Source organism: Actinomadura sp. 3N508 (assembly GCF_044326375.1).
Taxonomy (GTDB): domain Bacteria; phylum Actinomycetota; class Actinomycetes; order Streptosporangiales; family Streptosporangiaceae; genus Spirillospora.
This window is the reverse complement of sequence record NZ_JBIRAX010000003.1, coordinates 677,682-902,594: the sequence shown is the minus strand read 5'-3', so window position 1 is coordinate 902,594 and position 224,913 is coordinate 677,682. Positions and strand designations below refer to the sequence as shown.

Sequence of the window (224,913 nt, the reverse complement as noted above, 5' to 3'; positions counted from 1 at the left end):
CACCGCCCAGCTCAGGCTGCGGCCGGCCGTGCACGCCGGGCAGGTCCGTCGCGACGACCACGGCGCCGCAGGCACGGCCGCCGAGCGGCCGGGATCGTCTCCGACCGGCTCCACGCCGACGTCACCGAGGTCGGCGGCCTCGTCGATTCCGCCGCTACGACCGTCACCGCATCAGCTGCAGGGAGAGCCGCACCGGCGCCGCCACCCGCATGCTGATGATCCGCCCGGCAGCGTGCACGTGAGGAACGGCGTTGACGAGACTTGACGCACGCTCGGGCGTCCGCAGGCGGCCTTCCATCCCGGAGTCTCCAGATCAGGTATGGCCGCTGACACGGTACGCGGGTGCGCCAGAGGGTCGTCTGGCGCACCCCGCGCCTACACCGGCCCCCCTCTTCCCTGCCGCTAACAGGTTCACCTGCGTGTTGGAGGGGGGCTCCCATCTGCGCTGCCCCCGGAACATTCGATCTACCCGGCCGCGGGCCAGGCGGGGACTGGGTGGTTCCCGGCGAGCATGGCCCGGGGACAAAAGGGATCAGATCGTACGTTTGAGGGGACGGCCATTCCATTAAAGCCAACATCCAAGTCCGGTGTCAGCGGCCCTCGCCACACTGAACAAGGCTGTACAAGACTGAACACTAAGGGCGTTATCGCAGGTCGTCGCCGTGTTTACTGACTAAATCAACTTGTAAAGGGACGAGTGGCGCAAAGGACATGGATTCCGTTCGGGATCTGGCATTCTTGGCTCACCGAGCGTCGATGATCCGAGCCGCTAACCCGGGTCGCTGGCTGCGCACCACCCCAGCGCGCAGCGCTCGCGGGACCTCCCATCTCGCTGTTCCCTGATCAAGAAAGAGGAGACCAATGCTGATCTTTGACTATGCGGCGTCCCCGGACGCGGGCGCTCGCGCCGACGGCACCGCCTCCGTTCCCCTTGGAGCGTGCCCCGGAGCTCGGACCGCAGGTGATCTGTAGGGCCCGGTCTCTCCGTCACGCCACCGATATGCAACTGCGAGGACGTGCACGCAAGTCAACCGAAATCGAGATCGCGCGGGTTAGGGAGCACCTCACCGAGCACTTCGGTGCGGACGGCTCGCCGAGCGAGAAACTGCGAGGGCTGATCTACTGCGTTCGGCGCCGTAAGCGTTCGGGCTTCGAGCAGACGGTGATCGCCGAGCGGGCCAAGCTCACCCTGGGCAGGGTGCAGCAGGTTCTTGCCGGCGACTACACCCGCGTTTCCTGGGACGCCGTCGCGGCCGTGCTCCTGGTCCTGGACGCCGACCCGGCGGACCTCAGCGTCGCGGGAGAGCTGTACGAGCAGATCACCTTCCCCGGCTCCGACTGGACCGGGGAACCGCGCAGCCCCGGCGGTCCGGTCCGGCTACCGGCCACTCTGCTGACCCTCGGGGTCTCCAGCCCGGGTGTCACCAGCTTCTGGATCGCTCTGCCGACACCCACCAGCACGGGCGACACCGCCGCCGGCGGCCGGCGGCACACGCCGAGCATCCCCGCCGCCGAACCGCCCATCAGGCAAGACCGCACAGAGGAGGACATCGAAACGATCGACCCGATGGGTGTTCAAACGGTCGCCGAGTTCACCCAGGCTCTGGAGCTCTTCAACCTCACCCACGGAGAGAGATCGCTGCGCGAGATCGTCAAGCACTGCTCGGACGTGAACACCGAGCTCACGGCGGAGACCGGCCTGGAGATCCACCCCTACAGCACGGGGTCCTACTCCAACCTGATCCGCGACGGCAAGAAGGGCAAGTTGTCCAAGAAGGATCTCGTGCTGTCCTACCTGGCCGGCTGCGGCGCCACACGCGCGGAACTGGATGTCTGGGCCAAGGCCTACGTCCGGCTGAGGACCCTCATCACGAGATCCGGTGATCATCAGTAGCGCGGGCCGGTCACCGGCCGGGTTCACCCCGCGATCCCGTAGTCCGCCAGCGGCGGCGGACGGGCCACTTGCGCCCTACCACAGACAGCAAGTGCCCTTCCGCCGCCAAGCGATGCCCCTGCTGGTACAGGGGCGCCGCCTCTCATTCACCAGACACGCCACCCCCTGATCGGAAAGGCGCATGTCCGCATGCCCACCCTAGAGAATCCCCGGAACAACAGCGAGCAGCCTGCCCACGGCCTGCGCTGGCGCAAGAGCCGCGCTTGCGACGGCAACGAAAGCTGCGTCGAGACCGCCCGCCGCCCGGACACGATCGTCGTCCGGGACAACGCGGCTCCCGGCACCGACCCGGTGCTGGACTTCAGCCCCCGCGAGTGGGAGGCCTTCCTGCAGAAGACCAAGCGCGGTGCCTACGACCTGTGACATGAGGGGAGACGAAACAGGCCTCGACCGCTTCGCCGGTCGGGGCCTCTCCCTTCTAGCGCCCGCCGGGCGTGACATATCAGGAATTGAGGTTCATGGCCTGCTCGGCGAACTCGACAAGCGCGGCGATCTGACGGCGGCATTCGGCCGGGTCGCGCTGCCTTCGGGCGACGGCTCGCCGGATACCGGCCCTGGCCCGCGCCTGGCGACGCTCACCGAGCGGGACCAGGAAGTGCTGGAGGCCATCGCGCTGGGGCTGACCAACGGCGAGATCGCCGAGCGCTTCCACCTCGCCGAGTCGACGGTGAAGACGCATGTTGGACGCATTCTGGCGAAGATCGGCGCCCGGGACCGCGTCCAAGCGGTGATCTTCGCCTATGACACCCGCCTGGTCAGCCCCACCCGCCCACGGCCACGCCCGGCGAACTGAGATCCGCCGCTTCCGCGCCAACGGCCGCCACAGTCGGGTGCGCCGGGTTTGTCGGATGGGTTATGTTGTGCGGCGATGACTACCGGGATGGCATTGCGCCGCACACGGATGGGTGACCCGGTGCTCTCCTGAGCGCCGCACGAGCCGGCTCGGGCCCGCTCTGCGACCGGGGATCTCGCGCTGCGGCGCGGGCTCCTCCTCCGTCGTGTTGATCGAAGGTTCGACCTATCAACCACGACAGGAGACTTCATGCCCACCAAGGTTCTGCAGATCGCCACCCCCGACGGCCAGGCCGACGCCTTCGCCGCCTTCCCTGACGGGGGCGGGCGGCACCCCGGGGTGCTGATGTACGCGGACGGCTTCGGCATCCGGCCCGTACTGCGGGAGATGGCCGGCGAACTGGCCGGGCACGGCTACTACGTGCTCGTCCCCAACTATTTCTACCGGCACGGCCCGGCACCGGTCTTCGAGCTTCCCGAGCACATCGGAGAAGAGGTCCGGCCCGCGCTCCTTGCGCAGTTGATGCCTTTGATCGAGGCGCACACCTTGGAACGGACTTTGAGCGACGCCGACGCCTATCTTTGGTTCCTCGACGACCAGCCCGAGGTGAGCGCCGGACCGGTCGCGGTGACCGGCTATTGCATCGGGGGCCTTCTGGCGATGCGTACCGCCGTGGCCAATCCCGGGCGGGTGGCCGCCGTCGCCGGGTTCCACGGACCCGTTGGCATCGACGGGCCCGGCAGCCTCTCGAAGCTCACCGCCCAGGTGTACCTCGGCCACGCCGAGACGGACATGACCCCCGAGGCCCTAGCCCAGCTCAACCAGGTACTGGAGGACGCGGGCGTCGACTACACGTCCGAGATCTATCCCGGCACCGTGCACGGCTTCACCATGTCCGACACCGACGCCTTCGACCCCTCGGCGCTGCAGCGCCACTGGGACTGTCTGATCGATCTCCTCAACCGCAGCCTGGCCAACGGCTGAGGCCATCCGCCTCGGAAACGAATTGGAATCCCCGGTTCGACTAGTGAGGAGTCGGGGGGTTCGCCGGTGCGGCGTGGATGCGGAGGGCTATGTCGTTGCCGATTTCCGGGTCGGTGCGGGCGCTGAGGCCGAGTTGCACGATGCGGCCGTCGAGTGGGTGCCACAGACGATCCGGTGATGTTCTGCCGAGGATCCTGCCTAGGGCGTCGATGGTCGGCTTCCACAGGTTCGGCCATTGCCTGCGAGGGCCGACGACGAATCCGATGTGGAGGCGGACCGGCCCTTCGGGGAGGGGCAGGGCCTCGGTGAGCTGCTGATCGATCTCTTCCTTGAACGCGGTCGTGGTGGCGGACGCGGTGGTGCGGAGGTCGAAGGCGTGGGCCCAGCCGTCGGGCTGCATGGGGATCGCCTCAGCCACGACGAGTTGGTCATCGGTGCCGTGCCGCTTGTTGCCCCATACCGATGCGAACTTCCGGCCGCTGGTCCTGGCCAGCCGGGTGACGAGCGGGAACAGGTAATTGTCGAGGTCATGCTGGTCAAGCAGGGGCGTGGTCTTAGGTAGGCCGACGTCCAAGCGCAAGGCGATCGGATCTGGAAGCAGGTCGAGTTGCGGGCCGCACTTCTGCACGGCCTCATCGAGGAACTGCTCCAGCCGGACCTGGCTGGGATGCCCGGCCGCGTCCCAGCTCGCCAATTGTGCCCGGACGTCAATGTGCTGCAGGCCGGTGTCCGGCATGGCGTACATCGGCATCGACAAATCCATGGCGCGGACAGTAGCGCGGCCAGTGTTCGGTGAGGAGGTGAGCGGCGTGGGTGGGTGGCGGCGGTATGTGAAGGCCCCCGCTTCTCGGAGAGAGGCGGGGGCGCAGGCGGCGGTTACGGGTGGTTGCTCAGGAACTGCCCGATGACCTGGGCGGTCTCCTTGATGTCGCTGCCGCAGTCGGCCAGGTATCCGAGGCGTCCGCGCGACGCCTCGTGGAACGCCCAGCGGTTTCCCGCGACGGCCCTCACGTTGATCGTGATCACGGCGCGGTCGGTGCCGTAGACCCGCAGCAGCGGCATGCGGACGGGGACCACGTCTGGCGAGTACGTCTTCACGCAGCGCCATCCGTTCCGCTCCAGAATGAGTGCGAGCAGGTCGAGGTATTGCGTGACGAGGTGGTGGTTTCGGGCGGTGCGCCAGTCCAGGTACCGGTGGTGGATCGTCCGGCGGAGGTGGTAGGCCGTCAGCGAAGTTTGGCCCACGTGACCTTTCCTCCCTTGTTGAGCGGGCGGACGCCCCAGGCGCGCACGAGCTGCGCCATGAGCAGGAGCCCCCGGCCGGACGTGGTGGCGTCGTCCTCGGGCTGGATCGCCGGGCGTCCGTCGCCCTTGTCCTCGACCTCGACCACCGGACGGCCGTCGTGCTCGCGGAGCAACCGCAGGACGATCGGCCCCGCCCCGTGGACGAAGCTGTTCGTGACCAGCTCGCACACCACGAGCCGGGCGTCGTAGTCGTCGGCGATCCCCCACTCGGCGAACTGCTCGGTGACGAACCTTCGCGCGAGCCGAGGCGCCTGGTCATTGGATTCGAGGACGAGCGTGGGCGGAGGCTCTGGCGCGAGCGCTGTTGCTGGCATCGGTACGACCTTCGGGAATGTGTCTGAATTTTCGTAACTCGCTGCACAGCCTTGACTTCGCGGCGTAGCGTGACCACCGAAGCGCCGGAACACATGCGTACCGCTAACGGCCGTTGGCGGAGCGAGTCCCTCCCACTCACGGCACCGGAGGCTGAGACATGGCCAGACGCAAGCCGACAGCGAAGCTCCTCGCCTTCGGCGCGGAGGTCAGACGGGTGAGGGAAGAGGTGGGCATCACCCGGACCGAGCTCGGGACTCGAGCGGCGGTCACGCGGAGCTACATCTCGCAGGTCGAACTGGGAAGCACGAAATGCCGCAGGGACTTTGCGGAACGCCTGGACAAGGCATTGGAGACGGACACCACCCTGGCCGATAAGTGGGACGAGCTCGTCCGCTCCAGCGGCTACCCGAAGTACTTCGCGGACTTCCCCCTCGCTGAGGCGTCCGCCGTCATGCTGCGCGCCTTCGAGATCAGGCTCGTCTACGGACTCTTCCAGACGGAGGCGTACGCCAGCGCGATCTTGGAGGACGAGGAAGCCGTGCAGGACCGGATGCGGCGACAGAACGTCCTCACCAAGCCCAATGCTCCCACCGTGTTCGTGGTGCTGGACGAGTCCGTTCTCTACCGCGAGGTTGGGTCCCCAGAGATCATGCGAGAGCAATTGGAGCACCTGATTGCTCTGTCGGAACGTAAGAACATCACGCTCCAGATCGCTCCGATGGCCTACATCCGTGGCGCTCGGGCGCCGTTCGTCATTGCCACGCAGCCAGACCGAAGTGAACTGGTGTACCTCGACAACTGCGTAACGGGCGATACGAGCGGAGTGCCAGAAGATCTGGCGACCGTCACCGAGACCTTCAGTAGGCTGCAAGCCAACGCGCTTTCGCCGAGCGCATCGGTGGAGCTGATCCGAAGGGTAGTGAGTGAGCGATGGACGTGACTTGGCGCAAGTCATCGCGCAGCAGCGAGTACGGAGACAACTGCATCGAGCTGGCTGGACTCCCCGAAGGTGTCGGTGTGCGCGACAGCAAGGATCCAGATGGTCCGAAGTTGCTCCTGGGACGCAATGAGTTCGCGGCGCTGATGGCAGCTCTGAAGCACTGACCTCGAACAGTAGAACTTCCGCAGAATGGCGAGTGAGTGATGGGTGAGACCTGGCGCAAGTCGTCCCGTAGCAGCGAACTCGGAGACAACTGCGTCGAGCTGGCGGGGCTGGTCGAGGGTGTCGGGGTGCGTGACAGTAAGGATCCGGGTGGGCCGAAGCTGGTTGTTCGGCGGGATGTGTTCGCGGTGCTGGTGGCGGAGTTGAAGCGGTAACGCCCCTCCGGCGGCAGCTGGCGTCGAGCCTCGGTCCTTGCGGGCCGGGGCTCGGTGTGTCGTTTGGCCAGGATGTCGGGAATGGGCTGGGTTTTGTGGCAGTCTCTTGGCGGGATCGAGGTGTGCGGACCGTCGAACCCGCACAGTAGTTAGGTCGTCACAATTGGTTGTCGCAGTCTGCGGCATGTGCGGCCGGTTCGATCCCAGGAGTGTGCGTTGCCCGCTGTGTCTCCCTCCCCGATGCCCCCTGCCCCCGAAGAAGCCGGCACGTGGGCGGAGTTCACCGAGAGGCTCCGTGCGCTGTACGAGTGGTGTGGGCGTCCCAAGTACCGGGCGTTGTGCCTTCGCTGCCCTGGCCTCTCGCCCGCCACGGTTTCCACGCTTATCGGCAAGAACCCGCTCACCAGGCCGCCGGATGCGGCGACGGCCCGATTTGTGGAGGCTTGTCTGCGCTATCGCGGCTGGCCGGACTCCGAGATCGAGGCCGAGGTCGCCCGCTGGACTGCTCACCGCATGCTCATGGACAGCGGTGACGGCACCGTTGAGACGGGCGCCGAAGTTGAGGCCGGGACGGTCGTCGACGGCGTGGGCGGTGGTCGGGGACGGCGGTGGCGTTCGTATCTCGCGGTGGGTGTTCTCGTGGTCGCGGCCGCTGGGGTGGTGGCGTTTGTGGTGGGGCGCGGGGACGGGGGCGAAGTGCGGAGCGGGCAGTGCCATTTTCTGCGCGGCACCATTGAGGATCTGCGGGCCAAGCAGACGTGGCCGCACATGTTCCAGTGTGCGAATCGGCCCGGGGTCAGCGTGTATGAGAAGGCGGGGTTCGGGGTCAAGGTCGCCGTATTGGAGACCGACCCGAGCTGGTTCATCTGCTGGACGCGCGGTGAGCCCCATTCCGGCGGCAACGACGTCTGGTACTACACGCAGGGTGATCGGGTGACGGCTCTGCCGAAGCTGTACGGCTGGGGTTACGTGCCCGCGTCCGATGTCCGGGCCGACCGTGTGCCCGATCCGGCGATCACCAGACGGTGTCGCTGACCTGGGGTTTCGCTGTTCTAAACGATTCGGAACGGATCTTCGGCCCGTGGAGAACCCCATCGGGCTGTTCGTTGTCTACCCTACGGGGGGTAACCCCGCATGCCGTGCTCACGGCGTATACACACCCCGCGATCGTCCACGCAATGACGCCTTTGGAAGGGTGACGCGACGGGTGAACGACCGCGTTGATTTTCGGATTCTGGGGCCGCTGCGCGCCGGGGTCCGCGGGGGCCAGATCGACCTTGGCGGCGATAGGGCGCGGCTGGTGCTGGCCGCGCTGCTTCTGGAAATAGATCGGCCGGTGCCGGTGGAGCGGCTCGTGGACGGCGTCTGGCCGGACGGCCCGCCGGAATCGGCTCGCACTCAGGTCGCCATTGTTGTTTCGGGGTTACGGCGCGCTTTCTGCCGGGCGGGTACGGAACGGCAGGTCATCGAGACGGTGCGGCCTGGATACCGCATTTCTGGGGAGAGCGTCACCATCGACGCGCTTGCCGCTGAGCGGCTTGTTTCCGCGGGGCGGCGGGACGCGGCGGCGGGGCGGCTGACCTCGGCCGCCGGGCGGTTCCGTGACGCGCTGGCGCTCTGGGACGGGCCCGTCCTCGCCGGGCTCGGTGGTCCGCTCGTCGAGGCGGGCGCGGTCCGGTGGGAGGAGCTGCGGCTGGCCGTGGTCGAGGAGGCCGCGCAGGTGGAGCTGGCGCTCGGCCGCCACCGGGAGCTGGTGGGTGAGCTGCTGGGGCCCGTGGGCGAGCATCCGTACCGGGAACGGCTACGGGCGCTGCTCATGCTGGCGCTGGCGCGGGCCGGACGGCAGAGCGAGGCGCTCGACGTCTACCACGAGGGGCGCCGCAGGCTGGACGAGGAACTGGGGCTGGAACCGGGGCGCGAGCTGCGGGAACTCCATGCCGCCATCCTGCGGGACGATCCGTCCACGCATTCGGGGACGTTCGTCGTTCCGGGTGCGCAGACCTGTGCCGTGCCGCGTGAGCGTGCGCTGCGCTGGCGTCGCACGACGGGACGCGACCGGCCCCTGCGCTGCTGCTGACAAAGGGGAAGGCCGCCGAGGGCGTGGCGCTCGGCGGCCTTCCGGGGAGGGGGAGTGTCAGTTCACCCAGCGGTGGGAGCGCATGAGCTGGCCCTCCCAGAAATTCGTCCGCGTGCCGGCCGAGACCGTGCCCCAGTGGCTCTCGTAGTTGGCGAACGAGTAGACCTTCACCTTGCTGTACGAGCCGGTGTGGCCGTTGTTCCACATCGAGGCGACGAGGAACCGCGGGCTGCACCGGACGTCGCCGCCCTGCCAGTCATTGTCGTTGCCGTACCAGGAGCACTTGGTGCCCGTGCCGTTCTTGCCGCTCCAGACGCAGAAGTCGCCCTTGGCGCAGGAGCCCTGCCACGCGGCGGCCGCACTGGTCTCGGCCTGCGCGGCGGCGGGCATCAGGACGGTGGCGAGGCCGGCGGCGGCCAGGCCCGTCACGGCGATCCGGATCTTCTTCATGTGCCCTCCTACCTCGCCCACTGGTGGGAGCGGATGGAGACGTTCGCCGCGTTGATCGGCCGGGACGTGACCGGGACGGGATCGGAGATCTGGCTCCCGTAGTTCGCGTACCGGTAGAACTTCACCTTGTTGTAGGGGGTGCTGGTGTAGCCGTTGTTCCAGATGCTGTTGACCTTGAAGCCGTACGGCCGGCAGCGGACGTCGCCGCCCTGCCAGTCGGGGTCGTCGCCGTCCCAGTTGCAGCGGGTGCCGGTGGCGTTCTTGCCGCTCCACACGCACACGTCGCCCTTCGGGCAGCTGGCCGTGGTGGCGGTGGTCGTGGAGGCGAGGGCGGCCGATGGCGCGGCGGCGATGACGGCCCCCGCCGTCAACGCACCGGCCAGCAGCCCGATTCGGATCTTGCTCATGTTCTCCCCGTTTCGTGTCCCCGCCGTCAGGTCCGGCGGGGATTGACGTCGACGACGCTACGGGCGCCCGTTATCGAACGCTTATCGTCCGCGCGCACCGTGTGCACGGCCCTGCGGCGTTCAGTTTCGGGGGCGCTGGCCGGGTAGATCGTCTGCGACGTGCCTGGCGCGGAGGGGGGCTGCGGCGGCGTGGTGGTGCTGGTTGTGGCGTACGCCGTCGCGGCGGTCGCCGTTCCGTGGGCGCTGGGCCGGCACGGGCGGCTGATGGCGCTCTCGGCCGCTGTGCTCCCGGCGGTGACGGCGGGGTGGGCGTTGGCGCGGGCCGGTGACGACGTCACGGCGAGTGTGGGGTGGGCGTCCGATCTGGGGCTGGCGATCGACCTTCGGCTGGACGCGCTGGCCGTGGTGATGCTGGTGCTGGTGGGCGGGGTCGGCGCGGTGGTGCTCTGTTACTCGGGCTGGTACTTCGGGCCCGGCCAGCGGCTGATGACCGGGACGCTGGTCGCGTTCGCGGGCGCCATGACCGGGCTCGTGCTCGCCGACAACCTGCTCGTCCTGTACGTGTTCTGGGAGCTGACCACTGTTAGCTCGTTCATCCTGATCGGCGCCGCCCGCCCGGACCGGGCGGAGGACAGGCGGGCGGCCGTCGAGGCGCTGCTCATGACCACGGCGTTCGGGCTGGTGATGCTGGCCGGGTTCGTGCTGCTCGGGCAGGCCGGGGGGACGTACAAGATCTCGGCTCTGCTGGCCGATCCGCCGGGCGGGGCGGCGGCCGAGGTGGGCGTGGTGCTCGTGCTGCTGGGCGCGTTCGCCAAGTCGGCGCAGGTGCCGCTGCACGCGTGGCTGCCCGCGGCGATGGTCGCGCCGACACCGGTGAGCGCCTACCTGCACGCCGCCGCGATGGTGAAGGCGGGCGTCTACCTGGTGGCGCGGCTCGCGCCCGCGTTCGCGGACACGGGCGTGTGGCGGCCGATGGTCATCGTGGCCGGGCTGGCCAGCCTGTTCGTCGGCGGGCTGGTCGCGCTGCGGCAGGACGACCTGAAACGCCTCCTCGCCTACGGGACGGTGAGCCAGCTCGGCCTCCTCATGATCCTGCTCGGGGACGGGACGCCGACGGCCGCGCTGGCGGGCGCCGCCCTGCTGCTCGCGCACGGCCTGTTCAAGGCGCCGCTGTTCCTGGCGGTCGGCGTGCTGGAGCACGAGACGGGGACGCGGCGGGCCGAGCGCCTCTCGGGAGAGGGACGGCGGATGCCGGTGCTCACGATCGCCGGGGCGGCGGCGGTCGCGTCCATGATCGGGCTGCCGCCGTTCCTGGGGTTCGTGGCGAAGGAGGCGGCGATCAAGGCGTTCGCCCATGGGGGCGCGGACGCCGCCGTCCTCGCCGGTGTGGTGACGGGGTCGGCGTTGACCGTGGCCTACGGCGCACGCTTTCTGAACGGCGCGTTCGGCGGGGCCGCAGGGGAGGGGCGGCGCGGCGAGTCGTGGGGGCTTGCCGGGCCGGTCGTGGTGCTGGCGGCGGCGGGGTCCGTGCTGGGCGTGATCCCGGGAACGGTGCAGAAGCTGGTCAAGCCCTATGCGAGAACGCTGGAGCCGGGGTCTGACTACGACCTGGCGTTGTGGCACGGGTTCGGGCTGGTGCTCGGGTTGTCCGCGCTCGGGATCGGGGTGGGCGCCGTGGTGTACTTCGCGTTCGGACGGTCGTTCCCCGCGCGCCGGGAACGGGACGTCCGGTGGCGGGTGCCGGACGTGCAGCGCGCCTACGACGGCGTGATCGAGGCTGTGCTCAACGGCGCGCACGCGGTGACGCGGCGCGTGCAGATCGGGTCGCTGCCGGTGTACCTCGGGGTGATCGCGGCGACGGTGCTCGTCCTGCCGGGGACGGCGCTGGCGGCCGGGCTGATCGGCGGGCGCGGCCCGTCCGGGCGGCTGGAAGAGCTTCGGGCCTGGGACGATCCGGTGCAGCCCGTCCTGGCCGTGGTGGTCGCCGGGTGCGCGCTCGCGGCGGTGCGGGCGCGGCGGCGGCTGTCGGCGGCGCTGCTGCTCGCCGGGGTCGGCTACGGGACGGGCGGGCTCTTCGTCATGCAGGGCGCCCCGGACCTCGCCCTCACGCTGCTCGTCGTGGAGACCCTCTCGCTGATCATGCTGGTGCTGGTGCTGCGGCGGCTGCCGGAGCGGTTCCCGCCGTGGCGCCGTACCACGCCCGGCCGCGTCGCCACCGGTGCGATCAGCCTCGGCATCGGCGGGTTCGTCGCGGTCTTCCTCGTGGTCGCGGCACTGAGCCGTGGCTCCGAACCGGTCGGGCCGCGGTACGCCGGGCCCGCGCAGGAGGAGGGGGCGAAGAACATCGTGAACCTGATCCTCGTCGAGCTGCGGGCCCTCGACACGCTCGGCGAGATCGCGGTGCTGGCCGTCGCGGCGATGGGCGTGGCCGGGCTGGTGATGGGGCGTCCCGGGGCATGGCGGCGGATCGGCCCCGAAGCGGAGGGCACGGAGGCGGGGGGAGTGGCGCGGACGCGCTGGCTCGCCACGCCCGGACGGCCACCGCTCGGCGGCTCGTCGGTCGTGCTGGAGGCGGCGGCGCGGCTGCTCGGCCCGACGATCCTGGTGTTCTCGATCTACCTGCTGATCGCGGGGCACGGGCATCCGGGCGGCGGGTTCGTGGGCGGGCTCGTCGCGGGCATGGCGTTCGTCCTGCGGTACCTGCCGGGCGGGCGGCGGGAGCTGGCGACCGCGGTACCCCTGCGTCCCACCGTGCTGCTCGGCGGCGGGCTCGGGCTGGCGGCCGCCACGGGCGCGGCGGGCTGGACGTCCGGCGGGGAGTTCCTGCGCGGCGAGATCCTGCACGCGTCCGTGCCGGTGATCGGGGACATCGACCTGCCGACCAGCCTGTTCTTCGACATCGGCGTGTACCTGCTGGTGCTCGGCCTGGTGCTGACGATCCTCACCACCCTCGGCGCGAGCCTGGAGGACGACCTCGCTGAAGAAGCCCGAGCGGGGGAGGAGAGAGCGTGAACGGGCCCGCGCTCGTCCTGGTCGTGCTCGTCGGGGTGCTGTTCGCGGCCGGGTTCGACCTGCTGATGCAGCGGTCGCTGATCCGGGTCGTGGTCGGGTTCATGCTGCTCGGGCACGGCGCCAACCTCGTCCTGCTGCTGGCGGGCGGGGCGGCGGGCACGCCGCCCATCCTCGGCGAGGGCGAGGGGCCCTCGGCGGACCCGCTGCCGCAGGCGATGGCGCTGACCGCGATCGTGATCACGTTCGGGGTCACCGCGTTCCTGCTGGCGCTCGCGTACCGGAGCCAGCTGCTCCTCGGCGCGGACGAGGTCATGGACGACGTCGAGGACCGCCGGATCTGCGCCGAACGCCGCCGCCGTCGCGAGGACGACCCGCAGGCGGAGGAGTCCGACCCGGTGGAGGAGGACCCGCGCGACAGGGACCACCAGCGGGACGGCGACGGCGGCGGGGGCCGCGGATGAACGTGCTCGTGCCGCTGCCGTTCGTGCTGCCGCTGCTCGGTGCCGCGCTGGCGATGATCAGCCGGCGGCGGGAGACGTGGCTGCGGGTGCTCGCGCCGCTGGTCGGCGCCGGTGTGGTCGCCGCCGCGGGCGGGCTGGTGGCGGCCGTCGCGCGGGACGGGGTGATCGCCGTCCAGGTGGGCGGGTGGCCCGCGCCGCTCGGCATCACGCTCGTCGCGGACCGGCTGTCGGCGCTGCTGCTCGTCGTGTCCGCCGGCGTGCTGCTGGCGATCATGCTGCATGCGGTGGGGGAGGGCGCCGGCGGGCTCGGACGGCACGAACCCGGCGTGTTCTACCCCGCCTACCTCGCGCTGACCGCCGGGGTCTGCCTGCTGTTCCTAGCCGGGGACCTGTTCAACCTGTTCGTCGCGTTCGAGGTCATGCTCGCGTCGAGCTACGTCCTGATGACGCTCACCCCGACGGCGGAGCGGATGCGGGCCGGGATGACGTACACGGTCGTCAGCCTCACGTCCTCGATCCTGTTCCTGACCGCGCTCGGCCTGACCTACGCCGCCACCGGGACGGTCAACCTCGCCGACCTGTCGGCGCGCGTGGAAGCCCTGCCCCCGGGCACCCGCTCCGCGCTCGGCATGCTGTTCCTCGTCGTGTTCGGCATCAAGGGCGCGATCGTGCCGATGCACCTGTGGCTGCCCGACGCCTACCCGGCGGCGCTCACCAAGGTCACGGCCGTGTTCGCGGCGCTGCTGACGAAGGCCGCGATCTACGCGCTGATCCGCGTCCAGACGCTGCTGTTCCCCCACGAGAACGGGTCGTGGATCATGCTGGCGCTGGCGGCCGGGACGATGCTGATCGGCACGCTCGGCGCGCTGACGCACGACGACATCCACCGGGTGTTCTCGTTCACCCTCGTCGGACATATCGGGTACATGCTGTTCGGGCTCGGGCTGTTCAGCGTCGCGGGGCTGACCGGGGCGATCCTCTATCTCGTCCACCACATCGTCGTGCAGGCGACGTTGTTCCTGGTCAGCGATCTGATGCAGGGGCGCACGGGGGAGACGTCGCTGCACCGGCTCGGCGGGCTGGCGCGGCTTTCGTCGTTCATCGCGGTGCTGTTCTTCGTCCCGGCGATGAGCGTGAGCGGGGTGCCTCCGACGTCGGGGTTCGTCGCGAAGCTGGCGCTGTTCCAGGCGGGGCTCGGCGAGGGGCGCCCGCTGGCCTATGCCGTGACGGGCGTGGCGGTGCTGGCGAGCGTCCTGACGCTGATGGCGATGTCGCGGATCTGGACGCTCGGGTTCTGGCGTCCGCGTCCCGAGGGCGTTCCCGAGCCGCCCGCCGAGCCGCCCGACGACGATTCCTACACGCGGGGCGGCGTGCGGGTGATGCAGTCGGTCACCGCCGTCATGGTCGTGGCCGGGCTCCTCATCGCGGTGTTCGCGGGGCCGCTGTCGTCGTGGAGCCGGCGCGCCGCGATCGACCTGCTCGACCCGTCCGCCTACCGGCAGGCCGTTCTCGGCGGGGAGTCCCGGTGAACGGCCTGCTCAGAGACATCGGCGGGCGGCTCGGCATGGGCGTGTGGCTGCTCGCCGTATGGCTGCTGCTCTGGGGACGGGTCGACGCCGCGACCGTGATCGGCGGCGTGGTCGTCGTCCTCATCGCCTACGGGGTGAGCAGGCTGCCCACGGTTCCGCTGGTCACGCGGGTACGGCCGGTGCCGTTCGCCAAGGCCGCGCTGGAGTTCGTGTGGGACCTGGCGGTGTCGAGCGTCGTCATCGGCTGGCACGCGCTCCGCGCACCCGGCCAGGTCAGGGGCGCCATCATCGAGGTCGACGCCCAGTCGCGCTCCGAGCTCGTCCTGCTGACGGTGACGACCAGCGTCTCGCTCCGTCCCGGCACGCTGCTGGTCGGCCTCGACTGGGAGCGCTCGCTGCTGCGCATCCACGGCATGCCCGTGCGCGGCCCGCAGGAGGCCGGCTCCATGCGGGACGGCGTGCTCCGCACGGAGCGCAGGCTGATGCGGGCCCTCGTGACCCCGTCCGACGACATCCGGGCCGACGTCCCGCCAACGGAGGAGGAGCGATGAACGCCGTCTACACCGTGACCATGGCGCTGCTGGGCGCCGCCGTCCTGATGACCGCCGTCCGGCTGATCCGCGGCCGGACGGCCTTCGACCGCATCATGGCGATGGACGTCCTGTCCGTGCTGCTGGTCAGCGGCATCGCCGTGCACGCCGCCGCCAGCGACGAGCCCGCCAACGCGACCATCCTCGTGGCGATCGCGCTGCTCGGCTTCGTGGGCTCGGTGACGGCGGCCCGCCTCGCGGCGGAACGCGCGAAGGAACGAGCGGAGGAGCGGGCGTGAGCGCGGGCGACGTGCTCACCGCCGTGCTGCTGCCCGCGGGCGCGGCGTTCTCCGCGGTGGGCGCGCTCGGCGTCCTGCGGTTCCCCGACCTGCTGACCCGGCTGCACGCGGCGACGAAGCCGCAGACGATCGGGCTCCTGCTCATCCTCGCGGGCGTCGCGCCGCAGGCCGATTCCCTCTCGGACGCCACCCCGCTGCTGCTCGTCGCCGTCTTCCAGCTGATCACCGCGCCCGTCGCGGCCCAGACCATCGGCGCCGCCGCCTACCGCAGCGGCGCCATCGACCCGGCCACGCTCACCCTGGACGAATCCTCCGATCCCGGCGACCGGGCCTGAGTCACTCCTCGGTGGCGGGGCTGCTGCCCGCGACGGCCTCGGCGAGCAGGTCCTCCTCGGTGGCGCCGCGGCGCCAGTAGCCGGTGAACGTGACGGCGCGGCGGTCCAGGCCGCGCTCCTTCACCAGGTGGCGGCGCAGCGCCTTGACGACGGCGGACTCGCCCGCGATCCACGCGTAGGCACCGTCCGGGATCTCGGCCGCGCGGACCGCGTCCGGCAGGCCGCCGGGGGAGACCCAGGTGATCTCCGCGTCGGCGGCGGTCGGCAGGTCCTGGCGGTCCTCCGGGTACGGGACGTCGATCCAGACGCGGGCCGGGGTCCCGGCGGGCAGCCAGGCGAGGTTGCCGGCGATGGCGGGTAGCGCGGTCAGGTCACCGGCCATGACGACCGGGCCGCCGGGCGGCGGGCGGAAGTCGTAGCCGCCGTTGTCGGCACCGGTCGGGCCGAGGGCGGCGACGCGGTCGCCGCGCTGTGCTGTCTCTGCCCAGGACGCGGCGGGGCCCGACCCGCCCTCGGAGTGCAGCGCGAAGTCGACGTCGAGCTCGCCGGGGCGCAGGTCGCGGACGGTGTAGGACCGCATGATGCCGCGCTCGGCCGGGTCCAGCGCCCGCCAGTCGGCGAACCAGGTCTCGCCGCCGAGGCTGTCCGGCATCACGGGCGCGTCCTGGTGCGGGTGCGGGAAGAACAGCTTCATGCGCTGGTCGCGTCCCGCGGTGACGAAACGGTCTGAGCCGTTCCCGTTCCCGGATCCGTTCCCATCCAGGCACGGGCCGCCGTAGGTGATCCGCATCATGGACGGGCCCAGCCGCTCTGAGCGCAGGACGTGCAGGTCGAAGAAGGCGTAGGGGTGAGCCGGACTCGTCATGGCGCAGCCTTTCAACCGGTCTTCTTGGCGGAGGTGATGGACGCGGCGAGCGCCTCCAGGATCGGCGCGCACCCGGCGTAGGAGAAGCGGGGCTCGGGTTGCCACGGGATGACCTGGCCGGCCTTCACCGCGGGCAGTTCCTTCCAGGACGGCTTGGAGCCGAGGTCCTTCGGCTGCAGCGCCTGCGTCCGGGAGTCGAGCATGATGACGTCGGCCTTGTACTTGGCGGCGTTCTCCCAGCTCAGCTCCTCGAAGTAGCCGTCCTTCCCGACCTTGTCCGGGACGATCAGGTCGACGCCCAGCTCCTTGAAGTAGATGAGGTCGGTGTTCTTGGCCGGGCTGGAGGCGTAGAACAGGTCGGGGCTCGCGGACGCGGCCAGCACCTTCAGGCCGGCGTTGGCCTTCGCCGCGGCGCGCACCGCCTCGACGGCCTTGTCGAACCGCGCCTTCGCGGCGGTGACCTTCGCGGACTTCAGGTCGGCGCCCAGCGCGGCGGCGAGGGCGGCGGTCCGCTCGATCGGCTTCGGCAGCGGGACGGCGCCGGTGGAGATGCCGGCGCTCGGCGCCAGCGCGAAGATCTTGTCCTTGCTCTCTGCCGGAACGTAGAAGAGCTGGTTCTGGAGGAACATGTTGTCGACGAGGAGGTCGGGGCGGAGCGCCGCGTACTTCTCGATGTTGAACTCGCCGTAGGCGTTGCCGATGATCTCCAGCCGGTCGACGGGCAGGTCACCGGCCTGCGGGTCGGGCCTGCCGTCCTTCAGCTTCGTCGGGCCGTACACGCCGACGAGCTGCCGGTCGATGCCGAAGTCGTACAGCGCGGCGGCGGCGCCGACGTAGCCGACGACGCGCTGGGGGCGCGCCTTGAGGTCGATCTTCGTGCCGCGGTCGTCGGTGAACGTCCACGCGCCGCCGCCCGATCCGGCGCCGCTTCCGGTGCCGCTGTCGCCGCCGCACGCGCTGATGAGGGCGCCGACGGCGACGGCGCCGCCAGCGCTGAGCAGGCCGCGCCGGGTGAGGCCCGTGCCCGGGACGGCGCCGCGGACGGTGCTGCGCGAACGATGACGGGACCCGATAAATGACATTTCGGACGTTCTCCATGAATCAACTACGATGGCCGCATTCCGGCCGATGCGTGCTTAGGTTAACCTAACCTAAGTCTTCGCCCCAGAAAGGGGGCCCGGCCCGTCGCCGCCGCGACGGGGGGTCCCTGGAACGTTCCCCGGAGTCCGCCGAGTGTTGCTGACCAAACCCCCGCCGCCCTCCGCGACGGCCGCCGAGCGGGCACCGGGCCCGCGGCGTGCTGCCGGGCTCGCCGGCGCGGTGCTGTTCCTGCTGGCCGTCGTCCTGCTCAGCCTGGCGGTCGGGGCGAAGCCGCTGTCGCTCGGCGAGGCATGGGACGGGCTCTTCCACGGCGACTCGGCCGCGTACACGATCGTCCACGAGATGCGGCTCCCGCGGACCGTGCTGGGGCTGCTCGCGGGCGTCGCGCTCGGCCTCGCCGGCGCGGTGATGCAGGCGACGACCCGCAACCCGCTCGCCGACCCCGGCCTCCTCGGCATCAACGCGGGCGCCGCGGCCGCCGTCGTGTCGGCGATCTCGTTCCTCGGCGTGACGTCGTTCACCGGCTTCGTGTGGTTCGCGTTCGCGGGCGCCGGGGCGGTCGCGGTGCTGCTCTACGCGGTCGGCGGCGGGCGCGGCGCCACCCCGGCGCGGCTCGCGCTGGCCGGGTCCGCGCTGAACGCCGCGCTGTTCTCCTACGTCAGCGCGGTGCAACTGCTCGACACCGCGTCCCTCGACCGCATGCGCTTCTGGACGGTCGGCTCCCTCGCCGCCGCGCAGAACTACACCATCGTGCGCGTCGCACCGTTCGTCGTGGTGGGGCTGGTGGCGGCGCTGCTGCTCGCGCGCCCGCTGAACGCGATGGCGATGGGCGACGACGCCGCCCGCTCGCTCGGCGCCGACCCCGGCCGCGCCCGGATCGTCGCGATCGTCACGGTGACGCTGCTGTGCGGCGCGGCGACGGCGGCCTGCGGGCCGATCATCTTCGTCGGGCTGATGGTGCCGCATCTCGTCCGCGCGCTGACCGGGCCCGACCTGCGCTGGCTGCTGCCGTACTGCGCGGTGCTCTCGCCCGCGCTGATGCTCGCGGCGGACGTCATCGGACGCGTCGTCGTGCGCCCGTCCGAGCTCCAGGTCGGGATCGTGATGGTCGTGGCGGGCGGCCCGGTGTTCCTGTACTTCGTGCGCCGTCCCGGCAGCAAGGCGGTGTCCACGTGACGGTCATCCGGACGCCCGGTGGGCTGTCGTTCCGGTTCCGCGCGCGTGCGCTCGCCGTCGCGGCCGCCTGCCTGGCCGTGGCGCTCGGCACGGGCGTGCTGCTCATCGGCAGCGGCGACTTCCCGATGAGCCCGGCCGACGTCGTCCGGACGCTGCTCGGGCAGGGCACGCCCGCCGACTCCCTCATCGTGAACCAGATCCGGCTGCCGCGCGTGGCGGCGGCGCTCGCGGTCGGCGCCGCGCTGGGGCTGGCGGGGGCGATCTTCCAGTCGCTCGTCCGGAACCCGCTCGGCAGCCCCGACATCCTCGGCTTCACCCAGGGCGCCGCGTCCGGCGTGCTCGCCGTGATCGTGCTGACCGGTGCGGGCAGCGCCGCGGTCGCGGCCGGCGCGGCGGGCGGCGGGCTCGCGACCGGCCTGGTCGTGTACGCGGTGGCCGGACGGCGCGCCGCGCACGGGCAGCGGCTCATCCTCGTCGGCATCGGCGTCGCCGCGATCCTCACCGGCGTGAACGGCTACCTGCTCACGCAGGCGCAGATCACCGACGCGGCCCGCGCCGTGCTGTGGCTCACCGGCAGCCTGGACGGCCGCGACTGGTCGGACACCGCGCCCGTGCTCGCCGCGCTCGCCGTCCTCGGGCCGCTCGTGCTCGTCGGCTGCGGGCGTGCGCTGCGGATGCTGGAGATGGGCGACGACGCGGCGCACGGGCTCGGCGTCCCCATCGAGCGCGTCCGGCTGATCATGCTGGGCGCCGCCGTGCTGCTCACCTCGCTCGCCGCGGCGGCGGCCGGGCCGGTCGCGTTCGTCGCGCTGACCGCGCCGCAGCTCGCCCGGCGCCTCACCCGCACGACCGGACCCAACCTGCTGCCCGCGGCGTGCATGGGCGCGGCGCTGCTGGTCGCCGCCGACTGGGTCGCGCAGCGCGCGTTCCCCGGCCACCAGCTCCCGGTCGGCGTGGTGACCGGGCTCCTCGGCGGCGGATACCTGGTCTGGCTCCTCGTGACCCAACGCAAGACGGGACGGATCTAGTGACGGACGAAAAGGCGCGGCTCACCGGCTCGGGGCTCACCCTCGGCTACGACAGGCGCACCATCACCGAAGACCTCGACGTGGCCATCCCGGACGGGTCGTTCACCGTGATCGTGGGCCCGAACGCGTGCGGCAAGTCGACGCTGCTGCGCGCGCTGGCGCGGATCCTGAAGCCGTCCGCCGGGACGGTCGTGCTGGACGGCAGGCCCATCGCCGGCTGGCCCGCCAAGAAGCTCGCCCGGACGCTCGGGCTGCTGCCGCAGTCGTCGATCGCGCCCGAGGGCATCACGGTCGCCGACCTGGTGTCGCGCGGCCGGTACCCGCACCAGAGCCTGCTGCGCCAGTGGTCGAGGGAGGACGAGCGGGTCGTCGCCGAGTCGATGGCCGCGACCGGCGTCGCGGACCTCGCGTCCCGCGCGGTGGACGAGCTGTCCGGCGGCCAGCGGCAGCGCGTGTGGATCGCGATGGCGCTGGCCCAGCAGACGCCGCTGCTCCTGCTGGACGAGCCGACGACCTATCTCGACATCGCGCACCAGATCGAGGTCCTCGACCTGTGCGCGCGGCTGCACGAGGAGGGCCGCACGGTCGTGGCCGTCCTGCATGACCTCAATCACGCCGCCCGCTACGCCACGCACCTGATCGCGATGCGCGACGGCCGGATCGTCGCCGAAGGCGACCCGTGCGAGGTGGTGACGTCCTCGCTGGTCGAGGACGTCTTCAAGCTCCCGTGCCGCGTGATCGACTGCCCGGAGACGGGGACGCCGCTGGTCGTCCCCGCCGCCCGCGGCCGGGGCCCCGCCCGCACGGAGGAAGCCGAAATGGTTGTAGAATTCCAATCGTTGTAGGGGTACAACGATCGGAGGCGCCGCATGCCAGAGCTCAGCCCCCGGCGCCGGATCGCCGTGCTGGCCATCTGCTGCATGAGCCTGTTCATCATCAACCTCGACAACACGATCCTGAACGTCGCGCTCCCGACCCTGCACGACGACTTCGGCGGCTCGCTGTCCGGCCTCCAGTGGACGATCGACGCCTACCTGATCGTCCTCGCCTCGCTGCTCATCCTGTCCGGCTCGACCGCCGACCGGCTCGGCCGCCGCCGCGTGTTCCACATCGGGCTGGGGCTGTTCGTCACCGGGTCCGTGCTGTGCAGCCTCGCGCCGTCGCTCGGCTGGCTCATCGCCGCCCGCGTCGTGCAGGCGATCGGCGGGTCCATGCTCAACCCCGTCGCGATGTCGATCATCACGAACGTGTTCACCGAGCCGCGCGAGCGGGCCCGCGCCATCGGTTTCTGGGCCGGCACCGCCGGGCTGAGCATGGCCCTCGGGCCGCTGGTCGGCGGGCTGCTGGTCGACTCCGTCGGCTGGCGCGCGATCTTCTGGCTGAACGTGCCGATCGGGCTGGCCGCGTTCGCGCTGACCGCGCTGTTCGTCCCCGAGTCCCGCGCGGCGCGCCCCCGCCGCCCCGACCCGATCGGCCAGCTCTTCCTGATCACCTTCCTCGGGACGCTGACGTTCGCCATCATCGAGGCGCCCGGACGCGGCTTCACCGACCCCGTCGTCTACGGCGCCGCGCTGATCTCCGCCCTGGCGCTCGCCGGGTTCGTGCGGCACGTGCTCCGCGTCCCCGAACCGCTGATCGACCTGCGGTTCTTCCGCAGCGTCCCGTTCTCCGGCGCCGTCGTCATCGCGGTCACCGGCTTCGCGGCGTTCGGCGGGTTCCTCTTCCTCAACACCCTCTACCTGCAGAACGTCCGCGGGCTGTCCGCGCTGGAGGCCGGGCTGTACCTGCTGCCGATGGCCGCCGCGACCGCCGTGTGCTCCCCGCTCGCCGGCCGGCTGGTCGGCAGCCGCGGCCCGCGCCTGCCGCTGCTGCTCGCCGGGACGGCGATGCTCGCCAGCGCGCTGCTGTTCGCCGCGTTCGACGCCGAGACCCGCGACGCCACCCTGTTCACCGGATACGTGCTGTTCGGCGTCGGGTTCGGCATGCTGAACTCGCCGATCACCTACACGGCCGTGTCGGGGATGCCGCGCGCGCAGGCCGGGGTGGCCGCCGCCGTCGCCTCCACCAGCCGGCAGGTCGGCAGCGCGCTCGGCGTCGCCGCGCTCGGCGCGGTGCTCGCCGCCGGGCTCTCCGGCACGCACGCCGGGCCCGGCTTCGTCGCGGCGGCCCGCCCGGCATACTGGGCGATGGTCGGCTGCGCCGCCGCCGTCCTCGTCCTCGGGGCCGTCACCACCGGCCGCCGTGCCGCCCGCAGAACCGCCGGCCTCGTCGAGTCGGAAGAACAGGCAGACCAGTTCCACGCAACGGAGGCGAGCGCCCGATGACCGAGCCGGCCGTGCGATCCCACGACCGCGCCAGCGCCGAGATGGCGGAGCGCACGTGGCGCAACCTGCGCGTCCTGCTGCTGGAGCGCGGCGACCGGCGGCGCGAGGCCACCGAGGCGCTCGGCATGAGCTTCTTCCGGATCAAGGCGCTGCGCCGCATCGCCGCCGCGGCCGAGCCGATGACGCTGCGCGACCTCGCCGACGCCCTGCTCACCGACCGCCCCTACACCACCCTCGTGGTGGACGACCTCGTCGGCCGCGGGCTGGTGGAGCGGTCCCCGAACCCGGCCGACCGCCGCTCCAAGCTCGTCACGGTGACCGAGACCGGCCGCGCCGCCGCGGCACGGGCCGAACGCATCCTCGACACGCCGCCGCCGTCCCTCTACGACCTTCCGGCCGACGAGCTGGCCGTCCTCGACCGCGTCACCGCCCGCCTCATCACCGACGACTGACGCGCCCGTGCCGCACCCTTCTCCAGACGGGCCCCCGAACGTTCCCCCCGGCCGCCGTTCACCTGACACGGCGGGCCGCGGGCGAGCATCATGGCCCACGGCGCACCGATCCCGCCGGACGTTGGGGGAGTCCATGACCACCGTCGACATGGTCGTCATCGAGGGCGACCGGCACACGACCGTCCTGCTGTCGGGGGAGATGGACAGGGCGTCGTGTCCCGAGGTCCGGTCGCGGCTCGGGGAGCTGGTGCACCGCCCGCTCGTCCTGGACGTCTCCGGAGTCGAGTTCTTCGACGCCGACGGCCTGCGCACCCTCCACCAGTGCGCGTGCAACTGCCAGGCCGAGGGCACCGCCCTGGCGCTGGTGGGCATGCGCCCGTTCCCCGCCAGGCTCTGCCGGATTCTCGGCCTCGACAAGCACATCCCGATGTGCGCGTCGACCGAGGAGGCCCTCTGGTGCCTGCTGCCCCGCTCGGACGACGAGATCAGGGACTGGCTCTCCGGCTGAGGTGCCTCTCCACCGACTCGACCTTGGCCTCCAGCGCGCCCGTCACCCCGGGCCGCATGTCGGCCTTGAGGACCAGGCTCACCCTCGGCGCCCGCGCCGCGACCGCGTCGGCGGCGGCCTTCACCACGGCCATGACCTCGTCCCACTCGCCCTCGACGGTGGTGAACATCGCGTCGGTCCGGTTGGGCAGCCCGCTCTCGCGCACCACCCGCACCGCCTCCGCGACGAGCTCGCCGACCTCCTCGCCCGTGCCGAGCGGAGTCACCGAGAACGCGACGAGCATGGAACGCACCCCCTAGGGCTGAAGGACCTGCCGTACCACGATCTCATCCAGCCGCCGCTCGACGATCACCCCCACCGGCCAGTCGCGCACCAGGCAGCGCAGCAGCGCCGCCTCGTGCTCGGCGAACGACGGGTCGCAGCCCTGCTGCTCAAGGCTGGACCTGATCGCCAGGACGTAGTCGTCGACCGTGAACCCGGGGACGTCCCGGACCATCGCGGTGGTCGTCGCGCGATGGGAGTTGAGCCCGGCGAACGAGCGGCCGCAGCCGCAACCGCCGTCCGGGTCGTCCCGGTCTTTCGCGCAGACCAGCCCGATATGGACGAGCTCGCCTTCGACGCACCAGTCGAAGTCGTTGTCGCGGAATCCCTGGCTGGAGTTGGTGGCGGTGAGCAGCTTCAAGGCCATACCCCCTCGGTGCGTCCGATGACCCGCCCACGGTACGACGAGGGTCTGACGTAACGTCGAGAGCATGAGCGAAGACGAAGACGTCCTGGTTCAGCGCGACGGCCCGTTCACCACGATCACGATGAACCGGCCGCGCCGCCGCAACGCCCTCTCCCGCGCCTTCCTCCTCACGCTGACCAGCGCGTTCGAGGAGGCGGGCGGCACCGGCGCCCGCGGCGTCATCCTCGCGGCGAACGGCCCGGTCTTCTCGGCCGGTCACGATTTCGCCGACATGGCCGGGGCGTCGCACGCCGACGTCCGCGACCTCCTCAGGATCTGCACCGACCTGATGCGGACGATCCAGTCGATCCCGCAGCCGGTGGTGGCCCGCGTCCACGGCCTCGCGACCGCGGCCGGCTGCCAGCTCGTCGCGAGCTGCGACCTGGCCGTCGCCGCCGAGAGCGCCGGGTTCGCGGCGCCGGGCGGCAAGGGCGGCTGGTTCTGCCACACCCCGCTCGTCGCGATCTCGCACAACATCGGCCGCAAGCGCGCCGCCGAGATGGCCCTCACGGGCGAGGTGTTCGACGCCGCCACCGCCGCCGACTGGGGCCTGATCAACTACGCGGTCCCGGACGGCGAACTCGACGAGGCGACCCACGAACTCCTCCAGCGCGCCACCCAGGGCAGTCCCCGCAGCAAGGCCCTCGGCAAACAGGCGATGTACGCGCAGTTCGACCGCCCGGAACAGGACGCCTACGCCTACGCGATCGAGGTGATGGCCGCCTCGGCCCTGACCCCGGAGGCACAGGAGGGCATGACCGCCTTCCTGGAAAAGCGCCACCCCGACTGGCCCGCCTAGCCCAGCGGGAGGCCATGAGGGCGGAGCCCCCACATCGGGGGTCTGGGGTCGTCCCCCAGATGGACACTCCGAAAGAGCGACGGCCCGCGCATTCCGCGGGCATTCCTTCCCCGGCTCTGTAGGGCGGGCGGGACTCGAACCCGCGACCGGGAGATTATGAGTCTCCTGCTCTGACCAGCTGAGCTACCGCCCCGAGGCGCCCCCCGGTGACGGTGGGGGTGTGGCCGTCTGTCATCTTAGCGGCGGGCCCTTCCGGGGGACCACTGTGAAAGGCGATGTCCTCCTTCTGGCCGGGCGATGTCATACCTGGTACCGAGTGACGGGTGCGGGTACCCGTCGGTAGGGTCCGCGTTATGTCCAGACGCATTCTCGTCCTCGTCCTGCTGCTGCCGGGGCTGCTGTTCGCCGGGGCCTGTGACGACGGCGGGTCCGGAAAGCCCGCGAAGAAGGCGGATTTCGACGCCGCGCAGACGGTGCGGCAGGCCGCGCAGGCCATGGGGACGGTGCAGAGCACGGCGTTCGTCATGAAGTCGGAGGGCAAGACCCCGGTCACGGTGAAGGGCGGGGACCTGAAGCTGCTCCGCGGCGGGGACGCGGAAGGGACGCTGACGGTCGAGCAGCAGGGCCAGAACATCGAGATGAAGGCCGTCGCGCTGGGCGACAGCGTCTACCTGGACGCGGGGACCGGCGGGTGGCGGAAGCTGCCGAAGGCGCTGGCGGCGACCATGTACGACCCGTCGGCGGTGCTGGATCCGGAGCGGGGCATCTCCAAGCTGCTGGCGTCGGTGACCTCGCCGCAGGCGCAGGCGGTGGAGACCGTGGACGGCAAGGAGACGAACCGGGTCGCCGCGAAGCTGCCGAAGGCGCAGCTCGCGGCGCTGATCCCCGGCATCGACGCGGACCTGGACGGGCAGCTGTGGGTGAACCGCACCGATCACCGCCTGGTGAAGGTGCGGGCCGCGTTCCCGCAGGGGCAGGGCGCGGTGGTGATCTCGTTCACCGAGTTCGACGCCCCGTACAAGATCAGCGCGCCGAAGTGAGCGAGCGGCGCCGGGTCGCCATCGGGGCGGGCGGCGCGGTGGTGCTGCTGGCTGCGCTGGACGCCTACGTCGTCACGACGATCCTGGTGCCGGTGGTGAAGGACCTCGGCGTCCCGATCAACCGGCTGGAGCGGGTGACGCCCGTCCTGACCGGGTTCCTGCTGGGCTACGTGGCGGCGATGCCGCTGCTCGGGCAGCTGTCGGACCGGTTCGGGCGGCGTCCACTGCTGCAGGCGTGCCTGGTGTTCTTCGCGGCCGGCTCGGTGGTGACGGCGCTGGCGGACGGCGTGCCGCTGCTGACGGCGGGACGGGTCGTGCAGGGCGTCGCGGGCGGTGCGCTGCTGCCGGTGACGATGGCGCTCGCCGGCGACCTCTGGGACGAGCGGCAGCGTCCAGTGGTGCTCGGCGCGGTCGGGGCGGCGCAGGAGCTGGGCAGCGTGCTCGGCCCGCTGTACGGGGCGGGCATCGCGGCGGTCGCCGACTGGCGGGCGATCTTCTGGATCAACGTGCCGCTGGTGGCGGGGGCGATGGCCGCCGTCCAGTACGCGGTGCCGGGCGGGCGCGGGAAGGGCGAAGGGCCGCGGCCGGGTGTCGACGTGGTGGGCGGGCTGCTGCTGGCGCTGGGGCTCGGTCTGCTGGTCGTGGGCGTCTACAACCCAGAACCGCAAGAGTCGGCGCTTCCTTCATGGGGCCTGCCCGTACTCGCGGCGGGGGCGGTCGTGCTCGTGGTGTTCGTGCTCTGGGAGATCAGGGCGCGGACGAGGCTGCTCGATCTGGCGGGCGTCCGGCGGGGTCCGCTGCTGGCGACGCTCGGCGTGAGCCTGCTGTCGGGCGCCGCGCTGATGGTGACGCTGGTGGACGTCGTCCTGGTCGCGCAGACCGTCCTGGACAAGGACGCCACGGAGGGCGCGCTGCTGCTGACCCGGTTCCTGGTGGCGCTGCCGATCGCGGCGGTCGCCGGCGGGCTGCTCGCCAGGCGGGTGGGGGAGCGGTGGCCGATGGCCGCGGGCATGGCGCTGTCCGCGGTGGGCTACCTGCTGATCGCGGCGTGGCCCGCGGACCTGGCGAACGCCTCGTACGGTCCGCTGCCGCGGATGGACGCCGATCTCGTCGTGACCGGCCTCGGGCTCGGGCTGGTGATCGCGCCGGCGTCGTCGGCGGCGCTGGGCGCCGTCCCGGCGGCGCGGCACGGCGTCGCGTCGGCGGCCGTGGTGGTGGCGCGGATGATGGGGATGCTGCTCGGCATCTCCGCGCTGTCGGCGTGGGGCCTCCACCGCTTCCACGCGCTGACCGCCGACCTGAAACCGCCGCTGCCGTTCCTGATGTCGAAGGACGAGTTCGCCCGCCAGCTCAAGATCTACAACGCGGCCGTGGACGACGCGCTGCGCACCGAGTACCAGGAGATCTTCTGGATCACGGCCGGGCTGTGCGTGCTGGGCGCGGTGCTCGCGCTCGCCGCAGGCGGCGCGGGGCGCGGCACGCGCCGGGACCGTCCCGGAGAACCGGACCCTGACCGAATTCGGCCATCAAACGGGCATACCGGCCGGGATCTCGGAAAGGAATCGCCTACAGGTCAGGTGCCGAGCGACGGGCTCGGGAATATCCTGGGAAAAGACGGCTAAAGAAGGCTGAGGCCTCTTGCCGGGAGGGCACTCCCCGGGGAGGTGACGCAGGTGCGCAGGACCGGCATCGGCGGCGGAGGCACGCCGCTCGCCAGGGTCCGCCGGCGGCTCGGCCTGGAGCGCAACGAGCTGCGCCGCCGGGTCGACCGCGTGCAGCGGGCCATCGCCCTCGGATTGCTCGTGCTGCTGCTCGCCGCGGCCCCGCCGCTCGCCGCGTGGGCCGTGTCGTGGTCCTACGACGCGGGCACCCGCGCGGAGAACGCCGAGCGGGCGAACCGCCGCCAGGTCGTCGCCACGGTCACCGCCACGGGCGGCATCGGCTCGTCCGGCGACCGCTACATCCACGAGACCGTCCAGGCGACCTGGCCCGGCGCGGACGGCAAGCCCCGCGTCGGGACGCTGCCGAGCTGGAAGAACGCCAAGGCCGGCGCGCAGCGGACGATCTGGATCGACCGCGAGGGCGACCCGACCGTGCGTCCCCGCCCGCACAGCCGCACGGTGACCGACGCCGCCTACGCGGGCGCCGCGACCGTCCTCGCCTGCGGGGCGCCGGTGCTGCTCGCCTACGTTCTCGTCCGGCGCCGCTGCGACCGGCACCGCGACGCGCTGTGGGAGGCCGACTGGGAGCGGATGGACGCCGACGCCGGCCACAACCCCCGCTCCTGACCAATAGGCGTCGAGCGGAGCTCGTCCTTTGAATGGTGGTGGGTGGGGGCTGGAGGACGGTTAGGCGGGAAGCAGGGCGCGGGCCGTCTGGATCAGGGTCGCGTTGTCGGCGGCGGGCGCCCCGTCGGGCAGGACGAGCGTGTCCTCCAGGCCGATGCGGACGTCCAGGTTCAGCCGGACGGCGAGCCGCAGGACGGGCCACGCGCCGCCCTCCTCCCCGTGCAGCAGCACCGGGCGGCCGTGCCTGGTGCCGAGCTCGTGCAGCAGCGCCTTCGCCGTGCCGGTCGCGGTCTCCGGGTCGGGGTCGGTGACCTCGGCGAGGATCCGGAGCACGTGGTGGGCGTGCGGCCAGCGCAGGAACCGGTCGGCGCCGTCGGTGCCGGAGAAGATCCCGGCCTCGATGGCGACGCCCCGTTCGAACAGCGCCTCGGCGACCAGCTCGGCGCCGTCCTCGTGGAAGTTCACCGAGGCGTGGTCGGGCGCCACCGGCCAGGAGCGGATCTTCGCGGCGCGCTCGACCGGGTCGGGCTCGGTCCATTCGCCGGTGGTCACGCCGACCTGGATCGACGGGGTGGCCGCGCGGACGGCGGAGACCGCCGCCGCGACATGCGCCGGGTCGACGGTCTCGGCACCGGAGTCGTCCCTCGGGTGCACGTGCGCGTCCTGCGCGCCGACGTCGACGGCGGCGCGGACCGCGGCGGCGATCTCCTCCGGCGAGACCGGGACGCCTTCGGTCCGTCTTCCGTTCGGGCAGACCTGGAGCATGGTTCCGATCATCTCAGGTAGGGGTCAGGGCGTGATGACGCAGGGTCCTCCGCCGCAGACGTCCACGACCCTGCCGGTGGTGAGGAACACCGCCTTCTGGCGGCGCGCGCCGGCGTTGCCGCGGGGGTCCGAATGCGGGTCGCGGCCCGCCGCCGGGGGCGTGTTCGTCAGCGGCGGGACGGGCGACCCGCTGTCCCAGACGACCATGGCGGACCCGGCGTAGGACGAGCCGAACGTCCGGATCCCCCAGTAAGGCTCCTTGTCGGGGCTGCGGCCCGCCGTGACCACCGGGGCGTGGACGCGGGCGCCGATCGTCCTGGCCTGGACCTCGGCGGCCACCGGCGCGACCTGGTGATCGCCGAACGCGACGTGCATCAGCACGCGGTGCTCCGGCGTGCGCGGCAGCGGATCGTCCGTCATGTGCCAGGCGTACCCGTTGTTCTCGGCGCGGTCCCACAGCATCTGGATCAGCGCGAGGGCGATCTGCTGGTCGAGCTTGTCCGGGTAGGAGAGGTCGAGCACGCGCCCGAACTGGGTGAAGGCGGAGCTGCGGTTCAGGAGCGTGGTGTAGTTCATCCCCGGGACGCCGAGGACCGCGCGGCGGATGTCGGGGGACACAGCGGTGAGCGCGCCGCCCATGATGCCGCCCTGGCTGTTCCCGTCGTAGGCCAGCCCGGCCCGGTGGTCGATCAGCGACCGGCCGGCGCCGTCCTGGAACGCCTCGTGGCCGCCGAAGCCGCGGGTCATCGCGCGGCCGAGGAAGGTGAAGCCGAGCAGGCTCTGCTGGAGGCGGTCGGCGACCGTCCGGAAGCGGGTGAGGTCGCCGAGCGCCGCGACGACGTTCGGGACGTCCTCGTCCGCCATGCCGATCCACTTGGTCGCGCAGAACATGAAGCCGTGCTCGGCGGCCATCGCCTTGACGTTCCCCGCGCCGACCTCGCGCTCGCTGCCGAGCAGGCCGTGCCCGTAGAGGGCGGGACGCGCGGGTCTCTCGAACGCCGACCTCGGGATCTCGCACTGGAACGGGACGGGCTGGGTGTTGCCCGGCAGCCGGGCGGGCATGCCGTCCCGGCCGCGATGGAGGGACGATCCGGGCGGGCCGCCGGGCAGGTTCAGGTAGCTCGGCGCGTGGACGAATCCCTTCACCTCGCGGGCGATCTCGTCGTCGACGTCGTCGGTCACCTGCGTCACCGTGAACGGCGGCGAGCGGCGGCCGAGGTCGCGGAGCGCCTCGTCGCGCATGTGGAGCACCTGGCCGGTCAGGCTCTGGCGGCTCGCGACGGTGAAGTCCCAGGCCAGGTAGAGGCCGTCGCGGCTCACGCCGCCGCGTTCGAGCTCCGCGAGGACCCGGCGCTCCTGCCGCTGCCGCTCGGCGAGCGGGTCGCCGGACGGCAGCCGCGGCCCGAGGATCCTCGCGAACGCGGCGTTCGGCTCGATCAGGTTCCCGGACGCGTCGCGCAGGTTCCGCAGCGCGACCGCGTACCGGTGCCCCTCCCGGAAGTTGCGCGCCGGACGGACGATCAGCGCCTTCCGGTCGCCGGGCGCGTTCGCGTCCAGTTCCGCCCAGTATGGCCAGCGCTCCCCGGTCGCGGTGTCCAGGATGACGATCGGGGCGTCGCGGCGCAGCGACGCGCCGATGTCGGTGATCGGCGCCGCGCCGCTGCGCGCCAGGTCGACGCCCGGGACGCGGCTGAGCAGCATCGACCCCGGGGAGAAGCCGTCCGCGCGGTTCCACTCCTGCGGCGAGATCGGCACGCCCAGCGCGTTCTCGACCGTCGCGCCCATGTGGACGCGGCGGCCCGTCGGGGTGCGGGCGTCGCGGACCGTGTACCAGTCGCTCGGGAACGGCAGCAGGCACGCGGCGGGGTCGATCGGGTCGCAGCCGTCACCGCCGGGATGGGCCGCCGCCGTCGTGGCGGGCGGGACGGTCAGCAGGGCGAGGGCGGCGACGATGGCCGCGAGGGACGACAGGGTGCGCTGGGGGAGACGCAACGCCCACCTCCGGAAGATCTGCGCCGTTCTGCGCGATCTTGGTCTCGGCGGGGGCTCACGTCAATGCTCGTCCGAAGGTGGCCAGACCCTTCACCGCCTTCTTGGCGGACGCGGCCGGGCCGTACGAGCGGAGCACGACCGGGGTCCGCAGGACGTCCTCGATCGTCTCCTCCGCGCGGCCCAGCGGCGCATAGCCGGGACGGGCCCGCAGCAGGCGGTGGGTGAGCGCGGCCTGGCGGTCCAGGTCGGGCGGCCCCGCCTCCAGCCGCCCGACCCGTTCGCCGTCGATCTCGTACTCCAGGCAGACGCGCAGGTCCGGACGTGCCCCTGCGACGTCCAGATGCGTGACCGCCAGGCCGTCCACGCCGCCCGTCACGTCCAGGGCGTAGCGGAGCGCGACGGCGTCGAGATGCCCGACACGGAACGCGCCCTGCCAGCGGCCCGCGAGGTTGTGCGGGTCGGGCAGGTCCGCGGTGAGCGCCGGATCTTCAGTGACGAACGGGCCGGGGCCGTGGCGGGTCGCGTACGCGCGCAGCACCCCCAGCCGCGTCGCGGACCCGGCCGCCTCGCCCGCCTCCGCCAGGAGTGTCTCCGCGTTGGCGAACGTGGTGGTCGACCAGGTCGTGTACGGGTGGAAGCCGTGCCACTCGTCCAGCAGGACGCCCTGGGCGCCCTCGAACACCACGGACCCGGTGCGGAGCAGGCGGTGCAGATGCTCCGCGCGGACGATCTCGACCCGCCCGGCGAACGCGGTGAAGGCGTCGGCGCACGCGTCGACGTCCGGAACGTCCTCGCCGGACGGGAACTCGTCGCGGTACCAGTCGCGCAACTCCGACAGGCGACGCCGGAGGCGGATCGGGGACAGGCAGTCGCCGACGCGGGGCGCGTCGGGGTGCGTTTGGGCATAGGCGACCGTCTCGCCTATGCCCATGCCGCACGACCCGTGGCGGGCCGCGCCGCGCGCCGACTCCCGCGCGCGGTTCGCGGCCCGGTGGTACGGCGTCGTCAGCAGCGCGTCCCGGTCGGCGGTGAGGCGGTCGAGCGCGTCCGCGACGCCGAGGGCCCGGAGGTGATCGGCCTCGGCGGCCAGGGCCAGCGGGTCGACCAGCATGAACCGGGACAGGTGCGTCCGGACGCCGGGCGTGAACGTCCCCGACCCGAACTGGGCGAAGGTGTGGTGGCGCCCGTCGTCCAGGACGACGTTGTGCGCCGCCTGCGCGCCCCCGTTGAACCGGACGACCGCGGCCACGGGGCCAGCCGAGCAGAGGTGGTCCACAACCGTGCCCTTGCCCGCGTCCCCGAAGCCGAGGTCGACGACGATCACGTGTCCCATGGTCAGAGACGCGTCGTCCTGGACGGGGCGCCCGGCGTGACGCCCAGCCCGGGCGGCGCGGACGACACCGCGACCGGCGCGCGGGACGCGTCCAGCCGGGCGAGGGCCCGTGACACCGACGCGCCCGCGTCCGAACCGGCCTCCTCCAGGTGCTCCAGGCCCTCCTCCAGGTCGATGGCGTCCTCGCCGAGCCCGACGGTCAGCGCGATCGTCTCGCAGACGGCGTCGAGATCGTCCAGGTAGAGGACGTTCTGGCCGAGCAGGTCGCGCCAGAAGTCCGTCAGCTCGCGGCTTCCGGCGTGGTAGGCGCCCTGGGGGATGATGAAGTACACGTCGTACATCCGCTGCAGCTCGCGGACGATCTCCGCGACCGGGACGCTCTCGTCCGGCTCGCCGCCGATCACTTTCGCGATCTCGTGCTTCTTGACCTTCGGGTACGCCAGCTCGTCCCCGATCATGAACAGGTAGCCGCGCTTGCCGCGCTTCTCGAAGCAGTCGATCGCGGTGTGCCGGGCCATGAAGTACATGGCCAGCTCGTACGACTCGCGCATCTGCCCGCCGCCCCCGCCTTCGAGCAGGATCTTGCCGAGGTCGTCGTCCATCCGGTTGTCGGCCTCGAACTGGCCGATCTGCAGCGGCGCCCGGTCGCAGGTCGCGTCGCCGACCGCGCCGAACAGGATGTGCGGGTGCTCGGCGTACCCCTTGCGCAGCAGCAGCCCGAGCAGGTCGGGGAGCTTGGTCTGCAGCGTCCGCGGCACGGTGCCCATCGAGCCGGTGACGTCGAACAGCACGCCGATCGCGAGCGACTCGGGGTGGTCGGCCGAGTCCCGGCTCTCCCGCACGGTCACGCCGCGCGGATCGAGGTCGGGGTGGACGGTGGTGGCGCCGCCGTCGGAGTAGGCGAACGCGCTGGCGCCGGTGGACGCGCGGTAGCTCGCGCGGGCGGAGTAGACGTCGGTGGACCAGTGTCCGCTTCCCATGACGGATCTCCTTCAGTGGAGGGAGGGCAGGTGGAAGGGGCGGAAGCGCCGCGGGCCGTAGAGCCGCTCCAGCAGCTCGTCGAACTCGGCCAGCAGCCGCCAGGCGTCGGACGGGCGCCGGTTCTGCGCCGGCAGCAGGCAGCCGCGGGCGAACGAGCGCATCGCCTTGGGGGCCTTGTCGCCCATCAGGCCGGTCATGCACCGGGTGGCCATGTAGAGGTCGGTGGCGGGGCTCGCCGGTCGCCGTCCGGGCACTTCGGGCGGGTACCAGCCGGCGTACCGGTCGACCATCGCGGGCACGCGCCCGGACGGGTCGACGTTCGCGTGGCAGCCGGGCACGGAGTAGCACCAGTCGACCAGGACCAGCCCGTGCTTCTCCGGGTGGATCAGCACGTGGTCGGGGAGGACGGCGCCGTGCAGGACGCCCGCGCGGTGCGCGAATCCGAGGCCGACCAGCAGCCGCCGCCACATCCAGGCCGCGTCGCGCGGGTCGACGCCGTCCGGGTACGCCTGCCCGACCTCGGTCAGGGTGTGGAAGCCGTCCAGCGCGGCGATCGCGTTGACCTGCCGCTGCGCTCCGGTCGAGGCGTCCTTGTGGCGGAACGTCTCGATGAGGCGCGGGATGTAGGGCAGGAACTTCCCGTCGCCGTCCTTCGGGAGCTGCCGGAGCGCCACGGCCTCGCGTTCGAGCAGGTCGCTGTCGCGCGGGTCGCGTGGCATCTTCAGCAGCACGTCGCGCCCGCGGGACTCCTGGCGCGCCGCGTACAGCTCGGCCAGGTCCCCGCCGATCGGGTCGCCGTCGCCCCCGGTGGCGAGGCGGTAGGAGTGCCGGCGCGTCGTGATCACCGCCGCGTCGTCGCGGGTGTAGGTGCGCCACAGCGCGTTCAGGCGGACGAACGCGTCGCGGGTGCGGCCGCCGGTCGCGTCCGGGTGGACGAGCCGCACCAGCCGCCGGTACCGCCGCGCCGCCTCGGCCTCGTCGTCCCCGAACAGATCGGCCGGCACGCGGACCCGGTCGAGCCGCGCCAGCGCGTCGTCCAGCTCGCGGTCGTTCATCTGATCTCCTCCTCCCGCGACGGCCGCAGCAAGGCGGGGTGCAGCAGGCGGGCGTCTCCGGGCCGGTAGAGCCGCGGCTTCGGGCCGCCGCGCCGGCCGCCCCGGTCGGACGTCTCGCCGGTGCTCTCCACGAACCCGGGCACGGACAGGACCTTCCGGTGGAAGTTGCCGGCGTGCAGTTCCTCGCCCCACACCGCCTCGTAGACCGAGCGCAGTTCCGGGATCGTGAACTCGGCGCCGCAGAACGCCGCCGCGAGCGGGGTGTACTCCAGCTTTCCGCGCGCCCGTTCCAGGCCGTCGGACAGGATCCGCGCGTGGTCGAAGGCCAGCCGCCGGGTCGTCCCCGGGCGCTGGCCGCCGGACTCGGTGAGGCCGAGCGCGTCCACCGGCACCCAGGCCGCGTCGGCCGCGTCGCCGCCCGCCTCCGGGTCGGGGAGCTCAGGCGCGAACGCCAGGTAGGCGACGGAGATGACGCGCATCCGCGGGTCACGGCCGGGGGAGCCGTAGGTGCCGAGCTGCTCCAGGTGCACGCGCCCGAGCACGCCGCCCTTGGCGCTGAGCCCGGTCTCCTCGGCCAGTTCGCGGACGGCGGCGTCCGGCAGGTCCTCGGCGTCGGTGCCCTGGAGCGGGCCGCCCGCCTGGACGAACCCGCCGGGCAGCGCCCACATCCCGGCGTACGGGGCGTTCCCGCGCCGTACCAGCAGCACGTGCAGCGCGCCGTCGCGGATGGTGAGGGCGACCACGTCCACGGTCACGGAGACCGGGTCGTAGTCGCGCGGGTCGTAGTTCGCGAGGAACTCGCTCTCGTCGCGCCCAGGATCCGGAGTCATCCCGCACCCCTCCACTGTTGATCTCGAACCGAGTAAATCTCTAACTGAGTTCATCTCAAGTTGAGTACAACATAGCCCGGACCGGTGCGGGTGTCCAGCCCTTATCGTGCGGAGATGCGAAGCGGGCGCCGCTCCCGTCCGGGAGCGGCGCCCGCTACGTTTGGCAAAACCTTACGAAACCGACTTTTCGGGATTCTGTCCCATGAGTCGCCGGTTCAGCGGCGGTGGCGCCCGCCGTGCGGCGGCGGCTCCTCGTGCTCGCCGTCGCGCGGCGGCCCGCCCTCGCGATGATCCTGCTGGTAGGAGCCGGAACCGTAGGGATCCGCGCCGTAGGGGTCGGAGCCGTAGGAACCGGAGCCGTACTGCCCGGACGTGTAGGGCCCGGAGTCGGACCTCCCCGAGTCGTAGGCCCCCGAGTCGTACGGACCTGACGAACCTGACGGACCCGACGAGTAGGAGCCCGAGTCGTAGGGCCCGGCCGGGTACTCGCCCGAGGCGAACGGGTTGCTGCCGCCGAACAGGTCGGCGGAGGTGTCGCGCATGTCGCGGTCCTGCGCCTCGTAGCCGCCGGACGCGCCCGACCCAGGCGGATAGGGCGGGGCCGACTGCCGGGGATCGTCGTCGGACTCCCAGGAGAACTGGCCGGAGGAGTGCCGTCCCGTCGAGTAGCGCCCGGTCGGGTAGGGGCTCTCCGGCGCGCCCGGACGCTGCTCGCCCGGCCGGCTCCCCGGCGAACCCGGCGAGTACTGGCCCGGATACTCACCGGACGCGTACTGGCCCGGATACTCGCCTGAGGCGTACTGGCCCGGGAACTCGCCCGTCCCCATGCCGGCCCGGCCGCCGGGCGGGTACGGCTGCCCGGCGCCCGGAGGCGGCGGGGCGGGCAGGGCGGGGACGCCGGGCGGCGGCGCGGTCAGCCGGGCGGCCGGGCGCTCGGGCGGCGGCTCGTCCAGCAGCAGCTTCATCTGGCTCTTCCGGCGCCCGTACGCCAGGTACAGCAGCACGCCGACGACCATCCAGATCCCGAAGTACCCCCAGGTCTGGACCTTGAGGTTCAGCATCATCCAGCCGACCGCGATGACCGTCACCACGGCGGTGACCGGGGCGATCGGCACCCGGAACGGGCGGTGCAGGTCGGGCCGGCTGTGCCGCAGCGCCACCACCGCCACCGGGACGAACAGGAACGCGAACAGCGTCCCGATCACGACGAGCTGCTCGAGCGTGAGCACGTCCAGCGTCTGGGAGATCACCAGCGCGATGCCGCCGGACAGCATCGTCGCCCGGGACGGCACCTTGTAGCGGCGGCTCATGTGCGCGAGCGGGCGGGGGAGGAGCCCGTCCCGCGACATCGAGAACACCACCCGGGTGAGGCTGATCAGCAGCACCAGGATGACGGTGGTCAGGGCGAGCACCACGCCGACGTCGACGAGCTTGCCCATCGCGCCCGCGCCGACCGAGTCGAACGCCGCGGCGATGAGCAGCTTGTCGGGGTTCAGCTTGGCGAAGCCGTCCATGCCGACCATGCCGACGAGCGCGACCGCCACGGCCGCGTACAGCACGACGGCGGTGACCAGGGCGGTGATGATGCCGCGCGGCACCTTGCGGGGCGCGTCGTCGGTCTCCTCGGCGGACGTCGCGATCAGGTCGAACCCGATGTAGGCGAACGCGATCGCGGGCGCGGCGGCGAACAGGCCCCAGACGCCGAAGACCTCGGGCGTTCCGCCGCCCAGGGCGCCGAGCATGGCGTCCAGCATCGTCTTGTCGCCCTCGGGCGCGGGCCGCGACGGCGGGACGAACGGCGTCAGGTTGCCGGGGCTGAAGAACTTCAGGCCGGTGGCGATGACCAGCCCGATCACGATGACCTTGGCCATCACCATGAACCAGAGCGTCTTCAGGCTCAGCCGGCTGCCCGTGGCGAGCATCATGGCGACCAGCAGCAGGATGCCGAACGCGAACACGTCCGGGCCCTTCACCTGGCCGATCACCTCGCCGAGCCAGCCGGGGACGGGCACCCCGAAGTCGGCCAGCGCCTGCGTCGCGTACAGCGACCAGACCCGCGCCAGCACGGCGGTCGCCAGCATCAGCTCCATGATCAGCGCCCAGCCGACGATCCACGCCCAGACCTCGCCGAACGCGACGTAGCTGAACGAGTAGGCGCTGCCCGCGACGGGAATGATCGAGGACAGCTCGGCGAGGGCGAGCGCGACCAGCAGGCACACGCCGCCGGCGATGAGGAACGACACGAGCACGCCGGGGCCCGCGGTCGAGGTGGCCTGCTCTCCGGCGATCTTGAAGATGCCGGAGCCGATCATCACGCCGAGGCCGAGCACGACCAGGTCGCGGGTCCGGTAGACCACGCGGAGCCGGTGCCGGCCTCCGTAGAGCCGCCCGGTCGCCTGCTCGACCGGCAGGCGCCGGAACATGTTGTTGCGCATGCGCATGTCCCAGGTCATAGGTGTCCCCCCAGGCCTGAACCCGCGCCGCTGTTCGCGAGATGACGGCTTGTCGAAGTCCCTAAGAATTCACCAGGTATGAGCATAATCGCAACGTTTTCCCCGGGATTGCTGCCGTCCGGGCGTTGTCGGATCCTGCCAAACCCGCCGGTCGGCGACATGCCGCAGCGTCCCCCTCACGCTGGGCTAACACTCGCAGGAGTTTCGGGGGACGGGGACGGCGGAAAATCGCCGATTTGCTCTCCGGAAAGCGCTTTATGATCTTTGCCGGCAGGTCCGGCGGCCCGCCGCGGGAAGGGCGTGCGCCGGGCGTCCGGGGTCGGCCGGTGCGGACGGTGGCATCGGACGAAGATCGGTGACACGGTAGGGGCGCCGCGTTCATCTGGAGGCCCGATGTTCCGCTCCCCATCGTCCTCGAAGGCATCGACGGCACCGGCCGGATCGGCTCCTCCGGCCGGATCGATCGCCTCGGCCGGACCGGCCGCGCCGGCGGCCTCGCGCCGGCGCCGGCGGCGGCCGGGCCGCAAGGCCGTCCTCGTGGCCGCGATCGCCGTCGCCGCGTCCCTCACCGTCCCCGGCGTGCCCGCCATCGCCCGGACCCTCGCCTCCCTCCCCGCGCCCGGCCCGCCGGCACCCCCGGTCAAGCAGCCCGTCGCAACGGGCTACGGCGGCGCGGTGTCGACGGTCGACCCGGAGGCCAGCCAGGTCGCGCTGAACGTGCTGAAGGACGGCGGCAACGCCATGGACGCGGCCGTCGCGGCCGGGGCCGCGCTCGGCGTCACCGAGCCGTTCGTGGCGGCGCTCGGCGGCGGCGGATACATGACCTACTACGATGCGAAGACGCGCCGCGTCCACGCCATCGACGGCCGCGAGTTCGCGCCCGTGCTGATGAGGGCGGACAGCTTCGTCGACCCCGCCACCGGCAAGGCGATCCCGTTCGACCAGGCCGTGACCAGCGGGCTCGGCGTCGGCGTGCCCGGCACGCTCGCGCAGTGGGATCTCGCGCTGCGCCGCTTCGGCTCCCGCGACATGAAGCACCTGCTACGCCCCGCCATCAAGCTGGCCGATCGCGGCTTCGTCGTCGACCAGGAGTTCCGCGACCAGACGGCGGTGAACGAGGCCCGCTTCCGCGACATCGTCCCGACCCGCGAGCTGTTCCTGCCGGACGGGCAGCTCCCGGACGTCGGCTCGACGTTCCGCAACCCCGACCTCGCCGACACCTACCGCGAGCTGGCGAAACGCGGCCCGAAGTGGTTCTACGAGGGGCGCCTCGGCAAGGAGATCGTGCAGACCGTCACCAAACCGCCGGTCGACCACGCCGCCACGCGCATCGTCCGTCCGGGCCTGATGGAGGCCCGCGACCTGGCCGGCTACCGGGCGCTGATGCGCAAGGCCACGCACGTCTCCTACCGCGGGACGGACGTGTACGGGATGCCGCCGTCGTCGTCCGGCGGGTCGACGGTCGGGGAGGCGCTCAGCATCCTCGGCAACTTCCGGCTCGACCGGCGCGACCCGGTGACGGCGCTGCACTACTACCTGGAGGCGTCCAAGCTCGCCTACGCCGACCGCGGCCGCTACCTGGGCGACGCCGACAAGGTGGACGTGCCGCTGGAGGAGATCCTCTCGTCCGGGTTCGCCCGCGAGCGCGCCTGCCTGATCAAGCCGGACGAGGCCGCCGCCGCGCCCGTCGCGCCCGGCTCGCCGGACGGCTCCTACGAGCCGTGCGTCCCGCCCGGCACGCAGACCCGGGCGCTGGCGTTCGAGGGCCCGCAGACCACGCACCTCAACGTCGCCGACAAGTGGGGCAACGTCGTCGCCTACACGATCTCGATCGAGCAGTTCGGCGGCAGCGGCATCACCGTCCCCGGGCGCGGCTTCCTCCTCAACAACGAGCTGACCGACTTCTCCCTGCAGCCGCCCCCGCCCGGCGGCCCGGCCGACCCGAACGCGCCCGGCCCGAACAAGCGGCCGCGCAGCAGCATGTCGCCGACGCTCGTCCTCAAGGACGGGCAGCCGAAGCTGGCCCTCGGCACGCCCGGCGGGTCGACCATCATCACGACCGTCCTGCAGATCCTGATGAGCCGCCTCGACCTCGGCATGGACCTGCCGACCGCGCTGAGCTTCCCGCGCGCGACGCAGCGCAACACCCCGCAGGTCTTCGCCGAGCAGGCGTTCATCGACTGGTACGGGCGCGACCTGGCGGCCCGCGGGCACCGGCTGGAGGTGTTCCCCGGCCCGCCGGCGGGCGTGATCGGCGCCGCGACGGGGCTGGAGATCGTGCGGCCAGGGCTCGTCCAGGCGGTCGCGGAGCCCGGCCGGCGGGGCGGCGGCAGCGCCATGGTCGTCCAGCCGGTGCGGTAGCGGCGCGCATGCGGGCGTGTCCCGGCGGGCGCGCGCCGGCGTGTCCACCCGGCAAGGGGGAAGGAGTCGTGCCATGGCCCACGCTTACGTGCAGGTGACGACCACGACCGACTCCCGCTCCGAGGCGGCCGAGCTGGCCAAGTCCGCGGTCGCGGAGCGGCTCGCGGCGTGCGCGCAGCTCCTCGGCCCGATCGCCAGCACCTACTGGTGGGAGGGCGAGATCGAGTCGGCGGAGGAGTGGATGGTGCTGTTCAAGACGTCCGCCGACCGGTTCGACGAGCTCGCCTCGCTGATCACCGAGGTGCACTCCTACGACACCCCCGAGATCATCGCGACGCCGGTCGTCGCCGGGAGCATGGACTACCTCGCCTGGATCACCGAGCAGACCGAGCCCGGCGAGCGAGACGAAGCGGTGGAGGACGAGACCGAGGATTGATCGTGGGGTCCGCGCCGTGATTAAGTAAGTTAACGGTTACTCGGTCGGCGGGGACGTCGCCGGCCGGTCGCGGCGGCGGAAGGCGGTCGACGTGCACGACGAAGACCACGGGCTGTTCGGGCCCGGCTCGGTGACCTGGCGCGTCATGGGCGAGCCCGTCCTGATGGTCGGCGGGATCAGGGCGCTCCTCCTCCAGGCCCTGCACCCGAGGACGATGTGGGGGACCGCGCAGAACTCCGAGCTCATGAACCCCTCCACCGCCTGGGAGCGGCTCGGCCGGACGGTCGAGTTCGTCCGCGTCCGCACCTACGGGACGGAGGACGAGGTCGAGCGGGTGGGCCGCCGGGTCCGCAAGCTGCACTCCAGGCTGACCGGGCTCGACCACGGCACCGGCGAGACGTTCCGCGTCGACGACCCCGAGAACCTCCTCTGGGTCCACCTGGGCGAGGTCGACTCCTACCTGGACGTCGCGCGCCGCGCCGGGGTGCCGCTGACCGCCGCGGACGCCGACGCGTTCGTGGACGAGCAGCGCCGCGCCGCCGCCGTCGTCGGCCTCGACCCGGCGGACGTCCCCGCCTCCGTCGCGGAGATGAAGGACTACTACGCGGACATGCGCCGCCGGATCTGGGCATGCCGGGAGGCCCGCGAGGGGCTGCGCCGCATGTTCAGCCCGGCGGTCCCGCGGCACCTGCTGCCGTTGAAGCTCGCCGCGCCCGGCATCGGCATGCTGGTCGTCGCGACGCTGCCGCGCTGGGCCCGCCGCATGTACGGGCTGCCGGGCCTGCCGACGTCCGACCTGGCCGCCACGATCACGCTCAAGGGCCTGCACCGGACGATCCGCGTCGTCCCGGAGCGCTACCGCTACACCCCGGACGCCCGGCGGGCCAGGCGCCTCACGCGCGAGCACGAGGCCGACCTCGCCGCCTGGACCATCGCGTCCTGAACCGGCGCCGCCGCGAAGCTCACCCGATCGGCTCGTCCAGCGCGTCCGGACCGGGGTTCTCGCGCGCCGGGCCGGGGACACGGCTCCGGCGTGTGCTTTCCGGCCCGTGGGAAGCGCCCCGCGCAGGGGGCGGTGACGGTCAGCCGCGGCGCATGAGACGGCCCACGGCCGCCATCAGCTCGGTCGACATCGCCTCGCTCTTGCCCTCCTCGGCGCCCTCCGCCACGCAGTGCCGCACGTGCCCGTCCAGCAGGCCGAGCGCCACCTTGTCCAGCGCGGCCTGGACGGCGCTGATCTGGGTGAGGATGTCGATGCAGTAGCGGTCCTCCTCGACCATCCGGTCGATGCCGCGCACCTGGCCCTCGATCCTGGCCAGCCGGGTCTGCAGCTGGTCCTTCGTCGCCGTGTACCCGCGGGTGGGGGTCTCGCTGGTCGCCATCTCCGTCCTCACAATCCGTCGGGGGCGCACGCCCGGATACCCCTCGGGGGGACGTCCCCCTATGGGTACTTTATGCGCTGCACGGCTCAGCGGGGCGGCACGTTCCAAGCGGTGATCACGGGGCGGCCGTGCTCGGCGCCCAGTGCCGACACCGTCCCAGTCGCCAGGGCGAACGATCGTCCACGCGCCGGTTCCAGGTCGAGCCACCGCGCCGTCAGCACCCGCAGGACGTGCCCGTGCGCGACGAGCGCGACGTCCCCGCCCGCGCCGCCATCGGCCAGAAGCGGACGCACCCGCGCGAGGACGGCGTCGGCCCGCCGCCCGACCTGCTCGACGGTCTCGCCCGGGTGCCCGGCGTCGCCGGGGATCACGCCGTCGTCCCACAGGAACCAGCCGGGCCGGTCCTCCCGGATCGCCGCCGAGGTGATGCCCTCGTAGCCGCCGTAGTCCCATTCCCACAGGTCGGGGTCGACGTCGTCGACCGGCAGGCCGGCCAGCTCCGCGGTCCGCAGCGCCCGCTCCGCCGGGCTGGCGACCGTCCGCCCGACGCGCCGCCCGCCGAGCGCCCCGCGCAGCGCCCGCGCCTGCTCCTCGCCCCGCGCGGTCAGCGGCACGTCCGTCCGCCCGGTGTGGCGGTGCGTGCGGCTCCACTCGGTCTCCCCGTGCCGCAGCAAGATCAGCTCACCCATGGGGGAGGGTCTACCCGGCCGGGGCCGGTGTCCACGGCTCAGTCGAGGATCGAGGCGAGCGGGGTGTGCGGGAGGTTGTGCGCCTCGGCGACGTGGTCGTAGACGAGGGCGCCGGCGTGGGTGTTCAGGCCGCGGGCGAGGGCGGCGTTGGACTGCAGGGCGCGCCGCCAGCCCTTCTCGGCGATCTGGAGCGCGTAGGGGAGCGTGACCCCGGTGAGCGCGTAGGTGGACGTGTTCGGCACCGCCCCCGGCATGTTGGCGACGCAGTAGAACGTCGACTCGTGCACCCGGTAGGTGGGGTCGGCGTGGGTGGTCGGGCGGGAGTCCTCGAAGCAGCCGCCCTGGTCGATGGCGATGTCGACGAGGACGGAGCCGGGCTTCATGCTCGCGACCAGGTCGTTGGAGATGAGCTTGGGCGCCTTGGCGCCGGGGATCAGCACGGCGCCGATGACGAGGTCGGCGGCGCGGGCCTCCTGCTCGACGGTGTAAACGCTGGACACCAGCGTGCGCAGGCGGCCCTGGTAGATGGCGTCGATGTGGCGGAGGCGGTCGACGTTGACGTCCAGGACGGTCACGTCCGCGCCCATGCCGACCGCGATCTGCGCCGCGTTGAGGCCGGACACGCCGCCGCCGATGACCACGACCCTGGCCGCCGCCACGCCGGGCACGCCGCCGGGCAGCACGCCGCGGCCCCCGTTGGACGCCATCAGGTGGTAGGCGCCGACCTGCGGGGCGAGGCGCCCGGCGACCTCCGACATGGGCGCCAGCAGCGGCAGGGAGCGGTCGGGCAGCTGGACGGTCTCGTACGCGATCGCCGTGACGCCCGCGCTCAGCAGCGCGTCCGTGCACGCGCGGGACGCGGCCAGGTGCAGGTAGGTGAACAGGACCTGGCCCGCGCGCATCCGGTGGTACTCGGGCTCGATCGGCTCCTTGACCTTGAGGATCAGGTCGCCCTCGGCCCACACCTCGTCCGGGCCGTCCAGGACCTTGGCGCCCGCGCCGACGTAGTCGTCGTCGGGGATCGCGGAGCCGAGCCCGGCACCGCGCTCGACGAACACCTCATGGCCGTGGCGGGTCAGCTCGTGGACCCCGGCCGGGGTGATGGCCACCCGGTACTCATGGTTCTTGACCTCGCGCGGGACGCCGATCTTCACGGGAGCTCCTCTGTCAACGCCGACCAGGCTGTTACGCCTCCCAGCCTGCTGTCCGGAGTCACCCTCCGGCTATGCGCAGCATGGAAAGGCATCGGCCTTTTCCGTGACAGGGTGTAAATCATGCCTGGTGACGGGCGGGCGGGTGAGCCCCGCCGGCGCGGTCCGAGCCACGGCGATCCAGGCCCAGTGTAAGGGGCCCCCACCTGGAAGGTGAGGGCCCCTTGGCCGTCCACCGGCGGCCACTGGGGAGTGAGTGCCGGTGAAAGCGCCCGACCCGACTGCGGGATATCAGCGTGGCCATCTGTGACCTCTGGCCGAGCCGGACAACCAACAAGTTACAAGGGCTAAGAGAGTCAGGCAAGTGTTTGTGCCGACCGCGTCCGGAAACTTGTCGCCAACCTCCGATTTTGTCCGTGTCCAGATGTTTGTGGTGGCGGATTCGCGCCACCCGCGGAGTGGATTGAGTGGACAGGGTCACAGCGATGGTGTTTCATGGGCTAAGCACCACTCGGGGGAAAGGTGCTACCCGTCCTCGCTCATGTAACTGGGGGGTTGTGGGCGAGGACGGGGGTCACGGGTAGCGGGGGAGTCCGAGCGATCGGGCTCCCCCGTCGCTACTCTCCCGAACGCAGCATGGGCTAAACGCGGCGGCGCAGAGAATTCTGGAGGTGCCGCCAGGCCCCGATCTCGCCTCCGGGTGAACCGCTTCGGCCGTTCCGGTGAACACGCCCCATCGGAACGCGCGGCGAGCCGTTCACCCGGGGGCGTTTTTGCGTGCTCGAACCGGGGCTTTGGAAATGGATCGCTCCAGGCAGGCCAGATCGAGGCGCACGATGCTTTGTGATCAACTCGTGATGTACGAAAGTTTTAGCCCATGTAACACTGGGGACCCCGCCGCTGCCACGGCGGGGTCCTGACCGTCCTCTGTGAGGAGAGGAGCCATGAGAGAGCATTTCATGTTTCCGGCCTTCGAGCGACTGCACCATGCGCTCGGTTCGGCACTGTCGGTGCTGGTCGCCGGGCTGCTGATGTGTCTGATCGTGCTGCTGCGGGAGCAGTGGCGGCTCGCCCGCCGCCGGACCTGCGGCTGCGGCTGCGGCAGCCCGCTGCGCCGCTGTGAAACCAAGATCACCGCTGGTGGGGCGGCGGTGCACCGCCTCGCCGCCGGCGGCGGCGTCATCGCCCGCGGGAGCCGCGGGCGCCACCGGGGAACCCCTCGTGGACGAGGGCGTCGTGGAGGAGGAGGCCGTGATGGAGGAGACCGACCGGTGCCAGGGACCGCAGCCGGGGTGCTCGCAGATCCCCACCCTGGAGGTGATCCTCGGCCGGCTGTCGGATCGGGCGCCGCTGCCGCCCCTGCTGGTGTGCTCACAGTGTGGAGCCTGCATCCTGACCGTCCACGGGGTGTGGCCGGAGGGGGCGCCGAGCCCGTACCGGGTGGTGCGGATCCGGCTGCTGCACCAGCCGGCGGTCAGCACGCCGCGGGCACCGTCCTCACCACCGTGGGTGCGGGTGCCTGAGGCGGTCGCCGCCCCGGTCGCCGCTCACCGAGTGTGACCGCACCATGATCGCGCCGTGACCGTGCCGGGACGTCTACGGGGGCGTCCCGGCACGGCCGGGCCCTCGGATGGCGACGCCGCCCGGGACGGTGGAGCCGAGCGGGACCGTCCAGCATCGCCAGCCGGCGAGCTCTCCGTCCACGACGTAGGAGGGGGGTGGAAGGTGCGTCACGCCGTAGGAGTCGAGTGCCGCGTCCAGCCAGGCGTCGTCCTGCTCGGACGTCTCTTCCGGCTGGTCATAGGCGATGAGGGTCCGGTCCGCGACGAAGATGAGAGCACCTCCGTTGGGGGCCACCAGGTATGTGTCGGCAACAACCTCGGTACTGACCAATGACCTGATATCACTCACGTAGCCGACCCTCTCAAACCCCTTTACCCCCTTGCAGTTCCTCCCCCATCAAGGAGTTAAGCCCGAACAGAGGCTACAAGAAGTAGTCAGGCATCCGGTAGAGGTGACTCGATCGCCTAGTCGCTGACAACCTTCTGCTGCCGCCGCGCCGCGTACGAGGATTTCGGCTCGGAGATCCGTTCGTAGTCCGGATCGGCCGCCGCCTCGTCCGGTGTGCGGGTGTCGCGGTAGAGACCCTGATGGGGGTCGTATCTGATGATCTGATTATCGTCGCGGATGTTGCGCACCGCGGTGACGTACATTTCCCGCACCGAAACGGCGAGATTGTCGAGGCCCAGTGCGCGCACTCGTGCGTGGTATTCGAGAAGCCGGTACAGGCTCTGGTTGCGTTCCTGGCGTGGCAGGTCAGGCCATGCCTCGAACTCGCGGTCGGCGCGGACTCGCCGCGCTCCGACCGTGACCCCGTACTGCTCCTGGAGGCGCTCGCGATTACGCTGCACCCACACGCGGACGTAGCTTTCGGTCACCTCTTCGTCTACCAGAACGCTCAGCCGGTGAGCGTACCCCCGCCAAGGCAGTTCCTTTCCATGCTCGCGCCAGAGGCTCAAAAAGTCCTCATCGCGAATAAGGCCCATGTTCAGACTCTCCGTTACTCACTCCCCGGCTGCCAAGCATAGAGGGAGAGGATGCCGAAGACCACCTCTCGCGCCAGTAGAAGATTACGGATCGTGACCCCGTGCCGGTGAGCGGCCTGTAAGTGATCTTGTAGCGAGGGCTAACCCGGGCGTGGCGGTCGTTAGGGTGCTACCGAGAATGGGAATTTCAGGCGACCATTGGAGCGGTCCCCCTACGGGCCCGTCGGCGGGAGCCATTCGTCGGCGATCGCGACCGTCAGTTGCTCCAGCAGCGGACCCGCCCGGCGGACCCGCCGTTCCGGATCCGGCTCGATATCGGCGAGCGCGTAGGCGCCCTGGATCCGCGCCTTGCGGAGCTGCTCGCCGGTGAGACCGCGCCGCCCGGCCACGGCGACGACGGGCGCGCCCGCGCGGGCGGCGGCGCGCGCCACCCCGATGGGCGCGGTGCCGCGCAGCGAGCGGGTGTCGAGCGAGCCCTCCCCGGTGACGACCAGCCGTGCACCGCGAGCCTTCCCGGCGAAGCCGAGCAGATCGAGCATAAGGGACGCGCCGGGCTCGAACGTCGCGCCGAGGAAGGTGAGCGCGGCGAACGCGACGCCGCCCGCCGTCCCGGCGCCGGGCAGGTCGCGGGCCGCCTTCCGGGACGCCGCCTCCGCCAGGTCGGCCCAGCGGCGCAGGCCCGCGTCCAGCAGCCGGACCTCCTCGCGGGACGCGCCGCGCCGGGGGCCGTCCACCGCGGCGGCGCCGGTGCGGCCGAGCAGCGGGCCCGCCGGATCGCCCGCCACCACCACCTCGATGCCCGACATGTCGGGCAGGCCGCGCAGGTCGAGGGCGTGCAGGGAGCGCAGCGCGGCGCCGCCGGGCGGCAGGTCCTTGCCGAGCGCGTCGAGCAGCCGCCCGCCGAGCCCCTGCACGAGGCCCGCGCCGCCGTCGGTGCAGGCGCCGCCGCCGAGCCCGAGCACGATCCGCCGCGCGCCGAGCCGCACCGCGTGCCCGAGCAGCTGTCCCGTCCCGAAACTGGACGCGGCGAGCGGCCGCGGCTTCCCGCCCGGCAGCCGCCGCAGCCCGGACGCCTCCGCGAGCTCCACCACCGCGCTGTGGCCGTTCATCGCCAGCCGCGCGGTGACGGGACGGCACGTCGGCCCAGACACCTCGACCTCGACCCGCCGCCACCCGGCCGCCACCGCCGCCTCGACGGTGCCCTCCCCGCCGTCGGCGACCGGCAGCTCGACCAGCGGGACGCCGGGCCGCGCGCGGCGCAGCCCGGCCGCGAGATGGCGGGCCGCCTGCGCCGCGGTCAGCGCCCCCGGGAACCTGCCGGGCGCCAGCACGACATGACCCGGCGGGGACAGGTGCGGGGGAGAGTCCGCGGACACCACAGGCACGCCTTTCACGCCGGGGGGTAAGGCCCTACCTTCTGCTTACGCCATGACGGCACTATTTGACACCCGCAAGCGCGTCCGGGACTTCCAAATGAACGGAGAGTTGCCCAGAAAAGACGTCGGCGGCACGCGACCTGCGGCGGCTACCGCACGTTCAGCCACTCCTCGATCGGCTCGATCGCGAAGAACAGCAGGAACAGCAGCACCACCGGCCACAGCCAGACCGACACCTCGCGCCACCGGCCCCGGGCCAGCTTGATCAGCGCGAAGCTCACCATCCCGCCGCCGATCCCGATCGTGATCGAGAACGTGAACGGCATCAGCACGATGGTGAGGAAGGCCGGGATGGTGATGTCCAGATCGCCCCAGTCGACCTTGGCGACCTGCGTCATCATCAGCGCCCCGACCACGACCAGCGCGGGCGCCGCGGCCTGCGCCGGGACGGTCGCGGCGAGCGGGGTGAGGAACAGCGTCACCGCGAACAGCGCGCCGGTGGCCAGGTTGGCGAGGCCCGTCCGGGCGCCCTCCCCGACGCCCGCCGCCGACTCGACGAACACGGTGTTGGCCGACGAGCTGGTCACGCCGCCGAACGCGGCGGACAGGCCGTCCACCGACAGGATCCGGCCGAGCCGCGGCACCTGGCCCTTCGCGTCCAGCAGCCCGGCCTCGTCGCTGACGCCGAGGATCGTGCCCATCGCGTCGAAGAACCCCGACAGCACCAGCGTGAACAGCACGACCAGCGCGGTGATCACGCCCGCCTCGGCGAACCCGCCGAACAGGTCGAACTCCCCGAAGAGCCCGAAGTCGGGGGTGGCGAACAGCTGGTCGGGCATGTTCGGGGTCACCACGCCCCAGCCGCCCTCCTTGACCGTCGCGTTCTCCTGGATGACCACGGCGCCGACCGTCCCGGCGACGATGCTGATCAGGATCGCGCCCGGCACCCGCCGCACGTACAGGACGATCATCAGCAGCAGGGTGAGCGCGAACACCAGCGCCGGCCACGTCGACAGGTGGCCGCCGGTGCCGAGCGCCAGCGGCGGGCTCACGTCGCTGGACGAGACGAACCCCGCGTCATAGAACCCGACCAGCGCGATGAACGCGCCGATGCCGACCGCGATCGCGTGCTTGAGCGCCAGCGGGATCGAGTTCATGATCCGCTCGCGGATCCCGGTGAGCGCCAGCAGCACGATGACCGCGCCCTCGATCACCACCAGGCCCATCGCCTGCGGCCAGGTCATCACCGGCGCCGCCTGGAACGCCACGACCGCGTTGATGCCGAGCCCGGCGGCGAGCGCGAGCGGCGCGTTCCCGACCAGCCCCATGATCACCGTGGCGATCGCGGCGGACAGCGCCGTCATCGTCGTGAGCTGCGGGATCGACAGCGTCGCCCCGGTGACGTCCTTCGCCCCGCCGAGGATGATCGGGTTCAGCAGGATGATGTAGGCCATCGCGAAGAACGTGGTGACGCCGCCGCGCAGCTCGCGCGGCACGGTCGTCCGGCGCGCGGAAAGATCGAAGAGCCGTTCCAGCGGTCCGCCACCGCCCGCCGGCGGTGATTCGTCGGTCTTGGCGGCGTTGGTGTCGGACATGCGTGCGCTCCGCGTTCCAGCGTGATCTCGAAATGGCGTGGACAGGGTAGCCGGTATACCCTGCGCGGGTGCCAAGCACGCTCCCGGTACCGAATCAGCGGAATCACCGCGCCGACCGGCCGTGATCTGGGCACACTTGGCGAGCGAGTCGTTTTCATCCTCGTCCTGCGCACGGCGCAGCCGGCGAGCATCCCGTAGGCGGTGGTCACAGATGGACCGGGAGACACTGGGGCAGCGCATCCGCGCCCTGCGCATCAGGCAGGGCGTGAGCCAGGCCCAGCTCGCCTTCCCCGAGCTGTCCGACAGCTACATCTCGCTGATCGAGAGCGACAAGCGGGTGCCGGCCCCGAGCGTGGTGGAGCTGCTCGCGACGAAGCTGAACTGCTCGGCGACCTACCTCGTCAGCGGTGTCAGCGAGGACGTCGTCGACGAGCTGCGCGTCACCCTCGACTACGCCGAGATCGCGCTGAGCAACGGCGCGGCGGCCGAGGCGCGGGCCAGGTTCGCCGAGGTGCTCGCCAGCGCCGACGCCGTCGCGCTGCCCGACATGCTGCACCAGGCGCGCTGGGGCCACGCGCTCGCGCTGGAGGCCGCGGGCGAGCTGGAGGAGGCCATCGCGCAGCTGACGGCGCTGACCGAGGAGGCCTCCGCCGAGACCGACCTCGACCACTGGGCGAAGGTCCACGTCGCGCTGAGCCGCTGCCTGCGCGAGCGCGGCGACACCAGCGCGGGCGTGCAGGCCGCCGAGAACGCGCTGCGGCACCTCATCGCGACCGGCGCCGACTCCACCGACGCCGCCGTCCACCTCGGCGCCGCGCTGCTCGCCGCGTTCATCGAGCGCGGCGACCTCGTCCGCGCCCGGCAGCTCGCCACGCAGCTGGTGGAGCGCGCCGAGCGGATCGGCAGCCCACGCGCCCGGATGGTCGCCTACTGGGAGGCCGCCTACGTCGCCGAGATCCGCGGCGAGTACGAGGACGGCGTCACCCTCGCCGAGCGGGCGCTGATGCTCGCGGGCGACGGCGAGGACCCGCGCAACCTCAACCGGCTCCGCGTCATCTACGCCGGGCTGCTGCTGCGCGCCCGGCCCGACCAGGCGGCCCGCGCCCGCGAGCTGCTCACCCGCGTCCGCGGCGAGATCAACGCCAGCTCGTCGGGGGAGATCGACGTCGCCTGGTGCCTGACCGAGCTGGCCCGCGCGGAGACGGCGCTCGGCCGTCCCGCCGAGGCCGTGCGGCTCGCCGAAGAGGCCCTCGACCTGCTCGGCGACGCGCCCCGCCGCGCCACCGCCGGGGCGCTGACGGTGCTCGGCGAGGCGTCGGTGCGGCTCGGCCACCGCGACCGCGCCGTGGAGGTGCTGACCCGCGCCGCCACCTGCCTGGAGGAGATGGAGTCCTCCCGGGAGGCCGCGCAGGCGTGGTTCGACCTGGCCGAGGTCCTCGCCGAGACGGGCACCGCGGAGGAACCCCGCATGGCCGCCTACCGCCGCGCCCTGACCTGCGTCGGCGTGTAGCCGGGGCCGGGACGCCCGCCGACCCGGGACGGCCCGGTGGCGGGGGCTCAGTAAGGTAGAGACGCCCCGTCGCCTTTACAGAACCCGGCCTCCCATGAGCACCCAAGGATCACCGGACGTCGAGCCGGACGTCAGCAGGGCCGCCCTGGGCGTGCTGCGCGCCGCCGTGATCGCGGTGGCGGCGTGCGGCGCCGTCCTGGTGGGCGGGCTCGTGCTCGGCGGTTCCGTCACCGAGAAGGTCATCCCCGGCCTCGGCGACGCCGGCGTCCTCACCCGGTGGGGGCTGCCCGCGTCCCGCGCGGCGATGGACCTGCTGTCCGCGCTGACCGTCGGCACCCTGATCGCCGCCGCCGCGCTCCTGCCCATCGAGAGCCCCGCCAAGGGCGAGCGCGGGCCCGGTCGGCTGTCCAAGGACGCGGTCGGCTACCTGCACGCCGCGTCCTGGTTCGCCGCCGTCTGGGCCGCCGCCGCCGCGGCCACCCTGGTGTTCACGGTCGCCGACGTCCTCGGCCAGCCGGTCGAGCAGGTCGTCACCGGCAGCGAGCTGAGCAGCTACGTCGGCTCGCTGCCGCAGGGCACCGCGCTGATGATCGTGGTGCTGCTGGCCGTCGTCGTGGCGCTGCTGGCCCGCACCACCACGACGCCCGCCGCCGCGTTCGGGCTGCTCGCGCTGGCCGGGATCGCGCTGCTGCCCGCGCCGCTGACCGGGCACTCGGCGTCCGCCGCCAACCACACCGTCGCGACGACCGGCGTCGCGCTGCACGTCGCCGCGGTCGCGCCGTGGGTCGGCGGCCTCGCCGCCGTCGGCGTGCACGCGCTGCTCCGCCGCGACCGGCTGCCCGTCATGGCCGACCGGTTCAGCCGCATGGCGCTGTGGTGCTACGTCGTCGTCGGCGCCAGCGGCCTGGTGAACGTGATCGCCCGGCTGCCCGACCCGGCCGAGCTGGTCGAGACGAACTACGGGCGGCTCGCCCTCGGCAAGATCGCCGCGTTCGTCCTGCTGGGCTGGTTCGGCTGGTGGCACCGGAGCCGCACCCTCCCGGCCGTGGCGGCGGGCAAGCCGTGGTCGTTCGCGCGGCTCGCGTCCGTCGAGGCCGCCGTGATGGGCGCCGCCATGGGCCTGGCCGTCGCGCTGGCCCGCACCGCGCCGCCCGCGCCGGCCGAGCCGGAGTCCCCGGTCAAGGCGCTGCTCGGCTACGAGATGCCGCCGCAGGTCACCCCGGTGCGGCTGGCGACCCTGTGGCAGCTCGACCTGCTGTTCGTCGTGCTGGTCGTCGCGCTCGGCGGCCTCTACCTCGCCGCGGTCGTCCGGCTGCGGCGGCGCGGCGACTCCTGGCCGCTCGGACGCACCGTGGCCTGGCTCATCGGGCTGGTCACGATCGTCGCCGTCACCGAGACCGGCGTCGCGAAGTACGCGCCGATCCTGTTCAGCGTGCACATGGCGCAGCACATGGTGCTGAACATGCTGGCGCCGATCTTCCTGGTCCTCGGCGCGCCGGTGACGCTCGCGCTGCGCGCGCTCAAGCCCGCGCGCGTCCGCGGCGACCGGGGCCCGCGCGAGTGGCTGACCGCGATGCTGCACAGCCGCTACACCGCGGTCATCGCGCATCCGGCGGTCGCGACGTTCATCTTCATCGTGAGCACGTTCGCGCTGTACTTCACGCCGCTGTTCGAGTCGGCGATGCGCAACCACCTCGGGCACATGGCGATGTCGCTGCACTTCCTGCTCGCCGGAAGCCTGTTCTTCTGGGTGCTGCTCGGCGTCGACCCCGCACCGAAGAAACTGCCCTACCCGGGACGGCTCCTGCTGCTGTTCGTCACGATGCCGTTCCACGCGTTCTTCGGCATCGCGCTGATGAACCTGGGCGAGCCGCTGGCGCGCGCCTGGTACGCGGCCGTCGACCCGGAGTGGGGCACGACGATCCTGAAGGACCAGCACACCGGCGGTGCGATCGCGTGGGGCTTCGGCGAGGTGCCGACGTTCCTCGTCCTGATCGTCCTGGCGGTCCAGTGGTACCTGCACGACCAGCGCCAGGCGAAGCGCCTGGACCGCAAGGCCGACCGCGCGGCGGCCCCCGGCGGGCGGGCCGAGGACGACGAGCTCGCCGCCTACAACGCCCGCCTCGCCAAGCTCGCCGAACGCGACAAGCCCGAGTGACCTCCCCTTCTCCCTCTCGCGGGGGAGTGGGACGGGCCCGCTGATCTGCCAGGATCGATGGTGTGTTGCGCGTCCTCCGGCCGCTGATCGAGCGGACGACCTGGCTGCGCTGGTCCCACCTCGTCGTGGGCGGCGCGCTGCTGATGCCGTACTGGTTCCTCGGGATCAGCCTCATCCCGCTGCTGCCGCTCTCCAACGGCGTCGTGGAGGCCGTGCTGATGCTGCTGTTCATGCCGGCGGCGGCGACGTTCGTCACGGGGCTCGTGCCGGCGGCGCGGCTGCTGGAGGGGGCGCTCGCGAAGGAGCTGCTCAAGGGCCCGGCCGCGTCGATCGTGCCCGGGACCGCGCGGTCCTGGGAGAGCAGGACGCGGGCCGGGGCGTGGTTCGGCCTCCATCTGGGCACCGGGGTGGTCGTCAGCGGGCTGAGCCTGACGGTGCCGCCGTTCGCGGTCGTGATGATCCTCGCGCCGCTGGTGACCTGGGACACCCGGTTCCTCGACTCCTGGGGCTGGCAGGACACCTGGCACCAGTGGCCCGCGCCGCTGGTCGGGCTCGCGTTGCTGGCCGCGCTGCTCGCGCTGATCGTCGGCGCGGGGGAGCTGCTGTCGCGGCTGGCGCCGTGGTTCCTCGGGCCGTCCGCGGCGGAGAAGCTCGCCGACATGGAGGCCAGGGCCGTCAAGCTCGCCGAGCGGAACCGGCTCGCCAGGGAGCTGCACGACTCGGTCGGCCACGCGCTCAGCGTCGTGACCCTCCAGGCCGCCGCGGCGGGACGGGTCCTGGACGCCGACCCGGCGTTCGCCCGCGAGGCGCTCGGCGCGATCGAGGAATCGGCCCGCGCCGCGCTGGAGGACCTCGACCACGTGCTCGGGCTGCTGCGGGAGGACGCGTCCAGGAACGCCGCCGCCCCGCAGGCCACGCTGAAGGACCTCGGGCGGCTGCTGGAGCAGACGCGGATCGCCGGGGTGAAGCTCGACGCGGAGATCGGCGACGAGGTGGAGCAGGTTCCGGCGGCGGTGTCGCGGGAGGCGTACCGGATCGTCCAGGAAGGGCTCACGAACGCGCTGCGGCACGCGGGAAGGGTCCCGGTGCGGCTGCGGCTCGGGGTGGAGCGCGAACGGCTGGAGATGGAGATGAGCAACCCGCTCGACAGGTCGGCGGCCGCCGGCGCCGATCACGGCGGTGGACGGGGCCTCGGCGGCGTCCGCGAGCGCGTCACCGTGCTGCGCGGCGAGATGACCGCCGGGCCGGACGGAGACCGCTGGCGGTTCCACGTGTCGCTCCCGCTAAGGTCCGGATCATGACCGGGGACGCGGACGTGACGGGGGGCGCGGGATGACGGGGGACGCGGGCATGACGATCAAGGTGCTGCTGGTCGACGACGAGCGGCTGATCAGGGCGGGTCTGGCGGCCATCATCGAGGCCGAGGACGACCTGACCGTGGTGGGCGAGGCCGCCGACGGCGCGGAGGTCCTGGACGCGGTGAAGCGGCTGCGTCCCGACGTGATCCTCATGGACGTGCGAATGCCGCGCCTGGACGGCATCCAGGCGACCCGCCGCATCCTGGAGACGATCCCGGAACCGCCGCGCATCATCGTGGTCACGACGTTCGAGAACGACGAGTACGTGTACGACGCGCTGAAAGTGGGCGCGAACGGCTTCCTGCTCAAGCGCACGCGCCCGGAGGAGATCCTGCAGGCCGTCCGGATGGTGGCGCACGGCGACAGCCTCCTGTTCCCGGCCGCGATCCGCGAGCTGGCCGCGCGGCACGCCCCGTCCGCCGCGGCGGACGGGGCGCGCTGGCACGGGCAGCTCACCGAGCGGGAGGGCGACGTCCTGCGGCTCATGGCCAAGGGCCGCTCGAACGCGGAGATCGCCGAGGACCTGTTCGTCAGCCCGCAGACGGTGAAGACGCACGTCGGGAACATCCTGGCGAAGCTGCAGGCCCGCGACCGCACGCAGGCGGTGATCCTCGCCTACGAGACGTCCTTCATCACGCCCGGCTGACTTTCGGCACCCCCCTTACACCTGATTTACCTTGCGGTCACTAGAAAAGAGCAAAAGGGAAGAAGTCCGACAGATCGGGGGATCATGGACGCCGTCACGCTGGCCGAACTCCGCAAGCCGAGGCCCTACCCGGCGGTTTCGGTGCTGATGCCGACGCATCGCTCCGTCCCGGCCAACCGGCAGGACCCCATCCGGCTGCGCAACCTGCTGGCCGAGGTGCGGCGGCGGCTGCACGACGACGCGCTGGTGGCGCCGGACGCCGCCGAGCACGTCCTGCGCGGCCTGGAACGCGCCGCCCGGGAGGTCGACCTGCGGCACGCCTCCGACGGGCTGGTGCTGTTCGCCGCGCCCGGCGGCGAGCACCACGCCTTCACGATCGCGCAGACCGTGGACGAGCGCGTCGTCGTCGACAGCGGCTTCGCCACCCGCGACCTCGTCGCCGACTTCACGCGCACCCCGCGCTACTGGCTGCTGTCGCTGTCGGACCACCGCACGCGCCTGTGGGACGGCCACGGTGAGGACCTCACCGAACGCACCGGCGGCGGCTTCCCCGTCGAGCCGGAGCCGCTCGACGAGGCGGGCTCCGGGCGCCAGTCGCGCCGCGGGGCGCAAGGCGGCGACGCCGAACGCCACAGGCAGACCATGCGGGACGTCGTCGCCGCCCTCGACCGCGTCCTGGCCCGCGACCGCCGCCCGCTGATCGTCGCGGGCGTCACCCGCCACCAGGCGTTCTTCGACGAGGTCGCCGGCCCGCACATCACCGTGGCGGGACGCGTCGACGGCAGCTTCGAGGGCGCCGCGCCCAGCGCGCTCGCCGCGGCGGCCGGGCCCGCGCTCGCCGCCTACGAGGACCTCCGCGAGGTCGGCGTGCTGTCCGAACTGGAGGCCGCGCGCAGCATCCAGCGCTACGCGGGCGGCCTGTGCGAGGTCACGCGGCTGGTCGAGGAGGGGCGAGGCGAGCACCTCGTCGTCGAGCGCGGCTACTACGCGCCCGCCGTGAAGACCGAGGGCGAGCTCGTCCCGGTGGAGGGCATGCCCGGCGTCCTCAAGGGCGCGGACGTCGTCGACGACGCCGTGGACGACGTGATCGAGACCACGCTCGAATACGGCGGCGAGGTCACGTTCGTCTCCGACGGCTTCCTCATCGACCACGACCGCATCGCCCTGGTCACGCGCTACTGAGCCGCGCCACAGGACGGGTCGCGCCAGCTCACCCACCCGATCGACCAGGCACGTCCCGGATGCGGCCGCCATCCCGCCGGACGCGCGGGCCACGACGCCTCCGGAGCCGTCCCGTCCGGCAGGGGCACCACGACCGTGCAGACGCCGGGCGGGGGACGGCGGCCGTCCCGGATGTCGAAGCGGCCGACGCGCGTCCACCACACGGGATGGATGAGCCTGTTCTTCACGGCCCAGTGCAGCGACACGTCCGCGACGACCCCGCCCGCCGCCGGCCCCGGGAACGGCGGCGCCGGGCGGGTCCGCCGCGGTGACGGCCCCGACGCGAACGTCACCGCGGCCAGGTTGATCCCCGCCAGCGCGACGGCCATGGCGATCACACGATGGCGCCGGCCGAGCCGGGACAGCGCCAGGAACCCGCACAGCAGACCCGCCACGACGAGCGTCACCGTAGGCAGATGCAGCGCGGTCCGGTCGCCGGTCAGGAACGTGGTCTCGGGGAAGTCGAACGCGATGAAGGTGTGGGTGCGGAGCCGTCCGCCCGCGTAGGCGGTCACCCAGAGCGCGGCGGTCCCCAGCACGAGCAGGGACGCCGCCGCGAGGCGGATCGCCGCCCGCGGCCCAGAGCGCGCCAGCGCAGCCGCGCCGATCAGCGTGTAGACGAGGGCGAGGCACGACAGGTAGCGGCCGTAGGCGAAGTTCCCGACCCGGTGCTCGTCCGGCAGCGCGGCCGAGGAGGCGTAGGCGATCGCGAGGGTCGTGGCCAGCAGCGCCGCCGCCATGATCCGGTCGGGACGCGGCGTCCGGCGGCGGATCAGCGCCGCCGCCACGGCGGCCAGCCCCACCCCGCCCAGGCCCCACGTGGACACGATCAGGTACCAAACCTGCCCGGCGGCGCCCGACAGGGCCCATTCCTGCCCCGGAACCGTGGTGATCCTCAGCTCAAGCGACGCGGCGAGATCCCGCACGCCACCCGGATACATCTCGCCCTTGATCCGCCCGTTCAGCGCGGCCCCCGCCGCGTACCCGGCGAGCGCGGCCGCGCCGCCCGCGACCGCGGCCCGATCCCTCAGGCGATGCATGACCGCCACACCGACCAGCACGAGCACATGGACGACCAGGACGACCATCCCGCGCGTATGGACCATCGCCGCATAGGACGCGAGCGCGCTCGCCCCCACCGCGGCCAAGGCCCGGCCCTCCCGGACGAACCGGTCGAGCGCCAGCAGCCAGGCCAGGACCAGCGCGGGCAGGACGGCGTCCGCGAGCGCGAACGCGCCGAAGAACGTCGTGGCGGGCAGCAGCGCCGCCGCGAACGCCACGGGCGCCGCGGCCCGGCGGCCGAGCCCCAGCCGCCGCGCCGCCGCGTACCCGAGCGGGAACAGCGCCGCGCCGAGCACCGCGTTGATCACCATGACGATCGTGTAGACGGTCACCGGGTCGTGCGAGACCCAGTACGCCGGGGCGAGCAGCAGCGGATATCCGCCCTGGTAGAAGGTGTGCCCGGACAGGTCGCCGCCCGCCGACCCGGCCAGCCACCGGGCCGCCACCAGGTAGCCGGTCTCGTCCGGGTTCGCCGCCGGGGACGTCCGTGCCCGCGCGAACCACAGCCGCACGATCACCTGCGCCGCCGTCCCCGCCGCCAGCAGCCACGGCAGGACGGCGGGCCGGCGCGCGGGCCGGGAATCCGGCGGGTCACCATGCCGGGGCGGGTCGTCATGGCGGGACGGGGCGGTCACAAGGGTCATGCCGCCCACGCTCCGGCCCGAGTGTCATGATCTTGTGCGGGCGATGTCCAGATCTCGTGACAAAGCCGGATCGCTGATCATTCGTGGCCGATACTGGCGGGGTGGCGAGCATTCTCTTCGTCGAGGACGACCCCGCCGCCCGGGCCGCCCTGGAGCTGGCGCTCACCCGCCAGGGCCACGGGGTGACGTCCCGGGCCACCGGCGAGGACGGGCTGGACGCGCTGCGCGCCCGGCGTCCCGAGATCGCGATCCTGGACGTCATGCTGCCCGGCATCGACGGCATCGAGGTGTGCCGCCGGATCCGCCGCGAGGACCCGCTGCCGGTCATCCTGCTCACCGCGCGCGGCGACGACCTCGACATCGTCCTCGGCCTGGAGGCGGGCGCCGACGACTACGTGGTCAAGCCGGTCGAGCCGCGCGTGCTGGACGCCCGCATCCGCGCCGTCCTGCGCCGCGCCGACCACACCCGCGTCGACCGGTCGGTGTACGGCGACCTCGTCATCGACCGGGCCTCGCTGAAGGTGACCAAGGCCGGGACCGACCTGCGCCTCACCCCGACCGAGCTGCGGCTCCTGCTGGAGCTGGCGCGGCGGCCGGGCCAGGCCCTCACCCGGCAGCACCTGCTGTCGGAGGTGTGGGAGCACACGTATCCCGGCGACTCGCGGCTCGTGGACGCCTGCGTCCAGCGCGTCCGCGCGAAGATCGAGGACGAGCCCGCCGAGCCGCGGCTGATCGAGACCGTCCGGGGCTTCGGCTACCGGTTCAACGCGCCGTGAGCGGGGGCACCGCCACCGGGGCGGCGCGCCCGTTCCCCGGGCTGCGGGTCCGGCTCGCGGCGGCGTTCGTCGCGGTCGCGATGCTGGCCGCGCTGATGGCGTCCGGCATCTCCTACGTCCTGCTCAGGCGGGTGATGCTGCAGCGCGCCCAGGACGCGGTGCTGACCGAGGTGCGCGAGACCCTCGCCCGGCAGATCCCGCCCCTGCTGCCGCCGGACTCGGCGTACCTGGTCCGCGGCCAGCTGGAGGAGGCCCTCGGCGCCGCTCCCGGGCGCAAGGCCGTCGCGGTGCCGCTCGCGCTGGACGGCGCGCTCGAGCTGCCGCCCCCAGGCTCTCTGGACGTGCCCGTCACCCGGGAGTTCGCCCGGCGCGCGGTCCGCGGCGTCGTCTTCCAGCGCGTCGTCCGGAACGGCACGCCCTACCTGCTCGTCGGCGCGCGCGCCACCGGGTTCCGGACCACGGTTGACGAGCCGTGGCGGACGACGCCGCCGATGGTGTTCGTCTCCGCGAGCCTCGCCCGGGAGGCCGCGGACCTGCGCCAGTTCACCCGCGTGCTGCTGATCGCGGACGCGCTGGCGCTGGTGTCGGCGATCGGGTTCGCGCTGCTCGCGACCGGCGGCGTGCTGCGGCCGGTGCGCCGCCTCGGCGCCGCGGCCAGGGCCCTCGGGGAGGGCGAGCTGGAGACCCGGGTGGACGTGCGCGGCGACGACGAGCTGGCCGACCTGGCCCGCACCTTCAACCGCACCGCCGAGGCGCTGGAGCGGATGGTGACGGACCTGCGCGCGATGGAGGCCGCGTCCCGCCGCTTCGTCGCCGACGTGTCCCACGAGCTGCGCACCCCGCTGACCTCGATGATCGCCGTGACCGACCTGCTGGCGGAGCACGCCGCCGACGAGAACGGCGCCGCGGCGCGGCTCGTCGCGGGCGAGACCCGGCGGCTCGGGCGGCTGGTGGAGCACCTGATCGAGATCAGCCGCTTCGACGCCGGGGCCGCCGCGCTCGTCCTCGACGAGGTGAGCGTCGCGGCAGCGGTCGCCGGGACCCTGGAGGCGCGCGGCTGGCGCGGCGACGTCGCCGTGCACGGACCGCCGGACCTGTTCGTCCGGCTGGACCCGAGACGGTTCGACGTCGTCATCGCCAACCTGGTCGGGAACGCGCTCCGGCACGGCCGCCCGCCGGTCGCGGTGCGGTTCGGGCCGGCGGAGCGGAGCGGCGTCGCCGGCGTGACCGTCGCCGTCACCGACCGCGGCCCCGGCCTGCCCGCCGACCTGGTCGACGTCGTGTTCGACCGGTTCGTCAAGTCCGACGCGGCGCGCTCGCGCAGCGATGGCAGCGGCCTCGGGCTGTCCATCGCGAAGGAGAACGCCGTGCTGCACGGAGGAACCCTCACGGCCGCCAACGGCGCGGACGGCGGCGCGGTGTTCACGCTCTGGCTGCCAGGCCGGCCGCCCGGTGAAGGGGAGGGGGAGACCCCGTGAGGGGGAGGGGGCGGCCGAGGGCGTCCGGCCCGGTGCGGAGCCTGTTCGCGGCGACCGTCGCGCTGGCGGCGCTCGCCGCGCCGGTGATGCCGGGGCTCGGCGTCCGGCCGACCGGGATCATCAGCGCGGGCGACCTGCCGATCGCGGCGGGGAAGGCCGCCGACATCACGGTCTACCTGGTACGGGACGGCCGGCTGGTGCCGGTCGTGCGGCCCGGCCTCCCGGGGCACCCGTATCTGGGCATCACCCAGCTCGGCGTCCCGGTCACCGCCCAGGAGCGCCGCACCGGGCTGCGCACCGAGGTGCCGGCCGCGCAGGAGATGCTGGTCAGGCCGGACGGCCCGGCGGGCCGGCTCACCGTCGAGTTGATCGAGGGGCCGGGGCAGGACGGCGGGAACGTCGGCCGGTGGCCGCGGCCCGCGCTGGGGCAGCTCGCGTGCACGGCGCAGGCCGTGCCGGGGGTGAAGCGGGTCGTGCTCGTCGGGTGGTACGGCGAGCATCCGAACGTCTCGATGACGCTGACCTGCGCCATGTTCGGGGATCTAGTCGACTGACCTGGCCCTGGCCCGAGGGCTCCCGGGCGGGCCGCTCAGCCCCGGGTGAGCCACTGGGTGGTGACGTCGCCGAGGACGGAGCGGACGGCGAGGACGGCGATGCCGAGGCTGAGGACGGGCATCACGACCCACCGCTCCACCTTGCCGTCCGTCCTCGGGATGACGGGGACGTCGATCCGGTACGGCAGCGGCCAGAACACCGGGCAGCCCCGCGGTGTCAGGCAGTCGCCGACGACGTGCGCGAAGCAGCCGAGCCCCACCGCGAACCCGACGAAGCTCATGTCGATGTTGTGCATCAGCCACACCGCGGCGAGGGCGAGCGCGCAGTCGGCGAGCGCCGACTGGGGCTCCTTGCCCTCGAAGTCCAGCCCGACGCCGCGCAACCCCAGCCCGACGATCATGAACAGGCAGGCCCACCACGCGTAGACGTAGTGGGTCGCGAGCATGTCCATCGCCAGGCCCATGGCGACCGCGAACAGGAGCGAATGGGTCGCCTGCCGGTGCCCGCCCGAGAGCTTCCCGATCCACTTGCACATGTGCTGCGTGATCGGCCCGAACGTGTTGGCGATGCGCCCGTTGTGATGGTCGATGTCAGGCAGGATCGCCGCGCCCGCGCACACCACCGCGCCCGCCGCGACCTGCTCCGCCGACAGCGACACCGCGTAGTCGCCGAGCAGCCGCTCCTGGGCGATCACCGGCACGGCGCACAACCATGCCAGCGCGCCGCTGAGAGCGTGCGTCCTGCCCATCATGTGCCCGATCCCCCGCCTCTCAGCGCATCCCGCCGCCCGTTCCAGAGCGGGACTCTAGCCCGCTAGCGAACGGTTTCAACGGCGACGCGCCGAAGCTGGCAGTACGCCCATTTGATGCGAAATGGGCCGCCCCGGTTCCGGGTCAGGCGGGGGCCTGCTCGCGGGCCGCGACGACGGCCTCGACGTTCTCCTCCGCCCACGCCGCGATGGCCTCGATCGGGGTCTGGAGGGACTGCCCCAGCGGCGTCAGCGCGTACTCGACCCGGGGCGGGACCTGGGCGAAGACCGTCCGGGTGAGGAGGCCGTCGCGCTCCATCGCGCGGAGCGTCTGGGTGAGGACCTTCGGGGTCACGCCGCCGATCCCGTCGCGGAGCTGCGTGAAGCGGCGCGGCCCGTCGCTCAGGCTGAGCACGACCAGCACGGACCATTTGTCCCCGATGCGGTCCAGGACGAGCCGGGTCGGGCAGTCGGGGTCGAACGCGTTGCCCTTCATGGTTTCCGAATGGTACCAATGGATCTTTGAAGTAACCAGTATCCGATGGATACCGTCCTTGGCGAAACGACGTTCACGAACGTTGGAGGAGTCACCATGAGGATTCTGCTGATCGGCGCGACCGGAATGATCGGGCGCCGCGTCGCCGACGAGGCGCTCCGCCGCGGCCACGAGGTCACCGGCGTCACCCGCAGCGGGAACGGCGGCACGGTGCGGGCCGACGCGTCGGACGCTTCGGCGATCGCCGGGCTCGCCAAGGGCCACGACGCCGCCGTTCTCGCGATCGCGCCGCCCCGCGACGGGACGGACCCGATCGCGCCGCTGCTGGCCGCCGGACGCGGCGTGCTCGACGGGCTGCGGCAGGCGGGCGTCCGCCGCCTGGCGGTGGTGGGAGGCGCGGGAAGCCTGGAGGTCGCGCCCGGCGTCCGGGTCGTCGACACCCCCGAGTTCCCCGCCGCGCACAAGGGCGAGGCCCTCGCGCAGGCCGAGCTGCTGGAGGTCGTCCGGGCCGAGGCCGCCGACCTCGACTGGTCCTATCTCTCGCCCGCCGCGATCGTCGAGCCCGGCGAGCGCAGCGGCGTGTTCCGGCTGGGCGGCGACCGGTTGCTCACGGACGCCGACGGCAACAGCCTCATCAGCGCCGAGGACTACGCCGTCGCGCTGGTGGACGAGCTGGAGAAGAACCAGGCCGTCCACCGCCGGATCACCGTCGCCTACTAGGACCCTGAGGGCCCGGCGGGGACCAAGCGCCAGTCGCCGGACTCCTCGCCGGGCCCGTAGGGCGAGTCCAGCCGCTTGGCGACGACACCCGGCAGCCCCTGATCGGCGGCGGCCGCGCGGACGGCGTCGCCGTCGCCGGGGAACCACGGCGCCGTCTGCCACCGGGGCCCCGACAGGCACAGCTCGTCGAGCCGCTCCCGGCGCTCCCGGTACGGGACGTCCAGCAGCGGATGCCCGTCGAGATGCAGCAGGTCGTAGATCATGTAGATCTCGCGGCCCTCCAGGACGGCGAGTTCCCCGTCCAGCAGCACGGGCCGGGCGCCCAGCGAGGCGCCGAGCGGGCCGCCCAGCCCGCCGGGCCCGTCGACCGCGCGGCCCCGGTCGTCGGTGAACCGCGTCCGGCCGCCCTCGACGTAGGCGGGCATCCGCCGGCCGCCCCACGCGAACTCGAAGCCCCACGCCTTCTGGTCACGCGGCAGCCGCGTCTTCCCGACCGGGCGCATCGGCGTGAGCGAGTCCGGCAGCGGCTCGGCGTCGGGGTCGGCGGGCGGGTCCATCCGGTGGATCATCCAGTTCTTGCCGCGCGTCCTGAACAGCACGTACCGGCCGGACACCCGCGACCCGTGGAGCACGAACTTCACCTCGCGCTCGGACCACTTCTCCGTCTCGTACGTCCCGCGATCCCAGATCGTCATCGTCCCGGCGCCGTACTCGCCGCGCGGGATCTCGCCCTCGAACGTCGCGTACTCCAGCGGATGGTCCTCGGTGTGGACGGCGAGGTGGTTGGTGTCCGGGCTCCACGGCAGGCCCTTCGGGACGGCCCACGACACGAGCACGCCGTCGCGTTCGAGGCGCAGATCCCAGTGCAGGCTGCTCGCGTGATGCTCCTGGACGACGAACGTGTCGTCGTCACCGTGGGGGACGGCCTTCTCCTGGGGGACGGGTTCCGGCGTTCGCCCGGCATCGCGCTTGCCCCGGTACTCGGCGAGCCGGTCGTCGCCGCCTTTGCGCTGCTTCTTCGGGGTCACGCCCGATTCGTACCCGCGATCAGCGGATGAAGACGGCGTAGTCGGCGAGGTCGCCGGTGAGGTCGGGCGGCAGCCCCGCCACCGCGGACAGCTCCTCGGCCGACATGAACCCACCCGCCTCGGCCCGCACCCGCTCGATCCGCGCCGCCAGGTCGGGCGTGACGCCGGGCAGCAGCGTGAGCGCCTCCGCCGGCGCGTGGTTGACGTCGACGAGCCCGCCGTCGTTGTACTGGCGCGGCAGGTCGGGGCGCCCGATCCGCAGCTCCCTGGCCAGGCCCGGGTCGGCGGCGGCCAGCTCCCGCGCCTTGTCGCGCAGCAGCCGCTGCCGCTTCACCCGCTCCACGACCGCCTCGTTGTCGACCGCCGACAGCCCGTGCGGGTCGAACACGCGGCGGCGGATGATGAACGCGTGCGCGCAGCCGACCACCGCGAGGACGAACAGCAGCACCCCGACCGTTCGCTCGGCGCCGTCGTCCTTGCCGATGTCGGGCAGCAGGAACAGCATCAGCGTGAACACGCCGATATAGGCGGCCGAGGAGATCAGCAGATGCGCGCTGCGCCGCCACAGCGCCGCCGCCGCGAACGTGAACGGCGTGGCGTAGCCGAGCGTCAGGAAGGGCAGCGCCGCCCACGTGACGCTGAGCGCCGCGCGCCCCGGTGGCATGCTGTCGGACGGAACCCTCGGCTCGTACGGCGCTGGGGCGTTCATCTCTAGAGGGTCTCCCGGCCGGATGTGGGACGAATCGGACTCTAGATCAAGAGGTCTGTCACGGCAGGGTGAGGATTTCGTGGCCGCTCTCCGTCACCAGCAGCGTGTGCTCGAACTGGGCCGTCCGCCTGCGGTCCTTGGTGACGACCGTCCAGCCGTCCTTCCAGATGTCGTACTCGTGGGTGCCGAGCGTCAGCATCGGCTCGATCGTGAACGTCATCCCCGGCTCGATGAGCGTGGTGGCGCCCGGGTCGTCGTAGTGCGGGACGACCAGCCCCGAATGGAACGTGGTGCCGATCCCGTGCCCGGTGAAGTCGCGGACGACGCCGTACCCGAACCGCTTCGCGTACGACTCGATGACCCGTCCGATCACGTTCAGCGCCCGGCCCGGCTGCACCGCCCGGATGCCGCGCATCATCGCCTCGTGCGTGCGCTCCACCAGCAGCCGCGACTCCTCGTCGACGTCGCCGCACAGGAACGTCGCGTCGGTGTCGCCGTGCACGCCGCCGATGAACGCGGTGATGTCGACGTTGACGATGTCGCCGTCGCGCAACACGGTGTCATCGGGGATGCCGTGGCAGATCACCTCGTTGATCGAGGTGCACAGCGACTTCGGGAACCCGCGGTACCCGAGCGTGGACGGGTAGGCGCCGTGGTCGAGGAGGAACTCGTGCCCGATGACGTCCAGCTCGTCGGTCGTGACGCCCGGCCGGACGTGCTTGCCGACCTCCTCCAGCGCCTGCGCGGCGATCCTGCCCGCCACCCGCATCCGCTCGATGATCTCGGGCGTCTTGACGTCGGCCTCGCCGGTCTTCGGACGCTTCTTTCCCACGTACTCGGGCCGCGGAATGCTCGCCGGGACCTTGCGCATGGGGGAAACGTGTCCGGGCCGGAGAAGCTGGGTCGTCATAGTGATGAGTGTAGTGAGCGGGATCGGGGCATCGAATCCCGTGCGAGCGCAAGATCGAGAGGAGCGCCCGATGGCCGGTGACGATGGTGACTGGTGGTTCTGCCTGAAGCACATGAAGGTCGAGCACGGGCCCGGCTGCCCCGGCAAGGACCGCATGGGCCCCTACGAGTCCGAGAGCGCCGCCGCGAACGCCCTCGCCCTGGCCCGCGAACGCAACGAGGCATGGCGCAGGCAGAACGACGCCGACTGAGCGACCTACTCGACGACGGGGCCCGACACCGCGTCGAGGAGCTTGGCGAGCCGGCGGCGGAGCCCGCGCGGGCTCCGCGCCGGCTCCTGCCCGGCGGCCGCGCTGACCAGGTGCTGCGCGCCGTCGAAGGAGATGAGCGCCGCGTCCGGCGGGACGGTCAGCGCCTCGTGGGCCAGGCTTCGCAGCTCGCGGTCGCCCCCGTCCAGGGCGAGGACGGTCGCCCCGACGCGGCGCGCGTCGTCCACCCGCTCCAGCAGCGGGACGGGCGCGTCCTCCTCGGCGACGACGAACAGCGTCTCGCCGCGCCGGGCCGCCTCCAGCCGCTCCAGCCCGACCCGCAGGTGCGCGGGCGCGTCCGCGGGCGGCTTCCAGCGCACCAGCGTCGGCGCGAGGCCGGGAACGTCGGCCAGGCGGCTCTCGTCGTCCAGATGCGCGGCGAGATGCCACGGCTCGCCGGCGGGGGTGCCGACGAGCAGCAGCCCGCCCGGCGTCCGGGACGTGACCCGCAGCGCGCGGCCGAACTCCTCGGTCCGCTCCAGCCAGCCCGTCGTCGACAGGACCTCGCGCAACATGACGATCTGCTCGGCGTCCACGGGAACCATGGTGCCCCACGCGGCGCCCCGGGTGAGTGTCTTCCGGGATGCGGGGGAGGAGCCCGGGGCGCGCCGCCCCGGAACCCGCCTGGCAGACTCGGCGGCATGACTGAGCAGCAGCGCAAGGCGCCCTTTGACCTCCCTGACGTGAGCGGCCTGTCGATCGGCATCCTCGGCGGCACCGGAGACCAGGGCAAGGGGCTCGCCCGGAGGTTCGCGCTCGCCGGGCACCGGGTCACGATCGGCTCGCGCAAGGCGGACCGCGCCCAGGCCGCCGCCGACGACCTCGCCGGCGGGCAGGACGCGGACCTGCCGGTCTCCGGCGCGGAGAACCCGGTGGCCGCCGGAGAATCCGACGTCGTGATCGTCGCGGTGCCGTGGGAGGGCCACAAGGCCACGCTGGAGTCGCTGCGCGCCGAGCTCGCCGGGAAGATCGTCGTCGACTGCGTGAACCCGCTCGGCTTCGAGAAGGGCAAGGGCGCGTTCGCGCTGCCCGTCGAGGAGGGCAGCGCCGCCCAGCAGGCCGCCGCCGTCCTGCCGGACAGCCGGGTCGTCGCGGCGTTCCACCACGTCTCCGCCAAGCTGCTGCTCGACCCCGGGGTGGAGGGGATGGAGCTGGACGTCCTCGTCCTCGGCGACGACCGGGAGGCGACCGACCTCGTCCAGGCCCTCGCCGGGCGCATTTCCGGCATGCGCGGCATCTACGGCGGCAGGCTGCACAACGCCCACCAGATCGAGGCGCTCACCGCGAACCTCATCTCGATCAACCGCCGCTACAAGGCCCACGCGGGCCTGCGCGTCACCGACGTCTGAAGCCCGCCCGATGAAGAACGATCCGCGGGCGGTGGAGGCGGTGCGGCCGCCGCGCCTCCTGCTGCCCTCGGTCCGCCGCAGCCCGCTGCGCGCGGTCACGCAGCGGGTCGTCTTCGCGGTCGCGCTGCTCATCGCCGTCGTGGTGGTCGTCTACGCCGACCGCGGCGGGTACCGCGACAGCGCGGGCGGGCCCCTCTCCCTGCTGGACGCCTTCTACTACGCCACCGTGACCATCACCACCACCGGGTACGGCGACATCACGCCCGTCAGCGCCAGCGCCCGGCTGGTCAACATCGTCTTCGTCACGCCCGTCCGGGTGCTGTTCATCATCGTCCTCGTGGGCACGACCCTCGAGGTGCTCGCCCAGCGCACCCGCGAGGAGTGGCGCCAGGCCCGCTGGAGGAATCGCGTGCGCGACCACATCGTGGTGGCCGGCTACGGCACGAAGGGCCGCAGCGCCATCGAGACGCTGCTCCGCACCGGCGTCGACCGGGAGTCGATCGTCGTGGTGGACCCCGACCCGAAGGCCGTCGAGGAGGCGGCCGCCGCCGGGATCGCCGGCATCGTCGGCGACGCGTCCCGCAACGTGGTGCAGCGGCGGGCGGCGGTGCCGCTGGCCAGGGAGATCGTGGTGGCGGCCGACCGGGACGACGCCGCGGTGCTGATCACCCTGACCGCGCGGGAGCTGAACCCGTCCGCGCGGATCCAGGCGGCGGTGCGCGAGTCGGAGAACGCCTCGCTGCTGCGGCAGAGCGGCGCCGACCGGGTCGTGACGTCGTCGGAGGCGGCGGGCCGGCTGCTCGGCGTGTCCACCAGCCGCCCGCACGTCGGCGACGTCCTCGCGGACCTGATCGAGCACGGCAGCGGCCTCGACCTGGCCGAGCGGGACGCCGCCCCGGACGAGGTCGGCCGCCCGATCGGCGAGGTCACCGAGCCGGTGCTGGCGGTCGTGCGCGACGGCCGCGCGCTCACCTTCGACGACCCGGACTGCTCGCCGATCAGGCCCGGCGACCGGCTGATCGTGGCACGTTCCCTACCCCGGCTGCGCCAGGCCGTCGATCGCCGCGAAGAGTCGGATTCCTGACATTTCAGGGAGCGATTCAGGCCCCTGGCGCGTCCGATTACTGGCATATGATCGGGTCGACTCCAAGCGGGGTGGATATGAGGGAGAACCGGTCGGCGGACCCATGGAGCGCGTTCCTCGCCCCGTCGAGGCGGGACGGGGAGGCGGCCCGGTCCGACACCGGCGAGTACCGCCGCGCGCCCGGCACCCAGCCCGGCGCGGCCGGTGAGCGGCCGGACGCGGATGACGCGCGCAGGCGCGTCCTGGCCCAGCTGAAGGCGGCGCAGGGGCCGATGTCACTGGAGCAGATCCACCACGCGACGCGGCTCGGGCTGCTGGAGGTCGCGAACGCGGTCGACGCGCTGCGCACTCGCGGCCTGGTCTCCGTCGAGCGCGAGATCGACGAGATCGTCAGGCTGACCGAGGAGTGAACGCCCCCTGATGGTCGGTTATGTCGTCGCTGTCTCGCTGAGCTGTCTCGTCGGTATCGCCGAGCTCGTCAGCCGGTACCGGGACCGGCCCACCACGCTCGTCCGGGTGCCGAGCACCTGGGCGTACGTGCTGATCAACGGGACGGCGGGCGCGGGCTCGCTGCTGGCCCTGCACACGTTCGACTGGCGGTTCGGCGTCCAGTCCCCGGACGTCGTCGCCGCCACGCAGGTGCTGGTGGCGAGCTTCGGCTCGATGATGGTGTTCCGCAGCGCGATCTTCACCGTCCGGGTCGGCGACGAGGACGTCGCGGTCGGGCCGAGCACGCTGCTGACCTCGCTGCTCGCCGCCGCCGACCGCGGCGTCGACCGGATGCAGGCCAAGACCCGCGCGCACGAGGCGGGCGAGATCATGCGGGGCGTGTCGTTCGCCAAGTCCAGGCTCGCGCTGCCGACCTACTGCCTCGGGCTGCTGCAGAACGTGTCCGCCGAAGACCAGGCCGACCTGCGCACCGCCGTCGACGCCCTCGCCGGCAGCGAGATGACCGACGGCCAGATGGCCCTCAACCTCGGGCTGCTGCTCATGAACGTCGCCGGACCCGACGTGCTGCGGTCGGCGGTCGACACGCTCCGCTCCGAGATCATGTCGGACGACCCGGACGCGCGCCGCGTCCCCGCGCCCCGCGACGGCCAGATCCGCGAGGGCGGCCACGGTGAGGCCGCCCGGGCGGATCTGGCCCGCGCCGACCCCGACCACTGAGGACGGGGCCGGCCGTGGGTCAGCGGTAGGTGTGCTCCGGCGCCGGGTAGACGCCGCTCACGACCTCGTCGGCGTAGGTGCGGGCGGCCTCGCCGAGCAGCGTGTTCATGTCCGCGAACTTCTTGACGAACTTCGCCGTGTGCGGCGTGAGCCCGGCCATGTCCTGCCAGACGAGGACCTGCGCGTCGGTCTGGTTGCCGCCGCCGATCCCGATCGTCGGGACCGACAGCGACGAGGTGACCCGCGCCGCGAGGTCCTCGGGCACGCATTCGAGGACGACGGAGAACACGCCCGCCGCTTCGAGGGCCTTCGCGTCCGCCATGAGCTCTTCGCCGTCCTGGCCGCGGCCCTGCACCCGGTAGCCGCCGAAGGCGTTCACCGACTGGGGGGTGAGGCCGAGGTGGCCCATCACCGGGATGCCCGCGGCGACCATCGCCTCGACCTGCGGGAGGATCCGGCGGCCGCCCTCCAGCTTCACCGCGTGCGCGCCGGTCTCCTTGAGGAACCGCGTCGCGGCGGCGAGCGCCTCGGGCACGCCCGTCTGGTAGGAGCCGAACGGCAGGTCGGCGACGACCATGGCGCGTTTGGAGCCGCGGACGACGGCCGCGGTGAGCGGGATCAGATCGTCCACGGTGACGGGGATCGTCGAGTCGTAGCCGTACACGACCATCGCGGCGGAGTCGCCGACGAGCAGGACCGGGATTCCGGCCTCGTCGAAGATCCGCGCGGTGAGCGCGTCGTAGGCGGTGAGCATCGGCCACTTCTCGTGCCGCTGCTTGGCGGCGGCGATGTCGCGTACGGTCACCCTTCGCCCGCTCGTACCGCCGTACAGTGCGGTCGGCTGCGCGGGGGGTGCGACAGAAGAAGACATGCGAGAACCTCCGGTCTTGAGGCGCCACGGTGGCGTACCCAGACGGAACCGATCGTGCCACTTTGGAAACGATTCGGGTAGTCCCCGCAATTCCCAGAAAGGCCCCCGCGGTGCCTCCCGGAGGGCCCGCGATGCCTGGCGGAGGGGGCTGCGGAGGAGGGTGTGACGTTCAGAACAGACGCCCCAGTGCCCGGAATGTGGCCGAGGGGGGCATATACCGCAGGGATTTCGACGTGGTAAGCGTGATCTTCTCCCCTTGAAACGGTGTCATGCCCCATACTGTCCCTGGATAGTGCTGATACGACCGGCTGTCTGGGAGCGCGTCAGGTGAGATCCGTCATGGCGCCGCGAGGCGAAGCGCCCGCAACCGATTCCGCGTCCCGGACGCTCGTCCTGGGCATCGACGGTTCCCGGCGGATCGTGCAATGCGGACCGAACGCGAGAGCCGTCCTCGGCCGGGCCGCCGAGGACCTGATCGGCCACTCCACCATCGAGCTGGTGGGGGACGAGGCCAAGGCCGAACTCGAAACGCTGCTGGAGGCGGGCGACGCCGGGCAGGAGCGCAACGGCGTCATCACCGTGATGCGCGGCGACGGCACGTCCACCGAGGCCGTGGTGACCGCGCAGCCCCTCGTCGGCGGCGACTCCGAGGGCGCGGCCACGACGCTGCTGTTCGTCCGGGTCGCGCTCCCGCCGAGCGAGCGCTACCAAGACCCGGCGCTCATGCGGCGGGCGCTCATGGACGACCAGCTCACCCGGTTCGGCGCGTCCCTCGACCTCGACCAGTCCGCCCGCGGGCTCGTCGACGTCGTCGTCCCGCACTACTGCAACGCCGCGTCGGTGCTGGTGCTGGAGAGCCTCGTCGCCGCCGACGAGGTGCACGCCGAGTCCGGGTCCGCCGTGCTGCGCCGCATCGCCGTCACCTCCGACGACGGGAACGCGGCATGGACGTCGACGTTCCCCGTCGGCGAGGTGCTGGTGTTCCCCGAGGGCACCCCGTACCGGCAGGTCATGGACACGGCGCGGCCCGTCCACCTGCCGAACATCGACGTGGACGAGGCGTCCGAGATCGGCCGGCTGTGGCGCCGCCGCCCCGCCGGGGAGCTGCTGTCCGGCGTGTCGATGGTGCTGCTGCCCATGATCGCCCGCGACACCCTGCTCGGGTTCCTCGCCTGCACCCGCGTCCCCGGGTTCCGCAAGTTCGACGCCTACGACGTCGAGATCGGCATGGAGTTCGCCACCCGCGCCGCGATCGTGATCGACAACGCGCGGCTGTTCAGCCGCGAGCGCGCCACCGCGCTCGCGCTGCAGCGCAGCCTGCTGCCGAACCGGCTGTCGGCGCCGTCGTCCGTCGAGGTCAGGCACCGCTACCTGCCCGGCAGCAAGCTCGTCGAGGTCGGCGGCGACTGGTACGAGTCGATCGCGCTGCCCGGCGCCCGCGTCGCCCTGATCGTCGGGGACGTCGCCGGGCACGGTGTCCGCGCCGCCGTCACCATGGGACGCCTCCGCACCGCCCTGCACACGCTCGCGAACCTGGAGCTCCCGCCCGCCGAGGCCCTGCACGTCATGCACGAGCTCATGATCGAGCTCGGCGAGCAGGAACCGCACTTCGCCACCTGCGTGTACGCGGTGTACGACGCGACCACCGGCACGATCGAGATCGCGTCCGCCGGCCACCTCCCGCCGCTGCTCGCCGGACCGAACGGCGACAACGAGTACCTGAAGGTCCCGCCCGCGCCGCCGCTCGGCGTCGCGGGCGGCTCCGCGATCGAGAGCCGCGAGTTCACCGTCGAGGACGGCAGCCTCTTCGTCATCTACACCGACGGCCTGGTCGAGAACCGCGGCCGCGACATCGACGACGGCCTCGCCCGCCTCCAGACCGTGTTCGGCCCCGGCTCCGTCGGCCACTCCATGGAAGACCTGGCCAAGGCCACCCTCGCCGGCGTGTACGCCGACCAGCACCGCGACGACATCGCCGTCCTCATCGCCCGGCTCCGCCGCCTGCCCGAGGACCGCTACGCCTCCTGGACGCTGCCCGCCGACCCGGCCGCCGTCCGCCGCGCCCGCGGCCTGGTCAGCAGCCGCCTGGAAGACTGGGGCCTGGAGGAGCTCGCCTACACGACCGAGCTGCTGGCGTCGGAGCTGATCACCAACGCGCTCCGCTACGCCCCCGGCCCGATCGAGTTGCGTCTCCTCTTCGAACGCACTCTCGTCTGCGAGGTGCTGGACCGGTCCGCCGCGCTGCCCCGCCTCCGCCGTGCCGAGGACGACGACGAGAACGGCCGCGGCCTCCTCGTCGTCAGCCAGCTCGCGCACCGCTGGGGCTCCCGCCGCACCGCCGCCGGCAAGGTCGTCTGGTGCGAGCAGATCGTCCCCGGCGTCGATCCGGACGCCTCGGAACAGGTCCCCGGCTGGCCCGGCGAGGCCTGGCCCGGCGAGAACCACCACAGGGAGTAGTAGGGCTTACCTCTCGCGCCAGCGGTTGGTGATGGGGAGGCGGCGGTCTCGGCCGAAGTTCTTTGGGGTGATCTTCGGGCCGGGCGGGTACTGGCGGCGCTTGTACTCGGCCAGGTCGACCAGGCGGATGATGCGGTCCACCAGCGCGGCGTCGTGGCCGGTGGCGATCAGGGCTTCGCGGCCCATGTCGCGTTCGACGTAGTCGGTGAGGATGGGGTCTAGGGCGCTGTACTCGGGCAGGCTGTCGACGTCGCGCTGGCCCGGGCGCAGCTCGGCCGACGGCTCCTTGACGAGGATCGCCTCGGGGATGGGCTCCTCCGCGAAGGGGTGCAGGAACGGGGTGCTCTTGCCGGCCTGGGTGTTGCGCCAGCGGGCGAGGTCCCAGACGGTGAGCTTGAAGACGTCCTTGATGGGGCCGAAGCCGCCCGCGGAGTCGCCGTAGAGGGTCGAGTAGCCGGTGGCCAGTTCGCTCTTGTTGCCGCCGGTCAGGACCAGGTGGCCGTGCTCGTTCGACAGGGCCATCCAGACGTTCGCGCGGATCCGGGCCTGGAGGTTCTCGGCGGCGAGCCCGTGCAGGTCGAGCTGGGTCTCGAACGCCTCGACCATGGGGGCGATGGGGACCGTGCGGGAGTTGATGCCCTGCCGTTTGACCAGTTCCTCGGCGTCCACCACTGACCCTTCGGAGGAATAGCGGCTGGGGAGGAGGATGGCGTGGACGTTCTCCGGGCCGATCGCGTCGGATGCGATCGTCGCGACTAGGGCCGAGTCGATGCCGCCCGACAGGCCGAGGACGACCGAGCGGAAGCCGTTCTTGCGGACGTAGTCGCGGGTGCCGAGGACGAGTGCCGCGTACACCTCGGCGAGGTCGTCCAGCGGCTCGGCGACGGTCTGCGGCTCGACCGGGTAGGCGGGCACCGGGCCGGTGGACAGGACGTGCCGGTCGATGGTGATCGTCGTGCCGTCCAGCGCGTCCACGGGGGTGCCGTGGGCCGGTGCGGGGGACGGGGCCGCGGCGGGCAGCGCGAGGTCGGCGACGAGGAGGTGTTCGGTGAACTGGGGGGCGCGGGCGAGGAGCGACCCGTCCGAGCCGACGATGACCGAGTCGCCGTCGAAGACCAGCTCGTCCTGGCCGCCGACGAGGTTGACGTAGGCGAGGGCGCAGCCGGCCTCGCGGGCGCGGCGGGCGCACAGGTCGAGGCGGGTGTCGTCCTTGTCGCGCTCGTAGGGGGAGGCGTTGATGGACAGGAGCAGCCCGGCGCCCGCGGCCGCCGCGACGCTGACCGGGCCGCCGTCCTGCCAGAGGTCCTCGCAGATGGCGGTGGCGACGTCGACGCCGTGCACGCGGACGACCGGCAGCCGGTCGCCGCGCACGAAGATCCGGTACTCGTCGAACACGCCGTAGTTCGGGAGGTGGTGCTTGGCCGAGCGGACCAGCACCTCGCCGCCGTGCAGCCAGGCGGCACCGTCCAGCGGCGAGCCGGCGGGCTGCCCGGGGCGGACGAGCCCGACCGTCCGCCGGTCGAGGTAGCCGACGATGACCGGCAGGTCGCCGAGGCCTTCGTCGGCGAGCCGCCGGGCGAGTCGTTCGAGAGCGGTCTGGGACGCCTCGACGAAGGACGCGCGGAGCGCGAGGTCCTCCACCGGGTAGCCGGTCAGCATCATCTCGGGGAAGGCGACCAGGTGCGCGCCGGCGTCGGCGGCGCGCCGGGCCCATTCCACGACTGTGCCGGCGTTGCCGTCGAGGTCGCCGACGGTCGAGTTCACCTGCGCGAGCGCGATCCTGAGCTGTGCCACCCGTCCAGGATAGATCGGCGGGGATAGTTTCGTCACTCTGACGAAAAGGTGGCCTTCAGCACAGCGTCGTGGCGGCGGCGGATCGCGGGCGCCAGCGCGAGCAGCGCGGCCGCGGCGGCGAACGCGAGGCCCATGCAGGTCAGCCACAGCGCGGGGCCTCCGCCGAGGGCGAGCAGTTGCGTTCCGCCGAGCGGTGCCAGAAGGAAGCCGCCGGACCACGCCATTCCGTAGAGGCCGTTGTAGCGTCCGCGCAGGTGGGACGGGGCGAGGTCGGCGACGACGGCTTGCAGCACGGCCGCTGCGGTGATCTCTCCGAGCGTCCACACCAGGATCGTCGCGGTGTAGGTGCCCAGCGACGAGGCGAGCGAGGTGAGCCCGTACCCGATCCCGACCAGGACGAAGCCCGCGACCATGACCAGGCTGTGGTCCCGCCGCGAGAGCCACGCGTTCACCAGCGGCTGGACGATGATGATCAGCACCCCGTTGGCGGCGATCGCCAGGCCGTAGTCGCGCGGGCCGAGGCCGTCCTCCCTCATCGCCAGCGGCATCGTCGTCATGCCCTGCATGATCACGAAGATGTAGGCGAGGCAGATCAGCGAGTAGCCGACCATCACCCGGTCGTGCAGCACCTCGCCGAACCCCTGGAGCACGCCCCCGCCGCCGTGCTCGCGGGCGCGGGTCTCCGGGATCGCCCGCCACACCAGCAGCCCGAACGCGGCGCAGGTGAGCGCGTCGATCCAGAACAGCCACAGGAAGCCCTGCTGCGCGAGCGCCCCGCCGACCACCATCGCGACCGCCCAGCCCAGGTTGATCGCCCAGAACAGCAGCCCGAACGCGCGCGGGCGGTCCGCCGGGGAGATGATGTCGGCGATCATCGCCTGCGCGGCGGGCCGGTGCATGTCCAGCAGCATCCCGACCAGCAGCGCCGCCGCGACGATCGCGACGATCCCGTGGGCGTAGCCGAGCGCGAGCATGCTGACGCCACTGCCGACGGTGGCGAGCGTCAGCGTGGCGCGGCGGCCGATCCGGTCGGCGAGCGCGCCGCCCGCGAGCGTCCCGCCGAGCGAGCCCGCGCCGAGGGTCGCCATCACCAGGCCCGCCTCCCCGAGCGACAGCCCGCGGACGTTCGTCAGGTAGAGGCCCAGGAACGGCTGGACCATGGTGCCGAGCCGGTTCAGGAGCGTTCCAGTCCACAGCGCCCAGAACGAGCGGGGGAGACCGCCGACCCGGGGGGCGAAGAAGGTCGCGAGCCTGCCCGGCGAGGGGGCGACAGGGGTGTCTTCCAGAGCCGTCACTCTCACGATGGTGACGGCTCCGCCTCCGGCCCGATAATCCTTTAGCCTTGGCTAAATGATCGAGTTCGTGTTCACGCCGGACGACGCGGCGCGGGTCAGGTTCGCGTTCTCCCCGCTCTGCGAGATGGTGCGCAGCCTGCGGGTGCTCGCCGACCCGTCCGGGCACGCGCTGCACCTGCCCTGGGTGCACGCGGTCCGGCCGCGGCTGCGCGGGCTCGGCATCGGGCCGCTGCGCGAGGTCGTCCCGCCCGCCGGGTACTACCCCGACTTCCTCACCCCGCCACCGGTCGGCCCGCTGCCCGATCTGGACGCCGAGCTGGCCATCGTCCGGGCCACGCCGCCCGAGGTCGTCGCCGCCGAGCTGCTCTTCACGGAAGGCGGCGCCCCCACGCCCACGCGCCTGGCGATGGCCGCCGAACCCGAACGCACCCTGGAAACGCTCGTCGACCTGCTCGAACGCTACTGGACGGTCGCCGTGGAGCCGTTCTGGCCGCGCATCCGGGACCTGCTGGAGGGCGACGTCCTGCGCCGCACGAACGCGCTCGCCGTCGAGGGCGCCGCCGGCGTGTTCGGCGACCTGCACGACGCGGTGTCCTGGCGGTCCGGGACGCTCCGCGTCGACCGGCGCTGGACGTTCAGCGGCGGCCTCGCCGGACGCGGCCTCATGCTCGTCCCGAGCGTGTTCGTGTGGCCGAACGTGTCGGTGATGGTGCCGCCCTACCAGGCCATGCTCAGCTACCCGCCGAACGGTGTGGCGACCCTCTGGGAGACGGGCCCCGCGGCAGGGGACCGCAAGGACGCCCTCGCCGCGCTCATCGGCCGCCGCCGCGCCGAGCTGCTCGCCGCGCTCGCGACGCCCGCCTCGACGACGGAGCTGGCGCGGCGGATGGAGGTGACGGCCGGTGCGGTCAGCCAGCACCTCGGCGTCCTGCGCGCCTGCGGCCTGGTCACCGGGCACCGCATGGGCCGCCGCGTCCTCTACGTCCGCACCTCCGCCGGCGACGCCCTCGCCCGGAGCTGACCGCCGACCGGCGAGTCGTCAGGGCGAGACGGAGCGGTGCAGCGACCGGATCGCGATGCCCGGCGGAGCGGGCGCGGGCGGGCCTGCGGAGGAGCGGAATTCGATGTAGCGGCCCGACTCGGCCAGCCAGTCCATGTGCGCGCGGGGCGTGTCGAGCAGGACCTTGACGACCCGCGCGGCGGCGGAGCGCTGCGCCACGGTGAGCTCCAGCCGGTCGAGCATCTCGGGCAGGGCGCGGGCGGCGCGCCAGGCGTCGTCGATCCGGTCGGCGATCTTCTCGGCGACCATGTCGGCGATCAGCGCGGCGGACCGCACCGGATCCAGCCCGTGCGCGCGGGCGAGCACGGCGGGCAGGCCGTGCACGTCCCCGCGCGCCGACTCCAGCTCGTGCGACGCCACGTCGTTCGACCAGGCCACGACGTCGGCGACGCTGTGCGCGAGCGTCTTCCAGCGCGGTGTCCGCAGCAGCCGGGACGGGAGCTCGACGCCGAGGACGGGCTCGACCAGGTCGTAAAGGAACGGTCCACACGCGCGGCGGCGCAGCGGCGCGTACTGCGCCTCGTCCGGGACGTGCCTGATCCGGCGGTTGACCGACTCCTCCGCGCAGCCGTCCCGGTGCGCCTCCAGTTGCAGCATGAACCGGCGGCGCCATTCGCGGCTCATGCTGCCGGACGTGGCCTGCCACAGCTCGACCAGCGCCGCCTCCAGCGGCCGGGCGCCCGGCCTGGCGTGGCCCCGGCGCATCGCGCGCAGCAGGTCGTCATACATCGCGTGGACGGCGCTGCCGCTGTCGGCGAGCGGCGGCTGGTCCAGCGTGTCGTCCAGCGCGAGGGTCCAGGTCAGCCAGCGGGCGAACAACTCGACCGCGGCGAGGTCGGCGGCCGGGAACACGCGGGCGGCGAGCCGCTCGCAGCGGGCCCGGCCGAGCGGCGAGGTGTCCGGGTCCCCGAGCACCAGCCCGCGGCCGCGCGCCCAGGTCTCCACCTGCGCGCCCAGCCGCCACGACTCAGGATGCATCGCCGACGGGGTCGCCAGCGCGGTCACCCGATCGGTCATCGAGAGCAGAAGTGAGATGTCCACGACCCGGCCCACGCTAATGATCACTTCACCGGGCCGGCCTGAGCGCCACGTCAATTTTCGGGAAACGGATATGCGGGGACGGTCATGGGCGGACCCGCCGCACGGCGTGGGATAGTTCGACGATCGAGCAAACCGCTCCCAACCGCTCCCACAGGAGGAAACGTGTCCAGACGAACCACGCGTTGGGCACTGGGCGCCGGGCTCGCGGCCGCCCTGGCGCTGACGGCGACGGCGTGCGGCGGCGAGGAGGGCGCCACCGTGCAGGGTGTGAAGCTCATCGAGAAGGGGGCGCTGACCTCCTGCACGCACCTGCCCTACCCGCCGTTCCAGTTCGAGGACAAGGCGAGCGGCAAGGTCGTCGGCTTCGACGTCGACATCATCGACCTCGTCGCGAAGAAGCTCGGCGTCACGCAGAAAATCGTGGACACGCCGTTCGAGACGATGAAGACGGGCTCGGCCCTCAACGCCGGCAAATGCGACATCCAGATGGGCGGGATGACCATCAAGCCCGACCGCGTGAAGTTCATGGACGTGTCCACCCCCTATTTCGACGCGACCCAATCCCTGATGGCGAAGAAGGGCAGCGGGATCACCTCGCTGGACGACGTCAAGGCCAAGAAGCTCAAGATCGGCTCCCAGGCGGGCACCACCGGCGAGGACTTCGTCCGCGGCAAGGGCCTCGACCCGCGCTCCTTCGACAACTCCACCGCCGAGCTGGACGGGCTGCGCACCGGCCAGGTGGACGTGATCGTCCAGGACGACCCGGTCGTGCGTGGCTGGCTGAAGGACCCGGCGAACGCCGCGTACGAGCTCGTCGCGAACCTGAACACGGGCGAGCAGTACGGCATGTGGATGCGCAAGGGCCACAACCCCGAGCTGGTCAAGCTGACCAACGAGGCGATCACGCAGGCGAAGGCGGACGGCACCTACAAGCGGATCTATGAGAAGTGGATCGGCCCGATGCCCCCGGCGGCGGGCGGCAGCGGATCGTGACGGCCGAGCCCATGAAGGCGGCGGCGCCGGGCGGGATGTCCCGGCGCCGCCGCCGGCAGCTCTCCCTCGGCGGCCAGTACGGCCTGTTCATCGTGGTGGTCGTGCTGGTCATCGTGCTGGCCGACTGGAGCACGCTGCAGCACAACTTCGCGAACCGGGACGTCGCCAAGGGCCTGTTCCCCGAGGTGATCACGGTCGGGCTCCGCAACACCGCCGTCTACACCGCGGTCGGGTTCGGGCTGGGCCTCGGCGGCGGGCTCCTCGTCGCGCTGATGCGGCTGTCGTCCGTCCCGCCGTACCGGGCCTTCGCCACCGCCTACATCGAGATCTTCCGCGGCCTGCCGCTGCTGCTGATCTTCATCTTCGTGGGCGTGGGCGTGCCGCTGGCGTTCCCCGGCACGAACATCCCCGGCGGCGCGGTCGGCCAGGCGGGCCTCTCGCTCGGCCTCGCCGCCGCCGCGTACATGGCCGAGACGATCCGCGCCGGGATCGTCGCCGTGCCGAAGGGGCAGATGGAGGCGGCGCGGTCGCTCGGCATGTCGTATCCGCGGGCGATGTGGTCGATCATCATCCCGCAGGCGTTCCGGATCATCATCCCGCCGCTGACCAACCAGCTCGTGCTGCTCTGCAAGGACTCCTCGCTCGTGCTGTTCCTCGGCATCACGCTGGAGGAGCGGGAGCTCACCAAGTTCGGCCGCGACCTGGCGGGGCAGGTCGGCAACACCACCCCCATCATCGTGGCCGGCATCTGCTATCTGCTCATCACGATCCCGCTGAGCCTGCTGGCCCGGCGGCTGGAGGCACGGCAAGGGGAGGCCCGATGACCGCAGCGAAGCGAGGATCTTCGGGCCGACTTCTCGGGGGTCTGGGGGTCGCCCCCCAGGAAGGCAGGCAGCGATGACCGGCTTGGAGAAGGCGCAGGACGGTCCGGGGGCGATCGAGATTCGCGGGCTGCGCAAGTCGTTCGGGGCGAACGAGGTGCTGCGAGGCATCGACTTCCGCGTCGAGCCGGGCGAGGTCGTCTGCGTGATCGGCCCGTCAGGGTCGGGCAAGTCGACGCTGCTGCGCTGCGTGAACCTGCTTGAGGAGCCGACGTCCGGGACGGTCGAGGTCGTCGGCGTGGACGTCACCGACCCCGACGCCGACATCGACGCCGTCCGCCGCCGGATCGGCATGGTGTTCCAGTCGTTCAACCTGTTCCCGCACCTCACCGTCCTCGGCAACGTCATGATCGCGCAGCGGAAGGTGCTGAAGCGGGACAGGGCGGAGGCCGAGCGGATCGCGCGGGAGAACCTGGAGCGCGTCGGGCTCGCCGACAAGATCGGCTCCTATCCGGCGCAGCTGTCGGGCGGGCAGCAGCAGCGCGTCGCGATCGCCAGGGCCCTCGCCATGGGCCCCGAGGTGATGCTGTTCGACGAGCCGACCTCCGCGCTGGACCCGGAGCTGGTCGGCGACGTCCTCGGCGTCATGCGGGGCCTCGCCGAGGGCGGGATGACCATGCTCGTGGTCACCCACGAGATGAGTTTCGCGCGCGAGGTCGCCGACCGGGTCGTGTTCATGGACGCCGGCGCGGTCGTCGAGGAGGGGCCGCCCGCACGGGTGATCGACGACCCGTCCCACGAGCGGACCCGGACGTTCCTGTCCCGCGTCCTCGATCCGGCGGCGGCACGGGTCGGAGAGGGCGAATAAGTCGGATATGTTCCGCTCAGCGGGAACGTTCTGATGGAACCCGCGCGCGTAACGTCGCGGTAACAGCGGCGCGGCATACTGCCTCGTAGGACGTAGCGGCAGGCAGTACCGAGGGGAGTGGGACTTGGACCGTCAGCAGGAGTTCGTGCTGCGCACGCTGGAGGAACGCGACATCCGCTTCATCCGGCTGTGGTTCACCGACGTGCTCGGGTTCCTGAAGTCGGTGGCCGTCGCCCCGGCCGAGCTGGAGGGCGCCTTCGGCGAGGGGATCGGCTTCGACGGGTCGGCGATCGAGGGCTTCGCCCGGGTGTACGAGGCCGACATGATCGCCAAGCCGGATCCGTCCACGTTCCAGGTGCTGCCCTGGCGCTCGGAGTCACCGGGCGTGGGCCGCATGTTCTGCGACATCCTCATGCCGGACGGCACGCCGAGCTTCGCCGACCCCCGCTACGTCCTCAAGCGGGCCCTCGCGCGCGCCGCCGATCTCGGCTTCACCTTCTACACCCACCCCGAGATCGAGTTCTTCCTGCTCAACGACAAGCCGGAGGACGGCCGCGAGCCCGAACCGGCGGACGCGGGCGGCTACTTCGACCACACCCCGCACAGCGCCGCGCACGACTTCCGCCGCAACGCGATCACGATGCTGGAGGCGATGGGCATCTCGGTGGAGTACAGCCACCACGAGGGCGCCCCCGGCCAGCAGGAGATCGACCTGCGCTACGCCGACGCGCTCACCACCGCCGACAACATCATGACGTTCCGGCTGGTGATGAAGGAGGTCGCGCTGGAGCAGGGGGTGCACGCGTCCTTCATGCCGAAGCCGTTCACCGAGCATCCCGGGTCCGGCATGCACACGCACATGTCGCTGTTCGAGGGCGACCGCAACGCGTTCTACGAGCCGGGCGCGGAGTACAAGCTGTCCAAGGTCGGGCGGGCGTTCATCGCCGGGCTGCTGCGCCACTCGTCGGAGATCACGGCGGTGTGCAACCAGTTCGTCAACTCCTACAAGCGGCTGTGGGGCAACGTCGGGTCCGCCGCCGGGGCCGGTGGAGAGGCGCCGTCCTACATCTGCTGGGGGCACAACAACCGGTCGGCGCTCGTCCGCGTCCCCATGTACAAGCCGCACAAGGGCCACTCGACCCGCATCGAGTTCCGGTCGCTGGACACGGCGGCGAACCCGTATCTGGCGTTCGCGGCGATCCTCGGCGCCGGGCTCAAGGGCATCGAGGAGGGCTACGAGCTGCCGCCGGGCGCGGAGGACGACGTGTGGGCGCTCACCGTCGCCGAGCGCCGGGCCCTAGGCATCGAGCCGCTCCCGCAGGATCTGGACGAGGCGATCCACGCGATGGAGCGCAGCGAGCTGATGGCCGACATCCTGGGCGAGCACGTCTTCGACTTCTTCCTGCGGAACAAACGGCAGGAATGGGAGGACTACCGGCGCCAGGTGACCGAGTTCGAGCGGAAGCGCCTGCTCGCCGTCCTCTAGGCAAGGGCGCCGGATTACGGTGGAGTCCGTGACCGAGTCCCGCACTCCCGAGCGCCGCTCGTCCCTCGCGGGACGGCTGGCGCGGCTCGGCTTCACCGACGCCGCCCGCGCCGAGCGGCTCCTCCTGGACGCCGAGCAAGGCCCCGCCGACGATCTCCTCGACGCCCTCGGCGGCACCGCCGACCCCGATCTCGCGCTCGACGGGCTGCTCCGGCTGCTGCCGTGCGCCGACGAGAAGGGCGTCGGGGACGAACTGCGCGAGGCGCTGGCAGGGGAGCCGGCGACGCGGGAGCGGATCATCGCCGTCCTCGGGGTGAGCGCCGCGCTCGGCGACCAGCTCGTCCGGCATCCCGAACACTGGCGGGTCCTGCGCGACGAGGAGACCCCGGACGGAAATGCCCGCGACGATCTGCTGGCCGCCGTCGGCGCCGATCCGGGCGCGGCGGAGCCGGTGGCGTCCGGGTCCGGCCGCGAGACCCTTCTCGCGCTGCGCGTCGCGTACCGCAGGCGGCTCCTCGCGCTGGCGGGTCGCGACCTCACCGGCCGCGCGGACGTCGCCGACGTCGCCGCCGAGCTGGCCGATCTCGCCGCCGCCGCGCTGGAGGCGGGCCTCGCGATCGCGCGCGCCGACGTCCCGGAGCACGGGTCGTGCCGCCTCGCCGTGATCGGCATGGGCAAGTGCGGCGGGCGCGAGCTGAACTACGTCAGCGACGTCGACGTGATCTTCGTCGCGGAAGCCCGCGAGGGCGAGAACGAGGACGCGGCCCTGCGCGCCGCGACGCGGCTGGCGTCGGCGATGATGCGGTCCTGCTCGGCCAGCACCGAGGAGGGCGCGCTCTGGGAGGTGGACGCGGCGCTGCGCCCAGAAGGCAAGGCGGGCCCCCTCGTGCGGACCCTCGCCAGCCACCGCGCCTACTACGAGCGCTGGGCCAAGACCTGGGAGTTCCAGGCGCTGCTGAAGGCCCGTCCCGTCGCGGGCGACGCCGACCTCGGCGCCCGCTACCTCGACATGATCACCCCGATCGTGTGGGACGCGGCGGAGGGGGAGAGCTTCGTCGAGGACGTCCAGGCGATGCGCCGCCGCGTCGAGGCCGACCTGAACCAGCGCACCGCCGACTCCGAACGGCAGCTCAAGCTCGGCCCCGGCGGGCTGCGGGACGTGGAGTTCGCGGTGCAGCTGCTGCAGCTCGTCCACGGCCGGTCCGACGAGACGCTCCGCGCCCGCGCCACCCTCGACGCGCTCGACGACCTGTCCCGGGGCGGCTACGTCGGGCGCGACGACGCGGCGGCGCTGTCGTCGGCCTACCGGTTCCTGCGGCGCGTGGAGCATCTCGTCCAGCTGCACCGGCTGCGGCGGACGCATCTCGTCCCGGACGACGAGGACGGCCTGCGCCGCCTCGGCCGCGCCCTCGGCCTGCGTCCCGACCCGGTCAAGGAGTTCACCGCGCTGTGGCGGCGGCACGCCCGCGAGGTCCGCCGCATCCACGAGAAGCTGTTCTACCGGCCGCTGCTGCTGGCCGTGGCGCGGCTGCCCGGCGAGGAGGCGCGGCTCACCCCGGCCGCGGCGGGCGCCCGGCTGGAGGCGCTCGGCTTCGCCGACCCGGCGGGCGCGCTCCGCCACATCGAGGCGCTCACCGCCGGCGTGTCCCGGCGCGCCGCGATCCAGCGGACGCTGCTGCCGGTCATGCTCGGCTGGTTCGCCGACGCTCCCGACCCCGACGCCGGGCTGCTCGGGTTCCGGCAGGTCAGCGACGCGCTCGGGACCACCCCCTGGTATCTGCGGCTGCTGCGGGACGAGGTGACCGTCGCCGAGCGGATGGCGTGGATCCTCGGCTCCAGCCGCTACGCCACCGACCTGCTGCTGCGCGCACCCGAGGCGGTCGCGCTGCTCGGCAGCGACACCGCGCTCGCCCCGCGCCCGATCGAGGCGCTGCGCACCGAGGCGCAGGCTGCGGTCCGCCGGCACTTCGACTCTCGCGGGGGGCCCGCGGGGCCGTCCCCCCAGAGGGGGAGGGGGCCTGCGGAGGAGGCGGTCGCGGCGGTGCGGGCGCAGCGGCGCCGGGAGCTGTTCCGGGTGGCGGTCGCCGACCTGCTCGGGCTCGTCGACGTCCGGACGGTCGGGGAGGTCCTCACCGGCATCGCCACCGTCACCGTCGAGGCGGCGCTCCAGGCCGCCACCGCCAAGATCGAGGCCGAGACGGGGGAGCCGCTGCCGACGCGGCTCGCGGTCGTGGCGATGGGCCGGTTCGGCGGGCACGAGCTCGGCTACGGCAGCGACGCCGACGTCATGTTCGTCCACGACCCGGAGCCGGGCGCGGACGAGCGGGCCGCCGGACGCGCCGCGCACGCCGCCGCCGAGGAGCTGCGCCGGCTGCTCTCGCTGCCCGCGCCCGACCCGCCGCTGGAGATCGATCCGAACCTGCGTCCCGAGGGGCGGCAGGGGCCGCTGGTGCGGACGCTGGCGTCCTACGCCGCCTACTACGCCCGCTGGTCGGAGCCCTGGGAGGCGCAAGCGCTGCTGCGCGCCGACCCCCTGATCGGCGACCCGGGGCTGCGTGACCGGTTCCGCGCGCTGATCGACCCGGTGCGCTGGCCGGACGGCGGGATCGACGACGACGCCGTCCGGCAGATCCGGCGGCTGAAGGCGCGGATGGAGTCCGAGCGGCTGCCGCGCGGTGTCGACCGGCGGCTGCACACCAAGCTCGGTCCCGGCGGCCTCGCGGACGTGGAGTGGGTCGCGCAGATCCTCCAGCTCCAGCACGCGCACGAGGTCCCGGGCCTGCGCACGACCCGCACCCTGGACGCCTTGGACGCCGCCGTCGAGGCGCGCCTCCTGGACGCCGAGGACGCCGCCGTCCTCGCCGAGGCGTGGTGCCTCGCCACCCGGATCCGCGGTTCGATCATGCTGGTGCGGGGCCGCGCGTCCGACCTGCTGCCCAACGACCACCACCGGGAACGCAGCGCCGTCGCCCGCGTTCTCGGCTATCCGGCGGCGGGCGACCTCCTGGAGGACTACCGCCGTTACGCCCGCCGCGCCCGAGCCGTCGTCGACCGCGTCTTCTACGGCGCGGACTAGCCGTAACGGAACCAGGTGTAACGGAACCAGGTGTAACGGAACCAGGTGTAACGGAACCAGGCGTAACGGAACAGGCGTCGTGCCCTAGGCGGGCTGCGATGTACGACCAGAGTTGTACGTGGAGCGCGTGGCGCCGTTTCCGTTGGCCGACGTGGCCGCGGCCGCGGCGGCGGGGCCGGGGGCCGGCTCCGCGGCGTCGCGGCGGACGCGGCTGGTGATGGCGTGCGCGATGCGGGCCCGCGCGACGATGACCGGTTCTGGATGCCGTACGTAGAGGACCCAGGACAGCCACGCCGCGCCGCCGACCAGCGCGAACCCGGCCACCGCGTCCAGCACGTAGTGGTTGGCGGTGGAGAGGATCACGTACACGGTCGTGACGGGGTACAGCGCGCCGAGCGCCTTGGCCCACTTCTGCGTCGCGAGCTTGACCACGACGATCCCGCACCACAGCGACCATCCGGCGTGCATGGACGGCATCGCCGCGTACTGGTTGGTGAGCGTCCCGGACGCGTCGCTGGCGTACAGGCCGAGCGAGTGCAGCGCGGTCACCGGGTCGACGAAGCCCTCGCTGTGCAGGAAGCGCGGCGGGGCCAGCGGGTACAGCCAGAAGCCGATCAGCGCGACGCCGGTGGCCGTCATGATCGACGTGCGGAGCCACCGATAGTGTTCCGGCCGGTAGCGGTACAGCCAGACGACGACGCCGAGCGTCACGATGAAGTGCATCGTGGCGTAGAAGATGTTCGCGCTCCGCGCCAGCCAGGGCACCGACAGCAGGGTCTGATTGAGGTGCAGCTCAACGTCCAGCCCCAGGGCGCGCTCCACACCGAGAATCTGGTCGGCGTGCGCGAACGCGGGCCCCGTGCCGTCCTGAACCAGGATGATGCGCGTCAGCGTATAGCCCGTGTAGAAGAGCACGACCAGAAGTAGCTCACGCCACACCGGAGGCGCGGTGAGCACCCGTCGCCGCTTCGTCGCGGCCGCTGCTGTGGGGGGCGGTTGAGCCATGGTTTCCATCTTTGCCGCACGGCCCCCTAAAGAGATCACCGCGACGAATGGTCTTCATCTCAGACTTGAGTAGTACGACCCTGATGCGGTATCCGGACTTTCGGGGGATGGCCGTCGGGGACGCCTCCCCCTCCGGCTCCCCCCGTTGGAGCCTGATGGAGTTGATCAGGAGTCAGCATAGGAGGCCCTGGGTAGATCAGGATCGCCCCCCGCGACACGAACGGGGGGACGAATGGCCCACTTTTGGGCGATACCTGGCATTGCGCTTGCCGGTGCCACCGCATTGGCCGCTTCCGGTCTGAGCCACGCCGCCGGAAGTGCACGCGACGGCAATACGGAGGCACTGCGCATTTCGCGCGCGAGCGTCACGGGCGCGAACACCTCGGGCGCGAGCGTCCCTCCGCCGCTATGGACGCGGTGCACCGGCCTGCCGTCGCCGCCTCCGGGAACGGTGCCGCCCCCCACCGGATTCCGCTGCGCGACGGTGCGGGTGCCGCTCGACCACGCCAGGCCGTCCGGCGAGAAGATCGGCATCGCGCTGATCAAGATCCCGGCCACCGACGGGCGGCGCCGCATCGGCTCGCTGCTGTTCAACTTCGGCGGCCCCGGCGGCGAGGGCGTCGGCGCGCTCGCGCAGGCCGCGGGCCGGTACTCCGAGCTCGGCGCCCGCTACGACCTGGTCGGGTTCGACCCGCGCGGCGTCGGGCGCAGCACCCCGGTCGCGTGCGCCGGGCCCCGGCAGCTGGACGAGATCGCCGCCCGCGACGACACCCCCGACACCTCCGCCGAGGAGAAGGCCTACATCGGCGGCCGTGCCGCCTATGTCAAGCAATGCCAGGCGCGGTCGGGCAGGCTGCTGCCCCACGTCGGCACCCTGAACGCCGCCCGCGACCTGGACCTGATCCGCGCCGCCCTCGGCGACCGGAAGCTGCACTACTTCGGGATCTCCTACGGCACCTGGCTCGGCGGCGCGTACGCGCACCGGTTCCCCGGCCGGGTCGGACGGGCCGTCCTCGACGGCGCCGTCGACACCCGGCTCGGCGGCAAGGACCTCTCGCTCCAGCAGGCGGCCGGGTTCCAGCGCGCCCTCGGCGCCTTCGGGGCCGCCTGCGCCCGGCTCGGCCGGAAGGCATGCCCCCTGGGCAAGGACGGCCCGTCCGTTGTGAAGTCCACGGCACGGATCCTCTCCGCGCTCGACCGCAGGCCACTGAGAACGTCCGGCGGCCGCGAACTCACCCAGAGCCTCGGCACGACGGGCGTCACCGCCGCGCTCTACTCCCGCGACACCTGGCCCTACCTCGCGCAGGGCCTCGTCGACGCCGCGAAACGCCGCGACGGCTCGCTGCTGCTCGCGCTCGCCGACGCCCTGAACGGCCGGCGGCAGGACGGGACCTACACCAACCTGACCGCCGCCAACACCGCGATCACCTGCGCCGACGGCACCGACCGCTACACCCCCGCCGACGTCCGGCGGCTCCTTCCCACGTTCCGGAAGGCCTCGCCGATCTTCGGGACGTCCATGGCGTGGGCCCTGCTCCAATGCACCGGCTGGCCGGTGAAGGGCGACGCCGCGGCCCGCGAGGTGTCGGCCCCGTCCGCCGCGCCGATCCTCGTCGTCGGCACCACCGGCGACCCGGCCACCCCGTACGCGTGGGCGCCCGCGCTGACCCGCGCCCTGGGCGGACGGGCCACGCTCCTCACCTTCGAGGGGGAGGGGCACGGCGCCTACGACACCGGCGACCTCTGCGTCCGCACACGGGTGAACGCCTATCTCCTGGACGGCGCCGTCCCGCCCGCGGGAACGACCTGCGACTGACCGGCCCCGCCGCCTTTTTGGCAACATTCACCATTGCTCCCGGCCACCGGTATGGACTGGTCTAGACCAATATGAGCGGAGGAGGATGATCATTATGAAGTACGGTGGCCGAACTTTCGTGTCCATCGCCGCGGTCGCGGCGCTCGGGCTCGCGCTTGCCCCGCCCGCCCACGCGCAGGCACCGCCGGGCAAGGGCGGCCGGGCCTGCGACGTCGACGCCCAGCTGGCCAGGATGACCGACGCCGAGAAGGTCGGCCAGATGGTCATGGTGTCCACGGGGGAGAAACCGGACGGCATGCCCACCGACGAGACCCGCCGCGCGATCCAGGAACTGAAGATCGGCTCGACCCTCACCCACGAGCCGCAGAACCCCGGGATCGCCGCCCGCTACGCCAACCAGATGCAGCGCTGGGCGCAGGACACCCGCCTCGGCCTGCCGCTCCTCGTCTCCGGAGACTTCGAGTTCGGCACGACCCACAACGTCCGCGAGGGCACGACGCCGCTGCCCAACGCGATGGGCCTCGGCGCCGCCCGCGACCCCCGCCTCGCCCGCGAGGCCGCCGTGATCACCGCGGCGGAGGCCCGCGCGATGGGCTTCCACTGGGGCTACGCGCCGGTCGCCGACGTCAACACCAACCCCGCCAACCCGATCATCGGCGTCCGGTCCTTCGGCGAGCGCACCGAGCTGGTCAGCGACCTCGTCGAGGCGCAGGTGCGCACCTACAACAGGGCCGGCCTGATCGCGACTCCCAAGCACTTCCCCGGGCACGGCGACACCGAGTTCGACAGCCACCTGGAGCTCCCGGCCGTCAAGTACGACCGCGCCACCCTCGAAAAGGTGCACCTGCCGCCGTTCCGCGCCGCCATTGAGGCCGGCGCCGACTCGATCATGACGGCGCACGTCGTGGTGGAGGCCATCGACCCCGACCTGCCCGCCACCCTGTCGCCCAAGGTCCTGACCGGCCTGCTCCGCAAGGAGATGGGCTTCGACGGGCTGATCGTCACCGACGCGATGGACATGGACGCCATCGACAAGAACTGGGGCACCCGCAAGGCCACCGTGATGGCGGTCGAGGCGGGCGCGGACATCATCATGTCCACCGGCGAGTTCGCGACCCACGCCGAAGCGGTCGACGCGCTCGCCGACGCGCTGGCCGACGGCTCGCTGAGCAGGGCGCGGGTGGACGAGTCCGTCCGGCGCGTCCTCGGGCTCAAGTGCAAGTACAAGGTGGGCGACAACCGCTACGCCGACCCGAAGAGGGCCGAGCAGGTCTCCGGCAACAAGATGTTCCAGCGGCGCGCCCTCAACATGGGACTCGCCGCCACGACCCTGGTGCGCAACGAGGGCGGCGTCCTGCCGTTCGACCCGGAATCCGACGACAGGATGCTCGTCGCCGGCGCCGTCCAGACCCAGGTGTTCGCCGACCAGGTCGCCGCGGTCTCCGGCGGCCCGGTGGAGTCCTGGCAGTCCGCGACGACCAACCCGACCGACGCGGAGATCGCCGACGCTGTCAAGCGCGCCGCGTCCGCCGACCGGATCCTCGTCGCGACGTTCTCGTCCGGCCCGCTGCCCGCGGGCCAGGCCAAGCTCGTCAAGGCCCTGCAGGCGACGGGCAAGCCGGTCGCGGCGCTCGCGATCGGGCTGCCCTACGACCTCACGTCCTACCCGGACGTCAAGGCCTACATCGCGACCTACGGCACGACGGCCCGCACCCAGCGGATCGACCTGACCATGCACAAGGCCGCCGCACGCGTCGTCTTCGGCGAGCAGCCCGGCGGGCGCCTGCCGGTCACGATCAAGGACCTGTACCCCTACGGCCACGGCCTGCGCTACTAACCCCGGACGAGCTCCGCTCGACGGCCCGGACCGCCCGGGTGCGCCGCCTCCCCCGATCGGCGCACCCGGGCCCCTTTCCTAGACGACCTGCTCCACCCTCATCTGCTCCCGGAGGGCGTTGCCGACGGTGCAGTACTTCTCGTGCACCCGCCCGGCCACGGCCTTCAGCACGTCCCCGGCCTTGGCGTCGCCTTCGGGGAGCTCGACGTCATAGGTGACCGTGATCGTGCCCAGCGTGCTCGTCGCGACCTTGTCCGCCTGGACGGTCGCGGCGAGCCGCGCCATCCGGTGCCCGCGCTGCGCGGTCAGCGGCTCCACGGTCACCAGCTCGCAGCCGCCGAGCGCCGCCAGCAGCAGCTCGACCGGCGTGAAGACGCCCTCGGCGTCCGAGTCGCCGATGGCGACCTTCGCGCCCCGGTCGTTGACCGCCTGGAACCCGTCCTCGGTGCGCTCCACCCTGACCTCGGCCATTGCCATCCCCTCTGATCGCGTGCCTGCGCCCGCCTGAACAGCGACCTAGGCCGGGTTCTTCCCCGCAGGACGCCCGCCGCTCAGGACGCGGCGAGGCGCTCCTGCTCCTCCTGGACGATCTGCCGCGCCAGGGCCTGCTCGGAGATGTCGACCGCGTCCGGCGTCCGCTCCGCGAGGTCGCTCCGGCGCGCGTACTCGTCGAACAGCCTGGTCTTGAGCTGCAAGATCTCCAGCATCCTTTCGTCCACGCTGCCTGGCGTCAGCAGCCGATGCACCTGGACCGTCCGCACCTGCCCCATCCGATGAGCACGCGCGATCGCCTGCGTCTCCATCGTCGGCTTCACCTGCGGCTCACAAATGATCACCACGGATGCGGCCTGCAGATTCAGCCCGACCCCGCCCGCCTGGATCTGTGCCAGAAGAACCGCATGCCCGGAGGCGGCGGTGAATGCGTCCACCAACTCCTGACGCCTCACCGGCGGAACATCACCCGAGATCGGCCCCCGAGCGTTGGGCAGCGCCGCCTGGACGGCGGCCAGCACGTCCCGGAAATAGGAGAAGATCACGACCTTCAGCTCGTTCGCCGCCGCCTCCTCGACCAGCTCCACCAGCCGGTCGAGTTTCGCCGACTTCTTCGGGACGGCATACGCGGCCCTGCGCATCGCCATGAAATTGCCCTCGGCCACCGCCCGCCGATAAGCCCTGGCGTCGGCCCTGCTGAATTCCTCCAGCTCGTCCACGTGCACGACCTCGGGCAGCTCGACGAGCACGTCCCGCTGGTTGCGCCGCAGATACACGGGCGCGACCGCCGACCGGAACGCCCGCGCCCCCACCGCCGCGTCATGCGGCCGGATCTGCTTCGCCACCTCCGGCCGCAGGTGCGCGACCAGGCTCCGGAACTCCTCGACCCGGTTCTCCATCGGCGTACCGGTCAGAAAGAGAACATTCTCCGTCCGCTTGCACCAGTACGCGACGGCCTGAGCGCGCCGGGTCTCATGATTCTTCGCGTAGTGGGCCTCGTCCACCACGAACATCCCGAGATTCACATGCTCCGGCACGTCCAGCGAATGGAGCGTGGCGAGCGTCGTAACGGCGATCCCACCGTCCCCGGCCCACTTCTCCAACGCGCTCGTCCGCCCCGACCCGTGCAGGGGATGCGCCGCCAGCGTGCAACGCGACTCGATCTCCCGCACCCAGTTGATGAGCACACTCGCCGGACACGCGACAAGGAAATGCGTCGCCCCCTGAGCCCGCAGATGCGCCATCGCCGCGATCGCCTGAATGGTCTTCCCCAGCCCCATCTCGTCGCCGAGGATCACCCGCCGCTGGACGAGCGCGAACCGCGCCCCGAACGACTGGTACCCGCGCAGCGAAACCCGCCGGAACCCATCATCGAGCGGCTGGTTCTTCACCCGCGCGGCCAGATCACCCGGCAGGAACCCCTCCGCCGCCTCCCGCTCGGGCACCAGCGCCGCGAGATCGGCCAGCAGCGTCTGATACTCCGAGGCCCGCAACTCGAAGTCGATCCACGCCTCGTCGCCCGAGACACCGGGCCGCAGCAGATCAACCGACCCCTGCGACATCAGCAGCCGGGCATCGCGCTCCTCCTCGACCCGCAACGCCTCCGCGAGCTCCCCGACCGCCTCCCGCGCCCGCTCCCGCCGCGACGGCCGCGCGAAGATCTTCCGCCACCACGAAGCCAACGGCCGCGCGTCCCGCACCAGCGGCCCGAACCGCTGCTCGACCTCCTGAGCGGTGACCCGCGCACGCGGCAGCTCGGGCCCGGCGTTCACCAGCCGATGCAACGCGACGACCAGCGGCGTCGTCACCTCGTCCCGCCGCTCCACGTCGATCCGCACGCCCACCGACTGCTCGGCCGCCTCCGCCAGCCCGCCCGCCGCCGCATGGAGCTGCTGCGCGGTCTGCGGCCCGATCCCCGGCAGCAACTGCAGCCGGTACCGCGTCGCCTCCAGCACATCGGCAACGCTCGTGAACCCGGCCTCCTCCAGGGGGCCAAGCCGAAGCCGCCCGTCCGTGACGTCCTTCAACCGGGCCAGCGGAATCGACCGCAACTGCTCCCGAGCCGCCTCCACCCGCAACGGCTTCAACGCCCCCTGCACCTCGGACACGGCCCGCCGGTGATCGTCCAGCAGAGCCCGCGCGGCCCCGAGCAGCAGGTGAGCGTCCCGCAGAACACCCTTAGGCTCGTCCGTCATCCCGCTCCTAACCCACACACTCCGCCCACATGATGCCAGCGCCCCCCGACACCCGTGCCTACCCTTGAGGCACCGAGAGTGGAGGTGCAGGGCCTTGAACGACCGGAGCATCGACCCAGCGGACCCGGAACTCAGCGTCGGGCAGCGCATCCAGTTCTACCGGGAGCGGCGCGGCATGTCCCGCGAGGTTCTCGGCGGCCTGATCGGCCGGAACAGGCGGTGGATCAAGGCCGTCGAGCGCGGGGAGATCGCCCAGCCGAAGCTGCCGACACTCCTCAACCTGGCCGAGGCGCTCAAGCTGCGCGACGTCGCCAAACTGACCGGCGGCGAGCCGCTGCCGATGAACATGTTCCGCGGCCCCGGCCATCCCGCGCTCCACGACGTCCGCGACGCGATCAACGCGGTTGGCGTGTCGATGACCGGCCCCCCGAGCCCGCTGAACCACCTGAAGGCCCGATTGGACGCCGCGTGGCGCGCCCGGCACGCCGCCCCCGACCACCGCACCGTCCTCGGCGGGCTGCTCCCCGAACTGATCCGCGACGCCAAGTACGCGGCCCGCGAGTACGAGGGCCCCGACCGGCGTCGCGCCCTATCCCTCCTCGCCCGGGTCTACAACCTCACCCAGTTCTTCGTCGCCTACCAGCCGTCCGCGGACCTGCTGTGGCGCATCGTGGAGCGCAGCATCATGGCGGCGGAGGAGTCGGAGGACCCCAAGGCGTTCGGCGGTGCCGTGTGGCTGGCGGCGCAGGCGCACCGGGACGCCGGGGACTTCGACGCGGCCGAGGCCGTGAACCGCGAGGGCCTCGACCTCCTCAAGCCCCGGGTGGACAGCGCCGACGACGAGCTGCGCGCCATGTGGGGCGCGCTTCACCACGAGGTCGCCTACACCGCCGCCCGAGCCGGGCAGTCCGGCACGGCGTGGCGCTGGTGGGACCGCGCCGACCGGATCGCCCAGAGCCTCCCCGCGTCGCACTTCGACCCGATGACCTCGTTCTCGCGCGTCATCATGGACGCCCACGCCGTGACGATCGCCGTCGAGCTCCGGAATGGCGGCGAGGCCCGCAAGCACACCCGGAAGGCCGAGGCGTCCGCCATCCCGTCCCAGCCTCGCCGCGGCCGCCACCTGATCGAGGCCGCGCGGGCGTGGCGGCTGGCCGGCGACGACGCGGCAGCGCTCGGCACCCTCGAACACGCCTACGTCGCAGCCCCGGAGACGATCCGCTACAACGGCTACGCGCGCCGCATGACGGTGGAGCTGGCCAAGGAGGGATCGCCCGCCTTGCGGCAAGATGCCCGAGAATTGGCTGGTCGCATCGGTCTTCTGGTCTGAGGCAGGGGACAGGAATCCTGTCCGAGCACGGTCGACGTCACGGAGAGTCTGTGCTGCGTGACAGAAAACACTCGCCGTGGGCGGAGTTTCCTCGAACCGCCCAGACTCTATGCATGGGACGTCCGTACCGCTGACGCCGGGCGGTGCGGCGTCACTGACGATCGGGACGTTGCCATCAGGCACGTGCACCGCGCGTTGCGGGGGTTCGACGCGGGGGCGTCCGGGAAGGTGCAGCGGGTCGCGCTCGCGCCGGACGGTAGCGCCGCCTACGTCGACCTGCGGACGGTCGGGGGGCGTGGCAGGACGCGGCCACGGGCGCCGTCGTGTGGCGGGGCGAATGAACCCGACCCGCCACCTGGACGTCCTCGCCGACGCGCTCGCCTTCGCTGGCTGGTCGTGCCTGCCCCGCTATGACGAGACCCCGGCCCTGCTCCGCGTGGTCTCCCCGTCTTCGCCGAGGATCGGCGAGAGCATCAGCGTCAAGCCAGGAGTGGGCGGCGTCCCGTGGTTCATCTCCTCGACCGGCGACCCGCTGACCCCCTGCCACGACCTCAACGGGGCCTGCGTGGAGATTTCCACCCGCCTCTCGCCCCTCATCATGGCCGCGCGTCGCCCGGAGCCGCGCCGCCGGAGGAGTCGCTTGGCCCTTCTCGTCCGGCGTGGAAGAGGAGCCAGGGGACGAAGATGACCTCGCCGCGGCGGGACGGTCAACGCTCCTGCTGGCGAGGGCGCAGGACGGTGGCAGTGAAGGCCGCGAGGTATCCCCGTAGCTGTTCGCGCGGTACGCCCTCCTTACCGGCCAGATGTTCGACGAGGTCGGCTCTGGTGGCGGCGAGGAGTGCGTGGGCGGTGAAGTCGGTGTCGGTCAGGCCCGGCACCTGGTCCAGCAGGTTTTGAAGCAGGCTGTGCCAGGTCTTGTAGTGCTCGGCCTGGTAGGGGCTGGCGCCGCCGGATTCCTCCAGGGCCAGCGCGAGGCCGCGGTTGTCGAGTTTGAAGCACAGGACGGCGTCGAGCAGCGCGGGTATGCGCTCCAGCGGCGGGGCGCCGGGTCCAAGCGGCGGTGGCCCCGCCTCGACGGCGTTCCTGACCGGTTCCAGTCGTGCCTGGTACAGCGCGCGGATCAGTCCGGTGCGGTCGCCGAAGGCGCGAAAGAGCGTCCCCTTGCCGACGCCGGCCGCCGCCGCGACGTCGGCCATGGTGACCTCGTCCGGGCTCGCGCTGCGGGCGAAAAGGGCGTCGGCGGCCGTGAGGACGGCCGTCCGGTTGCGTACGGCGTCCTTCCGGGGTTTGCGATCGGGCATGCGGTTCTCCAGTTGCGATCCGGACCCTTGGTCCGTATCGTCAAATTCCGGACCCAGGGTCCGGATTCTACGAGATGGAGGACGCCGATGTCCGCGCACACCTCACCGGCGGATCTGTTCCGCCACAGCCTGCGACTGCTACTGGACGGGGACATTCCCGGCTGGGTCGGCCTGTGGGCCGAGGACGGTGTCATGGAGTTCCCCTTCGCTCCGCCGGGCTGGCCCGAACGCCTGGAGGGCGCCGACGCCATTGCCGCCTATATGCGCGCATACCCGGACCACATCGACATGCAGGAGTTCACCGAACGGATCCACGAGACCGCCGCTCCCGACACCATCGTGGTGGAGATGCGCGGCATCGGCCGCCTAGTGAAGAACCGTGCGCCCTTCGACATGACGTACATCGCCGTTGTGGCCATCAAGGATGGGCGCATCGTCTCCTACCGCGACTACTGGAACCCGCTGGTGGCCCTCGAACCCGGTGCCGACTTCGCAGGGAGCGCCCGGTGAGCGACACCATCCTGGTCATCGGCGCGACGGGCACCACCGGCAGCCGCGTCGCCGCCCGGCTGACGGCGGCAGGGCACCAGGTCAGGGCGGCGAGCCGTCACGGCTCCCCGGTCCCCGGCGCGGAATCGGTCTCCTTCGACTGGTACAAGCCCGGCGCCTACCCCGGCGTTCTCGACAGTGTCGGCCGCGTCTACCTCATCCCGCCGCCAGGCGACATGGCTCCGGCGGCGGTCATGCTGCCCTTTCTTGAGCGTGCCCGCGCGGCCGGGCTGTATCGCGCGGTGCTCCTCGGCTCGTCGGCCATACCCCAGGGCGGCCCGGCATGCGGAGTCGTGCACGAAGCCCTTCCCGGCCTGTTCGAGCAGTGGGCGGTGCTGCGGCCCTCCTGGTTCATGCAGAACTTCACCGGCGCCCACGTCCACGCCAAGAGCATTGAGGAGGATGGCGTGATCATGACCGCCACCGGCGACGGCCGTGTCGGCTTCGTTGACGCCGACGACATCGCGGCAGTCGCGGTCCACGCCCTGACCGGCGAACACGCCCCCAACACCGACCTTGTCCTCACCGGACCGGAGCCGCTGAGCCACGACGACATCGCCGCGATCATCACCCAGGTCACCGGCCGGACGGTGGTCCATCGCCGGCTGTCCTACGAGCGGATGCGCGATCGCCTCGCGGCGCAGATGCCGCTGGAGTACGCCGCCATGCTGGCCGGCATGGACCGCGCCATCGCTGAAGGGGCCGAGGACCGCGTCACCGGCACCGTCCAGCGCATCACCGGCCGGCCCCCACGCTCTTTCCGCGCCCTCCTCGAACAGGAGACGCGGCGAACTTTCCTAGGCGTGCCTATGCGGTGAAGGTGATCCAGGTGTCGGGTGGGAGGTGGGGGTGGGACGGGACTGGGCGGTGTTCTTCGGTCCAGGCTTCGGGGGCGATCTCGGTGGCCACACGGCGCCAGAAGTGCACGGCGGGGGCGTTCTCGTCCTGGAAGGCGATCTCCCACGGGCCCGGGTGCCTGGCGATCACCTCGCGGACGCTTCGCAGGCCGAGTCCGGTTCTGCGGGCGCCGCGGACGATGAAGAAGGCGCTCAGCACCCGCCTGTCGTTCTTGAGGCCGCGGACGGTGGCGAAGCCGACGGGGTGGGTGTCGCTGGTCAGCAGGTACGCGGTCCAGTCGGGGTCGTGGAAGGCGGCGTGGAGGCGTTCGCTGCGGAACGTTCCGTCCGGGCGGGGGAGAAGGCCGCGGAACTGCGAGACATCGTGCTGGAACATCAGCCACAGACGCTCCAGGACGACGCGGTCCGTGGCGTCGGCGGTGCGTACTGACAGGTCGGGCATGGAGGTCCTTGGTAGTCGTGAACGCGAAAGAGCCTCCCAAGAACGGTCTCAGGAGGCTCTTTCGCTATCGAGATCTTACCGAGGGCCGGACGAGTGCTCAGATGTCGTAATAGAGCTCGAACTCGTGGGGGTGGGGGCGGAGGCGGATGGGGTCGATCTCGAACTCGTTCTTCATCGTGATCCAGGTCTCGATGAGATCGGGCGTGAAGACGCCGCCTTCGAGGAGGTAGTCGTGGTCGGCCTCCAGGGCCTCCAGGACCTCCTGCAGCGAGCCGGGGACCTGCGGGATCGCGCGGGCCTCCTCCGGCGGGAGCTCGTAGAGGTCCTTGTCGACCGGCTCGGCGGGCTCGATCTTGTTCTTGATGCCGTCCAGGCCGGCCATGAGCATGGCGGAGAAGGCCAGGTACGGGTTGCAGGACGGGTCCGGCACGCGGAACTCGACGCGCTTGGCCTTCGGGTTCGAGCCGGTGATCGGGATGCGGATGCAGGCCGAGCGGTTGCGCTGGGAGTAGACCAGGTTGACCGGGGCCTCGTAGCCGGGGACGAGCCGGTGGTAGCTGTTCACGGTCGGGTTCGTGAACGCCAGGAGCGACGGGGCGTGCTTGAGCAAGCCGCCGATGTAGTAGCGGGCGTTGTCGGACAGGCCCGCGTATCCGACCTCGTCGTAGAAGAGCGGCGCGCCGTCCTTCCACAGGGACTGGTGGCAGTGCATGCCCGAGCCGTTGTCACCGAAGATCGGCTTCGGCATGAACGTGACGGTCTTGCCCGCGGCGCGCGCGACGTTCTTGACGATGTACTTGTAGAGGAGGAGCTGGTCGGCGGTCTTCAGGAGGGTGTCGAACCGGAAGTCGATCTCGGCCTGGCCGGCGGTGCCGACCTCGTGGTGCTGCATCTCGACGTGGATGCCGCAGGCCAGGAGCTGGGAGACCATCTCCGAGCGCAGGTCGGTGTAGTGGTCCATCGGCGGGACGGGGAAGTAGCCGCCCTTGTACGGGGGCTTCGCGCCGAGGTTGCCGCCGGGCTCCTCGCGGCCGGTGTTCCACGCGCCCTCGACGGAGTCGAGGTAGTAGTAGCCGGCGTTCGCCTTCGTCTCGAACCGGACGTCGTCGAAGATGTAGAACTCGGCCTCGGGGCCGAAGTAGCAGGTGTCGGCGATGCCGGTGCCGCGCAGGTAGTCCTGCGCCTTCTTCGCCACGTTGCGCGGGTCGCGGCTGTAGGGCTCGCCGGTCAGCGGGTCGTGGACGAAGAAGTTCAGGTTCAGGGTCTTGTGCTGGCGGAACGGGTCGACGACGGCGGTGGACGGGTCCGGCAGCAGGAGCATGTCCGACTCGTGGATCTCCTGGAAGCCGCGGACCGAGCTGCCGTCGAACATCAGCCCCTCGGTGAAGACGCTCTCGCCGAAGCTCTCGACGGGGAACGTGAAGTGCTGCATCTTGCCCGGCAGGTCCACGAACCGGCAGTCGACGAATCGCACACCCTCGTTCCTGATGTAGCTCAGGACCTCTTCGGCGCTGCTGAACATCCGGCCTCCTTGAGCGCTTCTTGGCTCCTGGCAGGCTAGGACGGCGCCGTTTCCCGGCCGTGTCTCATATGTTTCCGCTGTGTTACACGTCCGGTGGTGGGCGGGTCGGGGCCCGCGGAGGGACCGGATAGCGTAGACGCCATGAGCAGTGGCAAAGGCGGGCCGCGCTGGACGCAGACGTGGCTCGGCGGGGCACCCTCGGCCGGGGTCGATCTGGGGGAGCCGGGGGAGCGGATCGGCCTTCCGAAGAGCGGCAGCGGCTCCGTCGCGTCCTACTCCCGGCGGCTGGTGGCGCTGTTCCTGGACTGGGTGCTGGCGCTGCTGGTGGCGAGCCTCCTCGCACGGTCGTTCGGCTGGGAGCCGGCGGAGCGCAGCATGTGGACGACGGTCATCTTCGCGGTCTACGCGTGGCTGTCGATCGCGTTCGTGGGCGTGACGATCGGGAAGCGGCTGTGCGGGATCCACGTCACCCGGCTGGACGGGCGTCCGGTGGGGCTCGGCTGGGCGCTGGCCCGGACGGTGCTGCTGGTCCTCGTCGTCCCGGCGCTGATCTGGGATCGCGACTATCGGGGGCTGCACGATCGCGCCAGCAACACCGCCGTCGTCAATATCTGAGCGCGCGAAAAGCGCCCTCCGGCAGGAGGGCGCTTTCGGTTCTTCAGCGCATCTTGGGCTTCGGGCCCTTGGGCATTTTCGCGCCCTTCGGGATCGGGCCCTTCGGCATCTGCATCGACCGGGGGAGCGCCTGGAGCCGGTCGTTCAGCTCGGCCACCTGGCCCTTGGTGAGGTTGCGGGGCAGCTTCATCAGGTGGCGCTGGAGCTTGTCGACCGGGATCTGGCCCTCGTCGGTCCCGACCTGGACGTCATAGATCGGCACCTGCTGCGCGGCGCGGGACAGGCGCTTCTTCTCGGCGCCGAGGAGCTGCCCGACCCGGTTGCGCGGGCCCTCCGAGACCAGCACCACCCCGGGGCGGCCCACCGCGCGGTGCACCATGTCGAGGTTGCGGTTGCCGGCGACGGCCTCGGTGACCGTCCAGTTCCCGCGCATGTTCTTCAGGATCGCGGCGGCCGCGCCCGGCTGCCCGGCGATCACCTTGTACTGCGCGCGCTGCGCCATCTGACCGAACACGATCATGCCGACGGCGAAGGCGGCCAGGACGCCCAGCGGGATGAAGAACCACAGCTGGCCGAAGAGGAACCCGATCAGGACGACGACGACCAGCGTCCCGATCGCCGACGCGAACACGATCGGCAGGGCCTTCGGGTCGGCCTGCCGGAGCACCTGGGCGACCATGCGGATCTGCTTGAGGCGGCCCGGACGCTCCTGGGCCCCGTCCGTGGGCGTTTTCGACATGGTTACAAGGATAGTCGGGTCGGACGCCCGTCCCGACAGCCCCCGGATCTACGCGCGCGCTTCGATGGCCTGCTTGTAGAGGCGTCCGGCGCGGTAGCTGGAACGGACGAGCGGGCCCGACATCACGCCCGCGAAGCCGATCTCCTCGGCCTCGGCCGACAGCTCGACGAATTCCTCGGGCTTGACCCAGCGCTCTACCGGGTGGTGGCGGGCGCTGGGGCGCAGGTACTGGGTGATGGTGATCAGCTCACAGCCCGCGGTGTGCAGGTCGCGCAGGGCCTGGGAGATCTCCTGGCGGGTCTCGCCCATCCCCAGGATCAGGTTCGACTTGGTGACCAGGCCGTCCTCGCGCGCGGCGGTGATGACCCGCAGGGAGCGGTCGTAGCGGAAGCCGGGGCGGATCCGCTTGAAGATCCGCGGAACCGTCTCCACGTTGTGCGCCAGCACCTCGGGGCGGGAGGAGAACACCTCGGCGAGCTGGTCGGGGACGGCGTTGAAGTCGGGGATCAGCAACTCGACACCGCAGCCGGGGATCGCGGCGTGGATCTGCCGGACGGTCTCGGCGTACAGCCACGCCCCGCCGTCGTCCAGGTCGTCGCGGGCGACACCGGTGATGGTGGCGTAGCGCAGGCCCATCGTCGCCACCGACTCGGCGACGCGGCGCGGCTCGTCGCGGTCCAGGGCGGCGGGCCTGCCGGTGTCGATCTGGCAGAAGTCACACCGCCGGGTGCACTGATCACCCCCGATCAGGAACGTGGCCTCACGGTCCTCCCAGCACTCGAAGATGTTGGGACAGCCCGCCTCCTGGCAGACCGTGTGCAGGCCTTCCGATTTCACCAGCCCGCTCAGCTCGCGGTACTGCGGGCCCATCTTCAGCCGCGTCTTGATCCAGTCGGGCTTGCGCTCGATGGGGGTCTGGCTGTTGCGCGCCTCGACGCGCAGCAGCTTGCGCCCCTCTGGGGTCACCGTCGTCACGGCACCCAGCGTACGTCGCGATCTCCGGTCCCGTTACACCGCCCGCCGCCCCCGTGACCAAGGTCGCCATCCTGCGGGCAACGGCGCCGTCCGGGCGGTTTCCGACCGGGTGGGGCTCAAAGGCATCTCGGAGCGATATCGAACGGATGACAGTGGCCCGTCCCATCCGCCGATTCAGTGTGTTTCCCCCATGCCCAACAGTGGATCTCTCTAAGGTGACTCCCTGTCGTCACGCAAAAGCGTCAGCAGGAGGACCACCGTGGGTCTGGCAATGTCGTACCTCAGGGTGCCGCCGGTGCTGGAAGGTGAGCAGGATCCGGGCCGGATCGCCCGCCATGTCTTCGGCGACGCGCAATGGCGCCGGCGCGGCGCGTCCGTCATGTTCGAGCTCGGCTGGACGTGGCAGGCGATGCACTACCTCTGCACCGGCGACGCGTGGGACGGGCGCCAGCCCGAGGCCGACGTCGTGTGCGGCGGGCGGCTGCTCACCGAGGACGGCGCCGACGAGCTGGGCATGGACGTGATCTACCTCGCGCCGGAGCGGGTGAAGCCCGCCGCCGACCACCTCACCGGGACGCCGTTCGCCGAGCTCGCCGGGCGGTTCGACCCGGCGGCGATGGGCAAGGCCGGCGTCCAGGACGCGAACCGGCTCGACGCCGCCGTCCGCGACAAGTTCCTCAAACCCGCCTACAAGGGGCTCGGGGAGTTCTTCACGGCCGCCGCCACCGAGGGCCAGGCCGTCTACAAGGTGATGGCCGGTTCCTGACGCCCCGCCAGGGCTTCGAGCTGCGCCGCCGTGCGGTGCAGCGTGCCCGCCGCGCCGAGCGCGGCGGCCAGGTGCCGTTCCACCAGCGGGACGATCTCGGCGACCGTGACGTCCCGGCCGAGCTCCCGGCTGAGGTTCGTGGAGCCCGCGTCCCGGATCCCGCACGGGACGATCCGGTCGAACCACCCCATGTCGTTGTCGCAGTTCAGCATGAACCCGTGCATCGCGACCTCCCGCGACACCCGGACCCCGATGGAGCCGATCTTGCGGTCGGGGGTGCCGGGGACCCACAGCCCGCTGCGGCCCTCCACGGTGACGGTCTCCAGGCCCAGGTCGGCGCAGACGTCCATCATCATCTGCTCCAGCAGCCGCACGTAGCCGACGACGTCGACCGGGTCGGGCAGCTTGATGATCGGGTAGCCGGTGAGCTGCCCGGGGCCATGCCAGGTGATCTTGCCGCCGCGGTCCACGTCCACGACCGGCGCGCCCGGGTCGCCGGCCGGCCGGTCGAGCTTGCCGGTGCGCTTGCCCGCCGTGTAGACCGGCTCGTGCTCCAGCAGCAGGACGGTGTCGGGGATCGCGTCGTCCACGCGCAGGGCGTGGGTGCGTCTCTGCAGATCCCAGCCCTCGACGTAGGGGACGGCCGCCCTGCCGAACCCCGCGTGCACCACCACCAGCTCGCGTACGTCCACATCGCTCACACGAGCCAGCTTAAAGCCCCAGGAAACGGTCGGGTTCTACAGGGAGGCGAGTAGGCGGGGTTCCAGGCGGAACTCCTTCGCCGTGCCGGGGCCGTCCGGCTCGACGCGGTAGGCGCCCGCGTCCTTCAGGTAGGAGACGGCCTGGACGAACTCGGTGCCGACGTAATGCAGCGCCACGCCCTCGTCGGCCGCGTACCCGCCGGGCAGCGTCCCCTCGCCGACGAGCTGCTGCAGCAGCGGCCGGCGCTGCGGCTCGCTGTCGTAGTGCACGCCGCACGAGTACGGCAGGAGCCCGAGCCCGTCGGTCAGCGGCCGCAGCTGCGGGCCGAACGAGTCGGTGGTGCCGCCGACGTGCCAGCACAGCGCGCCCGCGCTCTGCCCGGACAGCACCACGCCCTCGTGCCACGCCTCCCGCAGGACGTCGTCCAGCCCGTGCAGCCGCCACAGGGCCAGCAGGTTCGCGACGCTGCCGCCCGCCACGTACACCAGGTCCTGGTTCAGCAGGTGCGACCGGATATCGGGGACGTTCGGCATCGGGAACAGCGACAGATGGCTGACCTCGGCGTCCATCGCGGAGAACGCGGCGTAGAAGCGGGAGGTGTACTCGGCGCCGTCGCCGAGCGCGGTGGTCAGGAAGCAGATCCTCGGACGGTCCTGCCCCGTCAGGTCGAACGCGTAGCGCAGCAGCGGGCTCGGTTCGAGGCCGTGCCGCCCGTCCGGGACGAAGCTGCCCCCGCCGATCGCGAGGATGTGCGGCTGTCCGTCGGTGCTCAATTCACCCTCCTCAGGGACCATGCTTGCTCAATGTCACGGTTTGACTACGTCACCGTATGAGCACCCGGCGGAAACGGCTCCGACTTTGACGTTTCTTGGAGGTCACAGGAGGTCCCGTAGAGCCGCGTCGACGTCCTCGTGCGCGAAGCGGAACCCGGCCTCCCGCAGCCGCCGCGGCAGGACCCGCTGGCTGATCAGCGGCCCCTCGTCGGCGAAGCCGCGCAGCGCCGCCCGCAGCGCGACCTTCGGGACGGTCAGCCGCGTCGGCCGGTGCAGCGCGCGGCCGAGCGCCCGCGTGTAGGCGTCGTTGGTCACCGGGTTCGGCGCGGTCAGGTTCACCGGCCCGGCGATCTCGTGGTCGATGAGGAAGCGCAGCGCGGCGACGTGGTCGCGGATGGAGATCCAGCTCGTCCACTGGCCGCCGTCGCCGAGCCTGCCGCCGAGCCCGAGCCTGAACAGCGGGAGCGTGGCGCCCAGCATGCCGCCCTCGCGGGCCAGGACGATCCCGCTCCGCGGGTGGACGACGCGGACGCCGGCCTCCTCGGCGGGCGCGGCGGCGGCCTCCCAGTCGCGGACGAGCGCGGCCAGGAACCCGCTCCCCGCCGGGCTCTTCTCGTCGGCCTCCTGGCCGCCGGTGTCGCCGTAGTAGCCGATCGCGGACCCGCAGACCAGCACGGGCGGCCTCCGGTCGGCGGCGGCGATGGCCTCCGCGATCGTCCGGGTGCCGTGCAGGCGGCTGTCCCTGATCTTGCGCTTGTACGCCTTCGTCCAGGGCCGGTCGCCGATGCCGGCCCCGGCCAGGTGGACGACCGCGTCCGCGCCCTCCAGCGACCCCGCCTCGACGCAGCCGTCGGCGGGGGACCATCGCGCCTCGTCGCCCCGGGCCGGTTCCCGCCTGATCAGCCTGGTGACCTCGTGGCCGTCCCCCCGCAGCGACCGCACCAGCGCCGAGCCGATCAGGCCCGACGAGCCCGTGATGGTGACCCTCATGGCACCACCCTAGGCCGAAGCCCGCCACCATATGCTGAGATTCTCACGCTCTGGGGTGCGTTTTCCGATCAGCGGCCTTCGTCCCTGGGCCAGTGCAGGCCGAACTCGAAAAGTCGTCGAACCAAAAAACGTCGAACAAAAAACGGGGACCCCGCCGCGGCGGGGTCCCCGGGTGATCGGGTGGAGGGGTCAGAGCCCGAGCTCGGACTCGAAGTTGCCCTCCTCCAGGCGGTGCTTGATCGTGGCGAGGAAGCGGGCGGCGTCCGCGCCGTCGATCAGGCGGTGGTCGTAGGTCAGCGCCAGGTACACCATCGACCGCACCGCGATGACCTCGCCGAGGTCCGGGTCGTCGATGACGGCGGGACGCTTCACGACCGCGCCCGTCCCGAGCATGCCGACCTGCGGCTGGTTCAGGATCGGGGTGTCGAACAGCGCGCCGCGGCTGCCGGTGTTGGTCAGCGTGAACGTGCCGCCGGCCAGCTCGTCCGGGCTCACCTTGTTGGTGCGGGTGCGCTCGGCGAGGTCGGCGATCCGCTGCGCGAGGCCGCCCAGGTTGAGCTGGCCCGCGTTGTGCACGACCGGGACCATCAGGCCGCGCTCGGGGACGTCCACCGCGATGGAGAGGTTCTCCACCTCGTGGTAGGTGACCTCGTTGGTCTCGCCGTTGATGACCGCGTTCAGCTTCGGGTGCGCCTTGAGCGCCTCGACCGTCGCCAGCGCGAAGAACGGCAGGAACGACAGCTTGACGCCCTCGCGGGACTGGAAGTCGGCCCTGGCCTGCTCCCGCAGCCGCGCGATCTTGGTGATGTCCACCTCGACGACGGTGGTGAGCTGCGCGGACACCTGCAGCGACTCCACCATGCGGCGGGCGATCGTCTGCCGCATCCGGGACATCTTCTCGGTCCGGCCGCGCAGCGCGAGCTGCTCGGCGGGAGCGCCCGCGGGCGCCGGGGCGGCATGCCTGCCGGCCGATGCCCGCGGCGCCGCGGCAGGGGCCGCGGCCGGAGCGGGGGCGGCGGCCGGGGCCTGCGCGGCCTGCTGCTGCGCGGCCTGCTGGGCGGTGCGCGCGGCCTCCAGGACGTCCTGCTTGCGGATGCGCCCGCCGACGCCGGTGCCCTTGACCGTGGACAGGTCCACGTTGTGCTCGGCGGCGAGCTTGCGCACCAGCGGCGTCACGTACGGGGCCTCGCCGGACGGCGCCGCGGGCTGCGCGGGCGCCGGCTGCTGCGCCGCGGGAGCGGGCTCGGGCGCGGACGGCTGCGGAGCCTGCTGCGGGGCCTGCGGGGCGGGCGCCGGGGACGGCGGGGCCGGCGGCTGCTCCTGCGCGGGCGGCGGCCACGCGGCGGGCGGCGGAGGCGTCTGCGGCGCCTCGGCCTGCGGAGCCGGGGCCTGCTCGGCGGGGGCCTCGGACGCCTCCCGCGTCTCCGCGGCCGGGGCGCCGCCGCCGGACGGCGCCTCGCCCTCATCGCCGATGACGGCCAGTTCCGCGCCGACCTCGACGGTCTCGTCCTCGGCGACGGTGATGCTGGTCAGGATGCCCGAGGCGGGGGAGGGGATCTCCGTGTCGACCTTGTCGGTCGACACCTCCAGGAGCGGCTCGTCGGTCTCGACGCGCTCGCCCTCCTTCTTGAGCCAGCGGGTGACGGTGCCCTCGGTGACGCTCTCGCCGAGCTGGGGCATGGTGACGGAGACCGGCATGTCTCAGCTGCTCCTTCGGAATACTCGTTGCGGCGTTCAGCCGTGTACGTGCAGTGGTTTACCGGCGAGGGCGAGATGCGCCTCGCCGACCGCCTCGGACTGGGTCGGGTGCGGATGGATCAGCTGGGCCACCTCGCCCGGGAGCGCCTCCCAGTTGTAGATGAGCTGCCCCTCCGCGATGAGCTCGCCCACGCGCGCCCCGACCATGTGCAGGCCGAGGACGGGACCGTCCACGGCCGCGATCACCTTGACCTCGCCCTGCGTCCCCAGGATCTTGCTCTTGGGGTTGCCGGCCAGGTCGTAGGTGACCTCCTTGATCTCGTACCCGCGCTCTCGGGCCACGGCCGAGGTGATGCCGACCGAGGCCACCTCCGGGTCGGAGTAGGTGATGCGGGGAACGCCGTCGTAGTCGATCGACGCCGGGTTCAGCCCGGCGACCCGCTCGGCGACGAGGATTCCCTCGGCGAAGCCGACATGGGCGAGCTGCGGCGTCGGGATCAGGTCGCCGACCGCGGAGATCGTGGGGACGTTCGTCCGGCAGTACTCGTCGACCTTGACGAACCCGCGCTCGGTCTCGACGCCGGCCTCGGCCAGCCCGATGCCGTCGGAGACGGGGCCGCGCCCGACCGCGACCAGCAGCAGCTCCGCGTCGATCGTCTTGCCGCCTTCGAGGGTGACGGAGATGCCGCCCTGCGTCGGCTTGGCGGTCTCGAAGCGGGTGCCGAGCTCGAACTTGATGCCGCGCTTGCGGAACGCACGCTCCAGCCGCTTGGAGCTGGACTCCTCCTCCAGCGGCAGCAGGTGCGGCAGGGCCTCGACGATGGTGACCTCCGCGCCGAACGAGCGCCAGACGCTGGCGAACTCGACGCCGATCACGCCGCCGCCGAGGATGACGACGGACCCGGGCACGCGGTCGAGCCGCAGCGCGTGGTCGCTGGAGATGACGCGCTCGCCGTCGATGTCGAGGCCGGGCAGCGACTTCGGCTGCGAGCCGGTGCCGAGCACCAGGTGCCGGCCCTCGATGGTGCGGGTCTCGCCGGCGGCGGTCTCGACCTCGATCGTGGTCGGGCCGGTGAGCCGCCCGGTGCCGTGCACGATCTCGATGCCCTTGGCCTTGATCAGCCCGGTGAGGCCCTTCACGGTCGTCGTGACGACCTTGTCCTTGTAGGCGTGCACGCCCTCGATGTCGATGCCCTCGAAGGTGGCCTTCACGCCGAACTTGGCGGCTTCGCGGGACTGGTCCGCCACCTCGGCCGCGTGCAGCAGCGCCTTGGTGGGGATGCAGCCGCGGTTGAGGCACGTCCCGCCGAGGGACTCGTCCCGCTCGATCAGCGCGACGGACTTGCCGAGCTCGGCGGCGCGCAGCGCGCACGCGTAACCGCCGCTGCCGGCACCTAGGACGACGATGTCGAAGGGGCCGTTGTCAGCCACTTGACGCTCCCTTTCCCCGGGGTCGTGACGCCGCGTGGACCGGGCGCCACTTCAGGTGGTCGTAGTCCGGGGCGGGCGCGCCGCTCGCGGGCCCCCGCCGCCACAAGGAATCTATTCTGTTCTCCACCGTGGCCAGCGGGCGGGTCCCCCGCAGAATTCCCGCGCCCCGCTCCCCGGGACCCTACAGAACTCCGGCCGCCAGGTCTTCGGCAATGCGGACCAGCGTGCGGGCGGCGGCGCCGGTGCCGCCCTTCGGGGTGTAGCCGTAGGGCTCGCCCTTGTTGAAGGCCGGGCCCGCGATGTCGAGGTGGGCCCACTTGACGCCGTCCGGCACGAACTCCTTGAGGAATGTTCCGGCGGTGAGCATCCCGCCCCACCGGTCGCCGCTGATGTTGGCGATGTCGGCGACCGCGGAGTCGAGGCCCTTGCGCAGCTCCGCCGGCAGCGGCATGCCCCAGACCGTCTCCCCGGCGCGCCCCGCCGCCGCGACCACCTTCTCGCGGACGTCGTCGTCGTTGGCCATGACCCCGGTAGTGCGGGTGCCGAGCGCGACGAGCTGCGCGCCGGTCAGCGTCGCGACGTCGATGAGGAGGTCGGGGGAGTCCTCGCCGGCGCGGACGAGGGCGTCGGCCATGACGAGCCGGCCCTCCGCGTCGGTGTTGAGGACCTCGACGGTCTTGCCGCCGTAGATGCGCAGCACGTCGGAGGGGCGCTGCGCGGTGCCGCTCGGCATGTTCTCCGCGATGGCCAGGTAGCCGACGACGTTGACCTTGGGCTTGAACTTGGCGATCGCGGCGAGCGCGCCGAGCACGGCGCCCGCGCCGCCCATGTCGGACTTCATCCAGTCCATGGCCTCGGACGGCTTGAGGGACAGGCCGCCGGAGTCGAACGTGATGCCCTTGCCGACCAGGACGAGCGTCTTGGCCGCCTCCGGGTGGCTGTAGGCCAGGCGGACGAGCCGCGGCGGGTTGACCGAGCCCTGCCCGACGCCCGCGATGCCGCCGTAGCCGCCCTCGACGAGCGCCTTCTCGTCCAGCACCTCGATGCCGAGGCCGGTCTCCCCGGCGATCCGCTCGGCCTCGCCGGCCAGGTCTTCGGGGCACAGGTGGGACGGCGGGGTGTTGACCAGGTCGCGGACGAGCGTGACGGACGCGGCGAGGACCCGGGCGCGCTCGACGGCGGCCTCTTCGGACGCCGGAGCCAGCAGGCGGATCTCCTCGACCGGGCTCTTGTGGTCGTCGCCGGTGCGGTAGGAGTCGAAGGAGTAGGCCCCGAGCAGCGCGCCGAGCGCCACGGCCTCGACGTCGTCGGCGGACGCGGCCGGGAGCGCGACGGCGACCTTCGTGTGCCCGGCGAGGGCGCGGACGGCGGCGCCCGCGGCGCGGCGGACGTCTTCGGCGGAGGGCGTCTCGCCCAGCCCGGTGGCGACGATGAGCTTGGCGGCGACGGCGCCGAGCGCGGGAAGCTTCGTGATCTCACCGGCCTTGCCGGTGGCGCCCAGCGCGGCGAGCGCCTCGGCGAGCCTGCCGTCCAGCGCGCGGTCGAGGCTTTCGGAGCCGGCGGCCGGGGCGGCACCCGTCCCGGCCGGTGCGACGCCGATCACGATCGCGTCGACGTCGATACTTGCCAGGTCTGTGCCGTCAAGGCTGATGCTCGTCACGTAGCACGATGTTAGTCCCACCGGTGACCGGTTTCGCCCTTTTGGATCAAGCATTGCCCACGCTGGGGCCGGTGTCGGCAAGGAGTGACAAAGCGGCCGGGCCGCGCTCGCGCGGCGCGCGGCGGGGTGGCGGAACGCCGCGGGGCGGACGGGGCGGCGCAGGTCAGCCGGGGTGCCCGCGAAGTCGCAGGTGGCGGAGCCCGATCTCTATTCACCTATTCCGATTGATTTAGTAGGTTATGGCCGTGACCAGGAACGACTTCACGGCCGGAGGTCTCATGCTCGCCGACGCCCGGCGGCTGCGGGCCGACCGCGCCCGGCAGGTGGCCGACGTGCTGCGCCGCCAGGTGCTGTACGGCGAGTTCCGCAGCGGCGCGGCCCTGCCCGCCGAGGCCGAGCTCGTCCGGGAGTTCGGCGCGTCCCGCAACACCGTCCGGGAGGCGCTGGACCTGCTGCGCGCCGAGGGCCTCGTCGAGCGCTGCCCCGGCGTCGGCACCCTCGCCGTCGCCGAGAAGTACCCGCACGGGCTGGAACGGCTCCTCGGGCTCGCGGAGACGCTGCGCGAGCACGGCGAGGTCGTCAACGAGGTCCGCACCACCGGGCTGATCACGCCGTCCCGCGAGGTCTCGGCCCGGCTGCGGCGGCCGCCGGGGGAGCCCGTCGTCTACATCGAGCGGCTCCGGCGGCTGAACGGGCTGCCGCTCTCCCTCGACCTCACCTACATCGCCCGCGACCTCGGGGAGCCGCTGCTCGCCGAGGACCTCGCCCGCAACGACATCTTGGTCCTGCTCGAACGGATCGCCGGGCAGCCGCTCGGGCTCGCCGAGGTCACCCTCGAGGCCGTCAACGCCGACCCGCACTCGGCGGCGACCCTGGACGCCCCGCGCGGCGCCGCCCTGCTGATGCTCGAACGCCTCACCCACCTTGCCGACGGCCGCCCCGTCGACCTGGAGTTCATCCGGTTCCGCGGCGACCGCATCGCGATGAGCGGCACCCTGCGCCGAACCGACCCCTGAGCGCCGAACCGACCCTGATCGCCGTATCGACCCCTGAGCGCCGTACCCATCCCTGACAGGAGAAGCCATGTCCCTGGTGGAACACCGCGCCGACGTCCCTGTGACGGTGGACGAGGCCCTCTGCATCGACGGCTGCACGCTGTGCATCGACGTCTGCCCGCTGGACGCGCTCGCCGTCCACCCCGAGACCGGCAAGGCCTACATGCACGTCGACGAGTGCTGGTACTGCGGCCCCTGCGCCGACCGCTGTCCCACCGGAGCCGTGACCGTCAACATGCCGTACCTCCTGCGCTGAAGGACGTCCCCCCATGAGAAGGATTCTTGCTTTCGGTCTCGTGACACCGTTGCTCGCGGGCTGCACCGTCGCCGGGAACGCGTCCTCGGGCGGTGGGTCCGGCCAGATCGTCGTGGGCTACCAGTCGAAGACCATCAACACCGTCACCGCCGGGACGCTCCTGCGCTCGCTCGGCTTCTTCGAGAAGCGCCTGAAGGAGCTGGACGGGAAGCACTCCGTCGTCTGGCGCGACTACGACACCGGCGCGCCGATCACCGCGCAGATGCTCGCCGGGAAGATCGACATCGGCTCGATGGGCGACTACCCGCTGCTGATCAACGGCTCGCGGGCGCAGGCGCAGGGCGGCGACGCCGAGACGCAGTGGGTGTCGGTGACCGGCTACAACCTGCGCGGATCCCTGAACAGCGTGGTCGTCGCGCCCGGCTCGAAGGCGAAGACGCTGCGCGATCTGAAGGGGAAGACCGTGTCGGCGAGCGTCGGTTCCGCCGGGCACGGGACGTTCGTCCAGGCGGCCCGCAGGTACGGGCTCGACCCGGCGAAGGACGTGAAGGTCGAGAACCAGCAGCCGACCGTGGGCGCGTCCTCGCTCCAGTCCGGCGCCGCCGCGGCCTTCGCGCAGTTCGTCGCCTGGCCCGGACTGCTGGTGCACAAGGGGCAGGCGAAGCTGCTGTACGACGGCGGTCAGCTGAACGTGCCGACCTTCCACGGCGTCGTCGTCAGGAAGCAGTACGCCGAGGAGAAGACCGAGATCCTCCAGGCGTTCCTTCGTGCGCAGATCGACGCGACCAACTACCTGCACGCCCATCCGCTGGAGGCCGCGCAATCGGTGGCGGCGACGACGGGCCTGCCCGTGGAGACCGTGTACCTCTACAACGGCGCGGGCGGCGTCGCCACGTTCGACCCGACCATCAAGAAGGGGCTGCGGGACGCGTTCGTCCAGGACGTGCCGTTCCTCAAGTCCATCGGCGTCATCCAGACGCCGCTGAAGGTGGATCCGTTCGTCAACGACGCCTACATAAGGAAGGCGGTCGGCGCATCCTACGAGCAGCAGGCCGCTTCTACGACGAACCCTGCGGCCATCACCGGGAACGATGCGGTCTGCAAGAAGCCGGTGGACGATCCCAAAACCGCGGGCGAGGTGTGGGTCAAGGGCGAGCCCAAGACGCGCCCTGTCGCCGACCCCGTCTGCCTTCTGAAGAACGTGCGCGCGCTCCAGGGCGAGGGCAAGCAGATCAGGGCCGTGTACATCCCGGACACCGCCGCCGGGACCCGCTGGTTCGCCGACAAGGACATCTGGGTCGAGGACCCGTCCGCGAAGGCAGCGGAGAGGTTCAAGCCGTTCGCCACTCCGGAGGGCGCGCAGAAGTACGTCTCCGCGCACTCCGGTGCGAAGGTCGTCCCGTACGGCGAGGCGGTGCGGCGCGCATGAACCGTCTGCACCGCTGGCCCGTCCGGGTGGCGTCGCTGCTGGCCGCCGTGGCGGTGTGGCATCTGGTGACGGCCGCCGACCTGCGGCTCTGGGTCCGGTTCGACCGGTTCCCCGGCCCGGTAGAGGTCGTCGCGGAGTTCGGCCGCCAGATCGAGCAGGGGCGGTACTGGCAGGACGTCGCGCAGAGCCTCGTCCGGATCCTGACCGGGTTCGCGCTCGCCGCCGTCCTCGGCGTCGCGCTCGGCGTCGCCACCGCCCGCTCCCGGTGGGCGGGGGACCTGCTGCAGCCGCTGTTCGAGGTGGCCCGGCCGATCCCCGCGATCGCGCTGGTCCCCGTCGCGATCCTGCTGTTCCCGGCGAACGAGCAGGGCATCGTGTTCATCACGTTCGCGGCGGCGTTCTTCCCCGTCCTGGTCAGCACCCGGCACGCGGTGAAGGCGCTCCCGGTCGTCTGGGAGGACGCGGTGCGCACGCTGGGCGGCGGGCGGTGGCGGGTCCTGGTCCGGGTCGTCCTGCCGGGGGTGCTGCCTGGCGTGTTCGGGGGTCTGTCCATCGGGATGGGCGTGGCGTGGATCTGCGTCATCTCCGCCGAGATGATCTCCGGCGACTTCGGCGTCGGCTACCGGACCTGGCAGGCGTACACGATCGTCGACTACCCCGGCGTGCTCGTCGGGATGGCCACCATCGGGCTGCTCGGCTGGCTCACCTCCGCGTCGGTGGAGCTGGCCGGACGCCGCCTCACCCGGTGGCTGCCGAGGGAGGGACAGGCATGAGTAGCGAAGCGCACCGGGGGGTGCGGGGGGTCGGCCCCCCGCGAGAAGCAGGGCCGGGGCTCTCGTTGCGGGCCGAGCGGGTGACGCTCGGGTACGGCGGGCGGGCCGTGGTCCGCGGGCTCGACCTCGATGTGGCGGCGGGGGAGATCCTCGTCGTCGTCGGGCCGTCCGGATGCGGGAAGTCGACGCTGCTGCGCGCGTTCGCCGGGCTGCTCCCGGCCGCGTCGGGACGCGTCCTCGCGGACGGCGAGCCGGTCACCGGCGCGTCCGCCGACCGGGCGCTGATGTTCCAGGACGACGCGCTCCTGCCGTGGCGGACCGCCCGCCGCAACGTCGAGCTGGCCCTGGCGCTGCGGGGCGTCCCGCGCCGGGAGCGCCGCGCGGCGGCGGACCGCTGGCTCGGCCGGGTGGGGCTCGGCGACGACGCCGGGCGGCTCCCGCGCGAGCTGTCGGGCGGGATGCGGCAGCGCGTCCAGCTCGCCCGGACGCTCGCCGCGGGGCCCCGCGCGATCCTCATGGACGAGCCGTTCGGCGCCCTGGACGCGCAGACGCGCGCGTCCATGCAGCGGCTCCTCCTGGACGTCCTGGCCGACGCGCCCGCGACGGTCGTGTTCGTCACCCACGACGTGGACGAGGCGCTGCTGCTCGGCCGCCGCGTCGTCGTCCTCGGGGCGGACGGTGTCGCCGCCGAGTTCGCCGTCCCCGCGACCCGCGACGACGTCCTCGCCGCGCTCGGCGCGCGGGACCAGCTGAAGGAGGCCGTCTGATGGAGATCCCGGCTGTCGCGGATCGCCGCGAGCTGAGCTGCGACGTCCTGGTGATCGGGGGCGGCACCGCCGGGACGATGGCCGCCATCACCGCAGCCGAGCACGGGGCGTCCGTGCTGCTGCTGGAGAAGGCGCACGTCCGGCACTCGGGCGCGCTCGCCATGGGCATGGACGGCGTCAACAACGCCGTCATCCCCGGCAAGGCCACGCCCGAGGACTACGTCGCCGAGATCACCCGCGCCAACGACGGCATCGTGAACCAGCGGACCGTCCACCAGACGGCCACGCGCGGGTTCGCGATGGTGAAGCGGCTCGAACGGTACGGCGTGAAGTTCGAGAAGGACGAGCACGGCGAGTACGCGGTCCGCAGGGTTCACCGGTCGGGTTCGTACGTCCTGCCCATGCCGGAGGGCAAGGACGTCAAGAAAGTGCTCTACCGGGTGCTGAGGCAGCGTTCCATCCGGGAGAAGGTGCGGATAGAGAACCGCGTCATGCCCGTGCGCGTGTTGACGTCGGGTGGACGCGCCGTAGGGGCCGTGGGGTTCGACACCCGCAGCGGTGAATTCGTCACCGTCTCCGCCGGAGCGGTCATCCTGGCGACGGGCGCGTCCGGCCGTCTGGGGCTGCCCGCGTCCGGCTACCTGTACGGGACGTACGAGAACCCCACCAACGCGGGCGACGGCCACGCCATGGCCTACCACGCGGGCGCCGAGCTCAGCGGCATCGAATGCTTCCAGATCAACCCGCTCATCAAGGACTACAATGGGCCCGCGTGCGCCTACGTCGCCAACCCCTTCGGCGGCTACCAGGTCAACGCGGCCGGGACGCGGTTCGTCGACTGCGACTACTGGTCGGGCCAGATGATGGCGGAGGTCAAACGGGAGATCGACTCCGCGCGCGGCCCCATCTACCTGAAGCTCACCCACCTGCCGGACGAGACGCTGACCGCGCTCGAAGGCATCCTGCACACCACCGAGCGTCCGACGCGCGGCACCTTCCACGCGGGACGCGGCCACGACTACCGCACCCACGACGTGGAGATGCACATCTCCGAGATCGGGCTGTGCGGCGGGCACTCCGCGTCCGGCGTGTGGGTGGACGAGCACGCCCGCACCACCGTGCCCGGCCTGTACGCGGCGGGCGACCTGGCCTGCGTCCCGCACAACTACATGATCGGCGCGTTCGTCTTCGGGGACCTGGCGGGCGCGCACGCGTCCGCGCACCTGGGCGAGGCGGCGGCGCTGCCGGAGGACCAGATCCGGGCGGCGCACGAGCTGGTCTACCGGCCGCTGCGCAACCCGGGAGGGCCGCCGCAGCCGCAGGTCGAGTACAAGCTCCGCCGGTTCGTCAACGACTACGTCGCGCCGCCCAAGTCGCGCGCGAAGCTCGACATCGCCGTCGAGACGTTCGCCCGCATGGAGGGGGAGATCGCGGGCATGGGCGCGCGGACCCCGCACGAGCTGATGCGCTGCGTGGAGGTGACGTTCATCCGCGACTGCGCCGAGATGGCCGCCCGCTCGTCCCTGACCCGCACCGAGAGCCGCTGGGGCCTCTACCACGACCGCGCCGACCTGCCCGAACGCGACGACGCGGCATGGATGTACCACCTCAACCTGCGCCGCCGGGACGACGGCGCGATGGAGTTCGTGAAGCGGCCGGTCGCGCCGTACCTGGTGCCGGTCGAGGAGTTCACCGTCCCGGAGCCCGGCGCCGAGCCGGTCGTGCTCACCCCGCCGCCCGCCGTCTCGTTCACCGCGCCAGCGGCCCCCGCCAGGGCGGCGCGTCCGGCCCGTCCGGCGCGGGCGATCGGGCGCTCGCCGGGCCTGCTCGAACTCCAGGAGCTCGCCGAGACGGGCCCGTCCGTGGACGCCATCGTCCCCTACCTCGCAGACCCCGACCCGAAGGTGCGGCGCGCGGCCGTCGCGACGCTCACCGAGGTCGCGCCGGACGGTGCCGCGGGCGCGCTGGCGACCGCGCTCGCCGACGCGCACGGGTCGGTCCGGCGCGCCGCCGCGACCGCGCTCCGCGAACTGGTCGAGGTGCTGCCCGCGACGCCCGCCGTCCGCGACGACCTCGCGCCCGCCCTCCGCGGCGAGGACGCGCTCGTCCGCGCCGCCGTCCTGGACGTGCTGCGCGCCCTCCGCCTCGGCTCCCCGGCCGTGTTCGGGGACGCGCTCGGCGACGCCGACCACCGCGTCCGGCTCCAGGCCGTCCGGGGACTGGTGGCCCACGACGCCGCCGGCGACGTCGCCCGCGCCGTGGACGACGCGTCCCGCGAGGTCAGGGTCGCGGTGGCGCACGGCCTCGGCACGATCGGCGACCCGGCGGCGGCCGGAACGCTCGGCGCCCTCATCGAGGATGGCGACGACCTGGTCAGGGCGGCGGCGTTCGAGGCGCTGGCGGGCATCGGCTGCCCGCACCCGCTCGACCTCGCCGCCGTGGGCGCCCTGCACGACCCGGCCTGGCAGGTCCGGACGGGTGCCGCGCGGGGCCTGGCCGCCGCGTCCGCGGACGTCGCGCCCGGCCCGCTCGCCAAGGCCCTGGACGACCCGCACCTCGACGTCCGCAAGGCCGCCGTGATCTCGCTGGCCGCCTTCCACGACGTCCCAGAGGTGCGGAACGCGCTGAGCCGGGCGCAGGACGACCCGGACGCCGACGTCCGCGCCTACGCCCGCCGCGGCCTCACCACAGCGCGGTAAGGGCGATCAGCGCGGCCGTCGTGGCGGTCTCGACGAGCGCGCCGAACACGTCGCCGGTCACGCCGCCCAGCCTGCGCACGGCGTGCCGGAGCAGCAGGAGCGCGGCGGCCAGCGCGGCGATCACGGCCGCCGCCGCGTGCAGCGCGCCGCCGAGGCCGCCGGCGCCCGCCCCGGCCGCTGCCGCCGCCACCACGACGGCGCCCGTGACCACCAGCGCCGCCCGGATCGGGACGGTGTCCGCGACCAGCGCGCCGAGGCCGTCCGGGCGCGCGGACGGGACGCCGGTGCGGCAGGCCCAGGGGAGGGCGAGACGGCCCGCGACCGCCGCGACGAGCACCGCGACGGCCGGGTCCGGGGCCGTGGCCAGCGCGGAGACCTGGATCAGCAGGGTCAGCAGCAGCGCGACGACGCCGAACGGCCCGATATCGGACCGCTTCATGATCGCCAGGGCCTCGGCGGCGGGACGGCCGCTGCCCAGGCCGTCCGCGAGGTCCGCGAGACCGTCCAGGTGCAGCGCCCGGGTGATCGCCGCCATGGCGGCGACGGCGAGCCCCGCCGCGACCAGGCCGCCCAGGCCGAGCAGATCGCCCGCCAGCAGGACGAGCGCCGCCGCGCCGCCCACGATCAGCCCGGTGGAGGGCGCCAGCAGCATCGCCGCCCGCGCCGTGCCCCGGTCCACCCGCTCCGACCCCACCGGGACGACGGTGAGCAGCGTGACCGCCAGCCGCAGCCCGGCGATCATCCGAGCTCCAGCACGCGGCCGGCGACGACCAGCGCCGCCTCCTCCGACTCGGCCGCGAGCCGCTGGTTCAGGGCGCCCAGCACGTCGCGGAACGCCCGCCCGGACGCGGTCGTGGGGACGAGCGCCAGGCCGACCTCGTCGCTCACTGCGACCACCCGCGCCTCCGTGCCGCGCCACGCCGAGACGAGGTCGTCCAGGTGCGGCTGTGCGCGGGAGGGGGCGTCCCATGCGCCGGCTTCGTCCATCACCGTGGTGAGCCACGTGCCGATGCCGTCCACGAGAACCGCTCCTGCCTCCTGCTTCAGGACGCCCACGAGATCGGCCGTCTCGACGGTGCGCCACCATGCCGGACGCCGAAGCCGATGGGCACCGATGCGCTCCGCCCATTCGGGGTCGTCGTCACGCACCGGCCCGGTCGCGACGTAGAGAACGTCCGGGCACGCGGCCAGGCGCAGCTCCGCCTCAGCCGACTTGCCCGACCGCGCCCCACCGAGCAGCAGCGTCCGGTGCGGCCCGTGCTGGGGCCGGTTCCAGAACGCCATGCGGCGCTCCAGCTCGCCCGGCGACGGAAGACGGTGGTCGACGTGGATCGCCACGACCTCCGTGTCGTCCGACACCGCACGGAGATGACGCAGGTAGCCCAGATGCTCAGGGGAACCGGCCAGATCCAGCAGGACGGCGTCGTACACCACCCCGTCCACCGGCTCCGGCCTCGCCCCCGGACCGGACGCCACCAGCGCCCGCCCGCCGCGAGGGCCGTGCACGTCGAAACCGCCGGGGACGTCCGTCCGGGCACAGTCCTCCAGCGGCACCCCGTCGATGACGGCGCTGACGGGCTCATGCCGGATCCCGGCGGCGCGCAGCCGGCCGCAGGACGCGCACCGGCAGTCGGGTACGGGCCAGCCGCCCGGAGCGGCGATGCCGCGAAGTCCGATGTCCATCTTGTTCGGAACTCTACGGTTACGCTCACGGAGAAGGATCACGACGTCCTGTCAGGAGGTCCAGGTGGGCTACCCCCCGAACGCGCCGTGGCCGGGCCAGGGTGCGCAGCCGCCGCCCGGTGCGCAGCCGCCCTACGGCCCGCCGCCCGTCCCGCCGGGCGGCCCGCCCCCGGGCGGTCCCGGCTGGCAGCCCGGTCCGCCCGGGCAGCCCGGCCCGTTCGGACCGCCGCCTCCCGGGCGCAAGGGCGGTGGCGGCCTGGCGTTCGTCCTGGTCGGCGGTGGTCTCGTCGTGGTTCTGGCCCTGGTCGCGGTGGTCTTGCTCGTCGTCCGGGGTGACGACGGCGGCGGCGGCGGTGGCGGAGGAGGCGGCGACGTCCAGCTGAAGGTCGGGCAGATCGCCGGTGGCGCGGAGGCCACGCCGCTCGCCGACGGCAGCCTGGCGATGGCCCGTCCCGGCGTCACGGCCCCCCTCGTCGACGTCTACGAGGACTTCGCCTGCCCGCACTGCGGCACGTTCGACCGCATGCACGACCCGATGCTCAAGGAGCTGGCCGTCTCCGGACGCGCCAAGGTCGTGTTCCACCCCATGGTGATCTTCGGCGCGAGCTACCAGCCGGCGCACGGCAACGCGCTCCGGGCCGCGGCGGCGCTGCGCTGCGTCGGCGACGGCGCGCGCTGGCTGTCCTACCAGGACGCCCTCTACTCCCACCAGCCCGCGAGCCTGTCCACCCAGGGCTACGCGACGTCGGAGCTGATCTCCTACGCCACCCCGCTCGGGCTGACCGGCGAGGGGTTCACCTCGTGCGTCCAGAAGCAGCGTTACGCCGAGAGCGTGAAGACCGTCAGCCAGGGCTACATATCGTCCGGGGTGCAAAGCACGCCCAGCGTGCGGGTGAACGGCCGCACGCTCGACACGTCGGACACCGGCAGCCCGGACGCGCTGCGCCGCGCCATCGAGGCCGCGTCCTGACGGGAAGCGCGCGCCGGAACGGCTAGTCTCACCGCGACGAGGGAGGACGGACACGATGGCGTGGAGCTGGCGGCTGGAGAAGGCCGATGGGCGCATGGTCGGCATGTCGGAGGAGACGTTCTCCACCCAGGCGGACGCGGAGAGCTGGCTGGGCGAGAACTGGCGGGGCCTGCGCGCCGACGACGTCGACTCGGTGACCCTGCTGGACGGCGAGTCGGTGGTTTACGAGATGAGCCTGCTCGAACCCGAATGACGCGCGAGACGCGCGAGGGCCGCGGAGCGAGCGCTCCGCGGCCCTTTTCACGCGGCCGTCACGGTCGCCGGGGCGGGCTTCCGGTCTTGGCGGGGTCGCGGATGACGACCGGGTCGAGGACGTCGTCGATCCGCTTCAGCACGCCCTCGTCCAGCTTCACGCCCGCCGCCTTCGCGTTGTCGGCGACCTGCTCCGGACGGGACGCGCCCACGATCGCCGACGCGACGTTCGGGTTCTGCAGCGTCCAGGCGATCGCGAGCTGCGCCATCGACAGCCCGAGGTCGTCGGCGATCGGCTTCAGCTCCTGCACCCTGGCCAGCAGGTCGTCGCTCATGTAGCGCTTGATCATGTCGGCGCCGCCCTTGTCGTCGGTGGCGCGCGACCCGGCGGGCAGCGGCTGCCCGGGCTTGTACTTGCCGGTCAGGACGCCCTGACCGATCGGCGACCAGACGATCTGCCCGACGCCCTCCCGCTCGCACAGCGGGACGATCTCGCCCTCGATGACCCGCCACAGCATCGAGTACTGCGGCTGGTTGGAGATGATCCGGTCGAAGCCCATCTCGTCGGCGATCTTCAGGGCCCGCTCGATCTCCTCGGCCCGCCACTCCGACACGCCGACGTAGAGGACCTTGCCCTGCCGGACGAGGTCGTCGAACGCCCGCATCGTCTCCTCGAGCGGCGTCTCGTGGTCGAACCGGTGCGCCTGGTACAGGTCGATGTAGTCGGTCTCCAGCCGGCGGAGGGACCCGTTGACCGACTCGACGATGTGCTTGCGGGACAGGCCCCGGTCGTTCACGCCGGGACCGGTCGGCCAGTAGACCTTGGTGAAGATCTCCAGCCCCTCGCGGCGCTGCCCCTTGAGCGCGCGCCCGAGGACCTCCTCGGCGCGCGTGCCCGCGTAGACGTCCGCGGTGTCGAAGGTGGTGATCCCCTCGTCGAGGGCGGCGCGCACGCACGCGCGGGCCGCGTCCTCCTCGACCTGGGAGCCGTGTGTGAGCCAGTTGCCGTACGCGATCTCGCTGACCTTCAGACCGCTCCGGCCCAGGTATCGGAACTCCATGGTCACGACCCTAGTCCGCCGTGAATCGGGAATCTCACGATCTGGGGCCCCCGGGCCCGGTCAGACCTTCTCCTTCTCGCCGATCCGGACCTGCGGGTTCGGCACGCGGAGCCGGCGGATCTGCATGGCGCGCATCGCCGCGTACAGCCCGACGCCCTTCGCGTCCTCGTCCGGGTACCGCTCGGCGGCCAGCCGCTTGATGCCGCGGCTCAGCAGCAGGCCCTCGGCGAACACGGCGAAGAGCAGCAGCGGCGGCGCGAACAGCACCAGCAGCCGGGCCACCGGGATCGGGAGCATGCTCAGCAGCACGATCGCGAACATGGCGTACATCAGGTACGAGCCGACCGTACGGCGCGAGTCGACGTAGTCGCGCGCGAGCTTGCGGACGGGACCCTTGTCCCGCTTGAGCAGGTGCTTCTCGTCCCCCTTCGCCATGCCCTGGCGCGCCTTGGCGCGATCGGCCGCCTGGCGCTCCCTGACCTTCCGGTACGCCTCCTTGCGGTTGGAAGGGGCGGTGATCGGCTGGCGGTTGCGCTTTTCGGCTTCCTTGCGCTTGGGCGTGGGACGGCCCTTGCCTCCTGGCTTTACTACCTCAGGAGGATTCGCCGGGGCCTCCGGGGTACGACGCTTGAACACGGGATCAGACTACCGGCTGCGAACATCGTGGCTGCCTCGCGCGTTAACGCGTAGGGTGATAAGAACCCCAGCAGTGGTCATTGAGCCCAGTTCACGACTGAGGCGACAGCACGAAGGGACCGGCGCCGCGCGATGAGCGTGATGAAGCGAATGTCGATGATCTTCAAGTCCAAGGCGAACAGGGCCCTGGACCGCATGGAAGATCCTCGGGAGACCCTCGATTACTCCTACCAGCGCCAGCTGGAGATGCTGCAGAAGGTCCGTCGGGGGGTCGCCGACGTCGCCACTTCGCGCAAGCGTCTTGAACTGCAGATCAACCAGCTGGAGCAGCAGCAGACCAAGCTGACCGACCAGGGCAAGAAGGCGCTCCAGGTCGGCCGCGAAGACCTGGCCCGCGAGGCGCTGACCCGCCGGGCCGGGCTGGAGAGCCAGCTGAACGACCTGCGCGGCCAGTACCAGCAGCTGCAGGGCGAGGAGGAGAAGCTGACGCTCGCCTCCCAGCGGCTGCAGGCCAAGGTCGACTCCTTCCGCACCCGCAAGGAGACGATCAAGGCGACCTACACCGCCGCCGAGGCGCAGACCAAGATCAACGAGGCGTTCTCCGGCATCTCCGAGGAGATGGGCGACGTCGGCCTCGCGATCCAGCGCGCCGAGGAGAAGACCGACACGATGAAGGCCCGTGCCGGCGCGATCGACGAGCTGCTGGCCTCCGGCGCCCTCGAAGACTTCTCCGGCCCCAAGGACGACATCCAGGCCGAGCTCGACCGGATGGGCTCCGGCCCCGGCGTCGACCTCGAACTGGAGCAGCTGAAGGCCGAGCTCGGCCAGGCCCCCGCGCCGAAGGAACTGAACCAGGGCACCCCGACCGCCCAGCCCCAGCAGCAGGACACCCCCCAGCAGGCCCCCCAGGTGAACTGGCAGGAGAAGCCCGGGGGTGCCCAGTGATCGTCCGCCTGATGGGCGAGGGCCAGCTGGACGTGGCCGCGGAAGACCTGTCGGCCCTCAACGCGCTCGACGCCGAGCTGGAGTCGGCGATCGAGTCGGGCGACGAGACGAGCTTCCGCGCCGCGCTGCACGCGCTGCTGGAGAACGTCCGCAAGGTGGGCAAGCCGCTGCCGGCCGACAGCCTCGCACCGTCCGAGCTGATCCTCCCGCCCGCCGACGCGCACATCGACGAGGTGCGCTCGATGCTGGGGGACGAGGGGCTGATCCCCGACTGAGAGCGGTGCGCCGACCGCCCGGTGAACCGGACGATCAGGCACAAACGGGGGGTCCCATGCGTTGTACAGATGAAACACCGCATCGGGAAACAGGGGGTGGCCGCATGGCCAGAACGCGATACGCCTCCGATCGGGGGCTCACCTCGCGGATGCTCGTGACGATGTTCCTGCTGGGGCTGGTCTACGTCGTCGCCGTGGGGGCGTTCTTCGTGTTCGTGCCGCAGTGGGCGTTCGTGGCGCTCGCCGTGGCGGCGGCGTTCCTGCTCGCCCAGTACTTCTTCTCCGACAAGATGACCCTGTTCGCCATGCACGGCCGGGTCGTCACCCCGGAGGAGGCGCCTGAGCTGCACGGCGTCGTCGACCGGATCTGCGCGCTGTCGGACGCCCCGAAGCCGCAGGTCGCGATCGCCGACACCGACGTGCCGAACGCGTTCGCCACCGGACGCAACCAGAAGAAGGCCGTCGTCTGCGTCACCACCGGGCTGCTGCGCCGGCTCGACCCGGTGGAGCTGGAGGGCGTCCTCGCGCACGAGATGGCGCACGTCGCGCACAAGGACGTCGCGGTCATGACGATCGCGTCCTTCCTCGGCATCTGCGCGGGCCTGATCACCCGGGTCGGCCTCCAGATCGGCCTGTTCGGCGGGTTCGGCCGCCGCAGCAACGACCAGAACACGGGCCTGATCCTGCTCGCCGTGGTCGCCGCGAGCGCGCTCGCCTACGCGGTCAGCTTCATGCTCACCCGGGCGCTGTCGCGCTACCGCGAGCTGTCCGCCGACCGCGCCGCCGCGCTGCTCACCGGCCGCCCGTCCGCGCTGGCCAGCGCGCTGACGAAGGTCAACGGCGAGATCGCGCGGATCCCGACGAACGACCTGCGGTCCGCGCAGGCGTTCAACGCGTTCTTCTTCACCCCGGCGCTCGGCAAGGGCTTCAGCGTCTCCTCGCTGTTCTCCACCCACCCGACGCTCGACAAGCGGCTCGCCCAGCTCTCGAAGATCTCCGACCAGCTCAGCAGGGGAGCCTGAGCCATGGGCTTCCTGGACACCCTGCTCGGCCGCTCCAAGCCCGCCAAACCCGACCTCGACCGGCTGTTCGCGCTGTCCACCGCCGCGATCACACTGGAGGCCGCGACGGGGTTCGTCCCGACGGGCCTCGGCTCGGTGTGCTTCCGCGCGGCGGAGGGCGGCGCGTTCGCGCGGCTCCAGCGCGACGTCCAGGAACTGCTGGACGCCGACCAGGGCCCCAAGGTCGAGATCAGCACCGACACCTACGGCTACACGTGGCTGCTCGCCACGCACCGCCCGGACGAGCTGCCCGACCTCGTCACCGACCTGCACGCGGTGAACGCGACGCTGGAGTCCGGCGGGTTCGGCCCCCACCTGCTCTGTTCGCTGGCCGGCTTCCGCGGCCCGGACGGCCAGCGCCTGGCACTCGTCTACCGCTACAAGAGCGGCACGTTCTACCCCTTCGCCCCTCTCCCCGGAGACAAGCGCGACAACGCGCTAGAACTCCAGGTACGCGGCGAGGTAGGCGCCGACCTCCCCTTCGAGGACGACCTCGGCCGCTGGTTCCCCCTCTGGGGCGCCCCCGGCCTGTGACATGCCTGTGACCAGGCTGTGCGTCATCGGACGCTGAACGGCGTCCAAGATCGGCGTAATGTCGGGACATGGCGCCCTCCCGTGACGCTCCCGACTCCGGGCTGACCTGGCGGATGTTCGCCACGGCGGTCCTGGTCGCGCTCGTGTACGCGGCGGCGGTGCTGCCCGCGTTCCTCGCCGGTCCGATATGGGGCGCGGCGGCCGCGGCCGCCGCGATCGGCGTCGCGGTGCTCTCGGCCCGCGCCGCGGACCGGCTGGCGCTCTACGCGATGGACGCCCGCCCGGTCGCCCCCGGCGAGGAGCCCGAGCTGCACGCCGTCGTCGACCGGCTGTGCATGTCGTCCGGCCTGCCGAAGCCGCGCCTGGCCGTGTCCGCGCTGGACATGCCGAACGCCTTCGCCGCCGGGTCGGGACCGGGCTCGGCGGTCGTGTGCGTCACCGACGGGCTCCGCGCCCGCCTCGAACCGGCCGAGCTCGCCGCCGTCCTGGCGCACGAGATCGCGCACGTCGCCAACCGGGACGTGCTCGTCACCGCGATCGCGTCCTTCCCCGCCCTGTGCGCCGGGCTGTTCCTCGGCTGGTGGACGGACCTGATCACCGGCCGCGACCGGTACGGCGCCGGACGCGCGGCGGCCCTGCTCCTCGGGGTCGTCCTGCTGCCGCTCGGCATCGCGGCGGCGGTCCTGTACGCGGCGGGCACCCTCGTCGGGCTCGCCCTGTCCCGGCACCGGGAGCTGTGCGCCGACGCCACCGGCGCGGTGCTGACGGGCCGCCCCGGCGACCTGTCGTCCGCCCTCGGCAAGGTCACCGAGGTGATCCGGGACGCCTCCCGCGACGATCTGCGGGCACTGCGGCCGGTGAGCGGCCTGTGCGTGGTCGCGGTGCGCGGCGGTGGCGTGGAGTCCCTGCTGTCCAGCCACCCGACGCTGGAGCGGCGCACGGAGCGGCTGTCGGTCATCTCCTGGCGGCTTGAGAGCGGCGGCTGACGTGGGCGTCCTGGACGGGCTGCTCGGCCGTCCCGCGCCACCTGGCCTGCCCGACCTCGACCGGCTGTTCGCGCTGCCCGCCGCCGCGACGGCATTGGAGGCCGCGACCGGTTTCGCTCCGACCGGCGCGGGCGCCGTCTGCCACCGGCTCGTCGAGGGCGGCGCGTTCGGCGCGTTCGGCCGTGTCCAGCGCGACGTCGCCCGCCTCCTGGGCGCGGACGGCGGCCGCGAGACCGGGCTGAGCGCGGACCCCTACGGCTGGGGCTGGGCGCACGTCACGCGCCCGCCGGACGCGTTCGACCGGCTCGTCGCCGACCTGCACATGGTCAACTCCACCCTGACCGCCGCCGGATACGGGCCCTACCTGCTGTGCTCGGCCGTGTGCTTCCGCCGGGACGACGGCCCCCAGCGGCTCTTCCTGGTCCATTCGCCGGGCCGCGGGACGTTCTACCCGTTCGCGCCTCGTCCGCCCGGCGAGGCGACGGCGGAGCAGCGCCGCAACAACACGGTCGAGACGAACGCTCGCGACGCGCTCGCCGGCGAACTGGACATCGAGCCCGACAGGAGCCGCTGGTTCCCCGTCTGGGACGTCCCCGGCCTGGCGTAGAAGCTCCTCAGGGGAGGGCGAGCATCTGGTCGAGGGCCGCGCGGGCGTGGTGCGCGGTGTCCTTGTCCACCTCGATGACGTTCTCGACCCGGCCGGCGGCGAGGGACTCCAGCGACAGCACCAGGTGCGGCAGGTCGATGCGGTTCATCGTCGAGCAGTAGCAGACGGCCTTGTCGAGGAACATGACGTTCTTGTCCGGGTGGGCGTTCGCGAGCCGCCGGACGAGGTTCAGCTCCGTGCCCACCGCCCACGACGACCCGGGCTCCGCGGCCTCGATCGTCTTGATGATGTACTCGGTCGAGCCGATCTGGTCGGCCGCCGTGACGACCTCGTGCCGGCACTCCGGGTGGACGAGGACGTTCACGCCGGGGACGCGTGCGCGCACGTCGTCCACCGACTCCTTGGTGAACCGGCCGTGCACGGAGCAGTGGCCGCGCCAGAGGATCATCTTGGCGTCCCGGAGCTGCTGCGGCGTGAGGCCGCCCTCGCGGCGGTGCGGGCTGTAGACGACGCAGTCGTCCAGGGAGAAGCCCATCTCCAGGACGGCCGTGTTGCGCCCCAGGTGCTGATCGGGCAGGAACAGGACCTTCTTGCCCTTCCCGTAGGCCCAGTCCAGGGCGCGCTTGGCGTTGGACGAGGTGCACACCACGCCGCCGTGCCGTCCGACGAAGCCCTTGATGTCGGCGGAGGAGTTCATGTACGTGACAGGGACCACGTCGTCGGCGACGCCCGCGTCCTCCAGGACGTCCCAGCACTCCTCGACCTGGTCGAACGTCGCCATGTCCGCCATCGAGCAGCCCGCGCCGAGGTCGGGCAGGATCACCCGCTGGTGGGCCGCGGTGAGGATGTCGGCCGACTCCGCCATGAAGTGGACGCCGCAGAACACGATGTAGGGCGCCTCGGGACGGGCCGCCGCCTGCTGCGCCAGCTTGAACGAGTCGCCGGTGACGTCCGCGAACTGGATGACCTCGTCGCGCTGGTAGTGGTGGCCGAGCACGAACACCTGGTCGCCGAGCGCGGCCTTGGCGGCGCGGGCACGCTCGACGAGCGCCGGGTCGGAGGCCGGCGGCAGCTCGCCGGGACAGTCCACGCCGCGCTCGCTGGCGGGGTCGGCGGCACTGCCGAGCAGCAGCAGCGGAAGGTCGCGCACCGGGGTGGTCATGGCCTATCTCCCTCCGGCGACGGGGCTTATCGTCGCTTTGACGACTAATGATGGCACATCCGGGGGCCGCCGATGATGTGACGTAGAACGCACCGGCACCGGGACTAGACGTGGCCGGGAAGCGGAATGGGTCTATGGCGAGGTACGTTGTCCTACGGGAAGGGGCGTAAGACGTCCTGGAGGACAAGCGACAGCCCGCCGCCGCGCGCGGCGCAGCGAGACCCGGGAGCTGAACATATGACGGTTTCAGGCGAGACCACGCAGGAGACCACGCAGCAGGGCGTCGTCCTCACCGACGCCGCCGCCGAGAAGGCCAAAGGCCTGCTCGAGCAGGAGGGCCGCGACGACCTTGCGCTGCGTGTCGCCGTGCAGCCGGGCGGCTGCTCCGGCCTGATCTACCAGCTCTTCTTCGACGAGCGGGAGATGGACGGCGACCAGATCCAGGACTTCGACGGCCTGGCCGTGCGCGTCGACCGGATGAGCGCCCCCTACCTCACCGGCGCCACCATCGACTTCGTGGACTCGATCGAGAAGCAGGGCTTCACGATCGACAACCCGAACGCGTCCGGCTCCTGCGCCTGCGGCGACTCCTTCAACTGAGCGGGGCCGCCCGACGAGCATCGAAGGGCGGGCCGGGCACGCATGCCCGGCCCGCCCTTTGGCGTCCGCTTTTAGCGTCCCCTTGGCCATCTCCCGGGCTGCGCTTCAGCGTCAATCTGTGGTGCGATGGGAAAGTACTGTTTCCGGGTCCGACACAGCCGGTGAACAGCCGGACGACCACGACGAGGAGAGCGACGCCGTGCGCATCGCCGTGACTGGCTCCATTGCGACCGACCACCTCATGACCTTCCCAGGGAGATTCACCGACCAGTTCCTGCCCGACCAGCTGGACCGGGTGTCGCTGTCCTTCCTGGTGGACGAGCTGGACATCCGCCGCGGCGGCATCGGTGCCAACATCTGCTTCGGGATGGGCAACCTGGGCAAGGAGTCGATCCTCGTCGGCTCCGTCGGCGACGACTTCGCCGACTACCGCTCCTGGCTCGAGCGGCACGCGGTCGACACCGACTCAGTGCACGTGTCCGAGCTGCACCACACGGCCCGGTTCCTGTGCACCACCGACCAGGACCAGAACCAGATCGCGACGTTCTACGCCGGCGCGATGAGCGAGGCACGCTCCATCGAGCTGCAGCCCGTCGCCGACCGCGTCGGCGGCCTCGACCTCGTGATCGTCAGCCCGAACGACCCCGAGGCGATGCTGCGGCACACCGACGAGTGCCGCACCCGCGGCATCCCGTTCGCCGCCGACCCGTCCCAGCAGCTCGCCCGCATGGAGGGCCCCGACGTCCGCCGCCTCATCGACGGCGCCGCGTACCTGTTCAGCAACGAGTACGAGAAGGCGCTCGCGGAGGAGAAGACCGGCTGGTCCGGCGAGGAGATCCTGGACCGCGTCGGCATCCGGATCACCACCCTCGGCGCCAAGGGCGTCGTCATCGACCGCAAGGGCGAGGAGGGCCTGCACGTGCCCTCCGTCCCCGTCGAGAACGTCGTCGACCCGACCGGCGTCGGCGACGCGTTCCGCGCCGGGTTCCTGTCGGCGCTCGCCTGGGAGCTGCCGCTCGAACGCGCCGCGCAGGTCGGCCACACCATCGCCGCGCACGCCCTCGAGTCCGCCGGCCCGCAGGAGTACTCGCTGGCCCGCCAGTCGTTCCTCGACCGCTTCGCGGCCGCCTACGGCTCCGCCGCCGCCGCGGACGTCGCCGACCACCTCACCTGCCCGAACCCGTAACGAGGCCACGCAGAAAGGGCCGCGCCGAACCGGCGCGGCCCTTTCCGCGTGCTCGTTCAGTACGTCCGGCGGATGTGGAAGCCCCAGCCGCCCTGCTGGAGCGTCTCCTCCCAGACGAAGTCCTGCGACTTCATGCGGCACCAGGCGGGCACGTCGGTGCGGGCGGCGGCGTCGTCGGCGAGGACGGCGACGATCTGCCCGACCGGGACCTCGCGGATCCGCTCCGCCAGCATGATGATCGGGATCGGGCACTTGCGGCCCAGCGCGTCGATGACCAGGACGGGCGGCGGCCCCGCCGGCTCGGCGGCGGCGACGGGCGGCGACGCGGCGTCCGCGCGGGACGCCCCGCTCTTGGCGCGGCCTCGGAACCTCATGGGCGCGACCGCCTCCCTGTCTCGACGTGATCAAGTGTCGTGCGGCGGAGGCGGTCGACGGCGCCGGGCAGCACGGTCAGGAACCGGTCGACGTCCGCCGAACGGACGCCACGCGGCAGCGATACCCGCACGTTCCCGTGGGTAATCACGCCCATCGCCTCCAGCACATGACTGGGACGCAGCGTATCCGCCGTACACGAACTTCCGGAGGAAACGGCGAATCCCAGTTTGTCTAGTTCGGTCAGCAACGCCTCGCCCTCCACGTACAGGCACGAGAACGTCACCAGGTGCGGCAGCCGCCGGACGGGGTCGCCCACGACCTCGACGTCGGGGACGGCCCGCGGCACCTCCGCGCGGATGCGGTCCACCAGGGAGGAGAGGCGCGCCGCGTCCGCCGCCATGTCCGTGCGGAACGCCTCCAGCGCCGCGGCGGCCGCCACGATGCCGGGGACGTTCTCGAACCCCGGCACGCGGCGCTGCTCCCGCTCGTCGTCCGGCAGCGGGGAACGCCACCGCGTGCCCTTCCGGACGGCGAACACCCCGACCCCCGAGGGCCCGCCCCACTTGTGCGCGCTGCCGGCGAGGAAGGACCAGCCGCCGGGGACGTCCATCCGGCCGAGCGACTGCGCCGCGTCGACCAGCAGCGGGACCCCGGCGGCCCGGCACGCCTCCGCCGCCTCGGCGACGGGCTGGACGGTCCCGACCTCGTGGTTGGCCGACTGCAGGCACGCGAGCGCGGTGCCCGGACGCAGCGCCGCCGCGAACTCGGCCGGATCGACGCGGCCCGCCCGGTCGACGCCGACGACGCTCACCTCGCCGCCGTCGCGCTCGTGCGCCTCGGCGGCGTGCAGGACGCTTGAGTGCTCCACCGCGCTCACCACCAGGTGCCGCCCGACCCGATGGCGCGCCCGGAGCCCGCCGAGCACGGCCAGGTGCACCGCCTGCGTGCCCGACGAGGTGAACGACACCTCGTCAGCGCGAGCGCCGAGGACGCCCGCGACCCGCGCGCGGGCCTGGTCGAGCAGCCTGCGGGCGCCGCGCGCCGTCCCGTACAGCCGGGCCGGGTCGGCCCACCCGGCGTCGAAGGCCTCAAGAAGGGCCGACCGGGCCGCCGGGTGCGGCGGCTCGGCGGACGCCGCGTCGAAGTAGGCGCCCTGCACGCTCGGTTCGGCCACGCCGAAACACTAACCCGGCACCCGATCGGGGGTTGGCGCGACCCTCGCGCTAGTGTGTCCATCGCACGTGTGACAACTGATCTCTCCGCCCGGCCGACCGGGCTTTCATCCGTGGGGAAGGCATTCCGTGAGTCCGACCCGCTCTAGGGAGCGGCGTACGCCTGTGCGCAGTCGCCGCGCATTGAAAGGCGCCGGCGCGCTGGGGCTGCTGGCACTGTCAGCCACCGGGTGCAGCGGCAGCCGCCTCGGCATGCCCGAGCCGATCAGCGAGCAGGGCGAGCGCATGCTGCACCTGTGGCAGGGCTCCTGGATCGCGGCGTTCGCGGTCGGGGCCGTCGTCTGGGGGCTGATCATCTGGGCGGTGCTGTTCCACCGCAAGCGCTCCGACGACCTGCCGCCGCAGGTCCGCTACAACATGCCGATCGAGATCCTCTACACGGCGGTCCCGTTCGTCATCATCGCGGTCCTGTTCTACTTCACCGCCCGGGACGAGAACTACGTCGAGAAGACCTCCGCCAACCCCGCGGTCGTCGTGGACGTGACCGGGTTCCAGTGGAGCTGGCAGTTCGACTACAAGGAGAAGGACGCCACGGGCAAGGAGCAGCTCGTCGCACGCGTCATCGGCCAGCCCGTCGCGCCGAACGGGCCCGCGCCCGCCAAGCCGGTGATGACGATCCCCACGGGCCAGAAGATTCGTGTCCGCCTGCACTCCAACGACGTCATCCACTCGTTCTGGGTCCCGGCGCTGATCTACAAGAAGGACGTCATGCCCGGCTACGACAACGAGTTCGAGTTCACGGCGACCAAGACCGGCGTGTACGAGGGCCGCTGCGCCGAGCTCTGCGGTGTCGACCACAGCCGGATGCTGTTCCAGCTCAGGGTCGTGACGCCGCAGGAGTACGCCAAGTTCATCGCCGGCTCCAAGGCCGCGCTGGCCGCGGGGGGTGCCAAGTGACCGCGACCAGCCACGCGCCCACCGCGACGCCGGCCGGGCCCCGCACGTCCAAGGGCCGCATCCTCGCGTCCTGGATGTCGTCCACCGACCACAAGGTGATCGGCTACCTCTACCTGATCACCTCGTTCTTCATGTTCCTGTTCGGCGGCGTCCTCGCGCTGGTGATGCGCGCGGAGCTGTTCGAGCCGGGCATGCAGGTCGTCAGCAACGAGCAGTTCAACCAGCTGTTCACCATGCACGGCACGATCATGCTGCTGATGTTCGCGACGCCGCTGTTCGCGGGCTTCACCAACGTCATCATGCCGCTGCAGATCGGCGCGCCGGACGTGGCGTTCCCGCGGATGAACATGCTGGCGTACTGGCTGTTCCTGTTCGGCAGCCTCATCGTCATCGCGGGCTTCCTGACCCCGGGCGGCGCGGCCAGCTTCGGCTGGTTCGCCTACGCCCCGCTGTCGGACGCGGTCCGCTCGCCGGGCATCGGCGGCGACATGTGGGTGATGGGCCTGGCGATGTCCGGGTTCGGCACCATCATGGGCGCCGTCAACTTCATCACCACGATCCTGTGCATGCGCGCGCCCGGCATGACGATGTTCCGGATGCCGATCTTCACGTGGAACGTCCTGCTGACCTCCATCCTGGTGCTGATCGCGTTCCCGGTCCTCGCCGCGGCGCTGCTGGCGCTGGAGGCCGACCGCAAGCTCGGCGCGCACATCTTCGACGCCTCGCACGGCGGCGCGCTGCTATGGCAGCACCTGTTCTGGTTCTTCGGGCATCCGGAGGTCTATATCATCGCGTTGCCCTTCTTCGGCATCGTGACGGAGATCCTCCCGGTGTTCAGCCGGAAGCCGGTCTTCGGCTACATCGGGCTGGTGTTCGCGACCATCAGCATCACGGGCCTGTCCATCACCGTGTGGGCGCACCACATGTTCGTCACCGGCCAGGTGCTGCTGCCGTTCTTCTCGTTCATGTCGTTCCTCATCGCCGTGCCCACGGGGGTGAAGTTCTTCAACTGGGTCGGGACGATCTGGCGAGGGCAACTGACCTTCGAGTCGCCGATGCTGTGGTCGCTCGGCTTCCTCGTGACGTTCCTGTTCGGCGGGCTCACCGGCGTCATCCTGGCGTCGCCGCCGATGGACTTCCAGCTCTCCGACTCCTACTTCGTGGTGGCGCACTTCCACTACGTCGTGTTCGGCACCGTGGTGTTCGCGATGTTCGCGGGCTTCTACTTCTGGTGGCCGAAGTGGACCGGCAAGATGCTGAACGACTTCCTCGGCAAGGTCCACTTCTGGCTGCTGTTCATCGGCTTCCACGGCACGTTCCTCGTCCAGCACTGGCTGGGCGCGGCGGGCATGCCCCGCCGGTACGCCGACTACGCCGACGAGTTCGCGGGCCTGAACGAGGTCTCCAGCATCTTCTCGTTCGTCCTCGGGGCGTCCATGCTGCCGTTCTTCTACAACGTGTACATCACGTGGAAGCGGGGCAAGCGCGTCGAGGTCGACGACCCGTGGGGCTACGGCGCGTCGCTGGAGTGGGCGACGTCGTGCCCGCCGCCGCGGCACAACTTCAACTCGATTCCGAAGATCCGTTCCGAGCGGCCGGCGTTCGACCTGCACCACCCGCATGTGGGCGCCAAGGGCGAGCTGGCCGGGGCGAAGGGGGAGTAGCCGATGCGCGTCCAGGCGTTCATGTTCTACGGGTCCGCGCTGTTCTTCCTGGCGACCGACATCGTGTACTGGCTCTGGTCGAAGGACTGGACGGGCACGACGGCGCTGGGGATCTCGGTCGGGCTCGCCGGGCTCATCGGGTTCTACATCCACTTCACCGTCCGGCGCCTCGAGGCCGCCAACGGCGGCCCGCTGTACGAGGACGACCCCGAGGGGAACATCGCGGACGCGGCCGGCGAGCTGGGCTTCTTCAGCCCGCACAGCTGGTGGCCGCTGTACGTCGGGCTGTCGGCCGCGGCCATCTCGCTCGGCATCGTGTTCGGCTGGTGGCTGGTCATCCTCGGCGCCGCCGCGATGCTGCTGTCGACGATCGGCCTGGTCTTCGAGTACTACCGGGGTCATTTCGCCCATTGATCAGTTTCGCCCATTGACCAGTAAAAGAACCCCATGAGGGGCCGGTGTCCGATTTTTTCGGGTACCGGCCCTTTCACATACTGGGCGCCGTTCCAGCGACGTGGCTGGGGAGGCGGATCGATCGCCCAGTAGGACGACCGGGGGGACCACATGCGGGTGGGTGGCTCAGGACCGGGAGACCGGGGGCGGCGGACGGCGGCCGTGCTCATCGGCGCCGGCATGGTCGCGGGCGCCGCGGCGTGCACGGGCGGCGGCGAGGCGGACGGCCGGGACGCCGTGGAGCTCACGGTGTCGCCGGCGGGCGGCGGGGGGCAGCTCAGGCCGGACAGCCCCATCGCCGTCCAGGCGTACCGCGGCAGCATCGCGAACGTGACCGTGACGTCCGGCCGCGGGCAGGTGGAGGGCGACCTGAACGCCGACCGGACGCGATGGCGGTCGCGCTGGACGCTCGAACCGGGCGCGACGTACACGGTCGGCGCGACGGCGGTCGGCGAGGACGGCAGGACCGAGACGGTCAGCAGCCGCTTCACCACCGCCAAGGTCGCGAAGACGAACAAGGTGACGATCGAGGCGCCCTACGACCAGGAGACGGTCGGCGTCGGCATCCCGATCATCATGCAGTTCGAGCGGCCGGTGCAGGACAGGAAGGCGGTCGAGCAGGCGCTGGAGGTGCGCGCCGACAAGACCGTCGAGGGCGCCTGGCACTGGTTCGGCGACCAGGAGGTCGTCTTCCGGACCAGGCAGTACTGGCCCGCCCAGACCAAGGTGAGCTTCCAGGCCCACCTGAGCGGTGTCCGCACCGGCGGGGACGTGTACGGCGGCAAGAACTATGCCGTCGACTTCAAGGTCGGCGACTCGCACATCTCCACGGCGGGCGAGGACAGCCACAAGATGGTGGTGAAGGTCAACGGCAAGAAGGTCCGCACCATCCCGACCAGCATGGGCAGGGGCGGAACGGAGAAGTACACGACCACCAACGGCGTCCACCTGACGATGGCCAAGGAAGACCCCACCGTCATGACGTCCGACTGGATGGGGGTCAGCCCCGGAAGCCCCGGCGGTTACAGCCTCACCGTGTACAAGTCCGTGCGGATCTCCGAGAGCGGCGAGTACGTGCACAGCGCGCCGTGGTCGGTCGGCAGCCAGGGCAGCGCGAACGTCAGCCACGGCTGCATCAACATCAGCCCGTCCAACGCGAAGTGGTTCTACGGCCTAGCCCAGCGCGGCGACGTGGTGACGGTGACCGGCTCGGACCGGGAGCTCGAACCGGACAACGGCTGGGGCTTCTGGCAGATGAACTGGAACGAGTGGGTGAAGGGCAGCGCGCTGCAGCGGTCGGTGACGACGGCGCCGCGCGCGGACGCCGCGACGCTTTCGGCACAGCAGCAGGGCGCGCAGCGTCCGGACAAGCCGCGCGCCGAGAGCGACTGACCCGGGCCCGGCCGCTGGGCTAGCGCAGCGGAGGCGGCTCTGGGACGTGATGCAGTCGCGCCCAGGTGCGGGCCATGGCGATCCGGTCGGGGCCCGGCGGGTGCGTCAGCCAGAGCAGGTACTCCATCGCGTCGGGGTTCAGGTCGGAGATGTTGCGCACCGACAGCTCGTGCTGCATCGACACGAACGTCGCCGGGTCGCGGGTGAGGTTCAGCGCGTGCGCGTCCGCGCGGGCCTCGATCCGGCGGCTGACGAGGTTCTGGGCCGGGGCGCCGAGCTGCGTCCCGGCCGCCACCAGCGCGAGGACCAGCGCGATCGACCGCGGATCCGCCGCCCCGCCCGAGCGGTCCTCGGGCGGGCCGGTGGGGGCGACCCCGGCCCGGCGCAGGAGCCGCGGGGAGGTCATCAGGAGGTACAGCAGGCAGATCGCCCCGGCGATGCCGAGCGCGCCCACGAGCGTCCCGTACAGGACGTCGTCGCGCTTGGCGTGGCCGAGCTCGTGCGCGACGATCGACTTGACCCGGGCGGGCGGCGACCTCAGCAGCGTGTCGTACAGGACAATGCGGCGCGTCGACCCGAACCCGGAGACGTAGGCGTTCAGCGACGTCGTCCGGCGGGACGCGTCGGCGACGAGCACGTCCTCGACGGGCACGCCGTCCCGCTCGGCCATCGCCAGCAGCTCGGTGCGCAGCGGCCCCTGCCGCAGCGAGTGGAACTTGTTGAACACCGGCTCGACGGCGATCGGGTAGATGAACGACACCAGGACGACGAGGAGGAAGCCGCCCGTGGCGGCGCCCGTCCACCAGTAGCGCGGGAAGCGACGCACGACCGCGTACAGGAGCAGCAGCGCGATCGTGTAGATGACCCAGGTGACGGCGAGGGACTTGAGCTGGTCCGTGAGCCACGCGGGCCAGGACTGCGTCGACAGCCCGTACCGGCGCAGCACCGACTCGCTCCAGATGTCGAACGGCAGCCCGGCGGCGCGCAGCAGCGCCGTCAGCGCCAGGGTCGCGAGGACGATCCGGAGGAATCGGCGGCGGGTGCGGGCGGTGACCCAGCCGATGAACCGCGCGCCGAGCGGCGTGAAGCCCAGCGCGAAGATCAGGAGCAGGCCGGCGAGGAGGCCCGTGTAGGCGGGCGGGGTGAGGGCCGAGTCGAACGCCCTGGACCGGGCGATCTCGGACGGGGAGAAGTCGAGCGCCGGATCGCGTTCCACGCGCCCGCCGGGCACGGTGCCGGGCAGCGGGTTCCAGGGCGTCGTCAGGGCGAGGACGGCCGCGACGGCGGCGAACAGCACCCCGGCGGCGACGGCGGCGGCGATCCGCGGCGTCCGCATTCCGCCGGCCGTTCGCTCCCTCACGTGAGCTCCTTCTTCAGGTAGTCGCGCCATCGGGCGGTGAAGCCCGCCCGGGTGAGACCCAGCACCTCCCGCAGCGCGGTGGCCTCCGGGACGCGCCCGGCGGTCCGGTAGAGCCGCACGAGCGTCGCCTCACCGTACCGGTCGGCGATCATCCGGCAGGCGAGCCAGGCCTCCTGGTAGGCCTGGCTGAGGCGCGCCGAGCCGCCGGCGAACGCGCCCGAGGCGGGCAGCGCGGACGGGATCCGCCCCGCCGCCACCTCGCGGCGCAGCTCGCCCGCCGCGGCCCGGACCCCGATCTTCGACCCGCGATAGGCGACATAGTCGGCGAAGCCCTCGACGAGCCACCCCGGCGTCCTGCGGTCGCGGGCGGCGCCGGTCGCGACGTGCGTCAGCTCGTGGGTGAGGACGACGTCGCGCCCGACGTCGTTCAGTCGGCCGAAGGTGCCGGGGGAGACGATGACGCGGTCGCCGCCCGGACCCCGGCCCCCGCCGGCGGGCGGGACGATGGTCGCGAGCGCGGCGATCTCGTCGAGGCGCTGCCCGGGACCGGCGAGCGCGGACGCGAGGGCGGCGCCGGCGGGCACGAGCGCGACGGCCCGCCGCGCCCATCCCGTGCCCGCGACGTCGCTGACGACCGGCACTGCCTCGTCCAGGCGTCTCGCGATCTCGCCGAGGCCGGTGGCGTCCCCGATGACGAGGCTCGCGCGGCCCCCGACGACCGACAGGGGGCCGCCGGCCCAGATCTCGGCGTCGTCGTGGAAACCGTGGGACGAGCCGTCGCCGACGATCGTCCAGGTGCCGGAGCGCTGGGCCAGGGCCAGGTACCCGGTGCGGACCACGTCGCCTCGGTCGAAACCGCGCAGCCTGTAGCGCACATTGACGCGGACGACCGTGGCGCCGCTCTCCGCGTCCGCGGCCTGGACGGTCACGACCTGTTCGCGCCAACCGTGCAGGGGGAGCTTGCGGAGGTTGTCGTAGAGGCGGGACTGGGCGGCCTGGAACGCGGCGGGCGCGGAGCCTACCGTCGCGAGGAAGGCCGTCCGGTCACCGGACTTCACGGCCCGCGCGCGGTTGCCGAGGACGGCCGCCGCGTCACCGGCCTCGTACCGGCCCATTGCTCTGGTCTCGTGGCTCGGGGGCGTCTCTTCGCGGCCGGAGCGAGTGGCGAGGAGGCCCGTGACGCCGCCGAGAAGCACCCCGGCCCCGCCCACGCCGAGGGCCAATGCCCTGCGCCGCGTGACGGGGCCGCCGGGGCCGCCGGGGGCGTCGTCCGCGCCGGAGCCGTCTTCCATGCGCGCGATCCTATGCAGGGCGCGGGGGCGGCGAGCCGGGCGTCACGACTTGTAGTCGGGGTATCCGTAGCCGACGATGTCGCTGCTCGAGCGCTGCTTGATCCGGACCGCGTTGCCGGTGTTGCCCTCGACGGCCTCGATCGTGTCGTCGTCGACCTTCTTGATCACCATGCCGACGTGCCGGATGGCGCCGCTGGACTTGCGGCCGTCCCACGCGAAGAAGACGATCGCGCCGGGCCTGGGCTCGGTGCCCCAGCGGCCGTTGGCCTGGAACCAGCGGGCGTGGGCGACGGTCCAGGCGTCGCTGCCGATCTGGTCGGTGAAGCCGATCTGCTCGCCGATCCAGGAGATGAACATGTCGCACCAGTTCGCGTCGCCGTAGCCGCCGAGGGAGCCGCCGTCGCGTGCGAGCGTCTCCTGCGCGCGGGACGTACCCATGTACCACTTCTGGAACTTGGTCTCGCCGCCGCCGTTCTCCGCGATCCCCACCTGCGACCTGGCGAGCCTGATGGCCTCCGCGGCGGTGGGCCGCGATTTCGCGGCCGCCTTTCCGGCCGGCTTCGCCGGTGCACCGCCGCCCTTGGCGGTCGCGTTCTTCCTGGTGCTGTTCCTGCGGTTCGGCTCGTCCTTCTTGTGGTCCTTGGACGCGGTCACGCGCGCGTCCTTCCCGGTGGCCGCCATCTCGGAGGACGTGTTCGTGGCGGGCAGCGGCCCGAACGGCAATACCGACGCGTGCGCGGTGGCCGCGGCGGTGCCGAGGACGGCGGCGCCGACGACGACGCCGCCGGTCGCCCGCCATGTGATGGTCCGGGTGCTGGGCTTGCGGTGCCTGCCCGGGGTCTTCTTGCGGTTGATGCCTGGCACGGGGGGATCTCCTCGACTTCCATGCCGCCTACCGGGTTAGCTGACGGGTTCGGGCGTGGAAGCCGCCCTACGGCCCGCACGCGGGCAGGCCGATTCACCCCGAAAGGACACAGGTGGGTCCCCGGCTCCGCGTCCCGCCGCGCATGCGCAGGGCGGTCCGCGGACTCGGCGATGGCGGCCCGGGGGCGGGCGCGCCGGTCGGATGGGGATACTCCGGCGGGCGGATCGCCCGCGCGAAGCGCACAGGGATGAGGTGGGCGTGGTCGCACGAGGGCGACCACGCCCAGGTAACGCTGCGGGTTTCACTCCTTCGTCTCTTCCGGACGCCTACCGGGTTAGCTGACGGGTTCGGGCGAGGAAGTGGCCCTACGGCGGGCTCTCACCGGATCGTTCCGGGAGGGCGCACCGATTCACCCCGGGCGCCGGGAATTGCCGTCCAGGGACGGTCCCTGGACTCCGGCGGTTATGGGTCCCCGGTTCCGCGCGTCGGCGGATTCGGCGCTGCCGCTGCGATCCTGGGGGCGATATGGGGCCCGTGCGCGGGACCTGTCTCCCGCGTGCGAAAGAGCGGCGCCTGATGTTGTGTGCGGACGGCGGCCCGTCACCGGGACCGTCCGGCGCCTGACCCTCGGGGCCGCCGCGGCAGCGCTCTCAGCGCCATGCACGCTGCGGGCGTGCGCACGTCGGCTGGGGTCGGGCGAGGTCTGCGTGAGACCGTCGCGGCACCGTCGCGGTGCCGCGGGCGACGCGTGGAGCGCGCCGCCGGGAGGGGAGAGGCGCGTGGCTCGCGCCGCCCGTCACGCGGCGGAGGAATGCGCCGCGCGGGCCGCGGCACCTGGTGGGCGTCGCGGGGGCCACGGCGTCTGGAGGGCGCCGCGAGTGGTGACAAGGTACCAAAGCCCCAACAGAAGGCAAACCCCCACAAAATCAACAACGGACCAGGTCAAAGCCTGGTCCGTTGGTGAAGACGGTCCGTCCGGCCGCGCGAGCGGCGGGCGGAGCGGGACGTCAGGGACGCCCGGCGCCGTAGTAGTTGCTCAGGTAGTAGCCCGAGGTGATGCTCACTTCCTGGACGTTCTTGCCCGTGCTCGGGGCGTGGACCATCTTCCCGTTGCCCGCGTAGATGCCGACATGGCCGAGACCGCTGAAGAACACCAGGTCGCCGGGCTGCAGGTCGCTCTTGTCCACCCGCCTGGTGGCGGCGTACTGGGAGTTGGTGGTGCGGGTGATGCTGACGCCCGCCGCCCCCCATGCCTTCATGGTCAGGCCGGAGCAGTCGTAGGTGCCGGGGCCCTCGGCGCCGTACTGGTACGGCTTGCCGATCTGGGCGTAGGCGAACTGGAGCGCCGCGCGTGCCGAGCCGCTGGCGGGGCCGTTGTAGCTGCGACCGCCGCCACCGCCGCCGGAGGACGTGCCGCCGCCGAGCCGCCTGACCAGCGCCTCCTGCTTCTTGACCTTCTGGTCCAGTTCCTTCTTCTGCTTCTGCAGCTCGTCCGACTTGGACTTCACCTCGTCGTAGGCGGACTTGGCCACGGCCTGCTCGCGGCGCAGCCGCTGCGCGGTGGCGAGGAACTGGGTGAGCTGGGAGGCGCGGTCCTGCGACAGGTGCGAGAAGACCGCCGCCTGGTCGAGGACGGCCTGCGGGTCGCTGCTGCCGACGAAGCCGGTGACGTCCGTCGACTCGCCGTTCTTGTACGCGTCCGCCGCCATCTGGGCGATCTTGGAGCGCTGCTGCTCGAAGGTCGTCTCCTCGCGCTTGCTCGCCTTCGTCGCGGCGTCCAGCTTCTTCTTGGCGATCTTGAGCTTCTCGCGGTTCTGGTTGTACTGCTCGACCTTCTTGTCCATCTCCTCGTTGAGCTGGGTCAGCTTCTTCTCCGCCTGGGCCCTGGTCGGCCTGGGGTCGGCGGCGGCCGGGGCCACCAGCGGAGATGCGAGGGTGGCGGTCACGGCCAGGCAGGTGATAGCCGCCAGGCGACGGGAGATGCCGCTGATCGCCGAGCCGCCTCTACGGTCACGCCGCTGTTCCGGTGCCCCGATGAGTTCTTTGGCCACGGTCGGTATCGCCCCTCTCGTCCACGACGTCAGCGGACGACATTAGCGAGGGTCAACAACCGTCACAACCGATACGTCACTCTTTGATCGACATCCTTGGACATTGTCCACCTACTGTGACTTGCGACTCACTGAGGGCGAGACTTCCCTTATTAGGACTTTATGGCCACCTTATGGCCCGCCGCTTCACGAGCCGGTCTGGCTCACGACCGGCCGAGCCGCCGGAGCAGCAGCGTGGACGGGCACGGCCGGGCGTTCGCGCGCCGCGCCGCGTCCGCCACCTCCCGGTCGGAGGAGACCACCACGACCGCGCGGCCCTGCGGCTCCGCCCGCACCAGCTCGCCGATCAGCTCGTCCGCGGTCTGCCCCGGCCGGCTGAACAGCACCCGGACGCCGCGCGGCGCCGAGATCGCGACCGGCGCGTCCAGCTCCGCGCCGTCGAACACGCACGTCACCTCGGCGCGGGTCTGCGCGGCGAGCCCGCCGAGCCCCGACAGCAGCCGGGTGCGCTGGTCCGACAGCGGCAGCTCCCCGTACCCGGTCTTGGTGACGTTGTAGCCGTCCACGACGAGATGCACGCGCGGCAGCGTCAGCAGCCGGTCCAGCAGCTGCGGGTCGCTGTCGGACAGCGCCCGGCCCGGCAGCGCGCGGTGCGCCTGCCGGTCGGGCTCCAGCGCGCCGACCGCGTCCGCCGGACGCTCGATCGTGGACGGCAGCGCCAGCTCCCGCCGGACGCCCTGCGCCGCGTCCACCAGCGTGTCGAGCAGCATCCGCAGCCGGACGTCCTCGACGTTGCGGCCCTCCCGCGCGGCCCGCTTGGCGGCCTCCGCCGCGGCCTCGGCCTGGGCGGCGCGGGCGCGCAGCTTGCGCAGCTCCTTCTCGGACGCGGCGGTCGACTCCCGCGCGGCGGCCAGCGACCGCTCGGCCTCCGCCGCGGCCGCGGCGGCGCGCTCCTCCGCGGCGCGGAACCTGGTGCGCGCCTCGTGCAGCTTGCGCCGCAGCTCCGCGACCTCGGCCTTGCTCTCGCGCAGCTCGGCGCGCAGCCGGTCCAGCTCCCCGGCGCGGGCGGTGCGGGCGGCGGCCAGCTCCGCCTTCAGCGCGGTGACCCGCCGCTCGGCCGCCTCCTCCTCCGAGGCGCTGGCGGAGCGTTCCAGCTCTTCTCTGGCGGACTCGACCAGCTCCGTCCAGCCTTCGGGGCGCAGCAGGTAGGCCAGCGTCGCGACCCGGACCGGGTCGGCGGCGGGCGGGACGTCGCGGCCCTCGACCGCCGCCACGAGGTCGGCCTGCCCGTCGCGCAGCGGCTCGGCGACGCGGCGCCGGAAGCCGTCGTCCTTCTCCAGCGCCGCCGCGATGTGCTGCCCGGCGAGCTTGGCGCGCTTGCGGCGCTCGAACCGGGCGAACGGGCGCAGCGGCGCGGGGACGTCGTCGGCCGGCAGTGCCCCGATCACCTCGGCGGCGACCTCCACGACCGCCTGCCGCACGGCCTCCGGCAGCGGCCTGCGCAGCTTCTCCCGGCGGGCCTCGGGGCAGCCGCCCCCGGCGGGACGCGCCGTTTCCGCGGGTTCCTCGTCGCCGGGGGTCGCTTCGGGGCCGCTGTCGATGATCCCGCTCCTTCCGGGCTGCGCCGCCGGTGGGCTGTGTCTTCCCGAGCCGTCCGCACCCTAACCAGGGCGAACGTGTGATCGGACGGATGCGCCCGGCCTCCCCGAACCGTCCCCGCCGCCCCCGCCGGGCGGGACGTGCCGGCGCCCCTCAACCCTAGCGGGCCCGGCTTCTGTCGGTGGTGTCCTCTACGGTCGCGCACATGACGGCTGCGCACGGTGTTCAGGCGGGCGGTGTCCAGACGGCCGGAGTCCAGGGAACTCTGGACGACCTCGGCACGCCACTGTCCGGGGTCACCTTCGTGGTGGTCGACCTGGAGACCACGGGCGGCTCCGTCGCCGACTCGGCCATCACCGAGATCGGCGCGGTGAAGGTGCGCGGGGGAGAGGAGCTCGGCGAGCTCGGCACGCTCGTCGACCCCGGCGGGCCCGTCCCGCCGTTCATCACCGCGCTCACCGGCATCACCACCGCGATGGTGACCGCCGCGCCGAAGATCGAGTCGGTGCTGCCCGCGTTCCTGGAGTTCGCGCGCGGCTGCGTGCTCGTCGCGCACAACGCCTCGTTCGACATCGGCTTCCTCAAGGCCGCGTGCGCCGAGAACGGGTACGCCTGGCCCGCGTTCGCCGTCGTCGACACCGTCGACCTCGCGCGCCGCGTCCTGTCCAAGGACGAGGTGCCCAACTGCAAGCTCAGCACCCTCTCCCGCTTCTTCCGGACGGCGAACGAGCCCACGCACCGCGCCCTCGCCGACGCCCGCGCCACCGTCGAGGTCCTGCACGGGCTGATCGAGCGGCTCGGGTCGTTCGGCGTCACCTCGCTTGAGGAGATGAAGAGCTTCGCCAAGGCGCCGACCCCGGAGCAGCGCCGCAAACGGCACCTCGCCGACGACGTCCCGAGCGTCCCCGGCGTCTACCTGTTCGAAGACTCCTCCGGCGAGGTCCTGTACGTCGGCAAGAGCGGCGACCTGCGCTCCCGCGTGCGCAGCTACTTCACCGGCTCGGAGACGCGCTGGCGGGTCCGGGAGATGGTCGGCATCGCCGAGAACGTCCGGACGATCGAGTGCGCCACCGGGCTGGAGGCCGAGGTCCGCGAGCTGCGGCTGATCGCCGAGCACAAGCCGCGCTACAACCGCCGCTCCAAGTTCCCCGAGCGGGCGATCTGGCTGAAGCTGACCGTGGAGCCGTTCCCGCGGCTGTCGATCGTCCGCGAGTGCCGCGCCGACGGCGCCCGCTACCTCGGGCCGATCTCGTCCCGGCGGCAGGCCGAAGAGGCCCGCGCGGCGCTGCACGAGGCCGTGCCGCTGCGCCAGTGCACCCAGCGGCTCACGCTCCGGATCATCGAGACCGGCAAGGCGCGCGCGTGCGCGCTCGCCGAGATCGGGCGGTGCGGCGCGCCCTGCGACGGCCGCGAGTCCGCCGACGCCTACGCCGTCCACGTCGGGACGGCCCGCTCGGTCATGGAGGGCGACGTGCGTCCCGTCGTCGCCGCCGCGCAGGTCCGCATCGACCGGCTCGCGTCCGAGCTGCGCTACGAGGAGGCGGGCGCCCAGCGCGACCGGATCGCCGCGTTCGTCCGCGCCGCGGCGCGCGGGCAGCGCCTCGCCGCGCTCGCGCGCCTTCCCGAGCTGGTCGCGGCGCGTCCCGCGTTCGACGGCGGCTGGGAGCTGGCGGTGGTGCGCTACGGGCGGCTCGCCGCAGCGGGGAACGTTCCGCCGCGCGCGGCACCCCGCCCCTACGTCGACGCGCTCATCGCCACCGCCGAGACGGTGTTCCCGCCCTCCGGCGAGGCGCCCGGCGGCGTCGCGCTCGGCGCGCCGCCGTCCGCGGGCGCCACGGCGGAGGAGATGGAGTGCGTGCTGCGCTGGCTCGACCTGCCCGGCGTCCGCCTCGTCGAGGTCGCCGGCACCTGGACGTGCCCCGCCCACGGCGCCGAGGGCCTGCGCGAATGGATCGACCGCGCCTACGACAGGTCCTACGAGGGCGCGTCCGAGGCGCCCCGCCCGCGGCGCGGCCGCCGCTGAGCCGCCACTAAGGTGACGGGGTGGCCCTGCCCCTCTATGACAGCCAGCCGGCTCGGCGCGTCCCGTGGGTGACGTACCTGCTCGTCGCGGCCAACGTGGTCGTGTTCCTGATCACGCCGATGTCGAACTTCGCCGCCTGGTACGGCGAGGGCCACGTCCGCGAGTGCAGGACGGCGCATTTCACTTTCGAGTACGGGGCCGTCCCCAAGGAGCTGACCACCGGCGACCAGAAGCCGCTGCCGCCGGAGGTCGTCAACGAGTGCGGCCCCTCCACCTTCGGCAAGGCGCCATGGACGTCGGCATTCACCTCGATGTTCCTGCACGCCGGCGCGCTGCACCTGCTGAGCAACCTCGTCGCGCTGTTCGTCGTCGGCATGGGCGTCGAAGACCGGCTCGGCCGATGGCGCTACCTGCTCAGCTACCTGTTCTTCGGGCTCGTGGCCGTCTACGGGTACGCCTTCACCTCGCCCGACTCGACCGTCCCGCTCGTCGGGGCGTCCGGCGCCATCGCCGGGGTGATGGGCGCCTACGTGATCCTCAACCCGCGCGGGCGGGTCGTCAGCTGGGTGCCGCCGGTCATCGTGATGCGGCTGCCGGTGTGGGTGGTGCTCGGGTACTGGTTCGTCCTGCAATGGCTGTCGCTGGGCGACGACGAGAGCAACGTGGCCTACGTCGCGCACATCTACGGCTTCGTCGCCGGGGTCGGGTTCGCCCTCCTGGCCCGCCGCGCGGGCCCCGCCCGCCGACTCGCCGCCCTGAGCCGCGGCTGACCGCCGTGCGCCCTCCCGATGGGGGCCGCGAACCCTCCCGATAGGGTCGGAGCGTCCAGAGCTCAGGGGAGGGTGAAGTGGTCACTGCGATCGTGTTCGTCAAGGCCGACGTCGCGCGCATCCACGAGGTGGCCGAGACGATCGCGGCCCTGGACGGCGTCAGCGAGGTCTACTCCATCACCGGGGACCACGACCTCATGGCGATGGTCCGGGTGCGCCGCAACGAGGAGCTGAACGACGTCATCCCGGGCCGCATCAACAAGGTCCCCGGCGTCGTCGGCACCGAGACGCACATCGCGTTCCGCACCTACTCCCAGCACGACCTGGAGCAGGCCTTCGCGCTCGGCCTCCCCGACGCCGACTAGCCCCGGACGCCTAGGCCCCGGACGGGCGGAGCCCCTGGGACGTCTCGATCCAGCGGTCGAGGAGCACGGTCGCGTCGCCGGAGTCGACGGCCGCCGCCGCGCGCTCGTAGGCGCCGCGGAGCGTCTCCGTCAGCGCCGCCGGGGCGGGTGCGCCCTCGTAGGCGGTGATGAGCGCGGCGGCGTTCAGCAGCACCATGTCGCGGACCGGGCCCTTGCGCCCGGCGAACGTCTCGCGCGCCACCCGCCCGTTGAACGCGGCGTCGGCGCCGCGCAGGTCTTCCGGCTTGGCGGGCGGGATGCCGAGGTCGGACGGGTCGAACGTGGTCTCCGTCGCCGTCCCGTCGCGGACGACCCACACCGTCGAGGTGCCCGTCGTGGTCAGCTCGTCCAGGCCGTCGTCGCCGCGGAACACCAGCGACGAGCAGCCGCGCGCGGCGAACACCCCCGCGACGATCCCCGCCATCCGCGGATGGAACACCCCGACCGCCTGCGCGCCCGGCCGGGCCGGGTTCGTCAGCGGCCCGAGGAAGTTGAACACCGTCGGGGTGCCGAGCTCGCTGCGCGTGCGCGCCGCGTGCTTCAACGCCGGGTGGTAGAGCGGCGCGAAGCAGAAGGTGATGCCGATCTCCTCCGCGATCCGGGCGGTGGCCTCGGGCGGCAGGTCGATCGCGACGCCGAGATGCTCCAGCAGGTCGGCGGCGCCGCAGGACGACGACGCGGCCCGGTTGCCGTGCTTGACCACCCGGACGCCCGCCGCCGCCGCGACCACGGCCGCCATCGTGGACACGTTCACCGTGTGCGCGCGGTCGCCGCCCGTCCCGACGAGGTCGGCGATGGGGCCCGGCACGTGGATGGGCTTGGCGTTGTCCATCATGCCCTCGGCGAGCCCGGTGACCTCCTCGACCGTCTCGCCCTTGGCGCGCAGCGCGACCGCGAAGCCCGCGATCTGCACGTCGGTGGCCTCCCCGCCCATGATGCTGTTCATGGCCCAGGAGGTCTCCTCGCTGCTCAGCGAGTCGCCCGAGAGGAGGGCGTTGAGCAGTGCGGGCCAGGTGGTGCGCGCGTCCATGTCGCCTACCGGGTCTCGGAGCTAGCGGGAGGAGGGGTCTACAGGGCGGGGAGGCGGTCCGCGAGGCGCTTGCGCATCAGCCCGGCGAGCGCGTTCGCGACGGCCATCGGGTCGAGCGGCAGGCTCACCACGGCGTCGGCGCGGGACCAGGTCGCGAGCCAGCCGTCGTCGCGGCGGGCGATGATCGCGAGGACCGGCGGGCAGTCGTACACCTCGTCCTTGGCCTGCCGGCACACGCCGAGGCCGCCCGCGGGCTGCGCCTCGCCGTCCACGACCAGGACGTCGATGTCGCCCTCGTCGAGCCGCGCCACGACGGCGGGCTGGGTGGCGATCTCGACGAACTCGACCTTCGGGAGATCGGCGGCGGGACGGCGCCCGATGGCCATCCGGACCTGTGCGCGGGTGTTCGCGTCGTCGCTGTAGACGAGGACCTTCATCGGGCCCTCAGGCGCGGTGCTCATGGACGTGAAGGGTACCCGGTCGGGACCGGCGGGGACACGCGCGGGGAACCGTAGAAGGGGGGTCATGCGTCACTCACGGGACAGGGGCGCAATAATGCTGCCCGTGACAGCATCCGCGATTGAAACAACACCTCACGCACGGGCGAACCGTCCCAATCTGGTCAGCGTGGGGACGATCGTCTGGCTGTCGTCCGAGCTGATGTTCTTCGCGGCCCTGTTCGCGATGTTCTTCACGATCCGCTCCGTGACGATCGGCCAGTCCGGGGAAGACGCGTGGCCCGGCGCCCCGCTGGACCTGCCGCTGTCGTCGGTCAACACGACCGTCCTGGTGCTGTCCTCCGTGACCTGCCAGATGGGTGTGTTCAAGGCCGAGGCCGGCAAGGTCGGGCGTGACGGGAGCCTGCTGAACTTCCGGAGCTGGGGCCTGCGCGAGTGGTACGTCCTGTCGTTCCTCATGGGCGCCTACTTCATCGCCGGCCAGGGCTACGAGTACTACAACCTCGTCACCCACGACGGGCTGACCTTCTCGTCGTCCGCCTACGGCTCGATCTTCTACCTTGCGACCGGCTTCCACGGCCTGCACGTCACCGGCGGCCTCATCGCCTTCCTGTTCATCCTCGGGCGAACCTACGCCGCGAAACGGTGGACGCACGAGCAGGCGACGAGCGCGATCGTCGTGTCCTATTACTGGCACTTCGTCGATGTGGTGTGGATCGGCCTGTTCGCGGCCGTCTACCTGCTCGATCTGTGAGCGCCGCCGAGACCTGACCCACCACCAGCCCTGACCCACCACAAGACATGACCCGAACGGGGATTTCCGTGAAAAGGATCACCGCATGGCGACGGCGCCCGTGGGCGGGCTACGCCGTCGTGCTGGCGGCCCTGGCGGCGATCGGCGTCGTCTACGCCGGATTCTCGCCGCAGACCGAGCGCGCCGAGGCGACGAGCAGCGCCCAGCTCGCTCAGGACCTGAAGAACGGCCAGGAGCTGTTCAACAAGAACTGCGCGAGCTGTCACGGCCTGAACGCCGAGGGCACCAAGGACGCCAACGGCAAGCCGATCGCGCCGAGCCTCATCGGCGTGGGCGCCGCGTCCGTCGACTTCCAGGTCAGCACGGGCCGGATGCCCGCGATGAACCCGGGCGCGCAGATGCCGCGCAAGAGGCCGATCCCCGCGTTCGACACCTCGATCAAGACCGACTACGAGGACCCGAAGGAGCGCGAGCACGCCGAGAAGCAGAAGGCGCAGGCCGAGAAGAACCTGCGCGACCTGATGGCCTACGTCCAGTCGATGGGCAACGGCCCCGAGGTCCCGCCCGCGTCGGCCGTCGACCCGAAGGGCGGCGACGTCGCGCTCGGCGGCAAGCTGTTCCGCACCAACTGCGCCCAGTGCCACAACTTCACCGGCCAGGGCGGTGCGCTGACCGGCGGCAAGTACGCGCCGCCGCTGTCGGGTGACGACGTCACCCCGACCCAGATGTACGAGGCGATGCTGACCGGCCCGCAGGCGATGCCGGTCTTCAACGACACCACGCTCACGCCCAAGGAGAAGCAGGCGATCATCGCCTACCTGGTGCAGACGCGTGAGGAGCCGAACCCGGGCGGCAACGGCCTCGGCCGCATCGGCCCGGTGAGCGAGGGCCTGGCCGGCTGGCTGATCGGCATCGGCCTGCTGGTCCTGGCCGCCATGTGGATCACCGCGAAGAAGCCGAAGAAGCTGAAGAAGTCATGAGCGACGACAACAAGGAGACCGCGGGCCCCGAGGGCCCGCGCGAGGGCGGCGAACCGCGCGAGGGCGCCGCCCGGCGCGAGCGCGTCGTCGGCACGCCGTCCCCGGCGCGGCAGAAGGCGCTGCTGGCCGAGGACGACATCTCGGCGCCCGCCGGCGTGGGCGAGCAGCTCGACGAGGCGTCCATGAAGCGCGCGGAGCGGATCGTCGCGACGCTGTTCATGGTCGCGTTCGCGTCGAGCGTGGCGTTCATCGCCTACTTCATCGGCTGGAGCGGCCGCGACGGCGGCATGCACGGCGTGGTGCGCGCCCGCGAGTCCAACTTCTGGCTCGGCGGGACGATGGCGCTGTCGTTCCTGGCGATGGCCGCGGGCGTGACCATCTGGGTGCGGCGGCTGATGACCAGCAAGCCGATCGTCCAGGAGCGGCACGAGCTGGCCGCCGACGAGGAGTCCAGGGCCGCGTTCGCCAAGGACTTCATGGAGGGCGCCGAAGACAGCGGCATCACCAAGCGGCCGCTGCTGCGCCGCACGCTGCTGCTGGCCGCCGCGCCGCTCGGCCTGGCGCCGCTGGTGCTGCTGCGCGACCTCGGCCCGCTGCCGGAGAAGCGGCTCCGCCACACCTACTGGGGCGAGGCCGTCAAGCGCGCGAAGAGCGAGGGCAAGAAGGGCGTCCGGCTGGTCGTGGACGGCACCCACCGCCCGCTGCGGGTCAGCGACTTCGCCAGCCCCGGCAGCATGATCACCGTCCTGCCGGAGGGGATCGAGGAGCACGTCCCCGAGGACGAGGTGCTCACCCAGAACGCCAAGGCGGTCACGATCCTCATCAACGTCCCCGAAGACCAGTTCAAGCCCGCCAAGGGACGCGAGAACTGGCACATCAACGGGATCGTGGCGTACTCCAAGGTGTGCACCCACGTCGGCTGTCCGGCGGCGCTGTACGAGCAGACCACGCACCACATCCTGTGCCCGTGCCACCAGTCCACGTTCGACGCCACCGACGCCGCGAAGGTCATCTTCGGCCCCGCGGCGCGGGCGCTGCCGCAGCTTCCGCTGGCGGAGGAGGACGGGTACATCATCGCGACCAGCGACTATCACGAGCCGGTCGGACCGAGCTTCTGGGAGCGCGGATGAGCGACACGACCGCACCTAAGGCGATCGACGGGACGCTCGGGTTCATCGACGAGCGCCTCGGCTCCACGAGCTTCCTCCGCCGCAACGTCAAGAAGGTCTTCCCGGACCACTGGTCGTTCATGCTGGGCGAGATCGCCCTGTACTCCTTCGTGATCCTCCTGCTGACCGGGACGTTCCTGACGCTCTGGTTCAACCCGAGCATGAAGGAGGTCGTGTACGACGGGTCGTACACGAAGCTGCAGGGCGTGAAGATGTCGGAGGCCTACGCCTCGACGCTGCGGATCAGCTTCGACGTGCGCGGCGGCCTGCTGATGCGGCAGATCCACCACTGGGCCGCGATCCTGTTCATGGCGTCGATCCTGGCGCACATGCTCCGGGTGTTCTTCACCGGCGCCTACCGCAAGCCGCGCGAGCTGAACTGGATCATCGGCATCAACATGTTCATCCTCGGCATGCTGGAGGGCCTGTTCGGCTACTCGCTGCCGGACGACCTGCTCTCCGGCACCGGCCTGCGCATCACCCAGGGCGTGCTGGAGTCGATCCCGCTGGTCGGCACCTACGGCTACATGTTCCTGTTCGGCGGCGAGTTCCCCGGGCAGGACATCATCCCGCGGCTCTACATGCTGCACATCCTGCTGATCCCGGCGCTGATCCTCGGCCTGGTCACCGCGCACATGATGATCATGTGGCATCAGAAGCACACCGCGATGCCGGTCAAGAACCAGACCGAGAAGAAGGTGTACGGCTACCCCTTCTACCCGGTGTTCATGGCCAAGACGGGCGCGTACTTCCTGTTCGTGTTCGGCGTCGTGGCGCTGCTCGGGGCGTTCGCGCAGATCAACCCGGTCTGGCTGTTCGGGCCGTACGATCCGGGCGCGATCTCGTCGGGGTCGCAGCCGGACTGGTACATGGGCGTCCTCGAAGGGGCGCTGCGGATCATGCCGAACTGGGAGATCTCCGCCTGGGGCCACACGGTCAGCTTCAACGTGCTGATCCCGGCGGCGGTGCCGCTCGGCATCATCTTCGGCGGCGCGATGGCGTGGCCGTTCATCGAGGCGTGGGTGACGGGCGACAAGCGGCAGCACCACGTCAACACGCGTCCGCGCAACGCCCCGGTCCGCACCGCGACCGGCATCGCGGCGGTGACGTTCTACGGGCTGCTGTGGCTCGCCGGCGCGAACGACGTCCTCGCCGAGCGGTTCCACGTGTCGTTGTTCGCCACGACGTGGTTCTTCCGCGTGACGGTCATCCTCGGGCCGATCGCGGCGTTCATCATCGCCAAGCGGATCTGCCTCGGCCTGCAGCGCAAGGACGCCGACGTCGTCGGGCACGGCGTGGAGTCCGGCGTCATCCTGATGTCGCCGGACGGCAAGTTCTCCGAGCGGCATGAGGCGCCGCGCGAAGAGGAGAAGATCGTCCTGCTGTCCAAGGAGAACACCAGGCCGGAGGCACCCGCGCGGGACGCCAGGGGCATTCCCGCGCCCGGTGCCAAGGGCCCGCTCGGGCACCTGCGCTCGCGGCTCAACCGGGCGTGGACGTTCGACGACGTCCCCGTCGAGGAGCACGGGCACGGCGAGCACGAGGCGATCGAGGGCGGCTCGGACTCCGAGCAGATCAAGCACTGACGCATCGCGTGAAGGGGCCCGGCACCGCCACGGCGGCGCCGGGCCCCTTCATATGCTGGTCGCGATGAAGACCCTGTTCGTCACCAACGACTTCCCGCCGCGGCCGGGCGGCATCCAGGCGTTCGTGCACGGCCTCGCGGCGCGCCGCCCGCCCGGCTCGGTGGTGGTGTACGCGCCGTCCTGGAAGGGCGCCGCGGAGTTCGACGCGGCGCAGCCGTTCCCGGTCGTCCGGCATCCGGGTTCGCTGATGCTGCCGGAGCCGGGCGTGCTGCGCCGGGCGGGCGAGGTGCTGCGCGCGGAAGGCTGCGACTCGGTCGTGTTCGGGGCGGCGGCGCCGCTCGGCCTGCTGGCCCCGGCGCTGCGGCGGCGCGGCACGGCCCGCCTCCTCGGCATCACCCATGGGCACGAGGCGGGCTGGGCGTCGCTGCCGGTGGCGCGCACCCTGCTCCGCCGTATTGGCGACGACGTGGACGCCCTCACCTACCTGGGCGAGTACACGCGGTCCCGCATGGCGCGCGCCCTGTCCCCGGACGCCGCGGCGCGGATGGCCCACCTCGCTCCCGGCGTCGACGAGAAGGTGTTCCGCCCCGGCGCGGGCGGCGAGGAGATCCGGGCACGCCACGGCCTCACGGACCGTCCCGTGGTCGTGTGCGTCTCCCGCCTGGTGCCGCGTAAAGGGCAGGACGCCCTGATCCACGCCTGGCCGCGCGTCCTGCGCTCGGTCCCGGACGCGGCGCTCCTGCTCGTCGGCGGCGGCCCCTACCGCGCCGACCTGGAACGCCTGGCCGTCACCCGCGGCGTGGACGGATCGGTCGTGTTCACCGGCGGCGTCCCGTGGGACGAACTGCCCGCCCACTACGACGCGGGCGACGTGTTCGCGATGCCGTGCCGCACCCGCCGCCGCGGCCTGGACGTGGAGGGCCTCGGGATCGTCTACCTGGAGGCGTCCGCCACCGGCCTGCCCGTCGTGGCGGGCGACTCCGGCGGCGCGCCCGACGCCGTCCTCGCCGGCGAGACCGGCAGGGTCGTGCCGGGCCGCTCCGTCGCCCGCATCGCCGAGACGCTCACGACCCTGCTCTCCGACCCGGCCGCGGCCCGGCGCATGGGCGAGCAGGGGCGTGCCTGGATCGAAACGGAATGGCGCTGGGAGATTCAGGCGGAGCGTCTGGGACGCCTGCTGACGTCCTGAGATGACAGGATGCGTCCATGGACATCGAGGACGCATGGGCCCGCGTTCCCGGGGAGGCCGCCCGGTGGCTGCACGATCTTGATCCCGACCACTGCTACTCGGGGTTCGAGCCGCCGCGCCGCCCCGACGCCGCCTGGCTCCTGCACGCGATGTACTCGTGGGAGGAGGGGCTGGTCACCACGACCCACGACGATGTCCACCAGTCGGTGATCGCGGCGGGCCTGACCGAACCGGCGGACCCGGCGGCCGACACCCCCGGCGATGTCGGCGACCTGCTCGAAGGCGCGATCGTGACCGGTACCGGCCTCGGCCGCAGCGGCCACCCGGGCGCGGGCTGGCGGCGGCTGCGCTGGCGGGAGCTCGCGCGCGGGTTCGGCGAGCCGGTCGTCCCCGACGGGGAACTGCCCGGCAGCCGCTGCCTGCGCCAGGCGCATCCCGCCGGGAGCTGGTCGGCGGCCATCCAGCCGCCCGCGGAGGGCTGCCTCGACCGGGAGAGCTGGTACCGGCTGATCGGGGTGCTGCTGCGGCACAGCCCGTCCGGCGCGGGCACCCGCTGCCTGGCGTACTACTGCCCGCTCGTCACCTCCGACTGGGACGACGAGACCGTCCTCGCCGGGCGGCTGGGCGACGCGGCCCGCCTGTACGACCATCCGGCCATGGCGAGCTGCCCGTCCGATCTGTGGGCCGAGGATCGCTCCTGGGTCGTCTACTGCGACTGGGACCTGTGGGGCACGAAGGTCGTCGGCCCGACCAGCCTCATCGAGGCCGTCCTGGCCGACCCCGAGCTGGAATCACTCCGCCTGCCTTGGAACAGCTGACCTCGGCTCGCCTTCGACCCGCCTGAGAACCGCCTGAGCCCCGCCTTCCGGATACGGCCAGGAATGGACGGTCCATTCCATACGCGGAGCAATCGGACCACTGGGATGATCAAACTCCGGTTGGGTGGGCTGAGGAGGAGCCGGTGCGATCTCGGGGTGTGTTGGTTCTGGCCGTGCTTCTGGCGGTCGTCCTGGTGACGGGTCTCGTGGCGGGCTGGGCGCTGCGGCGCGAACGGGGCCGCGATACGCCCGAGCGGGTCGCGGCCCGCTACTTCGCGGCCTGGAGCAAGGGGAACCTGGACGAGATGGGCGAGCTCGTCGCCGGCCCGCCCGCGGACTTCGCCACGCAGCACCGGGCGCTGTCCCAGGGGCTCGCGGTCACCGCGATCGCGCTGGAGCCCCGTCCCGTCACGCGGTCCGGGCCGGACGCCGCGCGGGCCGCCTTCACCGTCACCCGCTCGCTGAGCGGGCACGGGGCCTGGTCGTTCGCGTCGGAGCTGCGGCTCGGGCGGGTGGACGGCCGGTGGCGCGTCCGGTGGTCGCCCGCGACGCTGTACCCCGGGCTGAAGGGCGGGGGGAGCTGGGCGATGCGGCAGGTGACCGTCCCGGCGGCGACGCTGGCCGCGCGGGACGGCCGGCCGCTCCCGGACGGCGGCCCGCTGGCGCCCTACCTCGCCGCGGTCATCTCCCGGCTGGACGAGGAGGAGGAGCAGCGCGTCTGGGCGATCGAGCTGCGCGACAACGACGGGCCGCCGCAGCACGTGAAGCTGTTCGGCGCCGAGCAGGGCCGCAAGATCCGGACCACGCTGGACCGGCGGGTCCAGGCGGCGGCGGAGAAGGCGGTGGCGGCCGCTCCGGGCCGCGCGGCGATCGTGGCCGTCCGGCCCGGCGACGGCGAGGTCCTCGCGGTGGCGGACGGCCTCGGCGGCCTCGGCGCCTTCATCGGCCGCTACCCGCCCGGCTCGACGTTCAAGGTGGTGACGGCGGGCGCGCTCCTCGCGGCCGGGTCCGGCGCCGGGACCGGCGTGGACTGCCCGGCGTCGGTGGTCACCGCACAGCGCACGATCCGCAACGACGAGGACCACGCGCTCGGCCGGACGACGCTGCGGGGCGCGTTCGCCGCGTCCTGCAACACCACGTTCTCGCAGCTCGCGGTCGAGCGGCTCGGCGCAGACAAGCTCGCGGCGAGCGCCCGCCGGTTCGGCTTCGGCGCGCGGCTCACGCCCGGTGTGGACGCCGCGGACGGTGGTTTCCCCGACCCGGAGAGCGGCGCGGAGCTGGCGGAGGCGGCGATCGGGCAGGGCCGCGTCCAGGCGAGCCCGCTGCTGATGGCGTCGGTCGCCGCCGCCGCGGCGGACGGCTCGTGGCGCTCGCCCCGGCTGCTGGAGCCGAAGCTGATCCGTGAGGGCGGGGGAGCGACACCGGGCCCCCGCGCGGTGCCCGGGACGTCCGCGCTCCGCACGATGATGCGGGCGGTCGTCACCGGCGGCACCGCGGCGGGCGCCGGGCTCCCGGGCGGGACGGCGGGCAAGACCGGGACGGCCGAGATCGGCGGCGGCCAGTCGCACGCCTGGTTCATCGGCTACCGGGACGACGTCGCGTTCTCGGTCTTCGTCGAGGCCGGCGGCTCGGGACCGAAGGTGGCCGCGCCCCTGGCCGCGCGCTTCCTGAAGGCCATGAGGTGAGCACCGGACGTCCCGGAATCGTTGCGCCGATGCCTGAACATGTCACGGCCTTTCATACGTACTGCCCTGGAGAACAGAACGACCGCGGAGTAAGGCTCGGCACCTTTTTGGCACCAACTCGCATCTGAGTGGCTCGTGGGGCGTATGCTCCCGGAGTGATCGACCGGATTCGTGCAGAATCCGTTCGGGGAACGCGGTTGGAGCGAGCGGGCTCCTGATCCGCGGTCCCCGATGTCTCAGCGGGACGGCCGCCGGGCGATGAGCCCGCCGGCCCGGAGCCACCGGCGTTCGCCGAGCCCTCCGTCTCCTCCACAGGAGAGGGCATGGCGCGACGCGATAACGAGCATGCGTCCCGGAGCACCACGCATGCTGCACCGTGGGCGGAGACGCCCGCGCGCCCCTCGTCGAGACCCGAGCCCCGGACGGGGCCCCGGTCCGAGGAGCCGCAGTGGCCCGAAGGGTCTTGGTGGTCCCAGCAACCGGACTGGTCCGAGCGCGGACGGCGCACGTCCCGCCGCGGCCCGAGCCGGCGCGAGATGAGGCGGCGCGAGCGGGCCGGCGAGGACCGCGGCCGCGAGCGGCCGCGCCCCCCGGCGCAGCCGCCGCCCGACCGGTTCGGCGCGCGGAACAGGCCACCCGCCTCCCGCGACGACCGCCCCGGGCCCCCGGACGCGCGCACCCGGCAGTTCGGCGCGCGCAACGAGCGGCCCGGCCCTGCGAAGGAGAGCGCCGAGCGGACCGACGTCCCGTCCGTCCCGTCCGTCCCGGCCGCCCCGTCCAAGCCGTTCAACTCGGGCGGCGAGGGGTTCGGCGGCCTCCCCGAGCAGTTCGACGCGCGGGTCGGCGGGCCCAAGCCGCAGCGCGACCGGTCGCGGGAGTTCCGGCCGCGCCGGACCGGGCAGGGGGCGCGGCGCACCGAGCGGGCCCGGCCCCGGCCGGAGCGGCGGGCGTCCCGGCCGCGGCGGTCCGAGGGCGTGCAGGCCCGGCACGGCATGCCGCCGCGCCCCGGGCCGCGGGCGCGCCCGCGCGGCGGGCGGGGACCCAGCGACCGGCTCGGCATCGGCGCGATCGTGCTGTCGACCGCGGTCGGCCTGTCCCTGCTCGGCATCGCCGAGCGGGCGCTGCTGGAGGGCGGCCCCATCGGCGGCTCGTCCGGTCCCATCGGGTCGCAGCGGGCGATCACACCGCCGGATCGCGGCGGCGTCCCCGGGCAGCCGTCGCAGCAGTCGCCGCGCACCGGGCAGAGCGGCGGGCCCGCGGCGCCGGACGGCCCCGACCTGCGGACCCTCGCCACGCAGGTGCGGAAGCTGACCCTCGCGCAGCGCGGCGCGGCCGCCCGGCAGGCCTACGGCGCCGCACCGTCGAAGGCCCCGGTCGTGGGCGCCACCCGGACGAGCGCCGACAAGACCTGGGTGTTCGGCACCACCGCGATCCCCGTCCCGGAGTCCAGCGCCGCCAACCCCGAGGTCGCGTTCTACGCGGCCCGCTGGACGGGACGGGAATGGCAGGCCGGGCTCTCCGGCGGGCGGCTGTTCAGCGACCTGCTCGGCGCCGTCCCCACGGACGTGATGCCCGCCGCCGAGGCGGCGGCGCTGCGCAGGTACGCGACCGTCACCGAGGACCGGGCCACCTCCCTCGTCAACGGAACGCGCGCCGGGGACGGGCTGATGCTGCCGTGGAAGGTCGGCGAGGCCTGGTCGATGACGACCTCGGAGGGGTCCGCGCGCCCGCTGGCGTCGCTGGCGTTCGCGGGCGGCGACGGCCGCGTGCTCGCCTCCGGCGACGGCCGCCTCTACCGCTTCTGCGCCGACTCCGCCGGCCACGCGATGGTCATGGTGATCCATCCGAGCGGCGTCGCCACCACCTACTACCGGGTGCGGGACGTCCCGGCGAAGGTGCGCGACGGTGCCGCCGTCGAGCAGGGCGACCCGCTCGGCCGCACCGGCACCGCCCGGCCCTGCGGCGGCGCCGCGGCGCCGCGCGCCGAGGTCGCGTTCGGGGTGCGGCGCGGCGGCGGAACGGTCCCGCTCGAAGGCGCCCGCATCGGCGGCTGGACGTTCCGCGAGCGCGCCGCCCCTCTCGTCGGCTTCGCCGAACGCGGCGTCCTGCAGGTGCTTCCCGGGGGCCTGCTGGCCAACCTCGGCCCGGTCCCCCCGGCGGACGACTCGCCGCCGTCATCGCCGCCCCCCGGCCTCCCGCCGCTGGACGGCGACGGACCGGTCGCCCTTCCGGCGCCGGCCGCCATCGAGAAGAGGAGTCCGATCGGTGCGAATTCGCAACAGTGATGATCCCGCGGTGCCCGGCTGGGTGCTGCGCGTGGTGCTCGTCGGCGCGGTGCTCGTGCTCGTCGGCGCGGCGACCCCGCAGGGCGCCGTCGCGGTCGCGAACGTGCAGTACTTCCTCAGCTTCTACGCCGGGACGTTCGCGCTCGTCGCCTACACCACCGCGGTGATGAGCGGCCTGCTGGCGACCGAGCGGCTGATCCTGCAGATCCGGCACCGGGTGCTGGCGCAGGCGCTGCACCGCGCGTCCGCCGTCGTGGCGACGGCGATGCTGGTCGCGCACGTGGCGGTGAAGGTGATGTCCGGGCTGGCGCTGCCCGCGCAGATCGTGATCCCGGACGCCGGGCCGGTCGGGATCGGCACGATCGCCGCCGACCTGATGATCCTCATCGTGATCACCGGGGCGCTGCGGGTCCGGTTCGCGTTCCGCGGCAAGGCGTGGCTGTGGCGGTCGATGCACGTCCTCGCGTACGCGGCCTGGCCGATGGCGATCCTGCACGGCGTGACCGCCGGGCGGTCCGCGCCGGCGTGGGTGGTGCTCTCCTACGTGCTGAGCGTGGTGTTCGTCGTCCTCGCGCTGATCACCCGCATCATCGTCGTGATCAAGCCGCGGGAGCTGCCGCGGGCGGGCGCCGAGATCGACGCGTTCTCCCGGCCGGACGGCGCCGGTCGCCGCCGCGACCGGCGCGCCATGGCGGACCGCGAGCACGAGGAGGCCCGCGCCGCCGCCGCGGCCCGCGACGGCTATGGCGGCCACGGCCGTGATTCCGAGGTCCTGCGATGACCTCGACCGTCGCCGTCTCCGGCATCGGCGGGCCCCGGCTGACGCTCGGGTTCGACCGGTTCGACCGGCTGGACCTCGACCGGCACCTCGCCGTGCACGGCAAGCTCCGCGCGCCGTCGCTGGACGAGCTGGTCCGCGCGTGCGAGCAGGTCGACCTGCGCGGCCGCGGCGGCGCCGGCTTCCCGTTCGCGCGCAAGCTGATGGCGGTGGCGGCGCGGGTGAAGTACCCGACGACCGACCCGCCGCCGCTGCTGCCCGGCGAGAAGCGCGACGCGCGCGGCTCCAGCGAGGACGTCGTCATCGTCGTGAACGGCGCGGAGGGCGAGCCGGGCAGCGCCAAGGACAAGGTGCTGCTCTGCCGGGCGCCGCACCTCGTGCTGGACGGGGCGCAGATCGCCGCGTCCGCGATCGGCACGCAGCGGATCGTCGTCGCCGTCGAGGACGACGAGGCCGCCCGGTCGGTCCGCGCCGCGATCGTCGAGCGGCGGATGCCCGCCCGGATCGTCCGGCTGAGCGAGCGGTTCATCTCCGGGGAGAGCGGCGCGGTGATCCGCGCGATCAACGGGGTGACGCCGATCCCGCCGGGCGTGAAGGTGCGCGCGTCGGAGTCCGGCGTGGACGGGTACCCGACGCTGCTGTCCAACACCGAGACGTTCGCGCAGCTCGCCGTGCTGGTCTCGCTCGGCCCCGACCTGTACGCCTCCACCGGGACGGAGGAGGAGCCGGGCACCACGCTGCTGACCGTCGGCGGCACCCAGGTCGTGGAGGCGCCGCTCGGCACGCCGCTGCAGGCCGTCCTCGACCACTGCCAGGTGCCGCCGTCGCCGGGCGTGCTCGTCGGCGGCTACCACGGCATGTGGCTCGACCAGGTCGGCGTGTCCCGGGCCGTGCTGTCCCGCTCCGGGATGCGCCGGGTCGGCGGGACGGTCGGCGCCGGGATCATCCTGCCGCTCACGCACGGCACCTGCCCGCTCGGCGAGGTCACCCGGATCGCGTCCTACCTGGCGGCGCAGTCGGCCGGGCAGTGCGGGCCGTGCCGGCTCGGGCTGCCGGACGTCGTCCGGTCGCTGAACTCCCTCACCGAGGGCGGCGGGTCGGTGGAGGACGTCCGCCGCGCCGCCGGCGTCGGCCGGGGCCGCGGCGCCTGCACCCACCCGGACGGGACGGCCAGGTTCGTCCTGTCGGCGATGGAGGCGTTCGGCCCCGACATCGAGGCGCACCGGTGGGGCGGCGGCTGCGGCCTGTCGACCTACGGGGTGCTGCCGCTGCCGATCCCGGACGGCACGGAGGGGCGCGTCGCGATCGACTGGAGCCGCTGCGACGGGCATGGCCTCTGCGCCTACCTCGTCCCCGAACTGATCCAGCTCGACCGGTACGGCTTCCCCGTTGTGCTCGGCACCGACATCCCGTCCTGGATGGAGAAGGACGTGCAGAAGGCGGTCGCGATGTGCCCGGCGCTGGCGCTGCGCGTCGTCGCGGGCGTCCCCGACATCTCGTCCCGGCGCGGCTGACCGGCCGCCGCCGCCGCCATTCTGGGTGCCGCGAAAAAGTCAATAAAAAAGATGGACATCGTTGAACCCCGGACCCTGCCCGGTGCGTATCTCCCACCGAACTGTGCCGGGTCCGTCGAGAGATCCTCGAAAGGAGGAAGAAGTTCCTTGAGGAAATCCTACGGAATCGCCGAAACGCGCAGGCGGCCGCGATTCCGCCGCCGGGGCCGCGTGCTGCTGGTCCTGGCGGTCGTGGCCGCCGTGGGCGGCGCCTTCGCGGTCATCATGGCCCCGGTCGGCGTCCCCGCCAGCGGAGCGGCGAACCTCGGCGGCACCGTCAACACCCGCTGGGGACGGCTCAGCACCGACGACAGGAAGCTGCTCGTCGCGGTCAGGCAGGCCGGCCTGTGGGAGATTCCCGCAGGCCAGCAAGCGCAGCAGCGCGCCACCCGGCCGCGGGTGCGGGAGGTCGGCGAGATCATCATGCAGCAGCACGTGCAGCTGGACGCCGACGCCCGCGCCACGGCGCAGCGGCTCGGCGTGCTCCTCCCCAGCGAGCCCAACGGGAGCCAGAAAAGCTGGCTGAGAGAGATGTCGGGCAAGTACGGGATCGATTATGACAAGACGTTCGTGCTGCGGCTGCGGGCCGCGCACGGAAGCGTCTTCACCGTCATCGCCAAGGTGCGCGCGCAGACCGAGAACACCGAGATCCGCGCGTTCGCCGAACGGTCGATGAAATTCGTCAACACCCACATGTCGCTGCTGGAGAGCACGGGCCTGGTACCCAGGCGCGCTCTGCATTGACGTACATCCCACCCCGCAAAAGGGAGTACCTTTCCATGGGAAGCAATAAGAAGAAAGCATTTGCCGCGATGATTCCGGCGCTCGCCCTCGTCACCACGATGACCCAGGCGGTGGGCGGGGCCGCGATCGCGCAGCCCCGGACCGTGCAGGCCCCCGGCGACCCGACCGCGGACCCGTCCGCCGAGCCGCCGGCCGACCCGTCCGCGGAACCGTCGGCCGAGCCGCCCGGTGAGCCGCCCGCCGATCCGTCCGCCGACCCCTCGGCCGAGCCGCCAGCGGAGCCGCCCGCGGACCCGTCCGCCGAGCCCTCCGCGCCCGCGCCCCCGCCCCCGCCGCCGAGCGCGGTGAAGCCGGGACCGCGCCGCGACCAGTTCGTCGACATCCGCCGCGCCCCGCGCATCCAGGTGCCGCGCACGTCCCGCGGCGGCTCGCGCGGCGTGTTCTCCGTCAACTGCGGCACGAACGACGGCCAGGCGCACAGCAACCCCGACAACGTCGTCGCGGCGCCCGGCGTCCAGAACGGCGCGCACCACATCCACGACTACGTCGGCAACCTCGACACCGACGCGTTCTCGACCGACGAGACCCTCGCCGCGGCCGGGACGACCTGCACCAACGGCGACAAGTCCACCTACTTCTGGCCGGTGCTGCGGCTGCGCTCCGGCGAGGACGGCTCGGACCGCGCCGAGCAGAGCCGCCTGGACGGCAACGTCGGCAGCATCGTCGAACCCTCGTCGGTGCGCCTGCAGTTCCTCGGCAACCCGCGCAGCCGGGTGACGGCGATGCCGCCCTTCCTGCGCATGGCGACCGGTGACGCCAAGTCCGCGACGAACGGCCTGACCAACGCGAACGCGCTCTGGTCGTGCAGCGGCTTCCAGAACCGCGGCTTCACCGACAAGTACCCGCTGTGCCCGCGGGGTAGCCAGGTGCTGCGCATCCTGAACTTCGCGGGCTGCTGGGACGGCCAGAACACCGACAGCGCCAACCACCGGTCCCACGTCTCCTTCGCCGACAAGCGGACGGGCCAGTGCCCGCAGGGCACGCGGGCCATCCCGCAGCTGCGGATGACGCTGTCCTACCGGGTGCCCGCCAGGCCGCTGGCGTTCGCGCTCGACTCCTTCCCCGAGCAGGGGCACGACCCGGTGACCGACCACGGCGACTTCATCAACGTCATGGGCGACCGGCTCATGCGGCAGGCGGTCGCCGCCATCAACTCCGGCCGGCGCCGCTGACCACGCGCGGCCGGTGAGGGAGGACGCGGCTCGCCCTCACCGGCCGCCTCCGCGCCGATCGGGGCGCCCGACCGTACGCTCTTGCCATGAACATCGTGATCGCGGGCGGGCACGGGAAGATCGCGCTGCGGCTCTCGCGGCTGCTCGCCGCGCGGGGGGACACCGTGCTCGGCCTCATCCGCAACCCCGGCCACGCCGGCGACGTGCGGGCCACGGGCGCCGGGCCGGTCGTGTGCGACCTGGAGTCCGCCGACCCGGCCGAGGTCGCCGGGCACGTCACCGGCGCCGACGCGGTCGTGTTCGCCGCCGGCGCGGGCCCCGGCAGCGGCGTCGCGCGCAAGGACACCGTCGACCGGGCCGCGTCCGTGCTGATGGCGGACGCGGCGGAGAACGCCGGCGTCCGCGGCTTCGTCCAGATCTCCGCGATGGGCGCGGACGAGCACCCGGCACGCGGCCCATCAGGCGCTGCCGCGCCGGGCCGCGGCGACGTCTGGGACGCCTACATCCGCGCCAAGGGCGAGGCGGAGGACGACCTCCGCCGCCGCGACGCCCTCGACTGGCTGATCCTGCGCCCCGGCCGCCTCACCGACGACCCGCCCACCGGACTGGTCACCCTCGCCGAACCGCCGCTCGGGCACGACGTGGTGACCCGCGACGACGTCGCCGCGGTCATCGTCGCGCTGCTCGACGCGCCCGACGTCCGGCACCGCACGCTCGACCTGCTCAACGGCCCCACCCGGGTCGAGGACGCCGTCGCCGCGCTCCGTCCCGCCATCGGCGGTCAGGGCGCGTAGAGGGCCTCGATCTCGTCCGCGAAGTCCGCCAGCACCACGTTGCGCTTGACCTTGAGGCTGGGCGTCAGGTGGCCGGACTCCTCGGTGAAGTCGACCCCGAGGATCACCTGCTTCTTGATCGCCTCGGCGTGGCTGACCGAGGTGTTCGCCGCGGCGATCGCCTGGTCGATCTCGGCGACGAGGTCGGCGTCGCGGCGCAGCTCGTCCAGCGGCATGTCCGCGGCCTTGCCGTGCCGCTCCTTCCACGGCTTGAGCGCCTCCTCGTCCAGCGTGACGAGCGCGGCGATGAACTTGCGGCCGTCGCCGACCACCAGGCACTGGCTGACCAGCGGATGCGCGCGGATCCTGTCCTCCAGCGGGGCGGGCGCGACGTTCTTGCCCGCCGCGGTGACCAGGATCTCCTTCTTCCGGCCGGTGATCTTCAAGTAGCCGTCGCCGTCGAGGGAGCCGAGGTCGCCGGTGTGGAACCAGCCGTCCTCGTCCAGGACCTCCTTGGTCGCGGCCTCGTTGTTCCAGTAGCCGCGCATGATGTTGACGCCGCGGGCGAGGACCTCGCCGTCCTCCGCGATCCGGACGTCCACCCCCGGGATCGGCATCCCCACCGTCCCGATCTTGATCCCGGTCGGGCGGTTGACGCTGATCGGCGCCGTCGTCTCGGTGAGGCCGTAGCCCTCCAGGATCGTGATGCCGACGCCGCGGAAGAAGTGCCCGAGCCGCTCGCCGAGCGCCGCGCCGCCCGACACCGCGTACATCACCTCGCCGCCGACCGCCGCGCGCAGCTTCTTGTACACCAGCACGTCGAAGACCTTGTGCTTCGCCTTCAGCCCGAGCCCGGCGCCGCCGCCGTCCAGCGCGCGGCTGTAGGCGACCGCCGTCTCCGCCGCCGCCTTGAAGATCTTGCCCTTGCCGTCGGCCGCGGCCTTCTGCTCGGCGCCGTTGTAGACCTTCTCGAACACGCGCGGGACGGCGAGCAGGAACGTCGGCCGGAACGTGGCGAGGTCGGGCAGCAGGTTCGGGACGTCGCTGTGCCCGAGGATGATGCCGCCCTCGATCACCGCGACCTGGATCAGCCGGGCGAACACGTGCGCCAGCGGCAGGAACAGCAGCGTGGAGTTGCCGTCCACGGTGACCTCGGCGATCGCGCCCTGGACGGCGTTGCGGGCGGTCGACACCAGGTTCCCGTGGGTGATCTCGCAGCCCTTGGGCCGCCCCGTCGTGCCCGAGGTGTAGATGAGCGTCGCGACGTCGGCGGCGTTCCGCGACCGGCGGCGCTCCTCGACCACGTCGTCCCCGACCTCGGCGCCGAGCCCGGCGACCTCGTCGAGACCGCCCGCGTCGATGCCCCACACGTGCGCGAGGCCCGGGAGCCTGTCGCGGAGCCCCTCGACCGCCGCGACGTGCTCGTCCGTCTCGGCGAACACCGCCTTGGCGCCGGAGTCGCCGGCGATCCACTCGATCTGCTCGGCGGAGGACGTCTCGTAGATCGGGACGGAGACCGCGCCGGCCGTCCAGATCGCGTAGTCGAGAACGGTCCATTCGTAGCGGGTCCGCGACAGCAGCCCGACCCGGTCGCCGGGCTCGACCCCGGCCGCGATCAGCCCCTTGGCGATCCCGGCGGCCTCGGCCGCGAACTCGGCGGCGGTGACGGCGCTCCACACCGGCGCCTCGGCGGGACCGCTCTTGCGGCGCGCCACGATCGTCCCCGGTTCCTCGGCGGCCCGGGTGAAGGGCGCGTCGGTCAGTACGGCGGAGTCGGGGACCTCCACCATCGCGGGGACGCTGAACTCGCGCACGGCCTGCTCCCTGTGATCGTTCTTTCGCCAGGTGGACGGGGAAATCCGCGGAGATCTCTCCGAACCCGCATGATACCCACCAGTAGTCGAACCGCCAGAGGGGATTGAGGGGGCGGGGGGTGGGGTAACGGCAGGGCAAAGGACGTGTGGTGCCGGTGGTGGGCGGCGGTCGGTCGCCTACGCTTGGGGCGCTCGCAATCGGAACGGGTTCCCGGGGGAAGGTCATGTCGCTGCTCGAAATCATCGCGCTCACGGCCGACGACGCGCGGGCGGCGCAGGACGGCGGTGCCGACCGGCTCGAGGTCGTCGCCGACATGGCCGCCGACGGGCTCACCCCCGATCCCGAGCTCGTCGCCGCGGTGCGGGCGGCCACGTCCCTGCCGATCCGGGTGATGCTGCGGGCCAACGCCGGGTTCCGCACCTCGGGCCGCGAGCTCGACCGGCTGCGGCAGGCCGCCGCGGGCCTCGCCGAGGCGGGCGCCGACGGGTTCGTGCTCGGCTTCCTCGACTCCTCCGGCCACATCGACACCGGCGCCGTCGGCAAGCTCGCCGCCGACCTCGCCCCGCTGCCCTGGACGTTCCACCGCGCGCTCGACCACGCCGCCGACCAGGCCCAGGCGTGGGACGTGGTGCGCGGGCTCGGCGGCGGCCTCGACACCGTCCTCACGGCGGGCTCGGCGCGAGGCGTGGACGCCGGGGTGGACGTCCTCGTCCGGCGCGCAGCCGAGAGCCCCGAGGCCGCGAAGATGCTCATGGCCGGGGGCGGGCTGCGCCGCAAGCACGTCGCGGTGCTCGCGGCGGCGGGCGTCACCGCGTTCCACGTGGGCACCGCCGTCCGCCCGGACGGCGCCTGGGACGCCCCCGTCGACCCGGCGCTGGTGCGCGAATGGCGCTCGCTGGTGTCCGCCGCCGCGGACTGACCGGCCTCGCCGCGCCCACGAGCGCGCGCCGCATTACAGTCGGCTCATGAGGATCCACGTGGTGAGCGACGTCCACGGCCGGGCGGACGCGCTGCGAACCGCGGGGGACGGCGCCGACGCGCTCATCTGCCTCGGCGACCTGATCCTGTTCGTCGACTACCACGACCACGGGCAGGGGATCTTCGCCGACCTGTTCGGGTCCGACAACGCCGACCGCTTCATCGAGCTGCGCACCGAGAAGCGCTTCGACGAGGCCCGCGAGTTCTCCCGGGCGCTGTGGGCGTCCCTTGAGGGCGACGCGTGGCCGCACATCGAGCGCGCCGTCGACCGGCAGTACGCCGAGCTGTTCGCGGCCATGCCCTCGCCCGCCTACCTCACGTACGGGAACGTCGACGTCCCGCGCATGTGGGGGCCGCACCTGCGCGACGGGCACCACGTCCTGGACGGCGAGACCACCGAGATCGGCGGCCTGCGGTTCGGGTTCGTCGGCGGCGGCCTGCGCACCGAGTACCGCACCCCCTTCGAGCTCGACGACGACGAGTACGCCGCGAAGGTCGAGGCCGTCGGCGCCGTGGACGTGCTGTGCTGCCACATCCCGCCCGCCGTCCCGGAACTGCTGTACGACACGGTCGCGCGCCGGTTCGAGCGGGGCAGCGAGGCGATCCTGGACGCGATCCGCCGGACGCAGCCGAGGTACGTCCTGTTCGGGCACGTCCACCAGCCGCTGGCGAGCCGGATGCGCATCGGCCGCACCGAATGCGTCAACGTGGGCCACTTCCGGGCCCGTGGCGCGCCGTACGTCCTGACGGTGTGACAGGTACTTTCTCTACGACAAGGGCCCGCGGGGCCGACCAGAGCCGGAGGGAGTCGCAGATGGCGGACCGCACGAGCTCCTCCATCACGGTCAAGGCCGGGAAGGCCGAGATCATGGCGGTGATCGCCGACCTCGAGGCGTACCCGGAATGGGCGAGCGGGATCCGCGGCATCTCCGTCGAGGAGACCGGCGAGGACGGCCGCGCGACGCACGCCAAGTTCACCTTCGACGGCGGCGTGTTCATCGACACCGTCGGCCTCGCCTACACCTGGGAGGGCGACGACCACGTCACCTGGACGCTGGTCGACCCCGGCTCGGTCGTCACCAAGCTGCACGGCTCCTACACCCTGGACGAGCGGAACGGCGCCACCGAGGTGACCTACGAGCTCTCCGTCGACGTCCGGATCCCGCTCATCGGCATGATGAAGCGCAAGGCCGAGAAGCGCATCATCGACTCCGCGCTCAAGGGCCTCAAGCGCCATGTGGAGAGCTGACCGTCGCGGAGGCGATACATTCACGCCGAAGACGGATGGAAGATGGACCCATGAGCGGCCGGACCTGGTCTGGCCGGGCGCGGCGGGACCGTTCCCCAGAGGGGTCGGGACGCCCGCGGGCGGGTAGGTCCGAGCGGTCGGACCGCCCCGGGACGGGCGAGCCGTGGTCCGCCGCCACCGGCGGCGGCCCCATCGACATCGGGTGGTGCGGTGCCGGCTCCGGCCGCGCCCCGCGAGGAGGAGGAAGCGTACATGGCCCTGACCATCGGCGTGGACGTGGGCGGCACGAAGGTCGCCGCCGGGGTCGTCGACGACCGGGGAACCATCCTGGAGAAGGTTCGCCGGCCGACTCCGTCGACCAACCCCAAGGAGACCGCCGAGACCATCGCCGAGGTCGTCGACCTGCTGAAGGGCAAGTTCGAAGAGGTGTCGGCCGTCGGTCTCGGGACCGCCGGGTTCGTTGACGAGGACCGCTCCAACGTGCTGTTCGCGCCGAACCTGGCCTGGCGCGAGGAGCCGATCAAGGAGAAGGTCGAGAAGCTGGTCGGGCTGCCCGTCGTCGTGGAGAACGACGGCAACGCCACCGCGTGGGGCGAGGCGAGGTTCGGCGCCGGCCGCGGTGAGAACATCCTCGTCCTGGTCGCCCTCGGCACCGGCATCGGCGGCGGCATCATCATCAACGGCGAGCTGTACCGGGGCCGGTTCGGCATCGGCGCGGAGATGGGCCACTTCCGGGTCGTGCCGGACGGGCGCCGCTGCGGCTGCGGCAACCGCGGCTGCTGGGAGCAGTACGCCAGCGGCAACGCCCTCGTCCACGAGGCCCGCGACCTGGCCCGGGTGGCGCCCGCGATGGCGGGCCGGCTCCTCGAACTCGGCGACGGCCGCCCGGAGAACATCAGCGGGCCCGAGGTGTCGCAGGCGGCCCGCGAGGGCGACAAGGCGGCGCTGGAGTGCTTCCGCACCATCGCCCACTGGGCGGGCCAGGGTCTCGCCGACCTCAGCGCCATCCTCGACCCGGGCGCGTTCATCATCGGCGGCGGCCTGTCCGACGCCGGCGACCTGCTCCTCGACCCGATCCGCGCCGCGTTCGAGGACGCGCTGACGGGCCGCGGTCACCGCCCGCTGCCCGACATCCGCATCGCCGAGCTGGGCTCCGCCGCCGGCATCGTCGGCGCCGCCGACCTGGCGCGCGTCCGGCCCCTCCAGGACGTCATCGTCTAGCCGTGCCGTCCGTCCGGCTGCTGAGCTACAACATCCGGTCACTGCGCGACGATCCGGCCGCCGTGGCCCGTGTCGTCCGCGCGCTCGCCCCGGACGTCGTCTGCCTGCAGGAGGTCCCGCGTTTCGGGTCGTGGCGGCTCCAGCGCCGCCGCCTGGCCCGCGCGTGCGGCATGGACATCGCGGCGGGACGGCGGGCCTGCGGGCTCGCCGTCCTCGCCGCGCCGCACGTCCGCCGCGTGGCCCGCGAGTTCCACCTGCTCACCCCGGACCCGGGCCTGCACCGCCGCGCCCTGGCGATCGCCGTCCTGGAGACCGGCGGCGCCCGCTTCCTGGCCGCAAGCACCCACCTGGACCTGCGCGACGGCCCACGCCTCCGGCACGTCCACGAGATCCTCGCCCACCTGGAAAGGGCCCGCGACCGCCACCGCGCCCCCGCCGTGCTCGCCGGAGACATCAACGAGGAGCCCGGCGGCCCGTCCTGGACCCTCCTCACCGACCATCTCCAGGACGCCTACGCCACCGCCCCGTCCGGCGAAGAACCGACGTTCACCTCCCGCAACCCCCACCGCCGCATAGACGGCGCCTTCGCAGACCCGGAGATCGTGATCACCGCCGCCGGCGTCCCGGTCGACGACCCGGCCGTCACGGCCGACTACCCAAAGGCCACCGACCACCGCCCGGTACTGGCGGCCCTAGAACTCCCCACCGCTTGAACCTCAACCACCGGTTACGGGCAGGCACGCGGAGCGAGCTCCAGCGAGCGCAGCGGGCATGCCCGGCGCGCCGCGTCCCCGCAGCGTAGGGAGCGCCAGCGACCAGAGCGAGGAGACCCGTGCCGCGCAGCCGGGGGTCTGGGGGTCGCCCCCCAGGTAAACAAGGCAGCGGGCATGCCCGGCGCGCCGCGTCCCCGCAGCGTAGGGAGCGCTAGCGACCAGAGCGAGGAGACCCGTGCCGCGCAGCCGGGGGGGGTTCGGGGGGTCGCTCCCCCGTTAGACGACAGCTCCGTCGTCGGGGTCTCTTGGCTCGTCGCCCATGCGGAGGACGAGGGTGACGAAGCCGCCGATGAAGGCGGCGACGGCGAGGAACGCGGCCCAGCCGGGGACGTCCCAGTCGAGGACGACGGTGATCAGCAGGTAGAGCGGGCCGCCGATCAGGGCGATCCAGGCGCCTTTGGTGAGTGGGTCGGCGCTGGGGAGCGGCGGGGGAGGGGGCGGGACGTAGTGGCCCTCGTCGTCGGCGTCCGGCGGGAACTCGGGGGTCTCGACGGCCCTGATCACGCGGGCGCGGGGGAGGCGGCCGGTGCGGTCGTCGCCCTCCTGCGGCGGGTCGGCGGGCTCGCGGACGTTCTCCTCGTCGGGCCAGGGGACGTCCTCGCCGTCGGGCGCGGAGTCGAAGCCGGCGACGATCTCGGCCCAGATGGCGTCCTCGTCGCGCTCTCGGGGCGCGTCGGCGTCCTTGGCCGACGTGCCGCCCTCGGCGTCCCCGCGCGGGTCACCGGGCTCGGGGGCCCCGGGCGGCGGGTCGGCGACATCGGTCTCGGGACGGTCGCCCACGTCGGCGCGTTCGCCGTCGGAGCCGCGGGCGGACGTGTCGCGCAGCCGGGCCAGGTGCGCGCGCAGGATGCCCTCCGCGGCGGGCTTCATGTCGACGTCCACGTACAGCCGGTCGAGGACGTCGCCCGCGGGCTCCCCGGCGTGCTCGGCGCGCTCGCTCCGGTCGGCCCGTTCGGCCAGGTCGACGCGGTCGGTCAGATCGGCCAGCTCGGCCAGGTCGGACGGCGGGGCCGCGTAGGCCGCCACCCCGGCCTCGCCGAGCGCCGTCAGCATCGCGTCGGCGAGATGCGGGGCGAGGTCGACCAGTGGGGCATAGGTGTCCGCTGACAGTCCATTGCCACGGCGATTCACGGGGCCGGCTCCTTCGACGACTCCGGCGTGACCGACGGCACCGGCATGACGGCCTCCGCCCCTATCGACATGGGTCCGGACGCGCCACCGGCTCGCGACGGCACTCCCGGACACCCTGAAACGTGTGTCCCACGGTATTCGCTGCGTCGCCCGGGACAAGACCCCGGGCGCACCCGATTGAGATTGACGCCTCAGAGCCTACGTTCATTCCCGCCCCCCGCGGGCATCGCGCTCGGGCCCGGGGCGGGGCGTCCGCTTCGTCGCCTCGTGTCCGGCGATGTACCGGCTGGTAGAACGGCGAGACGCAGTGGGAAGATGTCCCATCATCCCCGTCGGTCAGGGACCGTCCGCGCCCGTCCCTGGGGCGCGCGGTCCGAGGAGGTCCCCGCATGCTGTGGTTCTGGATCCTGCTCAGGGTCGTTCTCTCGCCGATCCTGTACCTCGGCTGGTGGCCGCGGAACCGGGGCATGCGGAACGTCCCCAAGCGCGGCCCGGCGCTGCTGGTGAGCAACCATCTCTCGTTCGCCGACCACTTCTTCGGGCCGCTGCCGCTGCTGCGGCCGATCTTCTTCATCGGCAAGGGCGAGTACTTCACCGGCAAAGGGCTCAAGGGGCTGATCAGCAAGGGGTTCTTCACCGGGGTCGGCGTCGTGCCGGTGGACCGGACGGGCGGCTCGTCGGCCGAGGCGGCGCTGCAGACGGGGCTGCGGATCCTCGCCGAGGGCAAGCTGCTCGGCATCTACCCGGAGGGCACCCGCGCGCCGGACAACCGGCTGTACCGCGGCAAGACAGGGGTCGCGCGGCTGGCGCTGAAGTCGCGGGTCCCGGTGATCCCGATGGCGATGATCAACACCTTCGAGCTGATGCCGCCGGGCAAGCCGTACCCGCGGCTCGGGGTGCGGCCCGGCGTCCGGTTCGGCGAGCCGATGGACTTCTCCCAGTACTACGGCCGCGAGGACGACAAGGAGGTCCTGCGGCAGATCACCGACGAGATCATGCAGACGATCAGGGAGCTGTCGGGCCAGGAGTACGTCGACCGGTACGCCGCCGAGGTGAAGGCCGAACTCGCCGGGAAGCCCGTGCGGCCGGTGGACGACGACGAGGGCCTCAGCGACTCAGGCTGAGCGAACCGGGGGCGTGGGGGCCCACAAGGGCAGGTGTGAGGGACCGCGGATGAGCGAGGCCGATCGGGGGATGGGGCTGGAGGCCGCGCTCTGGCGTGCCGTGGCCGTCTACCGCGGTCTGGCGCTGGTCTACGCCGCCGCCGTGATCGCCATGAACTTCGACGGCTACGCCCGTCCGGCCGGGGGCTGGGCCGTCCTCGCCGTCATGGCCGTCTGGACGGCGTACACGGTGTCCGCCTTCCGCGACCCGCGGCGCCGCCGGTGGCCGCCGCTGGCCGCCGATCTCGCCGTCGCGTCCGGGTGCCTGCTCGCCACGGCGTGGGTGGAGACGCCGGAGAACATCGCCGACGGCCGTCCGACGCTGCCGGTGTCGTGGGTCGCGGCGGCGCTGCTGTCGTGGGCGGTGGCGGGCGGGCGGCGTCTGGGGATCGCCGCGGCGCTCGTGCTGTCCGTGGCGAACCTGCTGGTCCACGCGATCGCCGGGACGGCGGGCGGGATCAGCCGGACGACGTTCAACGGCATCGTCCTGCTGCTCCTCGCGGGCCTCGTCGTCGGGCACGTCGTCCGGCTGGCGCTGGACGCGGAGGCGCGGCTGGCGCGGGCCGTGGAGCTGGAGTCGGCGACCCGGGAGCGGGAGCGGCTGGCCCGCCGCATCCACGACTCGGTGCTGCAGGTGCTGGCGATGGTGCGGCGGCGCGGTGACGAGCTCGGCGGGGAGGCGGCGGAGCTGGGACGGCTCGCGGGCGAGCAGGAGGCGGCGCTGCGGACCCTCATCGGCGCCGCCCCCGCCGCCGTGCCGGACACGGGCGACGACGTCGATCTCCGGCCGCTGCTGACCGGCCACGCGTCCGCGTCCGTCACGGTGTCCACGCCCGCGACCGAGGTGCGGCTGCCCGCGCACGCCGCCCGGGAGGTCGAGGCGGCGGTGGCGGCGGCGCTCGACAACGTCCGGCGGCACTGCGGCGACGGCGCCCGCGCGTGGATCCTGCTGGAGGACGGCGAGGACGCGGTCACCGTCAGCGTCCGCGACGACGGCCCCGGCCTGCCCGCCGGGCGGCTGGACGAGGCCGCCGCCGATGGGCGGCTCGGCGTCGCGCAGTCCATCCGCGGGCGCGTCCGGGACCTCGGCGGCACCGTCGAGATCACCTCCGCCGCGGGCGCGGGCACCGAGATCGAGATGACCGTGCCCCGCCGCTGACCCCTGACCGGCAAGTCGCCATATGGTGTGACCCGTGAGCGAGGTTCCCCTCAGGGTCATGGTCGTGGACGATCATCCGATGTGGCGCGAGGCGGTCGCCCGCGACCTCGCCGAGGCGGGCCATGAGGTGGTCGCGACCGCGGGGGAGGGGCGCACGGCGGTCCGTGTCGCCGCGGCCGCCCGCCCGCAGGTCGCCGTCGTCGACCTCCAGCTCCCCGACATCTCCGGCGTCGAGGTGACCCGGCGGCTGGCCGCGGCCGACCCGCCCGTCCGCGTGCTGGTGCTGTCGGCGAGCGGCGAGCAGCAGGACGTCCTGGACGCCGTCAAGGCGGGCGCCACCGGCTACCTGCTCAAGTCCGCCGCGCGGGAGGAGTTCCTGGACGCCGTCCGCCGCACCGGCGAGGGCGACGCCGTGTTCACCCCTGGGCTCGCGGGCCTCGTCCTCGGCGAGTACCGCAGGCTCGCCGCCGCCCCCGCCCGCGAGGACGACGGCGCGCCCCGGCTGACCGACCGCGAGACCGAGGTCCTGCGGCTCGTCGCGAAGGGCCTGACCTACAAGCAGATCGCGGAGCGGCTCGTCCTGTCCCACCGGACGGTGCAGAACCACGTGCAGAACACCCTCCGCAAGCTCCAGCTGCACAACCGCGTCGAGCTCGTCCGGTATGCGATCGAGCAGGGCCTGGATGGGGACGAGGCCGACGAATCCGGCTGAACCCCCACGCGGGCCGCGGCGTCTGAGCCCCTAAAGGCGCCTGACCGGGAGCACACGTGATCGACGAGATAACTGGACCGGAGCTGCTGGTCTTCGCCGGGTACGTCCTCTGCGGGATCGTGCTGATCGCGATCGCCCGGAGCGTGCGGGCGAGCGCGACGCGCGGCGGCCCGCCGACGCGCGACCTGCATCCGTACGAGATCGCCTACCTGCACGGCGGCGGGCGCCACGCGATCGCCGCGTCGATCACCGCGCTGCGGCTGGACGGCGCGGTCGACACCCTCGCCGACGGCCGGCTGATCCCGCTGACCCCGTCCGCCGCCGGCCCCCGCGCGGCCGGGAAGCCCCTCGACACGGCGGTCTTCGGCGCGATCGCCGGGCGCCGCGCCGGGACGCTCGCCGAGCTCACCGCCGAGGCCGGCGTCCGGGCGGCGCTCGACCAGCTCCGCGACGGGCTGATCCCGCTGGGCATGGTGATCGGCCCGGCCGGGGAGTGGAAGCTGCGGAGCTGCCGGCTGGTGCTCTGGGCGTGGATGGCGTTCGGCATCCCGTTCTTCATCCTGGACGTCTTCGGCGGCTTCCCTGGCGTCCTGCTCCCGCTCGCCGCGATCGGCCTGGTCGCCATCGGCTGCGGGTCCCTGCTCAACGCGGGCGCCGAGCGGACGAAGGAGGGCGAGCACGTGATCGAGCAGATCAAGGCGTCCAACGCCCATCTCGACCCGCGGCACACCGCCTCCTACGCGGGCCTGCCCGCGCCGTCGGTGCTGCTGGGCGTCGCGCTGTTCGGGACGGCGGCGCTGATGGCCTTCGACCCGATGTTCGTCCAGACCGTCGGGCTCGGCCGCTACATGGAGATGTCCGGGGCGGCGACCGCGTCCGGCGGATACTCGGGCTCCTCCTGTTCGAGCACCGCCTCGGTGTGCTCGTCCAGCTCCTGCGGCGGCGGCGGTTCCTGCGGAAGCAGCGGCTGCGGCGGTGGCGGGGGCGGAGGCTGTGGTGGCGGCGGAGGGGGAGGCTGCGGTGGAGGCAGCTGACGTGACCGCCCCGGACCTGCCGGACCTGGGGGTCGGCATCGGGTGGCGGCCGGAGATCGCCGGGTTCGTCGGCGCGCTGCCCGGGCTGCGCTTCACCGAGGTGATCGCCGAGTTCGTGCACCCGGCGCATCCCGCGCCCGCCCTGCTGGAGCTGCGCGACCGCGGCACGGCGATCGTCCCGCACGGGGTGAGGCTCTCGCTCGGCGGCGCCGAGCCGGTGGACCCCGGGCGGGTCGCGCACCTCGCCGCCTGCGCCGAGGCCCTCAAGGCGCCGCTGGTGAGCGAGCACGTCGCGTTCGTCCGGGCGGGCGGGATCGAGGCCGGGCACCTGCTGCCCGTCCCGCGGACGCGCGCCGCGCTCGACGCCCTCACCGCCAACATCCGCCGCACCCAGGACGAGCTGCCGGTGCCACTCGCCGTCGAGCCCATCGCCACGCTCTTCGACTGGCCGGACGCCGAGTACACCGAGGCCGCCTTCCTGACCGAGCTCCTGGAGCGCACCGGCGCCCTCCTCCTGCTGGACGTCGCCAACGTGTACGCCAACGCCCGCAACCGCGGCGAGGACCCAGCCGCCCTCCTCGACCGCCTCCCGCTCGACCGCATCGCGTACTGCCACGTCGCCGGAGGCTCCGAGGAGGGCGGCCGCTACCACGACACGCACGCCGCCGCCGTCCCGCCCGAGGTCCTGGACTTGATCGAGAAGCTATGCGCCGGCGTCCGTCCGCCCGGGTTCCTACTGGAGCGCGACGGCCGCTACCCGCCCGCCGCGGAGCTCCGGGCCGAGCTCGACGCCATAGCCGCCGCCTCCGGCTACGCGGCCGTCACATGAGCGGCCCGTACGACGCCGGGTTGGCGGCAGCGCAGGAGGCGCTCATCCGTGCCATGACAGCGGGCGGCGCCATGCCCGAGGGCTTCGACGCAGAGGCGGTGCGGGCCGCGGCCCACGGCATCCTGCTCAAACGGGCCGGTGAAGTGGCCCGCGCCTGGCCCGCATTGGCCGGCTCCTACGGGGCGTCCTGGACGAAGGCGTTCGCCGCCTGGGCCGCCGAACGTCCGACACAGGGCTCCCTGCGCGACGGCTGGGATTTCGCGCGAGCGCACGACGTTCTTGAACCCGACGCGGCCCGGGAACTGGCGCTCGCCGAAACCCGCTGGACCTACGACGGCGCGTCGCCGCCGCGGCCCCGGAAGGCGGCGCTGCGGCGGGTGCCCGGCGGGGTCGCGGTGCAGGTCCGCGGGCGTGTGCGCGCCATCGGGCGGAATCCGGCGCGCCGATCCCCGCACCGGGCGGGGTAACGGCGCGCAGACCCCTCGTCAGGGGCTATGGTCTAGACCAATGGCGGCTCGCCGGGACACCCGGCGAATGGCCCGTGCCGCCATGCCCGGACGGCTAGTCTGGCCATGTGAATCGAGGGAGGAGCCCGGTGGCGGGAGAAGGAGACGGCATGCGCGTCGGAGTGCTGACCGGAGGCGGTGACTGCCCCGGCCTGAACGCGGTGATCCGCGCGGTCGTGCGCAAGGGCGTCCAGGTCTTCGGCTACGAGTTCGTGGGCTTCCGGGCCGGCTGGCGCGGCCCCCTCGAAGGCGACACCGTGGCGCTCGACGTCCAGTCCGTACGCGGGATCCTGCCGCGCGGCGGCACGATCCTCGGCTCGTCGCGGACGAACCCGGTCAAGGTCGAGGGCGGCGTCGAGCGCATCAAGGACAACCTGGCGGGCCTCGGCGTGGACGCGCTGATCGCCATCGGCGGCGAGGACACCCTCGGCGTAGCCCGCGAGCTGTACGCCAACGGCGTCAACGTCGTCGGCGTCCCGAAGACCATCGACAACGACCTCAACGCGACCGACTACACCTTCGGCTTCGACACCGCGGTGAACATCGGCATGGAGGCCGTCGACCGGCTGCACACCACCGCCGAGAGCCACCACCGCGCGCTGATCTGCGAGGTCATGGGGCGCCACGCGGGCTGGATCGCGCTGCACGTCGGCATGGCCGCCGGCGCCAACGTCATCCTGATCCCCGAGCGGCCCTTCGACATCGAGAAGGTCTGCGAGTACGTCGAGAGCCGGTTCAAGACCCGCTACGCGCCGATCATCGTGGTGTCCGAGGGCGCGCACCCGATCGACGGGCAGATGCAGCTCCAGGCCAAGGAGCGCGACGCGTTCGGGCACGTCCGGCTCGGCGGCATCGGCCAGGCCCTCGCCGACGAGATCGAGAAGCGCACCGGCAAGGAGGCCCGCGCCACCGTGCTCGGGCACATCCAGCGCGGCGGCACCCCGACCGCGTTCGACCGCGTCCTCGCCACCCGGTTCGGCCTCCAGGCGATCGACGCCGTCAAGGACGGCGACTACGGCAAGATGGTCGCGCTCCAGGGCACCGAGATCGTCCGCGTCGGCCTGGACGAGGCGACCAAGGAGCTGAAGACCGTCCCGCTGGAGCGCTACTCCGAGTCCGAGGTCTTCTTCGGCTGACGAACCCTCCTGGCGGGAACACGTTCACGTGGTCGCGGCGTTGGCTTTCCTGGGCCACACTGGAAGCCCACCCTTCGGACCCTGTTCCCGCCAGGAGGACCACGCATGACGACGCTCGACCCCGCCCCGGCGGACGTCCGCGAGGAGTCGCCGGTCGACGGCGAGCCGTGCGTGCTGCTCAAGCTGGGCGAGGTCGTCCTCAAGGGCAAGAACCGCGAGCAGTTCGAGCGCCGCCTCGCCGACAACGTGCGCATGGCCGTCCGCCCCATCGCGCGGGTGGACGTGATCCGCCGCCACGGCGTGTTCATCGTCCGCAAGCACGATGCCGACCTGGCCACCATGGACCGCGTGGCCCAGCGGGTCACCGACGTCATGGGCATCGTGTGGGCCCACCGCGCCTGGCGCGTCGGCAAGGACCTCGCCAGCGTCGAGCGCGCCGCGCTCGAGCTCATGGACGGCCGGACCGGCGCGTTCGCCGTCCGGTCCCGGCGCCGCGACAAGCGGTTCCCGATGACCTCCACCGAGCTCGACCGGCACATCGGCACGCTCCTGACCGCGAAGTACGGGCAGCCGGTCCGGCTCAAGAACCCCGAGCACACCCTGTCGATCGAGGTCGACCGCGACGAGGTGTTCGTCTACTCCGGCGGGCTCCCCGGCCAGGGCGGCCTGCCCGTCGGGATGAGCGGCCGCGCGCTGGTGCTGATGTCGGGCGGCATCGACTCGCCCGTCGCCGCCTACCGGATGATGCGCCGCGGCCTGCGCGTCGACTACCTGCACTTCTCCGGCATGCCCTTCACCGGGCCCGAGTCGATCTACAAGGCGTACGCGCTGGTCCGCGAGCTGGACAAGTTCCAGGGCGGGTCGCGGCTGTTCGTCGTCCCGTTCGGGAAGGCGCAGCAGCAGATCAAGTCGTCGGGCGCCGACCGGCTCGCCGTGATCGCGCAGCGCCGGCTGATGCTGCGCACCGGCGAGGTCCTCGCCCGCCGGCTGCGCGGCGCCGCGCTGATCACCGGGGACGCGCTCGGCCAGGTGTCCAGCCAGACGCTCACCAACATCACCGCGCTGGACGACGCCGTCGAGCTGCCGATCCTGCGGCCCCTCGTCGGCATGGACAAGATCGAGATCATGGACCAGGCGCGCCGGATCCGCACCCTCACGATCTCCGAGCTGCCCGACGAGGACTGCTGCACGATGCTGGCGCCCCGCCGCGCCGAGACCAAGGCGAAGATCGACGACCTGCGCCAGATCGAGAAGCGCCTCGACGTGGGGGAACTCGCCGACCAGCTCGCCGACTCCGTCCAGGAACACCGCCCCGCTTACGCGGACCCGGCTTCCTGACCGAAACGCGGCTCAGCGGGCGTCGAAGTCGGTCGGACGCGGTGGCTCGGGGCCGTCAGGGCCCATCAGCGTGACGCGCTCGATGCGGACGATGCGGAACCGGCGCCCGGCGACGGCGATGCCGTTGCGGCGCGTCTCGTCCTCCATCAGCTCCGCCGCCTCGGCGAACCTGGCGACGTCCGTCGCGGCGGGGCTCTCCACCGCGGGCACCACGTGCCGGAAGTAGGTGACCAGCGAGTCGCGGGCCTGCTGCGGCGCGTCGTGCAGGCGGCCCACCGGGCGCCAGCGCCGCTCGCCGCGCTCGGCGACGGTGAACGCGGGCGCCAGCGCGACCGGGGTCAGGAACGCTCCCGTGGGCTCGCCGCCGCCGGCCGCGGACGCGTCCAGCACCTGGCACAGCAGCTCGGACATCGCGTAGCCGGAGCCCGCGCCGTCCTCGGGCAGCAGGTCGTAGGGGCGGCCCGCGACGCGGTCACGGGCGGGCAGCGCGTCCAGGTCGGTGGGGCGGGGCGGTTCGGGGCCGTCGGGGCCGGTGCGGACGAGCTGCTCGATCCGCACGATCCGGAACCGCCGCCCGCCCGCCGCGACCTCGTCGGCGGCCTCGTCCTGCAGCGTGCGCGCCGCGGCGGCCAGCCGCCGCGTCTGCGCGACGTCCGGCGCCGTGGCCGCCTGGTCTTCCAGGTGGACGGCGAGGAGCTCGCGCGCGCCCTGCGGCAGCGGGTCGCACGGGCACACGATCTGCCAGCCGCCCGGGACCTGCTCCGCGGCGGTGAACAGCGCCCCCAGGAGCACCAGCTCCGGGTATGCGGACACGGCGCGGCAGGCATCCGCCAGCATCACCGCGGCGACCGGGTCGACGCCGTCCAGATCCTCCGGGAACAGCCGCCCCCCGGCGTCATCGCCCGTAGTCATGCCGGACATCATCCACGCCGTGACCGCCCCCGGCCAGTGGTTCATACCAATTTGTTACCGGCCTGTATATGTTCGCCAGCGTTCCGCCTCCGCATGGGCATGACCAGGCCCACCAGGCTCGCCGCCAGCAGCGCGAGACCCCCGAGCGCGACGGGGCCGAGCCGCTCGTCCAGCAGGACCATACCGAGCACCGCGGCCACCGCGGGCTCGGCGAGCGTCAGCGTCGTCGCGGTCGTGGCGGGCGTCGTGCGCAGCCCCCGCGCGAACAGCAGATAGCCGCCGCCCGTGGTGATCACGCCGAGGTAGAGCGCGATCAGCGCGCCCTGCCCGGTGGTCAGCCACCCGGCCGGCCCGGCGATCAGGACCGGGATCAGCGGGACGGCCGCCGTCCCGAACAGCGCCCCGGCGACGGCCCGGTCCTCCTCACCGCGCGTGATGAGGACGGACGCGACCGTCGCGTACACCGCGTACGACAGCCCGGACAGCAGCGCCAAGGCGATCCCCGCCGGTTCGGCGCCCGTGTCCCGGCCGCCGCCGGCGAGGCCGCTGCCGATGAGCAGGGCGCAGCCCGCGACGGCCCCGGCGGTCGCCAGCGCCCACCGCCGGGTCGGCGCCGCGCGCCGGGTCGCGAGCCCGATCACGCCGGTGAACGCGGGCGCGCTGCCGATCGTGACGACGGTCGCGACCGCGACCCCGGTGCGTCCGGCGGCCACGAAGAACGCGGCCTGGTACACGGCGATCGTGACCGCGCCGCCGCCGACGAGCGGCCAGTTGCGGCGGTCGCGGAACAGGTGGCGGAGCCCGGCGCCGCGCCGGGACGCCGCGGCCAGGCCGAGCAGGACCAGGCCGCCGACGATGATGCGGATCGCGGCGACCGAGAGCGCCGACGACCCGTCCGCGAAGGTGCGGACGGTCCCGGTCGTCCCCCAGAGGGACGCCGCGACCAGGATGTCGGCGCCGCCGCCGCGCGCCCGGCCGCGGGCGGCGGAACCCTTGCCGGACGCATGCCGGACGGAGGTGTGCTGTGCCACGGGAGAAGCTCCTGACCTCGAATCGGACGAAGATGATCCGGATTCGGGGCGCAGGAGGACACGGCCGGGCGCATCCGGCGCCGGGCCGTGTCAGAACTCGATCAGCGAGTGCGGTCGCCGCGCCCCGTCAGGAGCGCGGCGGTCCGCAGTTCGAGGTCCAGTAGGCCATGGACGGCACGATATCCGACGAGGCCGACCGAATTGCTTCAGGCGGGGACGGCGTCGGTGTCCTGGGCCCGGGTGAGCGAGCGGCCGACGATGGGCGGCAGGTCCCGGACGAGCTTGGCCAGCTCGCGCAGATCGCCGTCCACGAGGGCCTGCGGGCCGTCGCACAGCGCCGTCTCGGGGTGCGGGTGCACGTCGATGATCACGCCGTCGGCGCCGACCGCGATCGCGGCGCGGGTCAGCGGCAGCACGAGGTCGCGGCTGCCGCCCGAGTGCGACGGGTCCACGATCACCGGCAGGTGGGACAGGCGCTGCGCCACCGGCACCGCGGAGATGTCCAGGGTGTTGCGGGTCGCCCTCTCGAAGGTGCGGATGCCGCGCTCGCACAGCACGATGTCGAGGTTGCCGCGCTGCGCGACGTACTCGGCGGCCATCAGCCACTCCTCGATCGTCCCGCTCATGCCGCGCTTCAGCATGACCGGCTTGCCGGCCTCGCCCGCCGCCTGCAGCAGCGCGAAGTTCTGCGCGTTGCGGGTGCCGATCTGCAGCATGTCGGCGTAGGACGCGACGAGCTCGACGTCGGCGGCGTCCACCACCTCGGTGACGATCGGCATGCCCGTCTCCGCCCGTACGTCCGCGAGGATGCGCAGCCCGGCCTCGCCGAGGCCCTGGAACGCGTACGGGGACGTCCGCGGCTTGAACGCGCCGCCGCGCAGCAGCGTCGCGCCCGCGGCCTGCGCCATCTGCGCGGCGCCGAGGGTCTGCTCGGCCGTCTCGACCGCGCACGGGCCGGCGATCAGCGTCATGGTGCCGGGGCCGATCGGCACGCCGCCGACCCGGACGACCGAGCGCTCGCCGTGGTTCTCGCGGCTCACCAGCTTGTGCGGCGCCGAGATGCGGATCACGTCGCTGACGCCGCGCATCCCGCGCAGGTTCAGCGTCCCGAACTGCTGGACGTCGCCGACGAGCCCGACGATGGTCCGCTCCACGCCGCGGCTGACGAACGCCTCGCCTCCCGCCGTCTCGACCAGTGAGACGACGGCCTCGATATCCGCTTCGTTGGCCTCCGGGGCCATGACGACGACCATTGGTGCTGCCTCTCTCCTTCGCCGGGGATCCACGGTGGATCCCCGGAACGACCCCTGAAACGACGAAAGCCCCGGGCCAGGCGGCCCGGGGCTCTCGACTTGAGGTCTGTCAGCGCAGCGTCTGGCAGACCAGCCGCCCGGGCTGGTCGAACCAAAAGAAATACACGACGTTGCGCACGGCCCCAGCTTAACGGCTCCGGCCGGGTACGCCGTCGCGCGGACCCCGGATATGGCTCACCTCACTCCGGATGGCAGGATGGCCGCGTCATGTCCGAGCCCGAACAGTCCGCACCGGAGCCGCGCGACCTTCCGCCCGGCCAGTACGTTCCCCGAGGCTGGCCCGTCCTGCACTACGGCCCGGTGCCGAAGTTCCGGCCCAAGGACTGGGACTTCCGCGTCTTCGGCGCCACCGAGTCCGGCGAGCAGTACCGCTGGACCTGGGACGAGTTCGACGCGCTCCCGACGATCACGGCCGTCGCCGACTTCCACTGCGTGACGAAGTTCACGATCCCGGACAACGAATGGGAGGGCGTCTCCGGCGCGGCGATCGTGGAGCTGGCGCCGCCCGCGCCGGACGTCACGCACGTGATGGTCTGGGCCGAGTACGGCTACAGCGCCAACATCCGGATGAGCGACTTCCTCGCCGACGGGACGATGTTCGCCACCCACCGCGACGGCGAGCGCATCAGCCCCGACCACGGCTTCCCGATCCGGATCGTCGTCCCGCACCTGTACGCGTGGAAGAGCGTGAAGTGGGTGCGGGGCGTCGAGTACCTGGTGAAGGACCGGCGCGGCTTCTGGGAGGAGCGCGGCTACCACAACGTCGCCGACCCGTGGCGGGAACAGCGGTACTCCTACCAGGAGGACGAGGGCGAGTCGCCGCCCCCGTGAGCTGTCGGAGGGGCCATGACCGCCTGTGGCGTGGCCCATCCGAGACCTTCGTAAATGGCCAACACACTGCCCCACGCGGTCGGCAGACGTTACCGTACGTTGTCATGGTCCTACCGTCCGTCGTGGACGTCGTCGCGTGCGCCACGGCCGCCGGTGCCGCAGGCGCCGTCGCGGGAGCCTGGATGCTGCTCCGCGGGCGCGGCCTCCCGCTCGGCGCCGCGCGCCGGCTCCCGCGCGGCCTGCCCCGTAGCGCCGCGCGCGGTCTCGCCCGCCGCGACCCAGACGAGCTTCTGCTCGGCCTTCCACGCGGCTTCGCGCGCGGTCTGCCGCGCGGCGTCGCGCGCGGCCTTCCGCGTCACATGCCCGCCGACGCGGCCGAGCAGGCGGCGTTCGCGACCCTGCACGGGATCGCGCGGGCGACGCCGCCGCTGCGCGCCGGGCTGACCGAGGACTCCGCCCGCAAGGCCGTCCGGCGGCTCAGATCGCTGCTGGGCGCCGAGGCGGTCGCGCTGGTGGCCGTGCTGCCCCCCACCGAGGACGACCTCGACGACCTCGACGACGACCTCGACCGGCAGAGCGTCCCGGCCGCGCCCCGGCTCCTGGCATGGGACGGCGCGGCCCGCGACGCCCACGCGGCTGACGCCGTCCACGACGCCCTGCCGGTGCTGTCCACCGGCCGCCCGCGCGTGATCGCCCCCGAGCTGATGGGCTGCCGCGACCCGCGGTGCCCCGTCCAGGTGGCGATGGTCGCCCCGCTCACCGTCGAGGGACGCGTCGAGGGGGCGCTGACCGTGTACTGGCGCAGCCCGTCGACCGCGCGGGTCCGGGCGGTCGGCGAGGCCGCCCGGCTGGTCACCGGCCAGCTCGAGCTCGCCGGGCTGGACAACGCCCGCATCCGGCTCGCCGAGGCCGAGATGCGGGCCCTGCGCGCCCAGATCTCCCCGCACTTCGTCTACAACTCGCTGACGACGATCGCCTCGTTCGTCCGCACCGACCCCGAACGCGCCCGCGCGCTGCTGCTCGACTTCGCCGACTTCGCCCGCTACTCCTTCCGCAACCCCCGCGACTTCACCACCCTCGCCGACGAGCTGCGCTCCATCGACCGCTACCTGCTGCTGGAACGGGCCAGGTTCGGCGAGCGGCTCCAGTTCCGCGTCGACATCGCGCCCGAGGTGCTGCCGGTCGCGGTGCCGTTCCTCGCGCTGCAGCCGCTGGTCGAGAACGCGATCCGGCACGGCATGCAGGGCGCGGGCGACGCGTTCCACATCTCGATCGTCGCGCGCGACTCGGGCGCCGAGGCGGCGATCAGCGTCGAGGACGACGGCGTCGGCATGGACCCCGAACGGCTCCAGGAGATCCTTTCCGCGCCGCTCGGGCGGCCGGGACCGACCGGATGGGGGAGCGTCGCGGCCCGCGCGCGGCGCCCCGGAGGCGACGCCGGCATCGGCCTCGCGAACGTCGACGAGCGCATGCGACAGGTCTACGGGGACGAGTACGGGCTGACCGTCGAGACCGCGCTCGGCGCCGGAACCAAGGTCAATTTGCGCGTCCCGAAGTACCGCCCGGGAGTGTTTCCGGACTGAGCCGCGCCGCCGCGACACGCCACTCACTTTTCGGAACCGATTGCGGACAGACGGTAATCGCGGCAAAGTCGCCCTCATGCTGCACGTCCTGGCCGTCGACGATGAACGACCCGCGCTTGAGGAGCTGACCTATCTGCTCCGCAAGGACCCGCGGGTCGGCAGGGTCGCCTGCGCGGGCGACGCCTCGTCCGCGCTGCGCGACCTGAGCAGGATGCTCGTCGAGGGCGACCGCCTCGACGCGGTGTTCATGGACATCCGCATGCCCGGGCTCGACGGGCTCGACTTCACCCGCCTGCTCACCGGGTTCGCCGCGCCGCCGCACGTCGTGTTCGTCACCGCGCACGACGACTGCGCCGTCACCGCCTTCGAGCTCGGCGCGCTCGACTACCTGCTGAAGCCCGTCCGCCCCGAGCGGCTCGCCGAGTCGGTGCGGCGCGTCCTCGGCGCCGTCGACCGGCCCGCGCCCGCCCCGGCCGCGGAGGGCGACCGCGACCCCGAGGACGAGATGATCCCCGTCGAGCTCGGCGGCCGCACCCGGCTCGTCTCCCGGCGCGCGGTCACCCATGTCGAGGCGCAAGGCGACTACGTCCGGCTGCACACCGCCGACGGCGGCTACCTCGTCCGCATGCCGCTGTCGGCGCTCACCAAGCGGTGGGAGGCGGCCGGGTTCATCCGGATCCACCGCAGCACCCTGGTCGCGTCCGCGCACATCACCGAGGTGCGGTTCAACGGGGGCCGCGCCGCCGTCCAGATCGGGGACGAGCTGCTGCAGGTCAGCCGCCGCCACACCCGCGAGGTGCGCGACCGGCTCGTCCGCAAGTTCCACCACCCGGAGGGGAACGGCGCCGGCGACGACGCCGGGGACGGCCGAACCGGCGGGGAAGACGGTCGCGATGAGCGCTGAACGCCGGGTGACGGTGTCCGCCGCGACCGCTCGCGCGCGGACGCACCACGACGACGCCGTACCGGCGCCCGGAACCCGTCCCGCCGAGCGGTCCGCCGCCGCCGCGCCGGAAGCGCCCGGGTCCGGCCCGCCGGACGCCGATCCCCTCGATACCGACCCGCCCGGCTCACTCGGCGTTCCCCATGTGCCCGGCTCGCCCGGTTCCGTGGCGGCCGGCGGCGCGGCGGTGTCCGCCCTCATCCGCCGCCAGCTCGGCATCGCCCTGCGGACCTGCGCGATCGTCGTCGCCGTGGTGGCGGGCCTGCCCGCGCTGCTCGCGCTCTCCCCGGCGGTCGCACGCGCCGGAGTGAGCGGCGTCCCGCTGGCCTGGCTCGTGCTCGTCTTCGGCATCCAGCCCCTCTGGGTCGCGGTGGCGCTGCGGCAGCTCAGCCGCGCCGAACGGGCGGAGCGGGAACTGACCGGGCCGGTCACCGGCCGCGGCCCCTTGGGCCGTCGGTGACCGCGCTCGCCGTGGCGGCGGCGCTGATCGCGCTCGTCGCGGTGCTGGGGACGGCGTCCGTCCGCGGCCGCCGCTCCGCCGGGACCGCAACCGGCCTCCTGATCGCCTCGCGCGGCGTCACCCCCTGGTGGAACGCGTCCGCGATCAGCGGCGAGTACATCTCCGCCGCCGCGTTCCTCGGCTCCGCCGGGCTCGTGCTCGCCTACGGCGCCGACATGCTGTGGCTCCCCATCGCCGCGACCGCCGGATACGTCCTGCTCCTGGCGTTCGTCACCGCGCCGCTGCGCCGGTCCGGCGCCTACTCCGTCTCCGACTTCGCCGAATGGCGGCTCGGCTCCCGGACCGTCCGGCGGATCGTCACCGCCTGCGTCTGCTTCATCGGCTGGTTCTACCTGCTGCCGCAGTTCAAAGGCGCCGGGGTGACGCTCCGCGTGCTGACCGGAGCCCCCATCTGGACGGGCTGGGCCGTCGTGGCCGCGGTCGCGCTGCTGCTCACCGCGACCGGCGGGATGCCCGGCATCACCGCCGTCCAGGCCGTCCAGTTCTGGGTGAAACTCGCCGCCGTGGCCGTCCCCGCCGTGGTGCTGCTCGCGGTGTGGAACATCGCCGGCGCCCCCGACCCCGTCGGCGACGCCCCGCCGAACTTCGAACGCGCCACCCGCGTGCAGGTGCGCACCGACGCCACCGTCACCGTGCCCGCCGCCGTCACCGTCACCGCGCGGGGACGGGTGGACGGCGCCGTCCGCAGCGGCGAGACCGTCCCCCTCGCCCCAGGCCGGCACACCCTCGGCGCCGGAACGGTCGTCCGGTTCCCGGCCGGTGCCCCGGTGCCGCACGCCGAGCGGCTGCCCGTCCAGGACGGCGTCACCTGGGCCACGCCGTTCGGACGCGGCCAGGACCGCGGCCTGTTCCGCACCTACTCGGCGCTCCTCGCCGTCCTCCTCGGCACCATGGGCCTGCCGCACATCCTGATGCGCTTCTACACCAGCACCAGCGGGGCCGCGGCACGCCGCACCGCCGCGTTCGTGCCCGTCCTGCTGGCCCTGTTCTCGATGTTCCCCGCCCTGTACGGGACGCTGGGACGGCTCTACGCGCCCGAACTGCTCATGACCGGCGACACCGACGCGACCCTCCTGATGCTGCCGCAGCGGATGATCCCCGGACCCGGCGGCGCGCTGCTCACCGGCCTCGTCACCGCCGGGGCGTTCGCCGCGTTCATCGCCACGTCCTGCGGCATCGTCATGGCCTTCGCCGGGACGGTCTCCCAGTGCGTGCGCCGCGGCAGCGGCGTCACCACGTTCCGCCTCGGCGTCGTGCTCGCGCTGGCCGTGCCGCTGGCCGTGCTGCCGAGCATCGGACGGCAGGGCGCGGTCGGCCTGGTCACGATGGCCCTCTGCGTGTCGGCGTGCTCCCTGTGCCCGCTCCTCGTCCTCGGCATCTGGTGGCGCGGCCTCACCGCCGCCGGCGCCGCCGCCGGGCTCCTCGCCGGCGGCGGGCTCGCCGTCGCCGCGGGCATCACCCGCCTGTTCGCCGGTTCCTGCCAGGGCTGGCCCAGCGCCGTCCTCGCCCAGCCCGCCGCCGTCCTCGCGCCCACCGTCTTCGCCGTCATGATCGCCGTGTCGCTGCTGACCCGCCGCCGCGTCCCGCGCCGCGCCGACCGCGCGCTCATGAAGCTCCATCTGCCCGAGGGCACGCCCGTCCGCTGATCGCCCGTGAATCATCGACCGTCGCGGGCCCGCAGGTGGTGGACCGTTCCCAAACACCGCTCGTCCCGCCGGACCGCCCGCTCATCGTGCAGCTACTCAACGCATACCTATGACTACGTACCGTTTACCGAGACCTGGGTTTTCCTGGACTGCAACCGAGGCATCACACCCCTAGAGTTCTCAGTGGCACCTAACGCCACACCGTCCCCGGAGGGGCGGGCGGCCCGTGCCGCGGCACACGCCGCGCACCACCGCGAAACCTCCACAAAAGCAAATCCGGAGATCCGGCTCCAACGCCGGATCGTGCGTCGCTGGATCCCGTACCGGGGGGGTGGGATCCGGTGGCCTGTGGCTCGGGCGTCGTTGAACAGTCGGGGGGTTGTTCAGCGGCGCCCGAGTCGTGCTGTGTTTTTTTGCTTTTTTCTCCTCCTTCGGGCCTTGGCGGCCCTCCATCGTCGAAAAAAGCGCGCGATCGCTGCATCGCTCCGTCTCGCCTGGCGGCTCGCTGCGCGATCAGGTTTCTTGCTTCGCTCGAAACCTGCCTTCGGACGCGATCGCAAGCATTGAGGTTGTTGGGTGGTTGCTGTGGTGGCTTGGGTCTGCGCAGTAGTGGGTGCGGGGGGTGCTTCCCTGCGGCTCAAGCCTGGTGGCCAGCGTTGTTGCGACGCTACTGGTCAGGTGTCGCGTAGGCGTTTTAGGGTTTCTATGTCTTTGGCGTGAGGTTCGGGGGCCCGGCCCGGGGTTTCTATCAGGAACGGGATTCCTGATAGGGCGGGGTGGTGGAAGAGGTCGGCGAAAGCGTTCTCGCCTATTTGGCCTTTGCCTATGTTCTCGTGGCGGTCTCGGCCGGAGGCGCAGGGGTCTTTTGAGTCGTTGGCGTGGACCAGTTTCAGGCGGCCCTCGCCTACGGTCTCGATCAGTGCGTCGATGGTGGCCTTTGCGCCGCCGGGGGCCGCCAGGTCGTGGCCTGCGGCGAAGGCGTGGCAGGTGTCGAAGCAGACGCCCAGTTTCGGGTGGTTCTCGAGTTTCTCGAAGAAGGGGCCCAGGTCCTGGACCTTGGCGCAGAGCATGTTGTTCTGGCCGGCCATGGGTTCCAGTAGCAGGTACGGGCCGTCCTCGGGGATCTCGTCCAGGAGGGGGAGGACGTGGTCATGGACCTGGGCCATGGCCTCGTCGTAGGTCTGGGTGACGGCTGAGCCCGTGTGGACCACTACGCCCAGGGCGCCTATGGCGCGGCCCCGGGTCAGGGAGTGGCGGACCGTGGCGATCGACTTGGCCAAGGTCTCCTGGTTGGGGGAGCCGAAATTCACCAGGTACGGGGTGTGGATGTAGACGGGGACGTCCGTGGCGCGGAGTTTCTCGTCTTCGGCGGGTTTGCCCTCGGGGAGGGCCCAGCCTCGGGGGTTGGACACGAAGACCTGTACGGCTTCGGCGCCGATCTGGGCGGCGTACTTCAGGCCGCCGGTGGCCAGGCCACCGGCCACGGGGACGTGTGCCCCTACGGGATTGCTCGATGTCATGGCGGTTTCAGCCTAGCCGGTCAGGGGCCACGGAAGATGGTCACGGTCGAGCCGCGGCGGGCCTCGCCGCTGTTCGGGGACTGGAAGCGGACCGTGTTGCCGCCGAAGCCCGTCACGCTGACCTTGAAACCGGAGTCTTCCAGGGCCTTCTTGGCGTCGTCGACGTTGCGGCCGGTCAGGTTCGGGACGGGGACGTTCTGCTCGCCCTCGCCCTCCTCGCAGCCGATCTTGACCGGGCCCGCGTCGACCAGGCAGTCGCGCTTGTTGACGACGATCGTGACCTTGTCGCCGCGGGACACGCCGGTGCCCTCGGGCGGGTTCTGCTCGATCACCGAGTCCGGTGGCTTGCCGTCGACCTTCTTCTTCTCGACCTTGACGTCCAGGCCCATCGAGCGGAGCTGGTTCGCGGCGGCGTCGCCGTCCTGGCCGATGAGGTCCGGCATCGACATGCCGCTGGAGACGATGAGGCCGACCGGCTCGTCGGGGGACTGCCGCTGGCCCGCTGCGGGGTTCGTGCCTACGACCTCGTTCTTCGCGATCGTCTGGGAGGGGGTGAAGCTCGTCCGGCCGACGGTGAAGCCTTCGTCCTTGAGGGTCTGCTTGGCTTCCTCTAGGGACTTGCCCTCTACGTCGGGCACTTCCTGTGGGGTGATGCCACGGGACGGTGTGAGGGTGATGGTCTGGCCCTTGGCGATGCGGGCGCCCGCGGGTGGATCGGACTTCGCCACGCCGCCCTTGTGGACGCGGTCGTCGTAGACGGGCTTCGCGGTCCGCACGTCCAGGCCCGCGCTCTCCAGGCGGTCGCGGGCGTCGGCGACCTTCATGCCGATGATGGACGACGGGACGTGCTCGTACTGCCCCGACGTCTGGTACCAGACCGCCCAGCCGAGGATGATCGCCGCGATCGCGCCGATGGCGACGAGGACGTACCGGCCGGTCAGCGCGCCGATGGCGCGGTCGGCCCTGGTGCGCTCGGGGGCGAGCGTGGGCGCGTCCAGGACGGCGGTGCGGGCGTGCTGCGGGCGCTCCAGGACCGCGGTGGCGTTCGTCTCCTCCAGGCGGCGGTCGAAGTCGGGCGGGAGGCCGCCGAAGACCTCGGCGACCTCGGCGAGGTACTGGTTCGCGTCCTGCGGGCGGCGCTGCGGGTCGTGGCTCGTGGCGTCGGTGACCAGCTCGTCGACGCGGAGCGGGATGCCCGGGATCGCGGTGGACGGCGCCGGGACCGTCTCGTTCACATGCTTGTAGGCGACCGCGAGGGGGGTGTCGGCCTGGTGGGGGAGGTGGCCGGTGAGCAGCTCGAACAGCATGACGCCGGCGGCGTACACGTCCGAGCGGACGTCGGCGTCGCCGGAGACGACCTGTTCGGGCGCCAGGTAGCCGACCGTTCCGATGAGCACGCCGGTCTTGGTCATCTTGGTCGCGGTCTCGGCGCGGGCGAGGCCGAAGTCGGCGACCTTGACCTGGCCGTCCTCGGTGATGAGGACGTTCTCGGGCTTGACGTCGCGGTGCACGAGACCGGCCCGGTGCGCCGCGCCGAGCGCCGCGAGGACCGGCTGCATGATCTCCAGCGCGGCGCGGGGGCCGAGCCGCCCGAGCGTGGTCAGCGCGTCGCGGAGCGTGTGCCCGGCGACGTACTCCATCACCAGGAAGACGTGCTCGCCGTCGGTGCGCTGGTCGTAGACGGCGACGACGTTCGGGTGGGACAGCGCCGCCGCGGCCTTGGCCTCGCCGATGAAGCGGGTGACGAACTGCTCGTCGGCGGCGAGCCCGGCGTGCATGACCTTGATCGCCACGACGCGGTCGAGCCTGATGTCGCGCGCGACGTAGACCGTTGCCATCCCGCCGCGGGCGACGCGGGACTCAATGCGGTAGCGCCCGTCGAGCACCTGCCCGACGAGGGGATCGGCAGCCCTCGTGTCCATCGCTGCGAGTTTACGGGCGCGGCGGCGAGCTTCTCATCAGTCGCGAGTATGAGCGTCGATGAGCCCTGAGGGTGATTCGACCGGGATGACCGGGGGCGCGGGGCGGCGGGTGCTGCGGGAGACGGCGACGCCTGCGAGGCAGAGCAGGCCGCCTGCGAGCGTGATCAGGCCGGGGACCTCGCCCAGGAACAGCCACGACATGAACACGACGAGGGCGGGTGCGGCGTAGGTGGTGGCGCCCATCTTTCCGGCGGACGTCCGCGCCAGGGCGTATCCCCAGGTGGTGAAGGCGATGGCGGTGGGGAAGACGCCCAGGTAGATCATGTTGAGGGTGGCGCCGGCGGGGGCGTCGGCCGCTTCTGAGACCAGCTGGCCGGAGAACGGGAGGCAGGCGAGCGTGCCGATCGCGCAGGCGAAGGTGGTGAACTGCAGCGCGGAGGCGTGCCGCAGCGCGGGCTTCTGGCTGACGACGCCGGCGGCGTAGGTGACCGCGGCGACGAGGCAGAGCAGCACCCCGCCGACGGACGAGCTGCCCTCGCCGGACATCGACAGCCCGACGACCGCCGCGCCTGCGAACGACACGGCCATCCCGGCGAGCAGGCGGGGCGGGAGGCCTTCCTTGAGCAGCCAGCCGCCGAGGAGGGCGATGAGGATCGGGCCGATGTTGACGACGAGGGCGGCCGTGCCCGCGTCCACCAGCTGCTCGCCCCAGTTCAGGGCGACCATGTAGGCGCCGAACCACAGGATGCCCGCGGTGACGATGCCGGGCCAGGCGGCCTTCGGCGGGAGCCCCTCGCGCCGGACGAGCCACAGCGCGCCCAGCACGACCGTTCCCGACAGGAGGCGGCCGAGGGCGAGCGCGCCGGGGCTGTAGTCGTCTCCGGCGCTGCGGATCGCGACGAAGGCCGATGCCCAGAGCACCACGGTCACCGTGGCGGCCGCCACGGCGAGCTTGTCGACGCGCGCGCCGGTTTCCTGCTGCATGTCAGGCACCTTAGGTAAGGGACGTTTCGACGAACACCGAAGCGAGGCGCCGGGTTGCGGTGCCCTGGCTCGGATGGACCGTTTTCAGTCTCGTGGTGCCTACATTTCAGGTCCAGCGAATATTTCTTCAGGTGGCCATTTAGTTTTCCTACGAGGTTGCTCGGCCCTCGAAGGGTGAGGAGGCCTGCGCGTAGCGGCGCTTGGGGATGCGTCCGGCCAGGCGGGCGAGGCGTCCGGCCTCTACCGCGTGGCGCATCGCGGCGGCCATCTGGGTGGGGTGTTGGGCTCGGGTCACCGCCGTTGCCAGCAGGACCGCGTCGCAGCCCAGTTCCATCGCCAGCGCGGCGTCGGACGCGGTGCCGAGGCCCGCGTCCAGGATGACGGGGACGCCCGCCCGCTCGACGATCAGCTCGATGTTGTGCGGGTTGCGGATGCCGAGGCCCGAGCCGATCGGGGAGCCGAGCGGCATCACGGCCGCGCACCCGATCTGCTCCAGGCGCCGCGCGAGGACGGGGTCGTCGTTGGTGTACGGCAGGACGACGAACCCGGCGTCGACGAGCTGCTCTGCGGCGTCGACCAGCTCGATCGGGTCGGGGAGGAGGGTGTGCTCGTCCGCGATCACTTCGAGCTTGACCCAGTTCGTGCCGAGCGCCTCGCGGGCCAGCTTCGCGGTGAGGACGGCCTCGCCCGCGGTGAAGCAGCCCGCCGTGTTCGGCAGCACCCGGATGCCGGACTCGGTCAGGACGTCCAGCACCGAACCGCGGGCGGAGGGGTCCACGCGCCGCATCGCGACCGTGGTCAGCTCCGTCCCGGACGCGGTCAGCGCCTCGCGCAGGACGTGCATGCTCGGCGCGCCCCCGGTCCCCATGATCAGCCGGGAGCCGAGCTCCTCGCCCGCGATGACCAGCTTGTCCGTCACCTCTAGCCTCCCTGCACGGCGGTCAGGACTTCGATGCGGTCGGCGTCGCGCAGCGCCGTCGCGGCCCATGCCGAGCGCCGGACGACCTCGTCGTTCACCGCCACCGCGATTCCGGCCGCGGCGCCGGAGACGGACGCGACCGCCTCGGCCACGCTCGCGCCGTCCGGCAGCTCGCGCGGCTCGCCGTTGACGATCACCTTCATGAGTGCACCTCGGGGGAGAAACGGCCGGGCGAGAACGGCCCGGCTACTTCTGGAACGGGGGTGTCGAGCAGTGTCGCGGACAGGATGTCGGCGGAGATCGGGGCGAGCAGGATGCCGTTGCGGAAGTGGCCGGTGCCGATGACGAGGCCGGGGAGCGCGGACGGGCCCATCACCGGCCCGTTGTCCGGTGACCCCGGGCGCAGGCCCGCGGAGACCTCGGTGAACTCCAGCTCGGTGACGCCGGGCAGCAGCTCGCGGGCGTCGCGCAGCAGCTCCCACAGGCCGCCCGCCGTGACGCGCGTGTCGAAGCCGAGCTCCTCCTGGGTGGCGCCGACGACGATCTCGCCGTCCAGGCGCGGCACCAGGTAGACCGACGAGCCCTTCACCATCCCGCGCGTGGACCTGCTGATGAACGGGGTCCGGGCGCGGAGCCGGATCACCTGGCCCTTGACGGGACGGACGGGTGGAACGGTCCCGGGAGGCAGTCCGTCGAGATCACCCGACCACGGGCCCGCCGCCAGGAGGACGCGGTCGGCGTTGATGGTCGTGCCGTCGTCCAGCCGTACGCCGACCGCCGTGTCGCGCTCCACGACGATGCCCGCCGCTCGCCGCCTGACCAGGCGGACGCCGAGCTTCCCGGCCGCGGCGAGCAGCGCCGGGGTCAGGCGGCGCGGGTCGATCGAGCCGTCCTCGGGGGCGAGCAGGCCGCCGCGCACGCCCGGCGCCAGCATCGGCTCCAGGCGGCGGCACTCGCGGCCCGTCAGCGCCTCGACCGGGATGCCGAGGGTCTCCTGGAAGCGGCGCAGGTCGTCCAGGTACTTCAGGTCGTCGGCGTCGAAGGCGACCTCGATGATCCCGTCGGTGCGGTAACCGGTCTCCAGGCCGGTCAGCTCCTCCAGCTCGGCGACGAACGCGCCGTACCGGTCGCGGGACGCGAGGCCCAGCCGCAGCAGCGGCTCCTCGCCGTAGGTCAGCTCGCTGACCGGGGTCAGCATCCCCGCGGCCACCGCCGACGCGCCGCCCGCGGGCTCGGGGTCGACCAGGGTGACGGCGGCGCCGCCGGCGGCGGCCCGCCAGGCGGTGGCGAGGCCGATGACCCCGGCCCCGATGATCACGATCTCCATGCGCGCTCCCTTCGCCGGCATGATCCGGATCAGGTCGTGGCGGTCGGCGGCCCGTTCCAGCCGCCCTCTCAGCCCGGTCGCACCGGACTCCCGCGCTTTGTGCTGTTCCACCCGGTCTCCACCTTACGACCACTTCCGATCCCTTGTGCGTGGGCAGCCGTCCGGGCGGGCGTCCGGGGAGTTCTAGGGTGGATCCCCATGGAGCGGATCATCGTCGTGGGCGGCGGGCTGGGCGGGTTGCGCGCCGTGGAGTCGTTGCGGGGCCGGGGCTACGAGGGCGCGCTGACCCTCGTCTCGGCCGAGCGGCATCCGCCCTACGACCGGCCGCCGCTGTCGAAGGCCGTCCTCGCGGGCGAGTCCGACGACACGACGGTCGACGCCGACTGGGACGCGCTGCGCTGCGAGCTCCTGCTCGGCGAGCGCGCCACGGGCCTGCGCCTGGACGCGCGCGGCGGCGTCGTCGCGTCCACGGCGGGCGATCTTCCGTTCGACGGGCTGGTCATCGCGACCGGGGCCGTGCCGATCACGCTGCCGGGGGACGGGCCGCAGCATGTGCTGCGGACCATCGAGGACAGCCGTGACCTGCGATCCCGGCTTACGGAAGGCGCCCGGATCGTGATCGTCGGGGCGGGCTGGATCGGCGCCGAGGTCGCGACGACCGCCGCCAAGAAGGGCTGCGCGGTGACCGTCGTGGAGGCCGCGGACACGCCGCTCGCGGGCGCGCTCGGCCCCGAGGTCGGTGCGCTCACCGCGCCCTGGTACGCGGAGGCGGGCGTCGAGCTGCGCACCGGAGTCAAGGTCGCCGAGGTGGGAGACGGCGGCCTGCTGCTTGCCGGCGGCGCCCGGATCGAGGCGGACGAGGTCGTCGTCGGCATCGGCGTCCGGCCGCAACTGTCCTGGCTGGACGGTTCCGGGCTGCTGCTGGAGCGCGGCGTCGTCACCGACGGCTCGTTCCGCGCCTATGCGGGTGAGGAGGTGCCCGGCTCCGCCCGCCCGGACGTCGTCGCCGTCGGCGACTGCGCCGCCTGGTGGTCGGCGCGGTACGGGCGGCGGCTCCTCGTCGAGCACTGGGACACCGCCCTCAACGCCCCCGACGTCGCCGCCGCGACGCTCCTCGGGCAGGGCGCGGTGTACGACGCCGTCCCGTACTTCTGGTCCGAGCAATTCGGGCGAATGGTGCAGTATGCGGGGAACCATTCGGCGTCCGAACGAATCGTTCGCCGCGGGGACCCGACCGGCCGGAAGTGGACGGCCGCCTGGCTGACCGGCGACCGGCTCGACGCGATCCTCACCGTCGACCGGCCCCGCGATCTGGTGCAGGCGCGCCGCGTCATCGCGGCCGGCACGCCCGTCGACGCCGGGGCGCTCGCCGACCCGGACGTGCCCGTCCGGCAGGCCGTTCGCGGATAGCGCACGGCGCCGAAGCGTAACGGCTGTACAGGGGGTTTGAGGGTTCCGAAGGCGTGGTAGCAAGGGGGCGTGACGCAGATGCACGCAACCGTTGACAGCGCACTGGACCCCCGGACCGACGCCCTCGCGGGCGAATGGCTCTCCCTGAAGGAGACCGCCGAGCGACTCGGGATCAAGACCAACCGGATCAAGCAGCTCATCAGCGAGCACCGGCTCCTGGCCGTGCGCCGGGAGGGCGAGCCCATGGTGCCCGCCGCGTTCATCAAGGACGGTCAGGTCATCAAGGGCCTGCCCGGCACGCTGACGCTCCTGTCGGACGCCGGGTTCGACGAGGTCGAGACCATCCGCTGGCTGTTCACCGCCGATGACACGCTGCCGGGAACGCCCGTGGACGCGCTCACCGAGAACCGGGGGACCGAGGTCCGCCGCCGCGCCCAGGCCCTCGCGTTCTAGCCCGTCCCCCGGCCCTGGGGGCCTGAGCCGCCGGAACGTCTGACACGATCGCGGGGTCGCGCGACGCAACAGCCGCGCGGCCCCGCGAAAACCTTCCGGAAGGACGTCTCTCCGCCGTGTCCAGGCATCTCCCCACCGAGCGCGCCGTCGCGCTGCGCGCCCGGCTCAGCCGCGCCCGCCTCTACCTCTGCACCGACGCGAGGGAGCGGCAAGGGGACCTGCCGGAGTTCCTGGACGCCGTGCTCGCCGGCGGCGTCGACCTGCTCCAGCTCCGCCAGAAGGGTCTGGAGGCCCGGCAGGAGCTGGCCTACCTGGAGATCTTCCGGGCGGCGTGCGAGCGGCACGGCGCGCTGCTCGCCGTCAACGACCGCGCCGACATCGCGCACGCCGCCGGCGCCGACGTGCTGCACCTCGGCCAGGACGACCTGCCGGTGGACGCCGCCCGCGAGATCGTCGGCGGCGACATGCTGATCGGCCGGTCCACGCACTCCGGCCGGCAGGCGGCGGCGGCCGCCGTCGAGCCGGGCGTCGACTACTTCTGCGCCGGGCCGGTGTGGCCCACCCCGACCAAGCCGGGACGCCCCGCGCCGGGGCCGGAGCTGCTGGAGTACGTCGCCGCGCAGCGGGTGGCGCGTCCCTGGTTCGCGATCGGCGGGATCGACCTCGGCAACCTCGGCGACGTCCTCGCCACGGGCGCGAACCGCGCCGTGGTCGTCCGGGCGATCACCGAGGCGGCCGATCCGCGGGCCGCGGCGGCGGAGTTCGCCCGCCGGCTCGCCGCCTGACCCGCCGGCTTCGATCTTGTCGGGGTTTGACCTGGATCACAGTGCGGGGCGGTACACGATCGCCCACAATGGAGATCATGAGCGTGGGACCCGACGACGACCGCCCGGTCGAGCTGGACGATGACCTGGAGATCCTGCCGGACCAGACCTCCGACGACACCGACACCGGCTGGGGCGAGTGGCGCGGCGACACCGACGACTCCCGCTTCCTGGAGGATCGTCCGCCGCACTGGTGAGCCGCCGGGCTCGCCCGTTCAGAAGGGCATGCCCCTTCAGAAGAGCATGCCCAGGACGAAGCCGGAGAGGACGACGGCCGCCAGCGCGACCATCATCCGCCACCGGTAGCGCGGGATGCGCGTCGGCCGCGGTTTCGGCATCGGTCCCTGCCCTTCGCGGAGCGCCCGGACGATCTGCGACGCGGTCGGCCGGGCGGCCGGGTTCTTGTCGAGACAGCGGGCGGCGAGGTCGCGCAGCGGGCCGTCCAGGTCGCCGAGGTCGGGGCTGCGGGAGGTGACCCGCCGCATCACCGCCGCGCTCGGACCGGTGCCGAACGGCGGGCGTCCCGTCGCGGCGAACACCATGGTGGCGCCCCACGCGAACACGTCGGCGGGCTTCCCGACCGGCTCGTCCTCGATCTGCTCGGGCGCCATGTAGGCGGGGGTGCCGACCGGCCCGGTCGTCACCGGGGTGGCGTCGGCGATCCGGGCGATGCCGAAGTCGATGACCTTGGCGCCGTCCGGGCCGAGCAGCACGTTGCCCGGCTTGAAGTCGCGGTGCACGATCCCGGCGCGGTGGATCGCGGCGAGCGCCGCCGCCGTCCGCAGCCCGAGCTTGCGGAGCTTGGCCGGGGGCAGCGGGCCGCGGTCCTCGACGACGTGCTGGAGCGGCGGCCCTTCGACGAACTCGCTGACGATGTAGGGGCGGTCGCCGGTCATGTCGGCGTCCAGCACGCGGGCCGTGTGCCGCCCGGACACCCGCAGGGCCGCGTCGGCCTCCTTGACGAACCGGCTGCGCGCCCGCTGCCCGGCCGCCACGCCGCCGCGCAGCAGCTTGACGGTGACGAACTCGCCGTCGCCGTCGCGGCCGAGGTAGACGACGCCCTGGCCGCCCTCGCCGAGCCTTCCGAGCAGCGTGTAGCCGCCCAGGCCGCGGGGGTCGTCGGGGCCGAGCGGGGTATCTGGGCGCCTGCCGCGCGCCGCGTGCGCGCCGCTGCCGTGCCGATCGGGGTCTCCGTGCCGGTCCGGGCCTGCGCCCCCGGCCTGGCGGTCGGGGCCGGACCGGGCGGCCTGCGCCGAGCGGGACGGCGCGGGGCGCGCCTTGGCCGACCGGGCGACGTGGGGCTGGCCGGCGTGGGGCTGGCCGGCGTGGGGCTGGGCCGGACGCCCTGGACGGGCGGCGGCGCTGCGCGCGGGATGGGGGCTCGTCCTCCCGCGGGAGGTGTCGTGCGGCACGTGGGGGGCTCCGACTCGGCGGGGACGGACGAAGATCTCCTCATTTGTACCGTGTCGCCGGGCTGCCCGGCAGGGGAACCTCGATCTTCGCCGCCCCGGCTGGAACGTGCCGACGCCTCCTACGTGCTGCGCACGGTGGCCGCGACCGCCAGTTCGGCGAGCGCGTGCCGGGCCTCCTCGGTGATCGGCGCGGAGCGCAGGGCCTCCTCCGCCTCGCCGAGATAACGCTCGATCATGGCCTCGCAGGCGGCGAGCCCGCCGGTCTCCTCGATGATCGCGCGCAGCTCGTCCACGCCGGGACGGTCGAGGCCGGGGTCGCCGAGGCGCCGCCGCAGCGCCGCCGCCTGCGCCGCGGAGGCCCGCTCCACGGTGAGCGCGATCAGCACGGTCCGCTTGCCCTCGCGCAGGTCGTCGCCCGCGGGCTTGCCGGTCTCGCCCGGGTCGCCGAACACGCCGAGGACGTCGTCGCGGAGCTGGAAGGCGATGCCGAGCGGCAGGCCGTAGCCGCTGAGCGCGGCGGTCACGTCGGGGCCGCCCCCGGCGAGCGCCGCGCCGAGGTGCAGCGGACGCTCGATCGTGTACTTGGCGCTCTTGTACTCCACCACGCGCAGCGCCGTCGCGACGGACGCCTCCCCGCGCGTGCCCTCCAGCATGTCGAGGTACTGGCCGCACATGACCTCGGTGCGCATCAGGTCGTAGACGTCCCGGCCGCGCCGCCTGCGCTCGCCCTTCAGCCCGCAGGTCTCGAACAGCTCGCTCGACCAGGCCAGGCACAGGTCGCCGAGCAGGATCGCCGCGCCCGCGCCGAAGGCCTCCGCGTCGCCCGGCCACGCCTGCGCGCCGTGCAGCGCCTCGAACCTGCGGTGCACCGACGGCTGCCCGCGCCGCGTGTCGCTGGAGTCCATCACGTCGTCGTGGATCAGCGCGCTCGCCTGCAGCAGCTCCAGGGACGCCGCCGCCCGCACGATGGCCTGGCCGTCCGCGCCGCCCGCGGCGCGCCAGCCCCAGTAGCAGAACGCCGGACGGAGCCGCTTGCCCCCGCCGAGCAGCGCCTCCAGGGCGGCCAGCATCGGGGCGAGGTCGTCGCTGATGGTCAGCAGGGCCGGGCGCTGCCGGTCGACGAAGGCCAGGAGCGCCTCGTCGACCTCCTTGCGGATCAGGCTGGTCGACATGCCGAGATCGTATCCAGCCGGGTGGTTTCAACCGTCCGCCGGAAACGTGAGAGGTCCATAGATCCTCGGAAATATGGACATAACGGCCGTGCGGTGTGCGGAGCATCACTCGTATCGGCGGCCCCAGGGGGCCTTTAGAGGGCTTCTGTAGGCTTGGGACATGCCACGCCTGCGCCCAGACCGTCCCCCCGCCGTCCGAGAGCTGCTGGCCTCCGGAGCCAAGTCCTTCTCCTTCGAGTTCTTCCCGCCCAAGACCGACAAGGGCGCGCGGAACCTGTGGCGCACCATCCGCGAGCTCGAACCGCTGCACCCGACGTTCGTGTCCGTGACCTACGGCGCGGGCGGCGGCACCCGCGACAAGACCGTCGACATCGTCGAGCGGATCGCCACCGACACCACGCTCACGCCCGTCGCGCACTTCACCGCCGTGAACCACTCCCAGGCCGAGCTGCGCCAGCTGATCGGCCGGTTCGCCTCCGTCGGCGTCCGCAACATCCTCGCCGTGCGCGGCGACCCGCCCGGCGACCCGATGGGGGAGTGGGTCAAGCACCCCGAGGGCGTCGAGTACGCCGCCGAGCTCGTCCGGATGATCCGCTCCTACGGCGACTTCAGCGTCGGCGTCGCCGCGTTCCCCTACAAGCACCCGCGCTCGCCCGACATCGAGAGCGACACCCGCTACTTCGTCGAGAAGTGCCGCGCCGGGGCCGACTACGCGATCACGCAGATGTTCTTCCGCGCCGAGGACTACTTCCGGCTCCGCGACCGCGTCGCCGCCGCCGGCTGCGACGTGCCGATCCTGCCCGGGATCATGCCGGTCACCCAGTTCAGCACGATCGAGCGGTCCGAGCAGCTGTCGGGCGCGCCGTTCCCGCCCGAGGTGAAGGCCCGGTTCGAAGCCGTCGCCGATGACCCGGACGCCGTCCGCCGCCTCGGCATCGAGCACGCCGCCGAGCTGTGCCAGGAACTGCTCCGCCAGGACGCGCCCGGCATCCACTTCATCACGTTCAACAAGTCGACGGCGACGCGCGAGGTCTACGGGCTGCTCGACGCCGACGGGTACGGGGCCAGCGGCAGGGTCCCGCCCATGACCGCGTAGCGCGGCCCGCCGCCGGGGAACTCGAAGTCCGTCAGCAGATCGACCATGCCGACGGAACGGTAGAGCGTGCGGGCCGGGGTGTCCGGCCGCCTGTCCAGCGTCGACAGCACGACGGTCCGCTCCGGCCTGCCCTCGCACAGCGCGGTCAGGAGCGCTCGCCCGAGGCCCTTGCCCTGCGACTCCGGGTGGACGTGCAGCTCCGCGATCTCGAAGGTGTCCGCCAGCCACCCCTCCGCGTGCTCCGGCCCCTCCAGGTCGGTGAGCGCCCGCGCGACGACGTCGTGCCACCACTGCCCGCGCGCGCCGTGGAACCCGTACGCGAACCCCTGCAGCGGGCCCGTCAGGACGGGCAGCGCCCCGCGCCGCTCCACCACGAACGCCCGGAACCCCGGATACGAGGTGTGCCGTTCCATGATGGTGTGGCGGCCCGGAAGCTGCTCGTCCGGCGGGTCCATGGTGGCCGCGTAGACGTCCAGCATGGGGCTGAGCCTGCGCAGGAACGCGCGCTCGTCGATCTCGCGCAGCTTCGGGTCCCTCACCCGACAGAGCGTAGACCGGCCGGTGGCCCGCCGGAGGACGAAAGCTGATCACGACCGCCGCGTGGCCTCCGCAGACCGCCGCACCCCGGTGTCACCCGCCTTCGACGGCCTTGCGCACGGACGCGTCGTCCCGCGCCACGACGGCGGTCTCGCCGGTCAGCACGATCGGCCGCTGGATCAGCACCGGGTTCGCCACCATGATCTCGATCCAGCGGGCGCGGTCGTGCGCCAGGTTCTTCAGCCCGAGCTCCTTCGCGACCGGCTCGTTGAGCCGCGCCACCTCCCACGGCTCCGCGCCGATCCGCTTCAGGACCGCGTCGAGCTCGTCCGCCGTGGGCGGCTCGTCCAGGTAGCGGCGCTCGGTGTACGCGACGCCCGCCTCGTCCAGCGCGGCCTTCGCGGCGCGGCTCTTCGAGCAGCGCGGGTTGTGCCAGATCTCCATCTCACTCCACCTCCGCGGGGGTGCCCCCGGTGATCCTCAGCAGTTCCTCGTACGACGTGGGGAACACGGTGTGCGGATGCCCGCCCGCCGCCCAGACCTGGTCGTACTTGTCCAGCCAGACGTCCACGAGCGTACGGATCGGCGCCGGATGCCCCAGCGGCGCCACCCCGCCGATCGGCTGCCCGGTCGCCGCCCGGACGAACTCCGGCGTCGCCCGCTTCACCTTCGCCGCGCCCACCAGCGCCGCGATCTTCACCGTGTCGACCCGGTGCGCGCCGCTCGTCATCACCAGCAGCGGCGTCCCGTCCGCGTCGAACACCAGGCTGTTGGCGATCGCGCCCACCTCGCAGCCCAGCTGGTCGGCCGCCGCCTGCGCCGTCGGCGCGGACTCGGGCAGCTCCACGACCGTCCCCGTAGCGCCCCGGTCGAGCAGCGCCTTTGCCACGATTTCGGTATTCGGATGCATGGGTAGCACTTTAAGGTCAGCTCATGCGAGGGAGACCGATCGACGTGCGGATGGGCGCGGTTCTGCTGACCGCCGCCGTTCTTGTGACGGGGTGCAACGGGACGGACGGGGCCGCGGGCCCGCCGACGACCCCGGTCGCCAAGCCGGCGACGCCCGCGCCGCCCCCCACGCCGGCGCCCACGCCCGCGCAGCGCAAGCTGAAGCCGGGCGCGAAGGGCGACGACGTCAAGGCGCTCCAGCGCCGCCTCAAGGAACTGAACTACGACCCGGGCAAGGTGGACGGGAAGTACGGGACGTCCACCCAGCTGGCCGTTTGGGCGTTCCAGGCCGTCAACGACATGAAGCAGAAGGGCACGCTCGACAAGCCGTTCTGGGAGGCTCTGGCCAGCCCCGAGCAGCCGGAGCCGATGGCCAAGAAGCGCGAGAAGGACCGCGTCGACGTCGACCTGAAGCGCCAGTACCTCGTCCTCTACAAGGACGGGCGGCCGCGCCTGATCACGCACATCTCCTCGGGCTCCGGCGAGTACTACTGCGCCAAGGACCGCGGCGCCAAGGTCCCGCGCTGCCGCTACGCCACCACCGGCACGGGCGACTTCCGCACGGGGCGCCGCGCCTTCGGCTGGGAGACCTCGCCCCTGGGACGCCTCTACAACCCCATCTACTTCAACGGCGGCATCGCCTTCCACGGCGCGCTGGACGTGCCCAGATACCCCGCCTCGCACGGCTGCGTCCGGCTGCCGATGCACGTCGCCGAGTACTTCCCCGACCTCCTCGGGACGAACGTCCCAGTGCACGTCAGACGCCCCAAGTGAGGGCAGTCACACCGCGCTGACCTGCGGAGAACGGCGCGCGTTCGAACACGTTGACGAATCGGCGTCAGGGCGGTTTACTGGGTGGTGCGTCGAACTTATGTTCGACGTGGTGCGGGACTCGCGGCCCGTGCCAGGGCGACGTCCCCGCCGGTGGCGCAGCTGCCGGCGGGACGGACGGCCGGGCGGAGTGAGGGGAAGCTCTCCGCCCGGCCGGCCCGAGCCCGGAAGGAGGCAGACATGTCCGGAACGATGACCGCACGCGGGATCCATGCCGCCGCCCAGTCCGTCCCGCCGCCGAGCCCGCGCCGCCGCCCGATGCCCGCACCGCGCCCGGCGCACACGGCCACCGGCCAGCTCCACGCCGCCCGCATGGGCCTCGCCGAGGCCGCCGAGGCCACCTCGCCCGCCGTCCGCTACGTGTGCGCCCACCTGGCCGCACTCCGCGCGGCCGCCGCGGTCCTGGCGTCCAGGGAACCCCTGGAGACCCACCGCCGCGGCCGTCCGCGCAGCGTCTGGGTGCTGCTCCCGGAGGCCGAGCCCGCCCTGCGCGAATGGGCCGCCTTCTTCGCCGCCGGCGCCGACAAGCGCGCCGCCGCCGAGGCCGGGCTGCCCCGCGCCGTCACCCCGCGGGAGGCCGAGGAGCTCCTGCACGACGCCGACGTCTTCGTCACCCTCGTCGAAGACACCCTCGGCGTCACCAGCCAGCCCACCCTGCCCGTGCCCGAAGCCAGCTGACCCGCAGGACCCCTCCGAAGACCCCCTCCCGAGGCCGTCCCTCTCCCCGGGACCGCCTCCCAGGTGGCCGGGGCCGCCGAGTACGGCCGCCCCGGCCGCCGCCAACCCCTCCGGCCGATCGCGCCGGCGGTGGCCGCACCTCCCCCCGAGCCGGCCCCGCCGGCGCGATCCCACCTGGCCGAACGGCCCGGAACCGGTGCCGGAACGCGGAACGGGGCCCGGCATGGCGCCGGGCCCCGTCACGTTGCTGCGGGTATATCAGAACGACTCGACGGCGCGGCGCGCCTCCGGGTCGAGGACGCCCCAGCCGATGAGCTCTTCGGTGAGCTCCGTCGGGGACTTGTCATAGATGACCGCGAGTGAACGCAGGTCTTCTTGGCGGATGGACAGGACCTTTCCGTTGTAGTCGCCACGCTGGCTTTGAATCGTCGCGGCGTAGCGGGCGAGAGGACCGGCCTTGTCTTTCGGAAGCTGCTGCAACCGCTCTAGATCGATCACGAGCTTGGGTGTAGGCCCGAGCGGGCTCGGCGCGGCTCCGCCGGGCAGCAACTCGGAAACCGGCACGCCGTAGAAATCGGCGAGCTCGGCCAGCTTCTGAACGGTGACGGCGCGGTCGCCCCGCTCGTACGAACCCACGACGACGGCCTTCCAGCGGCCTCGGGACTTCTCTTCCACGCCGTGCAGGGACAGCCCCTGCTGGGTGCGGATGGCGCGCAGGCGCGCGCCGAGAGCCTTTGCGTATTCAGACGGCATGATGGCCCCCCAGGCTCACTTTCATCGTCGTCGGACTCCGGCTCGCGCCGGAGGGGAGCCGATTCGCGAAGCCATTGGGCCTCAGGAGTCCGCCCCCGGGGATGGTTACGGACAGTGACGGTAAAACGGAGAAGGCCCTAGGTCAAGCCGATTGGAAAAAAGCGGTCGAATCCGCAGGACTCGATGGTGCTGGCGAGGATCGTCCGCAAGCCCTGCGGGCACGGCCCGCCGGGCCCCTCGCGCGGCCGTTCCGCGTGCCGGCGCCGCCGCGAATGTGACGCCTCTCACCTGCGAATACGCGGACCGGCCCGGACGCCGGGGCGGTCCGGGACGGCTGCTACGGTGGGGGACGCAAGACGTCCTTTAAGGCCCGTCCCGTGAGGCGGGAAAGGAGTTTCCGTGATGAATGCTGCCTCCAGGCCGGAACGGCCGGTGGAGGAGCGCGTGGCGGACGGTGATCCCCGGCCCAAGGCCGTTCTGGAGGGTCCCGACATCAGGCGCGCGCTGACCCGTATCGCACACGAGATCCTCGAGCGGACCAAGGGCGGCCACGACGTCCTCCTGCTCGGCATCCAGACCCGCGGCGTGGGCCTGGCCGAACGGCTCGCCGGGGCACTGCGCGAGGTCGAGGGCCGCCCGGTGCCCTGGGGCTCGCTCGATGTGACCATGTACCGCGACGACCTGCGGCTGCGGCCCGCCCGCGCGCTCGGCCGCACCGAGCTGCCCGCGGAGGGCATCGACGACAAGGTCGTCGTCCTGGTCGACGACGTGCTGTTCTCCGGCCGGACGGTGCGCGCCGCGCTCGACGCGCTCAACGACCTCGGGCGGCCGCGCGCCGTCCAGCTCGCCGTGCTCGTCGACCGCGGGCACCGGCGGCTGCCGATCCGCCCCGACTACATCGGCAAGAACCTGCCCACCTCGATGCGCGAGACCGTGAAGGTCCTGCTGAAGGAGAACGACGGGCGCGACGCGGTACTGCTCGGCCCGACCCTGCCCGATCCGACGGGGGGCGCCGAATGAACCGCCATCTGATCTCCGCCGCCGACCTGAGCCGGGACGACGCGCTGCTCGTCCTCGACACGGCCGAGGAGCTCGCGCAGATCGCGGGCCGGGCCGTCAAGAAGCTGCCGACGCTGCGCGGCCGGACGGTCGTCAACCTCTTCTTCGAGGACTCGACCCGCACCCGCATCTCCTTCGAGGCCGCGGCCAAGCGGCTGTCCGCCGACGTCATCAACTTCTCCGCCAAGGGGTCGAGCGTGTCGAAGGGCGAGAGCCTGAAGGACACCGCCCTCACGCTGGAGGCGATGGGCGCGGACGGCGTCGTCATCCGGCACGGCGCGTCGGGCGCCCCGCACCGGCTGGCCGGCTGGGTGCAGGGCAGCGTCGTCAACGCGGGCGACGGCACGCACGAGCACCCCACCCAGGCCCTCCTGGACGCGTTCACCATGCGTAAGCGGCTCGGTGACCTGGAAGGCCGCCGGGTGACGATCGTCGGGGACGTCCTGCACAGCCGCGTGGCACGATCCAACGTCCTGCTGCTCACCACGCTCGGCGCCGACGTGACCGTGGTCGCGCCGCCGACGCTGCTGCCGGTCGCCATCGGCACGTGGCCGTGCTCGGTGTCCTACGACCTGGACGGCGTGCTGCCCAAGAGCGACGTCATCATGATGCTGCGCGTCCAGCAGGAGCGGATGAACGCCGCCTACTTCCCGACCGTCCGCGAGTACAGCCGCCGCTACGGGCTCGACGCCGAGCGCATGGCGGCGCTGCCCGACCACGCCATCGTGATGCACCCGGGCCCGATGAACCGCGGCGTGGAGATCGCCGCGGAGGTCGCCGACTCGGTCCGCTCCACCATCGTCGAACAGGTCGCCAACGGCGTCAGCGCCCGGATGGCCGTTCTCTACCTGCTGCTCGGGGGCTCCGAGCCGGCCATCGGCCAGGAGGTGCCGCGGTGAGTCTCCTCATCAAGGGCGTGCGGATTCTCGGTGGGGACGCCACCGACATCCTGATCCGGGACGGCGCCATAGCCGAAGTGGGCTCCGGCCTGGACGCGGCCGGTGCGCAGACCATCGACGCGGACGGCCTCGTCGCGCTGCCCGGTCTCGTCGACCTGCACACCCATCTGCGCGAGCCGGGACGCGAGGACGCCGAGACCGTCGAGTCCGGGACGAAGGCCGCAGCCACGGGCGGATACACCGCCGTCCATGCGATGGCCAACACCGACCCAGTGGCGGACACCGCCGGAGTGGTCGAACAGGTGTGGCGCCTAGGGCGCGAGGCCGGATACTGCGATGTTCAGCCGGTCGGAGCGGTCACGCGCGGCATCGCCGGTGAGCAGCTCGCGGAACTGGGCGCGATGGCCGATTCCGCCGCGCAGGTCCGGGTCTTCTCAGACGACGGGCACTGCGTGTCGGACGCGGTCATCATGCGCAGGGCGCTGGAGTACGTGAAGGCGTTCGACGGCGTCGTCGCCCAGCACGCGCAGGAGCCGCGCCTCACCGAGGGCGCGCAGATGAACGAGGGCGAGATGTCGGCCTCGCTCGGCCTGCGCGGCTGGCCCGCCGTCGCCGAGGAGGCGATCATCGCCCGGGACGTGCTGCTCGCCCAGCACGTCGGGTCGCGGCTGCACGTCTGCCATGTCTCCACGGCCGGGTCCGTGGAGATCATCCGGTGGGCGAAGAGCAGGGGCTGCCCGGTGACCGCCGAGGTCACGCCGCACCACCTGCTGCTGACCGACGCCAAGGCCGGGTCCTACGACCCGATCTTCAAGGTCAACCCGCCGCTGCGCACCGCCGACGACGTCGCCGCGCTCCGCGGCGCCCTCGCGGACGGGACGATCGACTGCGTCGCCACCGATCACGCTCCGCACCCGGTCGAGGACAAGGAGACCGAGTGGGCCGTCGCCGCGATGGGGATGATCGGCCTGGAGACGGCGCTGCCCGTCGTGCAGGAGGCCATGGTCGAGACCGGGCTGCTCGACTGGGCCGGGGTCGCCGACCGCATGTCCTTCCGGCCCGCGCGCATCGGCCGGCTGTCCGGGCAGGGCCGTCCGCTGGAGGCGGGCTCGCCCGCCAACATCACGCTGTACGACCCGTCGCCGCGCCGCACCGTGGACTCGTCGGCCATGACGTCCAAGAGCCGCAACACCCCGTTCGCCGGGCTGGAGCTGCCCGGGCACGTCGTCGCCACGTTCCTGCGCGGCAAGCCGACCGTCCTGGAAGGGAAGCTCCAGTGAGCCCTGCTCTGCTCGTTCTGGAAGACGGCAGGGTCTTCCACGGGGTCGCCTACGGGGCCGAGGGGGAGACGTTCGGCGAGATGGTCTTCAACACCGGGATGACCGGCTACCAGGAGACCCTCACCGACCCCTCCTACGCGCGCCAGATCGTGGCGATGACGTCCCCCCACATCGGCAACACCGGCGTCAACGGCGAAGACCCGGAATCGCGCCGCATCCAGGTGGCCGGTTACGTGGTGCGTGAGCCCGCGCGTGTGGCGTCCAACTGGCGGGCCACCGGTTCGCTGGGTTCGGCGCTGCGCGACCAGGGAGTGGTGGGAATCGCCATCCCCGGCACGCGCGCGCTGACGCGGCACCTGCGTGACAGGGGCGCCATGCGCGCCGCCATCTTCAGCGGACCGGACGCGGTGGCGCCCGGCGAGAACGCACTCCTGGAGCGCGTGCGGCAGAGCCCTTCGATGGAAGGCGCCGACCTCGCACGCGACGTTTCGACCAAGGAGCCGTACATCGTCCGGGCGAAGGGTGAGAAGCGCTACACCGTCGCCGCGGTCGACCTGGGCATCAAGTCGATGACGCCCTACCGGATGTCGGAGCGGGGCTGCGAGGTGCACGTCCTGCCCGCCACCAGCACGGCCGACGACATCCTCGCCCTCGACCCGGACGGCGTGTTCTTCTCCAACGGCCCAGGCGACCCTGCCGCCGCCGGCTACGCCGTGGACGCGCTCAAAGGCGTCCTGGACGCGGGCAAGCCGTTCTTCGGGATCTGCTTCGGAAACCAGATATTCGGCCGCGCGCTCGGCCTCGGGACCTACAAGCTGAGGTTCGGCCACAGGGGCATCAACCAGCCCGTCCAAGACCGGACCACGGGCAAGGTCGACGTGTCGGCCCACAACCACGGCTTCGCCGTGGACGCCCCCACCGACGGCCCGTTCGGCACGCCGTACGGCCCTGGCGAGGTCACGCACGTCAACCTGAACGACGGGTGCGTGGAGGGGCTGAGGCTGCTGGAGCGCCCGGCGTTCAGCGTCCAGTACCACCCGGAGGCCGCGGCGGGCCCGCACGACGCGTCCGGCCTCTTCGACCGCTTCTGCGACCTGATGGACGGGCCGGCGGACGGGTCGAAGAACGAGGGGGTGCTCTGATGCCGCGCCGTGAAGACCTGAAGTCCGTCCTGGTCATCGGCTCGGGGCCGATCGTCATCGGGCAGGCGTGCGAGTTCGACTACTCGGGTACGCAGGCGTGCCGCGTCCTCAAGGCCGAGGGGCTGCGGGTGACGCTCGTCAACAGCAACCCGGCGACGATCATGACCGACCCCGAGTTCGCCGACGCCACCTATGTCGAGCCGATCACCCCCGAGGTCGTCGAGAAGATCATCGCGAAGGAGCGGCCGGACGCCCTGCTGCCCACCCTTGGGGGCCAGACGGCCCTGAACACCTCCATCGCGCTCTACGAGGCCGGGGTCCTGGCCGAGTACGGGGTCGAGCTCATCGGCGCCGACGTGGACGCGATCCAGGCCGGGGAGAACCGGGAGAAGTTCAAGGAGGTCGTCGCGAAGGTCGCGCGCGAGCGGGGCCTGAACGCCGAGTCCGCCCGGTCGGTCATCTGCCACTCGATGGACGACTGCCTCGCCGCCGCCGCCACGCTCGGCTACCCGGTCGTCGTGCGGCCGTCGTTCACCATGGGCGGCGCCGGCTCCGGCTTCGCCCACGACGAGGACGACCTGCGCCGCATCGCCGGCGCCGGGCTCGACGCGTCCCCGACCACCGAGGTGCTCCTGGAGGAGTCGATCCTCGGCTGGAAGGAGTACGAGCTGGAGGTCATGCGCGACCGCCACGACAACGTGGTGATCGTGTGCTCGATCGAGAACCTCGACCCGATGGGCGTGCACACCGGCGACTCGATCACCGTCGCGCCCGCGCTGACGCTGACCGACCGCGAGTACCAGAACATGCGCGACGTCGCGATCGCCGTGATCCGCGAGGTCGGCGTCGACACCGGCGGCTGCAACATCCAGTTCGCGGTGCACCCCGGCACCGGCCGGATGATCGTCATCGAGATGAACCCGCGGGTGTCGCGGTCGTCGGCGCTGGCGTCCAAGGCCACCGGCTTCCCGATCGCGAAGATCGCGGCGAAGCTGGCGATCGGCTACACGCTGGACGAGATCCCGAACGACATCACCCGCGAGACGCCCGCGTCGTTCGAGCCCACGCTCGACTACGTCGTGGTGAAGGTGCCGCGGTTCGCGTTCGAGAAGTTCCCCGGCGCGGACGGCACGCTCACCACGCACATGAAGTCCGTGGGCGAGGCCATGGCCATCGGACGCTGCTTCACCGAGGCGCTGCAGAAGGCCCTGCGGTCGCTCGAACAGAAGGGCTCGTCGTTCAGCTGGACGGGCGAGCCCGACGCGGCCGAGCTGGTGGAGGCGGCCAAGCGCCCGCATGACGGGCGGCTCAAGGTCGTCCAGCGCGCGCTCTGGGCCGGTGCCACCATCGAGGAGGTCTACGAGGCGACCGGCATCGACCCCTGGTTCCTGGACCAGATCGTCGCCATCAACGAGGTCGCCGAAGAGATCCGCACCGCCGACGACGCGCTCACCAGGGACAAGCTGCTGCGCGCCAAGCGCCACGGCTTCTCCGACGCGCAGATCGGCGAACTGCGCGGCCTGTCGGAGGAGGTCATCAGGGAGGTGCGGCGGGCGCTCGGCGTCCGGCCCGTCTACCTGACCGTCGACACCTGCGCCGCCGAGTTCGAGGCGCAGACCCCGTACCTGTACTCGGCCTACGACGAGGAGACGGAAGTACCGCCGGGCACCAAGCCCAAGGTGCTCATCCTCGGCAGCGGACCCAACCGCATCGGCCAGGGCGTCGAGTTCGACTACTCGTGCGTCCACGCCTCGTTCACGCTGGCCGAGGCGGGCTACGAGACCGTGATGGTCAACTGCAACCCCGAGACGGTCTCCACCGACTACGACACCTCCGACCGGCTCTACTTCGAGCCGCTCACGCTGGAGGACGTCCTGGAGGTCGTCCACGCGGAACAGCAGTCCGGTGAGGTCGCGGGCGTCATCGTCCAGCTCGGCGGCCAGACGCCCCTGGGGCTCGCGCAGAAGCTCAAGGACGCCGGCGTCCCGATCGTGGGCACCTCGCCGGAGAGCATCCATCTCGCGGAGGAGCGGGGCGCGTTCGGACGCGTCCTGCACAGGGCCGGTCTGCTCGCGCCCAAGCACGGGACGGCCACGTCCTACGAGGACGCCCGCGAGATAGCCGCCGAGATCGGATATCCCGTTCTCGTGCGGCCCTCCTACGTGCTCGGCGGGCGCGGCATGGAGATCGTGTACGACGACGTCACGCTGGAGTCGTACATGGCCCGCGCCACCGAGGCCAGCCCGGAGCACCCCGTCCTCGTCGACCGCTTCCTGGACGAGGCCATCGAGATCGACGTCGACGCCCTGTTCGACGGCGACGACCTGTACCTCGGCGGCGTCATGGAGCACATCGAGGAGGCCGGGATCCACTCCGGCGACTCGGCGTGCGCCCTGCCGCCCATCACCCTCGGGCACGACGACATCCGCCGCATCCGGGAGGCGACCGAGGCGCTCGCACGCGGCGTCGGGGTGCGGGGGCTGATGAACGTCCAGTACGCGCTGTCGGCGGGCGTCCTGTACGTCCTGGAGGCCAACCCGAGGGCGTCCCGCACCGTGCCCTTCGTGTCCAAGGCGACGGCCGTGCCGCTCGCCAAGGCCGCCGCGCGCGTCATGATGGGCGCCACCATCGCGCAGCTGCGCGCCGAGGGCATGCTCCCCGAGACCGGCGACGGCGGGAGCCTGCCGCTGGACGCGCCCATCGCGGTGAAGGAGGCCGTCCTGCCGTTCGACCGGTTCCGCAACGAGAGCGGCCAGGGCGTCGACATCGTCCTCGGCCCCGAGATGCGCTCCACCGGCGAGGTCATGGGCATCGACGAGGTGTTCGGCACCGCGTTCGCCAAGTCCCAGCAGGCCGCCTACGGCGGTTCGCTGCCGACCAAGGGACGCGTCTTCGTGTCCGTCGCCAACCGCGACAAACGGCACATGGTGTTCCCGGTCAAGCGGCTCGCTGACCTCGGCTTTGAGATTCTTGCCACGGAAGGGACCGCGGAGATCCTGCGCCGCAACGGCGTGCGTGCCAAGATCGTGCGCAAGCACAGCGCGGGTCCGGGACCGTCCGGCGAGCCCACGATCGTGCGGCGCGTCCTGGACGGCGAGGTCGATCTCATCGTCAACACTCCCTTCGGCAGCCCCGGCCAGTCCGGGCCCCGGCTCGACGGCTACGAGATCCGTACCGCGGCCGTGCTGCGGGGCGTACCGTGCGTGACGACCGTCCAGGGCCTGGCCGCGGCGGTGCAGGGCATCGAGGCCGTCGCCGGGGGGCAGGTCGGCGTCCGCTCCCTCCAGGAGCACGCCGAGATGCTCAGCGGCGCCCACGGGCGCACCGGCGCGCGCGCGGAGGACGAGCTGCCGGGCGCGCCGGTTGCGGACGGAGACCCGGGACCCGGGTGACAGAACCGGGCGGGCGTGGCGGCGGCCTTGGGGAGGGCCCGCCGCCCGCCGCCCGCACGCGACGAGGAGAGGGAGACGGGTGTCCGACACGCCGGTGCAGACGTCGGCGACGGTCCTGACGGTCCGCCAGGTGCAGGACTACCACGCGATGACGCTGGTGGCCCCGGCCATCGCCGAGCGGTTCAGGCCCGGCCAGTTCGTGGCCCTCGCCGTCGGCGGCGAGCACACCTCCCGGCTGATCCGCCGCTGCTTCGGGGTGTACGAGGTCAAGTCCGACTACGGCGGCACCGTCGAGCTGGTGTTCGCCGACACCGAGCCCGGCACCGCCTGGCTCGCCGGGCGCCGCTCCCGCGACCAGATCGACCTCGTCGGCCCGCTCGGCCGCCCGTTCCGGCTGCCCCGCGATCCGGTCAGCTGCCTGCTCGTCGGCGGCGGCCCCGGCGGCGCGGCCGTGTTCGCGCTCGCCGACTCGCTGCTGCGGCGCGGCTGCCAGGTGCACTTCGTGCTGGGCGGGCCGTCCGCGAAGCAGGTGTTCGGGTCCCGCATGGCGCAGCGCATCGGCGACTCCGCGACCGTCGCCACCGACGACGGGTCGATGGGGGAGAAGGGCACCGTCCGCGACGTCCTGCCCCGCGTCATCGAGGAGACGGGCACGGACGTCGTCTACGGCTGCGGCCCCACCACCCTGCTCCGATCCGTCACCCAGGTCGCCACCGACTTCGGGCTGCCGTCCCAGGTGTCGGTCGAAGAGTTCCTTCAGCGGACGGGTGCGTGCGGCATAGGCGTGTGCATGACGTGCATGCTCCCCGTCCACGGCGAGGACGGCGTGACCCGGATGATCCGCGCATGCGCGGACGGGCCCGTCCTGCGCGGCGACCTCGTCCGCTGGGGCGACCTCGGCACGATCCCGTTCGACGCGCTGGGCGCGCCGCGCGTCCTGAGCGTCACCGAGGGGGGCTTCCAGTGAGCGACCGGGTCAGGACCACACTCGGGCCCCTGGAGCTGCCCAACCCCGTCATGACGGCCTCAGGATGCGGCGGGACGGGACGCGAACTCGCCCAGTTCTTCGATCTCTCCCGCCTGGGAGCGTTCGTCAGCACCTCCGTGATGCCCCAAGCGCGCGCCGGGCGCCCCACTCCGCGCGTGACCGAAACCCCCTCCGGTTTGTTGACCGCAATGGGCCTTCCGGGGCCCGGTGTGGAGACTTTCCTGGAACACGAGCTTCCGTGGCTCATCGACCAGGACGTCCGGACGATCGTGTCCGTCGCCGGGAACAGCGTCCACGAGTACGGCGATCTCGCGCGCCGCCTCCGCGGCGTCCCGGGCGTCGCCGCGATCGAGGTCAACATCGCCTGCCCGAACGTCGAGGACCGTGGCCGCATGTTCGCCTGGCACCCGTCCGCCGCGGCGTCCGTCGTCCGCGCCGTCCGCGACCACGCCCGGCCCGGCACGCCCGTCTTCGCCAAGCTCGCCCCCGACGTGACCGACATCGTCACCATCGCGCTGGCCTGCGTCGACGCGGGCGCCGACGGCCTCACCCTGATCAACACCATGGAGGCAATGGCGATCGACACCGGCACGCTCCGGCCCGCCCTCACCGGCGTGTCGGGCGGCCTGTCCGGGCCCGCCGTCCGGCCCGTCGCGGTCCGCTGCGTCTACCAGGTGCACGCCGCGCTGCCCGGCACGCCGATCATCGGCGTCGGCGGCGTCGCCACCGGCCTGGACGCGCTGGAGTTCATCCTCGCGGGCGCCTCCGCCGTCGCCGTCGGCACCGCCGTGTTCCACGACCCCACGGCCGCCCCGCGCATCCTGCGCGAGCTGGAGGAGGCCCTGGTCGCGCGCCGGATCGGCCGCCTCGCCGACGCCGTCGGCCTCGCGCACAAGCCCGCCGGGTACGTCCCGCCGCAGGTGCGCCCCGAAGAGCCCGAGAAGGAGACGCTGTGACCGCCCCCATCGCCGTCGCGCTGGACGCGCCCGACCTGGAGACGGCCGCGCGCTGGGCCACCCTGGTCACCCCGCACGTCTCCACCGTCAAGGTGGGCCTGGAGCTCTACCTGCGGTACGGGCCGGACGTCGTCGCCAGTGTCCGGGGCGCCAGCGGCGTTCAGGTCTTCCTCGACCTCAAGCTGCACGACATCCCCGCCACCGTCCGCGGCGCCGCCCGCGCGGTCGCCCGCCTCAGGCCGTCCTACCTGACCGTGCACGCGGCCGGCGGCCCCGCCATGATCCGCGCCGCGGTCGAGGCCGTCCCGGCCACCAAGATCGCCGCCGTGACGGTGCTGACGTCGCTCTCCGAGGCCGATCTGACCGCTCTCGGCCTCGCGGGACCCGCCCCGGACGCCGTCCGCCGCCTGGCCGTCCTGGCCGTCGAGGCGGGCGCTCAGGCCCTCGTCTGCTCGCCGCAGGAGGCCGCCGCCGTCCGTGCCGAGGTCGGGCCGGGCATCACGCTCATCACGCCGGGCGTCCGTCCCGCGGGCGCCGACAACCAGGACCAGGCCCGCGTCGCCACCCCGGAGGACGCCCTCGCCGCCGGCGCCGACCTGCTCGTCATCGGCCGCCCCATCACCGGGGCCCCCGACCCCGGCGCCGCGGCCGCCGCCATAGCCGCCGCGCTAAGGCGCGTATGAGCCGTTAGCCGTCCGGTCGTGTATGACCACAATGACCACAAATGGCGTCACCCGGTTCGCAACAACATCAGCCACCCCCACAACCCCGACGCCAATACCGCCGCGATCGCTCCGCCGCCAAGGCGCGCAGTAGTTGAACACCGCAATAAAACAATGAACGCGACTGAACGATTCGGCATTGCCGAACGTACTGAACGATCGACTTCGTTCACGCGGAGCGACGATTCTCGCCCTGGGGACGCCTCCGGCGTGACGGGGCGTGGTTCCGCGTCTGAGTGCTGCCCTGGCGGCGGGCGGGGAGCTGCTGCGGCGGTGCGCCTCCGGGAGGAGAGGGCGATCTTGGCGGGCGGGGCGTTGTCGAGGATGGCAGTTGCGGGACCGCCGCGACGTGCGGAACGGCGCGGCGTGACGAGCGTCACTCGGTCGAGATCTTTTGTGGGGGACCTCACAGGAGCCCGCCGCGCCCGGGCGCGGCCGGGCCTCCGGAGGGCCGGCGGCCCGCCGGGAGGCGCCACCGGAGGGGCCCGGACGGCCCCGGAGAATCGGGACCGAGTGCCGCATATGGGGTCAGAAAGGGGGGATTTTCACGATCATGCGAAAGTCCCAGCAAGGCAGGGGGATGCGCCGCCGAGGGCCCCGAGTTGTGTACACTCTGTATTCAGGACACTCCGGTGAGTGATTTTCGCGAATTTATGGCGGGCTAAACGGCACTTCACGTTGCCTAATGGGCGGTGAACTCGCTAGTTTCCCAACCCGTCCGACTCCGTCGAGTGGAAACCTGAGGTGACCCGGCGTGGCTCTTCCGCCCCTAACCCCCGAACAGCGCGCCGCAGCCTTGGAGAAGGCTGCCAAGGCTCGCAAGGAGCGGGCCGAGGTTAAGAATCGGCTCAAGCACGGGGGAACCTCGCTCGCCGAGGTTCTCAAAGAGGGTCAGTCCGACGACGTCATCGGAAAGATGAAGGTGTCGGCCCTCTTGGAATCATTGCCCGGTGTGGGCAAGGTCCGTGCGAAGCAGATCATGGAGCGTCTGGGAATCGCCGAGTCCCGCCGTGTGCGGGGCCTCGGTGCCAACCAGCGCGCATCCCTGGAGCGTGAGTTCGGCGGAAGTGCGAACCGCTGACGCACGACTCACGGGCGGGCGCGGCGGTAAGACCGCCGCGGCCGGGCCGGGGCGACCCGAGACCGGCTCCATCCCGTCCGACCCCAGCGCCCCCGTCGGCCCCTTCCCGTCCACGGCAGGTCCGCGCAGGCCGCGCCTCTGCGGGCAGGCCGGATGAGAATGGCCGGCGAAGCGTTGGGTAGCTCCGAAGCGCACGAATCGCATGACCCGCTCGCGCGGCGGCTGACGGTCCTCTCCGGGCCGTCGGGCGTCGGCAAGAGCACGGTCGTCGCCGAGATCCGGCGATCGCACCCCCAGGTGTGGCTGTCGGTCTCGGTGACAACCCGGTCCCCCCGACCGGGTGAGACCCATGGTGTGCAGTACCACTTCGTCGACGACGCCGGTTTCGACCGGCTCGTCGCCGAAGGGGAGCTCCTCGAATGGGCCGAGTTCGCTGGGAACCGCTACGGAACCCCGCGCCGGCCCGTCGAGGAGCGGCTCGCCCGCGGCGAGCCCGTGCTCCTGGAGATCGACCTGCAGGGCGCCCGGCAGGTACGCCGGTCCATGCCCGAGGCCCGCCTGGTGTTCCTCGCGCCGCCCAGCTGGGAGGAGCTCGTCCGCCGCCTCACCGGACGCGGCACCGAGCCCCCCGAGGTGATCCAGCGGCGCCTCGACGCCGCCCGCGTCGAGCTCGCCGCCGAGAAGGAGTTCGACGTCACGCTCGTCAACACGTCCGTCCGGGACGTGTGCGCGGAGCTGCTAACCTTGATGGTTGTTCAATAGTCGCGACCTATCGGAAGGCCACCGAGTGGCAGCCAGCAATGAGGGCATCACCAACCCGTCGATCGACGAGCTCCTCGAAGTCGTCGACACCAAGTACGGCCTCGTGAGCATCGCGGCCAAGCGCGCCCGGCAGATCAACGCCTACTACGCCCAGCTGGGCGAGGGCCTGCTGGAGTACGTCGGCCCGCTCGTCGAGACGCAGGTCCAGGAGAAGCCGCTGTCGATCGCCCTGCGCGAGACGCGCGAAGGCCTCCTGAACGCCGAGCCCATCGAGGGCTGAGCGCCCACGACCGGCCCGCCGGGCCCGCCGCATGCGGCCCCCGGCGCGCCCGTGTCCGGCGCCTGATGCGACAGTGAACGCATGACCTCCCCGAACCGCGCCGCCCCGCGCGTCGTCCTCGGCGTGAGCGCCGGCATCGCCGCCTACAAGGTGTGCGAGCTGCTCAGGCGGCTCACCGAGTCGGGCCACGACGTCACCGTCGTCCCGACCGAGGACGCGCTCCGCTTCGTCGGCGAGCCGACCTGGGCGGCGCTGTCCGGCCGCCCGGTCTCGGCCAGCGTGTGGGACGGCGTCGCCGGCGTGCCGCACGTCCGGCTCGGGCAGGCCGCCGACCTGGTGTTCGTCGCGCCCGCCACCGCCGACCTGCTCGCCCGCGCCGCGCAGGGCCTGGCGGACGACCTGCTCACCACCACCCTGCTCACCGCGCGCTGCCCGGTCGTGTTCGCGCCCGCGATGCACACCGAGATGTGGGAGCACCCGGCGACCCGCGCCAACGTCGCGACGCTGCGGGCCCGCGGCGCCGTCGTGATCGAACCGGCGTCCGGGCGGCTCACCGGCAAGGACACCGGCCCCGGCCGGCTGCCCGACCCGGCCGAGCTGTTCGACGTCGCCCGGCACGTCCTGGCCCGCGGCGCCGCCGGGCAGGACCTCGCCGGGCGGCACGTCGTCGTCTCCGCCGGCGGCACCCGGGAGGCGATCGACCCCGTCCGGTTCATCGGGAACCGCTCGTCCGGCCTGCAGGGCTACGCGCTCGCCAAGACGGCCGTGGCCCGTGGCGCGCGGGTGACGCTCGTGGCCGCCAACGTCGCGCTGCCCGATCCGGCGGGCGCCGACGTCGTCGCGACCGGGTCGGCCGAGGAGATGCGCAAGGCCGTGCTGTCCGCGGCCGCCGGCGCCGACGCGGTCGTCATGGCCGCCGCCGTCGCCGACTTCCGGCCCGCCGGCTACCAGGGCTCGAAGATCAAGAAGGCGGAGGGCGCGGAGCCCGAGCCGATCCGCCTCGTCCAGAACCCCGACATCCTGGCCGAGCTCGGCGAGACCCGCCGGCCCGGCCAGGTGATCGTCGGTTTCGCGGCCGAGACCGACGACGTGCTCGCCAACGGGCGCGCCAAGCTCGCCCGCAAGCGCAGCGATCTGCTCGTCGTCAACCAGGTCGGCGAGGAGATGACCTTCGGGCGGCCCGACAACGAGGCCGTCGTCCTCGGCGCGGACGGCTCCGCGACCGAGGTGCCCCGTGGCGCCAAGGAGGCGCTCGCCGAGATCGTCTGGGATCTCGTCGCGGCGCGCCTGAAACCCCTGTCGCCCGATTGACCGTGCCCGTCCGGGCGTTCGTTCGGGTCGTCCCGTCCGGGGCGTCCGATCGGTTCGCCCGAACAGGCGTCCAACCCGCTCTACCAGGGGCGTTTAGCCGTCGACAAGCACGATTTCAAATCGCCGTGAGACGATCCCGCTAGACTTCGGCCCTAGTACCTGTGGGGTAGGGGGCCTTCCCCACCGAATCCGAACACATATCCGTTCTGCGACGTCAGTCAGCAGCCGCTGCAAGGAGTGCGCGTACGTGTCACGCCGCCTGTTCACCTCCGAGTCCGTCACCGAAGGACATCCGGACAAGATCGCGGACCAGATCAGCGACGCGATCCTCGACTCGATGCTGAAGGACGATCCGAAGAGCCGGGTCGCCGTCGAGACGATGATCACGACCGGTCAGGTGCATGTGGCCGGTGAGGTCACCACCGAGACCTATGTGGACATCCCGGGCGTGATCCGGGAGAAGATCCTGGAGATCGGGTACGACTCGTCCAAGAAGGGCTTCGACGGGCACTCCTGCGGCGTGTCGGTGTCCATCGGCGCGCAGTCGCCCGACATCGCGCAGGGCGTCGACGACGCCTACGAGACCCGCGACGGCGCGGACCGCGACCGGCGGGGCGACGACCTCGACCGGCAGGGCGCCGGCGACCAGGGCCTGATGTTCGGCTACGCCACCAACGAGACGCCCGAGCTCATGCCGCTGCCGATCACGCTGGCGCACCGGCTCGCGGCGCGGCTGTCGGCGGTCCGCAAGAACGGCGATGTCCCCTACCTGCGGCCCGACGGCAAGACCCAGGTCACGATCGAGTACGACGGCGACCGCGGCGTCCGCCTCGACACCGTCGTCGTGTCCAGCCAGCACGCCCCGGACATCGATCTGAGGGAGCTGCTGACCCCGGACGTCAAGGAGCACGTCGTCGACCCGGTGCTGGCCGCCTTCGACCTCGACACCGAGGGCTACCGGCTGCTGGTCAACCCCACCGGCCGCTTCGAGATCGGCGGCCCGATGGGCGACGCCGGCCTCACCGGCCGCAAGATCATCGTGGACACCTACGGGGGCATGGCCCGGCACGGCGGCGGCGCGTTCTCCGGCAAGGACCCGTCCAAGGTCGACCGGTCCGCCGCGTACGCGATGCGGTGGGTCGCCAAGAACATCGTCGCGGCGGAGCTCGCCGACCGCGCCGAGGTCCAGGTCGCCTACGCGATCGGCAAGGCGCACCCGGTCGGCGTGTTCGTGGAGACGTTCGGCACCGAGAAGGTCGCGCCCGAGGCGATCGAGAAGGCGATCGCGGACGTGTTCGACCTGCGTCCGGCCGCGATCGTCCGCGACCTCGACCTGCTCCGCCCGATCTACCAGCAGACGGCCGCCTACGGGCACTTCGGCCGCGAGGAGCCCGACTTCACCTGGGAGTCGACCGACCGTGCCAAGGCCCTCGCCTCGGCCGCCGGTCTGTAACCTTCCACGTAGACGGAAGGCCCTGGGAACCGCGTGTTCCCAGGGCCTTTTCGTGTCTGGAAGGAGCGGCGGTCAGGATTCGCAGGGCTCGCCGCGGCTGAGGTTGTAGCGGGCCGCGATGGTGTAGCGGCCGGGCTTGTCCGCGTTCATCCGGACGAAGTCGCCCGCGCGCGCGAGGCACGCGTCCCCGCCCGACACCCTGAGCCACGGCGACCAGGAGATGCGCACCAGGACCGATCCGGGGGACGGCATGTCGATGACGAGCTGCCCGGCGTTCAGCTTGCCGACCGACGCGGGACGGTCGACCAGGGGCGTCGAGCGGAGGACGCGGAACAGGCGCCAGTGCTCGTCGCGCCAGATCTCCGTCAGGTACGGCTGGCCGGCTTCGACGAGGGCGGCCTCCTCCCGGGCCGACCAGTCCGTCTCCTGGAGGGGCAGGACGACGTACTGCACCGCCCACTCGTGCAGCCAGTCGCGGTAGGAGCCGGCCGTCAGCGCGCCGTCCTCGTAGAACAGCTCGTGGCGTTCGGCGTCGACCTGGCGGTTCCAGCCCCGCGCGAGGACGAAATGGCGGCTCAGCCCGGACGACTCCCAGTGGGACCGCAGCGGGACGACCTCGATGCGGTCGTCGTCCGCGCCGACGGCGTTCAGCTCGGCGATGAGGCCGCTGGCGTGCGCGGCGGCGGTCGCCGCGGGCTCGGTGTGGATCAGGTCTTCGACGGGCTTCACCACCTGCCAGGACGCGGTGACGATGAACGCGACGGACAGGACCGCGATGCGGACCTTGCCCTGCGCGCGCGCCACGGCGGACAGCAGGAACATCCCGCCGAACAGGAGCGAGAGCCGTTCGACGTTGCTGCCGACCGGTGAGGGGATCAGCCAGGTCAGCACGATCCCGGCCAGGTACACGCCGGCGCCGATGCGGACGAGCCGCCAGCCGCGCGGCGCGCAGGTCACGATGGCGATGACGCTGGCGATGGCGGGCAGCACGATGGCGCCGAGCGAGATCGGCTGGATGCCGCTGAACGGGAACAGCAGGCTCGTCGTCCCGACCACGACGGGCGGGCCGGCGGCGAGGCAGATCCCGGCGCGGCGGCGTCCGGTGAGGAACAGCGCCGCGGCGAGCACCATGAGGAACAGGCCCGCGACGGGGCTCGCGAGCGTGGCCAGCAGGCCGAGGCCCACCATCCCGGCCGCGCGCAGGGCGGGCGTGCCGCGCGGCGTGAACGCCGCGATCGTCGCCATGAGCGCGAACGTGAGGCCGAGACCGAACGTGACCCGCCCGGACGCGGAGTTGCACGAGAGGGCGAACGCGGCCCAGAGCGACGCGGGCAGGGCCACGGGCGCCTTGAAACGCCGCAGAAGGTGCGCGGTAAGGGCGGCGGAGAGGGTGCCGGACACGACGGCGACCGTGCGTATGCCGAACAGCGCCATCAGGTACGGCGACATGACGCTGTAGGAGGCGGGGTGCATGCCGCCGTACCAGGCGAAGCTGTAGGCCGCGGTGGGGTGCTTCCAGGCGAAGTCCGTCCAGGCGGCCTGGGCGGCGAGGTCGCCGCCCTCGTTCGCCAGGAACAGGGCCCACACCAGGTGGAGGACGGCCGCCGCGACCGTGGCCGCGACCACCGGGTGGCGCGCCCGCCTCTGCCAGGAGGCGGGGGACGAAGTGCCTGGGGAACGGCGGGACGACCCACGCGGGGCATGGGCGTCCGCCCGCTCTTGAGTATGCGCTGTGGTCATCGCCTGCACGGGATCGTCGGCGGCGAGGGCGCGGAAGGGATCGGGCAATGGGCCAACGGACGCGCACCCCGTACGAACGGATCAACCCTAGCGTGCGCGATCGACTGTCGGGTTGATCTGGTAGGACGGTGGCGTGACCAAGGACGGCGGCGGAACGGACCTGATCCCGGGGCTGGACGATCTGCCGCGGCCGTCGCCGGAGAAGGCGGCCGAGCCGGGCGCGGGCAAGCCGGCCAAGCAGGCCAAGGCGCGGAAGAAGGGGGCGCGGCGTCCCGCGGAGGAACTGCCCGTCGCGCGGATCGCGGTCGACATGTCCCTGCCGCATCTGGATCGCCCGTTCGACTACCTGGTGCCCGCGGAACTGGACGCCAAGACGGTCCCCGGGTGCCGGGTGAGGGTGCGGTTCGCGGGGCAGCTCGTCGACGGGTTCGTCCTGGAGCGGGCCGCCGAGAGCGACCACGAGGGCAAGCTGCTCTTTCTGGAGCGGGTCACCTCGCCCGAGCCGGTCCTCACGCCGGAGGTCGCCGCGCTGGTCCGGGAGGTGGCCGACCGGTACGCCGGGACGTTCGCGGATGTGCTGCGGCTGGCCGTCCCACCGCGGCATGCGCGGGTGGAAGCGGAGCCTGTGGAGCCGCCGGGTGATGTCGGGGGCGAACCTCCCGGTATGGACGGCGCCGGTGCGTGGAGCGACTACCCGGCCGGGCCGTCGTTCCTCGGCGCGCTGGCCGAGGGCAGAGCGCCGCGGGCGGTCTGGACGGCGCTGCCCGGCCCCGACTGGACGGCGGCCATAGCGCAGGCCGTCGCGGTGACCCTTCGCGGTGGGCGCGGCGCGCTGGTCGTCGTGGCCGACGGGCGCGATGTGGCACGCGTCGACACCGCGCTCAAGGCCGAGCTGGGGGAGGGCGTCCACGTCGCGCTGACGGCGGAACTGGGCCCTGCGGAGCGCTACCGGAGGTGGCTGGCCGTCCTGCGCGGCGCGGCGCGGGCGGTCGTCGGGACGCGCGCCGCCATGTTCGCTCCCGTCGCAGACCTGGGGCTGGCCGTGCTGTGGGACGACGGCGACGACGTCCACGCCGAGCCGCACGCCCCGTACCCGCATGCGCGCGATGTCCTGGCCCTGCGCGCGCACAGGGCGAAGGCCGGGGCGCTCATCGGAGGGTTCACCAGGACGACCGATGCCACTCAGCTCGTCGAGTCCGGCTGGGCGCACACGCTCACGGCCGACCGGGGACGTGTCCGGACGGCGATGCCCCGCGTCCGCTACGTGGGAGAGGACGCGCAGCTCGCCCGTGACGGCGCCGCCCGTACCGCGCGCTTGCCGAATGTCGCGTTCGAGGCCGCCCGGCGTGCGCTGGAGGAGGGGCCCGTCCTGGTGCAGGTTCCCAGGCGCGGATACGTCCCGGCCATCGCCTGCGGGCGGTGCCGAACACCCGCGCAGTGCGTGGCATGTCAGGGCCCTCTGTCGTTGCCGTCGTCCCATGCCGCGCCCTACTGCCGGTGGTGCGGACGCATCGCGGGCGACTGGGGGTGCCCTGAATGCGGGTTCGTCCATCTGCGTGCCGTGGTGGTCGGGGCCAAGCGGACGGCGGAGGAGTTGGGCAGGGCGTTCCCGGGCGTGCCGGTTCGTACCTCTGGGCGCGACTCGATCCTCGAACGGGTCGGCCCAGAACGCGCGCTGGTGGTGTGCACGCCAGGGGCTGAGCCCCCCGCGGAAGACGGATACAGCGCCGCGCTGCTGCTGGACGGATGGGTGCTGCTCGGGCGGCCCGATCTGCGTGCCGGGGAGGAGACGCTGCGGCGCTGGATGAACGCGGCGTCGCTGGTGCGGCCGCAGGGGCCCGTCGTCGTCGCGGCGGAGGGGTCGCTGCCTGCCGTGCAGGCGCTCGTCCGGTGGGACCCGGTCACCTTCGCGGAGCGGGAACTGGCGGAGCGCAGGGAGGTGGGTTTCCCGCCCGCCGCGCGGATGGCGTCGCTGACCGCGACCTCCGCCGCCATACGGGAGCTTCTGGCCGACGCCCGGCTGCCCGATGGGGCCGAAGTGCTCGGTCCTGTGCCCGTCCCCTCCGCGCCCGCGACCGGGGCCGACGTGCAGGAGAAAGAGCGCGCGCTGGTGCGTGTGCCCCGGGCCGGCGGGCACGCGCTGGCGCGCGCGCTGAAGGAGGCTCAGGGCGTGCGCAGCGCACGCAAGGCGACGGAGACCGTCCGGGTCCAGATCGACCCACTGGAGCTGATCTGACCAATAGGGTTCTCGGGTGGCCGAGAACTGGGTGGAGACCACTGCGGGCGACCTGCGGCGGTGGGCGGACGAACGCGGCGAGGCGCTGGACGAGCAGGGCGCGCGCATCCTGCTCGAACTCCTGCGCGACGACATGGGACTGCCGGGCCCCGCGGCCCTGACTCCCGAGACGCTCCGCGAGCTGCTCCTGAGCGTGTTCCCGGAGTCCGTGGTCGCCGGCGGCGACGACGTGCCCACCATCCTGGACGCGCTCCGCCGCATCGTCGCCTACCTGCGTGACACCGGCGCCGTGCCCGCGCCCGCCGCCGCCGACCTGGACGCCGAGATCGACCGGACCGGCCCCGCGTTCGCCGACCTCGTCGCAGAGATGGACACCGAGGAGCGGCAGGCGGCCGCGGAGGTCATCGGCGGGCTGATGCGGGCCGACGGGGTCGCCCTGGACGACCAGGAGGCCGTCGAGGCCTGGATCCGCGACTTCGAGGCCTTGCCGGAGGAGGAGCGGTACGCGCGCACCGAGGGCTATCTGCAGCAGGTGGAGGAACTGGTCGTCCCGCCTGTGCGGCTTCCCTCCGAGGCGGACGTGGCGGACGCCGTGCGCCGCTCCCGCCTGACCGAGAACGTCCTCGCCCTGGCCCGGTGGACGGGTGAGCGCGCCCTCACCGAGCACGACACCCTCACCGACCCCGACCTACAGGCCGCGACCAACGCGCTCGGGCTGGAAGTCCCGCGCAGCCATGGGCAGATGGAAGACGCGGGCGAACTGGAACGCCTCTGGTGGGCCGCCGTAGAGGCGAAGGTCATCACCGCCGAGGGCGGCACGGCCAGGCCAGGGCCTTCCCTGGACGGCCTCGGCTCCAGCGATGACTCGACGCTCCTCGCCGCATGGCTCCCGTTGTTCGAGGCGATGGTCGTCCCAGGGCACGACTACGCGGACGGCCTGGACGCGATGGAACTCGTCCAGAACGAGATGACGGGCGTCCTCATCCACCTGTACGAGCAGGAGGAGCCCACCGAGCCGGAAATCCTCATCGGCGCCCTGCTCGACCACGTGGCAGAGGCCTACGACCTCACCGACGCCGAGGCCATGCCCGCCCTCGTCGCGGACGCGTTCTTCCTCGAACTGGCCGCGTTCGAGGAGTGGGGCGTCGTCGAGACGTCGGGCAAGGGATCCGCGCTGACTCCGCTGGGCGTGTGGGCCGTCCGGGAACTGCTGCTGGCGGACGGGTTCAGCGCGCCCGTCGTCGGCGACCTTGCGGGGGCGCGCGCGTCGGAGCTCATCGACGGGCTCACCTGGTACCGGCCCGACGCCGCCGACGAGGAGATCGATGGCTGGCTCGCCCGCCACGACCCCAAGGACGCCGCCGCCGACCTCCTGGACGTCATGCGGACGGGCGGCCCAGGCGCACGCAACCTCGCCGCCGCCGTCCTGCACCGCATCGGCCCCGAGGCGGCGGCAGTGGTCCGCGCCGCGCAGGAGCACCCGCTGGTCTCGCCCTACGCCGCCCTCTGGCTCAACGCCGCGGGAGACCCGTCCGGGCGGGAACTGGCCCGCGAGGAGTACCTCTGGGTGTTCGTCGACACCGTCGCCGGGATGCTGGAGACCGCCGAACCTGACGAGGCGGTGGAGGCGGCCCTCATCGACGCTCCGCCGGGAGCGGAGATGACGGCCATGGTCGACGACCTGTGGCGCACCGACCATCCCGGCGTGGCCGACGTCCTTGAGGCCCTGGGCGCGCACCACCCCGACAAGACGACCGCCAAGGCCGCCCGGACCGCCGCCTACAAGGCGCGTTCCGCGCACCAGGGCGCGCACCGCAGCGTGTGAAACGCCACCATGGTGCTCCGTAGACTGGACGGAGCAACCCCGCCACGCACGAAACGGAGTCCCCGTTGGCCGTCAAGCCCATCCGCCTCTTCGGCGACCCCGTGCTGCGCACGCCCGCGGAGCCGGTGAAGGACTTCGACAAGGAGCTGCGCCAGCTCGTCAAGGACCTCACCGACACGATGATCGACGCTCCCGGCGCCGGCCTGGCCGCGCCGCAGCTCGGCGTGGGCCTGCGGGTGTTCACCTACTACGTCGACGACCGGCTGGGGCACGTCGTCAACCCGACCCTGGACCTGTCCGACGAGCAGGAGACCGACGACGAGGGCTGCCTGTCCCTGCCCGGCCTGGCGTTCCCCACGGCGCGCGCCGTCCGGGCCGTGGCCAAGGGCTTCAACATGCACGGCGAGCCGATCACGCTGGAGGGCACGCATCTGCTGGCCCGCTGCGTCCAGCACGAGACCGACCATCTCGACGGCGTGCTCTTCATCGACCGGATGGACCCCGAGCAGCGCAAGGCCGCGATGAAGGCGATCAGGGAGGCCGAGTGGTTCGGCGACCCGGCCCCGGTCGTCAAGGAGTCGCCGCACCGCACCCTCGGGAAGGCGATCTAGATGCGGCTGGTCTTCGCCGGCACGCCCGAGACCGCGCTCCCGTCCCTCAGAGCGCTTCTGAAGTCCTCGCATGAGGTGGCCGCGGTCGTGACCCGGCCGGACGGGCGTTCGGGCCGTGGGCGCCATCTGAGCGCCAGCCCGGTGGCGTCACTCGCCGCCGAGGCGGGCGTCGAGGTCCTGAAGCCCGCGAAGGCCCGCGATCCCGAGTTCCTCGACCGGCTCCGCGAGATCGCGCCTGACTGCTGCCCCGTCGTCGCCTACGGGGCGCTGCTTCCCCGGGAGGCCCTCGACATTCCCAGGCACGGCTGGGTGAACCTGCATTTCTCGCTGCTGCCCGCCTGGCGCGGTGCCGCGCCCGTCCAGCGCGCGATCCTGCACGGCGACGACGTGACCGGCGCGGCCACGTTCGAGATCGAGGAGGGGCTGGACACGGGCCCGGTCTACGGCGTCCTCACCGAGCCGATCCAGCCGACCGACACCACCGGTGACCTGCTCGGCCGCCTAGCCGTCGCTGGGGCGAGCCTCCTGCTGGACACGATGAACGGCATCGAGGCGGGCGTCCTGGAGCCGCGGCCGCAGGCCACCGAGGGCGTGTCCCACGCGGCGAAGCTGAATCCCGAGGACGGACACGTCGACTGGAAGTCCCCGGCCCTGCACATCGACCGCCTCGTGCGCGCGTGCACGCCCGCCCCCGGCGCGTGGACGAACTTCCGCGACACGCGCGTCAAGCTCGGGCCGGTCCGTCCCGTCCCTGAGGCGGACAAGCTGTCGCCCGGCGAACTGCATGCGGGGAAGAACGAGGTCCTCGTCGGGACGGCCACGCACCCGGTCGCCCTGGGCGAGGTCCAGCCGCAGGGCAAGCGCGCCATGGGCGCCGCCGACTGGGCCCGCGGTCTCAACCTCATCGGCAAGGACGCGCTGCACTGATGCCTCCCGCACGCAACCGCCGACACACCCAGAACCGCAGGCCCGGCGGGCCGCGCAAGACGGGCCGCCCGCAGGACCTCGTCCGCCGCACCGCGTTCGACGTGATCCGCGCCGTCGACACACGCGACGCCTACGCCAACCTCCTGCTGCCCGGCCGCCTGCGCGACCGCGGCCTCAGCGGCCGCGACGCCGCCCTCGCCACCGAGCTCACCTACGGCACGCTCCGCGGGCGCGGCACCTACGACGCGGTCCTCGCACTGTGCAGCGACCGCGAACTGCGCCGCATCGACGCGCCGCTCCTGGACGTCCTGCGCCTCGGCACCCACCAGATCCTCGCGACGCGCATACCGCCGCACGCGGCCGTGGGAACCGCCGTCGAACTGGCCCGATCGGTCTCCGGCCCCGGGCAGGCCAAGTTCGCCAACGCGGTGCTCCGCAAGGTCGCCACCCGCGACATGGACGCCTGGCTGGAGATCGTGGCGCCCGCAGACGCCGACACCACCACGCGTCTCTCGATCCGGCACAGCCACCCCAAGTGGATCGTGTCCGCGTTGCGGGACGCCGTCGGCAGCAGCGAGATCGACGACCTGCTCGCCGCCGACAACGCCCGCCCCCGCGTCGCCCTGGCCGCACGCCCCGGCCGGGCCACGCTGCAAGAGCTCTACGACGCGGGCGCCGAACCCGCTCCGTACTCGCCCTACGGCGCCCTTCTGCCGGAAGGTGACCCGGCCGCCATCGCCGCCATCCGCGATGGGCGAGCGGGCGTCCAGGACGAGGCGAGCCAGATGGTCGCCTTGGCCCTGCTAGAGGCGCCCTTGGACGGAGGGCGGGACGCGCTCTGGGCCGACCTCTGCGCCGGCCCCGGCGGCAAGGCGGGTCTCCTCTCCG

At 72.5% G+C, this 224,913-nt stretch carries 217 protein-coding genes, 1 tRNA gene, 1 pseudogene and 3 riboswitches (1 of these 222 cut by a window edge); of the genes and pseudogenes, 137 read left to right on the top strand and 82 right to left on the bottom strand.

Annotated elements, in window-relative coordinates; translation table 11 throughout:
- Positions 1–163: 163 nt before the first annotated feature.
- Positions 164–298 (bottom strand): hypothetical protein, encoded by a 135-nt coding sequence (locus ACH34S_RS15550; RefSeq protein ID WP_395953303.1) that lies wholly within the window; start codon positions 296–298, stop codon positions 164–166.
- Between the two features lie 702 nt (positions 299–1,000).
- On the opposite strand from ACH34S_RS15550, the gene ACH34S_RS15545 reads away from it, so the two are divergent.
- The 4 genes from ACH34S_RS15545 (at position 1,001) to ACH34S_RS15530 (ending at position 3,731) form a co-directional block, all read left to right on the top strand.
- Complete coding sequence (locus tag ACH34S_RS15545; protein WP_395953302.1) at positions 1,001–1,894, top strand: helix-turn-helix domain-containing protein; 894 nt, start codon at positions 1,001–1,003, stop codon at positions 1,892–1,894.
- 189 nt (positions 1,895–2,083) lie between these two features.
- Positions 2,084–2,317 carry a DUF397 domain-containing protein gene (locus ACH34S_RS15540; protein WP_395953301.1) on the top strand — a complete coding sequence of 78 codons (234 nt, stop codon included), beginning with the start codon at positions 2,084–2,086 and terminating at the stop codon, positions 2,315–2,317.
- 1 nt (position 2,318) lies between these two features.
- Complete coding sequence (locus ACH34S_RS15535) at positions 2,319–2,747, top strand: response regulator transcription factor (protein WP_395953300.1); 429 nt, start codon at positions 2,319–2,321, stop codon at positions 2,745–2,747.
- A 249-nt stretch (positions 2,748–2,996) separates the two neighbouring features.
- Positions 2,997–3,731: a dienelactone hydrolase family protein gene (locus ACH34S_RS15530; RefSeq protein ID WP_395953299.1), complete on the top strand. Its 735-nt coding sequence runs from the start codon at positions 2,997–2,999 to the stop codon at positions 3,729–3,731.
- Positions 3,732–3,771: 40 nt separating this feature from the next.
- Here ACH34S_RS15530 and ACH34S_RS15525 read toward each other — a convergent pair whose 3' ends face one another.
- The 3 genes from ACH34S_RS15525 to ACH34S_RS15515 form a co-directional block, all read right to left on the bottom strand.
- Entirely contained in the window at positions 3,772–4,494 is a 723-nt protein-coding gene (locus ACH34S_RS15525; protein ID WP_395953298.1) for a hypothetical protein, read from the bottom strand.
- Positions 4,495–4,607: 113 nt separating this feature from the next.
- Positions 4,608–4,976: a hypothetical protein gene (locus tag ACH34S_RS15520; protein WP_395953297.1), complete on the bottom strand. Its 369-nt coding sequence runs from the start codon at positions 4,974–4,976 to the stop codon at positions 4,608–4,610.
- A complete protein-coding gene (locus tag ACH34S_RS15515) occupies positions 4,958–5,350 on the bottom strand; it encodes an ATP-binding protein (protein ID WP_395953296.1) in 393 nt (130 codons plus the stop codon). The genes ACH34S_RS15520 and ACH34S_RS15515 overlap by 19 nt, the downstream gene beginning before the upstream one ends.
- Before the next feature lie 158 nt (positions 5,351–5,508).
- Here ACH34S_RS15515 and ACH34S_RS15510 point away from each other — a divergent pair, with 158 nt between their 5' ends.
- From ACH34S_RS15510 to ACH34S_RS15490, 5 genes are all read left to right on the top strand, one after another.
- Positions 5,509–6,291, top strand: a complete 783-nt coding sequence (locus ACH34S_RS15510) for a helix-turn-helix domain-containing protein (RefSeq protein ID WP_395953295.1) — start codon at positions 5,509–5,511, stop codon at positions 6,289–6,291.
- Positions 6,282–6,455, top strand: coding sequence for a DUF397 domain-containing protein (locus ACH34S_RS15505; protein ID WP_395953294.1), 174 nt, complete (start codon positions 6,282–6,284; stop codon positions 6,453–6,455). The genes ACH34S_RS15510 and ACH34S_RS15505 overlap by 10 nt, the downstream gene beginning before the upstream one ends.
- Positions 6,456–6,494: 39 nt before the next feature.
- Positions 6,495–6,668 (top strand): DUF397 domain-containing protein, encoded by a 174-nt coding sequence (locus ACH34S_RS15500; RefSeq protein WP_395953293.1) that lies wholly within the window; start codon positions 6,495–6,497, stop codon positions 6,666–6,668.
- A gap of 240 nt (positions 6,669–6,908) precedes the next feature.
- Positions 6,909–7,703 (top strand): hypothetical protein, encoded by a 795-nt coding sequence (locus ACH34S_RS15495; protein WP_395953292.1) that lies wholly within the window; start codon positions 6,909–6,911, stop codon positions 7,701–7,703.
- Positions 7,704–7,875: 172 nt separating this feature from the next.
- The gene (locus ACH34S_RS15490; protein WP_395953291.1) at positions 7,876–8,745 is read left to right on the top strand and encodes a BTAD domain-containing putative transcriptional regulator; all 870 of its coding nucleotides are present in this window, start codon (positions 7,876–7,878) and stop codon (positions 8,743–8,745) included.
- A 57-nt stretch (positions 8,746–8,802) separates the two neighbouring features.
- Here ACH34S_RS15490 and ACH34S_RS15485 read toward each other — a convergent pair whose 3' ends face one another.
- On the bottom strand, positions 8,803–9,195 hold the full coding sequence (locus ACH34S_RS15485) for a peptidase inhibitor family I36 protein (protein WP_395953290.1): 393 nt from the start codon (positions 9,193–9,195) through the stop codon (positions 8,803–8,805).
- Positions 9,196–9,203: 8 nt separating this feature from the next.
- Complete coding sequence (locus ACH34S_RS15480) at positions 9,204–9,602, bottom strand: peptidase inhibitor family I36 protein (protein WP_395953289.1); 399 nt, start codon at positions 9,600–9,602, stop codon at positions 9,204–9,206.
- Between the two features lie 159 nt (positions 9,603–9,761).
- Here ACH34S_RS15480 and ACH34S_RS15475 point away from each other — a divergent pair, with 159 nt between their 5' ends.
- The 6 genes from ACH34S_RS15475 to mnhG are packed head-to-tail and all read left to right on the top strand — an operon-like array spanning position 9,762 to position 15,768.
- Positions 9,762–12,614 (top strand): Na+/H+ antiporter subunit A, encoded by a 2,853-nt coding sequence (locus tag ACH34S_RS15475; RefSeq protein WP_395953288.1) that lies wholly within the window; start codon positions 9,762–9,764, stop codon positions 12,612–12,614.
- Positions 12,611–13,075, top strand: a complete 465-nt coding sequence (locus ACH34S_RS15470; RefSeq protein ID WP_395953287.1) for a Na(+)/H(+) antiporter subunit C — start codon at positions 12,611–12,613, stop codon at positions 13,073–13,075. Before ACH34S_RS15475 ends, ACH34S_RS15470 begins: the two co-directional genes overlap by 4 nt.
- Entirely contained in the window at positions 13,072–14,604 is a 1,533-nt protein-coding gene (locus ACH34S_RS15465; protein ID WP_395953286.1) for a Na+/H+ antiporter subunit D, read from the top strand. The genes ACH34S_RS15470 and ACH34S_RS15465 overlap by 4 nt, the downstream gene beginning before the upstream one ends.
- Positions 14,601–15,155 (top strand): Na+/H+ antiporter subunit E, encoded by a 555-nt coding sequence (locus tag ACH34S_RS15460; protein ID WP_395953285.1) that lies wholly within the window; start codon positions 14,601–14,603, stop codon positions 15,153–15,155. The genes ACH34S_RS15465 and ACH34S_RS15460 overlap by 4 nt, the downstream gene beginning before the upstream one ends.
- Positions 15,152–15,433 carry a monovalent cation/H+ antiporter complex subunit F gene (locus ACH34S_RS15455; protein WP_395953284.1) on the top strand — a complete coding sequence of 94 codons (282 nt, stop codon included), beginning with the start codon at positions 15,152–15,154 and terminating at the stop codon, positions 15,431–15,433. The genes ACH34S_RS15460 and ACH34S_RS15455 overlap by 4 nt, the downstream gene beginning before the upstream one ends.
- Positions 15,430–15,768 carry a monovalent cation/H(+) antiporter subunit G gene (gene mnhG, locus ACH34S_RS15450; protein WP_395953283.1) on the top strand — a complete coding sequence of 113 codons (339 nt, stop codon included), beginning with the start codon at positions 15,430–15,432 and terminating at the stop codon, positions 15,766–15,768. The genes ACH34S_RS15455 and mnhG overlap by 4 nt, the downstream gene beginning before the upstream one ends.
- Position 15,769: 1 nt before the next feature.
- Here the strand turns inward: mnhG and ACH34S_RS15445 are convergent, their stop codons facing one another.
- Both ACH34S_RS15445 and ACH34S_RS15440 read right to left on the bottom strand, forming a co-directional pair.
- The gene (locus tag ACH34S_RS15445; protein WP_395953282.1) at positions 15,770–16,633 is read right to left on the bottom strand and encodes a siderophore-interacting protein; all 864 of its coding nucleotides are present in this window, start codon (positions 16,631–16,633) and stop codon (positions 15,770–15,772) included.
- Positions 16,634–16,644: 11 nt separating this feature from the next.
- Positions 16,645–17,715: an ABC transporter substrate-binding protein gene (locus ACH34S_RS15440; RefSeq protein ID WP_395953281.1), complete on the bottom strand. Its 1,071-nt coding sequence runs from the start codon at positions 17,713–17,715 to the stop codon at positions 16,645–16,647.
- 151 nt (positions 17,716–17,866) lie between these two features.
- Here ACH34S_RS15440 and ACH34S_RS15435 point away from each other — a divergent pair, with 151 nt between their 5' ends.
- The 6 genes from ACH34S_RS15435 to ACH34S_RS15410 all read left to right on the top strand — a co-directional run bounded on the left by ACH34S_RS15435 (position 17,867) and on the right by ACH34S_RS15410 (position 23,222).
- Positions 17,867–18,910, top strand: coding sequence for a FecCD family ABC transporter permease (locus tag ACH34S_RS15435; RefSeq protein ID WP_395953280.1), 1,044 nt, complete (start codon positions 17,867–17,869; stop codon positions 18,908–18,910).
- Complete coding sequence (locus ACH34S_RS15430; RefSeq protein WP_395953279.1) at positions 18,907–19,938, top strand: FecCD family ABC transporter permease; 1,032 nt, start codon at positions 18,907–18,909, stop codon at positions 19,936–19,938. The genes ACH34S_RS15435 and ACH34S_RS15430 overlap by 4 nt, the downstream gene beginning before the upstream one ends.
- The gene (locus ACH34S_RS15425; protein WP_395953278.1) at positions 19,938–20,783 is read left to right on the top strand and encodes an ABC transporter ATP-binding protein; all 846 of its coding nucleotides are present in this window, start codon (positions 19,938–19,940) and stop codon (positions 20,781–20,783) included. The genes ACH34S_RS15430 and ACH34S_RS15425 overlap by 1 nt, the downstream gene beginning before the upstream one ends.
- A gap of 24 nt (positions 20,784–20,807) precedes the next feature.
- Positions 20,808–22,262, top strand: a complete 1,455-nt coding sequence (locus ACH34S_RS15420; protein WP_395953277.1) for an MFS transporter — start codon at positions 20,808–20,810, stop codon at positions 22,260–22,262.
- Entirely contained in the window at positions 22,259–22,714 is a 456-nt protein-coding gene (locus tag ACH34S_RS15415; RefSeq protein WP_395953276.1) for a MarR family winged helix-turn-helix transcriptional regulator, read from the top strand. The genes ACH34S_RS15420 and ACH34S_RS15415 overlap by 4 nt, the downstream gene beginning before the upstream one ends.
- A gap of 133 nt (positions 22,715–22,847) precedes the next feature.
- The gene (locus ACH34S_RS15410) at positions 22,848–23,222 is read left to right on the top strand and encodes an STAS domain-containing protein (RefSeq protein ID WP_395953275.1); all 375 of its coding nucleotides are present in this window, start codon (positions 22,848–22,850) and stop codon (positions 23,220–23,222) included.
- Here ACH34S_RS15410 and ACH34S_RS15405 read toward each other — a convergent pair.
- Positions 23,200–23,505 carry an MTH1187 family thiamine-binding protein gene (locus tag ACH34S_RS15405; RefSeq protein WP_395953274.1) on the bottom strand — a complete coding sequence of 102 codons (306 nt, stop codon included), beginning with the start codon at positions 23,503–23,505 and terminating at the stop codon, positions 23,200–23,202. The two genes, ACH34S_RS15410 and ACH34S_RS15405, sit on opposite strands and share 23 nt — an antisense overlap.
- Positions 23,506–23,517: 12 nt before the next feature.
- The gene (locus ACH34S_RS15400) at positions 23,518–23,910 is read right to left on the bottom strand and encodes a hypothetical protein (protein ID WP_395953272.1); all 393 of its coding nucleotides are present in this window, start codon (positions 23,908–23,910) and stop codon (positions 23,518–23,520) included.
- A gap of 64 nt (positions 23,911–23,974) precedes the next feature.
- Between ACH34S_RS15400 and ACH34S_RS15395 the strand changes: the two genes are divergently transcribed.
- On the top strand, positions 23,975–24,748 hold the full coding sequence (locus ACH34S_RS15395) for an enoyl-CoA hydratase-related protein (RefSeq protein ID WP_395953270.1): 774 nt from the start codon (positions 23,975–23,977) through the stop codon (positions 24,746–24,748).
- Between the two features lie 119 nt (positions 24,749–24,867).
- On the opposite strand, the gene ACH34S_RS15390 is transcribed toward ACH34S_RS15395, so the two are convergent.
- Positions 24,868–24,941: transfer RNA gene (locus ACH34S_RS15390), tRNA-Ile, on the bottom strand.
- Between the two features lie 160 nt (positions 24,942–25,101).
- Between ACH34S_RS15390 and ACH34S_RS15385 the strand changes: the two genes are divergently transcribed.
- From ACH34S_RS15385 to ACH34S_RS15375, 3 genes are read left to right on the top strand one after another with little or no spacing between them, the layout of a single operon-like run.
- Entirely contained in the window at positions 25,102–25,788 is a 687-nt protein-coding gene (locus ACH34S_RS15385) for an LppX_LprAFG lipoprotein (RefSeq protein WP_395953268.1), read from the top strand.
- A complete protein-coding gene (locus tag ACH34S_RS15380) occupies positions 25,785–27,410 on the top strand; it encodes an MFS transporter (protein WP_395953267.1) in 1,626 nt (541 codons plus the stop codon). The genes ACH34S_RS15385 and ACH34S_RS15380 overlap by 4 nt, the downstream gene beginning before the upstream one ends.
- Positions 27,411–27,461: 51 nt before the next feature.
- Entirely contained in the window at positions 27,462–28,076 is a 615-nt protein-coding gene (locus ACH34S_RS15375; protein ID WP_395953266.1) for a hypothetical protein, read from the top strand.
- A 60-nt stretch (positions 28,077–28,136) separates the two neighbouring features.
- Here the strand turns inward: ACH34S_RS15375 and ACH34S_RS15370 are convergent, their stop codons facing one another.
- The 7 genes from ACH34S_RS15370 to ACH34S_RS15340 all read right to left on the bottom strand — a co-directional run bounded on the left by ACH34S_RS15370 (position 28,137) and on the right by ACH34S_RS15340 (position 37,473).
- On the bottom strand, positions 28,137–28,841 hold the full coding sequence (locus ACH34S_RS15370; RefSeq protein ID WP_395953265.1) for a 3-keto-5-aminohexanoate cleavage protein: 705 nt from the start codon (positions 28,839–28,841) through the stop codon (positions 28,137–28,139).
- 24 nt (positions 28,842–28,865) lie between these two features.
- Positions 28,866–30,833: a hypothetical protein gene (locus ACH34S_RS15365; protein ID WP_395953264.1), complete on the bottom strand. Its 1,968-nt coding sequence runs from the start codon at positions 30,831–30,833 to the stop codon at positions 28,866–28,868.
- A gap of 55 nt (positions 30,834–30,888) precedes the next feature.
- A complete protein-coding gene (locus ACH34S_RS15360) occupies positions 30,889–32,166 on the bottom strand; it encodes an adenylosuccinate synthetase (RefSeq protein WP_395953263.1) in 1,278 nt (425 codons plus the stop codon).
- A 2-nt stretch (positions 32,167–32,168) separates the two neighbouring features.
- Positions 32,169–33,146, bottom strand: a complete 978-nt coding sequence (locus ACH34S_RS15355; protein WP_395953262.1) for a hypothetical protein — start codon at positions 33,144–33,146, stop codon at positions 32,169–32,171.
- 12 nt (positions 33,147–33,158) lie between these two features.
- Positions 33,159–34,202: a molecular chaperone DnaJ gene (locus ACH34S_RS15350; RefSeq protein WP_395953261.1), complete on the bottom strand. Its 1,044-nt coding sequence runs from the start codon at positions 34,200–34,202 to the stop codon at positions 33,159–33,161.
- Positions 34,199–35,032, bottom strand: a complete 834-nt coding sequence (locus ACH34S_RS15345) for an NUDIX domain-containing protein (RefSeq protein WP_395953260.1) — start codon at positions 35,030–35,032, stop codon at positions 34,199–34,201. The genes ACH34S_RS15350 and ACH34S_RS15345 overlap by 4 nt, the downstream gene beginning before the upstream one ends.
- Positions 35,033–35,247: 215 nt before the next feature.
- Positions 35,248–37,473 (bottom strand): amino acid permease, encoded by a 2,226-nt coding sequence (locus ACH34S_RS15340; RefSeq protein WP_395953259.1) that lies wholly within the window; start codon positions 37,471–37,473, stop codon positions 35,248–35,250.
- A 405-nt stretch (positions 37,474–37,878) separates the two neighbouring features.
- Between ACH34S_RS15340 and ggt the strand changes: the two genes are divergently transcribed.
- From ggt to ACH34S_RS15325, 3 genes are all read left to right on the top strand, one after another.
- Entirely contained in the window at positions 37,879–39,846 is a 1,968-nt protein-coding gene (gene ggt / locus ACH34S_RS15335) for a gamma-glutamyltransferase (RefSeq protein WP_395953258.1), read from the top strand.
- Positions 39,847–39,919: 73 nt separating this feature from the next.
- Positions 39,920–40,282: a divalent-cation tolerance protein CutA gene (gene cutA / locus ACH34S_RS15330; RefSeq protein ID WP_395953257.1), complete on the top strand. Its 363-nt coding sequence runs from the start codon at positions 39,920–39,922 to the stop codon at positions 40,280–40,282.
- Between the two features lie 91 nt (positions 40,283–40,373).
- Positions 40,374–41,225, top strand: coding sequence for an oxygenase MpaB family protein (locus tag ACH34S_RS15325; RefSeq protein ID WP_395953256.1), 852 nt, complete (start codon positions 40,374–40,376; stop codon positions 41,223–41,225).
- 139 nt (positions 41,226–41,364) lie between these two features.
- Here the strand turns inward: ACH34S_RS15325 and ACH34S_RS15320 are convergent, their stop codons facing one another.
- The 3 genes from ACH34S_RS15320 to ald form a co-directional block, all read right to left on the bottom strand.
- Positions 41,365–41,664 carry a metal-sensitive transcriptional regulator gene (locus tag ACH34S_RS15320; protein WP_132179370.1) on the bottom strand — a complete coding sequence of 100 codons (300 nt, stop codon included), beginning with the start codon at positions 41,662–41,664 and terminating at the stop codon, positions 41,365–41,367.
- 86 nt (positions 41,665–41,750) lie between these two features.
- Positions 41,751–42,353: a histidine phosphatase family protein gene (locus ACH34S_RS15315; RefSeq protein WP_395953255.1), complete on the bottom strand. Its 603-nt coding sequence runs from the start codon at positions 42,351–42,353 to the stop codon at positions 41,751–41,753.
- A 38-nt stretch (positions 42,354–42,391) separates the two neighbouring features.
- The gene (gene ald, locus ACH34S_RS15310) at positions 42,392–43,507 is read right to left on the bottom strand and encodes an alanine dehydrogenase (protein ID WP_395953254.1); all 1,116 of its coding nucleotides are present in this window, start codon (positions 43,505–43,507) and stop codon (positions 42,392–42,394) included.
- A 1,218-nt stretch (positions 43,508–44,725) separates the two neighbouring features.
- On the opposite strand from ald, the gene ACH34S_RS15305 reads away from it, so the two are divergent.
- The gene (locus ACH34S_RS15305) at positions 44,726–45,064 is read left to right on the top strand and encodes a hypothetical protein (protein WP_395953253.1); all 339 of its coding nucleotides are present in this window, start codon (positions 44,726–44,728) and stop codon (positions 45,062–45,064) included.
- A gap of 36 nt (positions 45,065–45,100) precedes the next feature.
- On the opposite strand, the gene ACH34S_RS15300 is transcribed toward ACH34S_RS15305, so the two are convergent.
- The 4 genes from ACH34S_RS15300 to ACH34S_RS15285 all read right to left on the bottom strand — a co-directional run bounded on the left by ACH34S_RS15300 (position 45,101) and on the right by ACH34S_RS15285 (position 49,021).
- Positions 45,101–45,361: a hypothetical protein gene (locus ACH34S_RS15300; RefSeq protein WP_395953252.1), complete on the bottom strand. Its 261-nt coding sequence runs from the start codon at positions 45,359–45,361 to the stop codon at positions 45,101–45,103.
- Positions 45,362–45,531: 170 nt separating this feature from the next.
- A complete protein-coding gene (locus tag ACH34S_RS15295; protein ID WP_395953251.1) occupies positions 45,532–46,050 on the bottom strand; it encodes a hypothetical protein in 519 nt (172 codons plus the stop codon).
- 212 nt (positions 46,051–46,262) lie between these two features.
- Entirely contained in the window at positions 46,263–47,426 is a 1,164-nt protein-coding gene (locus ACH34S_RS15290) for a glycerate kinase (RefSeq protein ID WP_395953250.1), read from the bottom strand.
- Between the two features lie 149 nt (positions 47,427–47,575).
- Complete coding sequence (locus ACH34S_RS15285) at positions 47,576–49,021, bottom strand: NCS2 family permease (RefSeq protein WP_395953249.1); 1,446 nt, start codon at positions 49,019–49,021, stop codon at positions 47,576–47,578.
- A 211-nt stretch (positions 49,022–49,232) separates the two neighbouring features.
- Between ACH34S_RS15285 and ACH34S_RS15280 the strand changes: the two genes are divergently transcribed.
- From ACH34S_RS15280 to ACH34S_RS15260, 5 genes are all read left to right on the top strand, one after another.
- Positions 49,233–50,531 (top strand): helix-turn-helix domain-containing protein, encoded by a 1,299-nt coding sequence (locus ACH34S_RS15280; protein WP_395953248.1) that lies wholly within the window; start codon positions 49,233–49,235, stop codon positions 50,529–50,531.
- Positions 50,532–50,625: 94 nt separating this feature from the next.
- Complete coding sequence (locus ACH34S_RS15275) at positions 50,626–52,689, top strand: cytochrome c oxidase assembly protein (RefSeq protein WP_395953247.1); 2,064 nt, start codon at positions 50,626–50,628, stop codon at positions 52,687–52,689.
- A 62-nt stretch (positions 52,690–52,751) separates the two neighbouring features.
- Positions 52,752–53,990 (top strand): sensor histidine kinase, encoded by a 1,239-nt coding sequence (locus ACH34S_RS15270; protein WP_395953246.1) that lies wholly within the window; start codon positions 52,752–52,754, stop codon positions 53,988–53,990.
- Positions 53,991–54,021: 31 nt separating this feature from the next.
- On the top strand, positions 54,022–54,693 hold the full coding sequence (locus ACH34S_RS15265; RefSeq protein WP_395953245.1) for a response regulator: 672 nt from the start codon (positions 54,022–54,024) through the stop codon (positions 54,691–54,693).
- An 84-nt stretch (positions 54,694–54,777) separates the two neighbouring features.
- Positions 54,778–55,875, top strand: coding sequence for a hypothetical protein (locus ACH34S_RS15260; RefSeq protein ID WP_395953244.1), 1,098 nt, complete (start codon positions 54,778–54,780; stop codon positions 55,873–55,875).
- On the opposite strand, the gene ACH34S_RS15255 is transcribed toward ACH34S_RS15260, so the two are convergent.
- Complete coding sequence (locus ACH34S_RS15255; protein ID WP_395953243.1) at positions 55,869–57,620, bottom strand: hypothetical protein; 1,752 nt, start codon at positions 57,618–57,620, stop codon at positions 55,869–55,871. The genes ACH34S_RS15260 and ACH34S_RS15255 overlap by 7 nt on opposite strands.
- A 101-nt stretch (positions 57,621–57,721) precedes the next feature.
- Here ACH34S_RS15255 and ACH34S_RS15250 point away from each other — a divergent pair, with 101 nt between their 5' ends.
- From ACH34S_RS15250 to ACH34S_RS15240, 3 genes are read left to right on the top strand one after another with little or no spacing between them, the layout of a single operon-like run.
- Complete coding sequence (locus ACH34S_RS15250) at positions 57,722–58,396, top strand: response regulator transcription factor (RefSeq protein ID WP_132174976.1); 675 nt, start codon at positions 57,722–57,724, stop codon at positions 58,394–58,396.
- Positions 58,393–59,874: an ATP-binding protein gene (locus ACH34S_RS15245; RefSeq protein WP_395953242.1), complete on the top strand. Its 1,482-nt coding sequence runs from the start codon at positions 58,393–58,395 to the stop codon at positions 59,872–59,874. The genes ACH34S_RS15250 and ACH34S_RS15245 overlap by 4 nt, the downstream gene beginning before the upstream one ends.
- The gene (locus tag ACH34S_RS15240) at positions 59,871–60,428 is read left to right on the top strand and encodes a hypothetical protein (RefSeq protein WP_395953241.1); all 558 of its coding nucleotides are present in this window, start codon (positions 59,871–59,873) and stop codon (positions 60,426–60,428) included. The genes ACH34S_RS15245 and ACH34S_RS15240 overlap by 4 nt, the downstream gene beginning before the upstream one ends.
- Positions 60,429–60,463: 35 nt before the next feature.
- Here ACH34S_RS15240 and ACH34S_RS15235 read toward each other — a convergent pair whose 3' ends face one another.
- Together ACH34S_RS15235 and ACH34S_RS15230 are read right to left on the bottom strand one after the other, a co-directional pair.
- Positions 60,464–61,180 (bottom strand): metal-dependent hydrolase, encoded by a 717-nt coding sequence (locus ACH34S_RS15235; RefSeq protein ID WP_395953240.1) that lies wholly within the window; start codon positions 61,178–61,180, stop codon positions 60,464–60,466.
- A 142-nt stretch (positions 61,181–61,322) separates the two neighbouring features.
- Positions 61,323–61,673 carry a winged helix-turn-helix transcriptional regulator gene (locus ACH34S_RS15230; protein ID WP_395953239.1) on the bottom strand — a complete coding sequence of 117 codons (351 nt, stop codon included), beginning with the start codon at positions 61,671–61,673 and terminating at the stop codon, positions 61,323–61,325.
- Positions 61,674–61,769: 96 nt separating this feature from the next.
- Here ACH34S_RS15230 and ACH34S_RS15225 point away from each other — a divergent pair, with 96 nt between their 5' ends.
- Complete coding sequence (locus ACH34S_RS15225) at positions 61,770–62,393, top strand: NAD(P)-dependent oxidoreductase (protein ID WP_395953238.1); 624 nt, start codon at positions 61,770–61,772, stop codon at positions 62,391–62,393.
- On the opposite strand, the gene ACH34S_RS15220 is transcribed toward ACH34S_RS15225, so the two are convergent.
- Genes ACH34S_RS15220 through map form a run of 3 tightly spaced genes read right to left on the bottom strand, consistent with a single transcriptional unit; the run spans position 62,390 to position 65,040 of the window.
- Positions 62,390–63,421 carry a DNA polymerase ligase N-terminal domain-containing protein gene (locus ACH34S_RS15220; RefSeq protein WP_395953237.1) on the bottom strand — a complete coding sequence of 344 codons (1,032 nt, stop codon included), beginning with the start codon at positions 63,419–63,421 and terminating at the stop codon, positions 62,390–62,392. The two genes, ACH34S_RS15225 and ACH34S_RS15220, sit on opposite strands and share 4 nt — an antisense overlap.
- Positions 63,422–63,440: 19 nt before the next feature.
- Positions 63,441–64,130, bottom strand: coding sequence for a ComEA family DNA-binding protein (locus ACH34S_RS15215; RefSeq protein WP_395953236.1), 690 nt, complete (start codon positions 64,128–64,130; stop codon positions 63,441–63,443).
- 58 nt (positions 64,131–64,188) lie between these two features.
- Positions 64,189–65,040 (bottom strand): type I methionyl aminopeptidase, encoded by an 852-nt coding sequence (gene map, locus ACH34S_RS15210; protein ID WP_395953235.1) that lies wholly within the window; start codon positions 65,038–65,040, stop codon positions 64,189–64,191.
- A gap of 70 nt (positions 65,041–65,110) precedes the next feature.
- Between map and ACH34S_RS15205 the strand changes: the two genes are divergently transcribed.
- Positions 65,111–65,290, top strand: coding sequence for a hypothetical protein (locus ACH34S_RS15205; protein ID WP_395953234.1), 180 nt, complete (start codon positions 65,111–65,113; stop codon positions 65,288–65,290).
- 5 nt (positions 65,291–65,295) lie between these two features.
- Here the strand turns inward: ACH34S_RS15205 and ACH34S_RS15200 are convergent, their stop codons facing one another.
- Positions 65,296–65,892 carry a hypothetical protein gene (locus ACH34S_RS15200; RefSeq protein WP_395953233.1) on the bottom strand — a complete coding sequence of 199 codons (597 nt, stop codon included), beginning with the start codon at positions 65,890–65,892 and terminating at the stop codon, positions 65,296–65,298.
- A 96-nt stretch (positions 65,893–65,988) separates the two neighbouring features.
- Here ACH34S_RS15200 and npdG point away from each other — a divergent pair, with 96 nt between their 5' ends.
- The 4 genes from npdG to ACH34S_RS15180 all read left to right on the top strand — a co-directional run bounded on the left by npdG (position 65,989) and on the right by ACH34S_RS15180 (position 68,947).
- Positions 65,989–66,696: an NADPH-dependent F420 reductase gene (gene npdG / locus ACH34S_RS15195; RefSeq protein WP_395953232.1), complete on the top strand. Its 708-nt coding sequence runs from the start codon at positions 65,989–65,991 to the stop codon at positions 66,694–66,696.
- A gap of 10 nt (positions 66,697–66,706) precedes the next feature.
- The gene (locus tag ACH34S_RS15190; protein WP_395953231.1) at positions 66,707–67,780 is read left to right on the top strand and encodes a potassium channel family protein; all 1,074 of its coding nucleotides are present in this window, start codon (positions 66,707–66,709) and stop codon (positions 67,778–67,780) included.
- A gap of 77 nt (positions 67,781–67,857) precedes the next feature.
- Positions 67,858–68,190 carry a hypothetical protein gene (locus tag ACH34S_RS15185; RefSeq protein ID WP_395953230.1) on the top strand — a complete coding sequence of 111 codons (333 nt, stop codon included), beginning with the start codon at positions 67,858–67,860 and terminating at the stop codon, positions 68,188–68,190.
- 10 nt (positions 68,191–68,200) lie between these two features.
- Positions 68,201–68,947, top strand: coding sequence for a hypothetical protein (locus ACH34S_RS15180; RefSeq protein WP_395953229.1), 747 nt, complete (start codon positions 68,201–68,203; stop codon positions 68,945–68,947).
- A gap of 19 nt (positions 68,948–68,966) precedes the next feature.
- On the opposite strand, the gene panB is transcribed toward ACH34S_RS15180, so the two are convergent.
- Complete coding sequence (panB, locus tag ACH34S_RS15175) at positions 68,967–69,818, bottom strand: 3-methyl-2-oxobutanoate hydroxymethyltransferase (RefSeq protein WP_395953228.1); 852 nt, start codon at positions 69,816–69,818, stop codon at positions 68,967–68,969.
- 339 nt (positions 69,819–70,157) lie between these two features.
- Here panB and ACH34S_RS15170 point away from each other — a divergent pair, with 339 nt between their 5' ends.
- Complete coding sequence (locus tag ACH34S_RS15170) at positions 70,158–72,275, top strand: SpoIIE family protein phosphatase (RefSeq protein ID WP_395953227.1); 2,118 nt, start codon at positions 70,158–70,160, stop codon at positions 72,273–72,275.
- Positions 72,276–72,281: 6 nt separating this feature from the next.
- On the opposite strand, the gene ACH34S_RS15165 is transcribed toward ACH34S_RS15170, so the two are convergent.
- Together ACH34S_RS15165 and ACH34S_RS15160 are read right to left on the bottom strand one after the other, a co-directional pair.
- A complete protein-coding gene (locus ACH34S_RS15165; RefSeq protein WP_395953226.1) occupies positions 72,282–74,069 on the bottom strand; it encodes an NAD+ synthase in 1,788 nt (595 codons plus the stop codon).
- A gap of 32 nt (positions 74,070–74,101) precedes the next feature.
- A complete protein-coding gene (locus ACH34S_RS15160; protein WP_395953225.1) occupies positions 74,102–75,364 on the bottom strand; it encodes an MDR family MFS transporter in 1,263 nt (420 codons plus the stop codon).
- Between the two features lie 55 nt (positions 75,365–75,419).
- Between ACH34S_RS15160 and ACH34S_RS15155 the strand changes: the two genes are divergently transcribed.
- Positions 75,420–76,385 carry a DUF5937 family protein gene (locus tag ACH34S_RS15155; protein ID WP_395953223.1) on the top strand — a complete coding sequence of 322 codons (966 nt, stop codon included), beginning with the start codon at positions 75,420–75,422 and terminating at the stop codon, positions 76,383–76,385.
- A gap of 18 nt (positions 76,386–76,403) precedes the next feature.
- On the opposite strand, the gene ACH34S_RS15150 is transcribed toward ACH34S_RS15155, so the two are convergent.
- Positions 76,404–77,465 carry a terpene synthase family protein gene (locus ACH34S_RS15150; protein ID WP_395953222.1) on the bottom strand — a complete coding sequence of 354 codons (1,062 nt, stop codon included), beginning with the start codon at positions 77,463–77,465 and terminating at the stop codon, positions 76,404–76,406.
- A 162-nt stretch (positions 77,466–77,627) separates the two neighbouring features.
- Here ACH34S_RS15150 and ACH34S_RS15145 point away from each other — a divergent pair, with 162 nt between their 5' ends.
- From ACH34S_RS15145 to ACH34S_RS15125, 5 genes are all read left to right on the top strand, one after another.
- Entirely contained in the window at positions 77,628–78,458 is an 831-nt protein-coding gene (locus ACH34S_RS15145) for a substrate-binding periplasmic protein (protein WP_395953221.1), read from the top strand.
- A complete protein-coding gene (locus ACH34S_RS15140; RefSeq protein ID WP_395953220.1) occupies positions 78,413–79,282 on the top strand; it encodes an amino acid ABC transporter permease in 870 nt (289 codons plus the stop codon). Before ACH34S_RS15145 ends, ACH34S_RS15140 begins: the two co-directional genes overlap by 46 nt.
- Before the next feature lie 73 nt (positions 79,283–79,355).
- Positions 79,356–80,147 carry an amino acid ABC transporter ATP-binding protein gene (locus tag ACH34S_RS15135; protein ID WP_395953219.1) on the top strand — a complete coding sequence of 264 codons (792 nt, stop codon included), beginning with the start codon at positions 79,356–79,358 and terminating at the stop codon, positions 80,145–80,147.
- A 124-nt stretch (positions 80,148–80,271) separates the two neighbouring features.
- A complete protein-coding gene (gene glnA, locus ACH34S_RS15130) occupies positions 80,272–81,633 on the top strand; it encodes a type I glutamate--ammonia ligase (protein WP_395953217.1) in 1,362 nt (453 codons plus the stop codon).
- 19 nt (positions 81,634–81,652) lie between these two features.
- Positions 81,653–84,709 carry a bifunctional [glutamine synthetase] adenylyltransferase/[glutamine synthetase]-adenylyl-L-tyrosine phosphorylase gene (locus ACH34S_RS15125; protein ID WP_395953216.1) on the top strand — a complete coding sequence of 1,019 codons (3,057 nt, stop codon included), beginning with the start codon at positions 81,653–81,655 and terminating at the stop codon, positions 84,707–84,709.
- Positions 84,710–84,793: 84 nt separating this feature from the next.
- On the opposite strand, the gene ACH34S_RS15120 is transcribed toward ACH34S_RS15125, so the two are convergent.
- A complete protein-coding gene (locus ACH34S_RS15120) occupies positions 84,794–85,714 on the bottom strand; it encodes a phosphatase PAP2 family protein (RefSeq protein ID WP_395953215.1) in 921 nt (306 codons plus the stop codon).
- Positions 85,715–86,165: 451 nt separating this feature from the next.
- Here ACH34S_RS15120 and ACH34S_RS15115 point away from each other — a divergent pair, with 451 nt between their 5' ends.
- Both ACH34S_RS15115 and ACH34S_RS15110 read left to right on the top strand, forming a co-directional pair.
- Complete coding sequence (locus ACH34S_RS15115; protein ID WP_395953213.1) at positions 86,166–87,530, top strand: alpha/beta hydrolase; 1,365 nt, start codon at positions 86,166–86,168, stop codon at positions 87,528–87,530.
- A gap of 94 nt (positions 87,531–87,624) precedes the next feature.
- The gene (locus ACH34S_RS15110; RefSeq protein ID WP_395953212.1) at positions 87,625–89,367 is read left to right on the top strand and encodes a glycoside hydrolase family 3 protein; all 1,743 of its coding nucleotides are present in this window, start codon (positions 87,625–87,627) and stop codon (positions 89,365–89,367) included.
- A 78-nt stretch (positions 89,368–89,445) separates the two neighbouring features.
- On the opposite strand, the gene ACH34S_RS15105 is transcribed toward ACH34S_RS15110, so the two are convergent.
- Both ACH34S_RS15105 and ACH34S_RS15100 read right to left on the bottom strand, forming a co-directional pair.
- Positions 89,446–89,838: an OsmC family protein gene (locus tag ACH34S_RS15105; protein WP_395953211.1), complete on the bottom strand. Its 393-nt coding sequence runs from the start codon at positions 89,836–89,838 to the stop codon at positions 89,446–89,448.
- An 80-nt stretch (positions 89,839–89,918) separates the two neighbouring features.
- Positions 89,919–92,054, bottom strand: a complete 2,136-nt coding sequence (locus ACH34S_RS15100; RefSeq protein ID WP_395953210.1) for a DEAD/DEAH box helicase — start codon at positions 92,052–92,054, stop codon at positions 89,919–89,921.
- 94 nt (positions 92,055–92,148) lie between these two features.
- Here ACH34S_RS15100 and ACH34S_RS15095 point away from each other — a divergent pair, with 94 nt between their 5' ends.
- Both ACH34S_RS15095 and ACH34S_RS15090 read left to right on the top strand, forming a co-directional pair.
- The gene (locus ACH34S_RS15095; RefSeq protein WP_395953209.1) at positions 92,149–93,384 is read left to right on the top strand and encodes a helix-turn-helix domain-containing protein; all 1,236 of its coding nucleotides are present in this window, start codon (positions 92,149–92,151) and stop codon (positions 93,382–93,384) included.
- A 337-nt stretch (positions 93,385–93,721) separates the two neighbouring features.
- Positions 93,722–94,072 carry a hypothetical protein gene (locus ACH34S_RS15090; protein ID WP_395953208.1) on the top strand — a complete coding sequence of 117 codons (351 nt, stop codon included), beginning with the start codon at positions 93,722–93,724 and terminating at the stop codon, positions 94,070–94,072.
- A gap of 19 nt (positions 94,073–94,091) precedes the next feature.
- Here ACH34S_RS15090 and ACH34S_RS15085 read toward each other — a convergent pair whose 3' ends face one another.
- On the bottom strand, positions 94,092–94,685 hold the full coding sequence (locus tag ACH34S_RS15085; protein WP_395953207.1) for a TetR/AcrR family transcriptional regulator: 594 nt from the start codon (positions 94,683–94,685) through the stop codon (positions 94,092–94,094).
- 87 nt (positions 94,686–94,772) lie between these two features.
- Between ACH34S_RS15085 and ACH34S_RS15080 the strand changes: the two genes are divergently transcribed.
- Both ACH34S_RS15080 and ACH34S_RS15075 read left to right on the top strand, forming a co-directional pair.
- A complete protein-coding gene (locus ACH34S_RS15080; RefSeq protein WP_395953206.1) occupies positions 94,773–95,195 on the top strand; it encodes a nuclear transport factor 2 family protein in 423 nt (140 codons plus the stop codon).
- Positions 95,192–96,052 (top strand): NmrA family NAD(P)-binding protein, encoded by an 861-nt coding sequence (locus ACH34S_RS15075; RefSeq protein ID WP_395953205.1) that lies wholly within the window; start codon positions 95,192–95,194, stop codon positions 96,050–96,052. Before ACH34S_RS15080 ends, ACH34S_RS15075 begins: the two co-directional genes overlap by 4 nt.
- Here ACH34S_RS15075 and ACH34S_RS15070 read toward each other — a convergent pair.
- The gene (locus ACH34S_RS15070) at positions 96,042–96,533 is read right to left on the bottom strand and encodes a GNAT family N-acetyltransferase (RefSeq protein ID WP_395953204.1); all 492 of its coding nucleotides are present in this window, start codon (positions 96,531–96,533) and stop codon (positions 96,042–96,044) included. The genes ACH34S_RS15075 and ACH34S_RS15070 overlap by 11 nt on opposite strands.
- Before the next feature lie 97 nt (positions 96,534–96,630).
- Complete coding sequence (glnA, locus tag ACH34S_RS15065; RefSeq protein ID WP_132174211.1) at positions 96,631–98,055, bottom strand: type I glutamate--ammonia ligase; 1,425 nt, start codon at positions 98,053–98,055, stop codon at positions 96,631–96,633.
- Positions 98,056–98,196: 141 nt separating this feature from the next.
- Between glnA (ACH34S_RS15065) and ACH34S_RS15060 the strand changes: the two genes are divergently transcribed.
- Entirely contained in the window at positions 98,197–98,670 is a 474-nt protein-coding gene (locus tag ACH34S_RS15060) for an RDD family protein (RefSeq protein ID WP_395953203.1), read from the top strand.
- Positions 98,671–98,713: 43 nt separating this feature from the next.
- Here the strand turns inward: ACH34S_RS15060 and ACH34S_RS15055 are convergent, their stop codons facing one another.
- Both ACH34S_RS15055 and lipA read right to left on the bottom strand, forming a co-directional pair.
- On the bottom strand, positions 98,714–99,409 hold the full coding sequence (locus tag ACH34S_RS15055) for a DUF4191 domain-containing protein (RefSeq protein WP_395953202.1): 696 nt from the start codon (positions 99,407–99,409) through the stop codon (positions 98,714–98,716).
- Positions 99,410–99,457: 48 nt separating this feature from the next.
- Positions 99,458–100,384 (bottom strand): lipoyl synthase, encoded by a 927-nt coding sequence (gene lipA, locus ACH34S_RS15050; RefSeq protein ID WP_395953201.1) that lies wholly within the window; start codon positions 100,382–100,384, stop codon positions 99,458–99,460.
- Positions 100,385–100,643: 259 nt separating this feature from the next.
- Between lipA and ACH34S_RS15045 the strand changes: the two genes are divergently transcribed.
- Positions 100,644–101,150 (top strand): YfbM family protein, encoded by a 507-nt coding sequence (locus ACH34S_RS15045; RefSeq protein WP_395953200.1) that lies wholly within the window; start codon positions 100,644–100,646, stop codon positions 101,148–101,150.
- Here the strand turns inward: ACH34S_RS15045 and lipB are convergent.
- The 6 genes from lipB to ACH34S_RS15015 all read right to left on the bottom strand — a co-directional run bounded on the left by lipB (position 101,126) and on the right by ACH34S_RS15015 (position 108,458).
- Positions 101,126–101,851, bottom strand: a complete 726-nt coding sequence (gene lipB, locus ACH34S_RS15040) for a lipoyl(octanoyl) transferase LipB (RefSeq protein WP_395953199.1) — start codon at positions 101,849–101,851, stop codon at positions 101,126–101,128. The two genes, ACH34S_RS15045 and lipB, sit on opposite strands and share 25 nt — an antisense overlap.
- Positions 101,852–101,887: 36 nt before the next feature.
- On the bottom strand, positions 101,888–102,625 hold the full coding sequence (locus tag ACH34S_RS15035) for a Type 1 glutamine amidotransferase-like domain-containing protein (RefSeq protein ID WP_395953198.1): 738 nt from the start codon (positions 102,623–102,625) through the stop codon (positions 101,888–101,890).
- Positions 102,626–102,727: 102 nt separating this feature from the next.
- Positions 102,728–103,615 (bottom strand): TIGR01777 family oxidoreductase, encoded by an 888-nt coding sequence (locus ACH34S_RS15030; protein WP_395953197.1) that lies wholly within the window; start codon positions 103,613–103,615, stop codon positions 102,728–102,730.
- Between the two features lie 189 nt (positions 103,616–103,804).
- On the bottom strand, positions 103,805–105,313 hold the full coding sequence (gene sucB, locus ACH34S_RS15025) for a 2-oxoglutarate dehydrogenase, E2 component, dihydrolipoamide succinyltransferase (protein WP_395953196.1): 1,509 nt from the start codon (positions 105,311–105,313) through the stop codon (positions 103,805–103,807).
- Positions 105,314–105,349: 36 nt separating this feature from the next.
- A complete protein-coding gene (lpdA, locus tag ACH34S_RS15020; RefSeq protein ID WP_395953195.1) occupies positions 105,350–106,744 on the bottom strand; it encodes a dihydrolipoyl dehydrogenase in 1,395 nt (464 codons plus the stop codon).
- A 181-nt stretch (positions 106,745–106,925) separates the two neighbouring features.
- On the bottom strand, positions 106,926–108,458 hold the full coding sequence (locus ACH34S_RS15015; protein WP_395953194.1) for a leucyl aminopeptidase: 1,533 nt from the start codon (positions 108,456–108,458) through the stop codon (positions 106,926–106,928).
- 191 nt (positions 108,459–108,649) lie between these two features.
- Here ACH34S_RS15015 and ACH34S_RS15010 point away from each other — a divergent pair, with 191 nt between their 5' ends.
- The 6 genes from ACH34S_RS15010 to ACH34S_RS14985 all read left to right on the top strand — a co-directional run bounded on the left by ACH34S_RS15010 (position 108,650) and on the right by ACH34S_RS14985 (position 115,383).
- Entirely contained in the window at positions 108,650–109,420 is a 771-nt protein-coding gene (locus tag ACH34S_RS15010) for a GntR family transcriptional regulator (RefSeq protein WP_395953193.1), read from the top strand.
- 67 nt (positions 109,421–109,487) lie between these two features.
- Entirely contained in the window at positions 109,488–109,715 is a 228-nt protein-coding gene (locus tag ACH34S_RS15005) for a ferredoxin family protein (protein WP_067884863.1), read from the top strand.
- A gap of 40 nt (positions 109,716–109,755) precedes the next feature.
- Complete coding sequence (locus ACH34S_RS15000; RefSeq protein ID WP_395953192.1) at positions 109,756–111,144, top strand: ABC transporter substrate-binding protein; 1,389 nt, start codon at positions 109,756–109,758, stop codon at positions 111,142–111,144.
- Complete coding sequence (locus ACH34S_RS14995; protein ID WP_395953191.1) at positions 111,141–111,917, top strand: ABC transporter permease; 777 nt, start codon at positions 111,141–111,143, stop codon at positions 111,915–111,917. The genes ACH34S_RS15000 and ACH34S_RS14995 overlap by 4 nt, the downstream gene beginning before the upstream one ends.
- Positions 111,914–112,684, top strand: a complete 771-nt coding sequence (locus tag ACH34S_RS14990; RefSeq protein WP_395953190.1) for an ABC transporter ATP-binding protein — start codon at positions 111,914–111,916, stop codon at positions 112,682–112,684. Before ACH34S_RS14995 ends, ACH34S_RS14990 begins: the two co-directional genes overlap by 4 nt.
- Complete coding sequence (locus ACH34S_RS14985; RefSeq protein ID WP_395953189.1) at positions 112,684–115,383, top strand: fumarate reductase/succinate dehydrogenase flavoprotein subunit; 2,700 nt, start codon at positions 112,684–112,686, stop codon at positions 115,381–115,383. The genes ACH34S_RS14990 and ACH34S_RS14985 overlap by 1 nt, the downstream gene beginning before the upstream one ends.
- On the opposite strand, the gene ACH34S_RS14980 is transcribed toward ACH34S_RS14985, so the two are convergent.
- Both ACH34S_RS14980 and ACH34S_RS14975 read right to left on the bottom strand, forming a co-directional pair.
- Positions 115,367–116,125: an adenosylcobinamide-GDP ribazoletransferase gene (locus ACH34S_RS14980; RefSeq protein ID WP_395953188.1), complete on the bottom strand. Its 759-nt coding sequence runs from the start codon at positions 116,123–116,125 to the stop codon at positions 115,367–115,369. The two genes, ACH34S_RS14985 and ACH34S_RS14980, sit on opposite strands and share 17 nt — an antisense overlap.
- Positions 116,122–117,066, bottom strand: coding sequence for a bifunctional adenosylcobinamide kinase/adenosylcobinamide-phosphate guanylyltransferase (locus tag ACH34S_RS14975; RefSeq protein WP_395953187.1), 945 nt, complete (start codon positions 117,064–117,066; stop codon positions 116,122–116,124). The genes ACH34S_RS14980 and ACH34S_RS14975 overlap by 4 nt, the downstream gene beginning before the upstream one ends.
- Positions 117,067–117,130: 64 nt before the next feature.
- On the opposite strand from ACH34S_RS14975, the gene ACH34S_RS14970 reads away from it, so the two are divergent.
- The gene (locus ACH34S_RS14970) at positions 117,131–118,036 is read left to right on the top strand and encodes a DsbA family protein (RefSeq protein WP_395953186.1); all 906 of its coding nucleotides are present in this window, start codon (positions 117,131–117,133) and stop codon (positions 118,034–118,036) included.
- Positions 118,037–118,091: 55 nt separating this feature from the next.
- Positions 118,092–118,289 carry a hypothetical protein gene (locus tag ACH34S_RS14965; protein ID WP_132173792.1) on the top strand — a complete coding sequence of 66 codons (198 nt, stop codon included), beginning with the start codon at positions 118,092–118,094 and terminating at the stop codon, positions 118,287–118,289.
- Positions 118,290–118,347: 58 nt separating this feature from the next.
- Here ACH34S_RS14965 and ACH34S_RS14960 read toward each other — a convergent pair whose 3' ends face one another.
- Together ACH34S_RS14960 and ACH34S_RS14955 are read right to left on the bottom strand one after the other, a co-directional pair.
- The gene (locus ACH34S_RS14960) at positions 118,348–119,349 is read right to left on the bottom strand and encodes an aldo/keto reductase family protein (protein WP_395953185.1); all 1,002 of its coding nucleotides are present in this window, start codon (positions 119,347–119,349) and stop codon (positions 118,348–118,350) included.
- A gap of 60 nt (positions 119,350–119,409) precedes the next feature.
- Positions 119,410–119,985 carry a DUF3043 domain-containing protein gene (locus ACH34S_RS14955; RefSeq protein WP_395953184.1) on the bottom strand — a complete coding sequence of 192 codons (576 nt, stop codon included), beginning with the start codon at positions 119,983–119,985 and terminating at the stop codon, positions 119,410–119,412.
- A 132-nt stretch (positions 119,986–120,117) separates the two neighbouring features.
- Here ACH34S_RS14955 and ACH34S_RS14950 point away from each other — a divergent pair, with 132 nt between their 5' ends.
- The 6 genes from ACH34S_RS14950 to ACH34S_RS14925 all read left to right on the top strand — a co-directional run bounded on the left by ACH34S_RS14950 (position 120,118) and on the right by ACH34S_RS14925 (position 124,393).
- Positions 120,118–120,930: a PspA/IM30 family protein gene (locus ACH34S_RS14950; RefSeq protein WP_207934748.1), complete on the top strand. Its 813-nt coding sequence runs from the start codon at positions 120,118–120,120 to the stop codon at positions 120,928–120,930.
- Positions 120,927–121,205 (top strand): hypothetical protein, encoded by a 279-nt coding sequence (locus ACH34S_RS14945; RefSeq protein ID WP_395953183.1) that lies wholly within the window; start codon positions 120,927–120,929, stop codon positions 121,203–121,205. The genes ACH34S_RS14950 and ACH34S_RS14945 overlap by 4 nt, the downstream gene beginning before the upstream one ends.
- Positions 121,206–121,309: 104 nt before the next feature.
- Positions 121,310–122,227 carry a zinc metalloprotease HtpX gene (gene htpX / locus ACH34S_RS14940; RefSeq protein ID WP_395953182.1) on the top strand — a complete coding sequence of 306 codons (918 nt, stop codon included), beginning with the start codon at positions 121,310–121,312 and terminating at the stop codon, positions 122,225–122,227.
- Positions 122,228–122,230: 3 nt separating this feature from the next.
- Positions 122,231–122,800: a hypothetical protein gene (locus ACH34S_RS14935; protein ID WP_395953181.1), complete on the top strand. Its 570-nt coding sequence runs from the start codon at positions 122,231–122,233 to the stop codon at positions 122,798–122,800.
- Positions 122,801–122,868: 68 nt separating this feature from the next.
- Complete coding sequence (locus ACH34S_RS14930; RefSeq protein WP_395953180.1) at positions 122,869–123,786, top strand: M48 family metalloprotease; 918 nt, start codon at positions 122,869–122,871, stop codon at positions 123,784–123,786.
- Positions 123,770–124,393, top strand: coding sequence for a hypothetical protein (locus ACH34S_RS14925; RefSeq protein ID WP_395953179.1), 624 nt, complete (start codon positions 123,770–123,772; stop codon positions 124,391–124,393). The genes ACH34S_RS14930 and ACH34S_RS14925 overlap by 17 nt, the downstream gene beginning before the upstream one ends.
- Before the next feature lie 7 nt (positions 124,394–124,400).
- Here ACH34S_RS14925 and nadA read toward each other — a convergent pair whose 3' ends face one another.
- Positions 124,401–125,555: a quinolinate synthase NadA gene (gene nadA / locus ACH34S_RS14920; protein WP_395953178.1), complete on the bottom strand. Its 1,155-nt coding sequence runs from the start codon at positions 125,553–125,555 to the stop codon at positions 124,401–124,403.
- 237 nt (positions 125,556–125,792) lie between these two features.
- On the opposite strand from nadA, the gene ACH34S_RS14915 reads away from it, so the two are divergent.
- Both ACH34S_RS14915 and ACH34S_RS14910 read left to right on the top strand, forming a co-directional pair.
- Entirely contained in the window at positions 125,793–126,155 is a 363-nt protein-coding gene (locus tag ACH34S_RS14915) for an iron-sulfur cluster assembly accessory protein (RefSeq protein ID WP_131942422.1), read from the top strand.
- Positions 126,156–126,354: 199 nt separating this feature from the next.
- A complete protein-coding gene (locus ACH34S_RS14910; protein ID WP_395953338.1) occupies positions 126,355–127,341 on the top strand; it encodes a carbohydrate kinase family protein in 987 nt (328 codons plus the stop codon).
- Positions 127,342–127,397: 56 nt separating this feature from the next.
- Here ACH34S_RS14910 and ACH34S_RS14905 read toward each other — a convergent pair whose 3' ends face one another.
- Entirely contained in the window at positions 127,398–127,715 is a 318-nt protein-coding gene (locus ACH34S_RS14905; RefSeq protein WP_395953177.1) for a sulfurtransferase TusA family protein, read from the bottom strand.
- Positions 127,712–128,890 carry a cysteine desulfurase family protein gene (locus ACH34S_RS14900; protein WP_395953176.1) on the bottom strand — a complete coding sequence of 393 codons (1,179 nt, stop codon included), beginning with the start codon at positions 128,888–128,890 and terminating at the stop codon, positions 127,712–127,714. The genes ACH34S_RS14905 and ACH34S_RS14900 overlap by 4 nt, the downstream gene beginning before the upstream one ends.
- Positions 128,891–129,053: 163 nt before the next feature.
- On the opposite strand from ACH34S_RS14900, the gene coxB reads away from it, so the two are divergent.
- From coxB to ACH34S_RS14880, 4 genes are all read left to right on the top strand, one after another.
- Complete coding sequence (gene coxB / locus ACH34S_RS14895) at positions 129,054–129,845, top strand: cytochrome c oxidase subunit II (protein WP_395953174.1); 792 nt, start codon at positions 129,054–129,056, stop codon at positions 129,843–129,845.
- Positions 129,846–129,919: 74 nt separating this feature from the next.
- Entirely contained in the window at positions 129,920–131,509 is a 1,590-nt protein-coding gene (ctaD, locus tag ACH34S_RS14890; RefSeq protein ID WP_395953337.1) for a cytochrome c oxidase subunit I, read from the top strand.
- 3 nt (positions 131,510–131,512) lie between these two features.
- On the top strand, positions 131,513–131,923 hold the full coding sequence (locus tag ACH34S_RS14885) for a cytochrome c oxidase subunit 4 (RefSeq protein WP_395953173.1): 411 nt from the start codon (positions 131,513–131,515) through the stop codon (positions 131,921–131,923).
- 201 nt (positions 131,924–132,124) lie between these two features.
- Positions 132,125–133,354: an Ig-like domain-containing protein gene (locus tag ACH34S_RS14880; RefSeq protein WP_395953172.1), complete on the top strand. Its 1,230-nt coding sequence runs from the start codon at positions 132,125–132,127 to the stop codon at positions 133,352–133,354.
- Positions 133,355–133,373: 19 nt separating this feature from the next.
- Here the strand turns inward: ACH34S_RS14880 and ACH34S_RS14875 are convergent, their stop codons facing one another.
- The 5 genes from ACH34S_RS14875 to ACH34S_RS14855 form a co-directional block, all read right to left on the bottom strand.
- Entirely contained in the window at positions 133,374–134,714 is a 1,341-nt protein-coding gene (locus ACH34S_RS14875; RefSeq protein WP_395953171.1) for a M48 family metallopeptidase, read from the bottom strand.
- Complete coding sequence (locus tag ACH34S_RS14870; protein WP_395953170.1) at positions 134,711–136,006, bottom strand: hypothetical protein; 1,296 nt, start codon at positions 136,004–136,006, stop codon at positions 134,711–134,713. Before ACH34S_RS14870 ends, ACH34S_RS14875 begins: the two co-directional genes overlap by 4 nt.
- Positions 136,007–136,048: 42 nt before the next feature.
- Positions 136,049–136,870, bottom strand: coding sequence for a CHAP domain-containing protein (locus ACH34S_RS14865; RefSeq protein ID WP_395953169.1), 822 nt, complete (start codon positions 136,868–136,870; stop codon positions 136,049–136,051).
- A 9-nt stretch (positions 136,871–136,879) separates the two neighbouring features.
- A riboswitch (cyclic di-AMP (ydaO/yuaA leader) is annotated at positions 136,880–137,051 on the bottom strand.
- A gap of 128 nt (positions 137,052–137,179) precedes the next feature.
- A riboswitch (cyclic di-AMP (ydaO/yuaA leader) is annotated at positions 137,180–137,381 on the bottom strand.
- Between the two features lie 497 nt (positions 137,382–137,878).
- Positions 137,879–138,922 carry an NlpC/P60 family protein gene (locus ACH34S_RS14860; protein WP_395953168.1) on the bottom strand — a complete coding sequence of 348 codons (1,044 nt, stop codon included), beginning with the start codon at positions 138,920–138,922 and terminating at the stop codon, positions 137,879–137,881.
- 203 nt (positions 138,923–139,125) lie between these two features.
- Positions 139,126–140,403 carry an NYN domain-containing protein gene (locus ACH34S_RS14855; protein WP_395953167.1) on the bottom strand — a complete coding sequence of 426 codons (1,278 nt, stop codon included), beginning with the start codon at positions 140,401–140,403 and terminating at the stop codon, positions 139,126–139,128.
- A gap of 323 nt (positions 140,404–140,726) precedes the next feature.
- Here ACH34S_RS14855 and ACH34S_RS14850 point away from each other — a divergent pair, with 323 nt between their 5' ends.
- The 3 genes from ACH34S_RS14850 to ACH34S_RS14840 all read left to right on the top strand — a co-directional run bounded on the left by ACH34S_RS14850 (position 140,727) and on the right by ACH34S_RS14840 (position 143,679).
- On the top strand, positions 140,727–142,544 hold the full coding sequence (locus ACH34S_RS14850; protein WP_395953166.1) for a DEDD exonuclease domain-containing protein: 1,818 nt from the start codon (positions 140,727–140,729) through the stop codon (positions 142,542–142,544).
- A gap of 20 nt (positions 142,545–142,564) precedes the next feature.
- Positions 142,565–143,314 (top strand): rhomboid family intramembrane serine protease, encoded by a 750-nt coding sequence (locus tag ACH34S_RS14845; protein WP_395953165.1) that lies wholly within the window; start codon positions 142,565–142,567, stop codon positions 143,312–143,314.
- A 77-nt stretch (positions 143,315–143,391) separates the two neighbouring features.
- Positions 143,392–143,679, top strand: coding sequence for an Lrp/AsnC family transcriptional regulator (locus ACH34S_RS14840; protein ID WP_395953164.1), 288 nt, complete (start codon positions 143,392–143,394; stop codon positions 143,677–143,679).
- A gap of 10 nt (positions 143,680–143,689) precedes the next feature.
- Here ACH34S_RS14840 and trpD read toward each other — a convergent pair whose 3' ends face one another.
- The gene (gene trpD, locus ACH34S_RS14835) at positions 143,690–144,748 is read right to left on the bottom strand and encodes an anthranilate phosphoribosyltransferase (RefSeq protein WP_395953163.1); all 1,059 of its coding nucleotides are present in this window, start codon (positions 144,746–144,748) and stop codon (positions 143,690–143,692) included.
- A gap of 38 nt (positions 144,749–144,786) precedes the next feature.
- Positions 144,787–145,209 (bottom strand): hypothetical protein, encoded by a 423-nt coding sequence (locus ACH34S_RS14830; RefSeq protein WP_395953162.1) that lies wholly within the window; start codon positions 145,207–145,209, stop codon positions 144,787–144,789.
- Between the two features lie 94 nt (positions 145,210–145,303).
- Here ACH34S_RS14830 and ACH34S_RS14825 point away from each other — a divergent pair, with 94 nt between their 5' ends.
- The 13 genes from ACH34S_RS14825 to ACH34S_RS14765 all read left to right on the top strand — a co-directional run bounded on the left by ACH34S_RS14825 (position 145,304) and on the right by ACH34S_RS14765 (position 160,773).
- Positions 145,304–145,960, top strand: a complete 657-nt coding sequence (locus ACH34S_RS14825; RefSeq protein WP_395953161.1) for a heme-copper oxidase subunit III — start codon at positions 145,304–145,306, stop codon at positions 145,958–145,960.
- Positions 145,961–146,028: 68 nt separating this feature from the next.
- Positions 146,029–146,940: a c-type cytochrome gene (locus ACH34S_RS14820; RefSeq protein WP_395953159.1), complete on the top strand. Its 912-nt coding sequence runs from the start codon at positions 146,029–146,031 to the stop codon at positions 146,938–146,940.
- Positions 146,937–148,070 carry a Rieske 2Fe-2S domain-containing protein gene (locus ACH34S_RS14815; protein ID WP_395953158.1) on the top strand — a complete coding sequence of 378 codons (1,134 nt, stop codon included), beginning with the start codon at positions 146,937–146,939 and terminating at the stop codon, positions 148,068–148,070. The genes ACH34S_RS14820 and ACH34S_RS14815 overlap by 4 nt, the downstream gene beginning before the upstream one ends.
- On the top strand, positions 148,067–149,695 hold the full coding sequence (locus ACH34S_RS14810) for a cytochrome bc complex cytochrome b subunit (RefSeq protein ID WP_395953157.1): 1,629 nt from the start codon (positions 148,067–148,069) through the stop codon (positions 149,693–149,695). The genes ACH34S_RS14815 and ACH34S_RS14810 overlap by 4 nt, the downstream gene beginning before the upstream one ends.
- 64 nt (positions 149,696–149,759) lie before the next feature.
- Positions 149,760–150,884 (top strand): glycosyltransferase family 4 protein, encoded by a 1,125-nt coding sequence (locus ACH34S_RS14805; protein WP_395953156.1) that lies wholly within the window; start codon positions 149,760–149,762, stop codon positions 150,882–150,884.
- Positions 150,885–150,901: 17 nt separating this feature from the next.
- The gene (locus ACH34S_RS14800; protein ID WP_395953155.1) at positions 150,902–151,702 is read left to right on the top strand and encodes a hypothetical protein; all 801 of its coding nucleotides are present in this window, start codon (positions 150,902–150,904) and stop codon (positions 151,700–151,702) included.
- A gap of 143 nt (positions 151,703–151,845) precedes the next feature.
- A complete protein-coding gene (locus ACH34S_RS14795) occupies positions 151,846–153,387 on the top strand; it encodes a penicillin-binding transpeptidase domain-containing protein (protein WP_395953154.1) in 1,542 nt (513 codons plus the stop codon).
- Between the two features lie 536 nt (positions 153,388–153,923).
- Entirely contained in the window at positions 153,924–155,672 is a 1,749-nt protein-coding gene (locus tag ACH34S_RS14790; protein WP_395953153.1) for a hypothetical protein, read from the top strand.
- Positions 155,653–156,453, top strand: coding sequence for a hypothetical protein (locus tag ACH34S_RS14785; RefSeq protein ID WP_395953152.1), 801 nt, complete (start codon positions 155,653–155,655; stop codon positions 156,451–156,453). Before ACH34S_RS14790 ends, ACH34S_RS14785 begins: the two co-directional genes overlap by 20 nt.
- Positions 156,450–157,964 (top strand): ferredoxin, encoded by a 1,515-nt coding sequence (locus ACH34S_RS14780; RefSeq protein ID WP_395953151.1) that lies wholly within the window; start codon positions 156,450–156,452, stop codon positions 157,962–157,964. The genes ACH34S_RS14785 and ACH34S_RS14780 overlap by 4 nt, the downstream gene beginning before the upstream one ends.
- 147 nt (positions 157,965–158,111) lie before the next feature.
- Positions 158,112–158,747 carry a DUF4142 domain-containing protein gene (locus ACH34S_RS14775; RefSeq protein WP_395953150.1) on the top strand — a complete coding sequence of 212 codons (636 nt, stop codon included), beginning with the start codon at positions 158,112–158,114 and terminating at the stop codon, positions 158,745–158,747.
- A 35-nt stretch (positions 158,748–158,782) separates the two neighbouring features.
- Positions 158,783–159,979, top strand: a complete 1,197-nt coding sequence (locus ACH34S_RS14770; protein WP_395953149.1) for a DUF1996 domain-containing protein — start codon at positions 158,783–158,785, stop codon at positions 159,977–159,979.
- 86 nt (positions 159,980–160,065) lie between these two features.
- Positions 160,066–160,773 carry an SDR family oxidoreductase gene (locus ACH34S_RS14765; RefSeq protein WP_395953148.1) on the top strand — a complete coding sequence of 236 codons (708 nt, stop codon included), beginning with the start codon at positions 160,066–160,068 and terminating at the stop codon, positions 160,771–160,773.
- Here ACH34S_RS14765 and ACH34S_RS14760 read toward each other — a convergent pair.
- Complete coding sequence (locus tag ACH34S_RS14760; RefSeq protein ID WP_395953147.1) at positions 160,761–162,566, bottom strand: AMP-dependent synthetase/ligase; 1,806 nt, start codon at positions 162,564–162,566, stop codon at positions 160,761–160,763. The genes ACH34S_RS14765 and ACH34S_RS14760 overlap by 13 nt on opposite strands.
- Before the next feature lie 224 nt (positions 162,567–162,790).
- Here ACH34S_RS14760 and ACH34S_RS14755 point away from each other — a divergent pair, with 224 nt between their 5' ends.
- The 5 genes from ACH34S_RS14755 to ACH34S_RS14735 all read left to right on the top strand — a co-directional run bounded on the left by ACH34S_RS14755 (position 162,791) and on the right by ACH34S_RS14735 (position 166,728).
- A complete protein-coding gene (locus ACH34S_RS14755) occupies positions 162,791–163,486 on the top strand; it encodes a copper homeostasis protein CutC (RefSeq protein WP_395953146.1) in 696 nt (231 codons plus the stop codon).
- A 46-nt stretch (positions 163,487–163,532) separates the two neighbouring features.
- Positions 163,533–164,300, top strand: coding sequence for a metallophosphoesterase (locus tag ACH34S_RS14750; protein ID WP_395953145.1), 768 nt, complete (start codon positions 163,533–163,535; stop codon positions 164,298–164,300).
- Positions 164,301–164,359: 59 nt separating this feature from the next.
- Positions 164,360–164,794 carry an SRPBCC family protein gene (locus ACH34S_RS14745; RefSeq protein ID WP_395953144.1) on the top strand — a complete coding sequence of 145 codons (435 nt, stop codon included), beginning with the start codon at positions 164,360–164,362 and terminating at the stop codon, positions 164,792–164,794.
- 252 nt (positions 164,795–165,046) lie between these two features.
- On the top strand, positions 165,047–166,015 hold the full coding sequence (locus ACH34S_RS14740) for an ROK family glucokinase (protein ID WP_395953143.1): 969 nt from the start codon (positions 165,047–165,049) through the stop codon (positions 166,013–166,015).
- A 2-nt stretch (positions 166,016–166,017) separates the two neighbouring features.
- Complete coding sequence (locus tag ACH34S_RS14735) at positions 166,018–166,728, top strand: endonuclease/exonuclease/phosphatase family protein (protein ID WP_395953142.1); 711 nt, start codon at positions 166,018–166,020, stop codon at positions 166,726–166,728.
- 276 nt (positions 166,729–167,004) lie between these two features.
- On the opposite strand, the gene ACH34S_RS14730 is transcribed toward ACH34S_RS14735, so the two are convergent.
- Positions 167,005–167,919, bottom strand: a complete 915-nt coding sequence (locus tag ACH34S_RS14730; protein ID WP_395953141.1) for a hypothetical protein — start codon at positions 167,917–167,919, stop codon at positions 167,005–167,007.
- 389 nt (positions 167,920–168,308) lie between these two features.
- Between ACH34S_RS14730 and ACH34S_RS14725 the strand changes: the two genes are divergently transcribed.
- From ACH34S_RS14725 to thiI, 8 genes are all read left to right on the top strand, one after another.
- Positions 168,309–169,043 carry a lysophospholipid acyltransferase family protein gene (locus tag ACH34S_RS14725; protein ID WP_395953140.1) on the top strand — a complete coding sequence of 245 codons (735 nt, stop codon included), beginning with the start codon at positions 168,309–168,311 and terminating at the stop codon, positions 169,041–169,043.
- 49 nt (positions 169,044–169,092) lie between these two features.
- Entirely contained in the window at positions 169,093–170,241 is a 1,149-nt protein-coding gene (macS, locus tag ACH34S_RS14720; protein WP_395953139.1) for a MacS family sensor histidine kinase, read from the top strand.
- Positions 170,242–170,299: 58 nt separating this feature from the next.
- Positions 170,300–170,953, top strand: a complete 654-nt coding sequence (locus ACH34S_RS14715; RefSeq protein ID WP_395953336.1) for a response regulator — start codon at positions 170,300–170,302, stop codon at positions 170,951–170,953.
- A gap of 56 nt (positions 170,954–171,009) precedes the next feature.
- Positions 171,010–171,987 carry a TIGR04222 domain-containing membrane protein gene (locus tag ACH34S_RS14710; RefSeq protein ID WP_395953138.1) on the top strand — a complete coding sequence of 326 codons (978 nt, stop codon included), beginning with the start codon at positions 171,010–171,012 and terminating at the stop codon, positions 171,985–171,987.
- A complete protein-coding gene (locus ACH34S_RS14705) occupies positions 171,974–172,816 on the top strand; it encodes a DUF692 domain-containing protein (RefSeq protein ID WP_395953137.1) in 843 nt (280 codons plus the stop codon). The genes ACH34S_RS14710 and ACH34S_RS14705 overlap by 14 nt, the downstream gene beginning before the upstream one ends.
- Positions 172,813–173,283 carry a hypothetical protein gene (locus tag ACH34S_RS14700; protein WP_395953136.1) on the top strand — a complete coding sequence of 157 codons (471 nt, stop codon included), beginning with the start codon at positions 172,813–172,815 and terminating at the stop codon, positions 173,281–173,283. Before ACH34S_RS14705 ends, ACH34S_RS14700 begins: the two co-directional genes overlap by 4 nt.
- A 149-nt stretch (positions 173,284–173,432) precedes the next feature.
- Positions 173,433–174,458: a 6-phosphofructokinase gene (locus ACH34S_RS14695; protein ID WP_395953135.1), complete on the top strand. Its 1,026-nt coding sequence runs from the start codon at positions 173,433–173,435 to the stop codon at positions 174,456–174,458.
- A 105-nt stretch (positions 174,459–174,563) separates the two neighbouring features.
- On the top strand, positions 174,564–175,796 hold the full coding sequence (thiI, locus tag ACH34S_RS14690) for a tRNA uracil 4-sulfurtransferase ThiI (protein WP_395953134.1): 1,233 nt from the start codon (positions 174,564–174,566) through the stop codon (positions 175,794–175,796).
- Positions 175,797–175,808: 12 nt separating this feature from the next.
- Here the strand turns inward: thiI and ACH34S_RS14685 are convergent, their stop codons facing one another.
- From ACH34S_RS14685 to aroF, 3 genes are all read right to left on the bottom strand, one after another.
- On the bottom strand, positions 175,809–176,708 hold the full coding sequence (locus ACH34S_RS14685; RefSeq protein WP_395953133.1) for a DUF5954 family protein: 900 nt from the start codon (positions 176,706–176,708) through the stop codon (positions 175,809–175,811).
- A 41-nt stretch (positions 176,709–176,749) separates the two neighbouring features.
- On the bottom strand, positions 176,750–177,739 hold the full coding sequence (locus ACH34S_RS14680) for an EamA family transporter (RefSeq protein WP_395953132.1): 990 nt from the start codon (positions 177,737–177,739) through the stop codon (positions 176,750–176,752).
- A gap of 206 nt (positions 177,740–177,945) precedes the next feature.
- On the bottom strand, positions 177,946–178,992 hold the full coding sequence (gene aroF / locus ACH34S_RS14675; RefSeq protein ID WP_395953131.1) for a 3-deoxy-7-phosphoheptulonate synthase: 1,047 nt from the start codon (positions 178,990–178,992) through the stop codon (positions 177,946–177,948).
- A gap of 267 nt (positions 178,993–179,259) precedes the next feature.
- Between aroF and ACH34S_RS14670 the strand changes: the two genes are divergently transcribed.
- From ACH34S_RS14670 to ACH34S_RS14650, 5 genes are all read left to right on the top strand, one after another.
- Positions 179,260–179,883, top strand: coding sequence for a sulfite oxidase-like oxidoreductase (locus ACH34S_RS14670; protein WP_395953130.1), 624 nt, complete (start codon positions 179,260–179,262; stop codon positions 179,881–179,883).
- A gap of 104 nt (positions 179,884–179,987) precedes the next feature.
- Positions 179,988–181,466 (top strand): sensor histidine kinase, encoded by a 1,479-nt coding sequence (locus ACH34S_RS14665; RefSeq protein WP_395953129.1) that lies wholly within the window; start codon positions 179,988–179,990, stop codon positions 181,464–181,466.
- Between the two features lie 76 nt (positions 181,467–181,542).
- Positions 181,543–182,370: a LytR/AlgR family response regulator transcription factor gene (locus ACH34S_RS14660; protein WP_395953128.1), complete on the top strand. Its 828-nt coding sequence runs from the start codon at positions 181,543–181,545 to the stop codon at positions 182,368–182,370.
- A complete protein-coding gene (locus tag ACH34S_RS14655) occupies positions 182,360–182,869 on the top strand; it encodes a hypothetical protein (RefSeq protein WP_395953126.1) in 510 nt (169 codons plus the stop codon). Before ACH34S_RS14660 ends, ACH34S_RS14655 begins: the two co-directional genes overlap by 11 nt.
- Complete coding sequence (locus ACH34S_RS14650; protein WP_395953125.1) at positions 182,866–184,575, top strand: cation acetate symporter; 1,710 nt, start codon at positions 182,866–182,868, stop codon at positions 184,573–184,575. The genes ACH34S_RS14655 and ACH34S_RS14650 overlap by 4 nt, the downstream gene beginning before the upstream one ends.
- 674 nt (positions 184,576–185,249) lie before the next feature.
- Here the strand turns inward: ACH34S_RS14650 and ACH34S_RS14645 are convergent.
- The 6 genes from ACH34S_RS14645 to thiO all read right to left on the bottom strand — a co-directional run bounded on the left by ACH34S_RS14645 (position 185,250) and on the right by thiO (position 191,247).
- Entirely contained in the window at positions 185,250–186,095 is an 846-nt protein-coding gene (locus ACH34S_RS14645) for a deoxyribonuclease IV (RefSeq protein ID WP_395953124.1), read from the bottom strand.
- A gap of 20 nt (positions 186,096–186,115) precedes the next feature.
- Positions 186,116–188,017 (bottom strand): Stk1 family PASTA domain-containing Ser/Thr kinase, encoded by a 1,902-nt coding sequence (gene pknB / locus ACH34S_RS14640; protein WP_395953123.1) that lies wholly within the window; start codon positions 188,015–188,017, stop codon positions 186,116–186,118.
- 36 nt (positions 188,018–188,053) lie between these two features.
- Positions 188,054–189,001: a DMT family transporter gene (locus ACH34S_RS14635; protein ID WP_395953122.1), complete on the bottom strand. Its 948-nt coding sequence runs from the start codon at positions 188,999–189,001 to the stop codon at positions 188,054–188,056.
- Positions 189,002–189,149: 148 nt separating this feature from the next.
- A complete protein-coding gene (locus ACH34S_RS14630; protein ID WP_395953121.1) occupies positions 189,150–189,920 on the bottom strand; it encodes a thiazole synthase in 771 nt (256 codons plus the stop codon).
- Positions 189,921–189,922: 2 nt separating this feature from the next.
- Complete coding sequence (gene thiS / locus ACH34S_RS14625; protein WP_395953120.1) at positions 189,923–190,123, bottom strand: sulfur carrier protein ThiS; 201 nt, start codon at positions 190,121–190,123, stop codon at positions 189,923–189,925.
- A complete protein-coding gene (thiO, locus tag ACH34S_RS14620) occupies positions 190,120–191,247 on the bottom strand; it encodes a glycine oxidase ThiO (RefSeq protein WP_395953119.1) in 1,128 nt (375 codons plus the stop codon). The genes thiS and thiO overlap by 4 nt, the downstream gene beginning before the upstream one ends.
- Positions 191,237–191,351, bottom strand: a riboswitch (TPP riboswitch). (Overlaps the previous gene by 11 nt.)
- A gap of 94 nt (positions 191,352–191,445) precedes the next feature.
- Here thiO and ACH34S_RS14615 point away from each other — a divergent pair.
- From ACH34S_RS14615 to ACH34S_RS14600, 4 genes are all read left to right on the top strand, one after another.
- On the top strand, positions 191,446–192,657 hold the full coding sequence (locus ACH34S_RS14615) for an NAD(P)/FAD-dependent oxidoreductase (RefSeq protein WP_395953118.1): 1,212 nt from the start codon (positions 191,446–191,448) through the stop codon (positions 192,655–192,657).
- Positions 192,658–192,735: 78 nt separating this feature from the next.
- Positions 192,736–193,110, top strand: a complete 375-nt coding sequence (locus tag ACH34S_RS14610; RefSeq protein WP_395953117.1) for an Rv2175c family DNA-binding protein — start codon at positions 192,736–192,738, stop codon at positions 193,108–193,110.
- 116 nt (positions 193,111–193,226) lie between these two features.
- Positions 193,227–193,895 carry a thiamine phosphate synthase gene (gene thiE / locus ACH34S_RS14605; protein ID WP_395953116.1) on the top strand — a complete coding sequence of 223 codons (669 nt, stop codon included), beginning with the start codon at positions 193,227–193,229 and terminating at the stop codon, positions 193,893–193,895.
- A gap of 77 nt (positions 193,896–193,972) precedes the next feature.
- Positions 193,973–194,131, top strand: coding sequence for a hypothetical protein (locus ACH34S_RS14600; RefSeq protein WP_395953115.1), 159 nt, complete (start codon positions 193,973–193,975; stop codon positions 194,129–194,131).
- Positions 194,132–194,167: 36 nt separating this feature from the next.
- Here ACH34S_RS14600 and ACH34S_RS14595 read toward each other — a convergent pair whose 3' ends face one another.
- Together ACH34S_RS14595 and ACH34S_RS14590 are read right to left on the bottom strand one after the other, a co-directional pair.
- Complete coding sequence (locus tag ACH34S_RS14595; protein ID WP_395953113.1) at positions 194,168–195,346, bottom strand: serine/threonine-protein kinase; 1,179 nt, start codon at positions 195,344–195,346, stop codon at positions 194,168–194,170.
- Positions 195,347–195,465: 119 nt separating this feature from the next.
- Positions 195,466–196,518: a polyprenyl synthetase family protein gene (locus ACH34S_RS14590; protein ID WP_395953112.1), complete on the bottom strand. Its 1,053-nt coding sequence runs from the start codon at positions 196,516–196,518 to the stop codon at positions 195,466–195,468.
- 160 nt (positions 196,519–196,678) lie between these two features.
- Between ACH34S_RS14590 and metF the strand changes: the two genes are divergently transcribed.
- On the top strand, positions 196,679–197,614 hold the full coding sequence (gene metF, locus ACH34S_RS14585; protein WP_395953111.1) for a methylenetetrahydrofolate reductase [NAD(P)H]: 936 nt from the start codon (positions 196,679–196,681) through the stop codon (positions 197,612–197,614).
- Here the strand turns inward: metF and ACH34S_RS14580 are convergent.
- The 3 genes from ACH34S_RS14580 to ACH34S_RS14570 form a co-directional block, all read right to left on the bottom strand.
- The gene (locus tag ACH34S_RS14580; RefSeq protein WP_395953110.1) at positions 197,551–198,153 is read right to left on the bottom strand and encodes a GNAT family N-acetyltransferase; all 603 of its coding nucleotides are present in this window, start codon (positions 198,151–198,153) and stop codon (positions 197,551–197,553) included. The two genes, metF and ACH34S_RS14580, sit on opposite strands and share 64 nt — an antisense overlap.
- 91 nt (positions 198,154–198,244) lie before the next feature.
- Entirely contained in the window at positions 198,245–198,595 is a 351-nt protein-coding gene (locus ACH34S_RS14575) for an arsenate reductase family protein (RefSeq protein ID WP_395953109.1), read from the bottom strand.
- Between the two features lies 1 nt (position 198,596).
- Positions 198,597–199,061 carry a YbaK/EbsC family protein gene (locus tag ACH34S_RS14570; protein ID WP_395953108.1) on the bottom strand — a complete coding sequence of 155 codons (465 nt, stop codon included), beginning with the start codon at positions 199,059–199,061 and terminating at the stop codon, positions 198,597–198,599.
- Between the two features lie 23 nt (positions 199,062–199,084).
- On the opposite strand from ACH34S_RS14570, the gene ACH34S_RS14565 reads away from it, so the two are divergent.
- Together ACH34S_RS14565 and ACH34S_RS14560 are read left to right on the top strand one after the other, a co-directional pair.
- The gene (locus ACH34S_RS14565) at positions 199,085–199,873 is read left to right on the top strand and encodes a peptidoglycan-binding protein (RefSeq protein WP_395953107.1); all 789 of its coding nucleotides are present in this window, start codon (positions 199,085–199,087) and stop codon (positions 199,871–199,873) included.
- Positions 199,874–200,110: 237 nt separating this feature from the next.
- Positions 200,111–200,608 carry an SAV_6107 family HEPN domain-containing protein gene (locus tag ACH34S_RS14560; RefSeq protein WP_395953106.1) on the top strand — a complete coding sequence of 166 codons (498 nt, stop codon included), beginning with the start codon at positions 200,111–200,113 and terminating at the stop codon, positions 200,606–200,608.
- Between the two features lie 258 nt (positions 200,609–200,866).
- Here ACH34S_RS14560 and ACH34S_RS14555 read toward each other — a convergent pair whose 3' ends face one another.
- Entirely contained in the window at positions 200,867–201,361 is a 495-nt protein-coding gene (locus ACH34S_RS14555) for a transcriptional regulator (protein ID WP_021597992.1), read from the bottom strand.
- Between the two features lie 402 nt (positions 201,362–201,763).
- On the opposite strand from ACH34S_RS14555, the gene pyrR reads away from it, so the two are divergent.
- The 13 genes and pseudogenes from pyrR to metK all read left to right on the top strand — a co-directional run bounded on the left by pyrR (position 201,764) and on the right by metK (position 216,686).
- Positions 201,764–202,381 (top strand): bifunctional pyr operon transcriptional regulator/uracil phosphoribosyltransferase PyrR, encoded by a 618-nt coding sequence (pyrR, locus tag ACH34S_RS14550; RefSeq protein ID WP_395953105.1) that lies wholly within the window; start codon positions 201,764–201,766, stop codon positions 202,379–202,381.
- Positions 202,378–203,319, top strand: a complete 942-nt coding sequence (locus tag ACH34S_RS14545) for an aspartate carbamoyltransferase catalytic subunit (protein ID WP_395953104.1) — start codon at positions 202,378–202,380, stop codon at positions 203,317–203,319. The genes pyrR and ACH34S_RS14545 overlap by 4 nt, the downstream gene beginning before the upstream one ends.
- Entirely contained in the window at positions 203,316–204,599 is a 1,284-nt protein-coding gene (locus ACH34S_RS14540) for a dihydroorotase (protein WP_395953103.1), read from the top strand. Before ACH34S_RS14545 ends, ACH34S_RS14540 begins: the two co-directional genes overlap by 4 nt.
- Positions 204,596–205,741 (top strand): glutamine-hydrolyzing carbamoyl-phosphate synthase small subunit, encoded by a 1,146-nt coding sequence (gene carA, locus ACH34S_RS14535; protein ID WP_395953101.1) that lies wholly within the window; start codon positions 204,596–204,598, stop codon positions 205,739–205,741. Before ACH34S_RS14540 ends, carA begins: the two co-directional genes overlap by 4 nt.
- Positions 205,741–209,055, top strand: a pseudogene (gene carB / locus ACH34S_RS14530) (carbamoyl-phosphate synthase large subunit); the annotation flags it as partial. The gene carA and the pseudogene carB, both read left to right, overlap by 1 nt.
- A 157-nt stretch (positions 209,056–209,212) precedes the next feature.
- Positions 209,213–210,100: a dihydroorotate dehydrogenase electron transfer subunit gene (locus ACH34S_RS14525; RefSeq protein WP_395953099.1), complete on the top strand. Its 888-nt coding sequence runs from the start codon at positions 209,213–209,215 to the stop codon at positions 210,098–210,100.
- Positions 210,097–211,077 (top strand): dihydroorotate dehydrogenase, encoded by a 981-nt coding sequence (locus ACH34S_RS14520; protein ID WP_395953097.1) that lies wholly within the window; start codon positions 210,097–210,099, stop codon positions 211,075–211,077. The genes ACH34S_RS14525 and ACH34S_RS14520 overlap by 4 nt, the downstream gene beginning before the upstream one ends.
- Positions 211,074–211,760: an orotidine-5'-phosphate decarboxylase gene (pyrF, locus tag ACH34S_RS14515; protein ID WP_395953096.1), complete on the top strand. Its 687-nt coding sequence runs from the start codon at positions 211,074–211,076 to the stop codon at positions 211,758–211,760. Before ACH34S_RS14520 ends, pyrF begins: the two co-directional genes overlap by 4 nt.
- 793 nt (positions 211,761–212,553) lie before the next feature.
- Positions 212,554–212,880 carry an integration host factor, actinobacterial type gene (gene mihF / locus ACH34S_RS14510; RefSeq protein WP_026405770.1) on the top strand — a complete coding sequence of 109 codons (327 nt, stop codon included), beginning with the start codon at positions 212,554–212,556 and terminating at the stop codon, positions 212,878–212,880.
- Positions 212,881–213,039: 159 nt separating this feature from the next.
- On the top strand, positions 213,040–213,642 hold the full coding sequence (gmk, locus tag ACH34S_RS14505) for a guanylate kinase (RefSeq protein ID WP_395953095.1): 603 nt from the start codon (positions 213,040–213,042) through the stop codon (positions 213,640–213,642).
- A gap of 25 nt (positions 213,643–213,667) precedes the next feature.
- The gene (rpoZ, locus tag ACH34S_RS14500; RefSeq protein ID WP_021597645.1) at positions 213,668–213,922 is read left to right on the top strand and encodes a DNA-directed RNA polymerase subunit omega; all 255 of its coding nucleotides are present in this window, start codon (positions 213,668–213,670) and stop codon (positions 213,920–213,922) included.
- A gap of 81 nt (positions 213,923–214,003) precedes the next feature.
- A complete protein-coding gene (coaBC, locus tag ACH34S_RS14495) occupies positions 214,004–215,233 on the top strand; it encodes a bifunctional phosphopantothenoylcysteine decarboxylase/phosphopantothenate--cysteine ligase CoaBC (RefSeq protein WP_395953094.1) in 1,230 nt (409 codons plus the stop codon).
- A 247-nt stretch (positions 215,234–215,480) separates the two neighbouring features.
- Positions 215,481–216,686 (top strand): methionine adenosyltransferase, encoded by a 1,206-nt coding sequence (gene metK / locus ACH34S_RS14490; RefSeq protein ID WP_395953093.1) that lies wholly within the window; start codon positions 215,481–215,483, stop codon positions 216,684–216,686.
- A 72-nt stretch (positions 216,687–216,758) separates the two neighbouring features.
- Here the strand turns inward: metK and ACH34S_RS14485 are convergent, their stop codons facing one another.
- Positions 216,759–218,312 (bottom strand): MFS transporter, encoded by a 1,554-nt coding sequence (locus ACH34S_RS14485; protein WP_395953092.1) that lies wholly within the window; start codon positions 218,310–218,312, stop codon positions 216,759–216,761.
- Positions 218,313–218,559: 247 nt separating this feature from the next.
- On the opposite strand from ACH34S_RS14485, the gene ACH34S_RS14480 reads away from it, so the two are divergent.
- The 5 genes from ACH34S_RS14480 to ACH34S_RS14460 form a co-directional block, all read left to right on the top strand.
- The gene (locus ACH34S_RS14480) at positions 218,560–220,662 is read left to right on the top strand and encodes a primosomal protein N' (RefSeq protein ID WP_395953091.1); all 2,103 of its coding nucleotides are present in this window, start codon (positions 218,560–218,562) and stop codon (positions 220,660–220,662) included.
- Positions 220,663–220,678: 16 nt separating this feature from the next.
- Positions 220,679–222,487, top strand: coding sequence for a hypothetical protein (locus ACH34S_RS14475; protein WP_395953090.1), 1,809 nt, complete (start codon positions 220,679–220,681; stop codon positions 222,485–222,487).
- 65 nt (positions 222,488–222,552) lie between these two features.
- Positions 222,553–223,098 (top strand): peptide deformylase, encoded by a 546-nt coding sequence (def, locus tag ACH34S_RS14470; protein ID WP_138643611.1) that lies wholly within the window; start codon positions 222,553–222,555, stop codon positions 223,096–223,098.
- Positions 223,099–224,025 carry a methionyl-tRNA formyltransferase gene (gene fmt / locus ACH34S_RS14465; RefSeq protein ID WP_395953089.1) on the top strand — a complete coding sequence of 309 codons (927 nt, stop codon included), beginning with the start codon at positions 223,099–223,101 and terminating at the stop codon, positions 224,023–224,025. It abuts the gene before it with no gap.
- On the top strand, positions 224,025–224,913 hold the 5' portion of the coding sequence (locus ACH34S_RS14460; RefSeq protein ID WP_395953088.1) for an RsmB/NOP family class I SAM-dependent RNA methyltransferase. The gene runs 521 nt beyond the window's last position; only the first 889 of its 1,410 coding nucleotides appear in the window; its start codon is at positions 224,025–224,027; its stop codon lies off the right edge, out of view. The genes fmt and ACH34S_RS14460 overlap by 1 nt, the downstream gene beginning before the upstream one ends.

What these genes read in the sequence shown, in the direction of transcription:
- ACH34S_RS15550 (WP_395953303.1), bottom strand. Translation starts at nt 298, where the DNA reads ATGGAAGGCCGCCTGCGGACGCCCGAGCGTGCGTCAAGTCTCGTCAAC.
- ACH34S_RS15545 (WP_395953302.1), top strand. Translation starts at nt 1,001, where the DNA reads ATGCAACTGCGAGGACGTGCACGCAAGTCAACCGAAATCGAGATCGCG.
- ACH34S_RS15540 (WP_395953301.1), top strand. Translation starts at nt 2,084, where the DNA reads ATGCCCACCCTAGAGAATCCCCGGAACAACAGCGAGCAGCCTGCCCAC.
- ACH34S_RS15535 (WP_395953300.1), top strand. Translation starts at nt 2,319, where the DNA reads ATGAGGGGAGACGAAACAGGCCTCGACCGCTTCGCCGGTCGGGGCCTC.
- ACH34S_RS15530 (WP_395953299.1), top strand. Translation starts at nt 2,997, where the DNA reads ATGCCCACCAAGGTTCTGCAGATCGCCACCCCCGACGGCCAGGCCGAC.
- ACH34S_RS15525 (WP_395953298.1), bottom strand. Translation starts at nt 4,494, where the DNA reads ATGGATTTGTCGATGCCGATGTACGCCATGCCGGACACCGGCCTGCAG.
- ACH34S_RS15515 (WP_395953296.1), bottom strand. Translation starts at nt 5,350, where the DNA reads ATGCCAGCAACAGCGCTCGCGCCAGAGCCTCCGCCCACGCTCGTCCTC.
- ACH34S_RS15510 (WP_395953295.1), top strand. Translation starts at nt 5,509, where the DNA reads ATGGCCAGACGCAAGCCGACAGCGAAGCTCCTCGCCTTCGGCGCGGAG.
- ACH34S_RS15505 (WP_395953294.1), top strand. Translation starts at nt 6,282, where the DNA reads ATGGACGTGACTTGGCGCAAGTCATCGCGCAGCAGCGAGTACGGAGAC.
- ACH34S_RS15500 (WP_395953293.1), top strand. Translation starts at nt 6,495, where the DNA reads ATGGGTGAGACCTGGCGCAAGTCGTCCCGTAGCAGCGAACTCGGAGAC.
- ACH34S_RS15495 (WP_395953292.1), top strand. Translation starts at nt 6,909, where the DNA reads ATGCCCCCTGCCCCCGAAGAAGCCGGCACGTGGGCGGAGTTCACCGAG.
- ACH34S_RS15485 (WP_395953290.1), bottom strand. Translation starts at nt 9,195, where the DNA reads ATGAAGAAGATCCGGATCGCCGTGACGGGCCTGGCCGCCGCCGGCCTC.
- ACH34S_RS15480 (WP_395953289.1), bottom strand. Translation starts at nt 9,602, where the DNA reads ATGAGCAAGATCCGAATCGGGCTGCTGGCCGGTGCGTTGACGGCGGGG.
- ACH34S_RS15465 (WP_395953286.1), top strand. Translation starts at nt 13,072, where the DNA reads ATGAACGTGCTCGTGCCGCTGCCGTTCGTGCTGCCGCTGCTCGGTGCC.
- ACH34S_RS15455 (WP_395953284.1), top strand. Translation starts at nt 15,152, where the DNA reads ATGAACGCCGTCTACACCGTGACCATGGCGCTGCTGGGCGCCGCCGTC.
- ACH34S_RS15445 (WP_395953282.1), bottom strand. Translation starts at nt 16,633, where the DNA reads ATGACGAGTCCGGCTCACCCCTACGCCTTCTTCGACCTGCACGTCCTG.
- ACH34S_RS15440 (WP_395953281.1), bottom strand. Translation starts at nt 17,715, where the DNA reads ATGTCATTTATCGGGTCCCGTCATCGTTCGCGCAGCACCGTCCGCGGC.
- ACH34S_RS15420 (WP_395953277.1), top strand. Translation starts at nt 20,808, where the DNA reads ATGCCAGAGCTCAGCCCCCGGCGCCGGATCGCCGTGCTGGCCATCTGC.
- ACH34S_RS15415 (WP_395953276.1), top strand. Translation starts at nt 22,259, where the DNA reads ATGACCGAGCCGGCCGTGCGATCCCACGACCGCGCCAGCGCCGAGATG.
- ACH34S_RS15410 (WP_395953275.1), top strand. Translation starts at nt 22,848, where the DNA reads ATGACCACCGTCGACATGGTCGTCATCGAGGGCGACCGGCACACGACC.
- ACH34S_RS15405 (WP_395953274.1), bottom strand. Translation starts at nt 23,505, where the DNA reads ATGCTCGTCGCGTTCTCGGTGACTCCGCTCGGCACGGGCGAGGAGGTC.
- ACH34S_RS15400 (WP_395953272.1), bottom strand. Translation starts at nt 23,910, where the DNA reads ATGGCCTTGAAGCTGCTCACCGCCACCAACTCCAGCCAGGGATTCCGC.
- ACH34S_RS15395 (WP_395953270.1), top strand. Translation starts at nt 23,975, where the DNA reads ATGAGCGAAGACGAAGACGTCCTGGTTCAGCGCGACGGCCCGTTCACC.
- ACH34S_RS15385 (WP_395953268.1), top strand. Translation starts at nt 25,102, where the DNA reads ATGTCCAGACGCATTCTCGTCCTCGTCCTGCTGCTGCCGGGGCTGCTG.
- ACH34S_RS15370 (WP_395953265.1), bottom strand. Translation starts at nt 28,841, where the DNA reads ATGCTCCAGGTCTGCCCGAACGGAAGACGGACCGAAGGCGTCCCGGTC.
- ACH34S_RS15360 (WP_395953263.1), bottom strand. Translation starts at nt 32,166, where the DNA reads ATGGGACACGTGATCGTCGTCGACCTCGGCTTCGGGGACGCGGGCAAG.
- ACH34S_RS15355 (WP_395953262.1), bottom strand. Translation starts at nt 33,146, where the DNA reads ATGGGAAGCGGACACTGGTCCACCGACGTCTACTCCGCCCGCGCGAGC.
- ACH34S_RS15350 (WP_395953261.1), bottom strand. Translation starts at nt 34,202, where the DNA reads ATGAACGACCGCGAGCTGGACGACGCGCTGGCGCGGCTCGACCGGGTC.
- ACH34S_RS15345 (WP_395953260.1), bottom strand. Translation starts at nt 35,032, where the DNA reads ATGACTCCGGATCCTGGGCGCGACGAGAGCGAGTTCCTCGCGAACTAC.
- ACH34S_RS15340 (WP_395953259.1), bottom strand. Translation starts at nt 37,473, where the DNA reads ATGCGCATGCGCAACAACATGTTCCGGCGCCTGCCGGTCGAGCAGGCG.
- ggt (WP_395953258.1), top strand. Translation starts at nt 37,879, where the DNA reads ATGTTCCGCTCCCCATCGTCCTCGAAGGCATCGACGGCACCGGCCGGA.
- cutA (WP_395953257.1), top strand. Translation starts at nt 39,920, where the DNA reads ATGGCCCACGCTTACGTGCAGGTGACGACCACGACCGACTCCCGCTCC.
- ACH34S_RS15320 (WP_132179370.1), bottom strand. Translation starts at nt 41,664, where the DNA reads ATGGCGACCAGCGAGACCCCCACCCGCGGGTACACGGCGACGAAGGAC.
- ACH34S_RS15315 (WP_395953255.1), bottom strand. Translation starts at nt 42,353, where the DNA reads ATGGGTGAGCTGATCTTGCTGCGGCACGGGGAGACCGAGTGGAGCCGC.
- ACH34S_RS15295 (WP_395953251.1), bottom strand. Translation starts at nt 46,050, where the DNA reads ATGGGCCTTATTCGCGATGAGGACTTTTTGAGCCTCTGGCGCGAGCAT.
- ACH34S_RS15285 (WP_395953249.1), bottom strand. Translation starts at nt 49,021, where the DNA reads ATGTCCGACACCAACGCCGCCAAGACCGACGAATCACCGCCGGCGGGC.
- ACH34S_RS15280 (WP_395953248.1), top strand. Translation starts at nt 49,233, where the DNA reads ATGGACCGGGAGACACTGGGGCAGCGCATCCGCGCCCTGCGCATCAGG.
- ACH34S_RS15275 (WP_395953247.1), top strand. Translation starts at nt 50,626, where the DNA reads ATGAGCACCCAAGGATCACCGGACGTCGAGCCGGACGTCAGCAGGGCC.
- ACH34S_RS15265 (WP_395953245.1), top strand. Translation starts at nt 54,022, where the DNA reads ATGACGGGGGACGCGGGCATGACGATCAAGGTGCTGCTGGTCGACGAC.
- ACH34S_RS15260 (WP_395953244.1), top strand. Translation starts at nt 54,778, where the DNA reads ATGGACGCCGTCACGCTGGCCGAACTCCGCAAGCCGAGGCCCTACCCG.
- ACH34S_RS15255 (WP_395953243.1), bottom strand. Translation starts at nt 57,620, where the DNA reads ATGACCCTTGTGACCGCCCCGTCCCGCCATGACGACCCGCCCCGGCAT.
- ACH34S_RS15235 (WP_395953240.1), bottom strand. Translation starts at nt 61,180, where the DNA reads ATGATGGGCAGGACGCACGCTCTCAGCGGCGCGCTGGCATGGTTGTGC.
- ACH34S_RS15230 (WP_395953239.1), bottom strand. Translation starts at nt 61,673, where the DNA reads ATGAAGGGCAACGCGTTCGACCCCGACTGCCCGACCCGGCTCGTCCTG.
- ACH34S_RS15225 (WP_395953238.1), top strand. Translation starts at nt 61,770, where the DNA reads ATGAGGATTCTGCTGATCGGCGCGACCGGAATGATCGGGCGCCGCGTC.
- ACH34S_RS15215 (WP_395953236.1), bottom strand. Translation starts at nt 64,130, where the DNA reads ATGAACGCCCCAGCGCCGTACGAGCCGAGGGTTCCGTCCGACAGCATG.
- map (WP_395953235.1), bottom strand. Translation starts at nt 65,040, where the DNA reads ATGACGACCCAGCTTCTCCGGCCCGGACACGTTTCCCCCATGCGCAAG.
- ACH34S_RS15205 (WP_395953234.1), top strand. Translation starts at nt 65,111, where the DNA reads ATGGCCGGTGACGATGGTGACTGGTGGTTCTGCCTGAAGCACATGAAG.
- ACH34S_RS15200 (WP_395953233.1), bottom strand. Translation starts at nt 65,892, where the DNA reads ATGGTTCCCGTGGACGCCGAGCAGATCGTCATGTTGCGCGAGGTCCTG.
- npdG (WP_395953232.1), top strand. Translation starts at nt 65,989, where the DNA reads ATGACTGAGCAGCAGCGCAAGGCGCCCTTTGACCTCCCTGACGTGAGC.
- ACH34S_RS15190 (WP_395953231.1), top strand. Translation starts at nt 66,707, where the DNA reads ATGAAGAACGATCCGCGGGCGGTGGAGGCGGTGCGGCCGCCGCGCCTC.
- ACH34S_RS15185 (WP_395953230.1), top strand. Translation starts at nt 67,858, where the DNA reads ATGAGGGAGAACCGGTCGGCGGACCCATGGAGCGCGTTCCTCGCCCCG.
- ACH34S_RS15180 (WP_395953229.1), top strand. Translation starts at nt 68,201, where the DNA reads ATGGTCGGTTATGTCGTCGCTGTCTCGCTGAGCTGTCTCGTCGGTATC.
- panB (WP_395953228.1), bottom strand. Translation starts at nt 69,818, where the DNA reads ATGTCTTCTTCTGTCGCACCCCCCGCGCAGCCGACCGCACTGTACGGC.
- ACH34S_RS15170 (WP_395953227.1), top strand. Translation starts at nt 70,158, where the DNA reads ATGGCGCCGCGAGGCGAAGCGCCCGCAACCGATTCCGCGTCCCGGACG.
- ACH34S_RS15155 (WP_395953223.1), top strand. Translation starts at nt 75,420, where the DNA reads ATGATCGAGTTCGTGTTCACGCCGGACGACGCGGCGCGGGTCAGGTTC.
- ACH34S_RS15135 (WP_395953219.1), top strand. Translation starts at nt 79,356, where the DNA reads ATGACCGGCTTGGAGAAGGCGCAGGACGGTCCGGGGGCGATCGAGATT.
- ACH34S_RS15120 (WP_395953215.1), bottom strand. Translation starts at nt 85,714, where the DNA reads ATGGCTCAACCGCCCCCCACAGCAGCGGCCGCGACGAAGCGGCGACGG.
- ACH34S_RS15110 (WP_395953212.1), top strand. Translation starts at nt 87,625, where the DNA reads ATGAAGTACGGTGGCCGAACTTTCGTGTCCATCGCCGCGGTCGCGGCG.
- ACH34S_RS15105 (WP_395953211.1), bottom strand. Translation starts at nt 89,838, where the DNA reads ATGGCCGAGGTCAGGGTGGAGCGCACCGAGGACGGGTTCCAGGCGGTC.
- ACH34S_RS15100 (WP_395953210.1), bottom strand. Translation starts at nt 92,054, where the DNA reads ATGACGGACGAGCCTAAGGGTGTTCTGCGGGACGCTCACCTGCTGCTC.
- ACH34S_RS15090 (WP_395953208.1), top strand. Translation starts at nt 93,722, where the DNA reads ATGAACCCGACCCGCCACCTGGACGTCCTCGCCGACGCGCTCGCCTTC.
- ACH34S_RS15085 (WP_395953207.1), bottom strand. Translation starts at nt 94,685, where the DNA reads ATGCCCGATCGCAAACCCCGGAAGGACGCCGTACGCAACCGGACGGCC.
- ACH34S_RS15080 (WP_395953206.1), top strand. Translation starts at nt 94,773, where the DNA reads ATGTCCGCGCACACCTCACCGGCGGATCTGTTCCGCCACAGCCTGCGA.
- ACH34S_RS15070 (WP_395953204.1), bottom strand. Translation starts at nt 96,533, where the DNA reads ATGCCCGACCTGTCAGTACGCACCGCCGACGCCACGGACCGCGTCGTC.
- glnA (WP_132174211.1), bottom strand. Translation starts at nt 98,055, where the DNA reads ATGTTCAGCAGCGCCGAAGAGGTCCTGAGCTACATCAGGAACGAGGGT.
- ACH34S_RS15060 (WP_395953203.1), top strand. Translation starts at nt 98,197, where the DNA reads ATGAGCAGTGGCAAAGGCGGGCCGCGCTGGACGCAGACGTGGCTCGGC.
- ACH34S_RS15055 (WP_395953202.1), bottom strand. Translation starts at nt 99,409, where the DNA reads ATGTCGAAAACGCCCACGGACGGGGCCCAGGAGCGTCCGGGCCGCCTC.
- ACH34S_RS15030 (WP_395953197.1), bottom strand. Translation starts at nt 103,615, where the DNA reads ATGAGGGTCACCATCACGGGCTCGTCGGGCCTGATCGGCTCGGCGCTG.
- sucB (WP_395953196.1), bottom strand. Translation starts at nt 105,313, where the DNA reads ATGCCGGTCTCCGTCACCATGCCCCAGCTCGGCGAGAGCGTCACCGAG.
- ACH34S_RS15015 (WP_395953194.1), bottom strand. Translation starts at nt 108,458, where the DNA reads ATGCTTGATCCAAAAGGGCGAAACCGGTCACCGGTGGGACTAACATCG.
- ACH34S_RS15005 (WP_067884863.1), top strand. Translation starts at nt 109,488, where the DNA reads ATGTCCCTGGTGGAACACCGCGCCGACGTCCCTGTGACGGTGGACGAG.
- ACH34S_RS14995 (WP_395953191.1), top strand. Translation starts at nt 111,141, where the DNA reads ATGAACCGTCTGCACCGCTGGCCCGTCCGGGTGGCGTCGCTGCTGGCC.
- ACH34S_RS14990 (WP_395953190.1), top strand. Translation starts at nt 111,914, where the DNA reads ATGAGTAGCGAAGCGCACCGGGGGGTGCGGGGGGTCGGCCCCCCGCGA.
- ACH34S_RS14985 (WP_395953189.1), top strand. Translation starts at nt 112,684, where the DNA reads ATGGAGATCCCGGCTGTCGCGGATCGCCGCGAGCTGAGCTGCGACGTC.
- ACH34S_RS14980 (WP_395953188.1), bottom strand. Translation starts at nt 116,125, where the DNA reads ATGATCGCCGGGCTGCGGCTGGCGGTCACGCTGCTCACCGTCGTCCCG.
- ACH34S_RS14975 (WP_395953187.1), bottom strand. Translation starts at nt 117,066, where the DNA reads ATGGACATCGGACTTCGCGGCATCGCCGCTCCGGGCGGCTGGCCCGTA.
- ACH34S_RS14965 (WP_132173792.1), top strand. Translation starts at nt 118,092, where the DNA reads ATGGCGTGGAGCTGGCGGCTGGAGAAGGCCGATGGGCGCATGGTCGGC.
- ACH34S_RS14960 (WP_395953185.1), bottom strand. Translation starts at nt 119,349, where the DNA reads ATGGAGTTCCGATACCTGGGCCGGAGCGGTCTGAAGGTCAGCGAGATC.
- ACH34S_RS14950 (WP_207934748.1), top strand. Translation starts at nt 120,118, where the DNA reads ATGAGCGTGATGAAGCGAATGTCGATGATCTTCAAGTCCAAGGCGAAC.
- htpX (WP_395953182.1), top strand. Translation starts at nt 121,310, where the DNA reads ATGGCCAGAACGCGATACGCCTCCGATCGGGGGCTCACCTCGCGGATG.
- ACH34S_RS14935 (WP_395953181.1), top strand. Translation starts at nt 122,231, where the DNA reads ATGGGCTTCCTGGACACCCTGCTCGGCCGCTCCAAGCCCGCCAAACCC.
- ACH34S_RS14930 (WP_395953180.1), top strand. Translation starts at nt 122,869, where the DNA reads ATGGCGCCCTCCCGTGACGCTCCCGACTCCGGGCTGACCTGGCGGATG.
- nadA (WP_395953178.1), bottom strand. Translation starts at nt 125,555, where the DNA reads ATGACCACCCCGGTGCGCGACCTTCCGCTGCTGCTGCTCGGCAGTGCC.
- ACH34S_RS14915 (WP_131942422.1), top strand. Translation starts at nt 125,793, where the DNA reads ATGACGGTTTCAGGCGAGACCACGCAGGAGACCACGCAGCAGGGCGTC.
- ACH34S_RS14905 (WP_395953177.1), bottom strand. Translation starts at nt 127,715, where the DNA reads ATGAGGTTCCGAGGCCGCGCCAAGAGCGGGGCGTCCCGCGCGGACGCC.
- ctaD (WP_395953337.1), top strand. Translation starts at nt 129,920, where the DNA reads ATGTCGTCCACCGACCACAAGGTGATCGGCTACCTCTACCTGATCACC.
- ACH34S_RS14885 (WP_395953173.1), top strand. Translation starts at nt 131,513, where the DNA reads ATGCGCGTCCAGGCGTTCATGTTCTACGGGTCCGCGCTGTTCTTCCTG.
- ACH34S_RS14870 (WP_395953170.1), bottom strand. Translation starts at nt 136,006, where the DNA reads ATGGAAGACGGCTCCGGCGCGGACGACGCCCCCGGCGGCCCCGGCGGC.
- ACH34S_RS14850 (WP_395953166.1), top strand. Translation starts at nt 140,727, where the DNA reads ATGACGGCTGCGCACGGTGTTCAGGCGGGCGGTGTCCAGACGGCCGGA.
- trpD (WP_395953163.1), bottom strand. Translation starts at nt 144,748, where the DNA reads ATGGACGCGCGCACCACCTGGCCCGCACTGCTCAACGCCCTCCTCTCG.
- ACH34S_RS14830 (WP_395953162.1), bottom strand. Translation starts at nt 145,209, where the DNA reads ATGAGCACCGCGCCTGAGGGCCCGATGAAGGTCCTCGTCTACAGCGAC.
- ACH34S_RS14825 (WP_395953161.1), top strand. Translation starts at nt 145,304, where the DNA reads ATGCTGCCCGTGACAGCATCCGCGATTGAAACAACACCTCACGCACGG.
- ACH34S_RS14815 (WP_395953158.1), top strand. Translation starts at nt 146,937, where the DNA reads ATGAGCGACGACAACAAGGAGACCGCGGGCCCCGAGGGCCCGCGCGAG.
- ACH34S_RS14810 (WP_395953157.1), top strand. Translation starts at nt 148,067, where the DNA reads ATGAGCGACACGACCGCACCTAAGGCGATCGACGGGACGCTCGGGTTC.
- ACH34S_RS14805 (WP_395953156.1), top strand. Translation starts at nt 149,760, where the DNA reads ATGAAGACCCTGTTCGTCACCAACGACTTCCCGCCGCGGCCGGGCGGC.
- ACH34S_RS14800 (WP_395953155.1), top strand. Translation starts at nt 150,902, where the DNA reads ATGGACATCGAGGACGCATGGGCCCGCGTTCCCGGGGAGGCCGCCCGG.
- ACH34S_RS14790 (WP_395953153.1), top strand. Translation starts at nt 153,924, where the DNA reads ATGAGGCGGCGCGAGCGGGCCGGCGAGGACCGCGGCCGCGAGCGGCCG.
- ACH34S_RS14780 (WP_395953151.1), top strand. Translation starts at nt 156,450, where the DNA reads ATGACCTCGACCGTCGCCGTCTCCGGCATCGGCGGGCCCCGGCTGACG.
- ACH34S_RS14770 (WP_395953149.1), top strand. Translation starts at nt 158,783, where the DNA reads ATGGGAAGCAATAAGAAGAAAGCATTTGCCGCGATGATTCCGGCGCTC.
- ACH34S_RS14765 (WP_395953148.1), top strand. Translation starts at nt 160,066, where the DNA reads ATGAACATCGTGATCGCGGGCGGGCACGGGAAGATCGCGCTGCGGCTC.
- ACH34S_RS14755 (WP_395953146.1), top strand. Translation starts at nt 162,791, where the DNA reads ATGTCGCTGCTCGAAATCATCGCGCTCACGGCCGACGACGCGCGGGCG.
- ACH34S_RS14750 (WP_395953145.1), top strand. Translation starts at nt 163,533, where the DNA reads ATGAGGATCCACGTGGTGAGCGACGTCCACGGCCGGGCGGACGCGCTG.
- ACH34S_RS14745 (WP_395953144.1), top strand. Translation starts at nt 164,360, where the DNA reads ATGGCGGACCGCACGAGCTCCTCCATCACGGTCAAGGCCGGGAAGGCC.
- ACH34S_RS14740 (WP_395953143.1), top strand. Translation starts at nt 165,047, where the DNA reads ATGGCCCTGACCATCGGCGTGGACGTGGGCGGCACGAAGGTCGCCGCC.
- ACH34S_RS14725 (WP_395953140.1), top strand. Translation starts at nt 168,309, where the DNA reads ATGCTGTGGTTCTGGATCCTGCTCAGGGTCGTTCTCTCGCCGATCCTG.
- macS (WP_395953139.1), top strand. Translation starts at nt 169,093, where the DNA reads ATGAGCGAGGCCGATCGGGGGATGGGGCTGGAGGCCGCGCTCTGGCGT.
- ACH34S_RS14715 (WP_395953336.1), top strand. Translation starts at nt 170,300, where the DNA reads ATGGTCGTGGACGATCATCCGATGTGGCGCGAGGCGGTCGCCCGCGAC.
- ACH34S_RS14700 (WP_395953136.1), top strand. Translation starts at nt 172,813, where the DNA reads ATGAGCGGCCCGTACGACGCCGGGTTGGCGGCAGCGCAGGAGGCGCTC.
- ACH34S_RS14695 (WP_395953135.1), top strand. Translation starts at nt 173,433, where the DNA reads ATGCGCGTCGGAGTGCTGACCGGAGGCGGTGACTGCCCCGGCCTGAAC.
- thiI (WP_395953134.1), top strand. Translation starts at nt 174,564, where the DNA reads ATGACGACGCTCGACCCCGCCCCGGCGGACGTCCGCGAGGAGTCGCCG.
- ACH34S_RS14685 (WP_395953133.1), bottom strand. Translation starts at nt 176,708, where the DNA reads ATGACTACGGGCGATGACGCCGGGGGGCGGCTGTTCCCGGAGGATCTG.
- aroF (WP_395953131.1), bottom strand. Translation starts at nt 178,992, where the DNA reads ATGGTCGTCGTCATGGCCCCGGAGGCCAACGAAGCGGATATCGAGGCC.
- ACH34S_RS14670 (WP_395953130.1), top strand. Translation starts at nt 179,260, where the DNA reads ATGTCCGAGCCCGAACAGTCCGCACCGGAGCCGCGCGACCTTCCGCCC.
- ACH34S_RS14665 (WP_395953129.1), top strand. Translation starts at nt 179,988, where the DNA reads ATGGTCCTACCGTCCGTCGTGGACGTCGTCGCGTGCGCCACGGCCGCC.
- ACH34S_RS14660 (WP_395953128.1), top strand. Translation starts at nt 181,543, where the DNA reads ATGCTGCACGTCCTGGCCGTCGACGATGAACGACCCGCGCTTGAGGAG.
- ACH34S_RS14655 (WP_395953126.1), top strand. Translation starts at nt 182,360, where the DNA reads ATGAGCGCTGAACGCCGGGTGACGGTGTCCGCCGCGACCGCTCGCGCG.
- ACH34S_RS14645 (WP_395953124.1), bottom strand. Translation starts at nt 186,095, where the DNA reads ATGACATCGAGCAATCCCGTAGGGGCACACGTCCCCGTGGCCGGTGGC.
- pknB (WP_395953123.1), bottom strand. Translation starts at nt 188,017, where the DNA reads ATGGACACGAGGGCTGCCGATCCCCTCGTCGGGCAGGTGCTCGACGGG.
- ACH34S_RS14635 (WP_395953122.1), bottom strand. Translation starts at nt 189,001, where the DNA reads ATGCAGCAGGAAACCGGCGCGCGCGTCGACAAGCTCGCCGTGGCGGCC.
- thiS (WP_395953120.1), bottom strand. Translation starts at nt 190,123, where the DNA reads ATGAAGGTGATCGTCAACGGCGAGCCGCGCGAGCTGCCGGACGGCGCG.
- thiO (WP_395953119.1), bottom strand. Translation starts at nt 191,247, where the DNA reads ATGGAGATCGTGATCATCGGGGCCGGGGTCATCGGCCTCGCCACCGCC.
- ACH34S_RS14615 (WP_395953118.1), top strand. Translation starts at nt 191,446, where the DNA reads ATGGAGCGGATCATCGTCGTGGGCGGCGGGCTGGGCGGGTTGCGCGCC.
- ACH34S_RS14610 (WP_395953117.1), top strand. Translation starts at nt 192,736, where the DNA reads ATGCACGCAACCGTTGACAGCGCACTGGACCCCCGGACCGACGCCCTC.
- ACH34S_RS14600 (WP_395953115.1), top strand. Translation starts at nt 193,973, where the DNA reads ATGAGCGTGGGACCCGACGACGACCGCCCGGTCGAGCTGGACGATGAC.
- ACH34S_RS14590 (WP_395953112.1), bottom strand. Translation starts at nt 196,518, where the DNA reads ATGTCGACCAGCCTGATCCGCAAGGAGGTCGACGAGGCGCTCCTGGCC.
- metF (WP_395953111.1), top strand. Translation starts at nt 196,679, where the DNA reads ATGCCACGCCTGCGCCCAGACCGTCCCCCCGCCGTCCGAGAGCTGCTG.
- ACH34S_RS14575 (WP_395953109.1), bottom strand. Translation starts at nt 198,595, where the DNA reads ATGGAGATCTGGCACAACCCGCGCTGCTCGAAGAGCCGCGCCGCGAAG.
- ACH34S_RS14570 (WP_395953108.1), bottom strand. Translation starts at nt 199,061, where the DNA reads ATGCATCCGAATACCGAAATCGTGGCAAAGGCGCTGCTCGACCGGGGC.
- ACH34S_RS14565 (WP_395953107.1), top strand. Translation starts at nt 199,085, where the DNA reads ATGCGAGGGAGACCGATCGACGTGCGGATGGGCGCGGTTCTGCTGACC.
- ACH34S_RS14560 (WP_395953106.1), top strand. Translation starts at nt 200,111, where the DNA reads ATGTCCGGAACGATGACCGCACGCGGGATCCATGCCGCCGCCCAGTCC.
- ACH34S_RS14555 (WP_021597992.1), bottom strand. Translation starts at nt 201,361, where the DNA reads ATGCCGTCTGAATACGCAAAGGCTCTCGGCGCGCGCCTGCGCGCCATC.
- pyrR (WP_395953105.1), top strand. Translation starts at nt 201,764, where the DNA reads ATGAATGCTGCCTCCAGGCCGGAACGGCCGGTGGAGGAGCGCGTGGCG.
- ACH34S_RS14545 (WP_395953104.1), top strand. Translation starts at nt 202,378, where the DNA reads ATGAACCGCCATCTGATCTCCGCCGCCGACCTGAGCCGGGACGACGCG.
- gmk (WP_395953095.1), top strand. Translation starts at nt 213,040, where the DNA reads ATGGCCGGCGAAGCGTTGGGTAGCTCCGAAGCGCACGAATCGCATGAC.
- coaBC (WP_395953094.1), top strand. Translation starts at nt 214,004, where the DNA reads ATGACCTCCCCGAACCGCGCCGCCCCGCGCGTCGTCCTCGGCGTGAGC.
- fmt (WP_395953089.1), top strand. Translation starts at nt 223,099, where the DNA reads ATGCGGCTGGTCTTCGCCGGCACGCCCGAGACCGCGCTCCCGTCCCTC.